Genomic DNA, 230,686 nt, shown 5'->3' with positions numbered 1-230,686 from the left:
CACCCCGCGCAGTACCGACGGCCGCAGCCGGACCCGGTCGAACGCGGCGGTGTTCGCCGCGAGCGTCCGCTCCTCGCCCGCGCCGCCTTCGATGAAATCCCAGACCTCCGGGTCCAGCCGCTCCCTGGCTCGCCACGCGATCCCATCGAGCGTCAATTCCATAACAGCTCCCGTTCCCGGTGGCACGGCGCCGGTCCTGCTCCTGGTCCGCACCTCGTGTCCGATCTTCGATCGCCGGGGGCGGACGGCTCGCCCTCGGTGCCCGAGCACGCCCGAAACGCGCCTGGTGTTTCAGGGACGGCGGCCCGCCGCGTCCGCCGCGTGCTGGCGCTCGACGGCCTCGTACAGGGCGTGGATGTTGTTGCTGCCGAACGTCCTGGCTCCGCGGCGGTCGATCAGCTCGTAGAAGAGAGTCCGCCGCGGGTGCGTCGACTCCGTGAAGATCTGGAACATGACGCCCGTGTGGTCGCGGTCGGCGAGGATGTCGAGCGCCCTCAGCTCGTCGAGCGGCACGCCTATCTCGCCGAGCCGGGCGGGGAGCGCCTCGTAGTAGCTCGGTGGCGTGGACAGGAAACGCAGACCGCGCTCCGCGCCGGCGCGCACCGCGGCCGTGATGTCGCCGGTGAGGAAGGCGACATGCTGCACGCCGGCCCCTCCGTGTGCCTCGACGAAGGCGTCGATCTGGCCGGGATCGCGTGTGGTGTCGGGCTGGATGACGGTGAACGTCAGCATCCCGGACCGGCTCTGGACGACCTTCGAGTCCATCGCCTGCGAACCGACGATGATCCGTTCTTCGAAGATCTGGGTGAGGTCGAAGATCTCCTGGTAACGGCGGACGGCTTCGTCCAGCTCACCGGCGGGTACACACACCGCGAAGTGGTCGACCCGCCGCAGCAGGCCGCCGGGCGAGCCGGGACCGATCTCTTCGATGGCCGGCGCGAACGGACCCCCTGGCTGCTCACGAGAAACGAAGCGGTGCTCGATGTCGCCGAGACCGAGCACGGACGCGAACGTGACCCGCGCGCCCGCGGGCCCGAACTCCTCGGGCGGGGCCACGGGGACGGCCCCGCGTTCCACCGCCGCGGCGAACGCGGCGTGTGCGTCGTCGACCCCGATGCCGATCACCCCGACGCCGTCGCCGTGGTGCCGCACGTATTCGGCCGCGCGGTGGTCCGGGCTGGTGGCCGTGGTCAGCAGCAGCGCGATGTCGTTCTGACGCAAGAACACCGACTCGCAACCGCGCAAGCCCGTGCTCGCGCGACCCCGGCCGGCGAGCGCGAACCCGAAGGAGCCGCACAACCTCGCCGCTGTTCCCTCCGCATCTTCGACGAACAGTTCCACGTGATCGACTGATTCTATTTCCACCCTGACACCTCCGTGCTGATTCTCGAAAAATAACCGACGAGGCAGGCGCGCAATGCGCCACGCCTAGCCAACCCCTTTCTCTGCGATACGAGCTGCGATTTCAGACCATTTATCGGCACAGAAACGCGCCAGCTCGGCAATACTTTCCGTGCTGTGCGGCGGCACGCTGTCGATGATCCTGTTCCAGTCCTCCGACCGGACCATGTGGATGTTCAGCAGCCGCAGCAGATCACGCCCGCTCTCGTTGAGGCGCAGCGCGGGATCGGCTTTCAGCCGCGCCATCACGATGGCCGGCGGCGGCTTCACCTCACGCCAGCCGGCGACGGACCCGGCGGACCGGCCCTCGGCCTCTCCCGCGAGCTTCCCCTGCCGCTTCCGCGGCACCGGGTCCTCACCGCGCAGCAACCGGTGCTTGACGTCCCGCACGGTCTCCGCGGAGATCCCCGCCGCGCGGGCGACCTGGCGCAACGACAGGCTGGGATCACCGACGATCAGCTCGTGGGCCAGCCTGCGGCCCGCACTCACGTCGACGGACCGGACCCGGCCGTCCCGGCCGATGCGGGCCGGGACGGCCGCCACACCGTCGCCGGCACCCCGGCGGATCTCGGCAACCGTCTTGGTGGAGATGCCGGCCACCGACGCGATCATCCGATCGGACCAGCGGCCGTGAGTCGCGACGATGCGCTCGGCGGCCCGTCGGCGATCGGCGGACGACAGCGGCAGGCCGTGCGCGATATTGGATTCCACGGCCAGGATGAAGGCGTCGTCCTCGGTGCCGTCGAAAAACCGCACCGCGATCGTCGTCCGGCCGGCCAGCATTGCGGCGCGGAGCCGGTGCATACCGTCGATGACCCGCATGGTGGGCCGGTGCACCACGATCGGCGGCAGTGACGCACTGGCGGCGACCAGCATCTCCACGTGCTCCGGATTCTCGCCGCCGAGTCGCGGAGAGCCCCCCATGGACAACACACTGATTCTTACTTCTTCTGTCGAATGCAGATCGGTGTGACGCGGCGCGAACTGCAATGCCCCCTCCTTCGGAATTTCGCCCGAACCGCGCTCTCGCGGGCAATGAACCACCCTGCCCCAGCGGCCGGCCGGTCGTCACCGTGTTCAACTGCCATCATCCGCGCAGTTGAACACGAACACGGGAAATAATTGGCACACCGTCAATCAGTACGACGAAATCATCGAAACTTTGCCGCGGCGGAGCTCACAATTTCGCCGTACGCGATACGAGGCCAGGACGCGCCGCCGCGCATTCGGCCCGCGACGAACCGCGGCCTCGGAGTCGCCAGGCGGTCACTTCGTGACGTCTGCCGGGCGGTCTCCCCACGGGTCGGCGATCACCGCACGGTCGTCGAGTTCCTCCGCGAAGGAAAGCCACATCGCCGAAAAGTGGCGGGCCACGCTCGTGATCGTCGCCAGGCAATGGGGCGGAACGGCCTCGGCGGCCCCGAGCCAGTCCTTGGCCTCGGCTGCGGTGTGCTGGAGGAGCCGCAGGAGCCGCCTGCCTTGTTCGTTGTGCCGCAGGGACGGATCACGCACCAGCTTGTCCAGGGCGAACAGGGCCGCTTCGTGCTCCGTGACCGGCGGCTCGGCGGCTCCCTCGTCCACTCCCGCACCGGCTGCCGTGCCGGGTTCGCCGTCCGCAGGCTCGGCCGGCCCGGCCTCCTTCCCGGCCTTCGCCGTCGTCCCGCTCCGCCGCGGCTGGGGCAGTACCGGCTCTTCACCGCGTTCGAGCCGCTGGCGGACGGCCCGGGCGGTACCGGGGGAAACACCGGCGCCCCGCGCGACCTCCCGCAGAGAGGCGTTCGGGTTCATGGCGATGAACTCCGCCGTTCGCCGCCGCCCCTCCCCGCTGTCCAGCGGACGCACCTTGCCGTCCCTGCCGATCCGGGTCGCCGCCTCCGGCGCCGGGCCACTGGACCGCCGGATCGACGCCACGGTCCTGGCGCCCAGGCCCGTGACCTCGGCAATGGCCCGATCCGACAGGCGGGGATGCGTAGCGACGATCCGGATCGCGGCGGCCCGGCGATCGGCCTGGGACAACGGGAAACCATGCGTGACGTTCGCCCGCACGGCCTGCAGGAAGGCATCTTCGGGATCGCCGTCGAAGAATTCGACGTCGATCGTGTCCTGGCCGCGCATGGAGGCCGCCATCAACCGGTGCATCCCGTCGATGACCCGCATGGTGCGCCGGTCGACCAGGATGGGCGGCAACGGCGAATCCGTCTCCGCCAGCCGCGCGACATGCCTCTTGTCCTCACCTCTCAGCCGTGGCGACTCACCGGGACGCAAGGACAGGATCGGTATCGTCACCATTTCCTGATGTGCGGTCGCTGAGCGCAACGAACGTGCATTCAGGTCGATCATGCAGTCTCTCCCCCTGAGATCCAACGCCACCCCCAGGTCCGGATCCGGCTGTTCGAACCAGCCTGGCGAGCAGCCGACACTGATCCGTGACCTCCCGCGATCTTCGCTGATTCGACCGTGATTAAGCAACACACCGCAGAGCGGGCGAAGGCGGCGAACTCCCTTCCGCACACCGGGGCACCCGTTCACGGAGATCAACTATAATCGACGAGCGACTGTTATTTCAGCGCAACCAAATCCGGGTAATCAATGGTCCAGCGCGATAGCCCGTTCAGCGAGTTCCCGATTCGATCTTTGCCTGAAGCCGCGGGTTTCGGAAGCCGCTGCCGTGGCCGGTTTCCGGCGGGAAATCGTGGTGCGAGCGTCCCGGCAGGCGCCGGATCCGGTGGGCCGGGGGATGCGCGGAGCCGGGTGAACGCTTTCGCGAGGTGCTGCGCCCAGTGCCGGGTACCGGTCCGGACGCGCGGAGGCCGGCACGGGCGACGTGGGTAAGTTTCACGGCGAAGGCGCAGAAGCGGCAAGCCGAGGGTGGCGAGGCGGTCTCCGCGCGAACGGCAAGTTCCCGCCGCGGTCGTCTCGGAGGTGTAGCCGCAATCCGGTGACGCCCGCGCCGGCGCAGCCCGGCGGGCATTCTCGGGATCCACTTCGCGGCCCAGCAGGTCCACGGAGCGGAACACCGACGGGTCGGCGGCCTCGGCGTCGAGGTGCCCGTGGATGAGCAGCGCGCCCGTGACCGGTCGGCGCCTTCGAGCCGGACGATCCGGCGGACACCATCGGATCCGGGCCGGCCGATCCACTGTGGACGGCCCACCAGGCCGGCACCCCGTTGTCCATGACGGGCGGCAGGACCGTGGCCCGGCCGGCGGTGTCGACGGTTTGTGGACGCGCCTTGACACCGTGGGACTCGCCGAACCCGGCCCGGAACTGGAGAACGGAGGCAGCATGCGCACCATGTACGACGCTGTCACAGCGGCGAACATCCCCCGCACCGCGGCCATGGTCGCCGGATACGTCGACAAGATCAAGATCGAGCCCTGGACCGACGCGGACTGGGCGCGATTCCCGCACGCGGTGAAGGTCCGCATCGTCAAGAAGGCGTCGACCGACGCCGGCCACGTGCTCGACGTCGAGCCCGGCGACGCCACGCCCGCGCAAGCACCGGGCTGGGTGCGGCTGCGCCGAGCCGCCGGGGCGGATCCGACGGTCTACTGCAACGCCTCGACCTGGCCGTCCGTCCGGGCGGCCTTCCGGGGGGCCGGTGTCGCCGAACCGCACTACTGGATCGCGAAGTTCGACGGCGATCCCACGATCCCCGCCGGTGCGGTCGCCAAGCAGTACCGCGGCGACGTCGCACCCGGCTACGACATCTCGTCGGTCGCCGACCACTGGCCCGGCGTCGACCCCACCCAGCCCGCACCATCGGAAGAAGGTTTCGCCATGCTGGCCCCCGCCGCCGACGACGACTACGTATCCATCCCCTGCAACGGCCGGAACCACCTGTTCGTCGCCGCGCACTTCGGGCGCAAGGTCACCGCGATCGAGATCTGGGCCATCGGTGACAGCCCCGCCGATCCGGCGGAGAAGCGCGTGACCTTCGTCGGTGGCGGTTTCGCGTTCGACCCGGACCGGCCGGGGCCGATCGCGATCCCGGCCGACACCCGCACGGTGAACCTCCGCTACCAGGCGGACCACTCGTTCACCGGCTGGTGCGCCTGACCGCACCGCGAGCGACGCGCACGGCCCGGAAGCGGCCCGGTGCGGACCCGGCCGTCGTCAGGACCGGCCGGTCCCCTCCGGGCCGGTGCGGGTCAGCCGCGCCTCGACTCCCAGCGCGGCTTCGTCCAGGTGCTGATCCCGGTAGAGGGCCGCGGCCCGGTGCCAGGCCGCCCGGGCCTGGCCGGCCCGCCGGAGGCCTCGGTGCGCGTCACCCATCGCGGTGAGGGTGGCCGCCTGCCGATAGGTGTTGTCCAGCCGGTGCCAGCGGTCCAGGGCCCGCTCGTAGTGGCGCAGGGCCCCGGCACTGTCGCCGGTGCCGGCCGCGATCGCGCCGAGGTTGTCCAGGCTGTCCGCCTGACCGTAGACGTCGTTCTGCTCGAGGCAGCGGGCCAGCGCGGATTCGCAGTACGCGCGCGCCCGGACGTGGTGGCCCAGCCGGGTGTGGCAGGCACCCATCATGCTGAGCGCCCTGGTTTCCCACTTTTCGTCACCGACCTCGCGGTAGAGATCCCGCGCACTCGTGACGTGGGTGAGCGCCCGGTGATCGTCACCCTGGTGGGTCCAGGCGAGCGCCAGCACGAAGTGGGCACCGGCCTGCCCCAGCGTGTCGCCGATGCGCTCGGACAGCGCCAACGACCGGTTCAGGTGGGCCAGCGCCTCTTCCCGACGGCCGAGCGGGGCGTAGACCAGGCCGAGCCGCCGGTGCGCGCGGGCCTGGACACCGGCGTTGTCCAGCCGTTCGGCCGCCGCCAGGCCCGCGCGCCAGGCGTCGATGTTCTCGTGCAGGTGGCCGCGCCGGTAGTGGAAGTTGTCCAGCGTCCAGGCCAGCTGCCAGACGGCGGTGTCCCTGCCCGCGTTCTCGGCCGCCACCCGCGCGGCCACCACGCACCGGTGGTTGGTGTCGAACCACGCCATCGCCGCGACGTCGTCCGGCAAGGCGACCGGGACGCAGCCGGCGGCCGGCTCGCCCAGGTCGATGGGCGGGTGCTGCTGGTCGAGCAGGCGGCTGGCCGCGTAGGCGGTGTGGAGGTAGAAGTCCACGACCCGGCGCAGGGCCTCGGCCCGGGCCGGCTCCGGCTCCTCGGTCAGCGCGACGGCGCACGCGTGCCGGCGGACCAGGTCGTGGAGCCGGTACCGGCCGGTGACCGGCTGCTGCACCAGGTGGTCGTCGACGAGGCTTTCCAGCAGCGCGTTCGCCTCGGCGCGCGACACCCCGGCGAGGGCGGCCGCCGCCGGCACGTCGATCTCCGTGGCGGGATGCACCCCGAGCAGCCGGAACATCCGCCGCCGCGGCTCGTCCAGCCGCTCGTAGGACAACGCGAACGCGGCCCCGACGCTGCGGTCCCCCACCGAGAGCTCGGCCAGCGTGGAGCAGGCCTCCCCCAGCCGGTCCGCCAGGTAGCGCACGGTCCACGCGGGTCTCGAGCGCAGCCGCGCGGCGGCGATGCGGATCGCCAGCGGCAGGTGGCCGCACCGCTCGACGACGTCGCGGACCGCGTCGGCCTCGGCGGTCGCCCGCTCGTCACCGACGACACCGGCGAACAGCGCGACCGCGTCGGCCACCGGCAGCACGTCCAGCGACAAGGTGCGCGCGGACTCGAGGTCGACCAGCCGGCGCCTGCTGGTGATCAGCGTCAGGCTCCGCGCGGTGCCGGGCAGCAGCGGGCGCACCTGCGCGGCGTCGGCGGCATTGTCCAGCAGGACGAGCACCGAGCGCGCCGCCAGTTCGGCGCGCCACAACGCGGCACGCGCGTCCAGGTCGGCGGGGATCCGCTCGCCCGACACACCGAGCGCCCGCAGCAAGCTGTCCAACGCGGCCGTCGGGGCGATCGGCGACTGGCCCGGTGTGTGGCCGTGCAGGTCGATGAACAGCTGCGCGTCGGGATAGCGCTCGGTCAGCCGGTGCGCGGCGTGCACCGCCAACGTCGTCTTGCCGACGCCCGCCATGCCGTCCAGCGCCTCGATGACCATGGCCAGCGGGGCCGCGTCGAGCCCGCTCCCGAGCAGCCGGTCCAGCTCGGCACCGCGGCCCGCGAAGTCCGCGATGTCGCCCGGCAGGTCGCTGCGCACCGACCGGGCCGGCTCGGCGCGCACGGTCACCGCGGCGGGCGCCTCGAGCCTGCTGTCGTTCGCCAGCACCCGCCGGTGCACCTCGACGAGCCGCGGCGAGGGGTCCAGGCCGAATTGTTTGACAAGTACTGTGCGTGCACGGGCGAACGTGTCGAGTGCGTCGGCCTGCCTGCCCGCCCGGTACAGCGCGGTCATCAGCTGTCCCCACAGCCGCTCGTGCCCGGGGTGGCGCCGGGTGAGCCCGGTGAGCTCCTCCACCAAGCCCGCGCCCACACCGGTGGCGAGCTCCGCGTCGATGCGGTCCTCGACCGCGCCGAGGCGCAGTTCGTGCAGCCGCGTCGCTTCGGCGCGCAGCTGCGGGACGTCACGGAACTCGGCGTAGGCGTCCCCGCGCCACACCTCGAGAGCGGCGGTGAGCTGCCCGGCCGCCGTCGACGGCTCGGTCGCCAGAACTCGCCTCCCGGCCGCGACCAGCCGCTCGAACCGGGCGGCGTCGACCGCGTCGGGTGGCGGCTGCAGCAGGTATCCGGCGGGGTGGGTCGTGATCAGCCCGGCCGCCGGCACCAGCGAGTGGCGCAGCCGTGACACGTAGCTGCGCACGGTCCGGTGGGCGTCGCGCGGAGCCTCGGCTTCCCACAGGGCGTCGACGAGCGTTCCCACCGAGGTCACGCGGCCGGCGTTCGCCGTGAGCAGGGCGAGCAGCGTGCGGATGCGGAACCCGCCGAGCTCCAGGACCCGGTCGCGCACCCGCAGCTCGAAGGGCCCGAGCACCTGGAACCGCGGCCCGTCCGCGTCGTCGTCCGGTTCGTTCCCCGAATCCGCCCTCACGCCCTACAGGTGAACCGGCCGCGCCGCCAGATACGCCGAAGCACGTTCGGCAAGGTGTCGACGGGTTGTCGACGAATTGTCGACCGTCGCTGCGACGGTGGAAGCCGCAAGCGCGACCGGGGGGACACGGTATGACCATCGTCCGGCTGAAGTGGGCGGACACGGCCGCCACCGACCTGCACCTGATTACCGGCCACTCGTCGCCGGAGCTCGTCAGGCTGCTCCGCGTCGACGACCTGACCGGCGAGACGCTCACGCCGGACCAGCCCTTGCCGGCGGGCGCCACGGTGACGTTCACGCCGTGGCTGAGGGCCGGGGACGACCACGGCAAGCCGCCGGTGTCACACGTTTCCCGATCAATCGCTCATCTTGACAGGAGCGCACGACGATGACTGATCCGCTCTTCATAATCCTGGCCAGCGGCCTCCCAGAAAAAAAAGACGACGGTTTCGCCAGATGCGCATGGTTGCGGGTCGGCGAACTGGTCGCCCAGTTCTGGCGGCATCGGAACAGGCCCACGGCAGTCGTGAAAGCGGACACCGTGCTGCGGTTCATTCACTTCGACAGCCATGCGGCCGCAGTGCAGATCTACGAGCACAATTTCAAGACGCGGAAATCAGTGGTCGACGACCCGAGAGCCCGCCATGTTCAGCGGAACTGGACCACGTTGGACGCGAACTTCGTGACGAAACACGGCACCCTGGATCCCGCGCACGATCCCAAGTCCTTCGTGGAATGGCAGCCGATTGCCGACACCAAAGCGGCTGGATCAGACCACGCGGTGTCGATTGTCAACGTTTACCATTCGGTCCGGAAAGCACCACGCGGTTCCGTGCTCGAACTGAGCGTCTTCTCTCACGCCTTCGTCGATGGTCCGGTCCTGTTCAACACTCCGGCAGGCGCGGGCACCCGGCGCGATCCGGACGACACCGACGGCAGGGCCGCGATCGACTTCCAGCCGGACATGGGCGAGGACGGCGCGGCGAATGCTGCCGCACTGGACGAGTTCAAGAACGGGTTCGCGGCGTCCGGCAGCTTTCGCATCTGGGGCTGCAACATCCAGGACATCGTGCTGACGATCCCGGACACCGGTGGCACCCTCAAGCAGCGTTGCCTCATCATGAGCACCGTCCGCCAGGTCGTCGAGGAAGCCTTCACCAGGCAGTTGAGAAAGGGCGGCACGATCGCGAAGCTGCTACGGGACACGAAGAAACCGCCCCCTGGCAACACGAACATTCCCATCGACATGGCCAACCAGATCAGCCTGGAACGCTCGCTGCAGTCAGATCCCCACGCCGGGCACGGATTCACCCATTTTCCACCACCGCGACTGTTCGAGATTCGCTACGACGAAGATTTCCCCAATCACGCTTACCATCCATTCTTCCGTGGCGAGCGGGACGCCAAGGGAAATTTTTCCGGAGTCATCACCAGGTCACTCTCCGAAATCGTCCAGTTCGTGGCGAAGGAGACGCTCCCGACCTACTTCTTCGCTGCCGCGCAGGCACTGAAGACCGTCACGGTGGTCGGCGGCGCGCCGGGAACCAGTGCCGACATCGACAGCACCGGACAGCAGTTCATCGGCCCGGCGCGACTCTATGAAGCAAAGTTCTTCGGCAAGTTCTTCGGGGCCTCCATCAACGATCCGGATGCCGCCGTGCAGCGACACTACGCGTTTCTCGACAACCAGGGAAACGCCGTAAAAACAATTCTGGATCGGGCAGCCAATGGGCTCCCGTAACGGCGGAAGGCGCGACCATGGCTGACCAACCCACCACCCTCGATGCCCTTGCCGCCGAACTGAGTGTGGCCCTGGCAGCCATGGAAGGCGCGCTCACGCCGGCCAACTTCGCGCTGCTGCTCACCGAACTCGGCGTGGACAAGCCTCCTGACCTGTCCGCGGACGCGGCATTCACCCGGACACTCGCCGCCGCCTCGAACGCGGCCGCCGCCATCGCGGCCGGCGTCGACGAGGTGACGGCAGCGGATGACGCTGTCGCACGGGCGGACGCGGCCCTGCGCCTTCTCGACGGCATTCGCCGCTTCGGCAGTTCGCTGCACGCCTTGGCGACCGACTTTCAACGGGCAACGGCCGGCCTGCCGGGCGCCGACGACCTCGCCCGGTTCGCCACGACACTCGTCGAGCGCCTGATGGGCGACGCGGTGGTCGGTTACCTCGACCTGGCGCATCCGTTCCTCCGCAGGGTGCTGTCCCTGCTGACGGTCGTCGAGGTGAAGCCGGTCGGCTTCCAACCGGACGACGCTCCGCCGGTACTGCGGCGGGTTCTGCACCTGGACCGGATCAGCCGGCTGGCCGGCGACCCGCTGGCGGTGTTTCGGGAGGTCTACGGCTGGGGCGAGGCGACGTTCGACGGCAAGCTGCTGCTGGCCAATGCCCGAGAGGTGTTCGACGTCCTGGTCCCCACTGCCACCGCCCACGAGGCCGACGAGGAAGGTCCGGCCGACCTCGACCTGTTCGGGCTGTTCGTGCAGGTCGCCACCGGTGCGGTGCCGCCAGGACTGGACCTGGGACTGGCCGCCGGCGTGACGGGACCGGTCGATCTCATCCTCGGGCAGCTCGGCGACGATCTGCGGGTCGTGCTGCATGTCGGCGGAACCCTGACCGAAGGGCAGGTGCTGCACCTGCGCCCGCCGACATCGCTCGATCTCGCGGGCGGCGCGGGTGTCGCCGGCGTCGTGTCGCTCGACATCGTCGGCGAAAGTCCCGATCCTGCCAGTCCGTTTGTCATCTTCGAAGCAGGTGAAGGGATCCGCCTGACGGCGAACCGGATCGTCGCCGGACTGACCACGGAGTTCGTCGGCGACGCCGGCGCCGGAACCGTCAACGGCGACGTGGGCTTCCACGCCGATGTCACCGGCGCCGAGCTCGTCGTGGACACCACGGACGCGGACGGCTTCATCACCAGCATTCTGCCCGCGGACGGGCTTCGGGCCGGATTCGACGTCGGCCTGACCTGGTCACGGGAACACGGCTTCACCTTCCGTGGTAGCGGCGCGTTGGAGACCACCATCGCGGTCTCCGCACAGCTCGGTCCGGTGACCGTCACCGGCGTCCACCTCACCCTGCTGCTGCGGGACACCGCGGTGGCCGCCGAGGTGTCGGCGGACATCCAGGTCACGCTCGGTCCGTTCACCGCGGCCGTGAGCCGGCTGGGCCTCGCCGCGCTGTTCGCCAACCGGCCTGGCCAGGACGGCAACCTCGGCCCGGTTGACCAGTCGATCGGGTTTCGAGCACCGACCGGCGTCGCACTGGCCGTGAGCGGCGGCGTCGTGTCCGGCGGAGGATTCCTGTCGTTCGACCCGGACCGCGGGGAGTACTCCGGCTCGCTGGAACTGGAGTTCGCGGACTTCCTCGCGCTGAAGGCGATCGGGCTGATCACGACGCGCCAGCCGGACGGCTCGCCGGGCTTCTCCCTGCTGATGGTCCTCACCGCCGAGTTCGGCAGCGGCATCCAGCTGGGGTACGGCTTCCGGCTGCTGGCGGTCGGCGGCCTCATCGGGCTGAACCGCGGGATGAACCTGGCGGCGCTGGTCGAAGGCGTCCGGACCGGCGCGATCGAGTCCGTCGCGTTCCCGAAGGACGTGGTCGCCAACGCGCCCCGGATTCTCTCCGACCTGGCGCGGTTCTTCCCCCCGGAACAAGGCACATTCCTCATCGGGCCGATGGCCAAGATCGGCTGGGGCACGCCGACTCTCGTGAGCATCTCCCTGGGGGTGATCATCGAGATCCCGGGGAACATCGCCGTGCTCGGCGTCCTCAAGGCCGCACTGCCCACTGAGGACGACCCCCTGCTGGTGGTCCAGGCCCAGTTCGTCGGCGCCCTCGAACTCGACAAATCCCGCCTGTGGTTCTTCGCGAAGCTCTTCGACTCGCGCATCCTCACCATGACCATCGACGGCGGCATGGGCGTCCTCGTCGCCTGGGGCGACAACCCCGACCTCGTCCTCACCGTCGGCGGATTCCACCCCGCCTACCGGCCACCACCCCTCCCCTTCCCGATCCCCGACCGGCTGTCAGTCGACATCCTCAACCGCAACAACCAGCTCATCCGCGTCTCCGGCTACTTCGCCGTCACCAGCAACACCGTCCAATTCGGCGCCAAAGCCGAACTACGCCTCGGCTTCAGCGCGTTCCGCGTCGAAGGCCACCTCGGCTTCGACGCCCTCTTCCAGCTATCCCCCTTCCGATTCGCCATCCACATCAACGCCCACGTGACGCTGAAAGCCTTCGGCGTCGGCGCCTTCGGCATCGACCTCGACTTCCAGCTCGAAGGACCGGCACCCTGGCGAGCGCACGGCCGCGGATCAATCGGCTTCCTGTTCTTCTCCATCTCAGCCAACTTCGACATCACCTGGGGCGAAGACCGCGACACCACCCTCCCACCCGTGGCCGTCCTTCCCTTGCTGGCCAACGAAATCGGCAAGACCGAAGGCTGGGACACCCGGCTGCCGTCCGGAGACAACCGCACGCTGGTCAACCTCCGGCAGCTGCCCGAAACCGGCGAGATCGTCTTGCACCCGCTCGGCACGCTCTTCATCCGACAACGCGCATTGCCCCTTGGCGTCCGGCTCGACCGCGTCGGCGGCCGGAAAGCCGGTGACGGCAAGCGGTTCACCGTCAACCCGGTGGACAACACCGGGCTGAAGCGGGTGTCGTTCACCGGCGACCGGTTCGCGATGGGACAGTTCCAGACCCTGTCCGACGCCGCCGCCCTCTCCCGGCCGTCCTACGAAACGCAGGACGCCGGCCTGGAGCTGACCGCCGACACCGCCCTCGCGACCGCCCGGGTCGTCCGGCGCAGCGCCCGCTACGAACTGCACCTGATCGACAGGGCCGCCACCCCGCGTGCGGCCAGGCTTGCCGTCCCGCAGAAGCGGTTCCACAGCGTCAGCGGACCCGTGTTCGACGAACTCACCCGCGGCAGCAGCACCAGCCGCGCCGCGCTGTCGGCCCGCCAGGCCGCGCAGAAACAGCCGTTCGCCGCGCAGGACACGGTCCGCGTCACCGAACAGCGGTTCGTCGTCGCCTACCTCAAGAGCAACCGGCAGGCGTTCCCGCCGGGCTCGATCGCGCGGCCGGGCCGGGCCACCGTGACGACGTTCCGCAGCCGGGCGACCGCCGAAGACGCGCTGGCCGACTTCGTCACCGCGGACCGGACCCTGGACGGCCTGCTGCACGTCATCCCCGCGGCCGAGACGGTGGGCGCCCCGGGTGTGCCGGGCACCTGGTCCGCCGCGGGCGTCCTGCCGGCTCCGGTGTCCACTGTGGACGCAGTGCCGCTGGCCACCGGCCACGTGCTGCTCGCCGGCGGGACCGGCCAGGACGGCGAGGCCGTCGCCACGACCACCCTGTTCGACCCGACCGCCGACTCCTGGGCCACCGGCCCGGCACTGGGCACCGCCCGCCGCCGGCACACCACCACCCGGCTCGACGACGGCCGGGTGCTGGTCGCCGGCGGCCGGGGCACCCACGCCGTGCTCGCGACGGCCGAGCTGGCCAACCAGGCCGCGAGCGCGTGGACGCCGGTGGCGGCCATGGGGGTCGCCCGGCACGGCCATTCGGCGACGAAGCTGGGCGGCGGCCGGGTGCTGGTCGCCGGCGGCAGCGGCGTGCGGGCCGGCCAGGACGACGGCGCCCTCACCTCATGCGAGGCGTTCGACCCCGGCACCGGCGCCTGGGCGCCGCTGCCGCCGATGACCGACGCGCGCACCGACCACCAGGCCGTCCTGCTGCTGAACGGCAACGTCCTGGTCACCGGCGGCGCCCTCCCGGGCGGGAACGGCCGGAGCGGGCAGCTCGCCTACTGCGAGGTGTTCGACCGGGCGAAGGTGGACTGGGTCGTCACCGGCAGCCTCGCCCAGGCCCGCACCGGTCACCAGGCGACGCTGCTGCCGGACGGCACGGTCCTGGTCACCGGCGGCGACCCGGTCGTCGCGCCCGGCGGCACCCTCGATCCGCACAGCCTCGCCACGGCCGAGCGGTACAACCCGAAGGACGGCACGTGGAGCGCGGCGGCACCGATGCCGGGTGGCGGGCGCACCGGGCACCGGGCACTGCTGCTGAGCTCCGGGTTCGTCCTGGTGACCGGCGGCACCGGCACACCGGAACGGACCGCCGGCTACCGCTCCGCCCTGGTCTACGACCCGGACCACGACACCTGGACGACGGTTTCGGGCTTGCTCCAAGGCCGCTCCGCCCACGCCGTCACCGAGCTGCCCGACAACCGGGTGCTCGTCGCCGCCGGTGTCTCCGGTCCCGGCCCCGCCGACACCGGCGAGGTGCTCATCCCATGACGTCTACGAAGGAAACCACGATGGCCACTCTCACCGCGCCCCTCGGCACCTGGACCGGCGCCCACGACCTGCCCGCCCCCGCCGCCTGGTACGGCCAGCACGACGGCGCGGTCCCGCTCGACCACGGGATCGTCCTGGTGGCGGGCGGCGCGGACGCCGCCGGCGCCGCGATCGGCACCGCCGCGACGCTCGACACCCTCGACATGACCGCCGCCTGGATCCCGACCGGAATCATGCGCTCGCCCCGGCAGCTGCACACGCTCACCCGCCTGCAGGACGGCACCGTGCTCGCCGCCGGCGGTCTCGGCGGCTCGTCCCCCACCGGGCCGGGACTCGGTTCCGCCGAGATCTACCACCCGGACGGCCCGGACAACCGCAACCAGTGGACGCCGACCACCGGCACGATGATCACCCCCCGCTGGGGGCACAGCGCCGTGCTGCTGGACGACGGCTCGGTGCTCGTCGCCGGCGGCAGCGCGGCCCGCCCCGGCGGGAGCGTCACCGCCCTGCGTTCGGCGGAGCGCTACACCCCGAGCGACGGAAAGTGGCACGAAGCACCGGCGATGACCGACGCCCGCACCGGCCACACCGCCGTCGCGCTCGACGAAGGCATGATCCTGGTCGTCGGCGGCGTCGTGCCGGTCGGCGTCCCCGACGACCCCGCGCTCGCGTTCTGCGAGCTGTACGACTCGGGCAAGAAGCTGTGGGCCCCGACCGGCGCGCTGCTGCGCGCCCGCCGGCACCATCAGGCGACCCGGCTGTCGGGCACCACCGTGCTCGTCACCGGCGGGACCGCGCCGGGCTCGCCGGGCACCGCGCCGTACGACCCGTTCAGCCAGCGCGCCACCGAGGTGTTCGAGCTGCACAGCGGGAAGTGGACGGAGAAGAAGCCGATGCCCGCCGGGCGAGCGTTCCACCGCGCCGTCCCGGTCGGCCCGGGCCGCGTGCTGGTCGTCGGCGGAGCCTCGAGCGACCGCGACGAGGCCGGCTACCGCAGCGCGTTCGTCTACGACGCCGGCCACGACGACTGGACGGTCGCCGCCGGGCTCGGGACCGGACGGTGGTCGTTCGCCGCCGCACCACTCGACCAGGGCGGGGCGGCGATCGCCGGCGGCGTGGTCCGGTCCGGGCTGGCCGCCGCGGACCCGGTCGTCACCGAACTGACCCCGACCGCGGAGCTGTTCGCCGGCGGTGCCGCGTGAGCACGAACGCCTACACCTTCCTGCCCTGGCTGCGCACGGGGATCAGCACCCAGGTGAAGACCCCGCCGCAGGCCGGCGTGCGGGCCACCGTCAAGGTGCAGCTGCTCGTCTCCGGCGACCCGATCACCGGGCACCAGACCCTGGCCCAGCCGGTGAACCGCGACGTCCAGCTGTACGGGCCCGGCGACGTCGTCGGCGTCGACCCGCGGGCGATCTCCCGCACCGAACCGCGGCCCGGCGTGCCCAGCTTCGAACCGAACTACCTGGCGCACATCGAGTTCTCCGAGGAGGACTTCCTCTGGCGCTACAGCCCGGCGGCCGCGGACGGCCACACCGCCCGGCTCACCCCGTGGCTGGCGCTCGTCGTCCTCGCCACCGGCAGCGAGTTCACCGAGGTCCCGAAGGCCGGTGGCCCGCTGCCGGCGATCACCGTCGCGGACCCGGCCGGCACACTGCCGCCGGCGGACCAGCTCGGCGCCTGGGCGCACGTGCACGTCAACGGCTCCCTGGCCGACCCGGTCGCCACCGACGGCACGACCGCCGCGCTGGCCGCCCTCGCCGAAGTGGTGCGCACCAACGCCGACAACGCCTGCTCCCGGCTGATCTGCCCGCGCCACCTGGAACCGGGCACCGCGTACGAGGCGTTCCTCGTGCCGACGTTCGAGTCCGGCCGGCTCGCGGGGCTCGGGCTGGACCCGGCGGTGGCGCCGAACGCGCTGTATTCGAGCTGGGGCCCGCACTACGCGAACCGCCCGGCCGAGGGCGTCCTGCCGTACTACCACCGCTGGGCCTTCGCCACGGGCACCGCGGGCGACTTCGAGTTCCTGGTCCGGCTGCTCCGCCCGCAGGCCCCGGATCCGCGGATCGGCAAGCGGGACCTCGACGTCCACGGGCCGTTCGACCTGAACCTGCCGCCCATCACGGACCAGGGCGGCGTGCTGCCGCTGCGGGGTGCGCTGAAGGTGCCCGAACGCGCCGGCGACCCGATCGACCCGGCGGACAACTGGGACCACTTCATCGACACCGGGGCGGCCCCGCCCTACCCGCACCCGTTCGAGCAGGCCATGGCCGGCCTGCTCAACCTGGCCGACGACTACCAGCGCCACGAGCCCGCGGCGGCGCACGCCGCGAGCCTGGCGGCGGCCGCCGGCCCGGACCCGATCATCACGCCGCCGCTGTACGGGCGCTGGCACGCGCTGACCACCCGGCTGCTGAACGACGAGAACGGCACCCCGGTGTCCCCGGAGGTCCTGCGCGGCTGGCTGCACCGGCTCAACCTCGACCCGCGCTTCCGGATCGCGGCGAACCTCGGCACCGAAGTCGTCCGCGCCCACGACGAGGAGCTGATGGCCGCGGCCTGGGCCCAGGTCGGCGACGTCCTGGTCGCGAACGGCCGGATCCGGGCTGCCCAGCTCGCCCGCGAGGTCGGGAACGTGTTGCAGGCCAAGCACATCGACCCGCCGACGGGCAGCGGGGCCGCCGCACTGGCCGCCGCCCCGGCCTCGGCGCCGGGCCGGTCGCTGACGCTCACCGCACCGGCGCACTCGCGGGTCACGACCGCGGCGAGCAACAGCAGCTTCGCTGCCGCAGGTGGCAGCGGCACCTTCGCCGCCGCGGGCGCCGCCGGCCTCGTCGCCGACCCCTCGAGCCAGGTCGCCGTCGGGTTCCGGGTGGCGAGCAGCCGGGTCGCGACCGCGCCCGTCTCGCCCGCGATGCGCCGCATCACCCGGCCCGGCTCGCGGTTGATGCGAACCCTGCCCTTCCCCGGCCAGTCCGCCGCCGCGCTTCTGTCCAGAATGGACGCTGAACTCGACCCCGTCGTCGCGGCGCCGGTCAAGGTCACCCCGGGTGCGCTCGTCACGCCCCGGGACCTGACGGCCACCCTGCACCCGACCCGGCCACCCGATGCGGATCCAGTGGGTTCCCTGCCGCTCAGCCCGGATTTCGTGCTGCGCGCCATCGGCGACCCGGCCGCACCGCACACCGGTACCTCCGACAGCGCCGAGGCGCAGCGGTTCAAGGCCGCGCTGCGCGAGCTCCACCAGGGCTTCGACGCGGGGGTGGCGGTCGGCAAGGTGAAACCCGCACCGCCGCTGGACCTCGTCGAGACCACCACCTCGGTGCTCACCGGGCTGAACGCCGACGAGACCGTGCCCCGCGCCCTGCTCGAAGGGTCGGTCAGCCTGCCCGAGCGGCTGCGGCCGTTCGCCGCCCAGTTCATCGAAGCCATGGCCTACCCCGTGTTCGACGTGCCGACCTACCGGACGCTGCTGGACGTCTCGGTCGACAGCCTCGTCCCGAACCTGAGCCTGCTGCCGCCGAACTCGATCACGCTGCTGGCGAACAACCGCGAGTTCATCGAGTCCTTCCTCGTCGGCCTCAACCACGAGATGGCCCGCGAACTGCTGTGGCGGGAGTACCCGACCGACCAGCGCGGGACGCCGTTCCGGCAGTTCTGGGACCCGGTCACGACGCTGCCCGTGCCGAACGAGACCGCCGGGCTGCGGCGGGAGCGGGGCTACGACATCCCGCCGATCCACGAGTGGCCGCCCGCGACCCGGCTGGGGGACAACGAAAACCGGCAGCCGGACGACCCGCGTCCCGGTGGCCCGCAACGCGACGACCTGGTCCTGGTCGTCCGCGGCGAGCTGCTCAAGAAGTACCCCACGGCCGCGATCTACGCGCAGCGCGCGCAGTTCCCCGGGAACGACCCGACGCAGCCCCGGGAGCTGGCCGACCTGCCGACCGACGGCCTGCCGTCGGCGGAGCAGGTCCGGCTGCCCCGGTACGAGGCGAAGGTCGAGCCGGACATCTACCTGCTCGGCTTCGACCTGGACGCCGACGAAGCCCTCGGCACGCCGGGGGCCGACCCCGGCTGGTTCTTCGTGCTGAAGGAACGCCCCGGCGACCCGCGCTTCGGCGTCGACGACGGACCGCCCACCCACGTCGAGGTGTGGAACGACCTCACCTGGGACGACGTCGATCCGGGCCGGACCGGGTTCCTCGAGCTGGACCCGGCCGTCCAGGTCGCCCTCGGCGACTTCGACCACTCGGACGACGACCGCGAGAAGAAGGACCAGCGCGCCGAAGACGAGAACCTGCCGCTCTGGTTCTCGGGCCTCGGTTCGGCCGACCTCGCCTACATCCTTTTCCAGGTCCCCGTGATGGTGGCCGTGCACGCACAGGAGATGTTGCCGCGATGACCGCCTTGAGTGACGACTTCCCGGTGCTGCTCGGCCCGGTGCGGCTCGAAACCCGGTTCACGCCGGCCGAGCTGCTGGTCCGGGTGTTCCCGGACGAGTGGTCGGTGGACAAGTTCGAAACGAAGCCGACGGTGGCCGAGATCGGCGCGGTCGACGCCTACTGGACCGCCCGGTGGGCCGCCGCGAAGCGGCCGGTTCCCCTGGCGGCCGCGTGGCAGGAGCTAGCCGGGCGCGTGGCCGCGGGGCGCGCCGCCTGGCTGCTGACCACCCGGGTCCCCGCGAACCCCGCCGACGAACCGGCCATCGTGCCCGGCACCACCGTCGTGCTCGTCGTCCGGAGCACGGCCGCGGTGGCCGCGAACGACCGGGCGCCGACCGTCGCGTACTGGACCGCGGTGTGGCGCGCCCACGGCGACCGGCTGCTGCTGCGGCAGGCCGAGGCCGCGCTGCGCACCGCGGTCGGCAACAACGACACGCGGGCGAACGCGATCCGCGCCCGCCGTCCGTCCGGAGTGGACGGTGCGCCGGTGAGCCCGGGCAACGACGTCGCGGTCGCGTTCCTCGTGCTCCCCGCGCCCGCCGCGGACAGCACCGCGGCGGACTCGTGGACGCAGCCGGCGCAGGCCCGGCTGTTGCCGGACCGCTTCCAGGTGCGTGGGTACCTCGGGAGCCGTCAGGTCGTGTCGGTCACCGGCGCGGCGGTGCCGGCGACGCTGCCGGTCAGCCCGGACCCCCATGCCGTCGACCAGATCAGCGTGAACGAGCAGACCGGCGTCCTGCACGTCCCGGACGAGCTGCGCTGGCTGACCGACTTCGACCGCGCCGTCGCGCTCGGGATGGGCGTGCGGATCCCGCTGACCGACGAGATCCGCGGCGGGCTCGACCGGCTCGTCGCGTTCGGGCTGCGCGAGCAGTCCACCCCGGCGAAGACCGCGACCGACCTCGCCGAGCTCATCACCCACCAGCTGCGCAGCCCGGACGGCTTCAGCCTGCTGCCGCAGGGCACCCCGACGAACAACACCGACGTGCTGGCCGCCGGGCAGGACGAGGAAGCGGAGGCGGCCGCGGCGCTGCGCAGCACCACCGGAGCGGCCGCGGCCGCGGCGGCGGACTGGACCGGCCGGAGCGACGGCCGGGTGTTCGCCGACCTGCTCGGCCTCGACGCGGGAGTGCTCACCGGGATGCCGAACGCGGACGGCACCGACCAGCGCGACGCGCGCGCCGCCAACACCGCGCTGTGGCCGGCGACCTGGGGTTACTTCCTGCAGACCGCGCTGAACCCGCTGCTCGGCCCGGCCGCGGTCGCCGCCACCCGCGACTTCTTCCTGAAGTACGTCTCCGGCCGCGGCCCGCTGCCGGCCGTCAAGATCGGGCGGCAGCCTTACGGCATCCTGCCGACGACGGTGTTCTCCAAGCTCGCCTACCCGGCCTCGGCCACCCACCGCCGCGCGCTCACCAAGGTGCTGACCGCGGTGGGCGCGGACTGGACGGCGGCCGTCGGCCGGGTGCCGCGCCTGGACCCCGGCGCGCCCGACCCGCACCAGCGGCTGCTGGACCTCCTGGCGCTGCACCCGACCTCGGCCGAGTACCACCAGCGGTACGCCCAAAGCGTCGAGGACCTCTTCAACCGGGAGAACCTCGGCGGGCTGGGCTCGACCGTGCTGCCGGCGCTCGACGGGCTGGGCCTGCCGGGACCGGTGCGGGCGCTGCTCGCGCGGTTCGGCGCCGACACCGGCCCGGGCCGGGACCCGGACCTGCTGCGCCGGTTGTTCACCGACTTCCAGCAGCCGATCCTGGCCCCGCTCGTCGACGACCGCCCGCTGTCGGAGACCGACCCGATCCGGGACTACACCCCCGACCACAAGAACTACGTGCGCCTGCTGGCCGACCTGGCCGGCACCGACCTCCATGCGATCCGGCTGGAGCTCGGCTTCACGGACGACACGCCGCCGGCGGCGTTGCTGTACCTGCTGCTTCGGCACGCGGTCCTGCTCGGCTGGGACGACGCGGCCCGGGCCCTCGCGAGCGCGGCCGGCGTGCCCGGACTGTCCCCAGCGGACTCGCCGTTCGTGCACGTCCGGATCCCGGCCGCCGGCGAGCAGGCGCTCAGCGAGAGCCGGTTCCGGCTGCTGTACTCCCCCGCACCCGCCGTCACCGGCAACCCGTCTCAGCTGCTCGTCGACTTCATCCCGGGTGTCCTGCACCAGCCGGGGCCGACCGCCGCGCTGGCCGAGCAGGTCACCGCGCTCGGGCTGCTGGCCGGCCTGCCGACGGCCAAGCTGGAGCGGGTGCTCGCCGAACACCTCGACCTGGCCGCCTACCGGCTCGACGCCTGGCGGCTGGGGCTGGCCACCGAACGGCTGGCCGAGCTGCGGTTCGGGCCCGGCGGCACCGGCACCGCGAAACCGGGGCTGCACCTCGGCGCGTACGGCTGGCTGGAAGACGTCCGCCCGAGCACCGACCCGCTCACCCCGGTCACCCTCACCGGCCCGCTCGCCACGGTGTTCGCCGGCGGGAAACCGTTGCTGCACGACGAAAAGAACGAAGGCTTCGTGCACACGCCGTCGCCGGCGCACGCCCGGACCGCGGCCGTGCTGCGCGCCGGCTACGCCGCCAACCGCACCCCCGGAAACCCCGGCACGTTCGCGGTGAACCTCGGCTCCGGACGTGTCCGGGTCGCCCTCGGCATCCTCGCCGGGATGCGGCAGGGCCAGTCGCTGGGCGCGCTGCTCGGCTACCGGTTCGAGCGCGGGCTGCACGACCGCCACGCCGAGGCCGAGGTCGACCGGTTCATCGCCGGGCTGCGGCTGAAGTTCCCGCTGCGCGCGGGGAAGATCACCGAGACCGCGGTCGAGCCGGGCAAGATCACGCAGGTCGAGGCCGGGAACGTCGTCGACGGGCTCGCGCTGGTCCGGCACCTCAACGGTGCCGGGGTGTCGCGGACCTACCCGTTCGGCCTCGCCGGGCTGCCCGAGGCGGACCCCGGTCAGAAGAAGGCGATCAGCGACGAGGCGGCCCTGCTGCTCGACGCCAACGACGCCGTCGCCGACCTCGCCGTCGCCGAGTCCGCCCACCAGGCGCTCGCCGGCAACGTCGAGCGGGCCTCGGCGACGCTCGACGCCTACGCCAAGGACGGCCTGCCGCCCGAGCCGACGGTGATCGAGACGCCGCGCAGCGGCACGACGCTCACCCACCGGTTCGGCCTCCGGCTGCGGACCGGGCTCAACCCGGGCGGCGGCGACTCGCCCCGCGCGAAGGCCGAGCCCGCGGTCGACGACTGGCTGCCCAGCCTGCTGCCACCGCCGAGGTCCGTCGCGGCCCGGGTCACCTGGACCGACGAGGACGGGCACGCGCAGCACCACGACGTCACCCAGGACGAGCTGGGCTTGTCACCGATCGACCTGCTCTGGGCCGTGCGGCCGACCGGCGACCCGGCCATGGCCGAGCTCGACGACCGGATCATCGGGGTCGTCGTCGAGCACGACCACCCGCGCCCGGACACCGAGCTGACCATCCGCTACACCGAGCGGATCGACGGCAAGATCACGTTCTTCGAGCTGTCCCCGCTGATCACCGCACTGCGGACGCTGCTGACGACCGGACGGCCACTGCGGCCCACCGACCTCGTCCCCGCGGCCGGTTCCGCCGCGGTGGACCGGAGTCTCGACGACGCCGTCACGGTCACGAAAAAGCGGCCGGAAGCGGTGCGGGACTCCCTGCACGATCTCGCCGGCGACGTGGGCGGCTACATCGTCGACGTGGCGAAGCTGTACCCGCCGTCGCCCGCGCCGCCGAAGCGCGCCGACGTGCTCGACCGCATCGACACGCTGCTGACGCGGTACGCCGAGCTCGTCACCACCGCGGCCGGCTTCGGCGTCGTCCGCAGCGGCTGGGGCGAGCTGATCGCGTGGCGGCGCGGGGTCTTCTCGGCCGTGCTGGCCGCGGTGGCGACAACCGCCGAGCGGATGGCCGGCGCGCTCGCCGCCGCCAACACCCTGCTCACCGCGTACGACGCGCTGCCGAAGTCCACTCCGGACCCCGAGCGCATCCGGTTGCTGCGGCAGGTGGAACGGCTGGTCGTCACGACGCCGGCCGTCGACCCGAAGACCCCGAACGAGTTCCGCTCGGCGGTCCGCCACAAGCGGGACGACTTCGCCGACCGGCTCCACGACCTCCAGGACATCGCCGGCACCGGCACCTCGACGCTCAGCGACCTGCTGCACGACGTCGGCCGCCTGCTGCCGCTGACCGCCTTCGACCCCACCGGCCTCGACCTGACCGCCACGCAGGACCAGGTGGTGGAGTTCGGCCGCGAACTGCTGACCCGGGCCCGCGCGCTACAGACCGAAGTCATCGGCCGGCTGGCGGCGGCGACCACCGCGCTCACCGGCTTCGACCAGGCCGTAACCTCGTCGGACCGCACCAAGGCCGCCATCGAGGCTCTGCAGGCGATGCTCGGCACCGACGTCTTCGTGGTGCCCGAGTACGCGCTCCCCGGCCAGCTGGCCGGGGACCTGCACGACGCCCTCGATGACAGCGAAGACCTGGTGCGGCACCTGACTCAGGCGCCGGTCAACCGGGACTTCCCGGTGGACGACTGGCTGCACGGCATCGCCCGGGTCCGCGACATGCCCCGGCTCTGGGAACGCGTCGTCCTGCTCAGCGACGCGCTGCGCGGCAGCGGCGGCCTGCTCGGCCACGACGCCGAGAACGACGACGACACGCGGCTGCGACCGGTCCAGCTGCCGCGGCGGTCCGGCGACCACTGGCTCGGCATGGAGTTCGCGGCCGGCGCCGACCTCACCGAAGACCGGTTGCTGTTCACGGCGCACTACGCGACCGAGCCGTCGCGCAACGCCGACAGCGAGTGCGGCCTGCTGTTCGACGAGTGGACCGAGGTGATCCCCGCCGACCGGGAGACCACGAGCATCGCCGTCCACGCGGACAGCCCGGACTCCGAGCCGCCGCAGGCGATGCTGCTGGTGACCCCGCCGGTGAAGACCGGGACCTGGGCCGCCGACGACCTCGTCGCCGCCGTCAACGAAACCTTCGACCTCGCCAAGACGCGGCTCGTCGAACCGGCGCACCTGGACGACACCGGGTACGCGCAGCTCCTGCCGGCCACCGTGCTGTCGGCCACCCGGCAGCCGATCACGATCAGCACCGACCTGGCGATCGCCAACACCCGCTGGAAGGCAGACCATGAGTGAGCCCCGCATCACCGACCTCGCCGGCGCGCTGACCCGCCGCGAAAACCCGGCGGTCGGGGTCTGGAACCGCCTGGAGGGCCGGCCGCGCACGACCGACTTCACCAGGGCGCTGCGGGCCGAAGTGCGTGACCCGCTGTGGCTGCTGGCCCGCCAGTGGCAGCTCGGCGAGTTCCGCGGCAGCGACGCCGGTTCGCCGGTGACCGCCACCTACTCGGTCACGGCCAGCGCGCCGGGCCGGTTCCGCTCCGACGTCGAACCGAAGGGCACGCCGGGCCCGCTGCCACCGGACCGTCCACTCGAGACGGTCGCCGAGCGGCGGCCGCTGCCGTTCGCGTTCGGCACCGAGCCGATCTCGTTCGACCTGCGCCTGGCGCTGGGCCGCCGATGGCTGCGGCTGCTCGCCCGGGCCTCGGGGCTGGGGGACGCCGCCGAGCAGTTCGTCGCGTTGTACCCGATCGCGCTGCCCGGCCCGGACGACGCCGCACAGCTCGCCCACCCCGAGGTCTGGGCGGCGACGCAGGCGGTGGCCGGCCGCCGCCTCGACGGCTACCTGCTCTACCAGCACCTCAAAGGGGGCGGGCACGCCTCCGACGGCATCCGGAGCCTTTCGCGCCAGCAACGAACCAAGCTGGACGCGCTGGGCCCCCGGCTGACCGGCTGGTTCGACGACCTCATCGACCAGCCCGGCGGGATCACGCCGGACCGGCCATCGGGCGACTCTGCGTGGGACCCCCGGCGGCTGGAGCACCGCTTCTCGATCGCCGCCGGCGACCGGGTGCTGTCCGCGCCGGAGTACCCCGGCGGGGAGCTGGACTGGCACGCGTTCTCCACGGTGCCGGGGTCGCTGGGCGCCACTCCGGCGCCGGTCACGCTCAACCGGACGGTGTTCCCCTCGCCGGTGCGCTACTCCGGCATGCCGCTGCCCCGCTGGTGGGCGGTCGAGGACGGCAAGACGAACTTCGCCGCGGTCACCCCGGACAGCACCGACCTGGCCCGGCTGATCTTCCTCGAGTTCGCACTGGTGTTCAGCAACGACTGGTACCAGCTGCCGTGCGACCTGCCGGCCGGCACGCTCGCGACCGTCGGGGGCCTGTGCGTGACCGACGTGTTCGGCGAGCGGCGCTGGATCACCCCGGCCGGCGCCGCCGAGCACTGGTCGATGTACACCCTCGGCGGCGGCCCCGGGATGCTGCTGCCGCCCGGCACGCCGAAGGTGGCGACGGGACCGGCGCTCGAGGACGTGGCCCTGGTCCGCGACGAGAGCGCCAACCTGGTGTGGGGCATCGAGCAGACCGTCCGCACGACGACCGGCGAAGGCCGGGCGGGCGACGAGATGGCGGCCGAATCGCTCGCGTTCCGCCGCCGGCGGCACCAGCCACAGCAACCGGACGCCCCGCGCGCGCCGATCGCGTACGAGGTGATGAGCTCGGTGCCGGAGAACTGGATCCCGTTCATCCCGGTCCACGTGCCGGGCGACAGCCGGGCGGTCCAGCTGCAGCGCGCGGCGATGCCGAGCGAGGTGGACGCGAGCTCGATCCGCCCGAGAACGGCGTTGCTGCGCGAAGGTTTCGACCGCGGCCAGTCGTACTTCGTCAACGAGGAGGAGGTCCCGAGGTCGGGCACCCGCTTGACGGTTTCGTACAACCGGACCCGCACGAAGACCGGCCGGGTGGCCCTCTGGCTGAGCGTCCGCCGCGACGTCGGCCGCGGCGAACGCTCGAGCGGCCTGGCGTTCGACCTGGCGAAGGGGACGTGACCGGGTAGCGCGCCCCCGGGTGGCAGGATGCGGCCATGTCCTCGTTGCCCCTCGACGGCGTCACCGTCGTGTCCTGCGAACAGGCGGTCGCCGCGCCGCTGGCCACCCGGCACCTGGCCGACCTCGGGGCCCGCGTGCTCAAGATCGAGCGGCCGGGCAGCGGCGACTTCGCCCGCGCGTACGACGAGACCGTGCACGGCCTGTCCAGCCACTTCGTCTGGCTCAACCGCTCCAAGGAGAGCGTCACGCTCGACCTCAAGAGCGACGCCGCGGCGCCGGTGCTGGCGGCCCTGCTCGACCGGGCCGACGTGTTCGTGCAGAACTTCGCGCCCGGCGTCGCGGAACGGCTCGGGCTGGGCGCGGCGCGGATCCGCTCGTCCCGGCCGCGGCTGATCACGTGTTCGATCTCCGGCTACGGCTCGAGCGGCCCGTATCGCGACGCGAAGGCCTACGACCTGCTCATCCAGTCCGAAGCCGGGCTGGTGTCGGTGACCGGGTCCGCGGCCGAGCCGGCCAAGAGCGGCATCCCGGCCGCCGACATCGGCGCCGGGATGTACGCCTTCTCCGGCATCCTTTCCGCGCTCTACGACCGGGAGCGCACCGGCCGCGGCACCGAGCTGGAGATCAGCCTGTTCGACTCGCTGGTCGAGTGGATGGGCTTCCCGCTGTACTACGCCGGCTACGGCGGGACGCCGCCACCGCGGACCGGCACCAGTCACGCGGCGATCGCGCCGTACGGCTCCTTCGCCGCGGGCGACGGGACCGAAGTGGTGCTGGCCGTGCAGAACGACCGCGAGTGGGCGGCGTTCTGCGAGCACGCCGTCGAGCGGCCCGGCTGGGTCACCGACGAGCGGTTCGCCACCGGCAGCGCCCGCGTCGCCAACCGCGCTTCGCTGGAACGGGAGATCGAGGCGATCTTCGCGGCGTTGACCGGCGCCGCGCTGGAAGCCCGGCTGAGCGCCGGCCGGATCGCCCACGCGCGCCGCCGGGAACTGCCCGACGTCCTGGCGCACCCGCAGCTCACGGCCCGCGACCGGTTCGCCGAGGTCGGCACCCCCGCCGGCCCGGTCCGCGCCACCCTGCCGCCGATCACCGTGCCCGGCCGGGCACCGCGGATGGATCCGGTCCCGGCGCTGGGCGAGCACACCGACACGGTGCTGGCGGAGTTCGGGTTCGGCCCGGAAGCACTGCGGCGTCAGGGTGCGGTGTAGCGCAGGGCGATCTTGTGCGGTCCCGGGCGGCCGGTCTCGACGAAGCCGAGCCGTTCGTAGAAGGCTTTCGCCCGAGTGTTGACGTCGAGGACTTCGAGCACGACGTCCTGACCGCGTGACGCCGCTTCGGCGACCAGCGCCTTGACGACGTGGCCGCCGACGCCGCGGCCCTGGTAGACCGGGTCGAGCTCGATCCGGCCGAGGACGACTTCGGCGCCGTCGTCGAGGACGGTCAGCGAGCCGGCGTCACGGCCGTCGACGGTGATGATCTGCGTGTGCTTCGCGTCGAAGTTCTCTTCGTGGTAGGCACGCTGGGCCGGTTCGTCCCAGCCCCAGATCGCGTCGACGTACTCCCCGAGCGCGTCGCGGTGCACCGAGAAACAGAACTCGTCGTCGCCGGACCGGAGCCGGCGCAGCTCGACCCGGCAGGTCTTGCGGGTCACGGTCTCACCCGCCCAGGATCCGCCGGGCCCTGGCGAGCACCGGCTTGTCGACCAGCTGTCCGTCCACAGTGGACACCGATGCTCCCGCCGTGACCACCCGGCGCGCCCACTCCCGCTCGGCCTCCGTCGGCGCGAACCCGGCTCGGACCGGAGCCACCTGCCGAGGGTGGACGCAGAGCTTGCCGCCGAAACCCATCCGGCGCGCGTAGCGGACGTCGGCGGCGAGCCGGTCGCCGTCGTGCAGGTCCGTGGTGACGCCGTCCACCGGCGGCGCGAGCCCGGCGGCCGCCGAGGCGATCACCAGCCGCGAGCGCGCGTAGGCGAACGGCTCCGGGTCCTCGGGCGCGACACCGAGTTCCGCCGCGAGGTCGACGCTGCCGAACGCCAGCCGCGTCACCGACGGAACGGCGGCCAGTTCTCCCGCGCGTTCGACGCCTCGCGCGGTCTCGACCAGGGCGATCACCTCGCGGAATCCGGCGAGGACGCCGGGCGTCTCGGCTTTCGGCACGACCACCGGCACGCCTCGCCCGGCGACCAGGGCGGCGTCGGCCTCGAACCAGGGCGTGCCCGGCGCGTTGATCCGGACCATCGCTTCGCCGCGCTCGAGCCAGGCGCCGACCTCGGCGCGCGCGGTGTCCTTGTCCGCCGGGGCGACGGCGTCCTCGAGGTCCAGGAGCACGACATCGGCGCCACTGGCCGCGGCCTTGCCGAAGCGGTCGGGCCGGTCGCCGGGCACGAAGAGGAACGTGGTCGCGGCCAACGGCCACCTCCTCCCGGTCGGCACCAACATATCCGGGACGCCGGGGCGCGAGTAAGGCGCCGGGCGGCCAGGACGACGTGTTCACCCCATGTGGGTGGCGTCCCCTCAGGACGAAAGTGGGTTTCCTCAGCCGACGAGAAGAGGACCGGCCATGCGAGGCGACTGGATCCACGACTGGGTGCGGGTGGAAATGGAGTACCGGGCCGGGCCCGCGCCGGCAGGGCCGCGGGAGCGCCCGGCCCGCCCGGCATCGCGCCCCTGGAAGACCTTGTGGGCGGCCCTGTTCGAAAGCCACCGGCCCGGTCCGGCCCCGACCGGGAAGGTCGCCCTGCCCCGCTGCTGACCGGCGGGGCCGGAACCCGTCAGCCGGCGAACCGGCCGATCGCGACGAACGCCGCCAGCACCAGCAGCACGACGTTCATCGGCAGCGCTTTGGTCTCCTTGCGCCGTGCGTGCACGATGATCGCCCCGATCTGGACGATCACCAGCCCGGTGGCGGCCAGTGGAGTGAGCACGGGCACGATGTCGAGCGCCCACGGCAGGATCAGCCCGAGCGCGCCGAGGATCTCGACCGCGCCGATGCCCTTCACGGCCGCGTCGGGGAAGTCCGCTGCCCAGCCCATGTTGGGGTTCTCGAGCAGCTTCTTCCGCGGGGTCGCCAGCTTCATGCCCCCGGCGCCGAGGTACAGCGCGGCGAGCACACCCGACACGACCCACAGGACGACATTCACGAGAACCTCCGGTTGGGAAGAAAGTGATTGAACACTACACCACTTTCCGGAGGAAGCGTCTCAACTTGGCGGTCGCACCGCGGTCCGTCCGCCCGGGAAGCTGCGCCAGGCAGCAATCGGCCAGGGCAGTGAAGCTCCCGGGCAGCGCCGCGGGGTCCGCTCGGCTCACCGCCTGCGGTAGCCCAGCGCCCCCGCGTCGGCCTGCTCGGCCAGGTATTCCGCGAAGGTGATCTTGCCCTCGCGGTGTTCCGGCGCCAGATGGCCACCGGCCGTGTACGCCCGGAACGTCTCCCCCGGCACGCTCACCGGCACGATCCGCCGCCGCCTGCCGCCCGCCTCGGCGACCGCCTGGGCGAGCTCCGCCGCCGCCAGGACCTCCGGACCGCCGAAGTCCGGCGCCCGGCCCGCCGGGTCCGCCGGCGCCAGGTCCGCGAGCCTCGCGGCGACGTCACGGACGTCCACCGGCTGGAACAGAAGCCGGGGCACGGGCAGCACCGGCAGCCGGGACGCGCCCGCGAACAGCGTCCGGACCAGCGCGTGGAACTGGGTGGCCCGCTGGATCGTGTACGGCAGGCCCGAGGAGGCGATGACCTGCTCGGCCTCGTGCTTGGCCCGGTAGTAGCCGAGCGGGACGCGGTCGACGCCGACGATCGAGACGTACACCAGGTGCGGGCCGCCGGCCCAGCGCGCGGCCTCGACGAGCGTCCGCGCGAGCTCCGCTTCCCGCCCGAGGTAGTCGGTGGCGCAGTGGACGACCGCGTCCACCCCGGCCACCGCGCTGTCGATGCCCCGCCCGGTCCGCAGGTCACCGCGGACGACGTCGGGAGCGGCCCGGCGGCTCAGCACGCGGACCTCCTCCCCCGCCGCCCGCAGCCGCGCCACCACCGCGCCGCCCAGCTGTCCGGTGCCGCCGGTGACCAGGATCCGCACGTCGACCACCGCCGTGCGCACTCAGGTGCGGTTGATGGTGAAGGTGGTCGTCCGGTTGCGGATGTCCTCGGCGTTGTCGCTCAGGGTGAGGCCGGTGAAGGTCGCCGAGCCGACGGCCGGGCCCTGGTCCGGTTCCGGCAGCTCGTTGGCCCAGATCCCGATCCCGGACTTGGCGTCGAAGGCGTCCCCGCTGCGGTGGGCGCCGGTGATCGACACGTTCGTCAGCACGGTGTCCTCGACCGGGTGCTCCGGCGTGGTGCCGTCGTACTTGGTCTGGAACATGATGCCGCTGTAGGTCGGGCTCTGGATGTCCACATCGGACACCCGGATGCCGCGGAACTCCTTGGACGCGGAGAACAGCCAGATCGCCGGGAACGTCTGCCGGCCCCAGAAGTGGCCGCCGTCCCGCACGAGGGAGGCGTTCTGGACCGTCGTCGGCTGCGGCCCGAACCCGAGGAAGGGGTAGCCGAAGTCGAGCGAGCTGATCGTGATCGCCGAGTACGTCAGGGTGTCCGCGATGTAGAGGTTCCGGAAGGTGTTGCCGTACCCGCCGTAGACCGCCAGCCCGGCCGCGCGCCACGGGGTGAGCGCGGTCAGGTTCTCGAACACGTTGTCGTACTGGTTGCCCTGGTTGAGGTCCGTGGCGGCGAACAGCGCGAAGCTGTCGTCACCGGTGGACCGGGCCTCGTTGTTCGTGACGTGGTTGCCCGTGCTGCCGTTGGTGAGGTTGACCCCGTCGGCGAAGGTGTCGCGGATCCGGGAGTTCTTGATCGTCGTGTTGTCCACGTTGGTGCCCCACACCATGACCACCTGGTGCTCGACCCAGATGTTGTCGATCGTCAGGTTGGCGACGTTCGTCAGGTTGAACACCTTGCCGGGGCCGTCGATGCGGGACGTGTAGTTCCCGAACACGGCGAACCCGCTGAACGTCGACCCGTTCGCGCCCGCCTGCACGTCGATGCCGATGTCGGTGTTCTCCTGGCCGGACGGCGCCGAGAACTTCGTGAACCAGGGCCCGGCGCCGGTGACCGTCACGGCCTTGCCGTAGACGTTGAGCTTGCTCGACAGCGAGTAGTTCCCGGCCGGCAGGTAGACGCCGGTGAGGGCGGTGTCCTGCCGGACCTTGTCGAGCGCGTTCTGGACGTCCTGCTGCGTGAACCCGGTGGGCACCGCGAAGTGCGCCGGGTCCGGGTTGGCGGTCGCGGTGACCTGCTCGAAGTTCACGAAGTCGATCGCGTAGTTCGTGCTGTTGGCCGCGTCCTTCTGCAGCTTGATCTTGTGGCCGGCGGGCACGGTCGTGCCCAGCATCGTGCCGGCCTCGTCGTAGATGTGGCGCGGGCCGGCGCCCGGCGAGTTGCCCGGGCCGGTTTCGGCGCCGTAGAGCCACGCGTAGTGCGAGGTCAGGTCGATGGCCTTGAGGAACGTGCCGTCGACGTAGACGTTCAGCGTGGCATCGATCCCGCCGCCGCCCGCGGAGTCCGGGATGGAGAAGCGCGTGACCAGCGTGTTGGTCGACGCGCGGGTGGTGAACTCCACCGACGAGCCGGTCGAGTTCAGCGTCACGGCCTTGCGGCCCGACGCCTCGCCCGCGAGGTCGCCGATGGTGCGGTTCGGCCCGATCACCGCAGCGCCGCCCGAGACGACGCCGTCCTCGGCCTCGTACATGTCGTAGGGCATGTTCGCGCCCCGGCCGGCGAACAACGCCTGCGTGCTGGTGTTGTTGCCCTGCTTCACCGGCAGCTCGTTGGCGTCGGTCGCGACGACCGTCTTGACGGTGTACCGGCCGTTGGCCGCGGTCCAGGTGCCGACGGTCACCGGCGCCGCGGTCGCCCCGGCCGCGATGGTGCCCGGGTACGTCCCGCTGAGCGTCTTGACGACGGTGCCGTTCTGGTCGGCGATCGTCACCGTGACGCCGTGGGCGCCGCCCGCGGACGCGACCGTGCCCTGGTTGCGCAGGGTCGTGGTGAACGTGACCGTGTTGCCCGCCGACGGGTTGTTCGGCGCCCACGCGGTGGCCGCGACGAGGTCGGAGCTCGGCACCGGGCTGACGACGAGCGCCGTCGAACCGGTGTAGGAGTTGTTGGCCTCGTTCTGTTCGATGACGGCGTTGGCCTCGTCGACCTTCGCGGTCAGCTGGTAGCTGCCCGCGTCGCGGGTGCCGGTGTTCGCCGGCACGGTGGCCGACGCGCCCGCCGCCAGCGCGCCGACGGCGGCGGTCCCGACCTTGGTGGTGCCGAGGTAGAGGTTGACGTTCGTCGCGCCCGAAGCCGCCGTCCCGGCGTTGCGGACGGTCGCCGACACGGTGATCGCGTCGGTCTCCACGGGGTTCTGCGGCGACCAGGACACGCCCGAAACCGTCAGATCCGGGTTGGGCGCGGGGACGCCGAAGACCTGGAACTCCGCGGCCTGCCCGCCGCCGGCGCCGGAGTTGGCGGTGACGCGCAGGCGGACGTCGGCGACGCGGCCCCCGAGCGGGATCGTCACGGTGTTGCCGCTCGCGGGGCTGAAGCTGTAGGTCTGCGCGGCGGCGAGGGTCGTGAACGCGGACGCGCTCTGCTCACGGCCTTCGACGGCGATCGTCTGGGTGCGCGGGCCCCACGCCGGGTCGGGGTTGAGCTTCACCACCACCTGGTTCAGGTCGGCGTTCGCCCCGAGCGCGACGGTCAGCAGGTTCGGGTACGTTCCGCCGCCGCCCTCCCAGTAGGTGGTCAGGGAGCCGTCGTCGGCGTTGGCCGCGACGTACGTCCACTCGGTCGAGGACGCCGTGATCGGCTTGCCCAGCGCGAGGTTCGTCCCCACCTGGGTGCCGGTACGGGTGACGGTCGCGCTGTTCGCCGACTGGTTGCCCGCGGCGTCCTTGGCCCGGACGAAGTACGAGACGGTCGCGCCGTCGGGCTGGTTGTCGCTGTAGGTCAGGACGTTGCCGGCGACGCTGCCGCGCAGCTGGTTGTTCGCGTAGACGTCGTAGCCGGCCACGCCGGTGTTGTCGGTCGAGGCCGACCACGTCAGCCGGATCTGGCCGCTCGCGGGCTGGGTGTAGGCGAGGTTGCCGGGCGCGGACGGCGGCTGGGTGTCCCCGCCGGCCGGGCCGTGCACCTCGAACTCGGCCAGCTGCGCGGCGGGCCAGCCGGTGTTGGCGCTGATGTTCAGCCGGACGTACCGGGTGTTCGCGGTCAGGTTCACCGCGACCGTGTTGGCCGTCGCGGGGTCGAAGCGGTAGCCCGCCGACGGGAGCAGATCGCTGAAGCTCGTGCCGTTCGCGCTGCCCTGCACCGCGAAGGTTTCGGTGCGGGCTTCCCAGTTCGCGGGCAGCTTGAGGACGAGCTGGGCGACGTCGGTGGCCGCACCGAGGTCGGCTTGCACCCACTGCGGGAACTGGTTGTTCGTGCTCTCCCAGTAGCTGGCCTGGCTCCCGTCGCCGACGTTCGAAACGGGGTAGCCGGCGAGCTGGCTGCTGGCAGTGTAGGTCGCGGCGGCGGCTTGAGTGGCGGGCTGGACGGCGGCGGGCACGGTGTACGCGGCCGGCGTGCCGCTCGCCGCCACAGCGGGGGCGGCGAGGAGCAGGGACAGGGCGGCGTAGGTCGCCGCGCGCGACAGCAGTCGCTTCGTTCTCATGGGGTTCCTCTGATCCGGGAGGAGGGGAGAGACGGCTCGGGGCGAAAGACCGGGGCACGGGACACGCGGCGGACGCGGTCCGGGGGCGCACGCGGGCAGCACGGAACAGCCGTCATGGGCACCTCTTCGTCGAGGACTGAGCGGATCTTCCCGATCGATGCTGCGATTTCTCGTGCTGCTGTCAGATTCTTGCACTGATTCGTTCAAGAGTTACCGCGACGGCGGTCTCAAGTCAACGCCCGGGCAGCAAAAAGGCCTCCTCGCACAGGAAGCGAGGAGGCCGTTCGGCAGCCGGTCAGGAGTGGACGGCGCCGAGCCGGATCGCGCGGGTACCCCGGGCGTCGACCGGCTCGCCGCAGTGCGCGCAGACGGTGACCGGGTCCAGGACCTCGCCACACGTGTGCCGCCACAGGGTGGGCGGCTCGCCCTGGTGGACGTACTTGTCACCCCAGGCCATCAGGCTCAGCAGGATCGGCTGCAGCGCGCGGCCGGCTTCGGTCGGGTAGTACTCGTGCCGGGGCGGGTGAGCCTCGTACTGGACCTTCTCGAGGACACCCGCGTCGACGAGCTTGCGCAGCCGCGCGGCCAGGATGTCGCGGCTGGCGCCGGTGTTCTCGGCGATCTGGTTGAACCGCCGCTCCCCCAGCATGATCTCGCGCAGCGCCAGGAGGCTCCACCGCTCGCCGACGACTTCCAGGGCCTCGGTGACCGAGCATTCGCGACCACGCCGGACCATGCCACCTCCAAGGGGTTGAAAATCCAACCTAGCACGTCAGCTCACTGTGACCGGGCTGACAAGTGAGTTGTGGAATCCAACTCGTATGGCGTATACCGAAGTCATCCCCAGCTGCGAGGAGGCAGACGCCATGACGGACGCGGTGATCGTCGACGCGGTACGGACCCCCATCGGCAAGGGCAAGCCGAACGGCACCCTTTCCGGGGTGCACCCGGTCGACCTGCACGCCCACGCCCTGCGCTCGCTCGTCGAACGCACCGGGATCGACCCGGGCCGGATCGACGACGTCATCAGCGGCGCGGTCGGCCAGGTCGGCGAGCAGAGCATGAACACCGCGCGCTGGGCGGCACTTGCCGCCGGGCTGCCGGAGTCGGTGCCCGCGGTGACCGTCGACCGCCAGTGCGGCAGCAGCCAGCAGGCCGTCCACTTCGCCGCGCAGGGCGTCATCGCCGGCGCCTACGACGTCGTGATCGCCTCCGGCGTCGAGTCGATGAGCCGGGTGCCGATGGGCAGCCAGGCGGCCGGCCGCGACCCGTTCGGCCCGCAGGTCGCCGCCCGCTACCCGGACGGGCTCGTGCCGCAGGGCATCAGTGCGGAGCTGATCGCCGCCAAGTGGGGCCTCACCCGGGCCCAGCTCGACGAGTTCTCGGCCGAAAGCCATCAGCGCGCCGCGAAGGCCTGGGCCGGCGGCAAGTTCGCCGCCGAAGTGGTCCCGCTCAAGGCACCCGGGCCCGACGGCACGCTGCGCGAGGTCACGACCGACGAGACCGTCCGGCCCGGCACCACGCCGGAGATCCTCGCCGGGCTGAAGCCTGCCTTCCGCGCCGACGTCTGGGAGCAGCGGTTCCCCGAGCTCGGCTGGCACGTCACCGCGGGCAACTCCTCGCCGATCAACGACGGCGCGGCGGCGGTGCTGATCACCAGCAGCGAGACGGCCGCCGCGCTGGGCCTGAAGCCGCGAGCCCGGATCCACAGCTTCGCCGTCGCCGGCGACGACCCGCTGTACATGCTCACCGGCGTCGTCCCGGCCACCCGCAAGGTCCTGGCGCGTGCGGGCCTCGAGGTGTCGGACATCGATGCCTTCGAGGTCAACGAGGCGTTCGCCAGCGTGGTGCTCGCCTGGCAGGCCGAGATCGGCGCCGACCTGGCCAAGGTCAACGTCAACGGCGGCGCGATCGCCCTCGGCCACCCGCTCGGCGGCAGCGGCGCCCGGCTGCTGACGACGCTGCTTTCGGTGCTGGAGCAGACCGGCGGCCGCTACGGCCTGCATACGATGTGCGAGGCGGGCGGCCTCGCCAACGCGACGATCATCGAACGCCTGGCCTGACCCCGTCGTGCGTGGTGAGGGCGGGTTCTAACCCGCCTTACCACTCACGACCACTTGCGCCAGGTAGCCCCGCAACGCAGCCACGGCTGCCCCGGGATCCGTGGCGGCGACCGGGAAGACCTCGTCGAAACCCCGGGCCAGGAGTTCGTCGCGGCTGCTGCCCAGCCGGCCGCCGAGCACCACCGGCATCCCGGCCAGTGCGAGGTCGGCGCGCACACGGCGAAGCACGGACGTGCCGTCGGCACCGAGCGCGGTGGACAGCAGCAGGCAGCCGGGTCGCTCGCGACGGCAAGTGCCGAGTACCACCTCGATCGGCGGCCGCGCGCCCAGCGCGCGCAGGTCGTGGCCCGCGCGTTCGAGGACGACCTGCAGGGCGAGCAGGCTCCACGCGGCCGGGTCCAGGCTGCACAGCACGATCTTCACCCCGGACAGAGCGTCCGGCGGCGCGGAAAATACGTCAGCCGGGGTCGGGCGGTTCCTCGACGCCGTCGCGGTCGGCCCACTCCAGCAGCGGGTCGAGGGAGAACACGGCGTCGTCGATCCCCGCGTGGAGGTCGCCGAGCTCGGCGAAGCGGGCGGGGACGGTCGCGATCGTGCAGTCGCCCGGCTCGACGTCGTCGATCTCCTCCCAGCGGATCGGCGTCGACACCGTGCCCTCGGGGTTCCCGCGGACCGAGTACGCACTGGCGATCGTGTGGTCGCGGGCGTTCTGGTTGTAGTCGACGAAGAGCAGGCGCGGGTCGCGGTCCTTGCGCCACCAGGTCGTGGTGACGTCGTCCGGGGCGCGCCGTTCGACCTCGTGGGCGAAGGCCAGCGCCGCGCGCCGGACGTCGGAGAAGCCCCAGCGGGGTTCGATCCGGACGTAGATGTGCAGGCCGCGGCCACCGGAGGTCTTCGGCCAGCCGACCGCGCCGAGCTCGTCGAGGACCTCGTGGGCGACGTGCGCGACGCGGCGGACGCGGTCGAAGCCGCAGTCGGGCATCGGGTCGAGGTCGATGCGCCATTCGTCGGGCTTTTCGGTGTCGGCGCGCCGCGAGTTCCACGGGTGGAACTCCACTGTGGACATCTGCACGGCCCAGGCGACGTGCGCGAGTTCGGTGACGCACAGTTCGTCGGCGTGCCTGTTGTAGCGCGGGAAGGTCACCCGGACGGTTTCCAGCCACGGCGGGGCGCCGTGGGGCACACGCTTCTGGTGCACCTTCTCCCCCGCCACGCCCGACGGGAAGCGGTGCAGCATGCAGGGCCGCTCGCGCAGGGCGTTGACGATGCCGTCGCCCACCGAGAGGTAGTAGTTGACCAGGTCGAGCTTCGTCTCGCCGCGCGCCGGGAAGTACACCCGGTCCGGGTTGGAGATCCGGACGGTGTGCGGGCCGACTTCCAGCTCCACCGCCGCCGACTTCTGTGCCATGGCTCAGACGCTAGCTCAAAATGACCGCTACGGTGGGTTCGGTGAGCTTGCCGCCGGATGGTCACGTCCACACGGAATGGTCATGGGACACCGTCACGGGGTCGATGATCGGCTCGTGCGAGCGGGCGCTCGAGCTGGGGTTGCCGTCGGTGGCGTTCACCGAGCACGCGGACCTCACGCCGTGGCTGATCCCGGAGCCGGTCCGGCCGCACCTGCCGGAGCACTTCCGGGTCCGGCTGCGCCCGGACGGCGTGCTGGAGCCGCCGGACCTCGACGTCGCCGGCTACCTGGCGTGCGTCGACGAGTGCCGCTCGTGGTTTCCTTCGCTGCGGATCCTTTCGGGCGTGGAGCTGAGCGAGCCGCACTGGCACCGCCCGCGCGCCGACGCGCTGCTCGCCGCCCACGACTTCGACCGGGTACTCGGCTCGGTGCATTCGCTGCCGGACGGCGAGCACCACCACGAGCTGACGGTGGTCTCGGACCGGCCGCCCGGGGAACTGCTGCGGGCCTACCTCGGAGAGGTGCTGGGACTCGTCGAGTCGACGGCGGACTTCGCGGTGCTGGCGCACATCGACTACGCGCTGCGGTCCTGGCCGGCCGAGGGGCCGCCGTTCGTGGCGGCGGACTTCGAGGAGGAGTTCCGCACGGTGCTGCGGGCGTTGCGGGCGAGCGGGCGGGCCCTGGAGGTGAACACGAAGGTGCCGCTGCCGGGTGAGGTGGTGCGGTGGTGGTTCCGGGAGGGCGGCGAGGCGGTGGCGTTCGGCAGCGACGCCCACGAGCCGGGACTGGTCGGCCACGGCTTCGCGGAGGCGGCGGCTTTGGTGGAGTCGTGCGGCTTCCGCCCGGGCCACATCCCGCATGACTTCTGGCGCCGCTGACCGGCACGCGCCGGACCTCAGCTCCTACGCCTGGTCGAAAGTCCGTGAATGGCACATTGAGGGACTTGAAGTCCCTCAATGTGCCATTCACGGACTTTGGCGGCAACGAGGGGCGGCCGAGATCGCCGACGATCGTGGGCAGCGCCGTCCCGACGATGGTCTGGTCCAGCGCGGCCAGCAGCATCCCCAGCAGCACGGCGCCGAACACCGCGTTGACCCGGCCGCGGCTCAGGGCGGGCGGCACCGCGGCGCCGGGTATGACCTCCGCGGTGGCCGTCATCTCTTCAAGCTAGTGGGCGGAGTCCACTGTGGATAGCCACCTGTTCCGGTGGTCCGGGCCGCTCAAAGGGTCCAGCGGTCCCGCGGCGGCGATTCGAGGACGAGTTCGCCGCCGACGGCCGCGGCGATCTCCTCGACCGTCCAGGTCTCCCGGTGCAGGACCGGCCGGATGATCGCGGGCTGGCGGACGGCGTGCAGGTGCCCGTCCGCCAGCCGCAGCACCTGCCCGGTGATGCCGGCCGAGAGGTCGCTGAGCAGGTAGGTCACCAGCGGCGCCACCCGTTCGGGCGGCGGCGCGTCACGCCTGCCGTTCGGGTCGGCGGCCATCAGCCGGGTCCACGCGATCGGGCTGACGGCGTTGACGCGCACGCCGTGACCGGCCAGGTCACCGGCCCACGAGTAGGTCATCGACGCGACCGCGCCCTTCGACGCCGAATAGGCGGCGGCGCGGCGCTGCCCGATCATCGACCCCGACGTCACGTTGACGATGACGCCGCTGCCCTGCTCGCACATGACCTTGGCGGCCGCCGTGCCACAGTGGAACGGACCGAGCACGTTGGTCTCGATCAGGGCGCGCGTCCGCTCGGCGTCGTCGTCCTCCCACGGCGGCGCGTGGTAGCCGACGGCGGCGTTGTTGACGAGGCCGTCCAGCGTGCCGAAGTGCTTGTGGCACAAGGTGATCAGCGACCGGGCGTAGCCGGCGTCGGCCACCGAGCCGACGCTCGCCAGCGCGGTGCCGCCGTCCGCTTCGATGGCCGCCGCGGTGTAGTGGGCCGGTTCCGCGTCGACGTCGTTCACGACGACCGCCGCGCCCGACTCGGCGGCGTGCCGCGCGAACGCCCGCCCGAGCCCGCGCCCGGCCCCCGTGACGACGATCGCCCGGCCGTCCAGGATTCCCATGCGTACCAGTGTGACCAGGGATGGTCCGGACCGCAGGCTCAAGCCTCGCGGACCAGCTTCACCTCGAACGGCCGGAATCCCTGGGCGCGGTAGAACGCGAGTGCACCGTCGTTCTGCGCGTACGCCTGCACGGACAGTTCGTTCGCGCCGCGTGCACGAGCCCACTTGACGAACTCGGCCACCAGCGCCTCGCCCACTCCTTCGCGCCGCCGCCCGGCCGCGACCCGCATGCTCTCCAGCACGGCCCGGACCACGCCGGGCCGCAGCGAGTCGGCGGGCAGCAGCCGACCGATCAGGTGACCCGCCGCGGTGCCGTCCTCCGCTCGCGCCAGCAGGCAGAGGGCGGCGTCGTCCTCGACGAGGTCCCGGTAGTACGCCGGGCCTTCCCGGTCCGGCCAGCCGAGGTCCATCGACGGATCACGGGTTCCGGCGTCTTCGGCGAACAGCGCCGCCGCCGACGCGACGAGTTCGGGGACTTCCTGGGTGACATGCACGGAGACAGCCATGTCCAGCACCGTATCCGGGTGTTTTTTCAAAGTAAATTTCACACTTCAGGGCGAAAGGTGCGCCAGGTTTTCCAGAGCCAGCTGCTCCAGATATCCCGCCGCCGCGGCACTGCCGCCCGCCGCGCGGAACGACGCCGCCACGGTTTCGGCCGCCCGGCGGTACCCCGGTTCCGTCAGGACCTCCTCGACCGCCGCCGCGATACGAGGGGCGTCCGCGCGGCCGAAGCGCAGGCGCACGCCCGCGCCGGCCGCCACGACCTGGGCCGCCACGATCGGCTGGTCGTCGCGGATCGGGGCCACGACCAGCGGCAGGCCGTGCCACAGCGTTTCGCAGACGGTGTTGTGGCCCGCGTGGCACAGCACCGCGTCGACCCGCGCCAGCAGCGGCAGCTGCGGGACGCGCGACCGCACCAGGACGTTCGGCGGGACGTCGCCGAGCACCCCGCCCGGGTCGGCGATCACCGCCCGCGCGGGCAGCCCGGCGAACGCCTCCGCCGTCGCCGCCAGGAACTCCGTGCCCGCGCCGGTGTTGGCCGTGCCGAGGGAGACCAGCACCGTCGGCCGGAGCGGGTCGAGCCACGCCCACGGGAAGTCCGTTGTGGACGGACGCGGGCCGAGGGCGGGCCCGACGAGCCGGATCCGCGGCGGCAGTTCGGCCGCGCCGAGCAGTTCGCGGGTCGTGAAGGCGAGCACGCCGTGCGGGGAGAACCGGGGGTCGGCCTCGCCGCGGCCGCCGGCGATCCGGGTGCGCAGCCCGGCCAGGAGCCCGTCGACCCAGTCCGCGACCTTCGGCATCCCGGAGAGGGGGTCGACCAGCTCGGCCGAGGTCGTCGCCGAGGTGACCCACGGCAGGCCGCCGGCATCGGCGAGCAGCCCGCCGGCCAGTGCCTGCTGGTCGGCGACCACGACGTGCGGCTGGAAGGCGTCCAGCGCCGCGGCCACCCCGGGCGCCATGGCGTCGCCGAGCGGGACGAGGAAGTCCTCCCAGAGGAACCGCAGGGCCGCCGGCCCCTTGAGCCCGGCCGGCCGCGGCGGCAGGTCGGGCGGCACGGCGCACGAAAACACGAGAGCGGCCGGGCCGGCCAGCTGCCACAGCAGTTCGTCGTGCCCCGCCCAGGCGACCTCGTGGCCGCGCGCGGTGAGCTCGGCCGCGACGCCGACGGCCGGGTTGACGTGCCCGACCAGGGGCGGGACGACGAAGAGGAACCGGGCCACTACCGCACCCGGGCCGGCGCGCGCGAGGTGTCGCGGACCCACTCGAAGATCAGCTCGGTGAGCTCGGCGGTCCGCTCGACCAGGACCGAGTGCCCCTGGTCGGGCAGCACGACGCAGCGGCAGCCGGCCACCAGGTGCGTCTCGAAGTGCGGCACCTGCGCCGACAGTCCCGAGTCGCCGCCGAAGACCGCGAACACCGGGCAGCGCACCGCCGAGAGGTCCGCCGCGATCGTCGCGCTGCGCGGGATGTCTTCGGCGATCGTGGTGGTCTGGAGGATCCGGTTCGCGGCCTTGGACAGCCGTGCGGTGTGAGCGCCGTGGTTGTCGGCGATCCAGCCGATGACCTCGTCGATCGCCAGCCGGGTCTTGGCGTCGGCCAGCCCGTCGGCCATGTGCCGGGTCCACTCCGCGGTCGGCGGTTCGCCCTCGAGCACGACGACGCTCGCGACCCGGTCGGGCCGGGCGGCGGCCAGCCCGAACGCGACCGAAGCGCCGAAGGAGTTGCCGATGACGTGCACCGGCCGGGTGACGTCGCAGGCGTCGAGGACCGCGACGAGGTCGTCGACGAACCGCTCCAGGTGGTAGCCGGACGACGGCCGCGTCGTGCGGCCGTGCCCTCGCAGGTCGTACATCAGGACGTCGAGGCCGCGCGCGGCGAAGGCCGGGCCGAGGGTGAAGTAGTAGCTCGCCAGGCTGTCGGTGAGCAGGCCGTGGACGCACACGACGATCGGCGCGTCGCCGTCCAGCGGCACGTCGGGGGTCAGGCGCTGGACGTGGACGTCGAGCTCGCCCGCGCGGATCCGGCTCACGCCGTGGCCCGCAGGGAGACGACGATGTGGCGGACGAGCTCGCCGACGGTCAGCGCGATGATCTCGTCCAGGTCGCGCTCGGCGATGAAGGTCGCGAAGTTGACGCGGTCGCCGTAGTGCTCGCGCAGCTGCCCGGACAGGGCCACCAGGTCGACGCTCTCGAGTTCGAGGTCGTCGTGGAACGTGGTGTCCATGGTGATCTCGGTGTCGTCGAGGCCGTACTCCTCGAGCAGCTCCCGCAGCATTTCGCTGAGCCGGACCAGCACGGACACCTCGTCGGCCGTTTCGTGACCGGCCGTGGTCTCGACGCTCATTCCGCAGTCTCCTTCGTCTCTTCGGTCCAGGCGACGACGTAGCGGCGCGGCGGGGCGCCGGGGAGGTTCTCGATGTCCGCGCAGCACACGCGGTAGTGGTGTCCGGCGGCACGGACGGTCAGCTCGCCCTGGCCGGCCGCGACGACCTCGAAGTCCCGGGGTTCGCCGCGCAGGCCGGTTCCGCGCAGTTTCGCGACGGCCTCCTTCGCGGTCCAGAACCGGGCGAACCAGCGCTCCGGATCCCCGGCCAGGCTCGCGAACAACGCCTGCTCGGCCGCCCCGAACGCCGCGTCCACAGTGGACTCCTTACGCGGGACGACCTCTTCGATGTCGATGCCGCACGGTCCGTGGCGCGCGATCGCCACGCCCGCTTCCCCGCGGTGGGCCACGGAAATCGTCAACGGCGGCAGGTCCCGGCCGTAGGCGCCCGTCACGAAGGGACGGCCGGCGTCGTCGTTGCCGACGCGCAGTTCGGCCGGGAACATCTCGGGTTCGCCGCGGGCCCAGAGGAACTGGCGGACGGCGTCCTTCGCCGCGATCCGGCCGAGCAGCCACTGGCGACGGCCGCGGGGTGGACGGCCTTCGTAGGCGTCGCGCTCCTGGCCGGCGAGGTAGTTGCGCATGATGAGCTCACGGGTGGCCAGGTCCGGCCACTGCTCGTGCACCAGCGCCCAGCCGCCCGGCTGCTCGAGCGACAGCGTCGAGCGCTCGGGGGTGCGGTCGGCCTGCCGGATGTGCGGGGTGCTGTCGAACCGCCGGTCACGCCAGCCGGTGAACTCGGCCCAGACTCCCCCGTCGCGGACCAGCTGCATGTCGGCTTCGAGGAACTCCTTGGTCAGCGCGGTGATCCGGACCAGGCACTCCAGCCGCTCCCCCGGCGGCGGGTGCGGGCCGTGGAACCGGATCTCGCGCATGGCGACCGGGAAGACGGTGGTGCGTTCCGCCAGCCGGGACATGATCCAGTAGCCGAGCACCTGGCCGACGTTGTCGAGCAGCGCGCCGGGCGCGGCCGGCGTCGTCAGCACGGCGCGGACGTGCCGTTCGCCGACGGCGGTCAGCTCGGTGACGCCCTGGAAACGCGGGCCGTGGAACATCCAGCGGTCGTCGTAGAGCTCGGCCGCCGTGGTTTCCGGCACCTGCTCGGCCGACGCCGGGAACCGCCACGGCGCGGGCGCGCCGGCCGGGTACGCCGGGGCGAGTTCCACGATGGCCTGGGAGTAGCCGGCCAGGGCCGCCAGCACCCGGCCGGGGGCGTGCGGCCGGACGCGCACCGGCACGGTGACCGGCGGGACCGCCGTGATCCACTGGGTGAGGCGGACGTCGTGCACCGCGACCGCCCGGTGGCCCGGCGCGGCCTGCTCGGCGAAGCGCATGAGGTGGCCGATCACCGTCGTGGCGGGCACGACCGGCCAGCGGTCGCCCGGGCCGGCCTGCGGCGGCTGCTTGAAGAAGCAGTGGTCGAGCAGGTACGGCATCGCTTCGACCGACACCTCGAGGGTGGTGTCCAGCTCCATCGGTGGCGTCGCTTTCACGTGAAAGCGACGCCCCAGGTCGTCGCTTTCACGGGAAAGCGACGCATCGGGGCGGCCGGCGAGCACGGTGGACGCCAGCTCGGCGGTGTCGGCCAGCAGCGCGGCGAACTCCGCGGCGAGCGGTCCCTTCCCGGCCAGTTCGTCCACAGTGGACTTTCCGGTGGCCGGCAGCGCGATCCGGGCGCGGACCTGCTCGTCCAGGGAGATCAGGCGGCCGCCGAGGTCGAGCTTGACGCCCCTTGGCGCGGCCGGGCGCTCACCAGGCAGGCGGGTCAAATCGACGTCGAGCCCGTCGACCCACAGCCCGGTCGCGACCCGGCGCAGCTGCGCGAGGCCGGGGCGGTGCGCCGAGTGCGCCGCCACGACGAGGTGTTCCTCGCCGTGCAGGGTGTCGCCGACCAGGGAGCCGAGCTGCCCGGCGCCCACCTGGACGAACGCGCGGAACCCGGCGGCGTGCAGCGCCCGCACGAGCGGGCGGAACCGGACCGGTTCCAGCAGGTGCCGCACGAACAGCTCGCGGACCTCGGCTTCGCCCGCCGGGTACTCCGACACCGTGGTCGCCGACCACAGCGGCAGCTTCGGCGGGTACAGGGCGAAACTCCCGGCCGCTTCGCGGATCGGGTCGAGGTACGGCCGCAGCATCGGGGTGTGGAAGCCGGACCGGAAGGGCAGTACCTGCGCCACGATCCCCGCGGCCCGGAACCGGTCCACGAGCGCGCCGACCGCCGCGGCCGGGCCGCAGACCATGGCCTGGTTCGGGGAGTTGTCGTGGGAGAGGACGACGTCCGCGCGGCCGGCCAGCTCCTCGAGCACCCGGGGCGCGGGCGCGCCGATCGCGGCGAAGGTGAGGCCGGGGACGGCGAGCGCGTCCGGGTCGAACCCGGCGAGGAAGGCGTCGACCTCGGCTTCGGCGTGGACGCCGGCCACCGCCATCGCCGTCCATTCGCCCAGGCTGTGCCCGGCGACGGCGTCCGGCGTGACGCCGATCCGCCCGAGGGCGGCGTGCAGCAGCCTGCCCAGCTCGAACACCGCGGCGCCCTGCCGTCCGACGTCGCCGACCTCGACGTCCGCGTGCTTCCACGGCAGGCCGAAGTGGCGGGCGACGTCGCCGCAGTTCAGCGTGAGCTCCGACTCGAGGCCGGGGAAGACGAAGGCGACCTTGCCGCCGCCCGGCCCGAGCAGGGGGCGGTCGGCGAACCAGACGTCGTTGCGCCCGCGCCACGGCTTGCCCCGGCCGACCGCCTTCCTCGCCAGGGCCAGCCGCTTCTCCGTCGGGTCGACGATGCCGAGCCGGACCGGGCCGTCGCCGAGCTCGGGGTGACCGGGCCGGTCGAGCTGGTCCCGCAGCTCGCCGACCGACCGCGCGGCGAGCCGCAGCACGCGTTCGGGCTCGCGCACCACGACCGGCTTCGCGTGGCCCGGTGCCTGCTCCAGCACGACGTGGGCGTTGATCCCGCCGAACCCGAACGCGTTGACCCCGGCGCGGCGAACCGGCGCGTCCCACGGCCGGGCACTGTCCAAAGTAGAGAAGCGGGTCTTCGCGAGAGCGGGGTGCGGGTCGTCGCAGTGCAGGGTGGGGAGCAGGACGCCGTGGTGCACGGCCAGTGCCGCCTTGACGAGCCCGGCGATCCCGGCCGCGGGCATCGTGTGGCCGATCATCGACTTGACCGAGCCCAGCACGGCGGAGCCCGCGCTTCCGAACACCTCCGCCAGCGTGGCCAGCTCGGCCGCGTCGCCGGCCGGGGTCGCCGTGCCGTGCGCCTCCAAGAGGCCGAGGGAGTCCGGGTCGGCCGGGTCGAGGCCGGCCGCCGCCCACGCCTGACGGACCGCCCGGACCTGGCCGCCGGAGTCCGGGTTGGCCAGGCTCGCGGTCCGCCCGTCGGAGGCGACGCCGGTGCCGGTGATCACGGCGTAGACGCGGTCGCCGTCGCGCTGGGCGTCGGCGAGGCGTTTGAGCACGACGATTCCGGTGCCTTCGCCGATCAGCACGCCGTCGGCGTCCCGGTGGAAGGGCCGGATGCGCTCGGACGGCGACAGCGCGCCGAGCTGGTTGAACACGCTCCAGAAGGTGATGTCGTGGCAGTGGTGCACCCCGCCGGCGAGCACGACGTCGCAGCGTCCGGTGGCGAGTTCGCGCACGGCGTGGTCGACGGCGATCAGCGAGGACGCGCACGCGGCGTCCACTGTGTACGCGGGCCCGCGCAGGTCGAGCCGGTTGGCCAGCCGCGACGCGGCCAGGTTGGGCACCAGCCCGATCGCGGACTCCGGTGCCTCGGGGCCGAGCTGGTCGGTGAAGGCCTGGCGGACGGCGTCCAAGCGCGCCGGATCGAGGTCGGGCAGCAGCTCGCCGAGGGTGCGGACGAGCTGGCTCGCGGTGCGGACGCGCTGGTCGAGCCGGACCAGCCCCGGCGTCAGGTAACCGCCGCGGCCGAGGACGACGCCGACCTTCGCACGGTCGGCGGGCAGCCGGTCCGGCCCGCCCGCGTCCGCGACGGCCTGCGCGGCGACCCGCAGCGCGATCAGCTGGTCGGGTTCGGTGGACGGCACGGAGTTCGGCATGATCCCGAACCCGGTGACGTCCACTTCGGCCAGTTCGTCGACGAAGCCGCCGCGCCGGCAGTAGACCCGGTCGGCCCGCCGCTCACCCGGCGCGTAGTGCTCGCCGTCCCACTTCTCCGGCGGGACCTCGGTGATCGCGTCGACGCCGCCGACGAGGTTGCGCCAGTAGGCCGCCAGGTCGGGGGCGCCGGGCAGCAGCACCGACATCCCGACGATCGCCACGGGGCCCGGCATCCGCGTCACCAGCCCGAAGCGGTGTGGACGACGGCGGCGGTTTCCGGGCGGCCCCACGCCAGCTCGCGCAGCAGGCCGAGGGTGCCTTCCTCCGGATCGATCAGCGCGATGCCGCGGCGGGCGTAGTCGCGCATCAGCTCGGGTGTCACCATGCCGTCGTGGTCACCGGTCGGGGCCCACGGTCCCCAGTGGACGGTCACCGCCCGCCCGGCGGGCCACCGGCGTCCCAGCGACTCGAGTGCGTCGTTGGCGGCGGCGTAGTCCGACTGGCCGCGGTTGCCGAGCGTCGCGGCGATGCTGCCGAACAGGACGACGAACGTCGGCTCGTCGGGCAGGTCGGCGGTCGCCTCCAGGAGAGTCCGGGCACCGTCGACCTTCGTGCCGTACACGCGGCCGAACGACTCCGGCGTCTTTTCGGCGACGAGCTTGTCCTCGATCACCCCGGCCGCGTAGACGATGCCGTCGAGGCGGCCGTGCTCGGCGTGGATCTCCTTGACCGCGCGGTGCACGGCTTCGGCGTCGAGCATGTCGACCGACTGGTAGCGCACCGGGCTACCGAGGGCTTCGAGCTTGTCCAGGGTCTGCCGGACCTCGCGTTCGCCGAGGATCCGGCGGACCGTCCGTTCGATCTCGGCGGGGCTCTTCAGGCCCGCGTCGATCAGGGCCGCCCGGAGATCTTTGGCCGTCTTCGCCTGCGGGTACTCGTCTTCCGCCGCGGGCACCGGCGTCCGGCCGAGCAGTTCGATCCGGCAGCGGGCGGTGCCGGCCAGGGTGACGGCGAAGCGGGCGGTGATGCCCTTGGCGCCGCCGACGAGCAGGACGACCGAGTCGCGGTCCAGGCCGAGCGCGGCCGCTTCGGCGGCCCCGTCGCCTGCCGGGCCCGCGCCGCTGCTGCCGAGCAGGCCGAGTCCCTGCTCGGTCATGCGGAGCCCCCTGCGGGAGCCGGCTTCCCGCACGACGACGGGCTCGCGGTCCACAGTGGACAGCTCGGCGGCGAACGCGGCGGCCCGCGTTTCCGGGCTTTCGGCCGGGGACAGTTCGACCACGCGGGTGAGCGTGTCCGGGTACTCGCGGGCGAGGCTGCGGTGGAAGCCGCGCAAGCCCTCGCCGGGCCCGGCGGTCAGCAGCCAGGCGGGCTTCGCCGCCAGGGCGGCCTGGTACTGGGGGAAGGCGGCGGGCAGGACCGGGCCGCCGTCCGGCAGGAAGAGGACCCCGTCGAACCCGGCACGGACGTCGTCGGCGAGTTCGGCGGTCGCGCCCAGCCCGGTGAGCCGGGTCCGGACGGCCTCGGCGAGTGGCCCGCGGCCGAGGAGGAGGAACTTGCGGCCGGTGACGTCGGGGGTCTCGGCCGTCGCCAGCTCGAACTCGGCCATGACCAGGCGTTTCGGCGCGACGATGACCGGTGCGGGCTCGGTGGGAGCCTGCACCGGCGGTGCCGCAGGCTTGTCCGGTTCCGGCTGTCCTCTGCCGACGAGCTTCGCGATCGCCGCGGCGGTCCGCGCCTTGGCCAGCTCTTCGACGTCGCCACCGGTGTCGAGGTTCAGCCGGGTGGCCAGCTCACCGGCGATCTCGGCCCGCTTGATGGAGTCGATGCTCAGGTCGGCTTCCAGATCGAGATCCGGCTCGATCATCTCCACCGGATACCCGGTCCGCTCCCCGATCACCTCGACCACGGTCTCCAGCACCGACACCGTCTCCGGCGCCGCATCGGAGGGCTCGTCACCGATCAGCTCGGCGATCGCGGCAGCCGTCCGGGCCTTCGCGAACTCCTCCACGTCCCCACCGGCCAGCCCCAGCCGGGAGGCCAGTTCGCCCGCGATCTCGGCCCGCTTGATCGAGTCGATGCTCAGGTCGGCTTCCAGATCGAGATCCGGCTCGATCATCTCCACCGGATACCCCGTCCGCTCCCCGATCACCTCCACCACCGTCTCCAGCACCGACGCGGCCTTCGACGGTGAAACCACGACCGGCACCACCGTGGGCTGCTCGATGACCGGCGGCGAAACCGGGAGCGGCGCGGAGAGCGGCAAGGGCGCGTCGGTGCCGAGGAAGCCGAGGAGCACGTCCCGCTGGGCCGCGATCATCTCGCGGCTCGTGCGCAGGAAGTCCGCGACCATCGCCTCCGACGTGGCCGCCTGCGGGGCCGCGGGCGCGAAACCGAGCGAAACCCGTTCGGCCGGCCGCAACGCACCAGCCGGGATCGCGCCGTCCGCGGTGCGGAGCAGGTGACCGTCGACCGTCCACCCGGGACGCTTCGGCCGCGGGGCCGTCGCCGCGTCGACCGCGTCGCGGCCGCGGAACAGCCAGCCGGTCTCGACGGGCGCCCCGGACACCGCCAGCTGCGCGAGCGCGCCGAGGAAGCCCGGCAGGCCGCGGCGGCCCGGCTGCTCGAACCCGGCCGTGCGGTGCGGCCGGTCGCCGAGGATGGCGGCGACCTGCTTGGCCAGCACGGCTCCGGGGCCGGCCTCGACGAACACGCGCGCCCCAGCCGAGTACATCGCTTCGACCTGTTCGACGAACCGGACGGGTGAACCCACTTGCGCGGCCAGTTCGGCGCGGATCTCGTCGGGGTCCGCCGGATAGGGCGCCGCGGTCCGGTTGCCGTACACCGGGACGGCGGGCCGCACGACGCCGATCGCTTCCAGGGCGCGGCCGAGCGCCTCCCCCGCGGGGGCGACCAGGGGGCTGTGGAAGCCGCAGGCGACCGGGATCCGTTTCGCGCCGAGCCCCGCGTCGCGCAGCTGGACGACGGCCGCTTCGACGTCGGCGGTCGGCCCGGAGATCACCGTCTGCCGGGGCGAGTTGTGGTTCGCGAGGACGACCGCGTCGAGCCCGGCGTCGGCGAGCACCTTCCCGGTGTCCGCCGCGGACGCGGCGACCGCGGCCATCGCGCCCGGGTCGGACGGCGGCACCGCGTCGAGGATCGCCCCGGCCCGGACGTGGCTGGCGTGCAGCAGCGCTTCGGGTGTGAGGGCGCCGGCCGCGGCCAGCGCCGTCAGTTCTCCGTAGCTGTGCCCGCCCACCATCGCGGGCCGCACGCCGGCGCGGGTCAGCAGCCGGAAGGCGGCCAGCCCGGTGAGGCCGAGCGCGGGCTGGGCGACGCGGGTGTCCGTGACGCGCTCGGCGAGCGCCTGGCGCTCGCGTTCGCCGAACACCGCGGGCCCGAACACGACCTCGGCCGTGTCCGGGTCCAGGCGCAGGTACCGCTGCAGCTCGGGGAAGGTGACGAACAGCTCGGCGAACATGCCCGGCCGCTGGCTGCCCTGGCCCGGGAACAACACCGCGACCGCACCCGGCTCGTCGTCGCCCGCACGGTAGAGGCCCGGCGCGTCCTCACCGGCGAGCGCCCGCCGCAGCAGGCCGGCCAGTTCGTCCACAGTGGACGCGACGACGGCCAGGCGGATCCGCCCGCCCGCCGCTTCGGCCCGCCGGGACGCGCTGAGGGCGAGGTCGCGCAGCCGCCACGGCTGCCGGTCCGCCGGGACTTCCGAAGCCAGCGCCAGCAGCGCCCGCGCCGCGGAGTCCGTCGTGAAGGTGAACAGCTCGGCGGGCCACTCGTCCGCCGCCTGCGCGGGCGGCACGCCGTCGTGCGCGCGGAGCACGACGTGGAAGTTGGTCCCGCCGAAGCCGAACGCGCTGACCCCGGCGAGCCGGTCGGCCGGCGGCGCGGTCCACGGCTGCGCGGCCGACTGGAACACGAACGGGCTGGTCTCGGGATCCCACGCCGGGTTCGGCGACGAAAGGTGCAGCGTCGGCGGTTTGACGCCGGTGTGCAGCGCCAGCGCGGCCTTGATCAGCCCGGCCAGGCCCGCGGCGCACTTGGTGTGCCCGATCTGGGACTTCACCGACCCGATCGTGCAAGCGCCCGGCTCGGCGCCGGCCTCGGTGAACACCTTCGTCAGCGTGCCGAGCTCGGTCCGGTCGCCGACGACGGTGCCCGTGCCGTGCGCCTCGACGAGCCCGACGCGCGCGGGCGAGACGCCGGCGTTGCGGTAGGCCCGGGTCAACGCGGTGTGCTGGCCTTCCGGGCGTGGCGCGGTGAGCCCGAGCGCGCGGCCGTCCGAAGCCGCCCCGACGCCCTTGATCACGGCGTACACGCGGTCGCCGTCGCGTTCGGCGTCGGCGAGGCGTTTCAGCGCGACGCAGGCGACGCCTTCGCCCAGCGCGATGCCGTCGGCCGCGCTGTCGAACGTCGCCGACCGCCCGGTCGGCGAGAGGGCGTGCGCCGAGGCGAACAGGAGGTAGTCGTTGATGCCGTTGTGCAGGTCCGCGCCGCCGCAGAGGACGAGGTCGCTGGTGCCGGCGGTCAGCTCCTTGCAGGCGACGTCGACGGCGGTCAGCGAAGACGCGCACGCGGCGTCGACGGTGTAGTTGGCCCCGCCCAGGTCGAGCCGGTTGGCGATCCGCCCGGCGATCACGTTGGCGAGCACGCCCGGGAAGGAGTCGTCGGTGATCCGCGGCAGCCGTTCGTCCAGTTCGGACGGCAGTTCGCCCAGATACGACGGCAGCACCGACCGCAGGGTCATCGCGTTCGACAGGTCGCTGCCCGCCTCCGCGCCGAACACCACCGACGTCCGGGCCCGGTCGAACGCGCGCTCGGCGTACCCCGCGTCGGCCAGCGCGCGGTGCGCGGCCTCGAGGGCCAGCAGCTGCACGGGTTCGATGCTGGCGAGCGAGGCCGGCGGGATGCCGTACTTCAGCGGGTCGAACCCGATCTCCGGCAGGAACCCGCCCCAGCGCGACGGCGTCCGCTCCCCCTGACCGTCAGGGTCGTAGTAGAGGGAGGTGTCCCAGCGCTGCGGGGGCACCTCGGTCACCGCGTCGGCGCCGGACAGCACGTTCGCCCAGAACGCGGCCAAGTCCGGGGCCTGCGGGAACATGCAGGCCATGCCGACGATCGCGATGTCCAGCGGCGCGGGTGCCGCCGGTTCCGGCTGTTCCGTCGCGGCGATGCCGAATTCGGCGGCCCGCGCGCGCAGGAACGCGTTCGCACCCGCACCCACCGAGTGGTGCAGGCCGGCGATCGTGGTGACGGCCGAGCGGAGCACGGCGACCTCGCCCGCCATGAACATGCCCTCGGCGAGCTGGCGGTCTTCACCGACGTCACGCAGTTCGGAGCCGACGCGCTCGATGCCCTTGCTCGCCAGGCGCAGCCGTCCGACGTTGAGCGTCTCCAGGTGTTCCCACGCGTCGCGGCTCGGCACGCCGCGCTCGGCGAGGTCCGCCTTGATCGCCGCGTACTCCTCGGTGAACGGGCTGCGGACGCAGCGGGTGGCGTGGCCCGGCGCGGTTTCCAGGAGGTCGGTCCGCTCGGCTGCCAGGAGCCGGCGCTGGAACAGCGGGAGGACGGCGCCCGCGTCGACGGCCTCGCGGGTGAACAGGTAGGCGGTGCCCATCAGCACCCCGACGGCCGCGCCGCGTGTCGCCACCGGGGCGGCGAGGGCGGCCACCATGGCGGCCGAACGCTCGTCGTGGATCCCGCCGGCGAAGAGCACCTGCAGGTCCGCGGCGGCGTCCGGCGTGCCCGCGAGGAAGTCGGCGAGGACGCCGAGCTGGGCTTCCCACAACGGGAAGCTGGTGCGCGGGCCGACGTGCCCGCCGCATTCCGAGCCTTCGAAGACGAACTTGCGCGCGCCTGCCTCGAGGAACTGCTTGAGCAGTCCCGGCGAGGGCACGTGGAGGAACGTCGAGATGCCGGCTTCCTCCAGGGCGGCGGCCTGGGCCGGGCGGCCGCCGGCGATGATCGCGTGCGTCGGCCGTACCTCGCGGATCACCGCCAGCTGCGCGGCTTTGACGTCGTCGGCGGCGAACCCGAGGACACCGACGCCCCAAGGCGCGTCGCCGACGGTTTCACGGGTCCGTTCCAGGACGTCGCGGGTCTGGTCCGCGCCGGACAGGGCCAGCGCGATGAACGGCAGCGCGCCGCCCGAAGCGACCGCGGCCGCGAACGCGGGCTGGTCGCTGACGCGCGTCATCGGGCCCTGCGCGACCGGCAGTGCCGTGCCGAAGGCGCGGCTGCCCGCGCTGCCGGGGCCCAGCACCGGGGTCTCGGCGCCCAAGGCCTCGCCGATGGCGTCGCGCAGGCCCCGCACCGCGGCGGTTACCGTGCCCCAGCGGTCGCGGAACCGGGTGGCCAGGAAGACGTCCTGCCCGGCTTCGATCGTCGTTCCGCCGGCCGGCCCCCGGCGGGACAGGACGCGGACACCGTCCACGACCACGGTTTCGGAGCCGTCGAGACCGGTCAGGGCGACGGTCAGCGCCGACGGCAGTTCGGCCTCCGGGAGCAGCGCGAGCTGCGTGTCCACCACGACGCCGGCCGCACCGCCCGCGACCGCCGCCGCGGCGGTGTGCGGCCCGATCCCGCCCGCCGCCCACACCGGGACGTCCAGGGTCTCGTCGTCGAGCAAGGCTTGAAGTAACACGTACGTGCTGAGCTCACCCGTGCGGCCGCCGCATTCGTGACCGCGGGCGATCAGGCCGTGAGCGCCACCGGCGACCGCCCGCGCGGCCGACGCGCGGGAGGTGACCTCGGCCAGCACCCGGCGTCCCGGGAAGTCACGGGCCGGGCTCGGGCAGTCTTCGGTCAGCAGGACGGTGGTCACGGCGTCCGGGAGTGCCGGGCCGGCCGGGCCCGCGAGCCGGACCCCGAACGCCGGCACGCCCCATTCTCCCAGCACCGCGAGCTCTTCCGCGGCCGCGGCACCGCCGCCGGTCAGGTCGAGCACGCCGAGCCCGCCCCCACGCGCGGCGGCCGCGACCCCGCGCGCCGACGGCGATCGCAGCGGCGACACGGCGACGACCAGGTCGGCCGGCACGGAGTCGTCTTTCGAGAGACGCATGGGAACTCCCGCTACGCACGAAAGGGTGATGGGTAACGGGGAGTACTTAAGCGGGTTCCTTCGATGACGTCAACAACCCGCCACGATTTCATAGCGGCGGTTCAGAAAATTCGGGACCGACCAGGCCGATGGCGCAAGAATTTAACGCCGCCGTCACGTTCCCCGCACCCGGGCACCGGAGGAGCATTGTCCGCGCCCGGCCTCCGGACCGGTTCCGCCGCTGGTCCGGCGGACGTGCCGACCGGACGGCGCAAGCCCTCCCGCCTGGTGGACGCAGTACGGTTGCCCACACCGGCCCACTCCGACCGGCGGGTACGGCGTTTCCGCCGGGCCACCACGAAGTATCCGGACGGTAAACCCGAGCCGTTCGAACTCCGCTTCGGCAAGCGCGAAGACCGCCGGTTCACCGGCCGGAGGGATACGTTTTCCGTCAATTTTACGAAGTGCCCTCAGAACCGTCCGAAGAATTCGACGACCGCCACCGCACACCGCTTCTGGTCCACTGTGGATTAGGCGAACACCGGGGTTCCCGGTGCTCACGCGAGCGTGAAGAGGAAGCCGCGAAGGCGGCCGGGTTCACGGCGCGGACGACCGAGAGCATTCGGGCGACCACCATCGGTACTCCGATTGGCGGCGATGACTGAAATTTTCCATCGTCGCGTTAACGCTTTTCCTGAGAAAAAGCTGAAGAGGATTCGCATACCAGCCAGTAGCAATAGACGTATCGTCTACACTTGGACTGTATGTCCAGCAGCAGCGGAGGTGGTCGTGGAGTACTGGTACACCGACGAGCGCTCGGGGGTGCGGTACCCCGGCGACCCGCGGCGCTGGCGCGGTGACGACGGCGCGCCGCTGACGGTGCCTCCGCTGGCCGGCCTCACGCCCGGCGACGTCGACGCACGCGTCCGCTCGCTCTGGCGGTACCGGGCCGCCCTGCCCGGCGACCTCGATCCGGTGTCGCTGGGCGAAGGCTGCACTCCCCTGGTCCCGCGGGCCTGGGACGGCGGTCACAGCGGCGACGTCCGGTTCAAGCTCGAGTGGTTCAGCCCGACCGGCAGCTTCAAGGACCGCGGTTCCAGCGTCATGATCTCCGCGCTGGCCGGCGCCGGGGTGCGGGAGCTCCTGGAAGACAGCTCCGGCAACGGCGGCTCGTCGGTGGCGGCCTACAGCGCCGCGGCCGGGATCTCGGCGACCGTCCTCGCCCCCCAGGGGACGTCACCCGCGAAGGTGCTGCAAACCCGAGCGTACGGCGCGGCCGTCGAACTGGTGCCCGGCACGCGCGACGACACCGCCGCCGAAGCTGTCCGCCGCTCGGCCCGCACGACCTACGCGAGCCACAACTGGCACCCGTTCTTCCTGCAGGGCACCAAGACCCTCGCCTACGAGCTGTGGGAAGACCTCGGCTTCCGCGCGCCGGACGCCGTCGTCACCGTCGCCGGCGCGGGCAGCATCGTGCTGGGCTGCGACCTCGGGTTCGGCGAGCTGCTGGCCGCCGGGTCGATCGCGAAGCGACCGCGGCTGCTGGTCGCCCAGCCGCGGAACTGCTCGCCCGTCGACGCGGCCTTCCACGACCGGCCGCCACCGCCGTTCGCCCCGACCGTCGCCGAGGGGACCGCGATCCGGCAGCCGGTGCGGCTCCCCGAAGTCGTCGCGGCGATCCGGCGCTCGGGCGGCGACACCGCCGCGATCGAGGAGGACGCCATCGCCGCGGCCGCCCGCCGTCTCGCGTCCCTCGGTCTCTACGCCGAGCCGACGAGCGCGACCGCCGCCGCGGCCATCGACGTCTTCCGCGCCCGCGGCGCGATCCGGCCCGGCGAAACCACCGTCGTCGTGCTCACCGGGTCGGGCCTGAAGGCGGCGGACAAGCTGCGGGAGCTGATCGGATGACCGAGGACGAGCTGCTGCTGCGCGAGGCGGAGAAGATCGCCCACGCCGTCGGCCGGATGTTCCCTGGCCTGTGCGAGGTCGTCCTGCACGACCTGCGCGACCCGGCTCAAGCCGTGCGCGCGATCGAAGGCAGCCTGTCCGGGCGCGCCGTCGGCGACCCCGCGACCGAGCTGGGCCTGGCCCGGATCGCCGACCCGGAGTTCCCGGACGTGCTCCAGAACTACCCGAACCGCTTCCCGGACGGGCGCCCCGCGAAGAGCACGTCGATCGGCATCCGCAACGGGCGCGGCGAGTACGTCGCGGCGCTGTGCCTCAACCTCGACGTCTCCCTGCTCGGTTCGGCCGCCCGCGCCCTGACCCGCCTGTCCCGCACCGACGATCCCGCCCCGCTCACCGAATCCCTGCGCGCCCGCACCGCCGACGAGCTGCGCGCCCTGGTCGAGGACTACGCGGCCGAGCACGGCCACACCCCGCACAGCCTGCCGGCGGCCGCGAAGAAGGACCTGGTGCGGTTGCTGAAGGCGCGTGGCTTCCTCGAGCTGAAGAACGCGGTGCCGTCGCTGACCGACCTGCTCGGGATCTCCCGCGCCAGCGTCTACAACTACCTGCGCTGACTCAGAACCTTGTTCAGCCGTCGGCCGGCGCGAGAGTCACCGCAGGCGGGCGAGCTGCGGTCCTAACCAGAATAAGGTTCTCAGAAGACCGACCAGCCCGTCAGCGTCGTGAACCGGTCGAGCGCGGCGACGCCGGCGACGGAGTTGCCGCGCGCGTCCAGCCCCGGGCTCCAGACGCAGACCGCGCACCGGCCCGGCACGATCGCGACGATGCCGCCACCCACCCCGCTCTTGCCGGGCAGGCCGTGCTGGCCATCATCGTCTTCCTGATCACCGGCGCCGGCCTGGTGCTGACCGGCGCCGACATCGGCGGCACCCCCGCCGGCGCGCACAACCTGACCGGCCACAGTGGACTCTTCCCGGCGGGCATCGGCGTCGCGCTGATGACACTGCAGGCGGTCATCTTCGCGATCGGCTGGCGGTTCGTCGTGAAGCGCCGCGACCGCAACCCGGCCGGGTAGCGCGACGGCCGAAGTCCGTGAATGGCACATCGAGGGACGTAGAGTCCGTGAATGTGCCATTCACGGACTTCCGGCCTGAGCGGGGCGGCCGGGGTAGCGCGCCGGCCGCGGGCGGGCATACTCGACCTCCGGAGAGGGAGGTGGGCGGTGCCGGAGAGCACGGAGACGCGGCGGGTGACGATCCACGACGTCGCCCGCTCGGCCGGGGTGTCCCGGCAGACGGTGTCGCGGGCGCTGAACGACAAGGCCGAGATCGACGGCTCGACCAAGCAGCGCGTCCTCGACGTCGCCCGTGAGCTCGGCTACCGCCCCAGCCGCTTCGCCCGCGGCTTGGTCCGGCCGGACACCACCACGATCGGCCTGGTGGTGCCGGACCTGCTCAACCCGTTCTTCACCGAGGTCGCCTCCGGGGCGCTGGAGGCGGCCCGGGCCCGCGGCTGGCACGTGGTCGTCCACGACACCACCGACGACCCCGAGCAGGAGCTCGCCACGCTGCGGGTGATCGGCGCCCAGGTCGACGCGGTCGTCGGCTACTTCAGCCGGTCCGACGAGGACCTCGACCGCCTCACCGCCGGCATCCCGGTGGTGCTGATCGGCCGGGAGCCGCGCATCCCGCGGTTCAGCGGCATCGGGATCGACGGCGAGGACGGCGTCCGCGAGGCCGTCGCCCACCTGGTCTCGCGCGGGCACCGGCGGATCGGGATGCTCGACGGCCACCCCGCGCCGAGCGTCCGGCAGACCTGGTTCCGGCGGGCCGCCGCCGAGTGCGGGATCGCCGTGCACCCCGGCTGGATCACCGCCGCCGCCCAGACCGTCGGCGGCGGCGGCACGGCGCTGGCCGCGCTGCTCGCCGCGCACCCCGACGTCACTGCCGTGTTCGCGTTCAACGACGTGATGGCCATCGGCGCGCTGCGCGAGGCGCGCCGGTTCGGCCTGCGTGTGCCCGCCGATCTCGCCGTGATCGGGTTCGACGGGCTCGCGCTCGGCACCCTGGTCGAGCCGGAGCTCTCGAGCGTCGCCATCGACACGCGCGCGCTCGGCGCGCTGGCCGTCGAGCAGGCGGCCCGGCTCGTGACCGGTGCCGCCCCGCTCGAGCCCGGCGAGCTGATCATCCGCGCGGGCCTCCACCTGCGCGAATCCGCCTGATCCTTGACACCCGTCCCCGCCCCCAAGCAGACTGCGATGCGGTCCGTGAACGTTCACGGGAACGTTCACGGCCGACGTTCCGAGGGCGGAAAGGACTCCATGTCGTACGTCGAAGACCCGGGCCCCGGGCACGGCTCGGTACCCCCGCGCGCGGCCTTCACCTCCGACGCGCCGTCGTGCTCGCTGAACGGAACCTGGCGGTTCCGGCTCTCGCCGAGCCTGGCGGCCGCCCCCGCCGGGATCGAAGGCGACGGCTTCGACGACTCCGGGTGGGACGAGCTGCCGGTGCCGTCGCTGTGGCAGCTGCACGGCCACGGCCGCCCCGCCTACACGAACGTGCCCTACCCGTTCCCGGTCGACCCGCCGCACGTGCCGTCGGACAACCCGACCGGTGACCACCGGCTGCGGTTCGACCTGCCCGGCGGCTGGCCCGCCGGGTCCACGGTGCTGCGCTTCGACGGAATCGACTCGTGCGGCCGGATCTGGCTCAACGGCACCGAGCTCGGGGTCACGAAGGGCAGCAGGCTGACGTCGGAGTTCGAGGTGGGGTCGCTGCTGCGGCCGACCGGCAACGTCCTCGCGGTGCGCGTGCACCAGTGGTCAGCGGCCAGCTACCTCGAGGACCAGGACATGTGGTGGCTGTCCGGGATCTTCCGCGCCGTCACGCTGCTCGCCCGGCCGGCGGGCGGGATCGCCGACTACGGGGTCCGCGCGGACTACGACCACACCACCGGCTTGGGCACAGTCCGGGTCGAGACCGGCCCGGACGTCGTGCTGGACATCCCCGAGCTGGGCGTCACCGCGCATCCGGCCGGGGAACCGCTGGAGCTGCCGGTCGAGCCGTGGAGCGCGGAGTCGCCGCGGCTGTACGACGGGACGCTGTCCACGGCGGCCGAAAGCGTGCCGGTCCGGATCGGGTTCCGGACCGTCTCGATCGAGGACGGCCTGCTCAAGGTCAACGGCCGCCGCCTGCTGCTGCGCGGGGTCAACCGGCACGAACACGACCCGCGCACCGGGCGCGCGGTGTCGCGGGAGACCGCACTCGCCGACGTCCTGCTCATGAAGCGGCACAACATCAACGCCGTGCGGACGAGCCACTACCCGCCGGACGCGGCCTTCCTCGAACTGTGCGACGAATACGGCCTCTGGGTCATCGACGAGTGCGACCTGGAGACCCACGGCTTCGAGCCGCTGGGCTGGGTGGGCAACCCCAGCGCCGAGCCGATGTGGGCCGAGGCGTACCTCGACCGGATGCGGCGCACGGTGGAACGGGACAAGAACCGGCCCAGCGTGATCCTCTGGTCGCTGGGCAACGAAAGCCACACCGGCGAGAACCTCGCGCGGATGGCGGAGTGGGTGCGCCACCGCGACCCGACCCGGCCGGTGCACTACGAAGGCGACCACGACTGCGCCTACGTCGACGTCCACAGCCGGATGTACGCCACCCACGAAGAGGTCGAGCGGATCGGGCGCCGGGAAGACGACAACGAGCGCCGCCGCGACCTGCCGTTCCTGCAATGCGAGTACGGGCACGCGATGGGCAACGGGCCCGGCGGCCTGCTGGAGTACCGCGAGCTGTTCGAGCGGTACCCGAACTGCCAGGGCGGGTTCATCTGGGAGTGGATCGACCACGGCCTGGCCGCCGACGGCCACTTCGCCTACGGCGGCGACTTCGGCGAACCGATCCACGACGGCAACTTCGTCATCGACGGGCTCGTCTTCCCGGACCGGACGCCGTCACCGGGGCTGATCGAGTACGCGAAGATCATCGAGCCGGTCCGGATCGCCGCGGACGCCGCCGGGATCCGCGTGTCCAACCATTACGACTTCCTGACCACCGAGCACCTCGTGTTCACCTGGGTGCTCGAAGACGAAGGAACCGCTGTCGCGCAAGGCGTTCTCGACATCCCGGCCGTCCACTCGGGACAGAGTGTCACCGTGCCGATGCCGTCGCTGCCCGCGACGGCCGGGGAGTCGTGGCTGACCGTCTCGGCGTCGTCGGCCTCGGCGGCTTCGTGGGCACCGGCCGGGCACGTCGTCGGCTGGGGGCAGCTGCCGGTATCGGCGGCGCCCGCCGCGGCACCGCTCCCCCGGCGCGGGCCGGTGTTCCGGACCGGTGGCCGGCTGGTGCTGGGCACCGGCGAGTTCGACGCGGTGACGGGCACACTCACGACGCTCGGCGGGCACGCCGTGCGGGGACCGCGGCTCGACGTCTGGCGCGCGACGACCGACAACGACCGCGGGACGTTCGCGGGACGGCCGGCGGCCGAGCAGTGGCGGGAGGCGGGGCTGCACCGGATGCAGCACCGGGTGATCTCGGTCGACGCCGACGGCGAGGAACTCGTCGTACGCACCCGCGTCGCCCCGCCGGCGCAGCCGTTCGGCCTGTTCACCGCCTACACGTGGACGGCGTTCGAAGACCGCCTGCGGCTGCGGCTGGAGGTGACCCCGGACGGCGAGTTCCCCGGCACGCTCCCCCGCCTCGGGCTGGCGATGGCGGTCCCGGGCACGCTCGGCTCGGCCGAGTGGTTCGGCGGCGGTCCCGGCGAGGCGTACCCGGACAGCAGCCAGGCGGCCCGGATCGGGCGGTTCTCGAGCAGCGTCGACGGCCTGCAGACGCCGTACGTGTACCCGCAGGAGAACGGCAACCGCACGGCGGTGCGCTGGGCCCGCCTGACCGCCCCGGACGGCACGGGCCTGCGCATCGACGGCGAGCCGCAGTTCGACTTCACGGCCCGCCGCTGGGACGCGGCGGCGCTGGAAGCGGCGCGGCACACCGACGACCTCGTGCCGGGCGACCTGGTGCACCTGTCGGTGGACGTGGCGCAGCACGGGCTCGGGACGGCGTCGTGCGGGCCGGGCGTGCTGCCGCAGTACCGGCTGATGCCGCAGAAGACGGAGTTCACGCTGTGGTTCCGGGCCGTGTCGGGACATCGGGACCGCTGAACAGTCTCAAAAGTCTCACAAGTCGTCTCATTAATCCGCGCCCGGCAGGTGGCGGTAGATCGTCGCCCGGGAGACGCCGAGCGTGGTCGCGATGTCGGACGGCGTGTGCCCGGCGTCGTGCAGGCGCCGGGCCGCCTCGAGCGTTTCCGGGCTCATCGCCGGCGGCCTGCCGCGGCGGCCGCGGACCTTGGCCGCGGGCTCGGCCGTGAACAGCCGGTCGACGCCGGCCAGGATCGCCGCGCGCAGTTCGGCCGGCGGCGTGTCGGCGAACAGGACCACCGGGTCGCTGAGCATCGCGATCGCCTGCGCCGCGCGAACCTGGTCCGCGAAGGCCGGTTCGGGCCCGGCGACCAGGCCGTTGGCCTTGAGCATGCCGTCGCGGAAGCGTTCGAACACCTCGTCCGACGCGGTCAGACTGAGGTCCCGCAGGTTCATCCGGAGCAGGTACCGGTGGGCCAGCCAGACGTCGAGCAGTCCTTCGATCGCCGCCCGGCGGGGGTCGGGGGCGTCCGCCGCCTTCGCCAGCGCCGCGTCGAAATCGGCCAGCATCGGCTCGGCCAGCGCCGTGACGATGTCCGCCTTGCCCGGGAAGTGGTAGAGCACCGCGGTCTTGGTCACGCCGACGCGCTCGGCCAGCTCCCGCACCGACGTGGCGTGGAAACCCCGCGCCGAGAACTCCGCCAGCGCCGCCCGCAGGATCCGCGCCCGGGTGTCGTCCGTCATCCCCCGAGCCTAACCGCTTGCCTGACCGGTGGACAGGAGCGTACGGTCGGAACTGACCGATGGTCAGGACCGAGCTGGGGGGGTAACACCATGACCGAACGAACCGTACTGATCTCCGGTGCCGGAGTCGCCGGGCCGACGCTGGCCTACTGGCTGGCCCGCGCGGGCTTCCGGCCCACCGTGGTGGAACGCGCCGCCGGGCTGCGCTCGAGCGGCAGCCCGGTCGACGTCCGCGGGCCGGCGGCGCGCGTCGCGGACCGGATGGGCATCACCGCGAAGCTGCGCGAGGCGAGCACCGGCGCGCGATCGCTGAAGTTCGTCGACGACGCGGGACGGCGGACGGGCCAGGTGCCGATGAGCGTGCTCGGCGCCGACAGCGACATCGAACTGCCCCGCACCGACCTCGCGGAGATCCTCCACGACGCGGCCCGTGACCACGCCGAGTTCGTCTTCCACGACTCGATCGCCGAACTGCACCATGACGAAGGCGGCGTCGACGTCACGTTCGAGCGGGGCGCCCCGCGGCGCTTCGACCTGGTGATCGGCGCGGACGGCCTGCACTCTGCCGTGCGGCGGCTGGCGTTCGGGCCGGAGGAGGCGTTCACCGAGCACATGGGCGTCTACATCGCGACGCTGCCGCTCGCCGAACCACCGGCCGACCCGACGGCGATCGTGATGTACAACTCGCCGGGCCGCGCCGTCGCGGTGCACCCGTCGCGCGGCCACGGGATCGCGGCGTTCATGTTCCGCGGCGACGCGGTGCCGGGGTTCGACCACCGCGACACCGGGCAGCACAAGCGGATGCTCGCCGAGGCCTACGCGGGCGCGGGCTGGCGCGTGCCGGAGTTGCTGGAGCGCGTGCGGGAGGCGGACGACCTCTACCTCGACGCGGTGAGCCGGGTACGGCTGGACAGCTGGCACACCGGCCGCATCGCCCTGGCCGGCGACGCGGCATCGTGCGTGTCGCTGTTCGGCGACGGTTCGACCCTCGCGATGGCGGGCGCGTTCACGCTGGCGGAAGCGCTGGGCCGCACGCCGCTGGACGCGACGTCGGCGTTCCGGCGGTACGAGAGCACGCACCGGAAGCTGGTGGAACCGAAGCAGCGCAACGTGTCCACGGCCGCGGCTCTGCTGATCCCGGCCACGCGCGGCGGTTTGGCGGCGCGCAACCTCGGCACGCGGCTGCTGCCGCTGGTCGGTGCCGTGCGCCGGCTGGTTCCCGCCTGCGCCGCCTGACCCGCGGGCAAACGGGACTCAAGCCCGCAGCATCGGCGGGTACAGCAGGTCGGCCTTGCCCCGGCGGTACAGCTGGGCGGGACGGCCGCCGTCCCGGGTTGTCGTGTGGCCTGTCGGCTCCAGCAGCCCCTCCGCGCCCGTCACCTTGCGGTGGAAGTTGCGGGGGTCGAGCCGGGTGTTCCAGACGAGCTCGTACACCCGGCGCAGCTCCGCGACCGTGAACTCCGGTGCGCAGAACGCCGTGGCCAGCGGGGTGTACTCCAGTTTCGCGCGGGCTCGCTCGAGGCCGTCGGCGAGGATGCGGTCGTGGTCGAACGCCAGCCGTTCGCTCGTGAGCGAACGGACCGGTGCCCAGCGGGCCTCGGCCGCGTCCGTGCCCGCGCGCGGGACCGGCAGGTCCGGTGCCAGCGCCAGGTACGCGACCGTGACGACCCGCATCCGCGGGTCCCGGTCCGGCGCGCCGTAGCCGGCGAGCTGTTCGATGTGGACGGTGCCCGGCGCCAGCCCGGTCTCCTCCGCCAGCTCCCGGCGGGCCGCATGCGCCAGGTCCTCGTCCTCCCGGACGAACCCGCCGGGCAGCGCCCACTCCCCCCGGTACGGCGGAACTCCGCGGCGCACCACCAGCGCGCACAGTTCGTCCCCGGTCAGGGTGAGCACGACGAGGTCCACGGTGACGGCGAACGGCGGGTGACCCATGCCACCACCCTACCCGCTAATCGTCATGTTGACGATTAGGGCGCCGACCGCATATCGTCACACCGACGATAAGAGGAGGCTCCATGGCCGACATCGACCGCCGGTTCGGGTTCCGGCACCTGCGCGGCGCGCCCACCGTGCACATCCGCCACTACCGCCGCGGCAAGCTCGCGCACGACGGCGTCGGGCTGTCGTTCTGGTACCGGCCGCTGACGGCGGTGGTCTCGGAGGTCCCCGTCGACGACCGCGAGCTGCCGCTGCTGTTCCACGCCCGCACGGCCGACTTCCAGGACGTCACCGTCCAGCTCGCGCTGACGTTCCGGATCGAGGACCCCGCGCTGGCCGCACGGCGCATCGACTTCTCCATCGACCCGGACACCGGACGCTGGAGAAGCGACCCCCTGGCCCAGATCAGCGGGCTCCTGACCGAGAACGTCCAGCAGTACGCGGTCGAGGTGCTGACCCGCACTCCCCTGGCCACGGCGCTCGTCGACGGCGTCCGCGCGGTCCGCGACCGGATCCGCGCCGGGCTCGCCGAGGAGGACACGCGCCTCGCGCAGACCGGCTCGGCGGTGATCGACGTGCGCGTCGTCTCCATCCGGGCCGAACCCGAAGTCGAGAAGGCACTGCAGACGACCGCGCGGGAGAAGGTCCAGCAGGAGGCCGACCGGGCGACCTTCGAGCGGCGCGCGCTCGCTGTCGAGCGCGAACGCGCGATCAGCGAAAACGAGCTGCAGAGCCAGATCGAGCTGGCCCGCCGCGAGGAGCAGCTGCTCGTCCAGCGCGGGGCGAACGCCCGGCGCCAGGCCGAAGAAGCCGCGGCGGCGAACCGGATCGAAACCGAAGCCCAGGCGTCGCGCGAGGAACGGCTGACCCAGGTGCAGGCCGCGGGCAAGCGGGCACTCGGCGAGGCGGAAGCGGCCGGTGAGGCGGCCCGGCTGGCGGCGTACCGCGACCTGCCCGACGGCGTGCTGACGGGTCTCGCACTGAAGGAACTGGCCGGCAACCTCCCGCAGATCGACAGCCTCACGGTGACCCCTGATCTGCTCGCCCCGCTGCTGACGAAGCTCGGTGTCCGCTCGTGAGCCTCGCCCCGCGCGTCGTGCTCGTACACCGGCGCACCGAGCTCGACGAGCTCCTCGCCCGGCACGGTACCCGTGGCCAAGCCGAGTTCTTCCTGCGCACGCGCGGGCGCGACCTCGCCGAAGTCACCGGCGCGGACGCGGCCGTGCGCGCCGCGCTCGCCGCGGCGTCCGCGGCCATCCCGCTGGACTGGCGCCGCGGCGAGGTCGAACGCGCGGACCTCGACCGGTTCCTGTTCACGCCGGAAGACGTCGTCGTCGTGGTCGGGCAGGACGGCCTCGTCGCCAACGTGGCCAAGTACCTCGACGGCCAGCCGGTGATCGGCATCGCGCCCGCCGAGCCCGGCGTCCTCGTCAAGCACCCCGTCGAGGCCGTCGCGGATCTCCTGCGGTCCACATCGGACGCCGAGCACCGGACGATGGCGGGGCTCACCGCCGACGACGGCCAGCGGCTGCTGGCGCTCAACGAGATCTACCTCGGGCACGCCGGGCACCAGACGGCCCGTTACCGGCTGGGCACCGGCGGCGGGTCGGCCGAACGCCAGGCGTCGTCGGGGATCCTGGTCGGCACCGGCACCGGCGCCACCGGCTGGTGCGGGTCGGTGTGGCGGGACCGCCACAGCGGCCTGCGCCTGCCCGCCCCCGGCGAGGCCCGGCTGGTCTGGTTCGTGCGGGAGGCGTGGCCGTCGCCGACGACCGGGACCACGCACACCGAGGGCGAGCTGACGAAGGCGCCGCTGACGGTCGAGGTCGAGTCCGACCGGCTGGTCGCCTTCGGTGACGGCCTCGAAGCCGACACCGTCACCCTCACCCGCGGCCAGACGGCGACCTTCGCTCCCGCGGCGAAGACCGTCCGCCTCGTGCGGTGACGGAAGGGACGACACGCGTGATCAGCGGGACGACACGCGTGATTGGAGGGACGACACGTCGAGGGGGCGTGTCGTCCCTCCCCGCTCAGGTCCCGTACCGCGCCTTGACGATCGACGGCGTGTCCAGGTTGTGGCCGGCGTCGATGCTCTGGGCCAGCCGGAGGTACTGGCCTTCCGCCCACATCAGCGGGCCCGCGCTGCCGGTCGGGCGGCCGAGCCCGAAGCAGCCGGCGTCCGACCGGTCCCAGACCTGCTCGGGCACGAAGTACCCGTCGTTGACCGAGTCCGCCATGGACTTGAGGTACACCGCCGCCGAACGGCCGTTCGCCAGCTCGTACTCACCACGCTCGCCCGACAGCACCGGCCACAGGCGTCCGAACCGCTGCGCGCCACCCGCCGGCCAGCCACCGCAGTTCGCGGTGCTTTCGCCGTAGTTGTCGTGCGGGTAGCGGTGGAAGTAGACGTCACCGTTCGGCAACGTCACCTGCATTGCCGAGTTGCCGTCGGACGCGGCGGCGGCCGGCGCGACCGAGTTCGCGATCGTGGCGTCGCCCGCCGGGCGGATCCCGAGCCGGACCAGGTCGAGGAACCCGAAGTCGGTGACGTCGTGCTCGTAGAAGCAGCCTTCGTCGAAGCAGATCGTCGCGGTGTCGTTCGGGTTCCCGGCGCGGTCGAGGCGTTCGTAGTAGGTGTGGCCGCCCCAGTAGCCGGACGTCGTGACGGTCCAGCCGGCCAGGGAGTTCCGCCAGGAGTCCGCGGTGGACTCCCACGACGACGCGCTCGCCGTGTCGCCGTTCGCCCGGGCGATGGCCCCGGCGGCGATCAGCCCGGCGATCTCGGCGGCCACCGACGACGGCGACTTGCCGTACTGCTCCTCCCACCGCTCGGTGGTGTCCGGGCCGGTCGAAACGAGGTGGTTCGCCGTCGTCTTGACCTTGGCGTAGGTCGAGGCGTCGGTGAGTCCGGTCAACCAGGCCAGCAGGATCGCGTCGGCGTCCTGGTCGAGCTGTTCGCAGCAGCCGAGCTGCTGGGCACTCGCGCCCGCGACGCCGGAAACCGGGCTGTAGCGCGGGAACGACCCGGCCGGGTACGTCGTGCCATCGCCGGCCGTGGGGCTGCCGATCCACTGTGAGTTCCAGAGGAACTGGGCCATCCGCTTGGCCTGCGCGCTGTCGCCGGCGGCCAGGAGGCCGGTCGCCTGCTGGTAGAGGTCACGGCCCCAGACGCGGTGGTAGCCGTCGTTGAGCTGGTCGCCGTTCGTGAAGTCGCCCCACGGCGTCGCCAGTCCCGCGACGCTCGCGCCCGGGTGCTGCTTGTCCTCGGCGGTCTTCAGCGCCATCGCCGCGACGTAGTAGGCGCGACGCCGTTGCGTGTCCCCGGAAACGCTCGCCGGCGCGGGTTTCAAGCCCCCGGCGTAGGAGTTCCAGCCGCTGCGGTAGGACGCCGACACGCTCGCGAAGCCGCTGCTCAGCGACCCGCTCGCCGCCGAGGACGCGGCGGCCGCGGTGCCGCCGTAGCCGAGCGCGACGGTGAACGTCGTGTCCGCACCGACCGGAATCTGTCCACATTGGACGACGTTGCCGGTGCCGGAGACGGTGTCGAACTGGTTGGTCAGGTTCTTGTCGGCGCGCAGGTCGGCCAGGCAGTCGCTGGCCGCGCCGCTGTAGCCGTTGTCGTGCGCGGTGAAGCCGGTCGAGACGCGCACCGCGGAGACGACTGTGGTCGCCGTCCCGCCGAACAGCGTCTCGGTGCCGCTCGCCAGCAGGGCGCCGTTGTCCCACCAGGCGTTGTCGTTCGAGCCGCCGCCCGCCATCGACGGGTTGGCCAGCAGGTACAGCCGGTAGCTGCCGCCGTCGAGGGACTGGAAACGGGTGCTGGTGACCAGGGTCGCGCGGGCCGGGTCGGTGACGTAGTCGGTGGTGATCCGGTACTTGCCGCTCTTCGCGGTGTTGGTGACGGTGTACTGCAGCGCCTTTTCGTCGGGCATCGAGACGACGTGGTTCGTCGCGTCGCGCTCGAGGTCGACGAAACTGCTGCCGTCGGTGACGACGTACTGCATGTCTTGGGTGTTCGGGACGTCGGCGCGCGGATAGAAGACCTCCGACGTGACGCCGCCCGCGACGGTGAACCACACCGGGCTGGCGGAGGTCGTCGAGGTCCCGAGGGCGGACTTGTTGCCGGTCGCCCAGGACGCGCCACCGCCGCAGCAGTCGGTCGCGGTGCCGCTCGCCACGGCCGTTCCCGGCAGCGCCCCGGCCAGCAAGATTCCCGCTCCGGCGCAGGCCAGGACCGCTTTCCACCTGATCATCGGGACCCTCCGACGGCGTTGTCGTCAATATGTTGCGAGCCGCAACATATTGGGCCACCCGCCGGCGCCAAACAATGTCCGATCGGACTGAACCGATCCAGCGGGCTCAGGCGTCGGCGATGCGGTCCAGCCACTCGGCCAGCAGGACGCGCTCAGCCTCGGTGAGCACGGTGGCGCCGTCGAGCCCGGCCCGCAGCGCGACCGCGCGTTCCGGCAGGTCGGAGCCCGCCGGCTCCACCGCGCCGGTGAGGATGCGGTTCAGCACGGTATCGCGAGCCGTCGCGGACAGCTCCGCGTCGCGCTCCTCCTCCGGGGTCGCGATCAGCGAAAGCACGACCCCCATCGCGGTCGCGTGCACCAGCCGGGCCGCGCGTTCGACGCTCACCCGCAGCAGTCCCGCCGCCGCGACACGCTCGACGACGCTTCGCAGCATCGCCTCGCCTTCCCTGGCCGCCGGCGACGTGCGGCCCAGGTGGGCGTCGCCGTACATCAGCACGTAGAACTCCGGGCGGGACAGCCCGAATTCGATGTGCAGGTCCCAGCCGCGACGGAGGTCTTCCACCGGGTCGCCGGTCGGGCCCAGGGCCCGCTTGCTCGTGAGGTACTCGTCGAAGCCGTACGCGGCGACGGCGTCGAGGAGGCCGTCCTTGTCGCCGAAGAGCCGGTACAGCGCGGGCGGCTGGACCCCGGCCGCGGCACTGACCGCGCGGGTCGAAAGACCGTCGCGCCCCTCCGCCGCCAGCAGCGCGGCCGCCGCTTGGAGGATCCGCTCCCGGGTGTCCATCGCCACCTTCGTCACCATGGTTCCAATGATAACAAAACTCCGGTAGCACTCGTTCGGAGCAAAGCCGTGAATGGCACATTCACGGACTTGAAGTCCCTCAATGTGCCATTCACGGACTCAGGTGGTCCGCCGCGACGCGGTGGGCGAGGCGGCGGAGCAGGGGTGCCGCCTCGGCCAGGCACCGGGCCGGGTCCGGCTCCAGGTCCGTCAGCGCATACGCGGCCGAAATGCCGGCCGCGGCCAGGTCCGGCGCGGGCACCAGGCACCGCCCGGAAACGGCGACGCACGGGATGCCCCGGGCCGCCGCCGCGCGGGCCACCCCGGCCGGGGCCTTGCCGGACAACGTCTGCGCGTCGAGGGAACCCTCGCCGGTGACGACCAGCGAAGCCCCTCCCAGCGCGGCGTCGAACCTGAGCAGGTCGAGCAGCAGCTCGATGCCCGGGCGCATCCGGGCGTCGAGCACGGCCATCGCCGCGAAGCCCACTCCCCCGGCCGCTCCGGCGCCCGGTCGCGAAGCGAATTCCGGGCCGGCGATCGACGCCCAGTGGCGCAACGCGGCATCGAGCGTCTCGACATCGCCGGGCGACGCGCCCTTCTGCGGGCCGTAGACGTACGCTGCTCCCCGCGGCCCGTACAGCGGGTTGTCCACGTCGCTCGCCAATTCGATGTCCACTTCGGACAGGTCCAAACCGGACAGATCAAGCGCGGCGATCCGGGCCAAGGCCGCGCCGCCAGGGGGAAGCTCGCGTCCGGCACCGTCCAGCAGGCGGGCTCCGAGTGCGGTCAGCATCCCCGCGCCGCCGTCGGTGCCGGCGCTGCCGCCGACGCCGAGCACGATCCGGCGGCACCCGGCGGCCACCGCGGCGGCCATGACGTCTCCGGTGCCCGCGCTGGTCGCGGCGAGCGGTTCCGGCGCGCCGGGCAGCCGGTACAGCCCGGACGCCTCGGCCAGCTCGACGACCGCGGTGTCGCCGCGGACCGCGTAGGACGCGGTCAGCGGCGCACCGGTCGGTCCCCGGGCGGGGACCGGCACACGGCGGAACCCGGCGGCGAGGACGGCGTCGACCGTGCCGTCGCCGCCGTCCGCCACCGGGAGGCACCGCACGTCGAGGGAGGGGCGGACGTCGGCGAGGCCGGCGGCCACCGCCGACGCCGCCTCGGCCGCGGTCAGCGAGCCCTTGAACTTGTCCGGCGCGACCAGGACCTTCACGCGCTCGCCTTGAAGGCCCGCCAGTCGCCGATCTCGGTGATGTCCCGCAGCGCGACGTGCGAGGTGTAGGGCCGCCGCAGCAGCATCGCGAACGCCGAACTGCCGTCCGCCAGCTCCACCACGCCCAGCTCCAGTTCATGCGGCTCCGATGGCAATACCCTGTCCCGCAGGTCGTCGAGCGAGACGTCGTACACCTCGCCGGTCACCGAGGCGCCGCCGTGGGACACCGGGTACAGCGCCGGGCACTGGTCGCCGACCGCGTAGAACCGGTACTTCGCCGCGGTCCGCGCCGCGCCGACGAACGGCGAGCCGTCGAGGAGGTGGTGCAGCGGCTCGCCGCGCATGGCGCCGCCGTTGAAGAACATCAGGGTCACGGGAACTCCTTAGCGGAAGAGGGCTTCGACGCCGTCGATGGCGAAGTACACCGCGAAGACCAGCGCCAGCAGCGAGAGCAGCCAGCCGGCCTCGCGCCACTTGCCGCGGCCGATCTTGATCAGCACGAACGCGATCAGGCCGGCGCCGACACCGTTGGTGATCGAGTAGGTGAACGGGATCAGTGCGGCAGTCAAGAACACCGGGATCGTGTAGTCCGGGTCGTGCCACGGGATGGTCCGGCACTGCGCGACCATCATCCCGCCGATCACCACCAGCGCGGGTGCCGCGGCCTGGGCCGGGACGACCCCGGCCAGCGGCGTGAACAGCAGCGTCCCGGCGAACAGCAGGCCGGTGACGACGCTCGCCAGCCCGGTCCGCGCGCCTTCGCCGACACCGGCCGCCGATTCCAGGAACACCGTGTTCGGCGACGATCCGGTGACACCGCCCGCGATCGCGCCCGCACCGTCGACGAGCAGGATGCGGCCCATCCGCGGAACCTTGCCGTTCTTCGACAGCCCGGCCTCGTCGGAGACGCTGGTGATCGTGCCCATGGCGTCGAAGAATCCGGACAGCACCAGGGTGAACAGGAACACCGTCGCCGCGAGCGCGCCCGCCGACGCGAAGCCGCCGAACAGGTCGATGTGACCGAAGAGGCCGAAGTCCGGTGCGGCGACGACATGGTCGGGCAACGCCGGGTCCGTGCGGCCCCAGCCACCGACGCCGAAGCCGTCGTGCAACACCACGGCCAGGACTGTCGCGACGCCGATGCTGATCAGCACCGCGCCCGGGACCTTGCGCGCCACCAGCACGATCATCAGCAGCAGCCCGACGCAGAACACGACGATCGGCCAGCCGGACAGGTGCCCGTCGGCGCCGAGGCGGACCGGCACCGGAGTGGCCGCCGCGTCCGGCACCCGCGACACGAACCCGGCGCTGACCAGCCCGACGAGCGCGATGTAGAGCCCGATCCCGACGGTGATCGCCGTCTTGAGCGGCCGCGGGATGGCGTTCATGATCCGTTCACGGACGCCGCTGACGGCCATCAGCACGATGCACACGCCTTCGAGCACGACCAGGCCGAACGCCTGTGGCCAGGTCATCTCGGGCGCCATCTGGAAGGCGACGATGCCGTTGACGCCGAGCCCGGCGGCCAGCGCGAGGGGTGCGTTGCCGACGAGTCCCATGAGGACGGTCATCACGGCGGCGGCCAGCGCGGTCGCCGTGGTCACCTGCGCGGCCGACAGCCGGGCGCCGGTGATGTCGGCGGAGGCGCCGAGGATGAGCGGGTTGAGCAGCACGATATAAGCCATCGCGACGAACGTCGTGACGCCGCCGCGGACTTCGCGGCCGATCGTGGATTGCCTTGCGCGAAGCTCGAACAGCTTGTCGAGGAGCGCACGACGTGTTGCGGGTACTTCGACGAGGTCCGGTTCCTGAATTTCGGTCTGGGTCATGCGTCCTGCCCTTGCCGGTGGGTGTGCTCGGCCAGGCCTAGGCACCACGCCGTGCCTGGGCGAGCGGGACGTTCGATGGGGTTGTGCTCCGGTCAGCTGGCCTTGTGGGTCAGTAGTCGGTGCGGTCGCTCTTGTCGAGCCAAGCCGCGAAGGGCGCGAAACCGTCCTTTGCGGACAGTCGCGTCACGGGAACCGTCCACGTCTCACGCGGACGGTCGAAGAGTTCGTAGAAGGCACGGTCGTCGAAGCCCGCCCTGGCCGCGTCGTCGCGGTCGGCGGCGTAGACAACCTTGTCCACCCGCGCCCACAAAGCGGACGACAGGCACATCGGGCACGGCTCGCAGCTCGAAACGAGCACGCAGCCGTCGAGCTTGAACGTGCCCAGCTCCTGGCAGGCCGCGCGGATCGCGACCACTTCCGCGTGCGCGGTCGGGTCCAGGTTCGCCGTGACACGGTTGACGCCGGTCGAGACGACCTTGCCGTCCCGCACGATCAGCGCGCCGAACGGGCCGCCGCCGTTCTCGACGTTGCGCATGGCGATCCGGACGGCTTCATCGAGCCATTCCCGCTCGACGGAAGGCGACGTGGTCATCTCGAACTCCGGTGATGTGCTCGGGGCGGATCGGGACGCGCGGCAGCTCGAGGCCGGTGGCCGCGCGGATGGCGTTGGCGATCGCCGGCGTGGCCGAGATCGTGGGCGGCTCGCCGACGCCGCGGACGCCGTAGGGCGCGTGCGGGTCGGGCCGTTCGAGGACCTCGACGCGCATCGGCGGCATGTCGAGGATGGTCGGGATGAGGTAGTCGGTGAACGACGGGTTCCGCACCTTGCCGCCCTCGACCAGGATCTCCTCCATCACGGCGAGACCGAGGCCCTGGGCCGAGCCGCCCTGGATCTGGGCGACGACGGCGTCGGGGTTCATCGCCTTGCCGACGTCCTGCGCGCAGTCGAGCTGCACCACCTTGACCAGGCCGAGGTCCAGGTCGACGTCGACCACCGCGCGGTGGGCCGAGAAGCCGTACTGCACGTGGGCGTCGCCCTGGCCGGTCTCCGGGTCGAGCGGATACGTCGGGCGGTGGTGGAACTCCCGGGTCTCCTCGATCGCCGTGTCGCCAAGCAACTCGGCCAGGTCGGCGACGACTTCGCCGTCCGCCGCGACCACCTTGCCGCCAGTCAACGACATACCTTCCGCGGCGAGACCCAGCCGACTGTATACCGTATCCGCAACCGCCCGGCAGGCGTTGCGGACCGCGCCGCCGGTGACATACGTCTGGCGCGACGCCGAGCTGGATCCCGCGTCGCCGACGCTTGTATCGGCCGGGTGCACGCTCACCCGCGTCACACCCAGCTCGGTGCGGGCGATCTGCTGCTGCAGCGTCACCAGACCCTGCCCGACCTCGGCCGCGGCGGTGTGCACCATCGCGACCGCTTCGCCGCCGATCACCTCCAGGCGGACGCGGGCGGTCGAGTAGTCGTCGAGGCCTTCCGCGTAGGAGATGTTCTTGATCGTCACGCCGTAGCCGACACCCCGCACCACCCCTTCGCCGTGCGTCGTGTTGGACGCGCCGCCGGGCAGTTCGCGGATGTCGACGTCACCGCTGCGCGAAGGTGGCAGCGGCAGGTCGCGGACCCGCTGGACGAGTTCCGCCACCGGCGCCGGGAAGTCGACCACCTGGCCGGTGACCACAGTGGACCCTTCACTCAGCGCGTTGCGGATCCGCAGCTCCGCCGGGTCCATGCCCAGCGCCGCGGCGAGTTTGTCCATTTGGGACTCGTAGGCGTACGTCGGCTGCACCGCGCCGAGACCGCGCATCGCGCCGCAGGTCGGATTGTTGGTGTATACACCCCAGCCCTCGATGTGCGCGTTCGGTACATCGTATGGACCGACACTCAGCGTGGTGCCGTTGCCGACCACGACCGGGGTCTTGGACGCGTACGCGCCGCCGTCGAAGTACAGCTTCGCGCGGACGTAGACGAGCTTGCCGTCGCGGGTGGCGCCGTGCTCGTAGTACATCTTCGCCGGGTGGCGGTGCACATGCCCGAAGAACGACTCCAGTCGGTTGTATACCATCTTCACCGGACGGCCGGTACGCAGCGCGAGCATGCAGGAATGGATCTGCATCGACAGGTCCTCGCGGCCGCCGAACGCCCCACCGACCCCGGAGAGCGTCAGCCGCACCTTCTCCAGGGGCAGCCCGAGGGCCTTCGCCGTCTGGCGCTGGTCGACGTGCAGCCACTGGGTGGCCAGGTAGAGGTCGACGCCGCCGTCCTCGGCCGGGACCGCGAGCCCGGACTCCGGCCCGAGGAACGCCTGGTCCTGCATGCCGATCTCGTACACGCCGGACACGACCACGTCCGCGGTGGCGGCCGGGTCGCCCTTGACGATCCGCTGGTGGCGCACCAGGTTCCCGCCGGGATGCAGCTTCGGCAGGGTGTCGTCGTGCGCGGCCCGCTCGGGATCGGTGATCGGTTCGAGGACGTCGTACTCGACGACGATCTCCTTGAGCGCCTGCCGCGCGATCTCCGGGTGGTCGGCGGCGAGGATCGCGACCGGTTCGCCCTGGTAGCGCACGAGTCCTTCGGCCAGCGCCGGGGTGTCCTGGAACTTCAGGCCGTAGACGTTCTCGCCGGGCACGTCCTCGTGGGTCAGCACCGCGTGCACGCCCGGCTGGGCGAGCGCGCGGGAGACGTCGAGGCGGACGATCCGGGCGTGCGGGTGCGGGCTGCGCAGGGTGGCGCCCCACAGCATGTCCTCGTGCCAGAGGTCCGAGGAGTAGGCGAACTCGCCGCGGACCTTGAGCGTGCCGTCCGGGCGCAGCGGGCTCTCGCCGATGCCGCCGGCGATGGTGTCGTGCAGCTCCTGCGGGGAACGGGCCGCGGCGCTCATCGGACGGCCTTCTTCGCGGCCGCGTCGCGGACGGCGTCGAGGATCTTCTCGTACCCGGTGCAGCGGCAGAGGTTCCCGGCGAGCGCCTCGCGGATCTCGACGTCGCTCGGGTCCGGCACGCGTTCGATCAGGTCGTGGGCGGCGACCAGCAGACCGGGCGTGCAGAAACCGCACTGCACGGCGCCGTGCTCGACGAACGCCTCCTGCACCGGGTCGAGGGCCTCGCCGGTCGCGAGCCCTTCGACCGTGACGACCTCGCGGCCCTCGGCCTGCCCCGCCGCGACCAGGCACGCACACGCCGGGACGCCGTCGAGGTAGACCGTGCACGAACCGCATTCGCCCTGCTCACAAGCGTTCTTCGAGCCGGGCAGGCCGAGCCGCTCGCGCAGGACGTAGAGGAGGCTCTCGCCTTCCCAGACGTTGTCCGCCCGGCGGGATTCGCCGTTGACAGTGACGTTCACGCGCACTTCGCGCTCCCTCCGCAATATTCGGTCCAGGCCCAGGTCAGCGTCCGGCGCGCCATGACGCCGAGAGCGTGCCGCCGGTAGGCCGCGCTCCCCCGGACGTCGTCGATCGGCGCCGCGGCCGCGGCGACCAGGTCGCCAAAGCGGCGCTTCACCGAGTCGGTGATCGGCTTCGGCGAGTCCCAGTCCAGCTCGGCGGCCAGGAACTCCTCGGCGTCGAACGCCCGCCGGGGCGTGGGTGCGGCCGACCCGACACCGGTGCCGACCCGTTTCTCACCGGGGTGCAGGGCCAGACCGAAGGCGGCGACGGCGATGACCATCGCGTTGCGGGTGCCGATCTTGCTGAACTGCTGCGGCCCGGTGGCCGGGGCCAGGAGTACTGCGGTGATCAGCTCGTCCGGCTCCAGAACGTTCCGCTTGACGCCGGTGTAGAAGTCCTCGGCCGCGACGATCCGGGTGCCGCGGACCGAGGCGATCTCGACCTCGGCATCGGCGGCCAGCAGGGCCGGGTGCGAGTCGCCCGCGGGTGAGGCCGCACCCAGGTTGCCGCCCACCGAGCCGCGGTTGCGGATCTGTGGGGACCCGACGGTCCGCGCGGCCATCGCCAGGCCGGGCAACTGCGTACCGAGCTCGCTGATGATCCGGCTGTACGGCACGGCCGCACCGATCCGGATCCGGCTGCCGTCGGTGCCGTGCTCGTGCAGTTCGGCGACGCGGCCGAGGTCGAGCAGCGACTCGGGACGGCGGTGGTCGAAGTTGAGCTCGACCATCACGTCCGTGCCGCCGGCGATCGGGACCGCACCGGGGTTCGCGGCCTTCGCGGCGAGCGCGCCGGCCAGCGAGCCGGGTCGGAGGAATTCCACTGTGGACGTCCTTTCGGGGGTGCTTCGGCAAGAAGTACACACGCTCCGGTGTGGCTCCGACCACGGCTGAACCCCTGAAAGACGGGTGAATTTCGGGCTCGCGTTTGTACTTTCCGACAACCGCTCGGCCCAGCGCGCGGAAAGGCCGCCGTACGAGGTCAGGTCTCGTACGGCGGCCTTGGGTTCACGCGGGGGTTACGCCGGCTCGAACTCGCGGACGGCGTCGAGGGCGGCGCCCATGGCGGCGTTGCCCTCGCGTTCGATCATGATCTCCACCAGGACCGGCCGGCTGGTGCGCTCGGCCTCCTTGCGCGCCCACTCCAGGGACGTGCGGATCTCGCCCGGCTCGTGCACGCGGGTGCCCGAGCAGCCGTAGGCCTCCATGATCTTCACGTTGTCCGTGCCGATCGCGTCGTAGTGGATGTCGACCTCGAAGTTCATCTCGTAGCCGGTCTCGGCCTGGCGGATGAGCCCGAGGTACTCGTTGTTCAGCATGATCAGCACGAACCCGACGTCGTACTGGGCGGCGACCGCCAGCTCCTCGACGAGGAACTGGAACGAGTAGTCGCCGACCACGCCGACGACTTCGGCGTCCGGCCGCGCCTTCTTGACGCCGATCGCGGCCGGGATCTCCCAGCCGAGCGGGCCGGCCTGGCCGCACACCTGGTAGTGCCGCGGCTTGTGCGTCTGCTGGAACTGGCCCGACCAGATCTGGTACAGCCCGATCGCGGTGACGAAGTAGGTGTCCGCACCGAAGGTTTCGTTGATCTCCTTGAACACCCGCGGCGCCTTGATCGGCAGGCTGTCGAAGTCGTCGCGCCGGGGCAGTGCCTCCTTCAGCTCGCCGATCCGGGCGACCCACTCCCGCCGTGGCGTTGCCGAGCGGCGGTCCAGGGCCGTCAGCAGCGCGTCGAGGAACTCGCGCGTGTCCGAGACGATCCCGAGGTCCGGGCCGAACACCTTGCCCAGCTGGGTCGGCTCGATGTCGACGTGGATGAACTTCCGCTCGCCCCGGTAGACCGACAGCTCGCCGGTGTGCCGGTCGCCGAACCGGGCGCCGAGCGCGAGCACGAGGTCGGACTCCAGAAAGGCTGCGTTCGCCCAGCGCTGGGACGTCTGGATGCCGGCCATTCCGGCGAACAGCTCGTGGTCCTCGGGGAAGCTGCCCTTGCCCATCAGCGTCACCTGCACCGGGACGCCGAGACGCTCGGCCGCGGCCCGCAGCCGCTCGCTCGCCTCGCCGAGGACGACGCCGCCGCCGGCCAGGATCAGCGGGCGTTCGGCCCGGAGAAGCATCTCAACAGCCCGCTCGACGCGCGCGGGAGCGGGTTTCACCGCCGTGACCGGCAGCGGCGAGTCGATCGAGGAGTCCCACTCGATGTCCTGCTTCTGGATGTCGATCGGCAGGTCGATGAGCACCGGACCCGGACGGCCGGACCGCGCGATCCGGAACGCCTCGCGGAAGATCCACGGCAGCTGCGCCGCCTCCCTGACCTGCACCGCCCACTTCGTCACCGGCTTGGCGATCTCGACGATGTCGACCGCCTGGAACGCCTCCTGGTGCAGCTTCGTCGTCGCGGCCTGGCCGGTGATGCAGATGATCGGGATCGAGTCCGCGTGCGCGGTGTAGAGCCCGGTGATCATGTTCGTCCCGGCCGGACCGGAGGTGCCGATGGCGACGCCGACGTTCCCGTTCGTCCTTGCCCAGCCGTCGGCCATGTGCGTCGCGCCCTCTTCGTGGCGGACGATCAGGTGCTCGATCACCCGGCCTTGTAGGGCGTTATACAGCGGGAGGATGGCGGCGCCGGGGCAGCCGAAGACGGTGTCGACGCCTTCGCTCTCCAGGACGTCGACGACCGCCTGCATCGCGGGGATTCTGGGCATGTCACACCTCCGCCGGGACGCGGCCCGACAACTGTTCGACGACCTTCAGCAGGGCCGAGTGGTCCAGGGAGCCGTACCCCATGGCGCGGCCGGCGGCGACGAGCTGGGCGACCAGCCCGGTGAGCGGGAGCGCGACGTCGGCCTGCCGGGCGGCGGCCAGCGCGATCCCCATGTCCTTGTGGTGCAGGTCGATCCGGAAGCCGGGGGCGAACCGGCGGTCCACCATGGACTGCCGCTTGAGCTCGAGGATCCGGCTGCCCGCGAGGCCGCCGGCGAGCACGTCGAGGCCGGTGACGGCGTCCACACCGGACGCTTCGAGCAGCACGATCGCCTCCGCCACGAGGCCGTAGATCCCGCCGACGACGAGCTGGTTGGCGGCCTTCACCACCTGGCCGGCGCCGTGCGGCCCGACGTGCACGATGGTCTTGCCGACGGCGTCGAGCACCGGCTTGGCGGCCTCGAAGTCCGCTTCGGAGCCGCCGACCATGATGGACAGCGACGCCTGCTCGGCCCCGGCCTGGCCCCCGGACACCGGGGCGTCCAGGACGCGGATCTTCTTCTCCCGCGCGGCGTCCGCGAGCGCGATCGACGTCTCCGGCCGGATGGTGCTCATGTCGATCAGCAGCGCGCCCGGCTCGGCGGCGTCCAGCACCCCGCCGGCGGCGAGCACGACCGCCTCGACCTGCGGGTGGTTCGGCAGCATCGTGAGCACGACCTCCGCCCCGGCCACCGCGTCGGCGACGCCGGTAGCCGCGCGGCCGCCCGCGGCGGCGAGCTTCTCCCCCGCCGCGGTGTTGACGTCGTAGCCGCTGACGTCGTGCCCGGCCGCGACCAGGTGCGCCGCCATCGGGGCGCCCATCACGCCCAGTCCGATGAATCCCAGTTTCATGCTCGTCCCCTTCGGGTGATCGGCAGCCAGGCCAGCGACGTGACGGTGTCGGGTTCCGGGACGTACTCGATCCCGACGAACCCCGTGTAGCCCGCGGCTTCGAGCCGCCGCAGGTGACCGTCGAGGTCGAGGGACCCGGTGCCGGGCTGGTGCCGGCCGGGCGCGTCGGCGATCTGCACGTGCCCGATCCGGGCGACGTGCCGCGTCGCGAGCGCGTCGAGGTCGTCGGCATTGACCGCCAGGTGGTAGAGGTCGGCCAGCAGCCGCACGTTTTCGCGCCCGAGGTCATCGAGCACGGCCACGGCGTCCGCGGCGGTCTTGAGCGGATAGCGGTCCGCGCCGGAGAGCGGTTCGATGACCAGCTGCGCGCCGATCCGCGCGGCCGCGTCGGCCGCCTTGTCCAGGTGTGCCCTGGCCAGGTCGTCCTGCTTGGCCGGGTCCTCGCCGTCGAGCCGGTTGCCGTAGAGCGCGTTGAAGCTGCGGCAGCCGGTGCGTTCGGCGATCCCGAGTGCGACGACGAGGCTGTCGGCGAACTCCGTCTCGCGGCCGATCCACGAGACCAGGCCGCGCTCCCCCGCCGCCATGTCCCCGGCGTAGAAGTTCAGCCCGCGCAGCCGGACCCCGGCCCGCTCGAGCGAGCCGATGAAGCCGTCGACCTCGTCGCGCGCCGGGACCGCGGTGTCGAACGGCCACCAGTACTCGACGTCGGTGAACCCGGCCTCCCGCGCGGCGGCCGCGCGCTCGGGCAGCGGCACCTCCTTGAACAGGATCGACAGGTTGGCGACGTACGGCAGGGAGTGACCCTCTTCAGGCATCGCGACCTCAAATTTCACTATCCGGAATCTTTCTTTCGCATATCGAGAATAGCTGTCCGGTGGCCGGGTGGTCAACGCCCGGGCGGGTGCGACCTCCGGCGTAGCCCGTACGCCGCCGGTCGGACATCGGCGCCCGCCGGATCGTCCGCGGGACGGTCGATCGAGCCGGGGAACACGCCTACGTTGGGCCGCCACGACCGGCGAAAGGACCACAGGATGATCGAGGCACGGGCGGTGTCGAAGCGGTACGGCCGCCGCACCGCCGTCGACGGGGCGACGTTCACCGTCCGGTCCGGGGCGGTGACCGGCTTCCTCGGCCCGAACGGCGCGGGCAAGTCCACCACCATCCGGATGATCATGGGCCTGGACGCGCCGACCTCGGGCTCGGTGACCGTCAACGGCAAGGCCTACGCCCGGCACGCCGCGCCGCTGCGCGAAGTCGGCGCGCTGCTCGAGGCCCGGTCCGTCCACACCGGACGGTCGGCCTACCACCACCTGCTGGCGCTCGCCCTCACCACCGGCATCCCGCGGCGGCGCGTCGACGAGGTGCTCGGCCTGGTCGGCCTGACCGACGTCGCGCACCAGCGGGTCGGCGCCTTCTCCCTCGGCATGGGACAACGGCTCGGCGTCGCCGCGGCGCTGCTGGGCGATCCGGCGACGCTGATCCTCGACGAACCCGTCAACGGCCTGGACCCGCAGGGCATCCTGTGGATCCGCACGCTGCTGCGCCGGCTCGCCGCCGAGGGACGAACGGTGTTCGTTTCCTCGCACCTGATGAGCGAAATGGCGCTGACCGCCGACCACCTCGTGGTCATCGGCAAGGGCCGGATCATCGCCGAGGCGTCGGTGCGCGAGGTCATCGACCGCGCCTCGGCCAAGGTCGTCCGGGTCCGCACGCCGCGGGCCGCCGAGCTGCGCGCGCTGCTCACCGGCCCCGGGATCGACGTCACCACCACCGAACCCGGGCTGCTCGACGTGCACGGCCTCGGCAGCGCCGAGGTCGGCCTGATCGCCTGCCGCCACGGCATCCCGCTCGAAGAGCTGGCGCCGGTCCAGGCGTCGCTCGAAGAGGCGTTCATGGAACTCACCGACGGCGCGCTGGAGTACCGCGTCCCCACCCCCGAAGGACTTCCCGCATGACGACCACGAACCCGCCCGGCGTGACCTTCGGCCGCGTGATGCGCTCGGAATGGGTGAAGTTCCGCTCGCTGCAGTCCACACCGATCACGGTCGGCACGGCGGTCGCCGCCATGATCGCCCTCGGCTGGCTCACCTGCGCACTCAACGCCGACCGGTGGCCGCAGCTGAGCGCGCAGACCCGGGCGCGCCTCGAACCGACCGCGCTGAGCCTGCAGGGGTACGTCCTCGTCCAGCTGGCGTTCGGCGTCCTGGGGGTGCTCGTGGTGTCCGGCGAATACACGACCGGGCAGATCCGCTCGACGTTCTCCGCCGTCCCCGCCCGCACACCGGTGCTGGCGGCGAAGGCGGCCGTGTTCGCCGCGGTCACGCTCGTGGTCGGCGAGGTCGCCGCGTTCGCGGCCTTCCTGGGCGGCCAGGCTTTCCTGTCCTCCCAGGACATCGGGACGAGCCTGGCCGCGCCCGGCGTCTTCCGGGCGGTGGCCGGGACCGGGCTCTACCTGACCGGCATCGGGCTGCTCGGGATCGCGCTCGGCTGGCTGATCCGCCACACCGCCGGGGCGATCGCGGCGCTGGTCGCGCTGGTCATGATCGTCCCGGGCCTGGCCGGGGTGCTCCCGGAAAGCTGGCTTCCCCACGTCGTGCCGTACCTGCCGAGCAACGCCGGGCAGGCGATGGTCACGGTCCGGCCGGCGCCGCTCAGCCTCCCGCCGTGGACCGGCTTCGCGTGGTTCTGCGGTTACGTCGTCGTCGCGCTGGCCGCGGCCGCCGTCGTGCTGAAGCGGCGGGATGCCTGAAAGCCGTGCCCGCGCGGCGACCGGGAGGAGATGATGGCCGGGTGACCGGAGCACTGATCGACCCCGCTTTCCGCCCTGCCTGGCCGGGCCTCGAGCCGCTGCGCGCGTGGGCGCGGCGGCACCCGGTGTCCACGGACCTCGTGCTGGCGTTCGGGGTTCTCGGCCTGGCCCTGGTGGTCGGCGCCCAGGCACCCGGCCCGGACCGGCGGTTCCTGGCCGGGATCGTGGTCGTGCTGCTCACGGCGCTCGCGCTCCGGCGGCGGTTCCCGCTGACCGCGCTGGCCGTCACCGCCGCGCTGAGCCTGGCCCTGGGCTTGCTGGGCACCTCGTTCCCGCCCACCACGGTCGCGGTGCTGGTCGCGGTGTACACCGTCGCCGCGTACCGCGACCGGTACCGCGTCGCGGCGGCCGCGGGGACGGTCGTCGCGCTCGCCGCGGCCGACCTCGGCGGCGACATCGGGCTCGCGGTGTTCGTCGCGCATCTGGTGTTCGCGACCGCGCTCGTCACGGCGGCGTTCGCGCTCGGGGTGACCGTGCGCACGCGCCGGGCGTACCTGGCTTCGCTGCACGACCGCGCGGTGCGGGCCGAGCGGGAACGCGACCAGGAGAGCCAGATCGCGGCGGCACGCGAGCGGGCCCGCATCGCCCGCGAGATGCACGACATCATCGCGCACAACCTGTCGGTCATGATCGCCCTCGCCGACGGCGCCGCGTTCGCCGCCCGCACGGACGCCGGGCAGGCCGAGGCGGCCGCGAAGCACGTCTCGGCCACCGGGCGGCAGGCGCTCGACGAGATGCACCGGCTGCTCAGCGTGCTGCGCGGCACGGGCGAGGACAGCCCGCGGGCCCCGCAGCCCGGCATCGCCGACATCGACGAACTCGTGGACCAGGTCCGGGTCACCGGGCTGCCGGCGACGTGGACGGTTACCGGACGGCGGTTCCCGCTCCCGCCGACGGTCGAGCTGGCGGTCTACCGGGTCGCCCAGGAAGCGCTCACCAACGTCCTCAAGCACGCCGTCGCGCCGACGTCGGCGAAGATCCACCTCACCTACGAAGACCCGCTCGTCACCCTCGAAGTGCTCGACGACGGACGGCCCGCGCCGGTCCCGGTCACCAGCGACGGTCACGGGCTGGGTGGTATGCGCGAACGTGCGAGCATCACCGGCGGCGTGGTCGACGCGGGACCGCGGGCCGGCGGTGGCTGGCTGGTGCGCGGCCGGTTCGGGGTCCGCTCGTGATCACCATCCTGCTGGTGGACGACGAACCGTTGCTGCGGCTGGGTTTCCGGCTGGTGCTGGACTCCCAGCCGGACCTGACGGTCGTCGGCGAGGCCGCCGACGGGACCGCCGCCGTGGCCCGCACGGCCGAGCTCGACCCCGATGTCGTGCTGATGGACGTGCGGATGCCCGGCGTCGACGGGATCGCCGCCACCCGCGAGATCGTCCGCACCCACCCCCGGTCGCGGGTGCTCATCCTGACCACCTTCGACGTCGACGAGTACGCCTTCCCCGGGCTCAAGGCGGGGGCCAGCGGGTTCCTGCTGAAGAACGTGCCGCCCGACGACCTGCTCACCGCGATCCGCGCGGTCGCCCGCGGCGACGCGGTGGTCGCCCCGAGCGTCACCCGGCGGCTGCTGGACACCGTCGCCGGGCACCTGCCCGACGCCACCCCGGCCGGCGAGCCCCCGACCGCGCGCGGCCTCGACCGGCTCACCGAACGCGAGCTCGAAGTCCTCGGGAAGGTGGCCGCCGGGCTGTCGAACGCGGAGATCGCGGGCGAGCTGGTGCTGTCGGAAGCGACCGTGAAGACCCACGTCGGCCGCATCCTCACCAAACTGGGCCTGCGCGACCGGGTCCAGGCCGTGGTCCTGGCGTACGAGACCGGCCTGGTCCGGCCGCGTTAGCGGTTCTGGACGCACTGCCCGCGCGACTCGTCGCGGAAGAACTCCGCGATCCGCAGCGGGAACCCACCGAAGTCGGCGAACCCTTCGGTGGCGCGCTCGATGAACGTCTCGTTCGCCGGTCCGGAGTGGATGATCTCCCGCGCGATCGCGTGGGCGAGCGGGATGTCGGCGCCGACCTCGAGCTTCAGCTCGGGCCCCATGCTCTTCGGGGTCTGGCGGATCCCGGGCACCTCCGGTCAGGGCGATCCGACGGGGACGGGTGTGGTGCTGGTGTGGTCGAGCAGGGAAACGGCGGCGTGGACGTACCGCAGGGCCGGCGCGGGCACGCCGGTCAGGCCGGCCAGCTCGACGACCGCCCCGACGATCGCGTCGATCTCCAGTGGCTTGCCCGCTTCGAGGTCCTGCAGCATCGACGTCTTGTGGTGGCCGACGCGCCAGGCGCCGTCGATGCGCTTCTCGACCGAGATCCCCGGGTCGCTGCCCGCCGCGCGGGCGATGGCGAGGGTCTCGGTCATCATCGTGGCGACGAGCGCCCGGGTGTCGTCGTGCTCGCACATCTGAGCCATGGTCGCCCGGGTCAGCGCCGACAGCGGGTTGAACGCGACGTTGCCCATCAGCTTGACCCAGATGTCGTTGCGGAGGTCGGGTTCGACCGGGGCCTTGAGCCCGCCGGCGATCATCGCCGCGCTGAGCACCTTGCCGCGCGCGGAGATTTCGCCGTCCGGCTCGCCGAGGGAGAACCGGGTGCCCTCGAGGTGCCGGATCACGCCGGGTTCTTCGATCACCGTGGAGCAGTAGACGACGCAGCCGATCGCGCGCCGCAGTTCGAGCACCGCGGTCACCGAGCCGCCGGGGTCGACGGTCTCGACCCGCCGTCCTTCGAGCGGATGTCCCTTCAGGCCGTGGAAGTACCACCACGGGATGCCGTTCTGCGCGGCCACGATCGCCGTTTCGGGGCCGAGCAGCGGGGCGATCAGTGGCCCGCACGAAGCGTAGGAGTTGGCTTTGAGGCCGAGGAACACGAAGTCGGCCTCGCCGACTTCGTGTGGGTCGTCCGTGACGTGCGGATGCGCGGTGAAGTCGCCGCGCGGGCTGAGCACGCGGACGCCGTGCTCCCGCATCGCGGCGAGGTGGGCCCGCCGGGCGATCAGGTGCACCTCGGTCCCGCCGCGGTGCAGCGCGGCTCCGACGTAGGCGCCGATCGCCCCGGCGCCGAGAACAGCCACCTTCATGATGTGCCTCCCACTTCGGTCCAGCACGCGATTGCATACAGTATCCTAGATTCAGGATCCAGCCCAGAGGCTTCAAAGCCGAATCTCAGACGGGTGAGATTCTGGGATTTTGCATACCAAAACCTGTATCCTGAGGGAGATCACCGCTTTTCTCTCCCCTCCGAGGTGTCCTGTGAGCCAGCCCGCTTCCCCGCTCCCCGACCGCGGCCCGACCGGCCGCCGCACGGCCAAGGGCTCGCTCAGCTCGACCGCCGCCAAGCGCGTCGAACGGCCCGCTCCGCTGCGCCAGGTCGTGTACGAGGCCCTCGCCGAACTGATCATCAACCGCACCCTCGAACCCGGGCAGCACCTGGTCGAGGCCGACCTGGCCGAGTACCTCGGCGTCAGCAGGCAGCCCGTCCGCGAAGCCCTGCAGCGTCTGCAGAGCGAAGGCTGGGTCGACCTCCGCCCCGCTCAAGGCGCGTTCGTGCACCTGCCGACCGACGAGGAGGCCGACCAGCTGCTGAGCGTCCGCGGTGTGCTGGAGGCGCACTCCGCGAAGCTCGCCGCCGGCAACGCGACCCCGGACGACGTCCGGCGCCTGTGGGAACTGCAGCAGGCCGGCGTCGACGCGCTGCACGAGGAGGACACCGAAGGCCTGGTCGCGGCCAACGCCGCCCTCCACGCGTTTGTCACCCAGCTGTCCGGGAACTCGGTGCTCGCGGAACTGATCGGCCTGGTCGACCGCCGGGTCCGCTGGTACTACACACCGATCGCCCGGCCCCGCGGGCGGGACGCGTGGAACGAACACGACGAGCTGATCCACGCCATCTCCGACGGGGACGTCGAAACGGCGGAACAGATCATGGCCAAGCACACCGAACGGACCCGCCAGGCCTACCACGAACGTCCGGACGCTCCCCGATCCTGATTTCGGCAGGACCGGGGAGCGGATACCGGATGGTCAGCCGCCTGCCGCGGCCGACGGTCGCGCCACCAGCTCGGTTTCGGCGAGCTGGTGGCGCATCCGGCCCGGCTGGCGCAGGAACAGCGTCAGCACGGCCGAAAGCACCGCGATGCACCCGGCCAGGACGTACGCGCCGGTGTAGCCCCACGCGCTGATGACCCCCGCGGCGAGCCCGCCACCGCCGACGCCGCCGACCAGTTTCGCGCTGTAGACCAGGCCGTAGTTCGACGCGTTGTTGTTCTCGCCGAAGTAGTCCGGCACGAGCGCGGCGAACAGCGGGTAGAACGCCCCGCCGCCGAACCCGGTCAGGAACGCGAACACCATGAACAGGACCAGGTTGTGCGTGTTGCCGGCGTAGAGCACGCCGAACTGCGCGCCGCCGGCGATCAGCAGCACGATCGTCAGCGTCTGACGGCGGCCGAGCTTGTCCGACGCCCAGCCGACGACCGCGCGGCCGGTGCCGTTGACGATCGCCAGCACACCCGCCGAGGAAGCCGCGACGAACGCGCCGAAGTGGCTCTCCTTGGCGAAGGGCACCTGGAAGTTGATGCCGAAGAGCGAGACCCCGCCGATGATCACCAGGCACACCCACATCAGCGGGAGCATGCCGGTCCGGATCGCCTCCATCGGCGTGAACTGGCGGACCGCGGGCGGGTTCTTGGCCAGGCTCCGCACGCCGGTCTTGCCCTTCGCCCAGGTGATCGGGTCGACCTCCTTCGGCCACCAGCTCTTCGGCGGGTCCTTGAACAGGAACCCGCAGACGCCGACGACGATCACCATGTACAGGCCGATGCCGTCCAGCACCCCGGTGACGTTCTCGTGGCCGAGGAACGCGCTGAAGAGGTAGATGAACGGCACCGAGCCGTAGGCGAAGCCGCCGTTGACGAACCCGGTCCGCGCGCCGCGTTTCTCCGGGTACCACTTGCCGACCATGTTGATGCAGGTCGCGTACACGAGCCCGGCGCCGGTGCCGCCAAGGGCCGAGTACCCGACGAATGCCAGCGTGAGGTTCCCGCTGTGCGCGATGGTGAAATAGCCGATGCCGCTGAACACGGCTCCGAGCAGCATCGCCGTCTTCGCCGAGACGACGTTGCGCTCGCGGAGCCGTCCCGCCGGGAACGCCACCCCGGCCTGGAACACCGCCCAGATGCTGGCCAGCCAGAACGCGTCCGACAGCGTCCAGCCGTACTTCTCTTCCAGCGTGCCCTCGACGGCGCCCCAGCCGTACTCGAACACGCTGACCGCCATCATGGCGATCCAGGGCAGCCAGACCATCCAGCTGCGCGAGCGGCCCATGATGTCGTGCGCGGACTCGCCGACCCGGTAAATTCTTCCGTTCTCGTCAACTATCTCCTGGTACGTGGCTGCGGTCATGAGAGTTCTCCTTCGTCACCGTTGACTCAGGTCCGGCAGCTGGCCCGCGGCCCGCGCCCAGCGGTACTTCGCGCCGAGCACCGCCACGGGCTTCTCGGTCGTGTACGGGTACGCGACGACGCCGCGGTCGTACAAATAGTCACTCGCCTCCTCGACTTCGACGTCACCGGAGAGCGACGCCACGACGGGCTTGTGGATGCCCTTCGCGCGGTACTCCTCGACCACCGCGGCGACCAGTTCCGCGAACACCATCGGCGGGGTGACGATGGTGTGCCAGTAGCCCAGGATCAGGGCGTGGACGCGGTCGTCCCCGAGGCCCAGCGCGATCGTGTTGCGGTAGGTCGAGGGCGGTTCGCCGCCGGTGATGTCGACCGGGTTGCCCGCCGCGCCGAACGGCGGGATGAACTTCCGGAACGCCGTGTCGAGGTCCGGCGGGATCTCCATCAGGCTCAGCCCGTTGTCGACGCAGGCGTCCGACAGCAGCACACCCGAGCCGCCGGCACCGGTGATGATGACGACGTTCTCGCCCTTCGGCGTGGGCAGCAGCGGGATACCGCGGGCGTACTCGAGCATGTCGTTCAGCCCGGGCGCCCGGATCACGCCGCTCTGGCGGAGGATGTCGTCGTAGACCTTGTCGTTACCGGCGAGCGCGCCGGTGTGCGAACTCGCCGCTTTGGCGCCCTGGGACGTCCGGCCGGCCTTGAGCACCACGACCGGCTTGCGCTTCGAGACCCGCTTCGCCGTCTCCGCGAAAGACCGGCCGTCCTTGAGGTCTTCGAGGTGCATGGCGACGAGCTGGGTGTTGTCGTCCTGTTCGAAGAAGGTGAGCAGGTCGTCCTCGTCGATGTCGGCCTTGTTGCCGACCCCGACGATCGAGGAGACGCCCATCTTCGCCGAGCGGCTGAAGCCCAGGATCGCCATCCCGATGCCGCCGCTCTGCGACGAGAGCGCCACGCCGCCCTTGACGTCATACGGTGTACAGAATGTCGCCGACAGGTTTTCCGGCGTGTAGTAGTAGCCGTAGATGTTCGGCCCGAGGACGCGGACGCCGTGCTTGCGCGCGATCGCGACGACCTCGTCCTGCAGCTCGATGTTGCCGGTTTCGCCGAAGCCGGACGGGATGAGGATCGCGCCCGCCACGCCCTTCTTGCCGGCCTCTTCGAGCGCGGCGGGGACGAACTCCGCCGGGATGGCGAAGACCGCGACGTCGACGTCGCCCGGGACATCGGTGATGCTCGCGTAGGCCTTGCGGTCGAGGATCTCGGCCGCTTTGGGGTTGATCGGGTGGATCTCGCCCGCGTACCCGCCGTCGACCAGGTTCTTCAGCACCGAGTTGCCGATCTTCCCGGCCTCGGCCGACGCGCCGATGACGGCGACCGACGCCGGTTTCATGATCCGGTTCATGGAGGCGAGGATCTCCTCCCGGGTGAACCTGTACGGCTCCTTCGCGGCGTCCGGGTCGACGAGGATGCGGACGTCGACCGCGGTGGCCCCGCCCGCCGTGGCGAGCACCGGGTTGAGGTCGACTTCGGACAGCTGCGGGAAGTCGGTGACCAGCCGGCCGAGGCCGGTGATCACGGCGGCGAGGGCGTCACGGTCGACAGGATCCGATCCGCGGACACCCCGGAGGATTTCGGCCGCTTGGATACCGTCGACCATCGACAGTGCTTCTTCGCTGGCTGTGGGGGCGAGGCGGAAGGTGACGTCCTTGAGCACCTCCACCAGGATGCCGCCGAGGCCGAACGCGACGATCTTGCCGAACGTCGGGTCGGTGACCGAGCCGATGATCACCTCTTGGCCTTCGGTCAGCATCTGCTGGACCTGGACACCGAGGATCTCCGCGTCGGCGTTGTACGCCTTGGCATTGTCTACGATCTGTGCGAATCCTGCGGATACTGCATCCACGTCCGGCAGCCCGACGAGCACGCCGCCGGCTTCGGTCTTGTGCAGGATGTCCGGGGAGACGATCTTGAGCACGACCGGCAGCCCGATGGTTCCGGCGTGGGCCACGGCCTCCTCCGCCGTGGTGGCCAGCCGTTCTGCTGGAGTCGGGATACCGTATGCCTCGCAGACCGCACGCCCCTCGGGCGCGGTCAGCGAGGACCGGCCTTCGGCTGCCGCCCGGTCCAGGATCTTTTCGACCGCCGCGCGATCCGCCACGTCAGATCACCCCCGCCGCGCGGAACTTCTCGAGCTCCGCTTCGCCATAGCCGAGTTCCGCCAGTACCTCGTCGTTGTGCTCCCCGAGCAGCGGCGGCCGTTCGATCTCGACCGGCGAGTCGGACAGCTTGAGCGGGCAGCCGACGGTCTTGAAGGTGCCGCGTCCGGGGTGCGGGACCTCGACGACCGAGCCGAGCTCGGCGAGGGTCTCGTCCTCGATCAGCTCCTTCGTGGACAGGATCGGGCCGCACGGGATGTTGCGGGCGTTGAGCTTTTCCAGGACTTCCCACTTGGTGTGCTTCTCGGTCCACTCCTCGACGAGCGCGAACATCTTGTCCAGTTTGGACAGCCGGACCTCGGGCGTGGCCCACGCCGGGTCCTCGGCCAGCTCCGCCTTGCCGATCAGCCGGGCGAGCGGGGCCCAGCCGGGCGGCTGGACGATCACGTAGATGTAGTCGTTCGGCCCGCCGGGCGCGCACTTGACCGCCCAGCCGGGCTGGCCGCCGCCGGAGGCGTTGCCCGAGCGCGGGACCTCGTCGCCGAACTGGTCGTTCGGGTACTCGCCGAGCGGGCCGTGCGCCAGCCGCTGCTGGTCTCGCAGCTTGACGCGGCACAGGTTGAGCACGGCGTCCTGCATGGCGACCTGGACGCGCTGGCCGCGGCCGGTGGAGGTCCGCTGGTACAGCGCGGCGAGGATGGCGGCCACCAGGTGGATGCCGGTGCCCGAGTCGCCGATCTGGGCGCCGGTCGCCGTCGGCGGGCCGTCCTCGAAGCCGGTGGTGCTCATCGCGCCGCCCATGGCCTGCGCGATGACTTCGTAGGCCTTGAAGCCGGCGTAGCGGCCGGGACCGAAGCCCTTGATCGAGGCGTAGATCAGCCGCGGGTTCAGCGCGGCCAGCTTCTCCCAGGGGTAGCCGAACCGGTCGACGACGCCCGGGCCGAAGTTCTCCACCAGAACGTCCACACCGGACACGAGCTTCTCGAAGACTTCTTTGCCTTCGGTGCTTTTCATGTTGAGCGTGATGCTGCGCTTGTTGGCGTTGAGCATCGTGAAGTAGAGGCTGTCCACGCCGGGCAGGTCGCGCAGCTGCCCGCGGGTGATGTCGCCGCGGCCGGGGGTTTCGAGCTTGATCACGTCCGCGCCGAGCCAGGCGAGCAGCTGCGTCGACGACGGACCGGACTGCACGTGCGTCATGTCGAGGACGCGGACGCCCTCCAGTGCCTTACCCATGCCTTGGCCTCCGCTCACTTGTACATGGTCTGGTTCATGGTTCCGGGGGCGTACACGTCGGGATCGACCCAGACGTTGATCAGCGACGGCTTGCCGGACTCGCGGGCCCGCAGCAGGGCCGGCCCGATGTCGGCCGGGTCGCGGACCTCTTCGCCGTGCCCGCCGAGCATCCGGGCGAACTCGTCGTAGCGGACGTCGCCGAGGGTGTTGCCGACGCGCTCGCGCGGCAGGCCGTACTTCGCGGCCTGGCCGTAGCGGATCTGGTTCATCGACGAGTTGTTCCCGACGATCCCGACGAACGGCAGGTCGAACCGCACGAGCGTCTCGAAGTCCCAACCGGTGAGGCTGAAGGCGCCGTCACCGAAGAGCGCGACGACCTCTTTCTCCGGGCGCGCGTGCTTGGCGGCCAGGACGAACGGGATGCCGACGCCGAGTGTCCCGAGTGGACCGGGGTCCATCCAGTGGCCCGGCGACTTGGGCTGCACGACCTGGCCGGAGAAGGTGACGATGTCGCCGCCGTCGCCGATGTAGATCGAGTCCTCGGTGAGGAACTCGTTGATCTCGTGGACCAGCCGGTACGGGTGGATCGGGCTCGCGTCGGAGTGCTGCAGCGGCAGCCGCTTCTGCTTCGCCTTGTCCTCCACGGCCTGCAGCTCTTCGAGCCACGTCTTGCGGCCGGCGGCGCCGTTGTCGGCGCGGCCGGAGGCGGCCTGCGCGACGGCGGCGAGGACCTGGCCGGCGTCGCCGACGATGCCGAGGTCGATGTCGCGGTTCTTGCCGACCGTGCGGTAGTCGAGGTCGATCTGGACGACAGTGGCGTCCTTCGACAGCCGCTTGCCGTAGCCCATCCGGAAGTCGAACGGCGTGCCGACGATGACGATGACGTCGGCGTTGTCGAAGGCGTAGCGGCGCGAGAGCTGGAAGTGGTGCGGGTCGCCCGGCGGGAGCGTGCCGCGGCCGGCGCCGTTCATGTAGGCCGGGATGGTGAGCGTGCGGACCAGGTCGACGGCCGGCCCGGTGGCCCGGGTGGTCCAGACCTGGCTGCCGAGCAGGATGGCCGGCTTCTTCGCGTGGACGAGCAGGTCGGCGAGTTTCTCGACGTCGGCCGGGTCGCCGGCGTTCTTCGTCGACGCGCGGTAGCGGCCGGCTTCGGGAATCCTCGCGCTGTCGAGGGGTACGCGCGCGTCGAGGACGTCGCGCGGGATCTCCAGGAACGACGGTCCGGGCGCGCCGGCGTAGGCCTCGCGGAAGGCCATGCTCACGAGGTCGGCCACGCGGGCGGTGTGCGGCACGGTGGCGGCGAACTTGGTGATCGGCGCCATCATGTCCACGTGCGGGAGGTCCTGCAGGGATCCCATCTTGTGCTGCGTCAGCGCGCCCTGGCCGCCGATCAGCAGCATCGGGCTCTCCGCGCGCAGGGCGTTCGCGACCCCGGTGACGGCGTCGGTGGTACCCGGCCCCGCGGTGACCACCGCGCAGCCCGGCTTCCCGGTGATCCGCGCGTAGCCGTCGGCCGCGTGCGCCGCGACCTGCTCGTGCCGGACGTCGATGACCTCGATGCCTTCGTCGGCACAGCCGTCGTAGATGTCGATGATGTGGCCGCCGCACAGGGTGAAGATCGTGTCGACCCCTTCGGCCTTCAACGCCTTGGCCACCAGGTGGCCGCCGGATATTCCGGCGGGCGCGGGCTCGGCGCCGTTCGTCGCCGCGGCACTCTCCCCCGCGGTGGTGCCGGTCGTTGTCAGCGCCATGGGCTCAGCTCCTCTGGTCCGCCGCCGGATCTCTCCTGTCCGGCGCTCCGTGTCCCGGTCCCCTCGCCTTTTCTCCGAGGTCAGCGGCCCCTTCTCGGCAGACTGTAGATTGCATACCGTATGGGGTAGGCATATAGTCACTCTTCTAGCAGCCCCTGTCCAGGCCCATCGGCAAGGTTTTTTCCCGCCTGGTGGACCCGCCGGCCCGCGCCCGGACACGGCGGACCTCCTTGCCCTGCCCCGGAAAGGACGCTCCCGCATGGATCTCTTCGAACACGAAGCCCGTGATCTCTTCGAGAAGCACGGCGTACCCGTCCCCCGCGGCCGGGTCGCCGCCGATCCGGGCGGGGCCCGGGCGGCGGCCGCCGCTTGGGGCGGCCCTGTGGTGGTCAAGGCCCAGGTGAAGACCGGCGGCCGCGGCAAGGCGGGCGGCGTCCGCGTGGTGCCGACGGCCGACGACGCCGAGCAGGCCGCCGACGACATCCTCGGGATGGACATCAAGGGCCACACCGTGCACCGCGTCCTGGTGACCGAAGCCGGTGAAATCGCCGAGGAGTACTACGTTTCCTTCCTGCTGGACCGTGCCGCGCGCACGTTCCTGGCCATGGCGTCGGTCGAAGGCGGGACGGACATCGAGGAAGTCGCGGCATCCCGGCCGGACGCCCTGGTCCGGGTCCCGGTGAATCCCCTGGACGGCGTCGATGCCGCTTCGGTGGCGGCGGCGTTCCCGGCCGGCGTCCGGGCGGAGGCCGCGGAGGTCGTCGAAAAGCTGTGGGCAGTGTTCGTCGCCGAAGACTGCACGCTCGTCGAGGTCAATCCCCTCGCGAGCACGCCGGCCGGGATCGTCGCCCTGGACGGCAAGATCACCTTGGACGACAACGCGGCCTTCCGCCGTTCCGCCTCCTTCGACGAGGCGTCCGGCAGCGAGGCGCTCGAGCGCGAGGCCCGCGCGAAAGGCCTCAACTACGTCAAGCTCGACGGCGACATCGGCGTGATCGGCAACGGCGCCGGGCTCGTCATGTCCACTTTGGACGTCGTGGCGGCGGCCGCGGCCGAGGCGGGCGCGCGGGGGCCGGCGAACTTCCTCGACATCGGTGTGGTCCGGCTCGACGGGAACAACGTCACCGAAGGCAGGCGGATCCTCGCCGAAGCCGCCCATCCCCTGGTCACTGTGGTGGCCACCATGGACGACGCCGCCCGCGAGGCGGCGAAGCTCGCGATCGCGGAGGGCTGAGCCGTGGCCATTTTCCTGGACGAGAACAGCCGGGTCGTCGTCTCCGGCATCACCGGTTCCGAAGGCGCGAAGCACACGCGGCGGATGCTGGCCGCCGGGACGAACGTCGTCGGCGGGGTGAACCCGCGCAAGGCCGGGCGGCACGTGGACATCGGTGCGGCGTCGTTGCCGGTGTTCGGCAGCGTCGCGGACTCCATGGCGGCGACGGGCGCCGACGTCTGCGTGTTGTTCGTGCCGCCGCCGTTCGTTTCCGACGCGGTCATCGAAGCGGTGGACGCCGGGATCGGCCTCGCCGTGGTGATCACCGAAGGTGTCCCGGTGCACGACACCGCCAGGCTGTGGGCGCACGCCGTCGCCGCGGGCGGGCGGACCCGGATCATCGGCCCGAACTGCCCGGGCATCATCTCCCCCGGCAGGTCGAACGCCGGGATCATCCCGGCCGACATCACCGGGCCGGGCCGGATCGGCCTGGTGTCGAAGTCCGGCACGCTGACCTACCAGCTGATGCACGAGCTGCGCGACATCGGGTTCTCGACGTGCGTCGGCATCGGCGGCGACCCGATTATCGGGACGACGCACATCGACGCGGTGGAGGCGTTCGAAAAGGACCCCGAGACCGACCTGATCGTGCTGATCGGCGAGATCGGCGGCGACGCGGAGGAACGGGCCGCGGAGTTCGTACGCGCGAACGTCTCGAAGCCGGTCGTCGGGTACGTGGCGGGGTTCACCGCACCGGAAGGCAAGACGATGGGCCACGCGGGCGCGATCGTCTCGGGGTCGGCGGGGACGGCCGCGGCCAAGAAGGAAGCCCTGGAAGCCGCGGGAATCCGGGTCGGCCGCACCCCGAGCGAAACCGCGGCCCTCGCACGCGAGGTCCTCGGCTGATGCCGTCCGTGCGCGGCGAGGAGCCGTGATGGAGCTGCGCCAGCTGGCGGTGGTGGTGGCGGTCGCCGAGGAGGGCGGCTTCACCGCGGCCGCCCAGCGGCTCCGGACGGTGCAGTCGACAGTATCCACGGTGGTCCGGGCGCTGGAGCGCGACCTGGGCACACCGCTGTTCCAACGCACGACGCACCGGGTGGTCCTGACGCCCGCCGGCGAGGCCTTCGTCCCCGCCGCGCGGGCGGCCCTCGAAGCGGCGGAGCGAGCCCGCGCGGCGGTCTCCCCGTTGACCGGCCGCGTCCGGCTCGGCGTGTGCCCTGGCCTGTTGGCCGACCTCCACTGTGTACTCGCCAGGCTCCGGCAGGCGCACCCGGGCTTGGCCGTCGAGGTCAGGCAACTGCCGGATCCCGAGGTTCGGCGGGCGGTCGCGGAGTCCACTGTGGACCTGGCGTTGACGCTCGCGCCCGGCTGCGCCGACGAGCCGATCGCCGAAAGCGTTGCGGACGAGTACACAGCGGCAGGTGACTTCGCTCCCGCGACCGGTCCGGTCACCGCCCTGCTTCCGCGCCAAGACCTGGTCCTCGCCACCGCGCCTGACGGGTCCCGCTCGACCCCCGCCGACCTCACCGGACTGTCCCTTGTGGACTTCCCGGCCGGCTGGGCGATCCGCGCGGCCGTCGACCGGGCCTTTCCCGGCCGCCCGGTCAGCCTCGAAGTCGATGATCTCGCCGTCGCGGCCGGGCTCGTGCGGGCCGGGCTCGCCGCCTGCGTGCTGCCCGCCTCGGCCGCCGCCCGGTTTGCCGAGCTCACCGTGCGACGGTTCGGCCGGGCGCCCTCGTGGCAGCTCGCCGCCGTGCACCGGGGCCGGCTCTCGGCCACCGTGGCCGCGGTGCTCGCTCAGCTCGGCTGAAGACCCAGCCGGTCCGGCCGCGTCGTGTGCCCGCCGTCGTGGACGCGCAGCACCCGGCGCCTGCTGGTCATCCGCCCCATGTCACGCCGCCGGCAGTAGCGATTTGGGCCGGCCCGGCTGGGTAAGCCGCCCGGACAGGACCGCGCCGGCGAGGCTCAGCGCCCCGGCCGCGGTGAACGCGCCCACGAACCCGTGCGAAGTGACCACGAGCGCGGCCAGCCCGATCCCGACCACCGCGCCGACGGCCTTGGCGGAATACAGGATCCCGAAGTTCTGGGCCGCCGACTCGTCGCCGAAGTACTCGCGGACCAGGCCGACCAGCAGCGTGTAGCAGCAGCCGTTCCCCAGCCCGGCCAGTGCGACCCCCAGCAGCAGGCCGACGGCGTGCCGATGCTCGCCGGAGTAGCACAGCACGAACTGCGCGACGCCGCCCGCGAACAGCGCGAAGCGCAGGATCCGGTGCCGGCCCAGCCGGTCGGCGAGCCGTCCGATCAGGACCCGGCCGCTGCCGGTGGCCGCGGCGAGCGAGGCGAGCGCGGCCGCGGCGAGCCCGGGCCCGCTGCGGGCGGTGACGAACGTCGCCAGGTAGGCCAGGTCGAACAGCAGCACGGCGGCCGCGAGGACGACCACGAGGTAGAGCGAAAGCGTGGTGCCGCACCGGAACAGTTCCGCCGGCCGGTAGTGCCGGACCGCCGGACGCCGGTTGTGCGCCCGGTCCAGTGCCCAGGCGCGGGGCTCGGGCGTGGCCGGCCACCAGTGCCGCGGCGGGTACCGCAGCGCCGCGCCACAGCCGGCGATCACCGTGAGCACGACGGCGGCGGTGACGTCCAGGAGCACCGGCCGCGCGGCCGGCAGCGCGGCGGCGAGCACGACGAAAGGCACGCTGCCGTAAGCGAAGGCGCCGCTGACGACGCCGGCGCGGGAGCCCGTGCGGTCCGGGAACCAGGCGAGCACCGCACCGACGCAGGTGGCGTAGACCAGGCCAGTGCCGAGGCCGCCGAGCAGCGAGTAGCCGAGGAAGACGGCGAGCAGGCTGCTCGCGTGGCCGAGCGTCACGAGGCCGGCGGCGCACAGCACCGCGCCGGTCGCCATCGCCGCCGGCGCGGGGAGCCGGCCGCGTTCGCGGAGCCAGGCGGCCGGGAAGGCCGCACCGGCCTGGCAGATCGCCCACACCACGAGCGACAGCACGATCCCGCCGAACGTCCAGCCGTGCGCCCGGCTCAGCGCGGGCACGATGGCGCCGAAGCCGTACTGCTGCACCCCGGCGGCGAGCATGGCGGCCGTGGCGAGCCAGGCGATCCGGCTCCTCGGCCGGCCGAGCAGGTCGCGATCGGACTCTCCGACGCGGTAGCGCCGTCCGTAGACGTCCCGGAGCTCGCGGACCTCGGCCATGGCGACCGCCTCCTCGACCAACTGAAGATTGTATGCAGTATTCAGTAGTCCGAGTGTGCGCGTGTTCGCCGGGGAAGTCCACCGGAATGTCGGATGAGCCGCCCGGACGGACCTGCCGCAGGTCGATCGACGGAGGAAAGGGAGGCGGCCCGGTGGCCATCGAGGGAGGAGGCGGCCACCGGACCGGTGCTCCGGCGCGGTACCGGCCGCGAGGAGCACTGACAGTCTGGCGACCCGAGCCCCCGCCGACAAGCTTTGACCGTGCGATTCGCGCTCGCCCGAACCAAAACCGTCAGCCGGACCCCACGCAGACCCCGCGCGGGGCCCGTTCCCGAAACCCAGTTTCGCGACACCCGGAACAGAGGGGAACAAACGCACCGGACGCCGGACGGGTGCACGGGAGCAGAACCGGTCCGGGCGTCGCCGGGCGGCGAGCACTCACCGCAACGGCCCGGCTACCCCGGACGCAACAACAAAGGCGACCCCGGAGAGGTCGCCGGGCACAGCACGCGAGTACAGCGGCCGCGCCATCCACTTCGACTCGCGCCTCGCTGACGAAGCCGCGCCCAGCGGCACAGCTTCGTCAGCGCGCTCGGGCACGACAGCGCGGCTTCGTCAGCACGCGTCCGCGAACACGGCTCAAGACTTCTTGCGAGTCGCCCGCCTGCGCGCCGGCTTGGCCTCGACGGGCTCGGCCTGCGCGGCCTGGTCGGCTTCGAAGCCGGCGATGATCTCGCTGGACAGCCGGCCTCGCTCGGCGACGTCGTAGCCGTTGGCCTGGGCCCATTCCCGGATCTGCCGGTTGCGCTCGCGGTCGGTGCCCGAGCCGGCCGGCCCGGCCAGCGTCTGGCCGGTCGCGAGGCGGACCTTGCGGCCGCCGATGCGCCGCGCGGCCGAGACGTAGCGGCCGAGTTCGTCCCGCAGCGCGGAGGCGTTGTCCTCGGACAGGTCGATTTCGTAGGTCACGCCGTCGAGACTGAAGGGGACGGTCTGCGAAGCCTCGCTCCCGTCGAGATCGTCCACCATCTGGACTTGCACCCGTTGCGCCATGGTTCTTCGTTCCTCATCTTCTCCAGAACACGGTCGGACAGACCCTAACCTGTCGAATCACGTCCGGCACGCGCGACACCCGTGAAGCGTCCACAATGGCCGCCCGGGCGAGTGGGTCGCCCGGGTCCAGGGTGACCGCAACCGAGCCGAAATGCTCGCTGTCTTGTAGAATATTTGTATTTGTGATATGCTCGAAATCAAATCGGTACCGTGGTGACATGACGACCGGCGATTTTTCCGCTAATGCTCCCCATGTCAGCCGCACCGCCTTCACCGCGGCCGCCGCACGGGCGGCACATTTGCTCGTCGACGCCGAGCCGTTCATCTTCTCCGACACCCTCGCCGCGACCCTTCTCGGCGGGCAGGCCGAGGAACTCTTGGCCTACCACCGGCTCCACGGTACACATCCGGTCCTCGCCGGCGCCCGCGCCGAGGCGGCGTGCCGCAGCCGCTTCACCGAGGAACGGCTCACCCGCGTCAATTCTGGTATAGACCAGTATCTGATTTTGGGCGCCGGCCTCGATTCCTTCGCCTATCGGACCCCGCCGGGCCGATTCCGGGTGTTCGAGGTCGACCGCTCGGCGACCCAGACCGTGAAACGGGAACTGCTCGACGGCGCCGGCATCGCCGTTCCGCCTTCGGTCACCTTCGTCCCGATCGACTTCGAAACCGATCCACTCCGGGAATGTGTCGTCCAGAGTGGACTCGACCCGTTTCGCCCCGTGTTCGCGAGCTGGCTCGGTGTCACCATGTACCTGACGCGCGAGGCGGTCGCCGGCACACTGGCCCAGCTCGGCGGTTTCGCGCCGGGATCGGAAATCGTGGCCGATCACCTGCTGCCCGCACAGCTGCGCGACGCGGCCGGAAACGGCTACGCCGAGGCGGTCGGGCCGGTGGCCGCCGAACAGGGCGAGCCGTGGCGCACCTTCCTCTCCCCCGCGGACATGGCCGGGCTCCTGCGCGAAGCCGGGTTCGACGTCGTCGGCCAAGCCGGGCAGCGGGAGAGCGTCGCCCCGCGGCTGTGGCACCGCACCGACGCGCTGCGGCCCGCCACGCTTTCCGCGCTGACCCACGCGCGCATTCCTTGCCACTCCGGCGGCGGGAGCTGAACAACGTCCCGCTCAGTCGGGCAGCATCGGCATTTCGAGGTCGTCCGGGCGGCCGAGCAGGACCGCCCGGGTGACCGCGGCCTTCCCGAACCGGTCCCGTACCGCGTCCAGCGCGGTGTCGAGCTCGCTCGCCCGCTGCCGTTCGAACGGCAGGGCCGGCTGGAACGGGTTTTCGTCGGCCAGGTTGGACAGCGCGGCGCCCAGCAGGGTGATCCCGCGGTCGGCGATCAGCGGCAGCGCGGCGACGAGCAGTTCCCGGGCCGCGGCGAGCAGCACGCCGGTGCCGGCCGTCGGGTCGTTCAGCGTGTGCGAGCGGGTGACGCGGGAGAAGTCGGCGAAGCGCAGGCGGATCGTCACCGTCCGGCAGACGCGGCGGGCCGCGCGCAACCGGCGGGCTATCCGGTCGATCAGCGCCACCAGCACGACGTCGAGCTCGGCCGGCGTCCGCCTGCCGCGCCCGAGGGCCCGCTGGGCACCGATCGAGCGCCGCCGCCTGCCGATCTCGACGCGGCGCGGGTCCTCGTTGTGCGCCAGGTGGTGCAGGTGCGTCCCGGCGACCCGGCCGAGCATCCCGACCAGGTCCACCCGCTCCGACGCGGCGAGCTCGCCCACCGTCACGATGCCCCGGGCGCGCAGCTTCTCCGCGGTGACCTTGCCGACGCCCCACAGCGCCGAAACCGGCAGCGGGTGCAGGAACTCCAGTTCGGCGTCGTGCGGCACGACGAGCAGGCCGTCCGGCTTGGCCACGCGGCTGGCGACCTTGGCGAGGAACTTCGTCCTCGCCACCCCGACGGTGATCGGCAGCCCGGCCCGCTCGGCGACGTCGGCGCGCAGCCGTTCGGCGATGCGGCTCGGCCGCCCGCCGATCCTGGCCAGCCCGCCGACGTCGAGGAACGCTTCGTCGATCGAGAGGCCTTCCACCCACGGCGTGGTGTCGTGGAAGACGTCGAACACCGCCCGGCTGGCGGCCACGTACGCCGACATCCGCGGGCGCACGACGACGGCGTGCGGGCAGAGTTTCCTGGCCTGCGCGCCGCCCATCGCGGTGCGCACGCCGTAGGCCTTGGCCTCGTAACTCGCCGCGAGCACCACCCCGCCGCCGACGATCACCGGCCGCCCCTTCAGCGCCGGGTCGTCGCGCTGCTCGACCGACGCGTAGAACGAATCGAGGTCGGCGTGCAGGATGGGCCCCTCGTCCTCCATAGAACATATGTTCGCATACCCGAGGGCCGAAGTCCGCTCGTCCGCCCGCCGCGGGTGACCCGCCGCCGACCGAAATTGCGCGTTTTCCCGGTTGTCGACGCTCCGTGGCCGCGCTCACACTCGAAGCAGCGAACGACCCGACCACTGGGGGCGACATGACCGAGAAGTGCCGATGCGGCGATCACCACGCATGGGCCGCACCGAATCCACAGGACCGGCCCACCGCCGCGCGGCAGCCACTGCTGGCCTCGACGCTGGCGCGCGAAGACCACGTGGAAGACGCGGGCGGCCTCGACCCGACCGACCGCGTCACCTGCCGCACGCACCGCCGCTGGCTGCACGACTGCGTGGCGTCCCCGGTGCACACGAACCCCGCCATCGGGTACCGCTGGTGCCGCCGCTGCGACCACCAGGCGCTGGTCGCTGTGGACGAGCTGGCCGGCGAGGTGTCCATCCACTGCGGACTCTGCGGCCGCGTCCCGCGCAGCCGCGCGAACCGGGAGCTCGTCGAGTTGTGCCGGCGCAGCCTCGCCCTGGCCCGCTCGGGCCGGTTCCCGGAGGCCGCCGTCGCTTGACTGCCATGATGCGGCGGTGCCCGCTCCCGGAACCACCGCGCTGCTGATCCTGCTGCCCGCCGCCGAACCCGCACTGGCCGCCGCCCGGCGCGTCGACCCCGCTCTGGTCCGCCCCGGCCTGCCCGCGCACGTGACGGCGCTGTACCCGTTCCTGCCGGACGGCGAGCTGACCGAGAAGGTCGCCACCGCGGTCCGCGAGCTGGCGGCGGCCGTCCCGCCGGTCGACGTGCGGCTCGGCGAGTTCCTGACCCGGCCCGGGTTCGCGGCCATCCCGGCTCCTTCGCTGCAGCCCGTCACCGACGCGGTGTGCGCGCGCTGGCCGGAGGTCTCGCCGTACGGCGGCCGGTTCGGGGCGCGGCCGCCGGCGCACGTGACCGTCGCCTTGGGCGGTGACGAAGAGACCCTCGAGCGAGTGGCTCGCGAAGTCCGGCCGCTGCTACCGCTGACCGACCGGGCGGAGGCCCTTCGGCTGGTGGCACTCACCGAAGACGGCTGGGTCTCGCGGCTCGAGGCGCCGTTCGGCGGCTGAGCCGGCCGGCCGGCCGCGCAGTCACCGCGGCGAGCCCGGTGGTCCGCCCGCCGTGCCCAGGTTCCGGTACGCGTCGGCGATCGCCCGCAGCCGGGCCACGTCCGCGGCGAACGGTTCGCCCCCGGCGGTGGGCGGCTCGGCCGCACCCCGCTCGTCCGGGAGGTCCCGCACCAGCCTCGCCGCGGCCGACGGGGGCAGGTCCGGGGTCACCCCGGCGAGGATCAGGCCGTCGTTCGTCTCGCTCATCGCCGTCAGGAGGCGCTCGCGGCGGGATCGGCCGCCCGGGTCGATGCGGGCGATCTCCGGGAACCGCCGCGTCAGGTGCGCTCGCAGCGGACGCAGCAAGCGCAGCGTCCGGGCGTCGCGACGAGCCGCCAGCAGGCCCGGGACCGCCGGGATCGTCAACCCCACCACGATCAGGAGCACCGAGACCGCCGGGAAGCCGACGTCGAGGGTGCACGGCAGCGTCGAGAACGGCCCGCGGCACAACGCCTTCGCCGGGTGGTCGTCCTGCAGCGCGCGGATCGTCGCGACGACCTTCCCGCCGAGGTAGGCCACCGCGAACGCCGACGCCAGCAGCAACAGCGCCAGCCCCGCGCGCAGCGCGCCGCCGCTCGCGCGGATCGTCACCGCCGCCACCACTCCGATGTCGAGGACCGCGAACCCGAGGTAGACGGAGTAGGTGAAGACGTAGACGACCAGCGTCGGGTGGGTGCGGTACAGCTCGTCGAACACGCCGATGCCGCGCGGCAGGCCTGGTGTACTGAAGAACGTCACCACCAGCAGGGTCAGCGCCGCCCCCAGCGCCACCAGCCGGGTGCGCCGGCCGCGGTCGCGGGTGCCGCTGATCTCCGCGACGGTCGACCCGATGCCGTAGGCCGCGACCATCGTCGCCAGGTTCGACAGCAGCCGTCCGAGGCTGGGGTGGATCTCGCTCTCGACGAGCTGGGCCCGGTTGGCCAGGAAGCAGAACGCGGCGCCCAGTGCGATGAGCGAGACGGCCAGGCCCGCGCCCGCGCCGGTGCGCCGCGCGCGGACGGCCCGCCAGATCCCGGCGAACAGCGCGCACAGCCCGACGCCGAGGAACAGAATGTCGATCACGGGACGCGACTATCGCAGCAGCGCCGCCAGCCGCCTCGCCTGGTCCGCCGCCCGGCCGGACGCGCCCGGCCGGACGGCGGGCGGCTCGCTCGTCGCCGCGCTCATCAGCAGGACCGCGATCAGCTCGGCCTCGTACTCGTCGGCGCCGGACGTGACGCGGGTGAGCAGGTGCGACAACGCCCGCGGCGCCAGGTCCGGGGCGAGCTCGGCGGCTTCCCGCTCCGACATCAGGCAGGTGCCGGTGTGCGCGCACAGCAGGTGGGCGAGCTCGTGGGCGATGATGTGGTCCTGGTGCAGCGCCGACGTTTGCCCGGCGTAGGCGATCAGGTCGTAGCCGGGGCGGGCCTGCCAGGCACCGGAGGGCTGACCGGGCCGGTGGGCGACCGGCACGAGGTCGATCTCGCGCCCGCGCCAGGCTTCGAGGCGGTCGACCCAGGCGTTCATCGACCACGGCCGCGGCAGCGGGACGGCGGCCAGCACCGCCCGCACGCGTTCCCGGGCCCGTTCGCGGAGCTCCGCCAGGCCGCGCTCGTCGATGGGTCCTCCCCGCTCACCGGGCGCCAGCCGGGTGCACCGGGGCGCGATCACGGACGGCATCATCGTAGCCGAGGCGCCCGGGTCACTCCGGCTTCCGGCGCCGGCCCTCCCGGTGCCGGGTGTCGTCGTAACTGCTGAGCTGGTCCAGCAGCGCCGTCACCGTTTCGCGGTCGCGGGGCGAGAGCCGCATGGCCCGCTGCGCGAGGTTGCGCGCCTCGCTGTCACGCCAGGCCACGACGTCTTCGACCTGCCGGTCGACCTGCCCGGCGACCTGCTCGTCGAAGAAGTACGTCACCGGCACGCCGAAGAACTGGGCGAGGGCCTGGATGTGCGAGCGCTTGGGGTCCTTGCGCGCGCCGACGACGAGCTGCTGCACGTGGGTCGCCGACATCGTCACGCCGGTCTGCTCGGCGACGCCGTGCGCGATCTCCCGGTAGGAGTAGGGCTTGCGGTCCGGTGGGTGCACGGTCGCGATCAAGTGCGCCAGCCGTTCGGCGAAACTGCGCTCTTCGCTCACCACACCCCTACTTTCGTCTATGAAAAGTGACACCCGACAGCGTAGCTGTTCCGAAAACTTGACACCGCGCGTGCCGGAAAGACTACGATACTCGCGTTCGGTGTTTCGGAAACATGACACGGAACCCGGGGTGGCGCAGCGGCCGCGGGGTGACTCACGTGGCCGCTGGGGGTGGCCACGCGCCCATCCCCTTTGTCCCGCCGCGCCACCCTGTCCGAGCACGCTTCCCCAGGGTTCGTCTCGCGCACGCCGGGAACCGCGACGCGAACATCCGCCGCCCGCGAAACCGTGCCGCGGGAAACGCCGGTGGAGCGGCCGCCTTTGTGCCCCGGCTCAACCAGCCGGCAGCCGGCGTAGGACCGCGGGAGTCTCGCCGACGTACTCGCGCACTGTGCGCGTCAGGTGTGCCTGGTCGGCGAACCCCAGGTCCGCCCGGTGGGCCTCGGTTTCCAGCGTGTCGACGGCTACCGCGGCCCGGGCTGGCCGGACGGCCGCACGAAAGTCCGTGAATGGCACATTGAGAGACTTGAAGTCTCTCAATGTGCCATTCACGGCAGTGGGCTCAGTACGTGACCGTGACCGGTGCCCAGCCCGGGTGGGCGGGGGACTTCACCGTCAGCGTCTGCGTTGCGGCGTCCCACTTCCAGCTCTCCGACGGCGCCCAGCCTTCGCCGACTCGCACCCGCGAAGGCGCCGACGTCACGCCGAGGAACTTCACCGTCCACTCCCGCGAAGCGACCTGGCCCCGGAACCCGCCGCACGAAGGCGCCACCGTCACCGTGTGCGCCCCGTGGCGCTCGGAGTACGTGACCCGGGTGGTCGAGCTGCGGGCCGAGGAGGTCCCGTCGTCTTCGTACAGCGTGAAGGAACCGGACGCGCCCGGCGCGACCGTCACCGTGAGCCGGTTCAGCGGGTTCTGGACGTCGTTCGCCACGTCCGCCGTGCGGGTCACCGCGACGCCGCCCGCGCGCAGGAACACCGGCATGGTGCCGAGATCGGTCGTGACCTGCTGGGTCGTCCCGCCCGCGTAGGTCTTGCCGGTGAAGTAGTCCGTCCACTGTCCCGGCGGGAACCAGACCGTCGTCGCCGCGGACGTCCCCGCGGTCGTCACCGGCGCCACGAGCATGTCCGGCCCGTAGAAGTACTCACTGCCGGCCGCGTCGTAGGCGGCCGGCTCGTCCGGGTACTCCAGGTACGTCGGCCGCACCACCGGGACGCCGGTCGTCGCGGCCTCCTGCGCCAGTGTGTAGGTGTAGGGCACCAGGTTCTCGCGCAGGTTCAGGAACTTCGTCGCCGACGCCTTCGCCGCGCCGCCGTACTGCCAGGGCAGCCGGTCGCTGTGGTTGCTGTGCAGCCGGTCGATCGGCTGGAACGTGCCGAGCTGCACCCACCGCGCGTACAGGTCGTCGGGCAGCTTGAACGTCTGGCGCTGCTGCCCGCCGGAGGTGTAGGTCTCGCTGCCGCGCAGGCCCGTCGTGTCGTTGTGGCCGCCGATGTCGTGGCTGATCGCCGACATCCCCGTGGCGGCCGACTCCGCCGGCGTGATGCCGACCTCCATCCGCAGCGTGCCCCAGGTCGAGGACGTGTCGCCGGTGAAGTGGAGCGTGCTGCGCTTGTCCGCCCACGGCCCGGTCGCCAGCCCCGTGGGACCGCCGTAGCCGCCGGCCTGCAGCGACCCGTACGCCCGCGAGATGACGAACCCGCGGCCGGTCGCCGGCGCGGCGAGGTCCGCGTACTGCTGGTTGATCCAGGCGTCCGGAGTGACGCCGGGCAGGCTCGAGCGTGAGGCGTCGCAGCACCAGTCGAGCCACCAGAAGTCGTTGCCCTGCTTCATCATCCCGGCGTGCAGGTCCAGGTAGGCCTTGAGCTGGTCCGGGTCGCCCCAGTCGAAGACGTAGCAGTCGGTCCCGCAGTTCGACTTGACCAGCTTGCCCTTCGCCGTCGCCTGGGCGCGGGCGAACTGCGGGTCCGAACCCATGATGCTGGGGTGGATGTTGAGGTTGTTGTGCAGTCCCTGTGCCTTCGACCAGGCGAAGAACCCGGCCGGGTCGGGGAACTTCGCGGTGTCGAACTGCCAGCCGTTCCACGTGTCCGGCGCCTTGAAGTCGGTGTCGGTCACCAGGACGTCCAGCGGGACGCCTTCACTGCGGAACCGGGGCAGGATGGTGTCGCGGTAGTCGGCCGCGGTGCGGTCGATGTACTCGGAGTACCAGACGCCGTAGGCCCAGCGCGGCAGCAGCTGCGGCGGCCCGGTCAGCGTCGCCAGGTCGCGCAGCCCGGCCTTGTAGTCGTGGCCGAAGGCGAAGACATAGCCGTCCTGGTAAGGGTTTCCGCCGTGCGACGGCCGCTGCGTCACCGCGCGGGTCCGCGTGTCGTACAGCGCGGACGGGCTGTCGTCGAGCAGGTACCAGCCGTCCTGGTGCAGGAGCCCTTCGGTGGTCGACGGCGCGCCGTTGTCACCGTTGACGCCGTCGAGACCGCGCCGGTAGCCGCCGAGCGTGAGGTGCGGCGGCGGTGCCGTGCCGCCGGCCGGGGTGACCGCGACGGTGTCGATGTTGACGTGGCAGCTGGTGTCGTCGGGACAGCCGAGCACGACGTCGTTCGTGCCGGCCTTCAGGTCGACCGGGACCGACGCGCTCCGCCAGGCGTCCCAGCCGTCGGTGACCGGGAGGGTCAGCGTCCGGGTCACGCCGTTCGCGGAGACCGGCGCGGTCCTGGTCTCGTGACGGCCGTCGCCGCCCGTGCCGTTGGCGTAGCGGACGTGCAGCAGGTACGTGCCGTCGGCCGGGACGTCCGCCGCGCGGTGGGTCAGCGTCGAGCCGCGGTTGAGCTCGGCGACGAACCCGCGCCCGGCATACCCGGAGTGGTCGGTCGCGACGACGGCGGAACCCGACCGCAGCCCGGCTTCCGCCTCGCAGCTCACGCCGGCCGGGCAGCCGGTGAAGGCGCGGGCCGACGCCGGCGGGAAGGACGCGCCGGAGGTCAGGACGGCCAGGCCGTCGAGGTTGACGTCGCCGGAGTCGCCCGCGGTCCGTTCGAGGCGGACGCTGTGGTGACCGGCGCCCAAGGTGACCGGGACCGAGGCGAGGGCCCAGGCGTTCCAGTCGGCCGTCACCGGCAGGGTGAGCTTCTGCGCCGCTCCCCCGTCGACGGAAACGCTCAGCGTGCGCGTGACGTGCTGGCCGTCGCCACCCTGGCCGTTGGCGTAGCGCGCGGTCAGCGAGTACGTTCCGGCGGCCGGCGCGAGGACGTCCGCCGTCACGGAGTTCCCGGTGCTTTCGAACCCGGCGAGGAAGCCTTCGCCGGTGTAGCCCGAGTGGTCGGTGGCGACGCCGAGCCCGTCGGCCATGAGGTCCTCGGCCTCGCAACGTGCGCCCGCCGAGCAGGTCAGGTGCCGCCAGGGCGCCGCGAGCACCGGGGTCGCGCCGGCGGTCGTCCGGAGCTCGAGGTTGCCGCCGTCGAACGGGCCCGAGTCCAGCCGGTAGGTCAGCGTCGCCGCGCTGGTCCGGATCGTGAGGACGCCGCCGGAAACCGTGCTGGTGTACGACGTCGGCGTGAAGGCGCCGCGGCCGACGGCGTTGAAGGTGGCGGCGTCGGTGAACCGGCCGTCGCCGGCGTACTCGGTGCGGATCAGGGTCGGGGACAGCACCTGGAAGCGGGCGTTCCCGGCGGTGACGGTCTGGCGCGCGGGCCCGGCCACCGCGGGCGTCGCGACGGTCACGGCCGCGACGGCTGTCCCGGCGACGGCGAGGGCACACGCCCGCCGGATGGTTCTCGCTGTTCTGCTCCGCACGGCGGAACTCCGTTCCGGTGAAGGGACTCGGCAGTTTTACAACGTTGGAAAAGCCGTTCCGATCTGAGCACAGCGGACGCGCAGATGTCCAGACCACTGAGCGGAACTGTCCGGACAGATCAGCGCGTCGCGGACGACGATGACAAATGTCATGGGCGGCCCCTGCGGGACGGCACTGCCGGGCGATCTCCCAGGTCAGCCACCATTTTCTCCATGACGACCACACCTCGCACCGCCGCCGCCGGCTTCCGGCCCGTCCTGTTGCTCACCGGCGCGTACGCCGCGCTCTCCGTCCTCACGCTCGTCGTGATCGTCCTGTTCCGGAACCACCCCGCGATGGTGACCGACGCGGTCTGGGTGCGCGCCACCATCGTCTTCGCCAGTTCGCTGCTGACGTTCGCCTTCGCCCGCAGCGCCGCCCGCGGGTCGAAGAAGGGCCTCCTGAGGCTGCGGATCGTCTCGGCGGTGATGCTCGTGGCGATCGTCGTCATCGTCGTGCTGCCCGGTTTGTTCCCGCCCTGGCTGCGGATCGAGCAGGCCGCCTGCGGGCTGTTGCTGCTCGGCGTGGCCGTGCTCGTCAACGGCAGGCGACTGCGGGCGCGGTCGCGGTAGCGTGCCGGTGATGGACGGGACGAGCGACGTGCAGCGCTGGGTACGCGGCTGGCGGCTGAGGCTGCTCGACGCCGGGATGCTCGTCTACCCGGCGGTGACGGCCGCCTCCATACCCCAGCACTCCTCGGGCGCCGACGTGGTGCTGGGCTGCGCGGTCGTCGCCGCCTTCGCCGTCTGCTACCTCCTGGCGGCGGCCGCCGCGGCCCGCCGGGCCGTACGACCGTTCTGGCTGCTGCTGGGCGGCTGCGCCGTGCTGTTCGTCCTCGCGCTCCCCTTCGCCCACGCCGACGCGTTCTTCCTCACCGCCGTCGTCGTTTCGCTGGCCGCGCCGCGTCTTCCGCGCTCCGCAGCCGTCACGCTCGTCGCCCTCTCGGCGCTCGCCGCGGTCGTGGTGCCGTGGGCGGTGCCGCCGTGGCGGACCGGGCCGGGCTGGACGCAGGCGGTCGCGCTCGTGTTCACCGTGCTCGTCGTGACCGTCTTCGCCGAGGCGATCCGGGCGAACGCCGCGCTCGTGGAGGCCCGCGCCGAGGTCGCGCGGCTGGCGTCCGAGGCCGAGCGCAACCGGATCGCCCGCGACCTGCACGACCTGCTCGGCCACTCGCTCACCGCGATCACGGTCAAGAGCACTCTCGCGCGGCGGCTCGTGACGGCCGACAGCACTCGCGCGGGCGAGGAGATGTCCGCCGTCGAGACGCTCGCGCGTCAGGCGCTGGCGGACGTGCGCGCGGCGGTGTCGGGCTACCGGGACGTCACCCTCGCCGGCGAGCTGGCCCGTGGCCGCGAACTGCTGCGCGCGTGCGGGGTGGCCGCCGACCTGCCGACGGCCACCGACGTCGTCGGCCCCGCGCGGCAGGAGCTGTTCGGCTGGGTGGTCCGGGAGGGGTTGACGAACGTGGCCAGGCACGCGCGCGCGACCCGGTGCACGGTGACGCTCTCGGCGTCCACTGTGGAGGTCGTGGACGACGGCGCCGGCGGGTCACCGGGCGAGGGTTCCGGGCTCGCGGGGCTACGCGAGCGCGTCGCCGCCGCCGGGGGAAACCTCGAGGCCGGGCCGGTGCGGCCACGCGGCTGGCGGTTGCGGGTGACGGCATGACCATCCGGCTGCTGCTCGCCGACGACCAGGCCCTGGTCCGGGAGGCGCTGTGCGCGCTGCTCGCCCTCGAGGACGACTTCGCGGTGGTCGCCTCGGTCGGCCGCGGCGACGAGGTCGTCGACGCCGCCCGCGAACACCGGCCCGACGTCGCGCTGCTGGACATCGAGATGCCGGGCCTCGACGGGCTCGCGGCCGCCGCGGTGCTCGCCGCGCAGGTGCCGGACTGCCGGGTCATCATGCTCACGACGTTCGGCCGCGCCGGCTACCTCCGCCGCGCCATGGAGGCCGGTGCCGCCGGGTTCGTGGTGAAGGACGCGCCCGCGGACGTGCTCGCCGACGCGATCCGCCGGGTGCGGGCCGGCGAGCGGGTGGTCGACCCGGCCTTGGCGGTCGCCACCCTGGCGGCGGGCGAGTCACCGTTGACCGCCCGGGAACGAGACGTGCTCATCACGGCCCGGACCGGGGCGACGGTCGCCGAAATCGCGTCCCGGCTCTACCTGTCCGAAGGAACGGTCCGCAACTACGTCTCCGCGGCGATCACCAAAACCGGCGGGCGTAACCGCGTCGAGGCCGTCCGGATCGCCGACGAACGCGGCTGGCTCTGACCCCGCCCAAGTCCGTGAATGGCACATTGAGGGACGTAGAGTCCCTCAATGTGCCATTCACGGCTTTAAGCAGGAGTGGTCAGGAGGTGAGGCGGGATTCGGCCGCGTCCCAGCCGGTGGTGCCGGACGGCTCGTAGTGGCGCACCTCCTGGGTCTCGCGCACCAGAGCGCGCATTGCCGCCAGGTCCGGCAGGTCCTCTCCCAGCGCGCGGGCCTGGATCAGCACGTTCCCCAGCGCCGCCGCCTCGACGGGACCCGCCAGGACCGGCACCCCGCACGCGTCCGCCGTCGACTGGCACAGCAGTTCGTTGCGGGCGCCGCCGCCGACGATGTGGACCACGTCGACCCGCCGGCCCGTGACGGCCGCCGCCTCGCGGATCGTGCGGCGGTGGGCCAGGGCCAGGCTGTCCACGACGCACCGGACGACCGCCGCCCGGCCGGAGGGCGGACGCTGGCCTGTCGCCCGGCAGGCCCCGGCGATCCGCGCGGGCATGTCCCCGGGCGGCAGGAACTCCGGCGCGTCGATGTCCACCACCGCGGCCAACGCGGGCGAGGAAGCGGCGGCGGCCAGCAGCGCGGGCAGGTCTTCCGGGCATGACCACGCGCGCAGTGTCTCCGACAGCACCCACAGCCCCATCACGTTCCGCAGGAACCGGATGGTGCCGTCGACGCCGCCTTCGTTGGTGAAGTTCGCGGCCAGCGCGGCGTCGCCCAGTTCCGGCGCGGGCAGTTCCAGCCCGGCCAGAGACCAGGTGCCCGAGGAGATGTAGGCGAAGTTCGTCCCCGGCGAGGCCGGCACCGCGACCACCGCGGACGCCGTGTCGTGCGAGCCGACCGCCACCACCGGCAGCCCGGACAGCTCTCGCGCCTGACCCAGCACCGTGCCGGGGTCGCGCAGCGGCGGCAGCAGCCGGGGCGGGATACCGACGCGCGAAGCGAGCGAAGTGGCCCAGGTCTGTTCGCGGACGTCGTACAGCTGCGTGGTCGACGCGTTCGTGCGCTCGGCCCCGATCGACCCCGTGAGCCAGTAGTTCAGCAGGTCCGGGATGAGCAGCATCGTCGCCGCCGCGTCGAGCCGGTCGCCTTCGGACACCAGCTGGTACAGCGTGTTGAACGGCAGCTGCTGCAACCCCGTGACGTCGTACAGCTCGCGCGCGGACACCGTGGCCGCCACCTTCGCGGGCACGCCGTCGGTGCGCGAGTCGCGGTAGTGGACGGGGTTGCCGAGCAGCGCGCCACGCTCGTCCAAGAGCCCGTAGTCGACAGCCCACGAGTCGATGCCGACGCCGTCCAGCGGACCGGCTTCCCCGATCCCGGCGAGGGTTTCGCGGTACAGCCCCAGGACGTCCCAGTACAGCGACGGTCCCGCGCGGACGCCGCCGTTCGGGAACCGCCGGACCTCCTCGACACTCAGCGTGGCCGGGCCCACCGTCCCGGCCATCACCCGGCCGCTGGACGCGCCGAGGTCGACGGCCGCCACCCGCTTCACGGGTTCACCACGGTCAGCTCCAGGCCGAGCAGGTCCGCCACGGCCGTCAGCTCGGCGACGCGGTGCCCGGTGCCCAGCGCCCAGTGGTGCGCGATGCCGCTGGCCGACCAGGCGTCGGTCCACTCCCCCGGGTCGCAGCCGAAGTCGACCCGGGACGTCGTGTTGCCGATCCGCAGCAGCGGTCCGGGCACGACCGTGCCTTCGGACGCGATGAGCGTGAACGTCCCGTCGCGGCGCTGCCCGAGCCCGCACAGCGTCACCGGGCCGTGCTTGACGTCGAACTCGACCGACACGCCCCAGCCGCGCTTGCCGTGGTAGACGCCGAGGCCGCGCAGCAGCGGCTTGCGGGCGCTGATCCCGAGGTGCGCCGGGCCGTCGTGGCCCATTTCGACCACGGTGTCGCGGAAGTTCAGGGCCTGCAGCTCGGTGAACGAGCCGCCCGCGCCGAGCCGGTCCATGACCAGCATGGCCAGGGACGTCCGCAGCTCGTACTCGCCGACTGCCGGGATGCCGCGCGCGGTGAGCAGGGACGCGCCGAGGATGAACCCGGCGCCGACGCGTTCGTGGGTTTCGCCGTCGAGACCGCGGTGGTAGTACGCCAGCGAGTCGAGAGCGAAATCCGAAACGAGCCGATCCAGAGCCACCGAAACCCGGGCACCCCAGGCGAAGTCTTCGTCCACAACGGACTCGTCCACAGTGAACACTTCGCGGGCCAGGGCGACCCGCGCGGCGGTCTCGTCGTCGGAAACCTTTTCGACGCGGACCCGCAGGTCGTCGATCTCCAGGATCTCGACGTGCCCGCCGAGCTGGGCCGAGACCAGCGTCGGGTCGGTCGAGACGTCCATCATGCCCGGGTAGAGGTGGCCGAGCAGGCCGTGGCGGCCGTGCCGCAGCGCCGCGCGGACACCCGCGGCCTTGATCCAGCGAGAAATCCGCGTCCACGCGCGCTCGTCCTCCAGGTACCCGGACACCGAGCGGAACTCGACGCCGAGGCGGCGGAAACTGTTGGCCATCTCCGGCAGCGGGCACGCGCCGCAGTAGGCCAGCCAGGCGCCGGTGTCGAAGGCCTCGTGGTCCATCGCCTCGGTCGGCTGCAGGTTGAGCAGCAGCACCGGCGCACCCGAGCGCTGCGCGACCGGGGCCAGCATGCTGGACGTCAGGTAAGTCGTCAGGAAGCCGATGATCAGGTCGCACCCGGCCACCCGCAGCTTCTCGGCCGCGGCCGCGCCTTCGGCCGCGTCCGAGACGAACCCGGCGTCGACGACCTCGCAGTCCATTTCGGACAGTCGTGATGCGACGCGCCGGGCCGAGGCCTCCAGCTGGGGCAGCAGCGAGGGGAACTGCGGCCAGTACGCGCCGAGCCCGCCGGAAACGAGGCCGACGCGGGTGCGGCGCGGGGTGATGCGGTCGAGCGTCATGGGTTCTCCTAACGCAGGAACGCGGCGGCCACCCCGGCGTCCACCGGCACGTGCAGGCCGGTGGTGTGGGTGAGCTCGCCGCCGGTCAGCGCGAACACCGCGGCGGCCACGTGCTCGGGCAGCACTTCGCGCTTGAGGATGGTGCGCTGGGCGTAGAACTCGCCGAGCTTCGCCTCCTCCACGCCGTAGACCGCTGCGCGCTGGGCGCCCCAGCCGCCGGCGAAGATGCCGGAGCCCTGGACGACGCCGTCGGGGTTGACGCCGTTGACCCGGATCCCGTGCCCGCCCAGTTCGGCCGCCAGCAACCTCACCTGGTGCGCTTGGTCGGCCTTCGCCGCGCCGTAGGCGACGTTGTTCGGGCCCGCGAAGACCGAGTTCTTCGACGAGATGTAGACGATGTCGCCACCGATGCCCTGGTCGATCATCGCCTTGGCGGCCGCGCGCGCGACCAGGAACGAACCCTTCGCCATGACGTCGTGCTGCAGGTCCCAGTCGCGTTCGGTGGTCTCCAGCAGCGGCTTCGAGATGGACAGCCCGGCGTTGTTGACCACCAGGTCGATGCCGCCGAAGGCGAGCACGGTGGCGTCGATCGCGGCCTGCACCGCCGCCGCGTCGGTGACGTCGGCGGTGACGGCCGTGCCGCCGATCTCCGCCGCGACCTCCGAAGCCGCGTCCCCGTTGAGGTCGGCGATCGTCACGCACGCCCCCTCGGCCGCGAGCCGCTGGGCGATGGCCTTGCCGATCCCTGAGCCTGCCCCGGTGACCAGGGCGATCCGCCCCGCTAGGGGCTTGGGCTTCGGCATCCGCTTCAGCTTGGCCTCTTCCAGCGCCCAGTACTCGATCCGGAACTTCTCGCTCTCCGGGATCGGCGCATACGTCGAGACGGCCTCGGCGCCGCGCATCACGTTGATCGCGTTGACGTAGAACTCGCCCGCCACCCGCGCGGTCTGCTTGTCCTTGCCGAAGGAGAACATCCCGACCCCGGGCACCAGCACGATCGCCGGGTCGGCGCCCCGCATGGCCGGAGAGTCGGGCGTTGCGTAGCGCTCGTAGTAGGCGCGGTACGCGTCGCGGTACTCCCCGTGCAGTTCCTTCAGCCGCGCGACGACATCTTCCAGGGGCGCGGAGGCCGGGAGGTCCACGACCAGGGGGCGGACCTTGGTGCGCAGGAAGTGATCCGGGCAAGACGTGCCGAGCGCCGCCAAGGGCGCGAGCTTCTCCCGGGAGAGGAATTCGAGCACGACCTCGCTGTCGGTGTAATGCCCCACCACCCGCTGGTCGGTCGAAGCCAGCCCGCGGACCACCGGCGCCAAGGCCGCCGCACGGGCGTGCCGTTCCTCCGTCGGGAGGACTTCGAAGCCGGGGACCGCCGGGCCAAAAGGCTCAGCCTTGCCGCGATCGGCAAGGAACTTCTCCGCCGTGCGGATGATCTCCAGGGAATTCCGCTCGCACTCCTCCGAGGTGGCACCCCAGGCGGTGATGCCGTGCCCGCCGAGGATCACGCCGATCGCCTGCGGGTTCGCCGCCTTCACCGCGGCGATGTCCAGGCCGAGCTGGAACCCGGGCCGCCGCCAGTCCACCCACGCGACCCGGTCGCCGAAGCACTCCTTGGTCAGTGCCGGGCCGTCGGCCGCCGTCGCCAGCGCGATGCCCGAGTCGGGGTGCAGGTGGTCGACGTGCGGGGCCTCCACGAGACCGTGCATCGCCGTGTCGATCGACGGCGCCGCGCCGCCGCGCCCGTGCAGGCAGTAGTCGAACGCCGCGACCATTTCGTCTTCGCGCTCGACACCCGGATAGACGTCGACCAGGGCGCGCAACCGGTCCAGCCGCAGCACCGCCAGCCCGGACTCCTTGAGCGTCCCGAGGTCGCCGCCGGAGCCCTTGACCCACAGCACCTCCGTCGGCGCGCCCGTCACCGGGTCGGTGACGTCGCCCTTGGCGGAGGTGTTGCCGCCGGCGTAGTTGGTGTTGCGCGGGTCGGCCCCGAGCGCGTTGCTGCGCGCGATGAGCTGCTCCGGCACGGTCATCCTCATGCTCCCCATCCGGCCTGCGTGCCGCCGGCGCGCTCGGCCACGATCTTTTCCTGATACCCACTGCGGTGATACGTCGCGATCGGGTCCGGGTCGAGCCCGGCTTCCGTGCGCAGCTCGGCCAGCAGCGGCCGGACGTCGGTGTTGTAGGCATCCATCAGCACGGCGTTCGCGGCGAGCACGTCACCCGACTGCTGGACCGCGCGCAACGCGTCGCGATCGACGAGCAGTGCCTTCGCGGTCGCTTCCTGGACGTTCATCACCGACCGGATGATCGCCGGGATCTTCGCCTCGATGTTGTGGCACTGATCGAGCATGAACGCGATCCCGTACGACGGATCCAACGCGTCACCGCGGACGATCTCGTACATGATCCGGAACAGCTGGAACGGATCCGCCGCCCCGACCATCAGATCGTCGTCGGCGTAGAAGCGGGAGTTGAAGTCGAACGCGCCCAGCTTCCCCGCCCGCAGCAGGAACGCCACGATGAACTCGATGTTCGTCCCCGGGGCGTGGTGACCGGTGTCGATGCACACCGTCGCCCGCTCCCCCAGCTCGATGCAGTGGGCGTAGGACGTCCCCCAGTCCGGGACGTCGGTGGCGTAGAAGGCCGGCTCGAAGAGCTTGTACTCCAGCAGCATCCGCTGGTCCGGCCCCAGCCGGTCATACGCTTCGCGAAGGGCCGCCGCCAGCCGGTCCTGCCGGTCCCGGATGTCGTCCTGGCCCGGGTAGTTGATCCCGTCGGAGAACCACAGCTTCAGGTCACGCGAGCCGGTCGCGTCCATGATGTCGATGGCTTCGAGGAGGTGGTCGGTCGCCTTGCGGCGGATCCCGGCGTCCGGGTTCGTCACCGAACCGAGCTTGTAGTCCTCGTCCTGGAACACGTTGGTGTTGATCGCCCCGATCTCGACACCCAGGTCCCGCGCGTACGCGGTCAGGGCGCCGTAGTCGTCGACCTTGTCCCAGGGGATGTGCAGCGCCACGCTCGGCGCGACCCCGGTGAGCTTGTGCACCACCGCGGCGTCGGCGATCTTCTCCTCGGGCGTGCGCGGCACGCCCGGTTGCGGGAACACCTTGAACCGGGTGCCCGAGTTCGCGTACGCCCACGACGGCGTCTCGATGCGCTGCGCCCGCAAGGCCTTTGACACATCCACGGCGATCACTGTCCTTCCGCGACGGTGGAGGGTTCGAGGTGGAAGACCTCTTCGAGGAGCTGGAAACCCTCATCGGGCGGGCCGCCGTCGAGGCCGGTGAAGAACTCCGCCATCTCCGCCTGCCAGCGGGCGTTGACTTCGGTCTTCGCCATCGCGGCCCGCGCGGCGGCGAGGTCGTCCGCCTCGGTGTAACCGATCAGGAGCCCGTCTTCGCGCAGGAAGAGCGAGTAGTTGCGCCAGCCGGTGTCGTGCAGGGCGTGGCGCATCTCCGGCCAGACGGCGCGGTGGCGCTCGGCGTACTCGGCCTTCCGGTCGGGTCTGACCTGCAGGCAGAAGCAGTATCGGGGCACGGTCCGTCCTTGGTGGAACCCGGCCGGGCCGCCCGTCGCGACCCGGCCGGGAATCTCAGAAGTTGAACTTGTCGATGTTGTTCGTGTCGAACGTCGTCGGCGGGCCGAGCACGATCTCGCCGCTCGCGCCGATCGTGTAGTCACCGAGCTTGCCCGCCTTGAACTTCTCGCCTTCCTTGCCGGTGATCTGGCCGGACTTCAGCGCGACACCGGCGTAAGCGGCGAGGTAGCCGATGTCGGCCGGGTTCCACAGCGCGAACTGCTTCACGGTGCCGTCCTTGACGAAGGCGCGCATCTGGTTCGGCGTGCCGAGACCGGTCACCGCGACCTTGCCCTTGTAGCTCGACGAGCTGACGTACCGCGCGGCGGCCGCGATGCCGACCGTGGTCGGCGCGACGATCACCTTGAGGTTCGGGAACGACTGCAGGAGGCCCTGGGCCTCCTGGAACGACTTCTGGTCGTCGTCGTTGCCGTAGGCGACCTTGTCCAGCTTGAGGCTCGCGTACTCCGGCTTGGCCAGTTCCTTCTTGAAGACGTCGATCCAGGCGTTCTGGTTGGTGGCGTTCGGCGTCGCCGACAGCACCGCGACCTCGCCCGAGCCTCCCGAGAGGTCCTTCGCCTGCTTGGCCAGCGCCTCGCCGATGCCCTGGGTGGTGGCCTGGTTGATGAAAACGTCGCGGCAGTCCTTCGCGGCGTCGGAGTCGAACGCGACGACCTTGATGCCGGCGCTGCGGGCCTGGTTGAGCGACGGGCACACGGCGTTCGGGTCGTTCGCGGCGATGCCGATGACGTCCTGCTGCTGCTGGATCAGCGTGTTGATGTAGCTGACCTGCGACGACGCGCTCGCGTCGTTCGGCCCGACGAGCTTGTACTCGCCCTTCAGCTCGCCGAGGGCCGCCTTGCCGCCGCTGACCTCGATGTCGCTGTAGGGGTTGTTGAGCTGCTTGGGCAGGAACGCCATCTTGACGCCCTCCTTCGCCGCGGCGTTCGGGTTCGCCGCGCCGGTGGACTGCTGGGCGCCGGAGCCGGCGCTGTCGTTCTTGGTCGTACCGCTGCACGCGGCCAGGACCAGCACCAGCCCGGCCGACACTGCGCCGATGAGGAACCGTCGGGACATCTTCGTCACCTTTCCGGAGTTACCAATCTGACCGAAAGTAGGCGGACACGGTCCGCAGCCAATCCGCACGACGCAACGGTTTCCGCCGTAACTGCCGTCGGATTGGTAACTAATGGCGCAGTACGGCTTGCCGACGGCGACGCACTGCCGTGCGGGCCGAAGTCACGATGTTGGGGAGCAGGACCGACACGATGAGAAGCACGCCGGTCACGATGTTGAGCGCCTCGTTCGACACGTCCTGCAGGCGCAGCGCGTTCTGCAGCGAGGCCAGCAGGACCACCCCGGCGAGCACGCCGGGGAGCGTGCCCTTGCCGCCGAAGATGGACACGCCGCCGAGCAGCACGGCGGCCACGACAGCCAGTTCGATGCCGAACCCGTTGTCCGCGCGGGCGCTGGAGTACCGCAGCGTCCACAGCACCCCCGCGAGACCCGCGACCGCGCCGCTCACGACGTACAGCCAGAACTTGAGCCGTCCGGTGCGGATGCCGGCGAACCGGGCCGCCTGCTCTCCCGCACCCGCGGCGAACACGCCACGGCCGATCGGTGTCGCGTGGAGCACGATGCCGAAGATCAGGGCCACGACGATCAACGGGATGAGGACGTTCGGGATCGGGCCGTCGCCCATCGTGCCGGTGACCCAGCTCGTGTAGGCCCGCGGGAAGTCGGCGACCGCGCCATCGCCCAGCACGACGAACGCGAGCCCGCGGTAGAGGGCCAGGGTGCCGATCGTGACGGCGAGCGACGGCAGCTTCAGCACGGTGACGAAGAAGCCGTTCAGCGCGCCGAGGACCCCGCCGAGCACGATGCAGAGCGGGATGATCATCTCGATCGTCAGGCCCGCGTCCCACAGCGAGCCCATCACCGCCGACGTCAGGCCGAGCGTGCTCGCCACCGACAGGTCGATCTCGCCGGTGACGATGACGAACGTCATCGGCAGCGCGACCAGCGCGATCGGCAGCAGGTCGAGCAGCAGGAAGGTGAAGTTGCGGCTGGTGCCGAAGTTCTCGACGGCCCCGGAGGCGACGATGAGCACGACGACCGTCACGAGCACGACGGCGGCGTCCCAGCTGAGCAGCCTGCCGAGCCGGTTTCCCTGGTCAGACATGGGAATCCCTCTTCTTGAGTGCCTTGGCGACCCGGACGGCGACCAGCCGGTCGGCGCCGATCGCCAGCAGGATCAGCGCGCCGACGATCGCCTGCTGCCAGAACTGGTTGATGTCGAGCACGGCCAGGGCGCTGCCGATGACCGTCAGCAGCAGCGCGCCGAGGCCGGCGCCCCAGACCGAGCCGCTGCCGCCGAACACCGCCACCCCGCCGACGACGGCCGCGGCGACGACGTTGAGCTCGTAGCCGGTGCCGGCCGCCGCGTCCACGGTGCCGAACCGGGCGGCGAACAGCACCCCGGCCAGCCCGGCGAGCGCGCCGCTGACCAGGAACGCGGCACTGGTGTTGCGGCCGACCCGGATGCCGGCCAGCTGCGCGGCCTGCGGGCTCGACCCCATCGCGTACAGCTCGCGCCCGGCCGGGTAGCTCCGCAGCACGATCCCGGCGAGCACCAGCACCAGCAGCGCGATGAGCACCAGCCACGGGACGCCGAGCAGCGACGCGGTGCCGAACTCGAGGAACGACGCGGGCAGCTTGTCGGCGTTGATCTGCTGGCCGCCGGCCCAGAAGTAGCTCACACCGCGGTAGGCGTACAGCGTGCCGAGGGTGACGACCAGCGCGGGCACCTGTCCGAAGCGCACCAGGGCGCCGTTGACCAGCCCGCAGACCGCGCCGACACCAAGCCCGACGAGGATCGCGACGATCACCGGCAGGCCCGGGCTGTCCTTCATCAGCGTGCCGACGGCGAACGCCGACAGGCCGAGCACCGAGCCGACCGAGAGGTCGATGTTGCGGGTGATCATCACGATCGCCTGCCCGACGGCGAGCACCGCCAGGATGGCCGTGCCGAGCAGGATGTCGCGGATGCTCTGCCCGGACAGGAACCGGGAGTTCTGCGTCGCGGTGAACGCGACGAGGACGATCAGGGCGAGCAGGATGCCGGATTCGCGGGCCTTGAACACGTTCGCGGTCCACGAGCGTCCGGAGTGGACAGTCGTCTGGCTTGCCACCGGCGCCTCCTTCGTCGCGGTCATGCGGCGGCTCCCTGGCCCATCGCGGCGAACATGACGGTGTCCTCGGTCGCCTCGGCGCGCGGGAGCTCGGCGACGATCCGGCCCTCCCGCATCACGAGGACGCGGTCGGCCATGCCGAGTACTTCAGGCAGTTCCGACGAAACCATCACGATCGCGACGCCTTCGGCGGCCAGCGACGACATCAGCCGGTGCACCTCGGCCTTCGTGCCGACGTCGATCCCGCGCGTCGGCTCGTCCACGATCAGCACCTTCGGCGCCATCGCCAGCCACTTGGCCAGCACGACCTTCTGCTGGTTGCCGCCCGAAAGCGTGCCGACGGGGTCGCCGAGGCGGCGGTACTTGGTGCGCAGGCGCTCGGTCCAGTGCCGGGCCTCCTGCCGCTCGCTCGCGCCGGTCAGAAAGCCGAGTTTCGAGAGCGCGCGGGACCGCGGCAGGGTCACGTTGCGTTCGATCGAGAGGTCCATGATCAGGCCCTGCTGGCGCCGGTCCTCGGGCACGAGGGCCACGCCGGCGGCCATCGCGGCCCGTGACGAGTGCGGCTTGAGCTTCTTCCCGCTCACCTTCACGACTCCCGCGTCGCGTTCGTCGACGCCGAACACGGCCTGGACGACTTCGGAACGGCCCGAGCCGACCAGCCCGGCGAACGCGACGATCTCGCCCGCGCGCACCGAGAAGGAGATGTCACGGAAGACGCCTTCCCGGGCGAGGCCCTCGACCTCCAGCACGGTCGCGCCGGGTGCGACGTCCTGCTTGGGGAACAACGCGTCCAGGTCGCGGCCGACCATGCGCTTCACCATCTCGTCGACGGTGACGTCTTCTAGGGCGTCGGTCGAGACGTGCCTGCCGTCGCGCATGATGGTCACGCGCTGGCAGAGCGCGGTGATCTCCTCGAACCGGTGCGAGATGAACATGATCGCCGCGCCTTCCTGGCGCAGGGCCCTGGCGACGGCGAAGAGCCGTTCGACCTCGATCTGGGTCAGCGCAGCGGTGGGCTCGTCCATCACCAGTACGCGGGCGTCGGCGCTGAGCGCCTTCGCGATCTCGACGATCTGCTGGTCGGCGATGGACAGCCCGCGCGCCGGGCGGGCCGGGTCGATCCGGACGCCGAGACGGCCGAAGAGGCGGTCGGCCTCGGCGCGGATCGCCGCCCGGTCGATCCGGCCGAGGGTCTTGCGCGGGTGGCGGCCCATCACGATGTTCTCCGCGACGCTCAGGTCGGGGAACAGCGTGGGTTCCTGGTAGATCACCGCGATGCCGGCGGCCTTCGCGTCGGCCGGGGAGCCGAACTCGACCGGCTCGCCGTCGAGGAGCAGCGTGCCGTCGTCGGGCTTGTGCACCCCAGCGAGCATCTTGACGATCGTGGACTTGCCGGCACCGTTCTCGCCGACCAGCGCGTGGGCCTCCCCGGCGTGCAGGCCGAAGCTCACCCCAGCGACCGCCGCGACCGCGCCGAACGACTTCGACACGCCGCGCACCTCCAGCAGAGGGGCTGGGCCCGGGTCCTGCCGCGTCATCGCGACCTCCGGATTGAAAGGTTTCACAAATCTGGTGCGGTGAAGCTACTATGCGACGGAAGAAGAAGTCAATGCATCGGCGAAGCCGTGGCCAAACGGCATCTCCACCAGGTCGTTCGCGGTGGTGTTACGTTTCAACAGTGCTCATCGAAGAGGGGTATCGATGGTGGTCAGGGAGCCCGGTGCCGAGCCGCGGGCCGCCGGCATGAAGGAAGTCGCGGCAGCCGCCGGCGTCTCCCTCGGCACGGTGTCCAACGTCCTCAACCAGCCCGACCGGGTCAGCCCGGCGACGCGCGCGAAGGTCGAGGCCGCGATGGCCGAACTCCGCTTCGTGCGCAACGAATCCGCGCGGCAGCTGCGGGCCGGGCGCAGCCGGGTGCTGGCCTACGTGATGCTCGACGGCAGCAACCCGTTCTTCACCGACGTCGCCGCCGGCATGGAAGACGCCACCGACGCCGGCGACCTGTCCCTGTTCCTCTGCAACAGCGCGCACCAGCCGTCGCGGGAGGCGGCCTACCTCGGACGTCTCGAGCAGCAGCGGGTCCAGGGCATCCTCATCACACCGGTCGACCCGGACGCCCCGCTGCTGCGGGAGATCGCCCGCCGCGGCACCCCGGTGGTCGTCGTCGACCGCACGCCCGGGGGCACCACGCACTGCTCGGTCGCGGTCGACGACGTCTACGGCGGGGAGATCGCCGCGAGGCACCTGGTGGAACAGGGCCACGAGCGGATCGCCTTCATCGGCAACCACACCAAGGTGGGCCAGGTCCGCGACCGGCGGCTCGGCGCGCTGCGGGCGCTCGAGGCGGCCGGGCTCGGCCCGGACCACCTCGTCGACCTGACGACGTCGGCGCTGACCGTGGCCGACGGCCGCGGCGCCGGCGAGCGGCTGGCCGGCCTGCCCGCCGCGGTCCGCCCGACGGCCGCCTTCTGCGCCAACGACCTGGTCGCGCTCGGCCTGCTGCAGAGCTGCGCGAACCTGCGCATGCGCGTCCCGGAGGACCTGGCGATCGTGGGCTACGACGACATCGAGTTCGCCGCGGCCGCCGCGGTCCCGCTGACGTCGGTCCGCCAGCCGCGCCGCCGCCTGGGCCGCACGGCCGCGGAGCTGCTGCTGGCCGAGACCACCGAGACCGAGCACGAACACCGCCAGGTCGTGTTCACCCCCGAGCTGGTGGTCCGCGCCTCGACCCTGCGCTAGTGTCGCGCGTCGCAAGTTGTTCGACGCTCGGACCGCTGGAGTCAGGGCGCTCGCTCAGCCCCAGCGAGGCTCGCCAGCCCCGGCCACAGGTCTTGAATGACTCATTCAGGACCTCCGAAGACCTGAATGAGTCATTCAGGACGCTCACCCACGCAGCCGCGCTGTCAACGAACCTACGACGCCAACACTAGAAGCCGTGTAACCCGCAGCGCCCCACAGGTGATTCACAGGGGGAGACGCATGATCTGGGCGGGACAACACGGAGGTCGTCATGACCGGCGAGTGGCGGCTTTCGCGGCGGCGGTTCCTCGCCGCGGGCGGGGCCGCGCTGCTGGGCGCCGCCGTCACGGGCTCGGCCGGGCTCGCCGCGGCCGGCCCGGAAACCGTGCGGCTGTCCGATTTCTGGCTGTTCGGCCGGTACGCCGAAGGCAGCACGGACGCCGACTTCGACGAGACCGACCTCGACCCGGTCCGGCTGCCCCACTGCGTGACGCCGCTGTCGTGGACCGGCTGGCAGCCGTCGTCGTGGCAGGAGCAGTGGCTCTACCGCAAGCACTTCACGGTGACCCCGGCGATGACGGAGGAGCGGGTCCGAGCCCGCTTCGACGGCGTCATGACGAACGCGGCCGTCTACCTCAACGGCCGCGTCGTCGTCACGCACGAAGGCGGCTACCTCCCCTTCGAGGTCGAACTGCCGGAGGTCGTGGTCGGCGACAACGTCCTCGCCGTGGTCGTCGACGGGCGGTGGGCGCTGGATGTCCCGCCCAACCTGCCGCGCACCGCGGGCCCGTCGGTGATCGACTTCTACCAGCCGGCCGGGATCTACCGCCCGGCGACGATCGGGACCGTGCCCCGCACCCGGCTGGCCGACGTCTTCGCCCGCCCCGGCGACGTCCTCTCCCCCGCCCGGTCACTGCACCTGACGTGCGAGCTGGACACGACCGTCGCGCTCGGCGAGCCGCTGCAGGTGACGGCGTCGGTGCGCCAGGCCGGCCGGGAGCTGGCGCGGGGCGCCACCGACGTCGCGCCGATGCCGGTCGGGACGAGAACCGTCGAATTCGACGTCGGCGGGCTCGGCGCGGTCCGCCTGTGGGACGTCGAGGATCCGGCGCTCTGCGACGTCGTGGTCACCGTCCGGTCCGGGCCGCGGGCGCTCGACCAGCGGGTGGTGCGGACCGGGTTCCGTGAGGCGCGGTTCACCCCGGGCGGCTTCTTCCTCAACGGCAGGCGGCTCAAGCTGTTCGGCCTCAACCGCCACCAGTGGTACCCGTTCGCGGGCGGCGCGCTGCCCGACCGCGTCCAGCGGCGCGACGCCGAGATCCTGCGCCGCGAGCTGAACTGCACGATGGTCCGCTGCTCGCACTACCCGCAGTCGAGCGCGTTCCTCGACGCCTGCGACGAGCTGGGCCTGCTGGTGTGGGAGGAGATCCCGGGCTGGGGCCGGGTCGGGGACGACGCCTGGCAGCGCCAGAACCTGAGGGACGTCGCCGGGATGGTCGTCCGCGACCGCAACCACCCGAGCATCGTCGTGTGGGGCACGCGGGTCAACGAGGCCGCCGGGTCGACCGAGCTGTACTTGCGCACCGGGAGGCTGGCGCGGCAGCTGGACCCGTCACGGCCGACGAGCGGGGCGCTGGCCACCACGACCGGCGCGCGGCTCGCCCTGCCGCCGGGCACCGACGAGCAGGTCCTGGCCTACAACGACTACACCGCCCGCCGCGGCGCACCCTTTCAGCTGCGCCCGCCGCGGGCCGGGGTGCCGTACCTGGTGACGGAGTCCATCGGCACGCTCGCCGGGGCCCGCACCTACCGCCGCACCGAGGCCCCGGCCACCCAGCACCTGCAGGCCGAACTGCACGCGAAGGCCCACGACCTGGCCGCCGCCGACGACCGCTACTGCGGGCTGCTGGCCTGGTGCGCGTTCGACTACCCGTCGGGCTGGCAGCGGTCGGTCGGCGGGTCGAAGTTCCCCGGAGTGTCGGACATCTTCCGGATCCCCAAGCCCGCGGCGGCCTTCTACGCCTCGCAGGGCGACCCACGGGTCCGGGCGGTCGCCGAACCCGGCTTCGCCTGGGACTTCACCGCCCAGCCCGCCGGGCCGGGCCGGGGCGCGACGATCTGGTCGAACTGCGACCGCCTGCTGCTGTTCCTCGACGACCGGCCCGTGGGTGAGGCCTCCAGCCGCCGCGCGGACTTCCCGCACCTGCGGTACCCGCCGTTCGCCGCCGACCTGACGGTCCCGCGCGGACGGCAGCCGCAGCTGCGCATCGACGGCTACGTGGGCGAGCGGCTGGTCCTCAGCCGCCGGTTCAGCGGCGACCGGAGCCACGACGTGCTCAGCTGCGTCCCCGACGACCGGGAACTGCGCGCCGACGGCACCGACGCGACCCGCGTGGTCATCGCGGCGACGGACCGCTTCGGGACGCTGCGGGCGGGCACGACCGGCCGGGTGACGCTGACGCTGACCGGCCCCGGCGAGCTGGTCGGCGACGAGACACTGGACTTCGGCGCGACCGGCGGCGCGGCCGCGGTGTGGCTGCGGCCGTTCCCGGGCCCGGCCGGAGCTTTGACCCTGACCGCCCGGCACGACATGCTCGGCTCCGCCACGGCGACGGTGACCACGACTGCCGCGGGCCCGGAAACCACGCCCCGGCTGTGACATCAGTTCCCGGTCGGCACCGCCGGACCATCCCGCGCCGGCCACCACGAGTGCCACGGTCTGACCTCACTCCCCCGTCAGCACCGCCGCCAGCACCGCCGCCTGGCTGATCGACGGCGACCCGCTCGCCGTCAGCAACGTCACCGGCCCCTCACCCGCCAGCTCCCGCAACCGCGTCAGCGCCGCCGCCCGGTCCGGCTCCCGCAGCTCCGCGCGGTACCGCTCGGCGAACTCCGCGAAGCGGTCCGGGTCGTGGCCGTACCAGGTGCGCAGCTCGTCGGACGGGGCCAGTCCGCGGTACCAGCCGTCCAGGACGATCGCCGTGCGGGCGGTGCCGCGGGGCCAGAGCCGTTCCACGAGCACGCGGACACCGTCGGCGGGCCCCGGCGGGTCGGACAGGCGCGCCACCCGGACGACCGTGGGCTGCATGCGCGCATTCTGCGTCGAGGCCGCCTGCGCCGCCACCGGAGAACGCGGCCGGGGCTACCGCACAGGACGGCAGCGCAGCTGCTCCGGGCAGGAAACGGCAAAGGGCCACACCGGCGATCGCGGAGGGATCGCCGGGGTGGCCCTACCCCCAGCTCGTGCCGCTGGTGAAAGCGACAGCCGAACCACCGGTCACACCGGCGGCCGAGCCGGCCGTGGACATCGTCGGGGTGATGTCCCGCGGCCCGGCCAGGATCGCCGACCGGGACTGCACAACGCTTGCAGTACGCTTGCACGCCACGACCGGGTGAACGCGAACGGGAGGTACCGGGGGTGGAGTTCCGCGTCCTCGGCGCCGTCGAGGCGACGGCGGACGGCGCCCCGGTCGACCTCGGCTCCCGCAAGCAGCGCCTGGTCCTCGCCGTCCTGCTCCTCGAAACCGGCCGCCCGGTCTCGCTCGACCGGCTCGTGGACCTGCTGTGGCCGGCCGCTCCCCCGGCCAGCGCGCGCAACACCGTGCAGGCGCTGATCTCGCGCATCCGCGCCGTCTTCCGCACCGCGGGCGGCCCCGAACTGGTCAGCGAAGGGCACGGCTACGTCCTGCGCGCCGACCCGGACACGGTCGACGCCCACCGCTTCACCGCCCTCGTCCGCCGCGCCCGCGCGGCCGGGGACGAGACCGCCGTCGCGCTGTTCGACGAGGCCCTCGCGCTGTGGCGCGGCGACGCCCTGGCCGGCGCCGCCGACGCCGACGTCGCCGAGCGGCTCCTGGCCGGGTTGCACGAAGCCCGCTGGAGCGCGCTCGAAGACCGTATCGACGCCCAGCTGCGGCTCGGCCGGGGCCGTGACGTCCTCGCCGAGCTGACCACGCTGGTCGCCGCGCACCCGCTGCGGCAGCGGTTCGTCGGCCAGCTGATGCTCGCCCTGCACCGCGAAGGCCGCACGGACGCCGCCCTCGCCGCCTTCCGCGGCCTCCGTTCCCGGCTCGCCGGCGAGCTCGGGCTCGACCCGGCGCCGGAGCTGATCCGCCTGGAGGCCGCGATCCTGGCCGCCGACCCGGCGCTGGAGCCGGCGCCCGAGCCGGCCCCCGAACCGGTGCGGCCGGCCCAGCTGCCGCACGACGTCCGCGGCTTCACCGGCCGCGCCGCCGAGCTGGCCCGGCTCGACGAACCGGCCGGCGCCGGTCCCGGGCCGGACATCCGCGTGGTCACCGGCACCGCGGTCGTCGGGAAGACCGCGCTCGCCGTGCGGTGGGCGCACCGCGTCCGCGACCGGTTCCCCGACGGCCAGCTCTACCTCGACCTGCGCGGGTTCGACGCCGACCACGAGCCGCTCACCCCGGCCGCCGCGGCCGCGCAGCTGCTGCGGGCGCTGGGCACCGACCCGCGGGCCATCCCACCGGACCCGGACGGGCGGACGGCGCTGTGGCGCTCGCTGCTGGCCGACCGGCAGGTGCTGGTCCTGCTCGACAACGCCCGCGACAGCGCGCAGGTGACGCCGCTGCTGCCGCCGTCGGGCACCGTGCTCGTCACCAGCCGCCAGCGGCTCGGCGACCTGATCGCCCGTACCGGCGCGCGTCCGGTGCCGCTGTCCGTGCTGCCGGCGGACGACTCCCGGGAGCTGCTGGAGACCGTGCTCGGGCCGCCGGCGGTCGCCGCCGAGCCGGCCGCGGCCGCGGAGCTGGCCCGCCTGTGCGGCCACCTCCCGCTGGCCCTGCGGCTGGCCGCGGCGAACCTCGGCGCCGGCGAGGCGTCCGGGATCGCGGAGCTGGCCCGGGAGCTGGCCGACGGCGACCCCCTGGCCGGGCTGAGCGTCGACGGCGCCGAGGAAAGCGCGGTCACGACGGCGTTCTCGGTGTCGTACCGAGCGCTGGCGGCCGAACACCGGCTGCTGTTCCGGCGGCTGGCGCTGGTGCCGGGCCAGACGTTCACCGCGCCGGTGGCCGCGTCACTCGCGGACGTCACCGAAGGACGCGCGAGCCGGCAGCTCAAGGCCCTCGCCGCGGCCAACCTCGTCGAACGGCACCTGCCCGGCCACTACCGCTTCCACGACCTGCTGGGCAGCTACGCGACCGGCCGCGCCGACGCCGACGACTCCCCCGGCGACCGGGACGCGGCGCGGCGGCGGCTCTTCGAGCACTACCTCGCGACGGCCGACGCGGCGGGCCGCCGGCTCATCCCGCACTTCCTCCGGTTGCCCCGGCCCGAACCGGAGCAGCCCTTCGAGGGCACCGACGACGCGCTGGCCTGGCTGGACACGGAGTGGCCCAACCTCGCCGCCGCCGTCGAGCACGCCGCGGCGCACGGCCCGCGCGAGTACGCCTGGCACCTGACCGACGCGCTCCGGGCGTTCTTCCACCACCGCGGCCACCACACGGAGTGGATCGACACGGCCACGACGGCGCTGGCCGCGGCCCAGGCCGCGGGCGACCGTCAGGCGCAGGCGGCGATGCGGCTGTCCATCGCGCTCGCCGGCGTCAACAGCGGCCGGTACGACGACGCGCGCACGCACCTGACGACCGTCCTCGCCGACGGGCTGGCGGCGGACTGGCCAGCCGGGCGCGCCGCGGCGCTCAACAACATCAGCGCGGTGCACCAGCGGCTCGGCGACGCGCACGAGGCGATCGCGTGCGGCCTGGAGGCGCTGCGGCTGTGCGAAGAGCTGGCCATGCCCAGCGTCACGATGGCGCTGGCCAACCTCGGGTTCGCCTGCGGCCAGGTCGGCGACTTCGACGCGGCCCTCGGCCACTTCGGCCGCGCGCTGGAGATCGCCGAACGCGACGGCGCGCGGTTCAGCGTCGCCGTCCTGCTGGTCGACCTCGGGCACGTCCACCGCGACCTGGAGAGCCCGCTCGCCGCCGGGTTCTACGACCGGGCGCTCACGGCCAACCGCGAACTCGGCTACCAGTACGGCGAAGCGGCGGCGCTGTCGGGCCGCGCGGTTCTGGAGGCCCGCGCCGGTGACGCCACGCGCGCCCTCGCCGACGCCGCCGACGCGGTGGAGCTGACCCGGCGCATCGGCGACCGGGGCACCGAGGCGTCGGCACTGGCCGCGCTGGGCGAAACGTGCCTCCGGCTGGGCCGGGCGGCGGACGCCGTCCCCCACCTGACCGCGGCGCTGGACATCGCCCGGGAGACGAGCTTCACCTGGTGCGAAGCGGCGGCGCTGACCGGCCTCGCCGAAGCCGCGCTCGCCCTCGGCGACCGCGACCAGGCCCGGACGCACGGCGAGGCGGCGGCCAAGCTCGCCGCCGCCTCGGGCTACCGCCCCCTCGAAACGCGAGCCGCCCAGGCCCTCGGTACCGCAGGTCCGTGAATGGCACATCGAGGGACTTGAAGTCCCTCGATGTGCCATTCACGGACTTCCTCAGCAGGTGCCGGTGGGCGGGGCGGAGCACTTGGCGCGGGCCAGGATGGTGCTGAAGTTGTCCTGGTAGGCGGCGCTGATCGCCGCGTTCTCCACCTTGATCAGGATCTCGTCGTTGTCGCGCAGGGCCGCGCCGGAGACGTTGTGCGAGCCGGTGAAGACGAGCGACCGGCCGGCTTTCTCGCTGTAGTTGCCCGTGTAGAGCATGTATTTCGAATGCACGGTGATCTCGCGGTCGTTCACGGTCGTGCTGAACCGCTTGAGCGTCACGTTCGGCTTGCCCTTGAGGGCGGCCAGCGCCGCCGTGCCCAGGTCGTCGTAGACGATCCGGACCTTGCAGCCCAGCTTTCCGATCCGGATCAGCTCGTCGACGACCGGGGTGCGCGAGTCGGCGATGTTGGCCTGCACGACGTTGAGCGAGCAGCCTGCTTCGTACTTGGTGATGTATTTCAGCAGCTGCGCCCACGTGTCGGTGGCGAACTCCTCCGACGTGCCGCCGTTCGAGTCGGCGCGCGGCGAGAGATAGCTGGTGACCATGCTGGTCAGCGTCTTGTGGTAGCCGGCGTTCGTGAAGTAGTTGTTGTCCTTCTTCTGCGCCAGCATCTTCTGCATGTGCCCGGCGTAGAAGCCGTACAGATCCGGGTCGCCGTACATCAGCAGAGCGTTGTTGAACATGTTGCCCTGCACAGTGGTCAGGTTGTACGACCCGACCACTACGACGTCCTTCTTGCCCTCGGTCTCGGAGAACATCCACAGCTTGTCGTGGTTGATCGAGTGCGGGCTGCCGTCGTGGGCGATGCAGCCGGTGTTGTCGCCGCCGGTGCCGCAGAACACCAGCTGGGTCAGCCCGGCCGACTTGAGGATCGGCATCGCGGTGTTCGCCGGGTCGTCGTCCGCGCCGCCGTCGAGGGCGATCCGCACCCTGACGCCGCGGGCCTGCGCGGCTTTGATCGCCTCGGCGAGCGCGGGCCGGGTCCAGCTGTAGAGGGAGATGTGGATCTCCGCTCCGGCCGGGGTGCCGTCGGTCAGCTGGACCAGCCGCGTTTCGATGGAGTGGTCGCGGTCGCCGTTCTCCGGCGGGTTGTTGAAGATCGCTTCCATGCCGTTCCCGGCGGCGGCCGCGGGCGCGGCGTGCACGATCCCGCCGCCGGACAGCGCGAGCAGCGCGCCGGCGGCCACGATGAGCGCCTTGATCTTGGGGACCATGTCTGCCCTCCTGTCGGAAGCTGCCAAGCTCGCAATGCGGTGTACAAGTTCCGTACAAAGTGGATGTCCATCACGACACCGTCCACAGTGGATATCTCAGCGCAGCGCGATTGATCGGTCACGCTGAGACACGTCGTGCGGGAAATTTCCCATTCCCGCACGGGCCGTGCGACACCGGAAAACCTGTTGCGGAACAACGCTTCCTACGAATACCGTTGGCCGCTCCCGGCGGGATTCCGAGGAACGCCGGACGCGGCGGCCACCAGGGCCGTCCGGCCCGGAAATCCGATTCCGATATGCCATGGCGCCCGCCGTCCGTCGGGTCTAGAAAAGGAGACCGTCCACCGTTCCCGATCCGAAAGGGATCTCTCGTGTCCGTTTTCATCGCCGTTCTGCTCGCGCTCGGCGCCGGAATACTCGTCGGCGCCCGGGTCCACACCGCGAAGGAGGCCCGCTCCAGCTATTCCGCCTACCGGTCCCGCACCGCCAAGGGCTTCGGGGAGTGGATCAAGAGCACGGTCTCGGCCGTCCTCGCGGTCGCCGGCACCATCGTGCTCCTCGTCATCCTGCTCAACGTCCTGCAGCAGGCCTGATCCCGAACCCGACTCATGGCGGGTTGTTGCGGCCCAGCCCGCAGAGGACGCTTTTCGTGGCTCCCACGGGCGGAGCCGGGAAAGGACTGCCTCCATGAGATCGAGGGTGCTTTCTGCTGCGCTCAGCGCTGCCATCGGGCTGCTGGGCACAGTCGCCGTCGCCACGCCGGCCTCGGCCGCCGCGGTCTGCGGTGACCAGATCGTCGGCAACGGCGGGTTCGAAAGCGGCACCGCGCCGTGGACACAGAGCAGCGGGGTCATCACCGCCGCCACCAGCGCGGAACCCGCGCACGGCGGCACGATGGACGCCTTGCTGGGCGGCCACGGCAGCACGCACACCGACACCCTGTCCCAGTCGCTGACGCTCCCCGCCGGCTGCGCCTCGGCGACGCTGTCCTGGTGGTCGCACATCGACACCGCGGAGACGACGACCCGCACCGCCTACGACAAGCTGGTGGTGCAGGCGGGCTCCGACACCCTCGCGAGCTACTCGAACCTCGACAAGAACACCGGGTACGTCCAGCGCACCGTGGACGTGTCGCGCTACCTCGGCCAGACCGTGACACTGAAGGTCACCGGCACCGAGGACTCGAGCCTGGTGACCAACTTCGTCCTCGACGACTTTTCGCTGACCACGACCGGGACGAGCAACCCGCAGTCGCCGGTGGTCACCTCGCCGGGCGCCCAGTCCGGCGCCGTCGGCCAGGCCGTGGCGCTGCAGATCCAGGCGAGCGACCCGCAGGGCGACGCCCTGACCTACAGCGCGACCGGGCTCCCCGCCGGGCTCGCGATCGGCGCCGCCACGGGCAAGATCACCGGTACGCCGACCACGGCCGGCACATCGTCGGTGACCGTGACGGCGAAGGACCCGGCCGGCAACAGCGGCAGCGCAACCTTCGCCTGGACGATCTCGCCGGCGCCCGCCGACTCCACACGCACGCCCATCAACCCCACTTACACGGTGAGCCTGACCTCGAACACCGCGGGCGACACCTGGACCGGGCACCAGAGCGCCAGCTTCACCAACGGGTCGGCGACCGCGCTGCCCGAGGTGTACCTGCGGCTTTGGGACAACTACCACGGCTCCTGCCCGACGACGCCGATCACCGTCACGAACGTCACCGGCGGCACGCCGTCCGCGCTGAGCGTGAACTGCACCGCGCTGAAGATCACGCTGCCCGCCCCGCTCGCGCAGGGCCAGTCGGCGACCATCGGGTTCGACCTCAAGATCGTCGTGCCCAGCGGCGCCGACCGCTTCGGCCACGACGGCGCGTTCAACATGATCGGCAACGCGCTCCCGGTGCTCGCGGTCCGCGACGGGGCCGGCTGGCACCTCGACCCGTACACGAACAACGGCGAGTCGTTCTACACGGTGATCAGCGACTTCGACGTCACGCTCGTGCACCCGACGTCGCTGCTGACGCCGGCCACCGGCACGTCGACCGAGACGGCCAGCGGCAGCACGACCACCACGCACGCGGTGGCGGCCAAGGTGCGGGACTTCGCGTGGGCCTCGGGGCCGTTCGCGAAGATCACCACCACGTCCGGCAAGGGCGTGCGCGTGAACGTCTACTCGGTCAGCGGCATCTCGACGAGCAGCGCCAACTCGATGCTCTCGCTGGCCGCGGACGCCATCGACGTCCACTCGGGCCGCTTCGGCGACTACCCGTACGGCGAGGTGGACGTGGTGCTGGACAACAACTTCTGGTTCGGCGGCATGGAGTACCCGGGCTTCGTGATGGACCTGGTGTCGAACGTGGCGCTGCCACACGAGCTGGCGCACCAGTGGTTCTACGGGATCGTCGGTGACGACGAGTACAACTCGCCCTGGCTCGACGAGAGCTTCACCGACTACGCCACCGACCTCTACCGCGGGATCACCGGCAGTGGCTGCGGCATCACCTGGCAGTCGAGCGCGGAGAAATTGACCAACTCGATGGCCTACTGGGACGCGCATTCGTCCCGCTACTCCACGGTGGTCTACAACTACGGTAAGTGCACGCTGCACGACCTGCGGCGGCTGATCGGCGACACGGCGATGGCGAACCTGCTGAAGTCGTACGCCCAGTCGCACTGGTACGGCGTGTCGACGACGGCCGAGTTCAAGGCCGCGGCGCAGGCGGCGGCCGGCTCGACCGACCTGACGTCGTTCTGGGCTTCGCACCGCGTGGAAGGCTGAGAAATCCGGTTGGAGTTCCCCGTCCGTGTCCGCCACTGTGGGGACATGGACGGGGAACGCCTTTTCTGCGACGTCGCGCTGGCGGAGCGGATCGAACGCGCCGAAGCCCGGTGGGTCGCCGATTGCAGCGACGCCGCGCGGGCGCGCCGCGGTGACACTGTGGGCTTCGCGCGCCCGCTCGCCGGCGGAATCGCGAGCTTCGCCGAGGCGGATTCGCCGTTCGACAAGGTCGCGGGCCTCGGCTTCGAAGGCGTTCCGGACGCCGATGCGCTCGATGAGGTCGAGCGGGCCTTCGCCGAGCTGGGCGCGCCTGTTCAGATCGAGCTGTGCCAGCTGGCGGACCCCGAGGTAGGGGCCTTCCTCACCGATCGCGGCTACCGCCTGGAGTCGTACGAGAACGTGCTCGGCCGACGGCTCGGCGACGCCGTGGACGAGGTGAGCGGGGACGTCCGGCCGTGCCGGGACGACGAGCTGGAAACCTGGCTGGCCGCCGTTGCCGACGCCTCCTTGGTCGTCGACACCGAAGGGCTGCCGTCCCACGAGGACTTCTCCCGCGAGACGCTCGTGACCGTGTTGCGGGACATGGCCGGAGTGCGGCGGTTCCTCGCGGAGCGGGACGGCGAGTTCGCCGGCGGCGCGAGTTTCCGCGTCACCGACGGCATCGCGCAGTTCGCCGGCGCCGCGACCGTGCCGGCCCACCGCCGCCGGGGCGTGCAGACGGCGTTGCTGCGCGCGCGGCTCGCGGCGGCGCGGGCGGCCGGGTGCGACCTCGCCATCGTCACGACGCTGCTGGGGACGAAGTCCCAGCAGAACGCCCAGCGGCAGGGGTTCGACCTGCTCTACGCCCGGGCGATCCTGGTGAAGGGCACCTCCGCGACGAGGTCTTCCGGCGCCGAGAGCCGCCAGGCCTCGTAGACGAGCTCGGCGAGCTCGTCTACGTCGATCCGGTCGAGGTACACGACCACCCAGCCGAACCCGCCCGCGGTGAACTGCACCTCGAACACGTCCGGCCGTTCCGAGACCAGCGCCAGCTGTTCGGAGATCGTCTGCTTGAGGCCGACGGTCCGGGTCCGCGGCCAGTGGTAGCCGAACCGCTTGCCGCGCACGCTGAACGACGAGTAGTCGCGGGCCTCCGACCGCTGGACCTCTGCCAGCGCGCCGAGCACGCGTTCGAACTCGTTCACCCGCACAGTCACTTTCGCTCCCCTGCTCTTCGGCGACCACCGTAGCGCGCCGGTACGGTGCGGGACATGAGCGAGCCCGCGACCCGGCTCACCGGGCACGCCGTCACCGGGACGCGCCGGCTGTCCGGGGACCTCACCGAAGCCGTTTTGGACGACGGCCGGGTGGTCGTGGTCAAACGCGGGCACGGCACCGGCGCGACCGCGGCCGAGGCGGCCGGCCTGCGCTGGCTGGCGTCGGCGGCGGCGGTCCCGGTGCCGTCGGTGCACGGTCAGGACGAGGACTGGCTGGTCATCGACCGTGTCCCGGAGGGCCGGCCGACCGCGGCGGCGGCCGAACGGCTCGGGCACGGCCTCGCGCGGCTGCACGCGGCCGGTGCCCCGGCGTTCGGGGCTGCTCCCCCGGGTGGCCCGGCCGAGGCCTGGATCGGCCGGGCCCCGATGGCGAACGCCACGGGCGAAGACTGGGCGACGTGGTACGCCGAGCACCGCGTGCTGCCGTACGTCCGGGAGGCGGCCGACGCAGGAACGTTCGGGCCGGCCGAAGTGACGCTGTTCGAGCGGGCCTGCGGCCGGCTCCCGGCGCTGGCGGAACCGCCGTCGCGGCTGCACGGCGACCTGTGGAACGGCAACGTCCTGTGGGACGGCCGGGACGCCTGGCTCATCGACCCGGCCGCCCACGGCGGGCACCGCGAAACCGACCTGGCGATGCTGCACCTGTTCGGCTGCCCGCACCTCGACCGCGTCGTGGCGGCCTACCAGGAGGTCAGTCCCCTGGCCGACGGCTGGGCGGAGCGGATCGGCGCGCACCAGCTGTTCCCGCTACTGGTGCACAGTGTCCTGTTCGGACAGTCCTACGCCGGGCAGGCGGTGGCGGCGGCGCGTTCGCTGCGCTAGCAGTGCTGCAGCATGGTCTCCAGCGCCTTCTTCTCCGGGACGGTGATCGTCAGGCCGTAGTTGGTTTTCACGACGACCCAGTCGGTGGCATAGGTGCACCAGTACGAGACGAGCGGCGGTTTCCACTGGTCGGGGGCCTTGTCGCTCTTCTGCTCGTTGACGTTGTCGGTGACGGCCTTCAGCTGCGGGCGGACGAGGTCGTTCGCGAACTGCTCGCGCCGCTGCCGGGTCCAGCTCTTCGCGCCGCTGATCCAGGCCTGCCCGAGCGGCACCATGTGGTCGATGTCCACATCGGTCGCTTTGTGCCAGGTCTGGCCGTCGTAGGGGCTGACCCAGGTGCCGGACTTGGGGGCGCACTGCGCGTCGGTCTTGACGTCCTTGCCGTCTCGCTTGAGGACCTGCTCGCGGGTGTCGCAGTTGGCGTCGACCTTGTCCCAGTGCGGGAACTCGTCACGGGAGTAGCCGTCCATGGTGCCGCGCACGGCGATCTTGAGCGCCGCCAGCTGGGTCCGCGCCTCGGCGGCCGAGATGGGCGGGGCGGCGGCCGTCCCGGTGGACTGGGTACCGGAGGCCAGCTCGTCCGGCACCTTGCAGCCGGAGAGGGAGGCGCCCGCGAGGACGGCCAGCAGGACGAGCGCTCGGGTGCGCGGCATCGTGAACCCCTTTCACATCTACCGGGAGGTGCCCAGCGGACCCGCCAGGGAAACGGTGCAGATGGCGTAGTTGACGCGAACCGTTCGGGGCAGCTCAGGAGCCGTGGAAGACCTGCGCGACGAACACGGCGGCGATCACCCCGATCGTGACGAGCAGCCCCAGGACGAACAGCAGCCCCCACGGCACCTGCCGGATCGGCCGCGGCCGCGGGAAAACGGCGGAACCGGGCCCGCGCGCCGGCGGGTTCCCCGGGCCGGGCCCGTCATCGGCCCCGGCCGGCGCCGGTTCCGGCGGCACGGAGATCACGGCGGGGAGTTCCGGCAGCCGGGAGAGGGTGGGCAGCCGGGCCGGAAAGCCGTCGGCGAGGAGGGCCGCCCGCGGCGGGGCGAGGTGCGCGAGGGAAAGGGCGTAGCAGGCGTCGAGGACGTCGTCGGCCGACCAGACGGTCCGCCAGCGGTTGTGCTGGGCGATGATGCGCCGGAGACCGCGCGGATCCGCGTGAACCACGGCCACGCCGTGCACGGGCTGCGGCTCCGGCCAGTGCGGCGCCGGTCGGTCGTTTCGGGGAGGTTCCCGCGCAGGCACTCCTGCGACCTGGCTTCCCGGCGACGCCGGTTCCGGCTCGTACTCCGGCACGGCGCCGGGCCCGCTCCCCCGCGAGCCGGCCGCCGACGGGACGACCGCGACCAGGCCCGTCACGTACCGGCCCCCGTCGTGCCCGGCGAGCGCGCCCTTCGCCGCCGCCACGGCCGCTCCGGTCCGGTCGCCGGGGCCGGGCCACCGTGCCGGGCCCGGTTCGTGCGCCGCGAGCACCACGACCCCGCTGCGGGTGAACACCAGCGCGTCCACCGAACGGGGTCCCAGCCGGCCCGGCAACGTGATGCCCGCCAGCGCCAGCCCCGTCAGGTGGTCCGGCCCCGGCCCCCACGATCGCAGCAACCCCACCAAGTACTCCGCCGCCGCGGGGAGCGGCCGGTCTTCTCCCGTGCGCTGGAGGGCCACGAGCACGCCGGTCACACCTCCCACGACGAAGCGGCGAGCGCTCCCTCGACGGTAGGAGGAGACCCGCCGCCACCCCAGCGGCCGAACGAGTGGTCGATCACCACCGTGCGTAGCCAGGGCATCCTGGAGCCGCACCCGCCCACCGACGAGGGAGACCGCCGATGGCTTCACCCCCAGCCGCCTACCGGGGCCCTGCCCTCGACGTCGACCGGCTCTTCTACCGGCGGCTCGCCGGGGAAGAGGGCCGGGAACTCGTCGAGGCGTTCGAGGTCCCCATCCGCTCGGGACGCGCGTGGCGGGTGCCGCGCGGGCACCTGTGCCGCCTGCGGACCATCGACGGACCGCAGGTCGGCGACCTCAACCTGTGGCACGCCGACGACCCGCGCGAACGGTTCTGGGCGGCGCGCACCCGGCAACTGCAGCGCGCCCACGTCAGCACCTTCGACCGCCTGTGGTCGACCCTGCCGTTCCTGCGCCCGCTGGCCACGATCACCGCCGACACCCTCACCGGTCACGGCGCCGACGGCGACGGCGGCCGCGTCCACGACCTGCTCGGCACCCGCTGCGACCCGTACGTCAACCGGGTGCTCACCGGTGAGGACTTCGACTTCCACTGCCACTCGAACCTGGTCCGCGCCGTCGCGCCGTTCGGCCTGACCGAGTTCGACGTGCACGACGTCCTCAACGTCTTCCAGTGCACCGGCCTCAACGACGACGACCGCTACTTCATGAAGGCCAGCCCGGCCCGCCCAGGCGACCACTTCGAGTTCTTCGCCGAGGTCGACCTGCTGTGCGCGCTGTCCGCTTGCCCGGGCGGCGACCTTTCGGTGCCGCTGTGGGGCCCGGACGCCCGCGACCCGATCGGCACGTGCCACCCGCTCGGCGTCGAGGTCTTCGCGCCCCGGGCGGAACTCCTCGCGGATTGGCGCCCGCCGGAGCGCGCGGCCTACCGCGGCCTGCACGGCGTCCGGTTGCCTGAGTGGACCGGGGAATCCCCTCGATAGTCCACAATGGACTTCCGCGTTCCGGCGCCACGGCCGCGGGATCCTCGACACCGCGTCCGCCCGTCCACAAGGGACGATGTGAGAATCGCCTTACGGGAACGCGGAACCACCGCCGGTGTGCGAGGGTGGAGGCATGGCCGCACTGAGATCCTTCCTGCTGTCCTGGACCTCCGTCACTCCCCTGCTCGGCATCCTCGTCCTGGCGCTCGCCTGGGGCCGCGACCTCGGGCCGGTCTTCGTGGCCCTCGTCGCCGTCGCACTGGGCGCCACCGTGCTCGCCGCGGTGCACCACGCCGAGGTCGTCGCGCACCGCGCCGGGGAACCGTTCGGGTCGCTCGTCCTCGCGGTCGCGGTCACCGTCATCGAGGTCGCGCTGATCGTCACGATGATGGTCTCCGGCGGCCCGGAAACCGGCTCGCTGGCGCGGGACACCGTGTTCGCGGCGGTGATGATCACGACGAACGGGATCGTCGGCATCTCGCTGCTCGTCGGCGCCCGGCGTTACGGCGCGACGCTGTTCAACCCGGAGGGCAGCGGCGCCGCGCTGGCCACGGTCGCGACCCTGGCCACGCTGAGCCTCGTGCTGCCGGCGTTCACCTCCAGCACGCCCGGACCGGCGTTCTCCCCGACGCAGCTGACTTTCGCCGCGCTCGCGTCCCTGGCGCTGTACGGGACGTTCGTGCTGACCCAGACGGTCCGGCACCGCGACTTCTTCCTCCCGGTGGCCGCCGACGGCGCGGTCAAGGAGGACGACCACGCCGTCCCGCCGTCGAACCGGGCGGCACTGGGCAGCCTGGGGCTCTTGCTGGTCGCACTCGTCGCGGTCGTCGGGCTGGCCAAGGTGGAGTCGCCGGCGATCGAAGCCGGCGTGCGCGCCGCGGGGTTCCCGCAGTCGTTCGTCGGCGTGGTGATCGCGCTCCTGGTACTGCTGCCGGAGACCCTGGCCGCGGTGCGCGCGGCCCAGCGCGACCGGATGCAGATCAGCCTCAACCTGGCCTACGGCTCGGCGATCGCGAGCATCGGCTTGACGATCCCCGCCATCGCGCTCGCGTCGGTGTGGCTGCCGGGACGGCTGCTGCTCGGCCTCGGCTCGACGCAGATCGTCCTGCTGGCACTGACGGTGGTGGTGAGCGTCCTGACGGTCGTCCCCGGCCGGGCGACCCGCCTCCAGGGCGGCGTGCACCTGGTCCTGCTGGCCGGCTTCCTCGTCCTGGCCGTCAACCCCTGACAAAGTTCGTGATGCCACCTTGAGGAACTTGTAGTTCCTCAAGGTGGCCATCACGAACTTGCGGGGAACGCTGTGGTGACCTCGATGCCGACCACGCACGTGTCGTCGTCGGTGTCGGCCGTGCTGTAGGTCAGCAGCCTGTCCAGCTGGTTTTCGAGACCGCCGTCGTGGCCGTCGACCAGGGTCACCAGGCGGGACACCGATTCCTGGACCGGCCGGTCGCGGCGCTCGATCAGGCCGTCGGTGTAGATCAGCAGGATGTCGCCCTCGGCGAGCTGCAGCTCCTCCTCCTGGTAGACGACGTCCTGGACCGCGCCGAGCAGGGAACCGCGGATCAGCGGCAGGGTCGTCGCCTCGCCGTTGCGGTGCCGGACGATCGGCGGCAGGTGCCCCGCCCGCGCCCAGCGCAGCTTCCGGTGAGCCGGGTCGTAGACGGCCGCGACGGCGGTCGCCGTGACGTGGTCGGTGAGGTGGTAGGCCACCAGGTTCAGCCAGGTCAGCAGCTGCGCCGGCCCGGCGCCGGTCGCCGCGAGGCCGCGCAGGGCGTTGCGGAGGCTCACCATCCCGGTCGCCGCGTCGATGCCGTGCCCGGCGACGTCGCCGACGCACAGCAGCACCTCGCCGGTCGGCAGCGCGACCGCGTCGTACCAGTCGCCGCCGACCAGGTGCTCCTTCTCCGCGGGGCGGTAGCGGACCGCCGCCCGCAGGCCCGGCATGTCGATCGGGCCCTTGGCCGGCGGCATGATCGCGTGCTGCAGCTGCAGCGCGAGCCGGTTGCGCTCCATCGCGTGCTGCTCGGTTTCGGCCAGCCTGTCCCGCGTCGCGGCCAGCGCCACCTCGGTCCAGTGCTGCGACGAAACGTCCTGGTAGGCACCGCGGACCGCGACCAGCTCGCCCCGTCCGTCGGCGACCGGCTCGGCGACCACGCGGATGTGCCGGGCGACGCCGTCGGAGCGCTGCAGCCGGAACGCCGTCGACGACGGCCTCTTGTGGTGCAGCACCGCGCGCAGGAACCGGCCGATCGCCTGCGCGTCGTCGGGGTGCGCGTGCGCGGCCAGTTCGTGCAGCGACAGCGGCGTGGCGTTCAGCGGCAGGCCGTACAGCGCGAACAGCTCGGTGTTCCAGGTGATCGCGCCGGTGACGACGTTCTCTTCGAAGCCGCCGATGCGGCCGAGCCGCTGGGCGTGCTGCAGCAGCACGGCGAGCTTCGCCGCGTCGTCCTGGATGCGCAGGATCATCAGCACGTTGCCGGCGAAGCGCGTGACGCTGATGTCGGTGAGCACGGTCAGCGGCACCTGGTCGACGAGGGTGGTGACCGCCATGTTGTCCGCGCGGAACGGCTCGCCGGTGGCGTAGACGCGGTGGATCTTGTCCAGCAGGCCGCTTTCCTCGGCCGCGAGCGGGTACGTCTCCAGCAGCCGGGTGCCGACGATCCGGCTCCGCGGCCGCCCGCCCGGGTCGGCGAACCGGACGTTGGCGTGGTGGATGCGGAAATCGCTGAGCCTGCCGCCGTCGAGGCACGGCGAGAGCAGCACGGCCGGGTCGTGCAGGCCGTCGACGAAGTCCACCAGCTCCCCGAGGAAGTCGCCCGAGCCGTCGGCGGCGACCGGGGCGACCACGCCGTCCCAGGTGTCGAGCGTGTGCGCGCACAGCTCGGCCAGCGCTTCCAGCTGCCGCCGGAGCCGCCCGGGTTCGGCGGGCAGCGGCTGCGGCCAGCACATCTCGACGACGCCGATGATCCGGCCGCCGGTCCCGGTGGGCACGGCGACGCGCCCGCCTTCGGCCAGCGTGTGCTGCCCGATCGACGGCAGGCCCGCGCCGGCGAGGGTCGGCTGCCAGACCGTGTCCCGCTCGATCAGCGCGCTGCGGGCCGGCGTCGCGACGCCGGGCGGGACGTAGCGCCAGCGGGCCGCTTCCTCGGCCGAAAACCCGGCCGAGCCGGCCAGGGTGAGCGATCCGTCGGGACCGGCGAGCCACACCGCGACGGCGGTGGCGCCGAGCGGCCGTAGCGCGTGCTCCAAAATGGACTCCGCGACGCGCTGGGTGTCCCCCGCCGCGAGTACGCCGCTTTCCGCCGTGCGCAAGCGGACCGCGACGGAGTCTTCACCCTCGGCGCGGGCCAGGAACTCCTGGGCCACCTCGCTGATGCGGTCTTCGGCGGCCTCGCCGACGATCTCGGCCGCGAACTCCAGCGACGTCAATCCCGAGCGTCCGGCGAGGCTTTCCAGCTGCTTCGCCGCGTCCGACGGCGTGCAGCGCAGCCGCTCCATCAGCACGCCCTTGGCCAGCTCGATCAGCGCGCGGCCGTCGGCGACGGCGTGCGCGTGGTCGACCTCGCCGCGCAGGCGGGCGACGGTGCCGGCGAGCCGGGCGAGGTTGGCCGACACCTCGGCCGGCGGGGCGAGCACCGGAACGCCCTGGTCCTCGGCAGGCAACTGCCCGTCGCCGATCACGCCGTCACGTGCCGCTTGATGCGGGCGATCAGGTCGTCCGCGTCGACGGGTTTGGTCACGTAGTCGGTCGCGCCGGACGCGAGGCTCTTCTCGCGGTCGCCCGGCATCGCCTTCGCCGTCACCGCCACGATCGGGATCCGCGCGTGTTCGGGCATCGCGCGGATCTTCGCGGTGGCGGTGTAGCCGTCCATCTCCGGCATCATCACGTCCATCAGGATCAGGTCGATGCCGGGGTGCGCGGCGACGGTTTCGACGCCCTTGCGGCCGTCCTCGGCGTGCAGCACTTCCATCCCGTGCAGTTCCAGGATCCCGGTGAGGGCGTAGACGTTGCGCGGGTCGTCGTCGACGATCAGCACCGTGCGCCCGGCCAGGGTGGTGTCGACGTCGGCGGCCCGCACCGGCGCGGCGGGCTCGTCCGGTCTGACCAGGGGGAGCACCGCGCCGGGTTTCTCGGCCGAGAGGTGCAGCGCGATCCGCTCGCGCAGCTCGTCCAGCCCGGACAGCACTTCCAGTGACTGGACGTCCGCGCGGGACTGCACCAGCTGCGCCAGCTCGACGTCGAGGCGGCGGCTGTTGTGCGCGAGCACCGGCACCAGCCGCAGCGCGCTGTCGCCCTGCATCGCGTCGAGGAAGCTGAACGCGGTCCGGTCCGGCAGGTCCAGGTCCAGCACCACGCAGTGGTAGGCGTCGGTGGCGAGGGCGGCCGCCGCCTCCTGGGTGCCGACCGCCGTGACCACTTCGACGTCGGCGGGCGAGAGGCCGATGTCCCGGCTGTCGGCCAGGTCCGAGGCGGCGCTTTCGGCGACGAGGGTCAGCAGCCCGTGCTGGCGCTCCTCCACGACCAGCAGCCGCCGGTACGCGCGCGGCCCGGACGCCGTGACACCGGACTCCCTCGTCGTGACGGCGGTCGAGGCCTGCTCGCCCGTGGGGAGCGTCGCGAAGTCCGGCCGCGCGACCGGCAGCGAGAAGGTGAACGTGCTGCCTTCCCCCAGGGTGCTCTCGGCGGTGATGAACCCGCCGAGCAGCTGGGCGATCTCGCGGCTGATCGACAGGCCGAGCCCGGTGCCGCCGTACTTGCGGCTGGTGGTGCCGTCGGCCTGCTGGAACGCGCCGAAGATCGACTCCAGCTGGTGCTCGGCGATCCCGATCCCGGTGTCGGTGACCCGGAACGCGACGGCGGGCCCGTGCGCGCGCAGCGGCCGGGGCAGCGTGTCGGGGTCCACCGGCTCGATGTGCAGCTCGATCCCGCCGACCTCGGTGAACTTGACCGCGTTGGACAGCAGGTTGCGCAGCACCTGCCGCAGCCGCGAGTCGTCGGTGAGCAGCTCGGCGGGCGAGCCGGGGGCGATGGTGATCCGGAAGTCGAGGTTGCGCTGCGACGTCATCGGCCGGAACGTCGCTTCGACGTAGTCCAGCAGGCCGCGCAGCGACACCTGCTCCGGGGTGACGTCCATCTTCCCGGCCTCGACCTTGGACAGGTCGAGGATGTCGTTGATCAGCTGCAGCAGGTCCGAGCCCGCGGAGTGGATGATGCCCGCGTACTCGACCTGTTTCGCGGTGAGGTTGCGGGTCGGGTTCTGCGCGAGCAGCTGGGCCAGGATGAGCAGGCTGTTGAGCGGGGTGCGCAGCTCGTGGCTCATGTTGGCCAGGAACTCCGACTTGTACTTCGACGCCAGCGTCAGCTGCTGGGCGCGGGCCTCGAGCTCCTGGCGGGCCTGCTCGATCTCCAGGTTCTTCGTCTCGATGTCGCGGTTCTGCGTGACCAGCAGCGCCGCCTTCTCCTCCAGCTCGGCGTTGGAGGACTGCAGTTCTTCTTGCCGCGCTTGGAGTTCTTCGGAACGGGCCTGCAGCTCCGCCGTCAGCCGCTGCGACTCCCCCAGCAGTTCGTCGGTGCGTGCGTTGGCGACGATGCTGTTGACGTTGACGCCGATCTGCTCCATCAGCAGTTCGAGGAACGCCCGGTGCACCGCGGTGAACCCGTGCACCGACGCGAGTTCGAGCACGCCGAGCACCTGGTCCTCGACCACGATCGGCAGCACGATCAGGCTGGCGGGCACGGTGGCGCCGAGGCCGGAGGAGATGGTCGCGTAGCCGGGCGGCACGTCGTCGACGGCGATCGGACGGCGGCTGCGCGCGGCCTGCCCGACCAGCGACTGGCCGATCCGGAACCGCACCACCGGGCCCTCGCCCTCGGGGTGGCCGTACGCGCCGACCAGCCGCAGCTCCGGCACCTCGGCGGTGTCGTCGGCCAGGTAGAAGGCGCCGAACTGGGCGTTGACCAGCGGGACGAGCTCGTCCATCACCGCGGCCGCGACGACGGCGAGGTCGCGCCGGCCCTGCATCAGCCCGGTGATGGTGGCCAGGTTGGACTTGAGCCAGTCCTGTTCCTGGTTCGCCCGCGTGGTCTCGCGCAGCGACTCGACCATCGAGTTGATGTTGTCCTTCAGCTCGGCGACCTCGCCGGAGGCGTCGACGGTGATGGAGCGGGTCAGGTCGCCTTCGGCGACCGCACTGGTCACCTCGGCGATCGCGCGGACCTGCCGGGTGAGGTTCCCGGCCAGCTCGTTGACGTTCTCGGTGAGCCGCTTCCAGGTGCCGGACACGCCTTCGACCTCGGCCTGGCCGCCGAGGCGGCCTTCGCTGCCGACCTCGCGCGCCACGCGCGTGACCTCCGCGGCGAACGCGGAAAGCTGGTCGACCATCGTGTTGATCGTGGTCTTCAGCTCGAGGATCTCGCCGCGGGCGTCGACGTCGATCTTGCGGGTCAGGTCGCCCTGCGCGACGGCGGTGGTCACCTGGGCGATGTTGCGGACCTGCCCGGTGAGGTTGTTCGCCATCGAGTTGACGTTGTCGGTCAGGTCCTTCCACGTGCCGGCGACGTTCGGCACGCGCGCCTGCCCGCCGAGCATGCCCTCGGTGCCGACTTCGCGCGCCACTCTCGTGACTTCGTCGGCGAACGCGGACAGCGTGTCGACCATCGTGTTGATGACGTCGGCCAGGGCCGCGACCTCGCCCTTGGCCTCGACGGTGATCTTGCGGGACAGGTCACCGCGCGCGACCGCGGTCGCGACCTGCGCGATCGAGCGCACCTGGCCGGTCAGGTTGGACGCCATGACGTTGACGTTGTCGGTGAGGTTCTTCCAGGTCCCCGACACGCCGCGGACGGTGGCCTGGCCGCCGAGGTTGCCCTCGGTGCCGACCTCGCGCGCCACCCGGGTGACCTCGTCCGCGAACGCGGACAGCTGATCCACCATCGTGTTGATGGTGTCCTTCAGCTCGAGGATCTCGCCGCGGGCGTCGACCCGGATCTTCTGCGACAGGTCGCCGCGGGCGACGGCGGTGGTGACCTGGGCGATCGAGCGGACCTGTGCGGTGAGGTTGTCGGCCATGACGTTGACCGACTCGGTGAGGTCCTTCCAGGTCCCGGAGACGCCCTTGACGTCGGCCTGGCCGCCCAGCCGGCCCTCGGTGCCCACTTCGCGCGCCACCCGGGTGACCTCGTCCGCGAACGCGGACAGCTGATCCACCATCGTGTTCAGCGTGTCCTTGAGCTCCAAGACCTCGCCGCGGGCCGTGACGTTGATCTTCTGCGAGAGATCGCCGCTCGCCACCGCGGTGGCGACCTGCGCGATGTTGCGGACCTGGTCGGTCAGGTTGCCCGCCATGAAGTTCACCGAGTCGGTGAGGTCGCGCCAGGTCCCGGAGACGCCCTTGACGTCGGCCTGGCCGCCCAGCCGGCCCTCGGTGCCCACTTCCCGGGCGACGCGGGTGACCTCGTCGGCGAAGGACGACAGCTGGTCCACCATCGTGTTGATCGTGTTCTTGAGTTCGAGGATCTCGCCGCGGGCGTCGACGGTGATCTTCTGCGACAGGTCACCCTTCGCCACCGCCGTCGTCACCTGCGCGATGTTGCGGACCTGGTCCGTCAGGTTCCCGGCCATGAAGTTCACCGAATCGGTGAGATCACGCCAAACCCCGCCGACGCCGGGCACCTGGGCCTGCCCGCCGAGGCGGCCTTCGCTGCCCACCTCGCGCGCCACCCGGGTGACCTCGTCCGCGAACGACGACAGCTGGTCCACCATCGTGTTGACGGTGTCCTTGAGCTCCAGGATCTCGCCGCGGGCGTCGACGTCGATCTTCTGCGACAGGTCGCCCTTCGCCACCGCGGTGGCGACCTGCGCGATGTCACGGACCTGCGTCGTGAGATTTCCCGCCATGGCGTTCACCGAGTCGGTCAGGTCTTTCCACGTGCCGGACACGCCGGGGACCTTGGCCTGCCCGCCGAGCTGGCCCTCGCTGCCGACCTCCCGCGCGACGCGGGTGACCTCGGAGGTGAACAGCGACAGCTGGTCGGCCATACCGTTGAAGACCGTGGCGATCTCGCCGAGCAGGCCGTCGGCCCCGCCCGGCAGGCGGATGCCGAAGTCTCCGTCGCGGACGGCGGTCAGCCCGGCCAGCAGCCGGCGCAGCTCCTGCTCCCCGGCCTCGCCCACACCCGAGGCGTCCGCCCCCGCACCCGGGCGCACACCGTCGACCATTGCCCCGCTCATCCGTCACCCGTTTCTTCGCCTGTCGGCACCTTGCGCCGTCCGCCGTGCACACCGGATGGCTCAGCATAGTGCAGTTGCACTATGCTGAGCGGCAACGGTTGAGCAACCAGCCGCGCCCGTGACCACGCGCGCTCTTCAGGCGGTGCTCGAAGCCTTTCCTTCTCCCCCAGGCCATCCGGCCGCATTGACCCGTTCGGCTGAACGTCGCCGGCGGGTCCGTCGGCCTGCCCACGGCCGCGGCTCCCGACGCCACGTGTCCAGCTTCGGTGTCCGAAGTGGACGCTCTATTGTGGAATGACGAAGATGGCGTGGATCACAGCCAATCCCTGCGTTTGAACAACGCGTACAACCCCACCGAAAGCACGAGAATGGCGACCGTCGAGGTCCAGAACCCGCTCGGCGCGCCGTTGCCCGGGTACGGCACGTTCTGGCCGTAGAACCCGGTCACCGCCGTGGGCACCGCGATCACCGCCGCCCAGCCGGTCACCTTCTTCATGATCAGGTTCAGCCGGTTGCCCTGCAGGTTCAGCTGGGTCTCCCGGACCGTGGCGATCAGCTCCCGCAGCGCCTCGGTCTGTTCGGCGGCCTGCCGGGCGTGGTCGTGGACGTCTTCGAAGTACGGGCGGGTGAGCTCGTCGGCCAGCCGAAGGTCGGGGCGCATCAGCGAGCTGATCACCTCGCGCATCGGCAGCACCACCCGGCGCAACGCGGTCAGGCTCTTGCGCAGCCGGAACGAGCGGCGTTGCAGTTCCGAGGAGTCGGGCCGGTCTTCGAAGACGAGGTCCTCCAGGGCCTCGACCTCGTCGTCGAGCGCCTGCACGGCCTCGAAGTGGCCGTCGACGACGCAGTCGAGCAGACCGTGCACCAGGAAGGGCACACCGGTCTTCGCCAGCTCGGTCGCCTGGTCCCACCGGCGCACGACCGCGTCGATGTCGAAGCGGTCGTCCTTGCGCACGGTGACCAGCGCCCGCGGCGTGACGAAGGCGGCGAGCTCGTAGGTGGCGGCACGGCCGGTCGCCTCGTCGAACCGCACGGCGTAGGTGGTCAGGAAGGCGTGCCCGTCGTAGCGGTCGAGCTTGGGCCGCTGGTGCTCTTGGACGGCGTCCTCCACCGCGAGCCGGTGCAGGCCCAGCTCGTCGGCCAGCTCGGCCAGGTCCGCTTCGGACGGCGCGCACAGGTCGACCCACACCGCGGTGTCCGGCTCGGCCAGGAAGTCGGAGACGTCCGCGAGCGGGAAGTCTTCCTTCTGCAGCACGCCGTCGCGGTATACCCGGGTTCTGGTCATCCACCCGGTTACCCGCCGCGTCGGGAGTTCACACGGGCTCGCTCATCCGTCCTGTTTGGACACCGGGCGTTCGGGGGCGAGCCACCGGGAAAACCACTCGCGCGTCCGACGCAGTCCGTCAAGCTGGTGGTCGCGTTCGCGGAGCGAGTGGCCCTCCCGCGGGTACACGACGTACTCGTGCTCGACGCCGCGGTCACGCAGGGCGTGGTGCAGCAGGTCCGCCTGGGAGAGCGGGACGTTGGTGTCGTCCTCGCCGTGCAGGATGAGGGTCGGGGTGCGGATGCGGTGGGCGTGGGTGATCGGGCTGGTGCTGCCGTCCGGTCCGCCCAGCGCGGCGTCGAACCGCGTGAGCTCACCGGTCGCCGCGAGGACACGCCAGTCGATGACGCCCGCGGAGACGAGTGCCGCGGCGAAGCGGTCCGTCTGCGAGACGGCCCAGGCCGCCATGAAGCCGCCGTGGCTGCCGCCGCCGATGCCGAGCCGCCGCGGGTCGGCGACGCCGTCGTCGACGAGGCGGTCGATCCCGGTGAGGATGTCGGTGAACTCCGCGCCGCCGACGGCCCCGGCGACGCTCACCGCGAACGCGTGCCCGTGGCCCCAGCCGCCGCGCGGGTTCGGCAGGAACACCGCGAAGCCGGCCGTCGCGAGCCACTGGCCCGAGGGGTACCAGTTCAGGTGGAACCGGTCGGCGTATCGGTCGTCCGGACCACCGTGGACGAGGGTGACCAGCGGGAACGGGCCGTCTTCCCGGGTCTTGCCGGGTGGGAGGATCAGGAGCCCGTCGAGTTCCAGGCCGTCCTCGGCGCGGTAGGAGAGGCGTTCCTGGGTACCCCAGACGATCCCGCGGAGCGGCGGCTCGGCCAGGTGGGTGAGCGGGCCCGCCGCGGATCCGGCGCAGACGACGTCGGGCTCGTACGCGGTGCTCGCGACGGCGGCGATCACCTCGCCATCGGCGACGGAGAGGGACTGCAGCGTGCCCGGCGCGCGGGTCAGCTCGGTGAAGGTTCCGGTCGCGGGTTCGAGCCGGCGGACCGTGGTGTCCAGGCCTTCGGAGAACAACGCCAGCGGCGGACCGTCGCCCGCCGGCACCAGTTCGGCCGGGCAGACGGTCAGGCCGGCGGTGAGATTGCGGTGCGCACCGCTCGTTTCGCCGGCCTCGAACACGGCCCGGCCACCGACCAGCCCGGGCGGGGTGAGGCCCAGGTAGCCCAGGTGCCAGCCGGTTTCGCCGCGCCACCAGGTGAGAGAGGACGCTTCGAGCGCCGGGGCGCCGAGGTCGCGCACCGCACCGGAGCCGGGATCGACGAGGTGCAGGCCGGGTTCGAACAACCCGGGATCACGATCGGCGACGGACCAGGTGAGCACGGCGAGCACGCCCCCGTCAGGCCGGGCGGCGACCTCGACGACGTGCCGCTCGCCGAAGTCCGCGAGCGAACGGACAGCGCGGGTCCGCGGGTCGAGCAGCCACAGCCGATCGGGCCGGGCGACGGTATCCCAAGCCCGGCCCGGTTCGCCGGCCCGGGAACCCTCTGCGGTGACAACGCGGACGCGGGGATCGGCAGGCCGGAAGTCCGGGTCCGGCGCGACGAACACCCCCAGGCTCCAGTCCGCCGGCGGGACGCGCGCCTCAACCTCGGCCGGCCGGGCGTTCCCCACCCCAGCCCAACCCGGCAACCACAGATGCGCGTGAACTCCCGGGGACCAGTCCGTCAGCTGCTCCGGACCACCACCCGCAAGACCCACCCGGTACAGCTGAGCCGTACCCCGCTCGACACGATCGGACAGAAAGAAAACCGAGCCGGAGTCGGGCGCCCACCGAGGCTCGTGGTCTTCCGCGTCCGAGGGGGCGAGTTCCCGGGGTGGTGCGCTGCCGTCGGCGGGAGCCAGCCACAGGCCGCTCACCGGATGCTTTCCCGTCCGGCCGACCGGGCTGCTCGCGAACGCGACCCACCGGCCGTCCGGGGAAAGCCGCGGCGTCCGCGGCACGTTCCGATCGACCACGGCTTCCGCCGTCAGTTCCGCCACCCCGGCCCCCTGTTCGCCACGTCCAGGCGGAACCCTATCGGCGATCGGCGCCCGCCATGTCCGGCAGCAGGGCCAGCAGCTGCTCGTGGTCGCCGGCCTCGCGGAGGACCGGGGCTTCCAGGCCGCCCGCGTCCGGGACGTCCGCGCGGACCGCCGCGAGGAACCTGACCACCGCGCGGGGCTCGGGGAACAATCCGCCGAGATGGACCAAGGCCGTTGCCGCTTCGCCGGTCGCGTTCTCGATCGCCGCCGCCCAGCCGTGGACCTCGTCCCAGACGAGTGCCAAGTCGTGTCCGGGGAACCGGGCCAGCCGCCAGTCGAGGGCGATGTAGGCGGCCGCTGGTGTTCCGACGTCCAACGTGCAGGATTCCAGCCCCACTCCGACGGCCCGGGCCACCGCGCCCACGTAACCGCGCAGCCGCCGCTCGAACGAGAACTCCGTGTCGCGCCCGAAGTCGATCAGAATGCTCAACGCCGCCTCGCTTTCCCCGTCTCGCCGCGGGATCCCCGCGGTCCGGAAGCGGATACCCCGCCCGCACGCTGCTCAATCCCGGCGAACCGGGCACCCGATGTCGTCCATCCGGCGACATCTCGTTGGTCATCATTTAGATGACATGTTAGAACCGAAGCACCCGAAGAGAAAGGCGATACACCCTTCCTGGCCGACGCCGAGACGCTCCTGGCGGAGGAAACCCCGCTGCGCGCGGTCGCCTGACCCGCCGCCGCGGGGTCGTCGGCGACCTCGCGGCGAGGCGACGAGTCCGGCGAGCTTCCCAGCGGCCGGGACGACGCGGACACGATCACAGGGACAGCACAGTGCGTCTGCCCACTCCGTGAGGCAGGATCAGGGGCGTGACCATTGATCAGGCCGGGGTGCCCGAAGCCCGTCCGGGCCCGGCGTTCCCCGAGCACGAAGCCCGCGTCGACGCCCTGAGACGGCAGCTCACCGCGATCAGCGGCGAAGCGACCGTCCGGCTGGCCAAACGCACGTCGAACCTCTTCCGCTCCCGCGCCGCCGCCCAGCACCCGGGCCTGGACGTCTCCGGGTTCACCCACGTCCTGCGCGTCGACCCGGACGGCCGCACCGCCGACGTCGAAGGGATGGTCACCTACGAACAGCTCGTCGACGCCACCCTGCCGCACGGCCTGATGCCGCTGGTCGTGCCGCAGCTCAAGACCATCACCCTCGGCGGCGCGGTGACCGGGCTCGGCATCGAGTCCTCGTCGTTCCGCAACGGCATGCCGCACGAGTCGGTGCTGGAGCTCGAGGTGCTCACCGGCGACGGCCGGATCGTCGTCGCCACGCCGGACAACGAGCACCGCGCCCTGTTCCACGGCTTCCCCAACTCCTACGGCACCCTCGGCTACGCGCTGCGGCTGCGGATCCTCCTGGAACCGGTCAAGCCGTTCGTGAAACTCCGGCACGTCCGCCACCACGACCGGGCGAAGTACTTCGAAGCCCTGCGCGAGATCTGCGCGACGAGCGAACACGAGGGCGAGCACGTCGATTTCGTCGACGGCACGGTGTTCGGCCCGGACGAGCTGTACCTGACGCTGGCCACGTTCACCGGCACCGCGCCCGCGACGAGCGACTACACCTGGCTGGACATCTACTACCGCTCGATCCAGCGTCGCGAAACCGACCACCTCACCGTCCGCGACTACCTCTGGCGCTGGGACACCGACTGGTTCTGGTGCTCCCGCGCCTTCGGCGTCCAGCACCGGCTGCCCCGGCTGCTGCTCGGCCGCCGGTTCCTGCGGTCCTCGGTGTACTGGAAGGCCGTCGCGCTCGACCGCCGGTTCAAGATCGCCCAGCGGCTGCTGAAACTCCGGCGCCTGCCGCCGGAAGAGACGATCGTGCAGGACATCGAGGTCCCGGTCGGGCGCGCCGCGGAGTTCCTCGACTTCTTCGAGCGGGAGATCCCGATCAGCCCGGTCTGGATCTGCCCGCTGCGGCAGCGGCCCGGCGACGTCCGCTGGCCGCTCTACGAACTCGACCCCGAAGAGCTGTACGTCAACTTCGGGTTCTGGTCCGCCGTGCCGCTGGATCCCGGCGAGCGCGACGGTGTGCACAACCGGATGATCGAAGCCGAGGTGACCCGGCTCGGCGGCCACAAATCCCTGTACTCGGACAGCTTCTACACCGAGGACGAGTTCTGGCGGCTCTACAACGGCGACGCCTACCGGGAACTCAAGCGGGCCTACGACCCGGCCGGGCGCCTGCTCGGCCTCTACGAGAAATGCGTCCGCCGCGGGTGAAAGGAACGAACGTGACCCAGGAAGAAATCACCGTCGGCGCCGTGTTCGAGCGGCTGCTCGGCCCGCGCGCCGAGGTGTCGATCACCGCCTACGACGGCAGCCGCAGCGGCCCGGCCGACGCGCCGGTGGCCTTCGAGGTGCGCTCGCCGCTGGCGCTGGACTACCTGATGTCCTCCCCCGGCGACCTCGGCCTCGCCCGCGCCTACGTGGCGGGTGCGCTCGAAGTCACCGGCGACCTCTACACGGCGCTGCGTGCGCTGGCCGCGCAGGTCGACCAGCTCACCGCGGCCGACCGGCTGTGGCTGCTGCGCAACCTCGGCCCGCGCCACCTGCGGCTGGTCAAGCCGCCGGCCGAGGAGCACCCGAGCCGGTTCCGGCGCGGGCTGACCGCGCTGCGGCACTCGAAGCAACGCGACAGCGAGGCCATCGCCAGCCACTACGACGTGTCCAACCGGTTCTACGAGCTGGTCCTCGGCCCGTCGATGGCCTACACGTGCGCGGTGTTCCCGCACGAGGGCGCTTCGCTGGAGGAGGCGCAGGCCAACAAGTTCGACCTGGTCTGCCGCAAGCTCGGCCTCAAGCCGGGGATGCGGCTGCTCGACGTCGGCTGCGGCTGGGGCGGCATGGTCGCGCACGCCGTCCGGCACTACGGCGTCGAGGCCATCGGCGTCACACTCTCGCGTGAACAGGCGCAATGGGCGCAGAAGAACATCGTCGCGCTGGGGATCGCGGACCGCGCCGAGATCCGCCACCTCGACTACCGGGACGTCACGGAGACCGGGTTCGACGCGATCTCGTCGATCGGGCTGACCGAGCACATCGGGGCCCGCAACGTGCCCGGCTACTTCCGCTTCCTCGCCGGCAAGCTCAAGCCGCACGGGCGCCTGCTCAACCACTGCATCACCAACCCGGACACCAGCGTCGCCCACCGCTCGCGCGGCTTCATCGACCGCTACGTCTTCCCGGACGGCGAGCTGGAAGCTCCTGGCGAGCTGATGACGGCCATGCACGACGCCGGGCTGGAGGTGCGGCACTCGGAGAACCTGCGCGAGCACTACGCGACGACGCTGGCCGGATGGTGCGCCAACCTCGACGAACACTGGGACGAAGCCGTCGCCGAGGCCGGTGCCGGACGCAGCCGGGTGTGGGCCCTCTACCTGGCGGCCTGCCGGCTCGCCTTCGAGCGGCGCGAGATCGAACTGCACCACATCCTGGGCGTCCGGACCGACAGCGAGGGCGGCATGAGCATGCCGCTGCGCCCCGATTGGGGAGTTTGATGACCGGGGGTAGCCTCTTCGGCCCGGTGATGGGATAATGGTCTTGAGACCGGGTGTCCGAACGGGGCGTCCAGGCTCACTACAAAGAGTAGGTATGGGTATGGCTCAGGGCAGTGTCAAGTGGTTCAACGGCGAAAAGGGCTTCGGCTTCATCGCGCAGGACGGCGGGGGTCCGGACGTGTTCGTCCACTACTCCGAGATCCAGGGCAGCGGCTTCAAGTCGCTCGACGAGGGTCAGCGTGTGGAGTTCGAAATCGGCCAGGGCCAGAAGGGCCCCCAGGCCCAGCGCGTCAGCGTCATCTGAGCCACGAGGCACCCGAAGGCCCTCGCCCCCACCGGGGCGGGGGCCTTCCTCATGTCTCGGCCACACTGCGCGTTCACAACGATCCGGTAACCTGGAAAGCGACGAGAGCACCTCAGTACGCCGGCGCCCGGTCGGCCCCACTCTCGCACCGTGGCCTCGAGGCCGATCGCCGGCAGGAGCGGCGACCCGCCCGGCCACCCTCCAGACCGCTGACCGCCGGGGTGTTCCCGCCCCCGGCTTTCCGCGCCAGGCTCGGTCCGGCGCGGCGTAGACCTCGAATCGAGTACTGCATGACCGCCTCCGTGAAGGCTGCCCCTCCGGCCCCGAAACCCGTGCTCTCGGGCAAGCAGACGATCCCCGAACTGATCACCATCCGCATCTTCCTGCTCGTCCCGTTCCTCGCGCTCGGTGCCGCCGTCCCGGTGTTCTGGGGCTGGGGCGTCAGCTGGCTCGACCTCACGATCGGCGGCGCGTTCTTCGTGGTGTCGACGCTCGGAGTGACCGTCGGCTACCACCGGTACTTCACCCACGGCTCGTTCCGCGCGAAGCGGGCGCTGCGGATCGCGCTCGCCGTCGCCGGCGGCCTCGCGGCGCAGGGCCCGGTGATCGGCTGGGTCGCCGACCACCGCCGTCACCACGCCTTCTCCGACCGTGACGGCGACCCGCACTCGCCGTGGCTGTTCGGCACTTCGCCGGTGGCGCTGGCCCGCGGCTTCTGGCACTCGCACATGGGCTGGCTCTTCGGCCGCGACAAGACCAACGTCGACCGGTTCGCCCCCGACCTGGCCGCCGACCGCGACCTGCGCGTCGTCGACCGGCTCTTCCCGCTGTGGGTGGTGCTGAGCCTGCTGCTCCCGCCGCTGCTCGGCGGGCTGATCACGCTGTCGTGGTGGGGCGCGCTGACCGCGTTCCTCTGGGCAGGCCTGGCCCGGATCTCCTTCCAGCACCACGTGACGTGGTCGGTGAACTCGGTCTGTCACATGATCGGCGAGCGACCGTTCGCCAGCCGGGACCGCTCGGCGAACTTCTGGCCGCTGGCCATCCTGTCGATGGGCGAGTCCTGGCACAACACCCACCACGCGGACCCGACGTCGGCCCGCCACGGCGCGCAGCGCGGGCAGATCGACATCTCGGCGCGGGTCATCTGGGCGTTCGAGAAGCTGGGCTGGGCGTGGAACGTGCGCTGGCCGACGGCGAAGCGGCTGGCCGCGCTCGCCCGCTGAAGTTCGTGAAGGCCACCTTGAGGAACTCTGTGTTCCGGAAGGTGGCCTTCACGAACTTGGCGCAGGTCAGGGGTTGAGCCGGTAGTAGGCCGGTTTCGGGTGCAGGTTTTCGTCGAAGAGGCAGGCCGCACCCTCGCCGGGGAACACGTCCGGCACCCACGAATGCCGGTCCGTGAAGCCCCACGTCGTGAACTCGACGCAGCGGGACACCGCGTGGCAGCCGTCCCACAGCTGACCGAAGTAGCTCGCCTGGGTGGCGAGCTTCGCCGGGTCGGGCGGGGTCGGGATCCGGACGTCCGCCTCCGTGACCGCGGTTTCGACGCCGATCCGCGCGAAGCGGGCCAGGTTGGCCCGGTATTCCCCCGGGAAGCCGTACTGGATCGACAGGTGCCCCTGGATGCCGACGCCGTCGATCGGCACGCCTTGGCGCCGCAGCGTCTTCACCAGGTCGTACACCGCGTCACTCTTCGGGTTGACCCCTTCGATGTTGTAGTCGTTGAGGTACAGCTTCGCCCCCGGGTCGGCCGCGTGCGCCCAGCGGAAGACGTCGGCGACGAAGCCGTCCCCGAGCTTCTGCCGGAAGACCGTGTCACGGCGGGTGCCGTCCTCGTTGAAGATCTCGTTGACGACGTCCCAGGCGCGGATCTTCCCCTTGTACCGCTTGACTTCCGTCGTGATGTGGTCGCGCAGGACGCCCCGCAGCTCGTCGGCGGGCAGCGCGGCCACCCAGTCCGGCAGCTGGGAGTGCCAGACCAGTGTGTGGCCGCGGACCGTCTTGTGGGTCCGCTGGGCGTACCGGACGATCGCGTCCGCGCCCGACCAGTCGTACTGGCCCCGGACGGCTTCGACGGTGCCCCACTTCATCTCGTTCTCGGGTGTCACGTTGTCGAATTCCCGCGTGAGCACGGCCCGGTAATCGCTTTCCGAAGCCAGATAGGTCGCGGCCACCGCGCTGCCGACGTAACGGTTGGTGATGTTTTTCAGCGGAACCGACGCCGCCGCGGCAGGTGCCTGCCACACGGCAATACCCATAGCGACCACAACCGCCATCAGGGCACGTTTATTCGGAATTCTTCTGAGCATCTTCACCCTCCACAGGACAATGGGGAACCGAAAGTATCGAGCATTTCAAATCAGGTTTCGATGTCCTAGAATCTCCTTCATGACAACGAGGTCTGACAATCTCGAACCGACCGCGTCCCGGGTCACCATCGCCCGGATCGCCGCCGAGACCGGCGTTTCCGTGCCGACCGTGTCGAAAGTGTTGAACGGCCGTCCCGACGTCGCCGAAACCACCCGCGCCCGCGTCGAAGCGGTCATCGGTAAATACGGGTACCGCCGCCGGGCCGACGAACGGTCGCGCCGTTCTCGCCTGTTGGAACTTATGTTCCACGAGCTCGAAAGCACCTGGGCGCTGGAAATCATCCGCGGGGTCGAGTGCGTCGCCCGGGAAAACGGAATGGCGGTCGTCCTCGCGGAATCGTCGGGGCGGCACACCCCGGGCCAGAGCTGGCTGGAAAGCGTGCTCGCCCGGCGTCCGGTCGGCATCGTTTCGGTGTGCTCGGACTTCACCGGCGGGCAGCTGGCGAAACTGCGGGCCCGTGACATCCCGCTGGTCGTCGTCGACCCGGCGGGCGCTCCCGGGCCGGAGACGCCCTCGATCGGGGCCACGAACTGGCAGGGCGGGCTGACCGCCACCCGGCACCTCGTGGAGCTGGGCCACCGCCGGATCGCGATGATCGGCGGGCCGGAGGGCGTGCTGTGCAGCCGGGCCCGGATCGACGGTTACCGCACGGCGCTGGAGACGGCCGGGCTGGCGTTCGACCCGGCGCTGGTGCGCCGCGGCGACTTCCACGTCCGGTCCGGCTACCGGGAGCTGGCATCACTGCTCACCCTCCCCGACCGGCCGACGGCGGTGTTCGCCGGCAGCGACCTGCAGGCACTCGGCGTGTACGAGGCCGCGCGCGACGCGGGGCTGCGCATCCCGGACGACCTTTCGGTGGTGGGTTTCGACGACCTGCCGATCGCCCGCTGGCTGACCCCGGAACTGACGACGGTCCGCCAGCCCCTGCAGGAGATGGCGGCGGCCGGCGCGCGGCTGGCGATCTCGCTGGCCCGCGGGGTCGACACGGAGAGCCACCGCGTGGAGCTGGCGACCAGCCTGGTGATCCGCCACAGCACGGCGGCGCCGGCCCACCAGGGCTACCGGGCGCTGACGGGCTGAGCGAGGCAACCCGGCGGCCGGCATGTGGCCGGCCGCCGTGCGAACACCCCCGGCCGCCGGCGACATGCCGTTCACCAGGGCCATCGCATGCTCTCCGGCGGCCCGAGGTAGCTCGCCCGCAGCCCTCCCGTGTCGACCACCAGCTTCTGCACGATCACCGCCGGGTCGACCATCCAGAACTTCAGCACGTGCTGCCCCGGTGCCGCGATCACGTGCCGCGTCGAGGTCAGGTTCACGTTGTCCGAAGTGGTCCGCTCCCACTGGCGGTTCATCGAGGTGTCGTCGGCGCCGGTGGCCGTCGTGATGTTCACGACCTGCGGGTTCGCGTCGTCGAACGACACCGCGTACCGCAGGCCGTCCCCCGGAAGCACGTTGCTGCGCGGAGACAAGAACGCCCACACCGTCACCGGTCCGGTCGTGAACAGCGTCATCCGGTACTCCAGCCGCGGCCCGGCCCCCGGTGCGCGGCTCGCCGCCGTCACCGGGAACGGTGTCATCCCCGCCCCCGTCCGGCCGATGTCCGGGATCCGCCGCCACGAGACGTCCGCCGCGCCGATCGTGGCGCTGCAGTGCTCGGCCTCCATCGACACGTACCCGCCGGCCTCGACGAACCCGCGAGCCGGCAACACCGGATTGCGCACGACGGCGTCCACCCCGACCGAACTGCCTGCGCCCGACACCGTGATCGGCACGGTCGTGGTGCCCTTCGGCGCCCGGGCCCAGTCGATCCGGACGGTCATCCGCAGCTCCTCGGTCACCCGGCCGCCGCGCGGCTCGACCAGAACCCACGGCGCCCCGGCGACGGAGACATGGCAGCGGAACGGTTCCCGGCCGCGGTTGAAGACGTCGATGTACTGCGGTGGTGCGCTCTGGTACGGGCTGAACTCCGGCAGCGCCGGCCGTCCCGCAGCGCCGGGCCACGCGTCCGGGGAGCCGTCGACGGCGACCCCGAGCGAAGCCGCGGCCGGCAGCTCGATCCGTTTCACCGCCGGGAAGATGACGTCCGGCAGCGCCACGTTGTTCAGCTCCGGCTGCTGCCAGGGCGCGTTCGGGCCATAGCGGGCGATGTCGCCGTAGTCGATGTGCGGCTGAGTCTGGAACCCCTTCCACTTTCCGCCGGCGATGCCGGTGTTGTACTTCTCCGCCAGCGCGAGGTCGTCGGCGAAGCGGGCCTCCGTGACAGCCGCGAGGCCATTGGCCGAGGCCCGGCCCTGCCCCGCGTACAGCAGGTTCGTGAACTCGGCTCGCCGCAGCGCGTACAGGTTCGCCGTCGCCTGGGTCGCGTACTGGACCAGCTCGTAGAAAGCGTCTTGGAAGGCCTTCGGCAGCCGCGCGCCGATCTTCGACGCCCGCGCCGCGAGGTCGTGCCACTCCTGGGTGACCCGGTCCAGCTCGCGGTAGTTGACCAGGCTGAACGGCGTCATCTGGTCGTCGTAGGTGATCGTCCCGGCGGTGTCCACCGTGATCCGCCGGTTCAGCAGCTCCGGCTTGCGGCGGGACTGCAGCCGCCCGTAGTCGTGCAGCACCCCGGCGATGTCCGCGGCCAGTACCGCGCCGAAGTTCTCCGAGGCGAACGAACGCTCCCAGGTGGACAATCGCTCGACCGGCAGGGCCGCCGGATCCCAGGCGTAGTCGAGGAAGAACTGCAGCGGCAGCTCGTTGCCCTTCATGTCGCCGACGTTGGCCACCCACAGGCGGTCGTTGCCGTAGGCGAACGCCTGGTGCAGCTGCTCCCACGTGTTCGCGAGCAGCGCGGTGTCGACCCACTTGTAGTTGCGGCCGCCGCCGACGTAGTCGAAGTGGTAGTACAGCCCGTAGCCGCCGGGGTGCGGCGGCAGCGACAGGTCGGGCATCTTGCGGATGTTGCCCCAGTTGTCGTCGGTGAACACGACGATGACGTCGTCCGGCGGGCGCAGGCCCTTCGCCCAGTAGCGCTGGACTTCCTTGTACAGCGTCCACACCTGCGGCACCGTGGTGAGGTCCCGGCCGGTCTCGCGGGCGAGGATCTCCCGTTCGGTGGCGATGATCTCCCGCATCAGCTCGATGCCGTCGCCGTCGGGCAGGCCGACGTCGCCGTTGCCGCGCATGCCGAGCGTGACGACGCCTTCGAAGTCCTCTCGGACCATCCGGCGGATCCCGTCGGTCCAGTAGGCCTTGATCGCCTCGCCGTTGCGGCGGAAGCTCCACTCGCCCGTGCCGCCGTACGGGTCGTGTCCCGGCGTCGTGATGTTCCCGGCCGCGTCGCGGACTGCGGGCACCGCGTGCCGGTTCCACTCCTCGATCCCGCGCATCATGGGCGCCTCGTGCGAGGTGCCCATGACGATGCCGTACTCCTTGGCCGTCGCGTGGTTGAGCGGGTCGTCCTCGGCGAACGCCCGCCCCCACACCGCCGGCCAGAGGTAGTTGGCCCGCAGGCGGAGCATGGTCTCGAAGACCTTGGCGAAGAACAGGTGGTTGAAACCGTTGGGGAAGCCCGGGGCCTTGCCGGGCCCGAAGTACGCCGGGGCCCAGGTGCCGAGCGCCGGGTTCTCGTCGTTGATGAAGAACCCGCGGTACTTCACGTGCGGGGTGCCGAGGCTGAACCGCCCGCCCGGCAGGTGCAGCTCCGGTTGCCGCCGCGGCGGGACATCGGCCCACCAGTACCAGGGCGAAACGCCGATGCGCCGCGAGATCTCGTAGACGCCGTAGATCACGCCGCGCTGGTCACTGCCGGTGAGAACCAGCCGTCCGTCGACGACCTGGCTCAGCGACGTCTCCCACTTCCCGGCGATCCCGGTCACGTCGAGCTTGCCCGCCGTGACCAGGCCGTCGACCAGAGGGCTGTGGCCCAGGGTGCCGACCAGCACCACCGGCCCCTGCGCGGGGACGACGTCGAACGACACCGCGGGCCGCACGCCGGTCACGCGCTCGACGTCGGCGGCCAGGTCGCCCACGACCCGCCGCACGCCGGGGAAGTCGGCCGAGCCGACCACGATCGTCGCGGCCTTTCCCCGCGACACCAACGGGAATCCGGTCCCGGCTTCGGCGAGGTCCGGGAGGGCCACGGACCCCGCTCCGGCCAGGGCGAGCAGCTGAAGGAAGGTACGACGGTGTACCTCGGACGGCACGGCAGACCTCCTGAGTCAGCCCTTCACGGATCCGGTCAGCCCGCCGACGATGCGCCGTTCGGCGAGCACGAAGAACGCGAGCGCGGGGATCGCCGACAACGCGGTGAACGCCAGCACCCGGGCGGTGTCCTGGGAGTAGGCGGACTGGAACATCGCGACGCCGAGCGGGAGCGTGAAGTGCCCGGAGTCGTTGAACACCAGCAGGGGCAGCAGGTAGGTGTTCCAGCTGGTGACGAAGGCGAGCACGGCGACCGTGGTGAGGGCCGGCGTCGAGAGCGGCAGCAGGATGCGCCAGAAGAAGCCGAGCCGGGTGGCCCCATCGAGCACGGCCGCGTCCTCGATCTCGCCGGGGATCGCGTGCATGAACGGACGCAGGATCACGATCGTCACCGGCAGCGAGAACGCCGCCTCCGGGATCGCCACGCCCCAGAAGCTCTCGAGCAGGCCCAGCTGGCGCAGCCACAGGTACAGCGGCAGCGTCGCCACGCCGATCGGGAACAGCAGGCCGAGCGTGAACAGCGTGTAGACCGCCTCGCGGCCCTTGAACTGGTAGCGCGAAAGCGCGTACCCGGCCATCGAGCCGAGCCCGACGGCGAGCGCGGTGGCGATCACCGCGATCAGCGCGCTGTTGCCGAGGAAGGTCCAGAACGCGCTCGAACCGAGCACCTTGGCGTAGTTGTCGAACACCCACGGCCCCGGCAGCCCGGCCGGGTCGGTGTTGATCTGCCCGTTGGTGCGGAACCCGCCGAGCACCACGAACAGCAGCGGCACGACGGTCACGCCGACCACCACGATCGCCGCGAGGTAGCCCATCGACAGGCCGAACTTGCCGGACCGCATCAGCCCACCATCCTCGTCAGGGCCCCCTGGGTGTCGCGGCGCAGCGCGAACCGCTGGTACAGCAGGGCGAACACGAAGCAGATGACGAACAGGATCACCGCCACCGCGGAGCCGAACCCGAACTCGTAGCGCTTGAAGCCGTGGTCGATCAGGTAGGTCGCCATCGTCGTCGACGCGTTCGCCGGGCCGCCCGTCGTCATGATCCACACCAGGTCGAACAGCTGCAGCGAGCCGATGACGGACAGGAAGATCCAGATCCGGATGGTCGGGCCGAGCAGGGGCAGCACCACGTGCCGCGTGGTCTGCCACGCCGACGCGCCGTCGAGCGCGGCGGCTTCGCGCAGTTCGGCGGGCACCCCTTGGAGCCCGGCGAGCAGCAGGATGATCCCGAAGCCGATGTACTTCCAGGTGATCACCGCGAAGAGCGTGTAGAGCACGATGCTCGGATCGGCCACCCACAGGTGGATGAGGCCGCCGAGACCCACGCCCTTGAGCACCTGGTCGGCGAAGCCGCCGGGCTGAAGCATGAGGAACCAGATCACCGCGGTGATCGCCTCGGAGAGCACGTAAGGCGCGAAGACGAGGGCGCGCAGCACCGCGCGCCCTCGCAGCTTCCGGTTCAGCAGCAGCGCCAGCCCGATCGACAGCGGCAGCTGCACCACGATCGACAGCCCGGCGATGATCAGGTTGTGCACGATGGCGCTCTGGAACACCTTGCCGCTGAAGGCGTCGACGTAGTTGTCGAAGCCGATGAAGTCGTCCAGCGGGCCGAAGCCGTTCCACTTGAACAGGCTGTAGAAGGCCGCGATTCCGATCGGCACCAGGACGAACCCGCCGAACAGCAGCAGCGCCGGCCCGAGCAGCAGTGTCAGCTCGAGCCGGGTGCGCAGCCGGGACCGCTTCGCCCGGGGCGTGACCGCCGGTGCGGACGGCTGCGCCGCCGTCCGCACCGGGGTCGTCGCCGTGGTCACTTGTTGCCCGCCGCGGCCTGGTTGACGGCCGTCACGATGCCTTCCGGGGTGCCCTGGCCGGCGAACATGTTGGCCACCGCGTCGTTCAGCGCCGCGCCGACCGCCGTCGGGAACGCCCGGTCGAAGTACATCTGCAGGTACGGCGCCTTCGTGCCGTAGTCGTAGACCTCGCGGAGCGTGTCGGTCTTCAGCGACTTCGCGGCGACGGTGTTGACGGGCAGGCCGGCCCCCTGCGCGGCGAGCTGCGTCTGCACCGGCTCGCTGCCCAGGTACTGCAGGAAGTCCGCGCACGCCTTCGACGCGCGGGTGGTGCAGGCGAAGCCGTCACCGCCGCCGAGCACGGCCGCCGGGTCGCCCGCGCCGCCGGGCACGGACGGGAACGCGAACCAGCCGACCTTCGAGTCGAGCTGCTTGTCCTCGGTCAGCGACGACATCGTGCCGGGCTCCCAGTCGCCCTGCAGCTCCATGGCGGCCTTGCCGTTGGCGACCAGACCGGCCGAACTGCCCGCGCCCTGCTGGGCGGGCGTCCCGGCGAACCCGGTCTGGAACGGCTGGGTGGCGAGGAAGTTCTTGAGGTCCTGCCCGGCCTTCGTCCAGCACGGGTCCTCGAGCTTGACCGCCTTCACCGACTGCTTGAGCACGTCGACAGAGCATTCGCGGACGGCGAAGTAGTTGAAGTAGAAGGCATCCGGCCAGCGGTCCTTGCCGCCGACGGAGATCGGCGCGATGCCCTTGGCCTTCAGCTGTGAGACGGCGGTGTTCAGCTCGTCCATGGTCTTCGGCGGGGTGGTGATCCCGGCCTGGGTGAACAGGTCCTTGCGGTACCAGAACCCGACGAAGTGCTGCTCGAACGGCACGCCGTACTGCTTGCCGTCGACCTGCCAGTTCTCCCCGAACTTGCCGGTGGTCTGGGTGATCCACGGCTTCGTGGCGTCGGTGATGTCGGCGACCTTGCCCGAGGTGATCTGCGAGGCCAGGTCGCCCGCGCCCCAGGACTGGTAGATGTCCGGCGGCTCGGCCGACTGCAGGGCGAGCGGGACCTTGGTGCCGAAGTCCTCGTTCTGCAGCGGCTGGGCCTTGATCGTGACGTCGGGGTGCGCCTGGTGGTAGTCCGCGATGACCTTTTCCCAGATCGACTTGATCGGGTCGGTGGTGCCGTTGTGCCACCAGGTCAGGGTGACCGGGCCGCTCGGCTGCGCGGGTGTTTCGTTCCCTCCGCTGCACGCTGCGAGCGCGAGCGGGACGACGGCTGCCAAGGCGGCGAGAACGGTGATCCGGCGTTTCACAAACATCGTGGGTCCACTCCTGACGACTTCGGCCGAGTTGGACGGGGCGGCTTGAGCGCCCGGGTTGGCGAAGAGTCTGCTCCCGGGACAAATGCTGTGTCAATCGTTGTCGATAACGTTTTCCATGGTTAGTCTGAGCCGATGCAGCCCAGTTCCAGGGTGACCATCCGTGACGTCGCCGCCCGGGCCGGCGTCTCGGTGGCCACGGTTTCGAAGGTGATCAACGATCGCTACGGCGTCTCCGCCGCGACGCTCGCGCGAGTCCGCGCGGTGATCGAAGAACTCGGCTACGAGGCCAGTCTCGTGGCGCAAAGCCTGAGAAACCACCGGACGAACGTCATCGGGATCCTGGTCGCCGACCTCGAGCCGTTCTCGACCGAGCTGCTCAAGGGGGCCGCGGACGCCATCCGCGGCAGCGGGTTCGAACTCGTCGTCTACTCCGCCGGCGGGCGTACCGGCGACCCGGTGGGCTGGGAGAAGCGCTACCTGTCCCGGCTGAGCGGGACCCTCGTCGACGGCGCCGTGCTGGTCACGCCGGCCGTGTCGCTGGAAGCCGTGCCCGGCACGCCGGTCGTCGCCGTCGACCCGCACACCGGGCCCTCGGACCAGCCGACCATCGATTCCGACAACCTGCGCGGTGCCCAGCTGGCGACCGAGCACCTGCTCGAGCTCGGCCACCGGCGGATCGCGTTCCTCTCCGGCCGCCCCGACCTGCAGTCCGCCGAACTGCGGAAAAACGGGTACCTGCGGGCTTTGACGGCCGCGGGCATCGCCCCGGACGAAGACCTGATCCGGATCGGCGCCTACGACCCGGAGGTCTCCGCGGCCTCGGCCCACGCCCTGCTGACCGGCCCGGACCGGCCGACCGCGGTGTTCGCCGCCAACGACATCTCGGCGATCGCGACCGTCGGCGCGGCGGCCGAGCTCGGCCTTTCGGTGCCCGACGACCTTTCCGTGGTGGGCTTCGACAACGTGCCCGAGTCCGCGCTCTGCAGCCCGCCGCTGACCACGGTGAACCAGCCGATCCGCGAGATGGGCCACCGCGCGATCGCCATGCTCATCGCGCTGATCAACGGCGCCGAGGTCGAGCACACGCACGTCACCCTCGACACCGGTCTGGTCGTGCGGCGCTCGACGCGCGCCGTCACCTGACCTCCTCTTCCGGCATCTCCTTCGAAGAAGGGCGGAAAGCCTTGACCACGCAGCCCACCACGGCCGGAGAGCCGTGGCGCGACCCCGCGGCCGACCCGGGCGAACGCGTCCGGGCCCTGATGGCCCGGATGACCCTGCGCGAGAAGCTCGCCCAGCTCTACGGGGTCTGGGTCGGCATCGACTCCGGCGGCGAAATGGCGCCGCACCAGCACGACTTCGTCGACGCCGCGGTCGATTTCGACGACCTGGTCCGGCACGGCATCGGGCAGCTGACCCGCGTCTTCGGCACCCGGCCGGTCGACCCGGTGATCGGGGCGCGCAGCCTGGCGCGCACCCAGCGGCAGATCGTTTCCAGCGGCCGGTTCGGGATTCCCGCGGTGGTGCACGAGGAATGCCTGACCGGGCTGGCCGCGTGGCAGGCCACGATCTACCCGGCCCCCCTGTCGTGGGGCGCGACCTTCGACCCGGACCTGGTGCGCCGGATGGGCGAACGGATCGGCCGGACCATGCGCGCGCTGGGCGTGCACCAGGGGCTCGCGCCGGTCCTCGACGTCGCGCGCGACCTGCGCTGGGGCCGGATCGAGGAGACCATCGGCGAGGACCCGTACCTCGTCGGCACGATCGGCAGCGCGTACGTCGCCGGCCTGGAGTCGGCGGGCGTGGTCGCCACGCTCAAGCACTTCGTCGGGTACTCGGCCTCCCGCGCCGGGCGCAACCTCGCGCCCGTTTCGGCCGGGCCACGCGAAATCGCCGACGTCCTGCTCCCGCCGTTCGAACTGGCGCTGCGCGCCGGGGCCCGGTCGGTGATGAACACCTACACCGACATCGACGGCGTCCCGGGCGCCGCCGACCCGTCGCTGCTGACGGGTTTGCTGCGCGACACCTACGGCTTCGACGGCACGGTGGTCTCCGACTACTTCTCGGTGGCGTTCCTGCACCGGCTGCACCGCGTCGCGGCCGACCGCGGCGACGCCGCCGCGCAGGCGCTGACCGCGGGCATCGACGTCGAGCTGCCCACCATGGACTGCTACGGCGAGCCGCTGCTCGCCGCGGTGGAAGGGGGCGCGGTCGACGCCGCCGCCGTCGACCGTGCCCTCGAACGCGTGTTGCGGCAGAAGTGCGAGCTGGGCCTGCTCGACGCGGACTGGGCGCCGGAGGTCCCGGAGGAGATCGACCTCGACGACGCCGAGTCGCGGGCGCTCGCCCGCGAGGTCGCCGAACGCTCGATCGTGTTGCTGCACAACGACGGGACGCTCCCGCTGTCCCCCGGCGCCCGGCTCGCCGTGGTGGGGCCGCGCGCGGACGCCGCCGGCGCGATGCTCGGCTGCTACTCCTTCCCGCTGCACGTCGGTGTCCACCACCCCGACGTCCCGTTCGGTGTCTCCGTGCCGACCGTGGTGGAGGCGCTGCGGACGTCGTTCGACGTGACCTACGCGCTGGGCTGCCCGGTCACCGGCGGGGACGACGACGGCATCGCCGAAGCGGTCGCCGCGTGCGCGGACGCCTCGGTGTGCGTGGCGGTGCTGGGCGACCGGGCCGGCCTGTTCGGCGGCGGGACGTCCGGCGAAGGCTGCGACGCGCCCGACCTGCGGCTGCCGGGCCGCCAGGAGGAACTGCTGGACGCCCTGCTGGACACGGGCAAGCCGGTGGTCCTGGTCCTGCTGTCCGGGCGGCCGTACGAACTTTCCCGGCAGCTGCCCCGGCTCGCCGCGGTGGTCAGCGGCTTCTACCCCGGCGAAGAGGGCGCGCCCGCGCTCGCGGATGTCCTCAGTGGACGGCTCGACCCGGCGGGCAGGCTGCCGGTGAGCTTCCCGGCGGCCGGGGCGAGCCAGCCGTCGACGTACCTGGCGGCGCCGCTGGGGCACCGCAGCGAAGTGAGCACGGTGGATCCCACTCCCCTGTTCCCCTTCGGGCACGGGCTGTCCTACGCGCCGGCGACGTGGCTGGACGTCAGCGCGACCGGTTCGCTCTGGCCGACGGACGGCGTCTGCCGGGTCCGGGTGACCCTGCGCAACGACCACCAGCGCACGACCTCCGAGGTCGTCCAGGTCTACCTGCACGACCCGGTGGCCGAGGTGGCGCGCCCCGAGCGCCAGCTGATCGCGGCGCGCCGCGTTTCCCTGGCGCCCGGCGAAACTTCGGTGCTCGAGATCGGCCTGCACGCGGACCTGACGTCCTACACCGGCCGCGCCGGGCAGCGGCTGGTCGAGCCCGGCGACGTCGAACTGCGGGTGGGGACGTCGAGCGAACAGATCGTCACGACCCTGCACTGCACGCTGACCGGGCCGCGCCGCACCGTCGGCTTCGACCGGGTCCTGACCCCGGAGTTCTCGTCGTGAAACGTCCTCTGGTGATCTTCTTCCTGGCCGTGCTGACCACCCTGTTCGTCGGGGCTTCCGCGCGTCCCGCACCGTCGCACTGGGTGGCGACGTGGACGTCGATGCCGCAGCTGACCGAGCCCGGCAACATGCCGCCGGCGCCGTTCACGGGCACCGACCGGGTGCTCGACAACGCGTCCCTGCGCGAGACGGCCCAGGTGACGGCCGGCGGGCCCCGGATCCGCCTGCGGTTCTCCAACGCCTTCGGCGGGGCACCGCTGCCGCTGACCGCGGTGTCGGTGGCTCGTCCGGTTTCCGGCGCCGCCGGGGTTTCCGCCGTGGTCCCGGGCAGCATCGTCCCGGTGACGTTCCACGGAAAGCCGTCGACGGTGGTCCCGCAGGGCGCGCAGGTCGTGTCGGACCCGCTGCCGTTCCCGGTGCGGCCGCTGGAGAACATCTCGGTGACGGCGTACCTGGCGAACGGCCAGGCGTCGACGTCGATCACCTCGCACCCGGGTTCGCGCACGACGTCCTACCTGCTGGCGGGCAACCAGGTGTCTGCTCTCGATTTGCCGGGCGCGACCCCGGTCGACCACTGGTACTTCCTCAGCGGCGTCGAGGTGCTGTCCCCGGCGTCGGCGGTGGCCGTGATCGGCGACTCGATCTCCGACGGCCGCGGCTCGACGACGAACGGCAACAACCGCTGGCCGAACGTGCTGGCTTCGCGCCTCCACGGTGTGTCGGTGGTGAACCAGGCTGCGGGTGGAAACCGCGTTTTGCAGGACGGCCTCGGCCCGAACGTGCTGGCCCGATTGGACCGCGATCTGCTGTCCACGAGCGGGGTTTCGTGGGCGATCGTGTTCGAGGGCGTGAACGACATCGGCACGGCCACCCCGGCGGCCGCGGCGGACGTCGCGGCACAGCTGATCGACGCGTACGACCAGATCCTGGTGCGAGCGCACGCGCAGGACATCCGGGTCTACGGAGCGACGATCACTGCCTTCGGCGGCAACACGGGGTATGACGCGCCGGAGCGGGAAGCGGCGCGCCAGCAGGTGAACGCGTGGATCCGCCAACCGGGCCACTTCGACGCACTGCTGGACTTCGACAAGGTGACCCGCGACCCGGGCGCACCGTCCCGGCTGCTGCCGGCGTACGACGTGGGCGACCACCTGCACCTGAACCCGGACGGCTACCGGGCGATCGGGAACAGCGTCCCGGAGCGGCTGTTCAGCGGGGACTGACCGGCGGCACCGGGATGACGATTCCACGAATTTTCGCTTTCGGACGAAATCGCTTCTGGTGGCAAATTCCTGTCCCGGAAAATTCCTTTTCCGCCGACGCGGCAAAAACAGGGCAGTGCGTGACCGTCGCTGACCGCTGATCCCGGTCTGACGGACGGTGACCGCAACCCGGCCGAGGTGAAGCGCGGCTGAATATCCGTTGGGGCACAGGCAAGTCTCGAACCCGAGCCCCTGTGATCCGCGTCATGTCCGTACCCCTATAGTGGCGCCGTCTGCTCGTCCCCACCCGAAGTCGTCGATCCCGGAAAGGGAACCCATGTCCGACGTCATCAACAGCATCTTCGGCCGCCCCAAGAACGAAACGCCCGGCTCCGGCGAGTACGGCTACGAACCGGTCGCCACCGAACCGGTCGCCGTCGCCGAGGAGCCGGCCGAACCGGCCGGCGACACCGGCACCGCCGTCGAGGACGAAGAGACGGATTCGTCGCCCGAGGCTGCCGCGGCCACCGAAACCGCCGACGACGACTCCATCGACGGTGACGAGGACGAAGACGGCACCGAGGACAGCACCGAGACCGTCGAAGCGGAGACGGCCGAGGACGACACCGACGCGGACGAAGACGCCGACGAGGAGTCCGTCGAGGAGTCTGCCGTGGACACCGACGCGGCCGTCGCCGAAGAGGACACCGACGGGGACGACGACGCCGACCAGGCACTGGCAGTGGTCGCGACCGAGGAAACCGAAGAGGCCCCGGCCGAGGTAACCGAAGAGACCTCGGCCCGCCCGGCCGCCGCCACGCGCGGAGCGACCACCGTGGCCGACGCGGTCGTCACGAAGGTCGTCACCGGCGTCGCCCGCAAGACCGAAGGCGTGCACGACCTTGCCGGGGACCTCACGGTCGTGGTCGACGGCGAGGTCGTCACGATCAGCGTGCCGCTGGTGATCGAGTTCGGGCACGCGGTCAAGCCGCTGGCCGAGCGCATCCGGGTCGACGTGATCGACGCCGTCGAGCGGCTTCTGGGCCTCGAGGTCGACAACCTGGACGTCCACATCGCGGACATCCACCTCGGCGACTGACCGCGCCGGCCGGGGCGTGGTCCCGCGGGCGCACCGGGACCACGCCCCGGCCGGACGTTCGTCCGCGACTTTCCTGGCAGGGCGCGGGAGGCGAACCAGGCCGCCTCCTCCGCCGTCGCCACCATCGGGGCCATCACCGCCGGCAACTCCGGGCGGTCGAACGCGATCCGCAGGCCACGGTCGACGCCCTGGCCGAGCTGATCGCCCAGGACCTCGACGCCTGACCGGTTCAGCCTGTCGTGAAGGCCACCTTCAGGAACTTCAAGTTCCTGAAGGTGGCCTTCACGGCGTTCGGCTCAGGCCGGGCCGAGCAGGGCGATCGAGGCACGCACCGCGAGCTCGGTGACGTCGCCGGCCCGGCCGCCGTCCTCGACGGTGGTGGCGATCAGCTCCCGCAGGCCGCCCAGCAGCATGATCGACAGCTGACGGGACGGTGGGCAGATGCCCGCCGCGCGCATCTCCGCCGTGTCCGTCAGCCGCTGTGTCATCGCGATGAATCCCTCCATCGCGTCGCGCTGCAGGTCGCGGGCCGAAGCGCCGAGCGCCGGTACGTCCCGGATCCAGCTCAACGTGATCGCCGGCTCGGACTCCGCGCACGCGATCCACGCTTCGATGGCCTGCCGCACTTGGACCGCCCAGGGGGCGCGCGGGTCGACGGCGTCGGAAATCTGCCGGATCATCGAACGGTTCGCCTCGGCCAGGAGCGCGATCAAGCACTCTTCACGGCTGGAGAAGTGTTCGTAGAACGTCCGGCGGGAGGTGCGGGCGCGGCGGACGATGTCGGCGACCGTCGTGTCGCGGAAGCCGTCCTCGGTGATCGACGCGGCCAGCCCGTCCAGCAGCCGCTGCCGGAACCGGCGGGTGTCGACGTCCACGGAAGTCACGCTATACCCCTCCCTTGAAACCGGATGGTACACCGGCGTACCGTACCGACGGTACGCTCGCGTACCACCTTCCGGGAGGGTCGATGACGACCATGACAAGCCCCACGACGCTGCCGCCGGGGCCCACCGCGCCCCGCGCCGTCCAGGGCGCCTACGCGCTGACGCAGCCCCTGCGCGGCATGCGGCGGCTCAAAGAGCGCTACGGGGACGCCTTCACAGTGAACGTGCCGATCTTCGGCAACGCCGTCGTGATCAGCGATCCCGCCGAGATCAAACAGCTGTTCACCTCGGGGCCCGACCTCGTCGACAACCTCGAGGTCAACCTCGGGCGCGTGCTCGGGTCGCGGTCGATGTTCGCCCTCTCCGGCGAGGAACACCGGAGGCAGCGCAAGCTCCTGGTACCGCCCTTCCACGGACGGCGGCTCGCGGCGTACGAGAAGATCGTCGAAGAGGAGACCGTCCGCGAGCTGGCGAGCTGGCCGGACAGGAAAGCGTTCGCGACGCTGCCGTCGATGATGCGGATCACCCTCAACGCCATCCTGCGCGCGGTGTTCGGCGCCGAAGGGGCCGAGTTCGCCGAGCTGCGCGAACTGCTGCCGCCGTTCGTCACCCTCGGCTCCCGGCTGGCCGTGCTGCCGATTCCCAAGAAGGGCCGCTTCAACCCGTGGCGCCGCTTCGAACGGATGCGCCGCGAGTACGACGCCATCGTCGGCCGGCTGATCGCCAAAGCCCGGCCGGACGGGGACGACGTCCTCTCGATGATGCTGCAGACCCGCTACGACGACGGGTCGAAACTGAGCCGCGAAGAGATCAGCGACCAGCTCCTCACCCTGCTCACCGCCGGCCACGAGACCACCGCGACGACGCTGGCCTGGGCCGTCGAACGCCTGCGCCGCCACCCCGCGCTGCTGGCGGAACTGGAAGACAACGGGAAACTCCTCGACGCCACCATCCTCGAGGTCCAGCGCACCCGCCCGGTCATCGACCTCACCGCCCGGCAGGTCAAGCAGGACGGCTACCGGCTCGGCCGCTGGACGCTGCCGAAGGGGTACGCGGTGCTCGTGAGCATCGCGCTGATCCACGACGACGACGTCGTCTTCCCCCACGCGGCCACCTTCGACCCCCACCGCTTCGAAGGCGCGCGCCCGGACCTCTACCAGTGGATCCCGTTCGGCGGCGGCACCCGCCGTTGCCTCGGCGCCGCCTTCGCGACCATGGAGATGACCGTCGTGCTGCGGACCCTCCTGCGGGACTTCACGCTGGTACCGACCGAAGCGCCCGGCGAGCGCTGGCACTCCCGGGGCGTCGCCTATGCCCCGGCCAAGGGCGGCCGCGCGATCGTGCGCCGCCGGATGACCGGAGGTGCTTCTTGACCGAGCGGATCGCGGACGTCGGCCGCGGGATTTCCCTGGCCTACGAACGGATCGGGGATACCGGCGCCGAACCCCTGGTCCTCGTCGCCGGGCTCGGCCAGCAGCTGCACAGCTGGCCGGACGCCTTCTGCGCCCAGCTCGCCCAGCGCGGCTACGAGGTCGTCCGGTTCGACAACCGGGACGCCGGGGGCTCGACGCACCCGCGCTTCCGGCCGCCGAGCCTCCTCGGCATGCTCGCGGGGCGGTTTCCCCCGCAGCAGTACGACCTGGCGGACATGGCCGCCGACACCATGGGCCTGTTCGACGCGCTGGACCTCGAGACCGCCCACCTCGCGGGTGTCTCCATGGGCGGCATGATCTCCCAGACCACCGCGGCGCGGTACCCGGACCGGATCCGCACCCTGACGTCGATCATGTCGACGACCGGGTCGCGCCTGCTCGGCCGCCCCGCGCTCTCGACGTTGCGGATGATGGGCGCGAAACCGCCGAAGTCCCGCGAAGAGGCCGTCGAGAGCGCCGTCCGGATGTTCCGCCACATCGGCTCGCGCGGCTTCCCGTTCGACGAGGCCTGGGTGCGCGAGACGGCCGCGAAGGGCTGGGACCGCGACCCGACCGCCGGTGGCGTCGGCCGCCAGCTCGCCGCGATCATGAAGTCCGGCAACCGGACGCCGCTCCTGCGGAAGATCACCGCGCCGACGCTGGTGATCCACGGCGACCGCGACCGGATGGTCCACCCCACCGGCGGCGCCGCCACCGCCCGCGCGATTCCCGGCGCCCGCCACGAAACCGTCCGCGGCATGGGCCACGACCTGCCCGAAGGCGCGTGGCCGGCCGTGCTCGACCTCATCGACCAGCACGCGAGGAGCAGCGATGTCCCGGCCCCGTAACCGGCACAGCATCACCGTGCACCCCGGCGGCATCACGACGAACATCGCGCGCAACGCCCGGATGCGCCGCGACCCCGAAGGGCTGGGCCGCACGAAGGAACAAATGGCCGCGCAGTTCGAGGCCATGACGATGACGTCGCCGGACAAGGCGGCGGCGATCATCCACGCGGGGGTCGACCGCGGCAAGGCCCGCATCCTGGTCGGCCCGGACGCCTACCTGTTCGACGCGCTCGCCCGCGTCACCCCCACTCACTACAACGCCGTGCTGACCCGCGTCATGCGGCGACGGCGGACGGAGGCCGTGTGACATGACCGAACACGTCGACGTGCTCATCGTCGGCGCCGGGTTGTCCGGCGTCGGCGCGGCCCACCACCTGCGGACGGCGTTCCCGCGCAAGACGTTCACGATCCTCGAGGCCCGCGACGCGATCGGCGGCACGTGGGACCTGTTCCGCTACCCGGGAATCCGGTCAGATTCGGACATGCAGACGCTCGGCTACCGGTTCCGGCCGTGGACCGACGCGAAGGCCATCGCGGACGGCCCGTCGATCCTGCGGTACGTCCGCGACACCGCGGCCGACGCCGGGATCGACCGCCATATTCGCTTCGGGCACAAGGTGGTTCGTGCCGCATGGTCCACGGAGGACGCACTGTGGACGGTCGAGGCGGTGCACGACGGGCAGCCCGTCGAGATCACCGCGAAGTTCCTCTACCTGTGCAGCGGCTACTACGACTATGAAGCCGGCCACACGCCGGAGTTCCCGGGCCTCGAGCGGTTCGGCGGCACCGTCGTGCACCCGCAGCACTGGCCCGAGGACCTCGACTACACCGGCAAGAAGGTCGTCGTGATCGGCAGCGGCGCGACCGCCGTGACGCTCGTCCCGGCGATGACCGATCGCGCCGCGCACGTGACCATGCTGCAGCGCTCCCCCAGCTACATCCTCTCGATGCCGTCGGAGGACGCGCTGGCCAACCGGCTCCGCGGCCTGCTCGGGCCGCGGCTGGCCTACCCGGTCGCGCGCTGGAAGAACGTCGCGGTCAGCACGCTGATCTACCAGCTCAGCCGGCGCCGCCCGGGTGTGGTCAAGGCGCTGATCCGCAAGGCGACGGCGAAGCAGCTGCCGCCCGGCTACGCCGTCGACACCCACTTCAAGCCGCGCTACCAGCCGTGGGACCAGCGCCTCTGCCTGGTCCCCGACGGCGATCTGTTCCGCTCGATCCGCCGCGGCGACGCCTCGGTCGTCACCGGCCGGATCGCGGAGTTCACCCCGGGCGGGCTGCGGCTGCAGTCCGGCGCCGAGCTCGAAGCGGACGTCGTCGTCACCGCCACCGGGCTGCGGCTGCTGGCCTTCGGCGGCATCGGGCTCTTCGTGGACGGCGCCCCGGTGAAACTGCCGGAAACCATGGCGTACAAGGGAATGATGCTCAGCGGCGTGCCGAACTTCGTCTTCACGATCGGTTACACGAACGCGTCGTGGACGCTCAAGGCCGACCTCGTCGCCGAGTACGTCGTCCGGCTGCTGCGTCACCTCGACCGGAACTCCTACGACCAGTGCGTGCCGGTCAACGACGACCCGGCGGTCGCCGAGCGGCCGCTGCTCGACTTCGACGCCGGCTACGTCCAGCGCTCGATCGGCGAGTTCCCGAAAGCCGGTTCGCGGGCGCCCTGGCAGCTGGGCATGAGCTACGCGCACGATGTCGTCAAGCTCCGGCACGGCCGCCTCGACGACGGCGCCCTGCGTTTCTCGCGGCGATCGGCGGGAGCGGGCAGACTGACCGCATGACGCTTGGTACCTCGCCCGCCATGGGCCACTGACATGCACTCCGCGGGACTCGTGCTGCACCCGCGCCGCGACTCGGCGGCCGCCGTCGAAGCCGTGCTCGGCTGGGCGGGCAACCGGGGCATCGAGATCCTCGGCATCGCCGACGAGATCGTCCGCCTGAACTGCGCGGCGGTCGGGGTGACGCCCGAAGAGCTCGGGCGCCGCTCCGACCTGGTGGTCAGCCTGGGCGGCGACGGGACGATGCTGCGGGCCATGCGGCTGGCCGACGGGCAGCGCGCGCCGGTGCTCGGGGTGAACCTCGGCAAGCTCGGCTTCCTGGCCGAGGTCGACGTCCCCGACCTGCCCGGCGCGCTCTCGGCCATCGACGAGCACCAGTTCACGGTGGAACCGCGGCTGGCCGTGGACGCCGTGCTGGAGGGGCGCCGGATCACGGCGTTCAACGACATCGCGGTGGTGCGCGTGCCCGGCGAAGGGAGCGCGGTGGTCGCGGTCCGCGTCGGCGGCCAGCCGTTCGTGAGCTACTCTGCCGACGCGGTGGTCGTGGCGACGCCGACCGGCTCGACGGCGTACAGCTTCTCCGCGGGCGGCCCGATCACCAGCCCGGCGGTCGAGGCGCTGCTGGTGACGCCGGCGGCGCCGCACTCGGCGTACAGCCGGGGCGTGGTGCTCTCGGTGCACGACGAAGTGACGCTGGAGCTGCTGCCGACGAGCGGCCGGCTGGCGGTGGAGGTCGACGGCCAGGTCCAGGGTTACGTGTCCCCGGGCGACCGCTTGGACCTGCGCGCCCGCCCGAGCGCGGCGCGGGTGGTCCGGCTCGGGATGACGACGTTCTATCAGCGGGCGCGGCGCAAGCTCCGGCTCACCGACTCGGCGGAAATCCCGCAGGACGGCGACCACTGACGGCCGTGTCCTGCGTCACATCGGGAACGTGTAGGCAATGGTCACGGAATGGTCACGGGTAGCGTCCGCTGCTTCGCCTGAACCAGCCGAGCCGTCCCGGAGTGTTTCACCGCATGCTCTGTCCCGCACCCGTCCTTCCGTCGCTGCGCGCCCGTCTGCTCGTGCCCAGCGCAGTGGCCGCCTTCGCCGGCGCCGTCGTCCTCCTCGCCGTGCTGCACCTCGACCGGCGGCTCGCCCCCCTCGACCCGGTCACCACGATGCTGAGCGACTACGCGCTGAGCCCCGGCCGGTGGATGTGGGACGGCGCGCTCCTGCTCACCAGCTCCGGCTCGGCGCTGCTGCTGGTCGCGCTCTACCGCCGTGGCCTGCTGGCCAATCCGGCGCTGGTGGCGGCGAAGGCACTGTGGTGCGTCAGCCTGCTGGCGGTCGCGATCTTCGCCAAGGATCCGCAGGGCGGCGCGATCACGGCCACCGGCAAGATCCACCTCTACGCCTCGGCCGTGACGTGCCTGAGCCTGCCGGTCGTCGGCTGGGCACTGGGCAGGCGGCACCGCGACGACCCGCGCTGGCGGCGGTTCGCCACCTGGTCGCGCCGCCTCGCGCTGGCCGCGATCCCGTTCTACCTGCCGTTCATCGTCCCGTTCGCGGTGAACGTCGTGCTCGGCGGCCACCTGCCGACCGTGGCGACCGGGCTGGTGGAACGTCTGATGATGGTCCTGGAGATCGCACTGCTGGCCGTGCTGGGCCACTGGGCCCACCGCGCGATGCGCCCGGCCCGGATCTCCTACGCCGCCACGTAACTCGCGTGATCCGGGCCGTATCCCGCGTGATCGGAGCCGTAACTCGTGAGTTCCGGCCCCCATCACGTCAGTTCCGGGTCCAATCACGCGAGTTCCGGCTCTGGTCACGCGAGTTACGGGGTCGGCTGGTCCTGGGTGCGGTGCAGGAGCCAGTCGCGGGCGGTGCGGATCAGGGCGTACCGCACCGCGCCCGCGCGGCCGTGCAACGTGAACAGGATCCGCTTGGCCGTCCGGTCGTGCTCCTCCCACCAGCCCGTATCGGCCACCTTCTTCGTCTCGTCTTCGTAGGCGAGGTGGTCGAGCGCGTGGTCGGGCACGGCGACCGCCAGCCGGTTCTCCGCGGGATCGGGTGGGAGGCCGCGCGGCACGGCCCACGACCGCAGCACGCCGTCCTCTTCCAGCCGGAGGTCGAAGTGGTGCCGCGGGCGCCAGTGCTCGTGCAGCACGAAAGCCGGTCGCCGCTCGCTCATGTCAGTGCGCCCGCTCGTGGCTTTCCTCGAGCGAAAGGCCGCGCTGGCGCGCTTCGACGATCGACCAGAACCGCGGGCACCTCACGGGCTCGCCTGCCGGACATTGCCGCCCGTGCTCCAAGGCGGTGCGGGCCACCTCGATGCGGTGCTGCTGCTCGGCCAGTTCGGCCAGCTTGCGCTCGATCAGCTCCTGCCGCGACGGCCCCGTGATGAACCGCTCGATCTCGGCCAGCGAGAAGCCGATCTCGCGCAGGAAAACGATCATCCCGACATCCCGGACCGCCGACGTGGCGTAGCGCCGACGCCCCGCCGCGCGGGCCGACGGCCGCACCAGGCCGAGTTCGTCGTAGTACCGCAGCGTGGTCGCCGGCACGCCGGTGCGCTCGGCGAGTTCGCCGATCGACAACGTCGCTCGCGTGGGCTCGGACATTGACTTCGAGCCTACTCGAAGTGGTTCGCTCGCCCCATGGAGATCGAAGAGAAGGTGCTGGGCCGCTTCCTGCCGTGGTGGGCCCGGCACGGGGGCCTGGCCCAGTTCCACCGGCCGGCCGGAGCCGCGGGGTACCTCGCCGGCTGGATCATGGGCCGTCGCTCGTCGAACGTCGCGCGCAACCGCTGGGCCGCGGAACTGCTCGACGTGCGGCCGGCCGGCCGCGTCCTCGAACTCGGCTGCGGTCCGGGCGTGGCCGTCGCCGCCCTCGCCGCGCGGGCGAGCCGGGGCCTGGTGGTCGGCGTCGACCATTCGCCGGTGGTGCTCAGCCAGGCGCGCCGCCGCAACCGGGCCGCCGTCCGGGCCGGGCGGGTCCGCCTCGTCTGCTCGCCGGTCGAAAACCTGTCCCTCGACGAGGAAGCGTTCGACGCGGCGCTCGCCGTCAACACCGTCGGCATGTGGCCCGAACCCGCCGCCCGGCTGCGCGAACTCGGCCGGCTGCTGCGGCCCGGCGGTCGCATCGCCTTGGTGTCCCAGCCCCGTTGCCCCAGCGCCACCGCTGCGGCCGCTGCCGAGGAGCTGACCGGCCTGCTCGCCGAAGCCGGGTTCGAAGACTTCCGCACCGGAACCCTCGACCTCGACCCGCCCGTCGTGTGCGTCCTCGCGCACGTGGCTAAGTTGGGTTCCTGACGGAGTTCAGGGGGAGGCCGGGTGAGCGTCGCCGGGAGTGTGCTGCCGGTCGCGGCCACCGTGGCGCTCCTCGTGTTCGCCGTGCGGCTGGCGAACGAGCCCCGGCGGCTCGGCAACGCCGTCTGGCTCGGCGTCGCGATGCTGCTCACCGCGTTGTGGCTGCTGCGTACGGCACTGCACCTGGACTGGCTGACACCGGTGCTGTTCGGTCTGCTCGGGGCCGTGGTCGTGGTCGTCGCGCTGGGGCTGCCGATCGCGTTGCTCTTCAACGGCGTGCGGATGTGGCGGCGGGAAGGGCACAGCGCCGGGAACCTGCTGTCGCTCGGCCTGGGCGTGGGGCTGATCGTGCTGGAGGCGCTGTTCTTCGTCCCGCTCGGCCGGTGGGGCTCGGCGCTGGTGGCCACCGCGGCGGTGCTCGCCTGCTACTTCGGGTTCCTGTTCGTGTCGCTGCTCGGCTATTCCGTGGTGTACAGCCGGATCGGCCGCCGCGGCGGGTTCGACGCGATCATCGTGCTCGGCTGCGGCCTCGACGGCGACCGCGTGCCGCCGCTGCTCGCCGGGCGGCTCGACCGCGCGATCCGGCTTCACCGCCGCGAGACCTCGCCGCCGCTGCTGGTCGTTTCCGGCGGACGAGGTCCCGGCGAGACGGTCACCGAAGCCGAAGCGATGCACGTCTACCTGCGGGAGCACGGCGTGCCGGAGGACCTGATCCGGCGTGAAGACCGGGCCCGGACGACCGAAGAGAACCTCCGGTTTTCGGCCGCGCTCCTCCCGGCCGAGAACCGGCAGGTGGTGGTGGTGACCAGCAACTACCACGTGTTCCGGACGGCGGTGGAGTGCCGCCGCCTCGGCCTGCCGTTCCACGCCACGGGTTCCCCGACGGCACGGTACTTCCTGCCGAGTGCGCTGCTGCGCGAGTTCGCGGCGCTCATCCTGCACTACCGCCGGACGACGATCGCGGCGTGCGTGCTGATCGTCGGTGCGGGTTTGCTCGTCACCATCCTGACCTGAGCGGCTGAGAGCCCGGACGTATAGGTCGTTATACACATGCCTCAGCCGGCCGGGTCTTTGCCGTCGTGGGCGGTCCAGCCGCCCTGGCTTTCGGCCGCGGCGACATCGGCGTCGGCGGTCGCGGTGTGGGTCATCGCGGCGACCGTGCGCTCGAGGCCCTGCTGGACCTCGTCCCCGTCGGCCTCGCGGACGCTGTGCAGCGTCACGGTGATCTCCGAAGAACCCGGGCCGTCGTCGCGGATGCGCAGTTCGCCGTGGTAGTCGTCGGGGCCTTCCGCGCCCCACGACAGCGAGCGGGTCGCCGGGTCGGTGCGCAGCCATGCCTCCCCCGCGACGCGCTCGCCGTGCACCTCGGCCTCGACGTGGACGCTGTCCCCGCCCTTCGGTTCGGCGACCTTCATCTCCGGGAAGTAGCGGGGCAGGTTTTCGGGGTGGCTCAGGAACGCGAACAGCTCGTCGGCCGGGACGTCGGCGGTCACGGTGTGGCGGTACTCGGTCATCGTCGGCTCCTCCTCGGTGGTCCGTGAAGGGGCCGGTTACCCGGGCCGGTCCGGCACAACCGGGCGTCAGTGCATCGAACGGCCGCGCATTAAACCGCCGCGCGCGGGGAACCCGGAAACCATGGCGCGCACCAAACCCGCAGCGCGGGTCCCCAAGCCGGGCCCCGCTCCCGTGCAGGGCCTGGGGATGCTCATCGGCCTGCTGTTCCTCGTGCTGGGCGCGTGCGAGCTGATTCCAGGGGTCACTGTCGGCGACGGGCCGGCCCGGGCCCTGTTCGGCGTGTTCGCGGTGTCCACGGCGTGGACGGTCGGGCACCTGCTCACCGGCGCCGCCGCGGTGTTCTGCACCCGCTCGTCCGGCCTGTCGAGCCGGTTCCTCCTCGTGGCCGGCGCCTGCTACGCCGTGCTGGGGATCGCCGGGCTGCTGCCGATGCCGGCGGCGTTCGACGACGTCCTGCCGATGAACACCGCCGGGGTGTGCCTCGCTCTCGGCCTCGGCACGGCGATGCTCATCCTCGGCGCGGGCTGGCTCCGGCGCCGGCCGGGACGGCAACGCTGACGACGTCGTCGGGCCGCGGGAACCGCACCAGCACCGCCGTGACCAGTACCGCCAGCCCGAACAGGACGTAGCCGTTGCCGGTGAGCTGCTGACCGAAGTTCCACCGGTTCTCGACCTCGCCGCCGCGCGGCCACCACCACTGCGGCCCGGCTGCGAACAGCACCGTGCCGATACCGGCCAGGACGGCGAACCCGCGCCGTCGCGTGCGCCGGGCCAGCTCCGCCCAGCCGAGCAGGACGACCACGGCCCAGACCCAGTGGTGCGTCCAGGAAATCGGGGACACCAGCAGCCCGCCGACGGCGTTGAGGCCGAGCGCGACGGTCGTCTCCCCCGCGGCCAGCGCGCGCCGCACGCCCAGCGCGGTCAGCAGGAGCACCACGGCCACCAGCGGCAGCCACCACGCGGTCCGCGCGTGGGCCGGCACCCCGGTTCTGGCCAGCAGCCCCAGCAGCGACTGGTCGCCGGCGTACGTCGGCTCGCCGACCCGGCCGGTGTCCCACAGCGCGCTGGTCCAGTACCGCACCGAATCCGCTCCGGCGAGCAGGAACCCCAGCGTCGTCGCCGCCACGAACGTGACGGCGGCGGTCAGCGCGGCCCGGCCGTCCCGGCGGAGCAGGAAGTACAGCAGGAACACCGCCGGGGTCAGCTTCACCGCGGCGGCGAGGCCGATCAGCAGGCCGCGCGGCCACCGCGGGGTGTCCACCAGGACGTCCAGCACGACGAGCGCCAGCAGCAGCAGGTCGAGCTGGCCCGCGTACACCGTGCGCAGCACCGGCTCCAGCACTTCGGCCGCCAGCAGCAGCACGGCCACCCGCCGCCAGTCGCACCGCTTGCCGAGCGCGCGCAGCACGGTCGCCAGGACCAGGGCCAGCACCCCGAGAGTGAGCAGGGTGAGCGTCAGGCAGGCGGCCCAGTACGGCAGCACGGCCAGCGGGGCCAGCACGATCGCCGCGAACGGCGGGTACGTGAAGAGCAGGAACTGGCCGTCACCGGTGGGCGGCAACGTCCCGTACAGCGCCCGGCCGTGCAGCAGCGCCGCCGACCCGAGGCGGTAGACGTCGAGGTCGACGCGGAAGGCCGGGAACCGCACGCGGCCGTCGTTGTACGACACGAGCAGCGCCGCCAGCACGAGCGCCTGGGCGCCCAGCAGCACGTACTTGTTCCCCAGCCAGGCCCGCACCCGTCGTCCCCCTCCGGTCACCACTGGCATTCTGTCGGCTCCCGGCTCCGGCACCATCCGGGTATCCCCCGGTATCGACCCCGGGAAAACCGGTTGCCCCCCGTGTCACCCTGGGCGCATGGGGACTCCGGGCGGCTTCGCCTACGACGCCGGCGAGCACGGCATCGTGACGATCACCCACCACGGCCGTCCGGCCGGGACGCTGCGCGGGACCGCCGCGGCGCGGTTCCTGGCCGCCGTGGCGCGGGGTGACGACCAGCAGCTACTGATGGCCCGCGTCACCGGCAACTACAAGCACGGCAACGAACGCCGGGCGCGCGAACACCCGCGCAACCGCGGACGCTGACTTTCTCCACCGTTCGGCGCAAGCGGCAGGGCCGGATGGGTTAGCATCTCGCTCCGTGCCGACCTCGCCAAAGATTCACGCCAATCCCAACATCGGCTTCGCGTGGCTGAGGATGATCGGCGCGATCACGGTCATCGTCGACCACAGCATGCCGCTGCTGCACCCGCAGCGGCTGACGATCTTCCCCGCGTCCTGGCACATGTCGCCGGGGTACATCGCGCTGATGGGCTTCTTCGCGATGAGCGGCTACCAGATCCAGGACAGCTGGACGCGCGACCCGTCGTGGTGGCGGTTCGCCGCGCGGCGGTTGCTGCGGATCATGCCGCCCCTGGTCGTGGTGCTGCTGGTGACGGTGTTCGTCATCGGCCCCCTGGTCACGACGTGGCCGGCGCACGACTACTGGACGCACATCCAGACGTGGCGCTACCTGGTCGGCACGACCGTGCTGTTCTACATGCAGCACGACCTGCCCGGGGTGTTCAGCGGCAACCCGTACCCGTTCTCGGTGAACGGCGCGATCTGGACGTTGCCGATGGAGATGCTCGGCTACGGGCTGGTGCTCGTGGTCGGCGTGATCGTGCTGATCGGCGTGCCGCGCCTCGTCCTGTTCCTGGTCCTCGGCGGCATGGTCTACACCGACAGCGTGCTGCGGGCGACGTTCGAGTACCACGGGGCCGGCGGCTCGCTGCTGGTCGTGCCGATCGGGTCGACGGTGTCGTTCCTGGTCCCGTTCGTGCTCGGGATGGTGCTGCACGCCTACCGCGACCGGATCCCGCTCAAGCCGTGGGTCGCGCTGGTCCTCTTCGGCGCTTACCTGGGGTTGAGCCAGACGCCGACGAGCCGGTACGCGCTGGCGCTGAGCGCGGCCTACGGCGCGATCACGCTCGCGACGCACTGGCCGCGGAAGCTGGAGGCCGCGGGGCCGTACGTCTACGGCAGCTACGGCACCTACATCTGGGGTTTCCCGATCCAGCAGCTGTTCATCCTCGCCGGGGTGCGGCAGGTGTGGCTGCTGATCCTGCTGGCCGTGCCGGCGGCCTATCTCGTCGGGCAGCTTTCCTGGAACTACGTCGAAAAGCCGACGCAGCGGCTGCGCCGGCACCTGCGGCCCCCGGCGCCGGTGCGGCAGCCCGTGCCCGCGCCACCGCAGCTGCCGGCCACCGCGGCCGCACCGCTGCGGAGATCTTGAGGTCCGCGGCCGGAGTTCGGCATGCTGGCGCCGTGACCTACGACGTACGGACGATCCGCAAGCACTTCCCGGCCCTGGCCGAGGGCGCCGCCCACTTCGACGGACCCGGCGGCTCGCAGGTCCCCGACGTCGTCGGCGAGGCGGTGGCCGGCACGCTGTGCGCCGCGATCGCCAACCGCGGCGTGGTCACCGACGCCGAGCGCCGGGCGAGCGCGGTCGTCGCCGAAGCCCGGCAGGCGGTCGCCGACCTGCTCGCCGCCGATCCGGCCGGCGTGGTCTTCGGACGCAGCATGACCCAGCTGACGTACGACTTCTCCCGCACGCTGGCCCGGAACTGGGGCCCGGGCGACGAAGTCGTGGTCACCCGCCTCGACCACGACGCGAACATCCGGCCGTGGGTCCAGACCGGCGCGACCGTGCGCTGGGCCGGCTTCGATCCCGCGACCGGCGAACTCGCGCCGATCGGCCCGCTGCTGTCGGAGCGGACCCGGCTGGTCGCGGTGACGGCGGCGTCCAACCTGCTGGGCACCCGCCCGGACATCCCGGCGATCGCGGCGGAGGTACACGAAGCGGGCGCGCTCCTGTACGTGGACGGCGTGCACCTGACTCCGCACGCGGCGGTCGACGTCGCGGCGCTCGGGGCGGACTTCTACGTGTGCTCGCCGTACAAGTTCCTCGGACCGCATCTCGGGGTGCTCGCGGCGGCGCCCGCGTTGCTCGAGACGCTGCACCCGGACAAGCTGCTGCCGTCGACCGACGCGGTCCCGGAACGTTTCGAACTCGGCACGTTGCCTTACGAGCTGCTGGCGGGGACGACGGCGGCGATCGACTTCCTCGCCGGGCTGGTGCCCGGTGCGGGCTCACGGCGTTCGCGGCTGGTGGCGTCGATGGCGGGGTTGGAGGCGCACGAGAACGCGCTGCTGGCTCGCCTCGACGCCGGTCTGGGTTCGCTGCCGGGAGTCACGCGGTACGGCGCGCCCGAGCGTCACCGGACCCCGACGGTCCTGTTCTCGGTGGACGGAGTCCCTTCGCGGGCGGTGTACGAACATCTCGGCACGGCCGGGGTCAACGCTCCGGCGGGCAGTTTCTACGCGATCGAGTGTTCGCGTCACCTCGGCTTGGGCGACACCGGTGCGGTCCGGGCCGGAATCGCGCCCTACACAACGGAAGCCGACGTCGACCGCCTGCTGGCCGGGCTGGAGTCACTCCCCCGCGACTGACAGTTCGTGAAGGCCACCTTGAGGAACTTGAAGTTCCTCAAGGTGGCCATCACGAACTTGGGCGAGGCCGGGTGCGGCACCGCATGTCGTGAACGACTCTTTCCTGACGTCGGACGAGGTGAACGAGTCGTTCACGGCACCGGGCGGGGTGGCGAGCCGGGACTTCTCCCGGCTCGCCACCCCTGACTCACGGCACCGGGGCGTAGCCCGACGGGCGGGCCGTGAACGTGCCCCGGCCCTGCGTGCGGCTCCGCAGCCGGTTCGCGTAGCCGAACAGCTCCGCCAGCGGCACTGTCGCCGTCACCACCGCGGTGCCCGCCCGGACGGCCGAGCCTGCCACGCGGCCCCGCCGGGCGGCGAGGTCGCCGAGCACGCCGCCGACGGCATCGGCCGGCACGGTCACCACGACTTCCGCCACCGGTTCGAGCAGCCGCAGCACGCTCGAGCGCAGCGCTTCCCGCAGGCCGAGCCGTCCCGCCGTCCGGAACGCCAGGTCCGACGAGTCCTTCGGGTGGGTGGCCCCGTCGGTCAGGGTGACGCGCAGCCCGGTCACCGGGTGCCCGCCCAGCGGTCCCTCGGCCAGGGCGTCCCGGCAGCCCGCCTCGACCGCGCGGACGTACTCGCGCGGCACCCGGCCGCCGACGACCGCCGAGGCGAACTCGAACCCGTCGTCCGCCGGCGAGACGTCCAGGACCACGTGGGCGAACTGGCCCGCCCCGCCGTCCTGCTTGACGTGGCGGTAGACCAGCCCGGTCACGCCGCTGACCACCGTCTCGCGGTGCGCCACCGAAGGACGGCCCACCGCGACGTCCAGCCCGCGGGCCCGCCGCAGCTTCTCCACCGCCACCTCCAGGTGCAGCTCACCCAGCCCGGACAGCACCGTCTGCCCGGTCTCCGGGTCGACCCGGACGACCAGCGACGGGTCCTCCTCGGCCAGCCGCGCCAAGGCCGACGTCAGCCGCTCGCCGTCGCCCGCGCGCCGGGGTTCGACGGCGACCGAGACCACCGGGTCCGCCGTCACCGGCGGCTCCAGCAGCACCGGCTCGCCGGGTGCGCAGAGGGTCGCGCCGACGCGTGCCGCCTTCGGCCCGGCCACCGCGACGATGTCGCCGGCCACCGCACTGTCCACTTCGGAATGCCGGTCGGCCTGCACGCGCAGGACCCTGGCGATCCGCTCGGTGCGCCTGGTGCCCGCGTCCCGCACCTGGTCCCCCTTTCGCAGCGTTCCCGAGTACACCCGCAGGGACGTCAGCCGTCCCGTGGCCGTCGAGACGACCTTGAACACCAGCGCGGCCAGCGGTGCGGCCGGGTCCGCCGGCCGGTCCGGCCGCACCGGCGCGACATCCGCCGGCGACGGCAGGTACGCGACGACGGCGTCGAGCAGGGGCTCGATCCCGCGGTCGCGGTAGGCCGCCCCGCACAGCACGACGAGCCCGTCGCCGCTGAGGGTCAGCTCTCGCAACGCCTTCTCCAGGGTCTCCGCCGACACCGTGCCGGTGGCACAGAACTCGTCGAGGGCCACCGGGTGCAGCTCGGCGACGGCCTCCTCCAGCGCCCGGCGACGGCGACGGGCCTCGGCGACGAGGTCGTCGGGAACGTCCGTCAGGCGCAGCAGGTCGACGACGCCGGTGAAGCCGTCCTCGCGCCCGATCGGCAGCTGCACGACCAGCGGTGCCGGGTGCAGCCTCGCCCGGATCGAGGCGACGGCGGCGTCGAGGTCGGCGCCCGCGCGGTCGAGCTTGTTGACGAAGGCGATCCGCGGGACGCCGTACCGGTCGGCCTGCCGCCACACGGTTTCGCTCTGCGGCTCGACACCGGCCACGGCGTCGAACACGGCGATGGCGCCGTCGAGGACCCGCAGCGCCCGCTCGACCTCGTCGGTGAAGTCGACGTGGCCGGGCGTGTCGATGAGGGTGAGCCGGTGGCCGTCCCAGGCGCAGCTGACGGCCGCGGCGAAGATGGTGATGCCGCGGTCGCGTTCCTGCGGGTCGAAGTCGGTGACGGTGGTGCCGTCGTGGACCTCGCCGGTCTTGTGGGTGGCTCCGGTGCGGTGGAGGATCCGTTCGGTGACGGTGGTCTTGCCCGCGTCGACGTGGGCGAGGATGCCCAGGTTGCGGACGGTGGACAGGGTGTGAGTGCGCACGGCACGGTCCTTCGGGAGGATCGGCGGGTCAGGACGGCGCGATTCCCCGCGACGCCGTGCGTCCACAGTGGAGGGAGCAGGGGTGCGTCACGGGTTCCGGTGCGGGCCGCGCGGCCGGCACCGGGCGTCCGGGGACACCAGGATCACCTCGGACCGCGACCGGGGAGCGACAGCGATGCGGTGACGCACGGCCGGCTCCCTTCGTTCGACGCGGTGTGGTGGTTCCGGGGCAGCGTAGCGGCGGTACGCCACCCGGCCAACAAGTTTTCCGGAGAGCGGCCCGCGTGTGCGAGCATGCCGTGGTGGCCGAGACGGACATGGGCAACCTGGCGGGTGCGACCGAAACGGCGCTGATCGTGCCGGTGCCGGCCGCGGACGCCGTGGTGGGGGCCTACCGGCAAGCACTGGACCACGCGGCGGTCTGGGGTGTCCCGGCACACGTCACGATCATTTATCCATTCCTCCCACCGGACAAGATCACCGAGGCGGTGATCGGCGAGCTACGAGACCTGCTGGCCCCGGCCGGCTCCTTCCCCTGCGTGTTTTCGCGGGTCTCCTGGTTCGCGCAGGACGTCGTGTGGCTGGCTCCCGACCCGGCCGAGCCCTTCCGGGCGTTGACCCGGCTGGTGTGGTCCCGGTTCCCCGAATGCCCGCCGTACGGCGGTGCGCATCCCGAGGTGATCCCGCACCTGACCGTCGGGAGCACCCGCCGCGGTGAGCTTTCCGCGCTGCGCCGGGCCGCCGCCGACGTGCGGGGGCAGCTGCCGGTCCGGGCCGACGTCGACCGGGTGCGCTTGATCGCCGGGACGATGGGCGTGCGGTCGTGGCGCACGGTGGCCGAGTTCGCGCTGGCGGGTGCGTAGGCGCCGAGTCCCGGTCAGCCCTCGGCGTGCCCGGCCGCGAGCCGCACCGCCGACTCGAGGTCGTTCACCCGCGGGAAGCCACGGTCGCCGAGGTGGTCCCAGCCGGGGCCGGCGGTGCCCACCGCGCGCCCGAGGCCGCGCACCCGGTCGGCCAGCAGGTCATCGGCCGTCGAGGGCGTCATGGACCACAGCAGCACCAGCACCGGGTCGAGCCGGACCGCCAGGTCCGCCAGCGTTTCCGCGGGCACCTGCCGGCCCGCGTACGCCACCGGGACGCCGGCCTCGGCCAGGGCCGCCCGCAGCGCCTCCATCGGCAGGGAGTGCCGTTCGGCGGGGCAGCAGGCCAGCAGCACCGGACGGGCGGGCACGGCCGCCGGGAACCGGCGGCCGAACCGTTCGAACGCCAGCGAGATCTCCGCCGTCAGCGCCCACTCCGGCGCGAAACACGGGTCGCCGCGCTGCCAGCGGTCGCCCAGGCCGCGCAGCACCGGCGCGAGGACGTCGGTCCAGGCGGCGGCCGGGCCCAGCGTGTCCAGTACGTCGTCGAGCAGCCCGGCGAGCGAGGCGTACCGGAGGTCCTCCGCGGCGTCGGCGAGCTCGCGGATCCGGTCGGCCGCCGGCACGCCGGGCTCGGCGGACGGCCGGCCGCCGAAGGCCGCGGCCGCGGCTGATCGCACGGGCATCCCCCGCGCGATCAGCCGCTGCATGTGCTGCAGGCGGCGGACGTCGGCGTCGGCGTACCGGCGGTGCCGTCCGGCGGCGGGCGGGCCGATCCCGTACCGCGCGCTCCAGCTGCGCAGGGTCACCGGCGACACGCCGAGCAGCTCGGCGACCTTGCCGGGCGCCCAGGCTCCGGCGACGGGCGGCGCGTCGTTGTCGGGTTCCACCGTGCCCCTTCGCCTCGCGGACCGCGAACTGCCGAAGTTTAGCGATGCCCGCGTCGGCCGACCGGCGAAGACACACAGGCCGCGGTGGGAGCCGGCGCCGGTGGTCCGGCCCTCGTCAACCGGATCCGGCCGGACTGCATCCGCCCTGCTCGCAGCAGCCGCGCGCGCCGGTCTTGATCACCCCCTCGGCCCCTGGTTTCGCGCCTTCGCGTTCGCTAGCTTGACGGTGATCGCAGTTTTCTGCGCCATCGCCGGGCGGCGCCGCGGGGAGCAGCCGGCCCGGCCGTTCCAGGGGGATACACCGTGTCCAGAACACCCCTGCGCGGGGTGAGACGGCTGTTCGCCGTCCTCGCCGCCGTGCTGACCACCGCCGCCCTCACCGTGCCGGCCGCCCACGCCGACGGACCGCGGCTGATCATCACCGCGTCGGCAGGCGGCGCGGCCCAGCTGGTCGGCAAGCCGTTCCCGATCACGCTGACGCTCACCAACACGACCGACCAGCCGCTGACGAAGGTCACGGTGTGGGACGAGCACCTCTCGGGCTCGTGGCTGTCGATCCAGGACTGGGCGGGCCTCGGCGGCAGCCCGCAGGCCGGCGTGACGCTCGACCCGGGGGCCACCCGGACGTTCACGATCACCGCCATCGTCTGGAGCTGGAACTCCGGTGTCCCGCAGGAGCGGTTCCGCAGTGACTGGGCCCAGGGCGGCGACCTGGTCGTGCCGCTGCTCGACCCGACGACGACCCACGGACCGGCCTCCGGTGTCGTCTACGGCGACCGGAACGAGAACGGCGCCTTCGACGCGGGCGAGGGCCTGCCCGGTGCCGTCGCGTACCTGTACGGCACAGGTCCCGGCAACCCGATCGAGGCGACCACCGACGCCGGCGGCCGGTTCACCTTCACCGGCCTGCCGGCTCAGCGCTACGGGGTCTCCACCCGTCCTCTGCCGGACGGCTGGGTGAACGACGGCCCCCAGCAGTACGTCGACGTCGACGGCAGCGCCCCCGGGCCCGCGGTGCAGGTGCGCGCGCTCCGGCCGTTCTCCGAGAAGGTGCACGCGACCGGCTCGTTCGACCGCGGCACCTACCAGGTGGGCGACACCGTCCAGGTCACCTTCACCCTGACCAACGTCAGCGGCGGCGACCTGCACGGGATCACCGGGGGTTGTGACCGCTTCGGGTCCTCCGACCACCTGCTCGGGTGGGACGGCTGGACCGACATCACCGCGCCCGGCGGGTTCGACCTGGCCGCGGGCCAGACGCGGACGTTCACCGAAACCGGCACCGTCCCCGAGGCCGCCACCACCTACGGCTCGTTCTACCTGGCCTGCGACTTCGGGCCCAACCCCGGCCCGGGCGACGGGCAGCCGAGGGTCGACCTCTTCGCCCACGTGCCGGCCCCGCCGGGTGCCACCGCGGGCGTGATCTACCACGACGACAACGGCAACTACACGGTCGACCCGGGCGAGCCGATCACCGGGACGGCGGTCGAGCTGGTCGACCGGGTCGACGGCTCGGTCACCGCGACCACCGTGTCGGACGCGCAGGGCCACGTGGCGTTCGTGAGCGTCCCGGCCGGCCCGTACAGCGTGCGCGTCGACGGCTGGCGCCCGGCCGACGACGCCGCGGACGTCGCCGTCGGCACCTGCTGGAACTGCGGGCAGGAGTGGGACCTCCGGTACCAGCGCTGATCACCGGGCCGCACCGGACCGGACGCACCGGCTGGTCCGGTCCGGTGCGGCGGGTGCCGGTCGCTCCGGACACCGCGATCACCCGGGCAGTGACGGAAAACTCGCGAGATTCCCCTGGACGCCAGACTGCGCCACGGCCGGGAAAGGCCCTAGGGTTCGCATCATGAAGGTCGGCTTGCTCACCCGCGAATATCCGCCGGAGGTCTACGGCGGCGCCGGGGTCCACGTGGAGTTCCTCGCCCGGGAGTTGCGGCCGCTGGTCGACCTCGACGTGCACTGCTGGGGCGCCGACCGCGCGGACGCCACCGGGCACACCGATCCGCACGGCTACGGCCAGCCCGCGTTCACGACCATGGACATCGCCGTGTCGATGGCGAACGCCCTCGAAGGCCACGACCTCGCGCACAGCCACACCTGGTACGCGAACCTGGCCGGGCACCTGGCGAAGCTGACGCACGGCATCCCGCACGTCGTCACCGCGCACTCCCTGGAACCGCTGCGGCCGTGGAAGGCCGAGCAGCTCGGCGGCGGCTACCGCGTCTCGTCGTGGATCGAGCGCGAGGCCTACGAAGCCGCGGACGCGATCGTCGCCGTCAGCGGCGGCATGCGCCGGGACGTCCTCGCCGCCTATCCGGCGGTCCCGCCCGAGCGCGTGCACGTGATCCACAACGGCATCGACACCACGCTCTACCGCCCCGACCCCGGCACCGACGCGCCGGCGAAGCACGGCATCGACCCGGACCGGCCGTACGTGCTGTTCGTCGGCCGGATCACCCGGCAGAAGGGCGTCCCGCACCTGGTGCGCGCCGCCGCAAAGCTCGACCCGGGCACCCAGCTCGTCCTGTGCGCCGGCGGCGCGGACACCCCCGAACTCGACGCCGAGTTCCGCGGCCTGGTCGCCGAGCTGGAGAAGACGCGCACCGGCGTCCGCTGGATCCCCGAGATGCTGCCCCGCGACGAGGTCGTGCAGCTGCTCTCCCACGCCGCGGTGTTCGCCTGCCCGTCGGTCTACGAACCGCTCGGCATCGTGAACCTCGAGGCGATGGCGTGCGGCACCCCGGTGGTGGCCAGCGATGTCGGCGGCATCCCGGAAGTCGTCGACGACGGCCGGACCGGGCTGCTGGTGCACTACGACGAACAGGACCCGCAGGGGTTCGAGGCGGGCCTGGCCGCCGCGCTGAACGAAGTGGTCGGCTCCCCGGACCGGGCCGCCGCGATGGGTGGCGCCGGGCGCGAGCGCGCGGTCGGCGAGTTCGGCTGGAAGGCGATCGCCGAGCGGACGGTCGCCCTCTACGAAGCGTGCGGGAGGTCGTCGTGAACACTGGAGCCGACGTGCTGGGCATCGTGCTCGCGGGCGGCGAGGGGAAACGGCTGATGCCGCTCACCGCCGACCGCGCCAAACCCGCCGTGCCGTTCGGCGGCACGCACCGGTTGATCGACTTCGTGCTGTCGAACCTGGTCCACGGCGGGTTCCGGCGGCTGTGCGTGCTGACGCAGTACAAGTCGCATTCGCTCGACCGGCACATCTCGACGACGTGGCGGCTGTCCGCGCTGACCGGCGAGTACGTCACGCCCGTGCCGGCGCAGCAGCGGCTCGGCCCGCGCTGGTACCAGGGCAGCGCGGACGCCATCCACCAGAGCCTCAACCTGGTCTACGACGAGAATCCCGAGTACATCGCGGTGTTCGGCGCGGACAACATCTACCGGATGGACCCCCGGCAGATGCTGGACGCCCACATCTCGTCGGGCGCCGGGGTCACCGTGGCCGGGATCCGCGTCCCGCGGGCGGAGGCGAGCTCCTTCGGCGTCATCCGGACCACCGACGGCCTGATGATCGACGCGTTCATGGAGAAGCCCGCCGACCCGCCGGGCCTGCCGGACTCCCCCGAGGAGTCGTACGTGTCGATGGGCAACTACATCTTCACGACGAAGGTGATGCTGGAGGCGCTGCACGCGGACGCCGAGAACGCCGCGTCGCACCACGACATGGGCCGCGACATCATCCCGGCGCTGGTGAAGTCGGGCGAGGCCGCGGTCTACGACTTCACCACCAACGTGGTGCCCGGCGAAACCGAACGCGACCACGGCTACTGGCGCGACGTCGGGACCATCGACAGCTACTACGACGCGCACACCGACCTGATCTCGACGCACCCGATCTTCAACCTCTACAACCGGAAGTGGCAGATCCTGGCCCACCCCGGCCAGCGCGCGGCGGCGAAGTTCGTCGAGGGCGGCTCGGCCAACCAGTCGATCGTCAGCAACGGCTGCATCATCTCCGGCGCCCAGGTCGTCGACTCGGTGCTCTCCCCCGACGTCCTCGTCGAGCAGGGCGCGGTGGTCCAGGGCTCGGTGCTGCTCGACGGCGCCCGCGTCGGCCGCGGCGCGGTCGTGCGGCGGGCGATCCTGGACAAGAACGTCGTGGTGCCGCCGGGCGCGCACATCGGCGTCGACCTGGCCCGCGACCGCGGGCACTACCACGTCAGCGAAGGCGGCATCGTCGTGCTGGGCAAGGGGGAACGCGCGATCTGAGCCCGGCTCAGGAGCGGGCGGCCGCCGAGATGCGCTCGACCACCTGGCGGGGGTCGATCCCCCAGCGTTCGGCGAGTTCCGAGATCGACGCTCCCGCCGCGTACTCGGCGGCGATCATGCTGTTCACGACGCCTGCCACGGTTCACTCCTCGAGCGCGGGTGCACGGGCACCCGGGATGCTACATGTTCGTTGCGGACGTCGAGCAAAGTGCCATACGTCAGCGGAGGCGGTCACCGCGCGGGCGCCACGCCGCGACGCCGCAGCCGACCGCCGCGGCCAGGAACACCGTGGCCGCCGCCACCGCCCACGCCGCGCCCGTCGTCGCCGCGAGGTAGGCCTGCGCCACCGACACCGCCGCATACGTCACGGCCAGGCCGAACCACGCCCGCCCCCCTCGCATCGGCCGTCCCCCTCGCCACCCCAGTCCGGTCTTTGCCCGCTCACCGCCCGGTTTTGCCCGGCTCGCGCGCCGGATTCGGCGTATTCGCCCGCGTCGCGCTGAACACCGCGTCGAAGATCGGCGTCGGCTCACCTTCGTCGCGCTCCGGCCCCTCGTCCGCCGGGGTGCGCTTTTCCTCTCCCACGCGCCCAGTTTCAGCGACGCACGCCGATTTCGCTCGGGCAACACCGAAAATCGCCCACCCGGGGGATCACCCGCTCGTGCACCTTTTCCGGCCATTTTCGGAAGATCAAAAAAGATTCCGCACCGGCCATTTTCACGGGCCGCCGGGAATAACCCCGGCCGGCCGGGGATTGCACCCGGCATGAAAGCAGTGATCTTCCGCCGCCACGGCGGCCCCGAGGTGCTGTCGCTGACGGAGCGGGCCGTCGCGGACCCCGGCCCCGGCGAGGTCCGGGTGCGGATCGTGGTGTCCGCCGTCAACCCCACCGATTGGAAGGCGCGCGGCGGCATGCGCGCCGAGCCCGGGGCCGAAATCCCCGAGACGGTGCCCAACCAGGACGGCGCGGGCGTGGTCGACGCGGTCGGCCCGGACGTCACCGGGTTCGCGCCCGGGGACCGCGTATGGCTGTTGCTCGCAGGCGCGCACGGGCCGTCGTCCGGCACCGCGCAGGAGTACACGGTGCTGCCGGCCGCGAAGCTCGTCCGGCTGCCCGACGGCGTCGGGTTCGACGAAGGCGCCGGGTTCGGCATCCCCGCGCTGACCGCGCACCGGGCGCTCACCGTGGCCGAGGACGGACCGGCCCGGCTGGCTCCCGGCGCGCTCGACGGCCGGACGGTGCTGGTCAGCGGGGGCGCGGGGGCGGTCGGCAACGCCGCGATCCAGCTCGGCCGCTGGGCCGGGGCGACGGTGATCGCCACGGTCAGCTCCGAGGAGAAGGCGGCCCTCGCCCGTGCGGCCGGCGCCCACCACGTCGTGCGCTACCCCGACCCGGAGCTCGCCGCCCGGATCCGCGAAGCCGCGCCCGACGGCGTCGACCTGGTCGTCGAGGTCGCCATGGGGGTCAACGCGAAACTGCACACCGAGGTGCTGCGCCCCCGCGGCACGGTCGCCACCTACGGCGACGACCGCGGCACCGGAACCGTCAGCCTGGACTTCGGGCCGAACCTGATGCTGAACGCGCGCTACCAGTTCCTCGTGCTCTACACGGTGGGAGCGGACAAGCTGCGTGCCGGCGCCGAAGACGTCACCGCGGCACTCGCCGACGGCGCGCTGCGGCTCGGCGAAGACCACGGAGTGCCGGTCCACCGGTTCGCCCTGGCGGACACGGCGAAAGCGCACACCGCCTCGGAAGAGGGCATCACCGGAAAGGTCCTGATCGACGTCACCCCGGCCGGCTGAGGCAGGTCCGTGAATGGCACATTGAGGGTCCATCCATGCCCCCGCCACCACCCTCAACGGAGGCGCTGACGCGCCCCTGCGTCAATTCAAGTCCCTCAATGTGCCATTCACGGCTGTCAGCGCGTGCGGAGACGCTCCCCGGGCAGGCCGATTTCCTCCTGCAGGGCGCGGCCCGCGAGCAGGCGACGGCCGGCCTCCGGGTGCCGGTCCAGCGCGGCGCCGAGGCCGAGGAGGGCCCGCGCTTCTTGGGCGCGGTAGCCGATCCGGCGCGCTGTCGTGAGAGCCAGGCGGTAAGCGGACACCGCCGACGCGGGGTCGCCGAGGGCGAGGGCGGCCGCGCCGAGGCTGTTGGCCGCCATGGTCAGCAGCAGCGGGTGGTTGAGCCGCCCGAGGATCGCGCACGCGCGTTCGGCGTGCGCGTGCGCCTCCGCCGGACAGCCGTCCGCCAGCAGCACCTCCGCGGCGTCGATGCGGCTCCACGCCTCTCCGAACGCATAGCCCGCCTCGACCGCCGCGCACACCGCCTTCTCCGCCACCTCGCGGGCTTCCCCGAGCCGGCCGAGCCGGGCGAGCACCAGGCCCAGCTGCGCCGTCGCGAGGACCGCGCCGTCGTCGTCGCCGAGTTCCTCGCGGATCGCCCGGGCGCGTGCCGCGGAGGTCAGCGCGTCTTCGTACTGCCCGAGGACCTCCTGGGCGTTGCTGAGGTTGCCCCAGGCCAGGCACGCGACGACGTGGCTGCCCGTCTCACCGGCCAAAACCAGGGCCTGCCGGTAGAGCCGGATCGCGTCCGGGTAGCGGCCGAGCATGCCGTACAGCGCGCCCATCCGGGCGAGCGACGCCGCTTCGGCCGCGCGGTCGCCGCGGTCGCGAACCAGGCGCAAGCGTTCCGCGTTGGCCTCGACCGCCTCGGCGAGCCGTCCGCTCTCCCAGTGCGCGATCGTGAGGTTCGCCAGGCTCTGCTGCCGGGCGTGCGGGTCGCCCAGCCGGTCCGCGGCCCGGGCTCCCGCGCGGGCCAGCGCCGTGAGCTCGTCGCGGTGCCCCCGCTCGCGCAGCGCGGCCACCGCGCGGTCGGCGATGCGCCAGACGTGCTCGTCGTGCCCGCCGAGCGCGGTGACGGCGACCAGGTTGGCGCGCTCGGCGGCGAAGGAGAATTCGCCGTCGCGGTAGTGGTCCAGGAGCCGGTCCAGCGCCGCCGCGGCCTCGTCCGGGTCGGCCACCTCCCGCGCGTGTTCGGCGATCAGGTCGTGGAAGCCGTAGCGGTCCGGCGCGGGTTGCCGGAGCAGGTGCGCGTCGAGCAGGTCCTCCAGCAGCCGCTCGGCCTCGGTGACGCCGGTGCCGTAAAGCGCCGCTGCCGCGGTCACGGCGAAGTCGCCGCCCGGATGGCAGCCCAGCACCCGGAACATCCGCCGCTGGGGAGCCGTCAGGTCGCGGTAGGACAGCGCGAAGGCCGCCGCGACGTCCCGGCCGCCCGCGCGCAGCTCCGCCAGCCGCCGCCGCTCGGAGCCCAGCCGCGCCACCAGGTCGTCGACCGTCCACAGTGGACGTGACTGCAGCCGGGCGGCGGCGATCCGCAGTGCGAGCGGCAAGTATCCGCACAACCTCGCGACGCCCGCGCCGGGCCGTCCTCCGGCCGCGGCCGTGAACAGGGCCTCGGCTTCCGGCGGCGGCAGCACGTCCAGGCCGAGCTCGAGCGCGCCGTCGACCGCGGCGAGCCGGCGACGGCCGGTCACCAGCACCCCGGCACCGCGGTCGCCGGGCAGCAAGGGCACCACCTGGTCCGCCGAGCGGGCGTTGTCCAGGACGACGAGCAGGCGGCGCCCGGCGACCCGCGACCGCCACAGCGCGGCCCGTTCGTCGAGCCCGTCCGGCTGGCGGCTCGCCGGCACGCCGGTCTGCAGCAGCAGCGCGGAAAGCGCCGTTTCGGCCGGCAGCGGGTCGCGGCCCGGCGTGTGGCCGTGCAGGTCTGCGAACAGCTGCCCGTCCGGGAAGTCCCCGGCCGCCCGGTGCGCGACGTGGACCGCGAACGCCGTCTTCCCGACTCCGGCCATCCCGTCGGCCACCACCGGCCGCCCGGCGCGCAGGGCCTCGAGCGCGCGGGTGACCTCGGCCGCGCGCCCGGTGAAGTCCGGGACGTCGTAGGGCAGGAAGCAGTGGCCGGGCGGGGGTTCGTCGTGGAGGAGCTGTTCGTAGAGCGCGCGCAGCGGGGCGCCGGGCTCGATGCCGAGCTCGTCGGCGAGCCGCCGTTTCGCGCGCTGGTAGGCGTTGAGCGCGTCGGCCTGCCGCCCGGCCCGGTGCAGCGCGCGCATGAGCGACCCGACCAGTCCTTCGCGCAGCGGGTGCTCGGCGACCAGCGCGGTCAGCTCCGCGACGGCGTCGCCGTCCCCGCCGTCGGCCTCGGCGGCCAGGCACTGCTCCAGCACGGCCAGCCGCCGCTCCTCCAGGCCCTCGGCGTCCGGGCGCAGCGCGGCGCTGTCCACCCCGGCGAGCGCGGGCCCCCGCCAGCATTCGAGGGCCTTCCGGTATTCGCCGCGCGCGGCGTGCTCCTCGAACGCGTGGAGGTCGAACGCGCCCGGCCGCAGCGTGAACCCGGGTCCGTCGGCGGTGAGGACGTCCGTCCCGGCGCCGGCCGCGACGAGCGCGCGCCGCAGGGCGGTGGTGAGGTTGCGGACCTGCCGCACGGCGGTGGCCGGGGGTTCGCCGTCCCACACGACGTCGACCAGCCGGGACACCGGCACGACCCGGCCGGCGCCGAGCAGCAGCGCCGCCAGGATGCGTTCCTGGCGCGGCCCGGACGGCCCGATCGGCCGCCCGTCGCCGAGCACTCGCACCGGACCCAGGACGCGGAACTCCATGACTCACCCCGCGGGCGAGGTTAACCGGCTTCCCCGCCGCGGCGGTGCGGAAGTGATGCAGCTGTGATGCGCCGCCCCGGCAGCCTGCGGATCGGTCCACGAGGAAGGGAAACCAGATGCGCAAGTGGGGTTACGCGGCCTTGGGCACCGCGCTGGTGGCGGCGGTGCTCGGCACTCCGGTCGCCTCGGCGGCCGGTGATCAGGCGGCCGGCGGGCAGCAGGAGTGCCGGCGGGCGTTCGACCACGCCGTGTGGGAGGACATGGACAGCTACAACAAGCGCGACGCCGCCCGCTACCGCGCGATCATCCACCGCGACATGGTCACGGTGGGCCGCCGGGGCAACGTCATCATCGGCTACGACGCGAACGTGAACCCGGTGCTGGAGCAGTTCAAGGTGCCCTACGAGTTCTCGATGCCGTGGACGGTGACGCACACCGTCGTCGAGGACTGCCGGATGGGCTACGCCATCCTCGACGCGCACTACCTCGAGCCGTCGCACGGCATCGACCGTCACTTCACGATCAGCCTCACGCTGGTCCGCGACCACGGCCGGTGGCAGGTCGTCAAGGACACGGTCACCGACGTCGTCGCTTGACTCGTGGAGGCGCCGGGACTGGGGGTCCCGGCGCCTCCGCGTCACCGGCTCACCCCACCCGCAGGCCGCGGCGCAGGGCATCGATCTCGTCGGCGAACATCCGGCGGGAGATCGCCGCCGTCTCGACCATCCCGGACCCGTGGAAGGTGCCCGGGTAGTGGCGCAGCTCGGCCTGGACGCCCGCGTGCGCCAGCCGCCGCGCGTACTCGATCCCCTCGTCCCGCAGGGGATCGAACTGGCAGGTCGTCACGAACGCGGGCGGCAGCCCGGACAGGTCGGTGGCGCGCGCCGGGGCCGCGTAGGGCGAGACGTCGTCGCCGCCGGGTTCCGTGCCGAGGTAGCTCGTCCAGCTGACCACGGCGTTCGGCCGGTTCCAGATCGGGGTGTCGGTGTAGTCCCGCATGGACGGAGTGTCCAGCCGGTCGTCCAGCTCGGGGATGCCGAGGTACTGGAAGCACAGGGCCGGTCCGCCGCGGTCGCGGGCCAGCAGGGTCACCCCCGCCGACAGGCCGCCGCCCGCGCTGTCGCCCGCGATGCCGATCCGGGCGGGGTCGATGCCGAGCTCGTCCGCCTTCGCCGCGACCCAGCTCAGCGCCGCGTAGCAGTCTTCGACCGGGGCCGGGAATGGGTGCTCGGGAGCCAGCCGGTAGTCCACCGCCACGATCACGATGCCCAGCTCGTCGACCAGGTGCAGCAGCTGCGCGTGGGACATCTCGAGGTCGCCCAGGACGAACCCGCCGCCGTGGATGTAGAGCAGGCCGGGCACCGCACCGGTGCGGTCCGCCGGCGCGTAGACGCGGACCGGCACGTCCGGGGCGTCGGAGGGTCCCGGCACGGCGGTGTCCCGGACGTCGACGGGGTTCGCCGGTTCGTAGGACGGCAGGACGTCGGCCAGCTGTGCCATCGAAGTGCGCGCGGCCAGCACGGACTCGTGGTCGGAGAGGGGCACGCCCGGCAGCATGTCCAGCCAGGGCACCAGCTCGGGATCGATCGCGTAGGTCATGGTCCGATCATCGGCCTGCCGGTGTGACCCCGGCCACCGCCACGCGGCGGGCGTTGCCGGGCCGGACCTCGCCATCCGGCGGCGGCCGCGCCTATCGTGGCGGCATGAAAGGCCTGCTGCTGAGGCTCTCCGGACTCGACGCCGACGCCGAGAACGCCGTGCGGGTGATCGGGTTCTTCGACCGCCTGATCACCGGTCGCGCCGGCCTGGACGTCCTGGTCCGCAGCACGGCCGAGCTCGCCGGCTGCCCGGTCGGCGTGCACGCGCCCGGGCAGGGGCTGTCGCTGCGCGCGGAGCCGGGCGCGGACGTCGTGACCCCCGGCCCGGCGCCCGCGGGAGCGGCCACGCGCGTGCTCGAGGGCGGCGTGCTCGTGTGGGTGGCCCGGGCGGGCGCGCCCGTCCCGCTCGACGACATGCTGCTGGAGCGGTTCGCCATCGCCACCGCGATCCTGCTGGAGCACTCCGGCGTGCCACGGCCCGAACTCGGGGACCCCGCGCTGGTCGAGCTGGTGCTGTCGGAAGACGTCGGCACGGCCGAACGGGCCCGGGCCCTGCACCTGCTCGGCATCGCCCCGGCGACCCGGCTGCGCGTGCTGGCCGGTACCGGCGTCGACGCGCTCGCCGGGTGGTCGGCACCGCTGGGCCGGGTGCGGGCGGTGCTGACGACGGGCGAGGTGCCCGGCCCGCTCCCGGACGGCGCCCGCGCCGGGATCGGCCCGGAGCTGCCCGCCATCGAGGTGGCCCGGTCGTGGGCGGCGGCCCGGACCGCGTTGCGGTTCACCTCGGCCACCGAGCCGGTGGTGTGGTGGGACCGGCTCGGCGGCCTCGCCGCGCTCGACGGGAAGCTCGGCCCCGCGGACCTCGCCGAACTCGCCGACGTCCGGGCCCTCGACCGCCTCGCGGCCGAGTCCCACGGCGAGGACACCCTCGCGGCGCTCGGCGCGCTCTGCGCGACCGGCTCGGCCCGCAAGGCCGCGGCGGTGCTGCACCGCCACCACAGCACGATGCCGGCCCGGCTGGCCCGGGCCGAAGCCGTCCTCGGTTTCGACGTCGACTCCCCCGCCGGCCGGTTCCGGCTGCACCTCGCCCTCATGCTGCGGCGGCTGCGGGACAACACCGACCCAGCCCCTCTCGCAGGTCCGTGAATGGCACATTGAGGGACTTGAAGTCCCTCAATGTGCCATTCACGGACCTTTACCGGCCACGCGCAGGTCAGCTGACCGTCCTGAGTGGACTCCGGTCCGCCGCACCAGGTCCGCCGCCGCCGCGGGCCACTCGGGGTGGTCGAAGGCGAACCCCGCTTCCCGCAGCCGTCCCGGCACCACGCGACGGCTCTTCAACAGCAGTTCCGTGTCGCTGCGGAGCACGAACGCCCCGATTTCCGCCATCCACTTCGCCGCCGGCAACCCGAACGGGACGCCCGCGGCTGCGCGCAAGGCACGCTGGAAGTCGCGGTACGGCAACGGTTCCGGGGCCGCCAGGTTCACCGGGCCGCTCAGTTCGTCCTGCGCGACGAGGAAGCCGATCGCGCGGACCAGGTCGTCCTCGTGGATCCACGACACGTACTGCGCTCCGCCCGCCACCGGGCCGCCCAGGCCCAGCCGCGCCAGCCGCAGCAGCGCCTCGAAGGCACCGCCGGGTTCCGGGCTCATCACCATCGCCGTCCGCAACGCGACCTTCCGCCTGTGCGGCGTGTCCGCCAGCCGCTGCTCGCGCTCCCACGCTTTGGCGATTTCGACGCTGTAGGCCCAGTAGCCGGGCACGTCCGGCTCATCGCCGCCGAGAACGCCGGTGGTCTCGTCGTTCGGCGCGTCGTGGCGGTGCGCGTAGATCGTCGCCGTGCTCATCTGCAGCCACACCCGTGGCGGCCGCCCGGCGCGGACGATCGCACCACCGACGACCCGCGCCGAGTCGACGCGCGAGGCCGTCATCTCCCGCAGGTTCGCTCGCGTGTACCGGCAGTTCACCGACCGGCCGGCCAGGTTGAGCACGACGTCGCTGCCGTCGATCTCCGCCGTCCACGGCCCCGCGGCGCGTCCGTCCCAGCGGACGTGGCGCACCCCCGGCTCCGGCCGGGCCTCCCGCCGGGTCAGCACGACGACTTCGTGGCCTTGCCCGGTCAGCGCGCAGCTCAGCACGCGCCCGAGGTGGCCGGTGCCACCCGGTATCACGACCTTCATGGAACCCCCTTCACGATCCGCCCGCCTCACGGTACCCGAAGAGTTGAACACGTTCAAACAGGCGTGCTATTGCTCATCACTCGAAGAATTGTCACGAAAAGTTACACCCCGGAGAGTGCGCCGAGGAGTCCCCGGCCGCCACCTCCCAGAGCCGCCGAAGATCAGCATCAGGGCCCGGACAAGATCACGGGACGGTCTCCGCCATTCGGCCGATCTGGTGACGAAAACCGCAGGTCACGTTCGAGCATGAGGAAACTTTTCTCGGTGAAACGGCAGCGGTTCGGCCCGATCCCGCGCGTGGCACGTCCGGCCGCCGAGGACAAGGGACCTCGGACCTTCGCAGTCGGGCCGGTCGCCCGAGGTGAAGATCGCTCTGGAATTCGCACACTCTTCGTGACGGTCCACACGGACGACTCCCCCGGCTTCGTCTTCGGGGTCTACCTGTCCGCCTACGTCTGCCCCGGCGCCGGAACGTGCGCGCCGGGCGGCACCCCCGGCGGCCCGGGCGCGGGTGGCCTATGTGGACGGTGACCCGTCGAACCCGGTCGCCGGGGCGAGACAGGTGTCCGTGCTCAGCTGGTCGGGGAACCGCTGACGCTCAGGCCAGGCCCGCCAGCCGCTGGTAGGCCTGGCTCAGCGGGCCGGCCACGAAGATCGCCACGAGGGCCCCGGCGATCATGAAAGGCCCGAACGGCAACGCCGTCTTGCGGCCGCCCTTGCCCGTCGCCAGCACCGCGACGCCGGCCACCGCGCCGAGCAGGAACCCGCCGAACGCGCCGATCAGCAACGCCGCCCAGGACAGGTAGCCGAGGATCCCGCCCAGGACGCCCGCGAGCCGGACGTCGCCGAAGCCCATGCCCGCCGGGTACGCCAGCGCGAGGACGAGGTAGAACCCGAACAACGCGGCACCGCCGATGCCCGCGCGGGCCAGCGACCACCAGTCGTCGCGCCACCAGGCCGACGCCGTCAGCAGGACCGCGAGCACCGGGTAGGACGGCAGCACGATCGCGTTCGGCAGGCGGCGGCAGTCGAGGTCGATCAGGGCGAGGGCGATCCCGATCGCGCCGAAGTACAGGAACGCGGGCAGGTCCGGCGGGCCGAACCGCAGCGCCAGCAGCGCGAACAGCACGCCGGCGCCCAGCTCGACCAGGGGGTAGCGGACGCTGATCCGGGTGCCGCAGCCCGCGCACCGGCCGCGCAGGACCAGCCAGCCGAAGACGGGGACGTTGTGCCGGGCGCGGATCCCCTGCCCGCAGTCCGGGCACCGCGACGGCGGACTGACGACCGACTCACCCCGCGGCACCCGGTGGATCACGACGTTGAGGAACGACCCGACGAGCAGGCCGAGCACCGCCGCCACCACGACCGGCACCGCCATCGGGCCCCTCCTCCGACCGCGGACACGAACCCCGCAGATCTTGCCCGACGACGGTCCCGCCCGCGACCGGGTCACTCACACGACTCACGTGCTGCCCGTCGGTGCCCGCGGAATCACCGCCCGGCCGCGGCTGTACGGGCCTAGAGTGCTGGGGATGACCGCTGGAACGCCGCCGCCGATCGTCACCGGGGTGGACGGGTCGGCCGAGTCGCTCGACGCCGTCCGGTGGGCCGCGCGGACCGCCCGCCTGCGGGACGCGCCGCTGGAGATCGTCCACGCCCTCGACGTCTCCGCGCTGCTCGCGGGCGGGGTCGTGCCGCCGCCGGACGAGATGGTGGACGCCCTGCGCGCCCGGGGGCGCCGGGCGCTGAGGACCGCGCAGGAGCTCGCCGCCGCGCAAGGCGTTCCCGGCGCAGTCACCCGGCTCGATCCCGACCGCGCGGCCCAGGCGCTGGTCGAAGCGTCGAGAACCGCCGCGTTGCTCGTCGTCGGGTCGGCCGGGCACGGCAGGCTGACCAGCCTGCTCGCGGGCTCGGTCGCGGCCGCCGTCGGCACCCACGCGCACTGCGACACCGTCGTCGTCCGCGGGGACAGCTGGGACGAACCGGCCGCGGCCGGCCGCCCGGTCGTCACCGGCATCGACGGCAGCGAGGCCGGTGCCCGGGTCCTGGCGGCAGCCCTCGCCGAAGCCCGCCTGCGCCGGGCGCCGCTGGTCGTCCTGCACGCCTGGGCGGACACCCCGCCGCCGCACCCGGACCCGCGGTGCGTCGCCGAGGCCGGGCAGCGGCTGCTCGGCGAGCGGGTCCTGGCCCACGACACCGGCGACGTCGAGGTCGAGCGGGTCGTGGTGCACGCCCACCCGCGCCGCGAGCTCGTCGAACGCAGCGGCACCGCCCAGCTCGTCGTCCTCGGCGACCGCGGCCGCGGCGGTTTCCCCGGCCTGCTGCTCGGCTCGACCGGCCAGGCTCTCCTGCACCACGCCGCCTGCCCGGTCCTCCTGGTACGCACCACCTCCTCCTGACGGAAGCGGAACGGAAGCGGGGCCGGGCAGGATGGCGGGCGAAACGAGGGAGGAACCCATGAAGACCTTGGTGCGGGCCGGGCTGGCCGCAGTACTGGCGGCAGCGACGGTCCTGCCGTCACCGGCGGAGGCGTCCACGGGCATCCAGCGGACGGCCTTCTGCAGCTCCGGCGGCTTGAGCGGCCGGCTCACCCTGGAGTACGAGGCCTCGGGCGGGAATTACCACCCGGTCGGCGCGTACACGGCGTCGGGGCCGTACATCGGCGACTCGGGCACGCTGGTGCTGCAGATCGCCTACCGTCAGGGGGCGACGATCCACACCATCTACACCCGGTCGGTCCCGACCGGCGGCAGCACCAGCTTCGCGATGTCGGGCCTCGACGTACCGTTCGGCTCGTTCGGCACCGCGTCGGCGAAGTTCGACAACGGCACGGCGTCCTGCACCGCGACGGTGCCGATCAGCTAGCCGCCGGGTCGAGGGCCGCGCGCAGGATGGCCCGCGCCGAACCGGCCAGCACCGCGGCCGCCTGGTCGCGGTGCAGGCCGCCGATATCGGTGAGCCACACCAGGGACTCGATGCCGGTCGCCGACCGGATCGCGACCGCGAGACCGTGGACGTCGAGCTCCGGACGCGTGTCCGCGAGCGGGGCCAGTGCCTCCTCGATCCAGCGGATCGCCCGGCCGCGCCGCAGCACCGGCCGCGGCGCGCCGGGCTCCAGGGACAGCCGCAGCTGGGCGCGCAGCTGCGGTTCCCAGCGCAGCGTGAACGCGATGAACGCCCCCATCACCAGGTCCAGGCGGGCGGCGGGATCGGCGGGCGCGTCCGCGGGCAGCAGGCCCGCGTCGTCCTGGATCTCCGGGTACGCGGCGAGCAGCAGCGCGCGCTGGTTGGGGAAGTACCGGTAGGCGGTGGTGCGGGAAATCCCGGCCGCCTCGGCGGCGTCCTCGACCGTCGGCGACCCGCCGCGCGCGAGCAGTTCGTGGGCGGCCGCCACCAGCGCGGCCCGCGTCCGCCCCTTCTGGCTGCGCCGGCCCGTGGACTCATACGGGACTTCCATGCCATCATGGTACCGGAGTCCCATAAAGGAGGCGGCCATGACCGGTGACCCGGCCGACACGAACCCCGAGCTGTACCGGGTGGTCTTCGAAAACGAACGGGTGCGGGTCCTGGAGTACAGGGACACCCCCGGCGACCACACCGCGCCGCACCGGCACCCCGACACGGTGATGGTCACGCTGAGCGCGTTCAGCCGCCGCATTTCCGCCGGAGGCCGCGAGGTCGGCGTGGAGCTGCCCGCCGGCGCGGTGCGCTGGGTCGCGGCCCAGGAGCATTCGGGCGAGAACGTCGGCGGCACGCCGTCGCACGCGATGTTCGTCGAGCTGAAGGAGCCCCGGCCCGGCGGGGCCGTCGCGGGCACCGCCCTGGGTCCCGGCGCACCGTGACCCAGGGCGGTTCTCACCCCGGTCAGCAGCTCGAGTGCTGGATGGTCTTGAAAATGTTGACAGCGCTGAAGAGCGCCGCGTCGTAGGTGAAGTGCTTGCTCCAGAAGTAGTGCGGCGGCGGGTTGCCGTCGTCCATCCGCGGGCTGTCGAACGTGCCCGCCGAGAACAGCTTCGTCCCGGCGGTGGTCTTGAAGTCGAAGCCGGAGTGCCAGACGTCGCCGGAGTGCGTCTGGTAGGTCAGCGTCGTCGCGCTCCAGTCACCCGTGCCGTCCGACCGGATGACGATGGTCCCGTTGTCCTGCTGGCAGTCGCCGACGTGCAACTGGCCCCAGGTCGCGCTCTTCACGTCGAGCGCGGTGGCCTGGGCCGCCGGGGCACCCGCCAGCAGCGCCGTCCCCGCCGCCGCGGCGGCGAGAACCGGTGCGAGACCCCGAATCATGCGTTTCATGGACGTCCTCCCGAAGAACCGATGGCCGCGGACCCTCCGGTCCGCGCTTGCCGACCTTCGCAGCGGCCGTCGATAATCTGTCGACAGTTCGTCGACGGAGATCCACCCGGCTGTGGGACGTATCCCGTGCGGCCTGGGCCGCTCTTGTACGCCGAAGCGCACGGGATACCCGCGCGCGGAGGGGCGGGCATGGGCGGGGTGGACCTCGGGGTGCTGGGACCGTTCGAAGTGCGGCTCGACGGCGAGCCGCGGGACGTCGGAGGGCCGCGCCTGCGGACCCTGCTGGCGGTGCTGGCGGCGGAGGGGGGTCACGTCGTCAGCGTTCCCGCGCTCGGGCGGGCGCTCTGGGGTGAGCGGCCGCCCGCGCACGCCGACCGGACCGTGCGGACGTACCTCTCGCGCCTGCGCGGCACGGTGGATCCCGGGCTGATCCTGACCCGGTCGCCGGGATACGTCCTGCACGCGGCGCCGCAGGCCCTCGACGCCGCGCGGTTCGAGCGGCTCGCCGCCGAGGGCCGCCGGGCGCTCGCCGCCGGGGAGCCCGCGGCGGCGCGTGCGCACCTGGCCACCGCACTGGGCCTGTGGCGCGGGAGCGCCTACGAGGAGTTCGGCGACGTCGAAATCCTGCGGGCCGAAGGAATGCGGCTCGACCGGCTGCGCCACAGCGCCGTCCAGGACCGGATCGACGCCGACCTCGCGACCGGCGAAGACGCCGGGCTGATCGCGGAACTGGAGGCGCTGACGGCGGCGTTCCCCGGGCACGAGCGGCTGTGGGCGCAGCTGATGACGGCGCTCTACCGGGCCGGCCGTCAGGGCGACGCGCTCGAAGCGTTCCGCCGCGCCCGGCACGGCCTGATCACCGCGTCCGGGGTCGAACCGTCACCGCTGCTCGCGCAGGTGCACCGGCAGGTCCTCGCCCACGACGCGGGGCTGCTCACGACCCACGCCAGGACCGTGGTGACCATCCCGGACGACGCACTGGCCGCCGGGGAGCACGCGCTGCTGGAGGACGGCGACCTCCGGACGAGCCGGGAGCACTTCGAAACCGCGTACCTCCGTGCCGAGCGGGCCGGGGACGCCGACGCGCTCGCCCGCGCGGTCCTCGGCCTGGGCGGGGTGTGGGTGCACGAGCACCGGACGGCCGCCGGTTCGGCGTCGCTGCTGACGCGCCTGCGGTACGCGCAGGAGGCGGTGGATCCCGCCTCGTCGCTCGGTCACCGGCTCCGGTCCCGGCTCGCGGCCGAACTGGACTACGCGGCGGGTACGCACGGCCGGATCCTGGCGATGGCCGAGCACACGCGGGCGGTGGGCGACCCGGTCGCGCACGCCGAAGCGCTGAGCCTGGCGCACCACTGCCTGCTCGGCCCGGACCACACGCAGCTGCGGCGCGCCCTCGCGACGGAGCTGGTCGGGGTGAGCGGCCGCTCGGGACGGCGGACCGACCTCGTCATGGGCGTGCTGTGGGACACCGTCGACCTCTTCCTGGCCGGGGATCCGCACGCCGAACGGCGGCTCGGCGAGCTCCAGGACCTCCTGGCCGCGCGGAAGCACCTGGCGGCCGGGTTCGTGGCCGACGCCCTCGGGGTCATGCTGGCCATCCGCGCCGGCCGGTTCGCCGAGGCCGAAGCCGCGGCGCAGGCCTGCGCCCTGCTCGGGCAGACGGCGGGCGATTTCGACGCGCTCGGCTGGTACGGCGCGCAGCTGGTGGCGATCCGGTGGTTCCAGGGCAGGCTGGCGGAACTCGTGCCCGTGCTGGACGGGCTGATGCACTCCCCCACGCTGAGCCCGATCGACAACTCGTACTACTCGGCGCTGGCCGTGGCGGCGGCGTCGGCCGGGGACCGCCGCACCGCCGCGGGCGCCCTGGCGCGGCTGTGCGGCGACGACCCGGGTGCGCTGCCCCGGTCGAGCACCTGGCTGATTTCCCTGTGCGGCGCCGCGGAAACCGCGTACCTGCTGGACGACCGGGCCACGGCGGCGCGGATCCACGAGCTGCTGGTCCCGTTCGGGCAGCTGCCCGCGATGGCGAGCCTGGGCATCGCCTGCTTCGGCTCGGTCCACTACCAGCTGGGCACGACGGCGCTGACCGCCGGCGACCCGGACCGGGCGGTGGCGCACCTGCGGGCCGCCGTCCGGCACAACCTCGCCCTCGGCCACTGGCCGGCGGTGGTGTTCTCCCGCCGCCGCCACGCCGAGGCGCTGCACCGCCGCGGCGGTCCGGGTGACGGCGCGGCCGCGGACCGCGAGCAGGCCGCGGCCGACGAGGAAGCCCGCAGCTTCACCGAGCCGTCGGTCAGCGGGCGATGACCTGCTCCGGCTCGGCCCGGCGGCCGACCAGCCGGAACAGCGGGGCAACCGCGGCGAGGTCCAGCGCGCGCCGCACGACGCGGGACGGCTTGAGGACCAGGTCGATGCCGGCGTCGGCGCAGCGGGCCCGCAACCGGCCCAGCGACGCCACGCCCGTCACGCCGCAGAAGCCGACGCCCAGCAGGTCGACGACCAGCCGTTCCGGCGCGGCCGCCACCGCCCGGTCGAGTTCGTCGTCCAGGCGCGGTCGTGTGGCCATGTCGATCTCGCCCGCGATCGTGACCCGCAGTGTTCCCGGCCGGGGCTCCGCGGTCGTCGCGGTGAGCAGTAAAGCGGACAGGTCGAGGGCGCTCATCGAAAGGCTCCTTCCAGACGGTGTCGGCTGCGAGTGATCAATTCCTACCCCGCCCCGGCCGGAACGAAACGGCGTGCCCTTCCCATCCCGGGCCTCCGGCTGAAAAGCTCGGGTGCCGACGAGGAGGAGCGACGATGCCCGGACTTCTGCTGCGCGACGGCCGTCCCTGGAGCGCCGGCGGCCCGGCCGACCTCCTCATCCGCGACGGCGTCATCGCGAAACTCGGTCCCGGTCTCGACCCCGGCGACGCCGAGGTGATCGACCTCGGCGGCCGGCTCGTCCTGCCGGGCCTGGTCGAAGCGCACTGCCACCTGGACAAGACGCTCTTCGGCGGGCCGTGGCGGCCGCACTCGGCCGGGCCCGCGCTGGCCGACCGGATCGCCGACGAGCGCCGCCACCGCGCCGAGCTGGGACTGCCCGACCCGGCCGCCGTGACGGCGTTGCTCGAAGCGATGGCCGCCGCGGGCACCACGCACGTTCGTACGCACACGGACGTCCACTCCGGCACCGGACTCACCGGCGTCGAGGTGGTGCGCGACGTCGCCGCCCGGCTGGCCGGGCGGATCACCGTCGAGCAGGTCGCCTTCCCGCAGAGCGGCATCCTCGCCGACCCCGGCACGGCCGCCCTGCTCGAGGAGGCGATCGGGCTCGGGGTGAGCGCGGTCGGCGGCATCGACCCGGCCGGGATGGACCGGGACCCGGTCCGCCACCTCGACGTCGTCTTCGGCCTCGCGGAGCGCCACGGTGTCCGGATCGACCTGCACCTGCACGACCCGGGCTCGCTCGGCGTGTTCGAGCTGGAGCTGATCATCGAGCGAACCCGCGCGGCCGGCCTGGCCGGGCGGGTGACGGTCAGCCACGCCTACGCACTGGCCCAGGCGGACGCCGCGACACAGGACCGGCTGGCGGCAGGGCTGGCGGACGCGGGCATCACGATCACCACGGCGGCGATCTTCGACTTCCCCGTCCCGCCGGTGAAAAAGCTGCGCGAAGCCGGGGTGAACGTCGCCTGCGGGCACGACGACATCCGCGACCTGTGGAGCCCGTACGGCAGCGGCGACCTCCTGGAGCGGGCCATGCACCTGGCCTACCGCAGCACGTTCCGCCGCGACGAGGACATCGAGGCCGCGCTGGAAGCGGTCACCTTCGGTGGTGCGCGGGCACTCGGCCTCGACGGCTACGGCCTCACCGAGGGCGCGCCCGCCGACCTCGTGGTGGTCGACGCGGAAACCCCGGCCCACGCGGTCGTGACGCGGCCTCCGCGCGACCTGGTCCTCAAGGCCGGTCACGTCGTGGCCCGCGGCGCCACTCTCCGCCCTGGTTCGTGATGGCCACCTTGAGGAACTTCAAGTTCCTCAAGGTGGCCATCACGGCTTTGGCCGGGTCGCGTGAGGCGACCGCCGGAGTATAGGGCGTTATACGAGTCAGTAGACGTACGGCCAGCCCGCGCTGTCGTAGCCGATGAGGTTGATGCCGAGCTTGCCCGTCAGTGCACGGGGTTCCACCCGTCGCTGCCGGCGAGGTACCGCTGGGCCGTGTAGTTCCCGGCTTGCGCGGCGGGCAGCTGCGGCCGGTCGGCCCCGGTCCCCGCCCCTGGACCGGTGTTGCGGTACTCGGTGAACCGCGCATCCTTCCACGAGAAGCCGGACATGTCCGTCCACGGCGCCTGCTTGATCGCCGCGGGCAGCGAAGTCTCGCGGATCAGGACCTGCGCGATCGCGTCGACGTCCCCGCCGGGGTGCCACGGCCGGCCCAGGTAGAAGCTCGCGTTGGCCGCCGAGCTGAGGACGCGACTGCCGACGATCAGGAACCCGTACGGGTTGCTCCGCCGGGTGCTCGCCGCGGTCAGGAAACCGTTGTTGGTGCTCGAACCGCGGTCGAGCGCGGTGATCGCCGCCCGGTCGAACACCGCGGTGGCACGGCCGAAGATGAAGTCGACGTCGCCGCTGATCGAACAGGTGCGGTAGTACTGGCGGCCGACCGTGCCGACGGCCGCGGTGTCGGCGTAGAGCGTGTCCTGGTGGCCGAGGAAGGTGACGTTGTCGAAGACCATCCGGTCGCCGGTGGTCTTGACCGCGACCGCCTGGGTGTCCTTGATCTCCGGGTGGGCGTTGCGGTCGAAGGAGTTGCGGAAGGTCAACGCAGTCGCGGTGAAGCCGTTGGCGGCGATCGTCGCGGTCGCGCTGCCGGACGTGCCGTACGTCGAACCGTCGGGCTTCTTGGTCCCGCTGGCGTTGTCGTAGTCGATGACGACGTCGGCGGCCTTGCCGGTGGTGCCGCGCAGGGTGATCCCGGTCTTGCCCGACGGCACCGTGATCACTTCGCGGTAGGTCCCGGGTTTGACGGAAATCGTGCCGCCCGCCGAAACCGCGTTGATCCCGGCCTGGACGGCGGTGTAGTTGCCCGAGCCGTCCTTCGCCACGACGACGTTCGCCGCCGCGCCCGAAGCCGGCGGGGCGGCCAGCGCCGCGCCGGTGAGCACCGACGCGACGAGCAGGGTCTTGAACATGACGCCTCCACGAGGGAACGCGCCGGGGGCACCGGACGGCGGCCGGCACCCCGGCGCGGGTCGGGGTTACTTGTAGGTGATGTTGGCCGCGGTGTAGAGGCAGTTCGTCGAGTCCGGGCCGCTGCCGGTCTTCGTCGGCTCGCCGCTGGTGACGCCCTTGTACTTCGTACAGGGCTCGAGCTTGCGGCTCGAGTCGCCGACGATGGTGATCCTCGTCAGCTTCGCGGTGTCGCCGTAGTTGGTGTTGATGCCGACCAGCGCCTTGCCCGGCACGGTGGCGGTGACGTTGTCGACGACGACGTTGCGCTTGTACTGCGTCTTGCAGTTGCCGCAGGAGCGGTACAGCTTGCCGAAGTCGTTGACCTGGAAGTTCCGGATGTACATGGTGCCGGGCCCGTTGTGCTGGAACACCTTGTCCGACGCCTTGCGCGCACCGCCGCCGTCGATGGTCATCGTCTGCGAGGCGGAGGTGCCCTTGAAGGTCGCGGCGTCCTCGCCGACGTCCTCCCACCAGACGTTGAGCAGCGTGCAGGTGCCGAGGCAGTGCACGCCGTCGGCGGCCGGGGTGCCGAGGACGACGTTCTTCAGGGTGGTGCCGTTGGACAGTTCGAAAATCGGGCTCTGGTTCTCGTCCTGGCCGCCGGTGCCGAGGTCGCCGGTGCCGTAGAACCGTTTGAGGCCGCCGTCGTAGGTGCCGCTGGTGACCTTGATCGTCTTCGGCACCGGCACGCTGGTGCTCGGGTTCGGCCAGGAAGCGGCCGACGCGGTCGCGCCGGTGCCGACCGCCGCCGAAACCACGAGCGCGGCGACGGCGGTCATCCGGACGATCCGGGATATCGATGGGGAAATCATTCGTCACTCCCTGGTCTGGTGCTTCAATCGGCGCTGAGGGAAACGTCCGACCGGGTTGTGAAAGCGCTTTCTCGTCACTGAGTTTCGGGTTGCGGGCAGTGGCCTGTCAATGTCGTTCGCCGCAGCGGCACGCATGTCGCCCGGATGGTCGCCGACGGCGAGGGTTTTCAGAAAACGCCGAAAGTATCGAAGGCTCAGCGGCCGGGGCCGGCGCCCGTCAGCACCAGCGCCGGGACCGCCCACGCCGGGTCGAGACGCTCGACGAAGCTCGGCGTCCAGCCCACGTCCGGCCCCAGGTCGGGGTCGTTGACCGCGTTGTACTCGGCCAGCAGGTCCACCGGCCGCGGCCGCGACGAGCCCTGCGCGGCCAGCGTCCCGGTGGCGTGCAGCACCGTTCCCTTCCAGTAGTGCACCAGCTGGCCCAGCGGCAGCCCGGCCGGGAGCCGGAAGAAGTTGTTCTCCGCGTAGATCTTGGACTGCACGCCCACGCCGAGGGAATACGTGTAATCGGCCGGATCCGGCACCAGGTAGAGGTTGTCGTAGACGTGCACCTGGCCGTACCGCGCCCGCGGCGCGCGCTGGCCGATGTCCGAGAACAGGTTGTGGTGCAAGGTGACGCGCAGCTTGCCGACGTCGTAGGTGGGCTTGTCGGTGTTGCCGATCAGCATGGTCTTGTCGTGCTCGCGCAGCCGGTTGTAGGACACCGTGACGAGGTCCGAGCCGTTGACGATGTCGAGCAGCCCGTCGTGGACCTCGTACTTGCGGCCGTAGTACGACGGCTGCTGCGTGTTCCCGCCGTCGCTGAACTCGTTATGGTCCACCCAGACGTGCGTCGCACCGACGAGGTCGAGGTTGTCGTACTCGGAGTTCCAGTTGCCGTCGGCGGTGTCGAGCGGGTCCCACTGCGGGAAGCAGTCGTGGGCGTCGGAGAAGCGCAGGTTCCGCAGGATCACGTTGTCGCCGGTGACGCGCAGGGTCAGCCCGTGCAGCGTGGCGGGGCCGAGCCCGGCGATCGTCGTGTTCGGGCCGACGTCGAGCACGACTTGCTTGGCCTGGTTGGCCTGCGACCGCGCGCGGGCTTCCTCCAGCGGCCCCGAGGGTGGCACTCTCCCCCAGGTCGCGGGATCGTACGCCGCCAGGTACGCCGGGAGACTGTACGCCGGGTCGGCGAAAGCTTCACAGCTCACCGGCCGGTCCGCGGCGTCGACGTTGCCCTCGATGGTCCCGCGGACGTAGACGATCTTCGGCGCGCCGGGGTTCGCCGCCAGGGCCGCGGCCAGCTCGGACCGCTTGGTCACCGTGTGCACGTCGCCGGGGGCGGCGGCCGCCCCGCCGGTCGTCCCCGTGGTCGCCGCGGCCCAGCCGTCGTGCGCGCCGAGCACGACCCGGCCGGGGTCGCGGCCGTGGGCCTGGGCCGGTGCCGCGGTGAGCGTCAGTCCGAGCAGGGCTAGGCACCCCGCGAAAGCCTTCCAGCGCATGTCGGCTCCTCTAGTCGGTTTCCTGTCTCTTGAGCACGCGCGCCGCGTACCGGCCGAGCCGGGCGGCGTCCGGGGCGCCGTCGATGACGACGACGTGGTGGGTCAGCGTCAGCTCCTCGTCCGGTTCGAGCAGCCACGGCCGGTGGTAGGTCGCGGCGAAGCTGACGACCGGGAACGGCTCGGCCCGGACGTACCAGGCCGTCGGGAAGGCCGCGTTCGCCGGGCTGTCGGCGAACAGCAGCGTCGAGGTGCGCAGGCTTTCGTCGTGCCGGCCGGTGAAGGCGAGCCACGGCGCGCGGTGCCCCATCGCGTCGGCCGCGGACTTCCCGTCCGGTGTCCGGACCGTGCCGCCGACGAACGAGCGCGGCCCGCGCCAGAACAGCCCGCCGTAACCCGCGGTATCGCGGCCTTCGGTGACCGGGCTCCCCCAGCGCAGCTCGCGGCCGCTGGTGTTGCGCAGGCGGCTGGACCAGGTGAGCGTCCAGCGCCCGTCGCCGGCCGAGACGTCGCCGAAGCGCAGCGTGCGGTGCTCGGTGAGCCAGCGCTTCCCGGCCGCGGTGCGCCAGGCCAGCTCGTGCCGCAGTTCGCAGTGGCCCGCCGCGCAGACGAGGCTTTCCCAGCGGACGTGGCCGATCGTGCCGTTGTTGTCGAGCGGGGTGTAGCCGCGGCCGCGCACGTAGGTGCGGCCGCCCCAGAAGTTTTCGGGTGCGGCGGAGTTCTCGCCCGAGAGGTGGGCCATCGTGAACTGCAGGCCGTTGTGCCAGGTGTGGTCGTACGGCCGGACCGCGGTCACGGTCTCCCCCGCGGTGGTGCGCAGCGGGTGCAGGTACGGCTTCGGCGAATCGCCGGCCGGCGTCGGCGGTGCGACGACGTACTCGGCCAGGACGACGTCGCCGAGCCGGACCCGCACCCGGCCGTCGTCGTCCTCGGCCAGCTCCAGCGTCCCGTCCCCGACCGCCGCCCGGCTCACGCCGGTTCCCCGATCTCCGCCAGCAGTTCTTCGACGGACACGGACCGGCCGGTTTCCAGGGACCGGTTGGCGGCCAGCCCGGTGAGCAGGGCCTGCAGGCCGGCTTCGTGGTCGGCCGCGCAACCGAGCGGGTCCGGCTCGGCGTCGCCGAGCAGCTCGGAGAGCATCCGCTCGTCCCCGCCGCCGTGTCCCTCTCCGAGGGCCTGGTCGAGCACGACCTCGGGCGGCGCCCAGAGCCGTTGCAGGGTCAGCCGGGCGCGCCCGCGCTTCGGCACCGGCTCGGCGCCGGATGCGTACTCGTTCTCCCGGACGTCCAGCTCCAGCCGCCCCTCGCTGCCGGAGAACGCGACGTGGTAGCCCTCCCGCGGCGAGTACGCGTGCAGGTGGTAGTTCAGCACCGCTCCGCCGTTGTGGCGCACGAGCACCGACAAGTCGTCTTCGATGGTGACACCGGGCGCGAACACATCCTGGTTCCGGACATAACCGTCTTCCCGCTCGGCGTCACGGTAGAGCGCGCGCAGCTTGGGTGAGGCTTCGAGGTCCAGCGCGAACCGGTCGCCGGCGGTGCGGTGCCGGCGACCGTTCTCATCCCCGTAGAAGAACAGCCGCCCGAGCGCGAACACCGTCTCCGGTCCGCTGCCGAGCCACCAGTTCACCAGGTCGAAGTGGTGCCCGGACTTGTGCACGAGCAGCCCGCCGGAGCCGGCCTTGTCCCGGTGCCAGCGGCGGAAGTAGTCGGCACCGTGGGCGGTGTCGAGCAGCCAGCTGAACTCGACCGAGCCGATCTCCCCGATCGCGCCCGCGGCCAGCAGCTCCCGCACCTTGCGGTGCACCGGGTTGTACCGGTAGTTGAAGGCGACGCGCACCGATCGCCCGGTCTCGCGGCGGGCGGCGAGGATGCGCCGCGCGCCGTCGACGTCGGTCGTCATCGGCTTTTCCGTGACGATGTCGCAGCCGGCCTCCAGCGCGGCGACGACGTAGTCCGCGTGCGTGTGGTCCGGCGTGCACACCACAACGACGTCGATGCGCTCCTTCGCCAGCATCGCGGCGAAGTCCGCCGGCCGGTAGCCGGGGATTTCCGTGCCCAGCCAGTCGTTGTGGACCCGCATCCGGGTCTCGTTGTGGTCGCAGAAGGCCGCGAGCTCGGCCCGCGGCGACGCGGCCAGTGCCCGGGCGAACAGCTGGGCCCGGGAGCCCAGGCCGACGATCGCGTGGCGACGCACCGCCATCACCTCTCTCGTTCCGGTAAAGCGGCGCCGGTCCAGGGCAGGGAGAGTTCGGAGAAGAGCGCGAGCCGTTCGGCCGCGGTGTCGACGTCGCGGTCGACGCCCGGCACCACGAAGTGCCGTTCGGGCCCGGTGCCCACGGCCTGGACCCATGCGGCGGGCAGGGGCAGCGGCTCCGGCGCGTCCCGCACGGCCTCCACCAGGGCGGTGAACGCCCGGGTCGCGGCCAGCGGGGCCAGCAACGGCACGCCGGCGCGGACGTGCTCGACCAGGTTGGCCAGCAGGTCCCGCGGCGGCCCGACTGGGAGCTGCCGGTCGTGGATGGTGACCAGGTCCGTCTTGTAGTGCCAGCGGATCCGGCCCGCCGTGCCGTGGACCAGCACGTACGGCTCGTGGTCGGCCTCGGCGGCAAGTGTCGCGGCGACGACGACGTCCGGGGCCCCGGCGAAGCTCAGCCGGGCGCACGCCGTGTCGTCCGACTCTATGTCCCGGGCCCGGTACAGCTCGACGGCGGTCCGCTCCGGCAGGACCTCGGCGGTGCCGTTGACCAGCAGGGCGGTCGCCACGGCGTGGGCGAACGGGTTGGTCAGCGTCCCATCGACGACCGGTTGCCCACCGACGCGACGGCGGCCCGCCCACCCGGTGCGCGCGAAGTACCGGTCCCGGCGGATCCACGCGCCGGCGGCGGCGATGCCGGTGACCGTGCCGATCTCGCCGTTTTCGATCGCGGCCCGCACCGCGGGGACGGCGGCCGAGCCGAAGCTCTGGAACCCGGTCTGGCAGGCGCGGCCGCGGGCGAGCCGGGTGAGTTCGTCGAAGGCCGCGAGGTCGAGCACGGGCGGTTTCTCGACGAGCAGGTGACAGCCGGCGGTGAGCGCGAGTTTCGCCAGGGGCAGGTGGGTGTGCGGCGGGGTCGCCACCACGGCGATGTCCGGGGCCGTGCGGGCGAGCAGTTCGGCCGCGTCCCGGGTGATCACCGCTCCTTCGGGCAGCAAGGCGCGCGCCTCTTCGGAGGGTTCGCGGATGTCGCACGCACCGGCGAGGACGAGCTCGCCCCGGTCGTGCAGGGCGCGGGCGCGGCGCAGGTGCTGGCTCGCGTATCCGGCCATGCCGAAGACGACCACCTCCGGCGTCATCGGCGGCCGCCCGTCGCCACCGCGGCGAGGCAGAGGGGCCCGGCGGCCACGAGGGCCAGGATCGGCAGCATCCAGACGAGCAGGGCGGCGACACCGGCGGCGACCGCGAGGAGCAGCGCGTGGCCCCGCGCCGCGGCGGTTTCCCGCGCCGCGGTCACGATCGCGCGGCGCCAGGGCTCCGAGCCGGTGGCCACCACCTCGCAGGTCCGCACCGCCACCACCACACCCGCCACCGCCAGCAGCCACAACGCGGGCCGCAGCACATCCGCCCCCGGCATCGAAGCCACCACTTCGAGGTCCACCGCGAACAGCACCACCGCCGCGAGGCAACCGAGCCCGAAGGGCACCCCGCCCCGGGCCGCCTCGCGGAAGTCCGCCCAGAACGTCGTCCACAGTGGACGTCCGATGTCGTGCCGGGTCCGGTCGAGGACCCGGCAGCCCGCCACGAACGCCGGGGCGGCCGTCACCACCGGCACCGACGCGAGCGCGACGAGCAGCCCCGCCAGCAGGCAGTCCGAGAAGTCGCTCAGCCCGGTTCGCCACCCTGGTGATCGACTCTGGGTCCGCATCGCCTCACCCCTTCAGGCCGCTGGTGCTGACGCCTTCGACCAGCAGGCGCTGGAAGGCGAGGAAGAACAGCACGATCGGAACGAGCGCGAGCGCGGACATCGCGAACATCGCGCCGAAGTTCGACTCGCTGCTGGTGTCCACGAACAGCCGCAGGCCGAGCGGCACGGTGAACTTCTCCGTGTCGTTCAGGTACACCATCTGCGTGAAGAAGTCGTTCCAGGTCCAGATGAACGTGAAGATCGACGTCGTGACCAGCGCCGGTTTCGACAGCGGCAGCACGACGTGCCAGAACGTGCGGTAGACCGAGCAGCCGTCGATGATCGCCGCTTCGTCGAGCTCGCGCGGGATCCCGCGCATGAACTGGACGATGAGGAACACGAAGAACGCCTCGGTGGCCAGGAGCTTCGGCAGGATCAGCGGGACGAACGTGTTGACCAGCCCGGCCTGCTGGAAGATCACGTACTGCGGGATCAGCGTGACGTGGTAGGGCAGCATCAGCGTCGTGATCATGAACGCGAACAGCGCGCCCCCGAACCGGAACTTCAGCCGGGCGAAGGCGAACGCGGCCAGCGAGCAGGACAGCACGTTCGCCGCCACCGAAAGCCCGGCCACGAGGAAGGAGTTGAGGAAGAACCGGCCGAACCCGACGTCCGCCGCTCCCTCCCAGCCTTTCGTGTAGCCGTCGAAGACGAACCTGGTGGGCAGCAGCGCCAGCCGCGAGAGGATCTCGTCCGGTGGCTTGACCGACGCGAACGCCAGCCACACCAACGGATAGAGCACCACGGCGACGATGACGAGGCACAGCACGTGCCAGCCGAACGACCGCGCCGTGCGCGGCAGCACGGTCATTTCTTGTCCTCCGTATCATCGTAGAACACCCAGAGCTTCGCGGTCCGGAACACGATCGCCGTCACGATCGCGACGACCACCAGCAGCACCCACGCCATCGCGGACGCGTAGCCCATCTTGAAGTCCTGGAAGCCGACCTCGAACAGGTAGAGCGTGTAGAACAGGTCCGCGTCGGCCGGGCCGCCGCGGCCGCCGCCGATGACGAACGCCGGGGTGAACGCCTGGAAGGCGTGGATCGCCTCCATCACCAGGTTGAAGAAGATCACCGGCGACAGCATCGGCAGCGTGATGTGCCGGAACCGGCGGAACGCGCCCGCGCCGTCGATCGCGGCCGCCTCGTGCAGCTCCGCCGGAATCTGTTTGAGTCCGGCCAGGAAGATCACCATCGGCGCGCCGAACTGCCACACCCCGAGCAGCACGATCGAGGCGAGGCTGAACTGCGGGTCGTCGACCCAGCTCGGGGTGTGCCAGCCGAAGAACGCGAGGACCTCGTTCACCGGGCCGCCGCCCATGAACAGTGCCCGCCACACCAGCGCCGCCGCGACACTCGCGCCGAGCAGCGAAGGCGCGTAGAACGCCGCCCGGTAGAAGCCGTTGGCACCGCGGCGGGTGTTGAGCAGCATCGCCACCAGCAGCGACACCGTGAGCTTCAGCGGCACCGAGACCAGGACGTAGATCAGCGTGACCTTCACCGACTGCAGGTAGCGGTCGTCCTCGGTGAACATGTGCGCGAAGTTGCCGAAGCCGACCCACTTCGGCGACGTGAACATGTCGTAGTCGGTGAACGAAAGGTACAGCGAGACGACCATCGGCCCGATGGTCAGCGCCACCGCGCCGAGCAGCCACGGGGTCAGGAACGCGAAGGCCTCCGGCTGGCTCTTGCGGCGGCGACCGGCCGGCCGGTCGCCCCGGCGCCGGACGCGCGCGGCCTCCGGCGGCGCGACCGGCGGGTCCGGGGTGCGCAGGGTCGTCATCGGCTACGAAAGTCCCTTCTGGGCTTCGGACATGAACCGGTTCACCGCGTCGTCGATGCTCATCCGCCCGAACGCGACCTCTTCGTAGGTGCGCTGGAAGAGCTTCTGGATCGCGCCGGCACCCTTCGGCGGCACCGGCGGCGCGGCCCCGAGTTTCGGCTCGAGAGCGGCTTCGTAGTCGTAGAGGGTCTTGTCGTTGCCAGTCGCGCCGGCCGCCAGCTGCGCACGGACCTTGAGGTTCGGCGCGAGCCCGCGGTCGGCGCCGACGATCTTGCCGACCTCCGGGTCGTTGATCAGGAAGTCGACGAGTTTCGCCGCCGCCTCCTGCTGCTGGCTGCGTGCCGAGACCGAAAGGAACATCGCCGGACGCCGGTACTGCCCGGTTTCGCCGTTGGCGCCCGACGGGTACGGCGCCACGTTCAGCGGCTTGCCGCTCGCCTTCTGGTACGCCGGCAGCAGGTTGTCGTAGGCGAACTCCGAGCTGGTCAGCTTCTTGCCGAGCGGAGCCTGCTCGGGCGAGGTGTTGTAGGAGGCCGTGACGTCCGCCGGCGAGACACCCTTGGCGTCGCGGAACTTGCTCGTGAGCTGCCAGTAGCGGCGCAGGTCGTCGGCGGTGAACCCGAGCTTGCCCTCCGCGGTGTAGAACTGCTTGCCCTGCTGGCGCAGCCAGATCTCACACGTCGTGTCGAAGATGCCGAAGTCCGTCGCCCCGCGCGTGGAGAAGCCGCCGGCGGCGCTGACCTTCTGGGTCGCCTCCGCGAACTGGTCCCAGGTCATGCCCTTCGCCGGGTCCGCCCCGGCAGCCTTGTAGGCAGCGGGGTCGTAGATCATCGCCGGGGTGTTCTGCGCCCACGGCACGGCGTACCGCTTGCCCTGGTACACGCCGGTGGCCGCGAGTTCGGGGTTGACGTCGGCCAGCGAGATCGTCTTGCCCGCGCCGGAGTTCAGGTCGGCCAGGACGTTGCGGCCGCCGTACTCGGCCAGGTAGCGGCTGTCGACGTTGAGCACGTCCGGCGGCTTCCCGCCTGCCGTCTGCGTCGCCAGCTTCTCCCAGTAGGCCTGGTACGCCGAGAACGACGTCTGCACCTTGATCTTCGGGTTCTTCTGCTGGAAGAGCTCGACGGCCTTCTTCGTCAGGCTCGCCCGCCCTTCACTGCCCCACCAGACGAAATTGATGGTCACGTCGCCGCCGCCACCGGAGTCCGAGCCGCAGGCGGCCACCCCGGTCAGCAGCAGCGGGACCACCACGGCCAGCGCGGCGACACCCCGCCCCTGGGTCCTACGCTCACTTGTGCGCCCCATCGAACTCTCCGTCCTCAGCCGGTCAGCACTTTTCTGAAAACGCTGTCAGCGGGCTCACGGTAGGCAGTTCGCCTCACCGGTGTCAACGGGCAATGGGCGCAATAGCCCTTGTGCAGCAACGTTTCCGGCGTTCAGCGGGCACGTTGAGAAAGCGCTTACAGCGACCGGGCGGAGATCCGGGCTGCCGGCGCGGGGAGCACCGGGAGTGTCATCCGGTGCGTTCGGCGGTCTCCGCCTTCGGTTTGCTCGCCCAGGGGACGCCCAGCTCCGAGAACAGCGCCAGCCGGTCGGCGGCGACGGCGACCTCTTCGCCGATCCCGCGCACCACCGGGTGCCGGCTCGCCCCTTCACCGACCGTGCGGATCCAGCCCGCCGGGATGCGAGACGGCGACGGCGCGTCCCGCACCGCCTCGACCACCGACGCGAACGCCCGGGTGTTCGCCAGCGGCGCGAGCAGCGGCACCCCGGCCGGGTCGAGGTGGTGGGCGATCAGGTTGCGCAGCAGGTCGGCCGGTTCGCCGAGGTGGACCCGCTCGTCGTCGATCTCGAGACGGTGGCTCTTGTACCAGAACTTCGCCCGCCCCTCGGCACCGTGCACCACGACGTAGGGCTCGTGGTCCTGCTCGGCGCACAGCGACGCGGCGACGACGATCTCGGGCCCGTCGCCGAACCGGATGCGCAGGCACGCCGTGTCGTCGGCTTCGATGTCGCGCGTGCCGTAGAGCTCCAGGGCGATCTCGGCCGGGTCGCGCCCGGCGACCCCGCCGACGAGCAGGGCGGTGGCCACGGCGTGGGAGAACGGGTTGGTCAGGGCGCCGTCGACGACGGCCTCGCCGTCGAGCCACCGGCGGCCCGCCCAGGGGTTGCGGCGGTAGTAGGCGTCGGTGCGGATCCAGGCGCCGGCGGCGCCGACCCCGGCGATCTCGCCGAGTTTCCCCGCGGCGATCGCCGCGCGCAGGACGGGCAACGCCGGGGAGCCGAAGCTCTGGAACCCGGCCTGGCAGGCCGATCCGGTCTCCGCGGCGAGCCGGGACAGCGTGGTGAAGCCGTCGAGGTCGAGCACCGGCGGGGTCTCCAGCAGCAGGTCGCTGCCCGCCCGCAGCACCGCGCCGCCGACCTGGACGTGGGCGTGCGGCGGCGTCGCGACCACGGTGATGTCGGGGCGGCACCGGCGAAGCAGGTCGTCGACGCCGACGTGCGCCGTGGCACCTTCCGGCAGCAGCGCGATCGCGGCGGCCGAAGGTGGCCGGATGTCGGCCATGCCGGCGAAGGAGATCAGCCCCTCGTCGTGCAGGATGCGGGCCCGGTGCAGGTAGCTGAAGGCGTACCCGGACGTGCCGACGACGGCCAGCCTCGGCGGCTCCGCGACGGTGCGGCTCCTGCTCCCCGACATGGATCTCCGATCGGCGGCCGCCGGGGGCCGCGCGCAACTGACGAATGGGTCAGGAGTTCGGGAGAAACTTCCGGCCGTCACCGTAGGGCGTGCGCGACAAACGTGTCAATATGCGGGACTGCCGGGTCGAAATTGTCGACGGCGGGTTAGCCCGAATGGCTGCCGGAGATTCGAGAGAGCGCTTACTGGAATCGCCACCGCAAACGGTTTTCAGGATTTTCATCCGAACGGCCCCTGGTGTGGCCCAGCGGGGAGCGGATTCCCGCTCCCCCAACGCAGTCGGAGTTGTTGACAACGCTCCCGGGCGTTCTCATGATGTTGCAGGACCCTGCCGAGGAGTAGCCGTGAGCGTGACCATTCACGACGTCGCCCGCCGGGCCAACGTGTCGATCTCGACCGTGTCGCGGGCGTTCACGTCCCCGGATCTGGTCCGGCAGCAGACCCGCACCCGGGTCCTGGCCGCGGCGAACGAGCTGGGCTACCACGCCGCCGGTGCGGCCCAGCCGGTGCCGTCGGTGCGCACCGGGCACATCGGCATCGTGGTTTCGGACCTGGGCAACCCGTTCTTCACCGGAGTGCTCAACGGCGTCCAGGCCCGCGCGCGCCAGGACGACATCGCGGTGCTGTTCGCCAACAGCGACGAAGACCCGGCGACCGAGCAGAACCTCGTCCGCCGGATGGCCCGGCAGGTCGACGGTGTCGTGCTGTGCAGCCCGAGCATGTCCGACGACCAGCTGCGCGCGCTCGCCGGGCAGACCACCCTGGTGCTGCTCAACCGCGAGGTGCCCGGGATCCCGTCGATCGTGATGGACGCCGCGGACGGGATGCGGCAGGCGATCCAGCACCTGGCCGCGCTCGGGCACCGCCGCTGCGCCTACCTCGGCGGGCCCCGGATGTCGTGGTCGAACCGGGCGCGCCGGCTGGGCCTGGCGGAAGCCGCCGAACGGCACGGCACGGACGTCGTCGAGTTCGGCCCGTTCCCGCCGGTGTTCGAGGGCGGCCTGCAGGGCGCCGACCTCGCACTGGCGGCGGACGTGACGGCGATCGTCGCCTACAACGACCTCGTCGCCTTCGGCGCGCTGGCACGGCTGAACGCCCGCGGCGTGCCGGTGCCGGACGAAATCAGCCTGGTGGGCTTCGACGACCTCGTCTTCGCCGCGATCTCCGCGCCCCCGCTGACGACGATCGCGATGCCGACCGAGGCGGCGGGCCGGGCGGCGGTCACCATCCTGCTCGGCCTGCTCGACGGCGAGGCCGACGCGCACACGACGCAGGTGCTGGACACCTACCTGATCGTCCGCGCGACGACGGCCCCGCCGGCCGGCTAGCCGCCGAAGACGTGCCGGTCCAGGAACGGGTTACGGAACTTACCGTCCGGGTCGAGTTCCCCGGCCAGTGCGCGGAAGCCGGCCATCCGCGGGTACAGCTCGTCGAGGCCGCCGCCGTGGAAGAGCTTGCCCCAGTGCGGCCGCGCCTCGAACGGGGCCAGGCGCTCCTCCAGCACCGGCAGCACCGCCTCGACGTCGGTTTGCCGCGGCTGCCAGGTGAAGTGCAGCGCCACCCGGTCGCCGCCGTGGCACGGGCTCAGCCACGCTTCGTCGCCCGCGATCGCGCGGATTTCGGACACCAGCAGCAGCGGCGCGACGAGGTCGCCGATCTCCCGGACCGCCCGCACCGCGGCCACCGCGTGCCGGTAGGGCACGAAGTACTCCGACTGCAGCTCGTCCCCGACGCTCGGGGTGAACGCCAGCGCGAAGTGCGGGAGCCGCTCGTGCCACGGGCCCGGGACGCCTTGCTGCGGCGTGCAGTTGTCCGCCGGGATGCCGGCCGCGTGCGCGGGGTGCCGGGGCCCGTCGGAAGGGACCGCCCCGAAGAGCCCGGGCCGGTCCGTGAAGGCGTCGACGCGGCTCTTGACCCACACCTGGTCGACGACGTCGTGGACCCAGTTCGTGAACATGCTGACGCTGTAGCCGGCGTCTTCGATTTCGTCGAAGTGCCGGTACGCGGCGTCCCACGGCAGGTCGTCGAACACGTCCTGGCGCACGTCGAACGCGGGCACCAGGTCCAGTGTCAGCCGGGTGACGACGCCGAACGCGCCGAGGCCGACGGCGAGCCCGGGGAACTCGCCGTCCTCGCGCGTGAACGTCCGTAGCCCGCCGTCGGCGGTCACCAGCTCGATCGCCGAGACGGCCGAGGCGAGCCCGGGCTGCCGCCGCCCGGAGCCGTGCGTGCCGGTGGCGATGCTGCCGGCCACGGTGATGTGCGGCAGCGAGGCGAGGTTGGGCAGGGCGAACCCGGCGGCGTGCAGCTGCCCGGCGAAGTCGCCGTACCGGGCGGACCCGCCGACGGTCACCGTCCCGTCGTGGATCTCGACCGGGATGTCGAGCCTGCTCAGGTCGAGCAGGACCCCGCCGGGCGAATCCGCGATGTCGTTGAAGCAGTGCCTGCTGCCCAGCGCCTTGACGCCGGTCGCGGCGGCGACGGCCGCCCGCACCTCGTCGACCGTGCGCGGGGTCCGTACCGCGTCCGCGCCGTAGGCGTGGTTCCCCGCCCAGTTCGACTCGCCCACCCGCCGTGTCCTTCCATCGTTCCGGATCTTCCCCGCCGACCCTACGCGGCCGCGACACCTGCCTCGGTAAGCCGGTACAGTCGCGGGCGGATACCCCGTGGGCGTATCGGGAGGCGATGACCGTGGCCGAGATCGGCGAGGCGCTGGCGCTGGCCGGGTCTATGACCTGGGAGATCCTGTGGGCCCTGATCCTCGGGTTCCTGCTGTCGGCGATCGTTCAGGCCGTCGTCCGCAAGGCCACGATCGTGCGCCTGATGGGCGACGACCGGCCGCGGACCCTCGCGGTGGCGTCGTTGCTGGGCGCCGCGTCGTCGTCCTGCTCCTACGCGGCGGTCGCGCTGGCGCGGTCGCTGTTCCGCCGGGGCGCGCACTTCACCGCCGCCATGGCCTTCGAAATCGGCTCCACCAACCTCGTCGTCGAGCTCGGGATCATCCTCGCCCTGCTGATGGGCTGGCAGTTCACCGCGGCGGAGTTCGTCGGCGGCCCGATCATGATCGTGCTGCTGGCCGTGCTGTTCCGGCTGTTCGTCCGCCGTCGGCTGCTGGAGACGGCTCGCGAGCAGGCGGAAAAGGGGCTCGCCGGGTCGATGGAGGGCCACGCGGCGATGGACATGTCCGTGCGGGGACCCGGCACGTTCGGGCAGCGGCTGTTCTCCGCCGGCGGGTTCACCGCGGTGGCGCACGTGTTCGTCATGGAGTGGGCGGCGATCCTGCGCGACCTGGTGATCGGGCTGCTGATCGCCGGCGCGGTCGGCGCCTGGGTCCCCGAATCGTGGTGGCGGGCGCTGTTCTTCACCGACCACCCGGTCGCTTCGGCGTTCTGGGGGCCGATCATCGGGCCGGTCGTGGCGATCCTCGCGTTCGTGTGCTCGATCGGCAACGTCCCGCTGGCCGCGGTGCTGTGGAACGGCGGCATCAGCTTCGGCGGCGTCGTTTCGTTCCTCTTCGCCGACCTGCTCATCCTGCCGATCCTGAACATCTACCGGAAGTACTACGGCACCCGGATGACCCTGGTGCTGCTCGGCACGTTCTACGCCTCGATGGTCGGCGCCGGCTACGTCATCGAGCTGCTTTTCGGCGTCACCGGCCTGATCCCGGCCACGCGCTCGGCAACGGTGATGCGCGAAGGCATCTCCTGGAACTACACGACGTGGCTGAACATCGTGTTCCTGGCCCTCGCGGCGGTCCTCGTGGTGCGGTTCGCGCGCACCGGCGGGGCCGGCATGCTGAAGATGATGGGCGGCGCGCCCGACGCCGGGCACCACGCGTGAAAGCACCGAAGGCCACCACGAGATCCGTGGTGGCCTTCGGGTCGTGAGCGATCAGTCCGTGCCGAACTCCATCGCGGCGTTGTCGAGCAGCTCGACGTCGTCGGTCCTGCCGCGCGAGGCGATCACCTCGGCGCCGCCCTCGGGCATCGCGCCGATCAGGCCGGTCGACGCGGCCTGGGCGGCGCCGATCAGCTTCGGGTTCGAGCCGCCGACCATGCCGAGGCTCGCGTACTGCTCCAGCTTCGCCCGCGAGTCGGCGATGTCGAGGTTGCGCATGGTCAGCTGGCCGATCCGGTCGACCGGGCCGAACGCCGAGTCCTCGGTCCGCTCCATCGACAGCTTGTCCGGGTGGTAGCTGAACGCCGGGCCGGTCGTGTCGAGGATGGAGTAGTCCTCGCCGCGCCGCAGCCGCAGCGTCACCTCGCCGGTGATCGCGGTGCCGACCCAGCGCTGCAGCGACTCGCGCAGCATCATCGCCTGCGGGTCCAGCCAGCGGCCCTCGTACATCAGCCGGCCGAGCTGCCGCCCGTGGTTGTGGTAGCTGGCGAGGGTGTCCTCGTTGTGGATCGCGTTGACGAGCCGCTCGTAGGCGGCGTGCAGCAGCGCCATGCCGGGCGCTTCGTAGATGCCGCGGCTCTTGGCCTCGATGATCCGGTTCTCGATCTGGTCGGACATGCCCAGGCCGTGCCGGCCGCCGACGGCGTTGGCCTCGAGGACCAGGTCGACGGCGGTGGCGAACTCCTTGCCGTTGATCGTCACCGGCCGGCCCTGCTCGAAGCCGATCGTGACGTCCTCGGGGGCGATCTCCACCTCGGGGTCCCAGAACGCCACGCCCATGATCGGCTTGACGATCTCGATGCCGGTGTCCAGGTGTTCCAGGGACTTGGCCTCGTGCGTCGCGCCCCAGATGTTGGCGTCGGTCGAGTAGGCCTTCTCCGTGCTGTCGCGGTAGGGCAGGTCGTGCGCGAGCAGCCACTCGGACATCTCCTTGCGGCCGCCGAGCTCGGTGACGAAGTCCGCGTCGAGCCACGGCTTGTAGACGCGCAGGGAGGGGTTGGCCAGCAGGCCGTAGCGGTAGAACCGCTCGATGTCGTTGCCCTTGTAGGTGGAGCCGTCGCCCCAGATCTGGACGTCGTCCTCGAGCATGGCGCGCACCAGCAGCGTGCCGGTGACGGCGCGGCCGAGCGGGGTGGTGTTGAAGTAGCTGCGGCCGCCGGTGCGGATGTGGAACGCGCCGCACGTCAGCGCAGCGAGCCCCTCTTCGACGAGGGCTTCCTTGCAGTCGACCAGCCGGGCGATCTCGGCGCCGTACTGGCCGGCCCGCCCAGGCACCGAGTCGATGTCGGGCTCGTCGTACTGGCCGATGTCGGCGGTGTAGGTGCAGGGGACCGCGCCTTTGTCGCGCATCCACGCGACCGCTACGGAAGTGTCGAGGCCACCGGAGAAGGCGATACCGACACGCTCGCCGACGGGCAGGGAAGTGAGCACCTTGGACATGCGAATGATTATGCACGGCGATGCATCGTCGTGCAATCCGGGGTGCCGTGGCTCACGGAAACCTCGTTGACGTGCGTGGTTCGGTGATCACATGGGCCGGATGCACGCCGACGAGCACGCCATCGACACCGACCTCGTCGGGCGGCTCGTGCGCGGGCAGTTCCCGGCGTGGGCCGGCCTGCCGGTCACTCCCCTGGCTTCGGGCGGCACGGTCAACGCCGTCTACCGCCTGGGCGACGACCTCACGGTCCGGCTCCCGCTGACCGCGGGCGGCGCCGGTGACATCGCGAAGGAAGCGCGGGTCCTCACCGCACTCGGCGGGCTGCCGGTGGCGGTCCCGGCCGTCGTCGCCGTGGGCGAACCGGCCGAGGGGTATCCGTGGCCGTGGGCGGTGCACGGCTGGCTCGACGGCTCCCCGGCACTCGAAGGCCTGGACGCACCGGCCCGCGACCTGGCGGAGTTCGTCCTCGCGCTGCGGGCGAACACGGCGGACGGTCCCCCGGCGTACCGCGGAAAGCCGCTGGCTCCCGTCGACCGAGCCACCCGACGGGCGATCGAGGAGCTGAGCCGCACCGACGAGCCGTTCGACGCGGAGGCGGCCCTCGCCGTCTGGACCGAGGCGCTCGACGCTCCGAAGTGGACAGACCGGCCGTGCTGGGTGCATTCGGACCTCATGCCCGGCAACTTGCTGCTGCGCGACGGCCGCCTGACCGGAGTCCTGGATTGGGCCACCGCGGGCCTCGGCGACCCGGCGTGCGACCTGATCCCGGCGTGGAACCTGCTGACCGCGGAAACCCGGCACACCTTCCGCGACGCCGTCGGCACCGACGACGCGACCTGGGCACGCGGCCGCGGCTGGGCGTTGTCGATGGCGGTGATCCAGCTCCCCTACTACCGGCACACGAACCCGGTCATCTCGGGCAACGCCCGCTACGCCCTCGCCGCCCTCGGCTGCCGGCCAAAGCCGTGAATGGCACATTGAGGGACTTAGAGTCCCTCAATGTGCCATTCACGGACCTCGGCGGAGCAGCTCAGCTGGGCAGGAGGGCCGGGGCCGCGAGGCGGGTGGCGTTCGCCGCCGCGTCGTCCGGTGCTTCCTGCGCCGAGCGCTCCGCCTCGACGCGCGCGAGGTAGTTCGCCACCTCGCGGCCGGTCCGGTGGGCATCCCAGCCCAGCAGCGGTGCCATCAGCCCGGCGACGACGGGCGCCGCCGTGACGCCGCGGTCGCGCTCCTCGATCGAGATGCGCGTCCGCCGGGTGAGGACGTCCTCCAGGTGCAGCGCCCCCTCGTGGGAAACCGCGTAGACGGCCTCCACGCGGAGGTACTCGGAGGTCTCCGTGATCGGTTCCCCGAGCGAAGGCTGCTCCTCGATCAGCTCGAGGAGGTTCCAGATCCGCGTGCCGTACCGCTGCAGCAGGTGCTCGACGCGCGTCAGCGGCAGCCCCGACTTCGCGGCCACGGCGAACCGGTCCTCCCACAGCTCGGCGTAGCCCTCGGCCCCGGCGATCGGGAGCCGGTCGGTCCACGACGGCGGCGCCGGGCGGCCGATCTCCGCGACAGCGGCGTCGACCGCGTCCGCGGCCATCACCCGGTACGTCGTGTACTTGCCGCCGGCCACGATGACCAGGCCCGGCACCGGGTGCGCCACCGCGTGTTCCCGCGACAGCTTCGTCGTCGCGGCCGCCTTCGCCGCGAGCAGCGGACGCAGACCCGCGTAGACGCCCTCGATGTCGTCGTGCGTCACCGGCGTCCGGAGCACGGCGTTGAGGTGTTCGAGCACGTAGTCGACGTCCGCGCGGCTCGCCGCCGGGTGCTCGCGGTCGAGGTCCCACTCGGTGTCGGTGGTGCCGACGATCCAGTGCCGTCCCCACGGGATCACGAAGAGCACGCTCTTCTCGGTCCGCAGGATCAGCCCGGTGTCGAGGTCGATCTTCTCCCGCGGCACCACCAGGTGGATGCCCTTGGACGCGCGGACGGTGAACGGCGCGGGGATGCCGGCCGCCTCCGCCATGTCGTCGCTCCACACGCCGGTCGCGGCCACGACGGTGCGAGCCCGGATCTCGAACTCGACCCCGCTCTCGCGGTCCACGACCTTCGCCCCGACGACGCGCTCACCCTCGCGAAGCAGCGAAGTGACGCGAGTCCGCGTGAGCACCGAAGCGCCCTGCTCGGCGGCCGTCCGCGCGATCGTCATCGTGTGCCGGGCGTCGTCGACCTGGGCGTCGTAGTACTGGATCGCCCCGATCAGCGCGTCGTCCGCCAGCGCCGGAGCCGCCTTGAAGGCGCCGCGCTTGGACAGGTGCCGGTGCCTCGGCAGCGCGCGGGCGCCGCCGAGGGTGTCGTACAGGGTGACGCCGGCGCCGATGTAGCCGCGCTCCCACACCCGGTGCGTCAGCGGGACCAGGAACTTGACCGGCCGCACCAGGTGCGGGGCCAGCGTCTGCAGCAGCAGCCCGCGCTCCTTGAGCGCTTCGCGGACCAGCTTGAAGTCCAGCTGTTCCAGGTAGCGCAGGCCACCGTGGATCAGCTTGGACGACCGGCTGGACGTGCCGGCGGCGAAGTCGCGGGCCTCGACCAGCGCGGTCGACAACCCCCGGGAGGCGGCGTCGAGCGCAACGCCGGCCCCGGTCACTCCGCCGCCGACGACGAGCACGTCGACCTCTTCGTTGACCAGCTTCCGCAGGGTTTCCGCCCGGTACTGCGGGGAAAGCGGGGTCACGGTGTTCCTCCTCGGGGTCATTGCACGTCGACCCAGTCGAGCGTGCGGCCGACGGCCTTCTGCCAGCCCGCGTAGCCCTCGGCGCGCTGCTCGTCGCTCCACGACGGCGTCCAGCGCTTGTCCTCGTTCCAGTTCTGCTCGAGCTCGTCGGTCGACTTCCAGAAGCCGACGGCAAGCCCGGCCGCGTACGCGGCGCCGAGCGCGGTGGTCTCGGCGACGACCGGCTTCGACACCGGCACGCCGAGGATGTCCGCCTGCAGCTGCATGCACAGCTCGTTGGCGGTGACGCCACCGTCCACCCGCAGCACGTCGAGCGTGACGCCGGAGTCGTTCTGCATCGCCTCGACGACGTCGCGGGTCTGGTAGCAGATCGCTTCGAGCGTCGCCCGCGCGATGTGGGCGTTCGTCGTGGCGCGGGTGAGGCCGACGATCGCGCCCCGGGCGTCGGAGCGCCAGTACGGCGCGAACAGGCCGGAGAACGCCGGGACGAAGTAGACGCCGCCGTTGTCCTCGACCTGGCGGGCCAGGCTCTCGCTCTGGGCCGCGCCGCTGATGATGCCGAGCTGGTCGCGCAGCCACTGCACGGCCGAGCCGGTGACGGCGATCGAGCCTTCCAGCGCGTAGACCGGCTTCTCGTCGCCGAACTGGTAGCACAGCGTCGTCAGCAGGCCGTGCTGGGAGCGGACCAGCTCCTGGCCGGTGTTGAGCAGCAGGAAGTTGCCGGTGCCGTAGGTGTTCTTGGCCTCGCCGGGCCGGAAGCAGACCTGCCCGACGGTGGCGGCCTGCTGGTCGCCGAGGACGCCGGTGATGGTGACCTCGCCGCCGAGCGGGCCGTCCGCGCGGGTGGTGCCGAAGCCGGGGTTGGACGACGGCCGGATCGTCGGCAGCATCTGCCGGGGGACGGTGAAGAACGACAGCAGCTCGTCGTCCCAGTCGAGGGTCTCGAGGTCCATCAGCATGGTGCGCGAGGCGTTGGTCGGGTCGGTGACGTGGACGCCGCCGTCCGGGCCGCCGGTGAGGTTCCAGATGAGCCACGAGTCGGTGGTGCCGAAGAGGGCGTCACCCTTCTCGGCGTCCTCGCGCACGCCTTCGACGTTCTCAAGGATCCACTGCAGCTTGCCGCCGGAGAAGTAGGTGGCGGGCGGCAGGCCGGCCTTGCGGCGGATTACCTCGCCCTTGCCCTCGCGCTCCAGCGCCGAGGCGATCCGGTCGGTGCGGGTGTCCTGCCAGACGATCGCGTGGCCGTACGGGCGGCCGGTGCGGCGGTTCCACACGACGGTGGTCTCGCGCTGGTTGGTGATGCCGAGCGCGGCCAGGTCGTTCACGGTCAGGTTGGCCTTGTTGAGTGCGGTCGCGATGACCGAGCGGGTGCGTTCCCAGATCTCGGTGGCGTCGTGCTCGACCCAGCCCGGCTTGGGCAGGATCTGCTCGTGCTCGAGCTGGTGGCGGGCGATCTCGTTGCCGCCGTGGTCGAAGATCATGAAGCGGGTGCTGGTCGTGCCCTGGTCCACGGCACCGACGAAGTCCGGCATGGTCGTGCTCCTGTAGTCGATCGGCGGAAGTCAGCTGGCGGGCTCGAGGTCCTTGGCGGGCAGGGCGTCCAGCGGGGCGTCGGCGGGCAGGTGCCGCTCGATCAGGTACTTGTAGATCGCGCCGCCGATGACCGCGCCGATCACCGGCGCGACGATCGGGATCCACCAGTACGGGAAGCCGTATTGGTCGGTGAACGCCGTGTCGTAGCCGGTCAGCCAGGACGCCAGGCGCGGGCCGAAGTCGCGGGCGGGGTTGATCGCGTAGCCGGCGTTGGTGCCCCAGGCCATGCCGATCGCGACGACGAGGAAGCCGACGACGACCGGGGCGAGGTTCGCGGCCGGGGCGGTGTTGCGCAGGTCGGTGATCGCGAAGATCACCAGGACGAGGATCGCGGTGCCGATGATCTGGTCGCGGAAGGCGCCCCAGTCACCCACCGGGAGGGTGCCGTTACCGGGCAGGGTGGAGAACACGCCCTGCGTCTTGATCGTCAGGCCGGGGTCCTTGGCGTTGAGGACCTCGGTGTAGTTCCAGCGCACCAGCAGGGCGGCGAGGAACGCGCCGGCGGTCTGCGCCAGGGCGTAGGGGGCGACCTTGCGCCACTCGAAGCCCTTGAACACCGCGAGGGCGATCGTGACCGCCGGGTTCAGGTGTGCGCCGCTGATCCGCGAAGCGACGTAAACACCGAGCGTGACGCCGAGGCCCCAGGCCCAGGCGATGCTGTCGTGGTCCCCGATCCCCGCGGCGACGACCTGCGCCACCACCCCGCACCCGAAGAGGATGAGGATCATCGTTCCCACGAACTCGGCGGCCATCTCGCCGGCGAGTCCACGGGCCTTGAGGCTTCGCACCATTGCTTTCCTCCACAAAGGACCTTGTCCCCCTACTGGTGGATGAAAGTTAAGTTCGCGTGTCAGACCGGTCAACGGACACCGGTCGGCATTGTCGAACGGCTGAACTGGATGTTCGACATTGTCGAATCGTGGCCGGTCGGGCTAGGGTCTCGCCGTGCCCGGTCCGATCCAGTCCATCGAGCGCGCCGCCGCGATCCTGCGATTGCTGGCGCGCGGCTCGGGGCGCCTGGGCGTCGGCGAGATCGCCGAGTCCCTGGAACTGGCGAAGGGCACCGCCCACGGGATCCTGCGCACGCTGCAGGGCGTCGGGTTCGTCGAGCAGGACCGCGACACGGGCAAGTACCAGCTCGGCGCGGCGCTGCTGCACCTGGGCACGAGCTACCTCGACGTCAACGAGCTGCGGTCCCGGGCGATCAACTGGGCCGACGCGCTGGCCTCGCGCAGCGGGGAGGCGGTCCGGATCGGCGCGCCCCTGGAGGGCCGGGTGCTGGTCGTGCACCACGTGTTCCGGCCGGACGACAGCCTGCAGACCCTCGACGTCGGTACGCTGCTGCCGCTGCACGCGACCGCGCTCGGCAAGGTGCTGCTGGCCTACGACACGACGCTGAAGGCGGACCCGGAGCCGTACACGCGCCGCACGCTGGTCACCCAGACGGCGATCAAGAGGGCGTGTGCGAAGGTACGGGAGGCGGGCTGGGCGGCGGAGAACGGCGAGATGATCTCCGGCGAGGCCGGGATCGCGGCCCCGATCCGCGGCCACGGCGGGATCGTGGTCGGCGCGATCGGGGTGTCCGGCGCGGTGGAGCGCATCTGCGAACCGGACGGCAGCCCCAGCCCGCGGCTGCTGGGCCACGTCCGCGACGCGGCGCGCGCGGTGTCGCGCGACCTGGGTGCGTCCCGATGGTGAAGGGAGGGGCATGGTCCAGCGGTACGTGATGTCCGTCGACCAGGGCACCACCTCCACCCGGTGCATCCTGTTCGACGCCAGGGGCCGGCTCGTCTCCGTCGTGCAGCGGGAGCACCAGCAGCACTTCCCGCGCCCCGGCTGGGTCGAACACGACGCCGTCGAGATCTGGCGGAACCTGTCCCGGATCGTGCCGCAGGCCCTCGCCGACGCCGGCGCGACCGCCGACCAGGTCGTCGGCCTCGGGATCGCCAACCAGCGCGAGACGACCGTGCTGTGGGACCGGCGCACCGGCAACCCGGTCGGGCGGGCGATCGTCTGGCAGGACACCCGCACCGACGCCATGCTCGAGCAGCTCGCCCGGGAGCCGGGCGCCGACCGCGTCCGGCAGCTGTGCGGCCTGCCGCTGGCGACGTACTTCTCCGCGCCCCGCATCCGCTGGCTGCTCGAACGCACGCCGGGGCTGCGCGAGCGCGCCGAACGCGGCGACGTCCTCTTCGGCACCATCGAGAGCTGGCTGATCTGGAACCTCACCGGCGGCGCCGAGGGTGGCGTGCACATCACCGACGTCACCAACGCCTCCCGCACCATGCTGATGAACCTGCGCACGCTCAGCTGGGACGACGAGCTCCTGGAGTTCTTCGACGTCCCGCGCGCGATGCTGCCGGAGATCCGCTCCTCGACCGAGGTCTACGGGACGACGTCCCGGGTGGTGCCGGGCATCCGGATCGCGGCCGCGCTCGGCGACCAGCAGGCGGCCCTGTTCGGCCAGACCTGCTTCGCACCCGGCGAGGCGAAGTGCACCTACGGCACCGGCAGCTTCCTGCTGCTCAACACCGGCCCGACGCCCGTGCTGTCCACCCACGGCATGCTGACCACGGTCGGCTTCAAGATCGGCGACGAGCCCGCGGTGTACGCCCTCGAAGGGTCGATCGCCGTCACCGGGTCGCTGGTGCAGTGGTTCCGGGACGGCCTCGAGCTGATCGGCAGCGCCCCGGAGATCGAGACCCTGGCGCGCACGGTCGAGGACAACGGCGGCTGCTACATCGTGCCCGCCTTCTCCGGGCTGTTCGCACCGCACTGGCACAGCGAGGCGCGCGGCGTGATCGCCGGGCTGACGTCGTACATCACGAAGGGCCACCTGGCGCGGGCGGTGCTGGAGGCGACCGCCTGGCAGACCCGCGAAGTCGTCGACGCGATGAACGCCGACTCCGGGCTGGCGCTCACGACGTTGAAGGTCGACGGCGGGATGACGGCCGACAACCTGCTGATGCAGTGCATCGCCGACGTCCTCGACGTGCCGGTGGTCCGCCCGATGGTGGCGGAGACGGTGTCGCTGGGCGCGGCATACGCGGCGGGGCTGTCGGTCGGCTACTGGCCGGACCTGGAGGGGCTGCGGCGCAACTGGCACCGGGCCGGCCAGTGGCTG

General features: G+C 72.1%; 187 protein-coding genes and 2 pseudogenes (1 of these 189 cut by a window edge). 83 read left to right on the top strand and 106 right to left on the bottom strand.

The genetic code is table 11. The features are described 5' to 3' along the window. The 4 genes from A3CE_RS59170 to A3CE_RS53110 form a co-directional block, all read right to left on the bottom strand. Positions 1 to 162 carry the beginning of an aminotransferase class I/II-fold pyridoxal phosphate-dependent enzyme gene (locus tag A3CE_RS59170; RefSeq protein ID WP_020647579.1) on the bottom strand. It extends 2,256 nt beyond the left edge of the window, so only the first 162 of its 2,418 coding nucleotides appear in the window; the start codon lies at positions 160 to 162; its stop codon lies beyond the left edge, outside the window. A 129-nt stretch (positions 163 to 291) separates the two neighbouring features. Further along, the gene (gene hppD, locus A3CE_RS0149530; protein WP_026469632.1) at positions 292 to 1,365 is read right to left on the bottom strand and encodes a 4-hydroxyphenylpyruvate dioxygenase; all 1,074 of its coding nucleotides are present in this window, start codon (positions 1,363 to 1,365) and stop codon (positions 292 to 294) included. Positions 1,366 to 1,428: 63 nt separating this feature from the next. Next, positions 1,429 to 2,391, bottom strand: a complete 963-nt coding sequence (locus tag A3CE_RS0149525; protein ID WP_245589765.1) for a ParB/RepB/Spo0J family partition protein — start codon at positions 2,389 to 2,391, stop codon at positions 1,429 to 1,431. Between the two features lie 276 nt (positions 2,392 to 2,667). Continuing rightward, entirely contained in the window at positions 2,668 to 3,690 is a 1,023-nt protein-coding gene (locus A3CE_RS53110) for a ParB/RepB/Spo0J family partition protein (RefSeq protein WP_020647576.1), read from the bottom strand. 993 nt (positions 3,691 to 4,683) lie between these two features. Here A3CE_RS53110 and A3CE_RS59165 point away from each other — a divergent pair. Further along, positions 4,684 to 5,457: a hypothetical protein gene (locus tag A3CE_RS59165; RefSeq protein WP_245589763.1), complete on the top strand. Its 774-nt coding sequence runs from the start codon at positions 4,684 to 4,686 to the stop codon at positions 5,455 to 5,457. 57 nt (positions 5,458 to 5,514) lie between these two features. On the opposite strand, the gene A3CE_RS0149510 is transcribed toward A3CE_RS59165, so the two are convergent. Continuing rightward, the gene (locus tag A3CE_RS0149510) at positions 5,515 to 8,355 is read right to left on the bottom strand and encodes an AfsR/SARP family transcriptional regulator (protein ID WP_020647574.1); all 2,841 of its coding nucleotides are present in this window, start codon (positions 8,353 to 8,355) and stop codon (positions 5,515 to 5,517) included. A gap of 131 nt (positions 8,356 to 8,486) precedes the next feature. Here A3CE_RS0149510 and A3CE_RS0149505 point away from each other — a divergent pair, with 131 nt between their 5' ends. Genes A3CE_RS0149505 through A3CE_RS55835 form a run of 8 tightly spaced genes read left to right on the top strand, consistent with a single transcriptional unit; the run spans position 8,487 to position 27,252 of the window. Beyond that, positions 8,487 to 8,747: a hypothetical protein gene (locus A3CE_RS0149505; RefSeq protein WP_020647573.1), complete on the top strand. Its 261-nt coding sequence runs from the start codon at positions 8,487 to 8,489 to the stop codon at positions 8,745 to 8,747. Beyond that, positions 8,744 to 10,096 carry a hypothetical protein gene (locus A3CE_RS0149500; RefSeq protein WP_125591738.1) on the top strand — a complete coding sequence of 451 codons (1,353 nt, stop codon included), beginning with the start codon at positions 8,744 to 8,746 and terminating at the stop codon, positions 10,094 to 10,096. The genes A3CE_RS0149505 and A3CE_RS0149500 overlap by 4 nt, the downstream gene beginning before the upstream one ends. A gap of 17 nt (positions 10,097 to 10,113) precedes the next feature. After that, the gene (locus tag A3CE_RS59510) at positions 10,114 to 14,670 is read left to right on the top strand and encodes a kelch repeat-containing protein (protein ID WP_026469629.1); all 4,557 of its coding nucleotides are present in this window, start codon (positions 10,114 to 10,116) and stop codon (positions 14,668 to 14,670) included. Then, a complete protein-coding gene (locus A3CE_RS0149490; protein WP_245589762.1) occupies positions 14,667 to 15,872 on the top strand; it encodes a Kelch repeat-containing protein in 1,206 nt (401 codons plus the stop codon). Before A3CE_RS59510 ends, A3CE_RS0149490 begins: the two co-directional genes overlap by 4 nt. After that, complete coding sequence (locus A3CE_RS0149485) at positions 15,869 to 19,075, top strand: hypothetical protein (protein ID WP_020647569.1); 3,207 nt, start codon at positions 15,869 to 15,871, stop codon at positions 19,073 to 19,075. The genes A3CE_RS0149490 and A3CE_RS0149485 overlap by 4 nt, the downstream gene beginning before the upstream one ends. Beyond that, positions 19,072 to 24,285, top strand: coding sequence for a hypothetical protein (locus tag A3CE_RS0149480; RefSeq protein WP_020647568.1), 5,214 nt, complete (start codon positions 19,072 to 19,074; stop codon positions 24,283 to 24,285). Before A3CE_RS0149485 ends, A3CE_RS0149480 begins: the two co-directional genes overlap by 4 nt. Continuing rightward, entirely contained in the window at positions 24,278 to 26,041 is a 1,764-nt protein-coding gene (locus A3CE_RS0149475; RefSeq protein WP_020647567.1) for a hypothetical protein, read from the top strand. The genes A3CE_RS0149480 and A3CE_RS0149475 overlap by 8 nt, the downstream gene beginning before the upstream one ends. Positions 26,042 to 26,076: 35 nt before the next feature. Next, positions 26,077 to 27,252, top strand: a complete 1,176-nt coding sequence (locus tag A3CE_RS55835; RefSeq protein WP_020647566.1) for a CaiB/BaiF CoA transferase family protein — start codon at positions 26,077 to 26,079, stop codon at positions 27,250 to 27,252. On the opposite strand, the gene A3CE_RS0149465 is transcribed toward A3CE_RS55835, so the two are convergent. After that, positions 27,237 to 27,695: a GNAT family N-acetyltransferase gene (locus A3CE_RS0149465; protein WP_020647565.1), complete on the bottom strand. Its 459-nt coding sequence runs from the start codon at positions 27,693 to 27,695 to the stop codon at positions 27,237 to 27,239. The two genes, A3CE_RS55835 and A3CE_RS0149465, sit on opposite strands and share 16 nt — an antisense overlap. Before the next feature lie 4 nt (positions 27,696 to 27,699). Beyond that, positions 27,700 to 28,455 (bottom strand): HpcH/HpaI aldolase/citrate lyase family protein, encoded by a 756-nt coding sequence (locus A3CE_RS0149460; protein WP_020647564.1) that lies wholly within the window; start codon positions 28,453 to 28,455, stop codon positions 27,700 to 27,702. Positions 28,456 to 28,606: 151 nt separating this feature from the next. Here A3CE_RS0149460 and A3CE_RS53095 point away from each other — a divergent pair, with 151 nt between their 5' ends. Beyond that, on the top strand, positions 28,607 to 28,798 hold the full coding sequence (locus A3CE_RS53095; protein ID WP_020647563.1) for a hypothetical protein: 192 nt from the start codon (positions 28,607 to 28,609) through the stop codon (positions 28,796 to 28,798). 19 nt (positions 28,799 to 28,817) lie between these two features. On the opposite strand, the gene A3CE_RS0149450 is transcribed toward A3CE_RS53095, so the two are convergent. The 4 genes from A3CE_RS0149450 to A3CE_RS0149435 all read right to left on the bottom strand — a co-directional run bounded on the left by A3CE_RS0149450 (position 28,818) and on the right by A3CE_RS0149435 (position 34,467). Then, positions 28,818 to 29,186 (bottom strand): DoxX family protein, encoded by a 369-nt coding sequence (locus tag A3CE_RS0149450; RefSeq protein WP_020647562.1) that lies wholly within the window; start codon positions 29,184 to 29,186, stop codon positions 28,818 to 28,820. 165 nt (positions 29,187 to 29,351) lie between these two features. After that, entirely contained in the window at positions 29,352 to 30,125 is a 774-nt protein-coding gene (locus tag A3CE_RS0149445) for an SDR family oxidoreductase (RefSeq protein WP_026469628.1), read from the bottom strand. Between the two features lie 12 nt (positions 30,126 to 30,137). Then, positions 30,138 to 33,731, bottom strand: coding sequence for a CARDB domain-containing protein (locus A3CE_RS0149440; protein WP_020647560.1), 3,594 nt, complete (start codon positions 33,729 to 33,731; stop codon positions 30,138 to 30,140). Positions 33,732 to 34,026: 295 nt separating this feature from the next. Next, positions 34,027 to 34,467, bottom strand: coding sequence for a winged helix-turn-helix transcriptional regulator (locus A3CE_RS0149435; protein ID WP_020647559.1), 441 nt, complete (start codon positions 34,465 to 34,467; stop codon positions 34,027 to 34,029). Between the two features lie 130 nt (positions 34,468 to 34,597). Between A3CE_RS0149435 and A3CE_RS0149430 the strand changes: the two genes are divergently transcribed. Continuing rightward, positions 34,598 to 35,794, top strand: coding sequence for a thiolase family protein (locus tag A3CE_RS0149430; protein WP_020647558.1), 1,197 nt, complete (start codon positions 34,598 to 34,600; stop codon positions 35,792 to 35,794). Between the two features lie 27 nt (positions 35,795 to 35,821). On the opposite strand, the gene A3CE_RS53090 is transcribed toward A3CE_RS0149430, so the two are convergent. Beyond that, positions 35,822 to 36,217 (bottom strand): hypothetical protein, encoded by a 396-nt coding sequence (locus A3CE_RS53090; protein WP_020647557.1) that lies wholly within the window; start codon positions 36,215 to 36,217, stop codon positions 35,822 to 35,824. 34 nt (positions 36,218 to 36,251) lie between these two features. Then, positions 36,252 to 37,202, bottom strand: a complete 951-nt coding sequence (gene ligD, locus A3CE_RS0149420; RefSeq protein WP_020647556.1) for a non-homologous end-joining DNA ligase — start codon at positions 37,200 to 37,202, stop codon at positions 36,252 to 36,254. Positions 37,203 to 37,222: 20 nt separating this feature from the next. Here ligD and A3CE_RS0149415 point away from each other — a divergent pair, with 20 nt between their 5' ends. After that, positions 37,223 to 38,080 carry a PHP domain-containing protein gene (locus tag A3CE_RS0149415; protein ID WP_245589761.1) on the top strand — a complete coding sequence of 286 codons (858 nt, stop codon included), beginning with the start codon at positions 37,223 to 37,225 and terminating at the stop codon, positions 38,078 to 38,080. Positions 38,081 to 38,422: 342 nt separating this feature from the next. On the opposite strand, the gene A3CE_RS0149405 is transcribed toward A3CE_RS0149415, so the two are convergent. From A3CE_RS0149405 to A3CE_RS0149375, 7 genes are read right to left on the bottom strand one after another with little or no spacing between them, the layout of a single operon-like run. Next, a complete protein-coding gene (locus A3CE_RS0149405; protein ID WP_020647553.1) occupies positions 38,423 to 39,259 on the bottom strand; it encodes an SDR family NAD(P)-dependent oxidoreductase in 837 nt (278 codons plus the stop codon). Positions 39,260 to 39,297: 38 nt separating this feature from the next. Next, a complete protein-coding gene (locus A3CE_RS0149400; protein WP_020647552.1) occupies positions 39,298 to 39,765 on the bottom strand; it encodes a GNAT family N-acetyltransferase in 468 nt (155 codons plus the stop codon). 45 nt (positions 39,766 to 39,810) lie between these two features. Further along, entirely contained in the window at positions 39,811 to 40,980 is a 1,170-nt protein-coding gene (locus tag A3CE_RS0149395; protein WP_026469625.1) for a glycosyltransferase, read from the bottom strand. Further along, positions 40,980 to 41,789: an alpha/beta fold hydrolase gene (locus A3CE_RS0149390; RefSeq protein ID WP_020647550.1), complete on the bottom strand. Its 810-nt coding sequence runs from the start codon at positions 41,787 to 41,789 to the stop codon at positions 40,980 to 40,982. The genes A3CE_RS0149395 and A3CE_RS0149390 overlap by 1 nt, the downstream gene beginning before the upstream one ends. Then, on the bottom strand, positions 41,786 to 42,103 hold the full coding sequence (locus tag A3CE_RS0149385; RefSeq protein ID WP_020647549.1) for an acyl carrier protein: 318 nt from the start codon (positions 42,101 to 42,103) through the stop codon (positions 41,786 to 41,788). Before A3CE_RS0149385 ends, A3CE_RS0149390 begins: the two co-directional genes overlap by 4 nt. Further along, positions 42,100 to 46,428 carry a type I polyketide synthase gene (locus A3CE_RS0149380; RefSeq protein WP_084642199.1) on the bottom strand — a complete coding sequence of 1,443 codons (4,329 nt, stop codon included), beginning with the start codon at positions 46,426 to 46,428 and terminating at the stop codon, positions 42,100 to 42,102. The genes A3CE_RS0149385 and A3CE_RS0149380 overlap by 4 nt, the downstream gene beginning before the upstream one ends. Positions 46,429 to 46,433: 5 nt before the next feature. Further along, positions 46,434 to 53,267 (bottom strand): type I polyketide synthase, encoded by a 6,834-nt coding sequence (locus A3CE_RS0149375; protein WP_020647547.1) that lies wholly within the window; start codon positions 53,265 to 53,267, stop codon positions 46,434 to 46,436. A 768-nt stretch (positions 53,268 to 54,035) separates the two neighbouring features. On the opposite strand from A3CE_RS0149375, the gene A3CE_RS0149370 reads away from it, so the two are divergent. After that, positions 54,036 to 55,154 (top strand): threonine synthase, encoded by a 1,119-nt coding sequence (locus A3CE_RS0149370; RefSeq protein ID WP_026469623.1) that lies wholly within the window; start codon positions 54,036 to 54,038, stop codon positions 55,152 to 55,154. Further along, positions 55,151 to 55,768: a helix-turn-helix transcriptional regulator gene (locus A3CE_RS0149365; RefSeq protein ID WP_020647545.1), complete on the top strand. Its 618-nt coding sequence runs from the start codon at positions 55,151 to 55,153 to the stop codon at positions 55,766 to 55,768. Before A3CE_RS0149370 ends, A3CE_RS0149365 begins: the two co-directional genes overlap by 4 nt. Before the next feature lie 80 nt (positions 55,769 to 55,848). On the opposite strand, the pseudogene A3CE_RS55830 reads toward A3CE_RS0149365, so the two are convergent. Next, positions 55,849 to 56,013: pseudogene (locus A3CE_RS55830) on the bottom strand (glutaminase); the annotation flags it as partial. On the opposite strand from A3CE_RS55830, the pseudogene A3CE_RS0149355 reads away from it, so the two are divergent. The 3 genes and pseudogenes from A3CE_RS0149355 to A3CE_RS0149345 form a co-directional block, all read left to right on the top strand. Beyond that, positions 56,014 to 56,178: pseudogene (locus tag A3CE_RS0149355) on the top strand (amino acid permease); the annotation flags it as partial. It abuts the pseudogene before it with no gap. A 198-nt stretch (positions 56,179 to 56,376) separates the two neighbouring features. Continuing rightward, positions 56,377 to 57,375, top strand: coding sequence for a LacI family DNA-binding transcriptional regulator (locus A3CE_RS0149350; RefSeq protein WP_020647542.1), 999 nt, complete (start codon positions 56,377 to 56,379; stop codon positions 57,373 to 57,375). Between the two features lie 99 nt (positions 57,376 to 57,474). Next, on the top strand, positions 57,475 to 60,321 hold the full coding sequence (locus A3CE_RS0149345) for a glycoside hydrolase family 2 TIM barrel-domain containing protein (protein WP_020647541.1): 2,847 nt from the start codon (positions 57,475 to 57,477) through the stop codon (positions 60,319 to 60,321). Between the two features lie 30 nt (positions 60,322 to 60,351). Here the strand turns inward: A3CE_RS0149345 and A3CE_RS0149340 are convergent, their stop codons facing one another. Next, positions 60,352 to 61,044: a TetR family transcriptional regulator gene (locus tag A3CE_RS0149340; RefSeq protein WP_020647540.1), complete on the bottom strand. Its 693-nt coding sequence runs from the start codon at positions 61,042 to 61,044 to the stop codon at positions 60,352 to 60,354. Positions 61,045 to 61,134: 90 nt separating this feature from the next. Here A3CE_RS0149340 and A3CE_RS0149335 point away from each other — a divergent pair, with 90 nt between their 5' ends. Further along, positions 61,135 to 62,280 carry an FAD-dependent monooxygenase gene (locus A3CE_RS0149335; protein ID WP_020647539.1) on the top strand — a complete coding sequence of 382 codons (1,146 nt, stop codon included), beginning with the start codon at positions 61,135 to 61,137 and terminating at the stop codon, positions 62,278 to 62,280. An 18-nt stretch (positions 62,281 to 62,298) separates the two neighbouring features. Here A3CE_RS0149335 and A3CE_RS0149330 read toward each other — a convergent pair whose 3' ends face one another. Then, the gene (locus tag A3CE_RS0149330) at positions 62,299 to 62,976 is read right to left on the bottom strand and encodes an NUDIX hydrolase (RefSeq protein WP_020647538.1); all 678 of its coding nucleotides are present in this window, start codon (positions 62,974 to 62,976) and stop codon (positions 62,299 to 62,301) included. An 83-nt stretch (positions 62,977 to 63,059) separates the two neighbouring features. On the opposite strand from A3CE_RS0149330, the gene A3CE_RS0149325 reads away from it, so the two are divergent. Then, on the top strand, positions 63,060 to 64,061 hold the full coding sequence (locus A3CE_RS0149325) for an SPFH domain-containing protein (RefSeq protein ID WP_020647537.1): 1,002 nt from the start codon (positions 63,060 to 63,062) through the stop codon (positions 64,059 to 64,061). Further along, on the top strand, positions 64,058 to 64,927 hold the full coding sequence (locus A3CE_RS0149320; RefSeq protein ID WP_020647536.1) for a hypothetical protein: 870 nt from the start codon (positions 64,058 to 64,060) through the stop codon (positions 64,925 to 64,927). Before A3CE_RS0149325 ends, A3CE_RS0149320 begins: the two co-directional genes overlap by 4 nt. An 85-nt stretch (positions 64,928 to 65,012) precedes the next feature. Here the strand turns inward: A3CE_RS0149320 and A3CE_RS0149315 are convergent, their stop codons facing one another. The 12 genes from A3CE_RS0149315 to A3CE_RS0149260 form a co-directional block, all read right to left on the bottom strand. Further along, entirely contained in the window at positions 65,013 to 67,235 is a 2,223-nt protein-coding gene (locus A3CE_RS0149315; RefSeq protein WP_020647535.1) for a glycoside hydrolase family 15 protein, read from the bottom strand. Between the two features lie 106 nt (positions 67,236 to 67,341). Beyond that, positions 67,342 to 68,037, bottom strand: a complete 696-nt coding sequence (locus tag A3CE_RS0149310; protein ID WP_020647534.1) for a TetR/AcrR family transcriptional regulator — start codon at positions 68,035 to 68,037, stop codon at positions 67,342 to 67,344. A 91-nt stretch (positions 68,038 to 68,128) separates the two neighbouring features. Then, on the bottom strand, positions 68,129 to 69,229 hold the full coding sequence (locus tag A3CE_RS0149305) for a glycerate kinase (protein ID WP_020647533.1): 1,101 nt from the start codon (positions 69,227 to 69,229) through the stop codon (positions 68,129 to 68,131). After that, complete coding sequence (locus A3CE_RS0149300) at positions 69,226 to 69,603, bottom strand: allophanate hydrolase-related protein (protein WP_020647532.1); 378 nt, start codon at positions 69,601 to 69,603, stop codon at positions 69,226 to 69,228. Before A3CE_RS0149300 ends, A3CE_RS0149305 begins: the two co-directional genes overlap by 4 nt. Positions 69,604 to 69,612: 9 nt before the next feature. Continuing rightward, positions 69,613 to 71,058: an NCS2 family permease gene (locus A3CE_RS0149295; protein WP_020647531.1), complete on the bottom strand. Its 1,446-nt coding sequence runs from the start codon at positions 71,056 to 71,058 to the stop codon at positions 69,613 to 69,615. 109 nt (positions 71,059 to 71,167) lie between these two features. Next, positions 71,168 to 71,650 (bottom strand): nucleoside deaminase, encoded by a 483-nt coding sequence (locus A3CE_RS0149290; RefSeq protein WP_020647530.1) that lies wholly within the window; start codon positions 71,648 to 71,650, stop codon positions 71,168 to 71,170. Then, positions 71,610 to 73,943, bottom strand: a complete 2,334-nt coding sequence (gene pucD, locus A3CE_RS0149285; protein WP_020647529.1) for a xanthine dehydrogenase subunit D — start codon at positions 73,941 to 73,943, stop codon at positions 71,610 to 71,612. The genes A3CE_RS0149290 and pucD overlap by 41 nt, the downstream gene beginning before the upstream one ends. Next, positions 73,940 to 74,410 (bottom strand): (2Fe-2S)-binding protein, encoded by a 471-nt coding sequence (locus tag A3CE_RS0149280; protein ID WP_020647528.1) that lies wholly within the window; start codon positions 74,408 to 74,410, stop codon positions 73,940 to 73,942. Before A3CE_RS0149280 ends, pucD begins: the two co-directional genes overlap by 4 nt. Beyond that, positions 74,401 to 75,270, bottom strand: coding sequence for an FAD binding domain-containing protein (locus A3CE_RS0149275; RefSeq protein ID WP_020647527.1), 870 nt, complete (start codon positions 75,268 to 75,270; stop codon positions 74,401 to 74,403). Before A3CE_RS0149275 ends, A3CE_RS0149280 begins: the two co-directional genes overlap by 10 nt. A gap of 195 nt (positions 75,271 to 75,465) precedes the next feature. After that, a complete protein-coding gene (gene gcl, locus A3CE_RS0149270) occupies positions 75,466 to 77,154 on the bottom strand; it encodes a glyoxylate carboligase (RefSeq protein WP_084642013.1) in 1,689 nt (562 codons plus the stop codon). A gap of 1 nt (position 77,155) precedes the next feature. Continuing rightward, entirely contained in the window at positions 77,156 to 78,043 is an 888-nt protein-coding gene (locus A3CE_RS0149265) for a 2-hydroxy-3-oxopropionate reductase (protein WP_020647525.1), read from the bottom strand. Next, entirely contained in the window at positions 78,040 to 78,858 is an 819-nt protein-coding gene (locus A3CE_RS0149260) for a hydroxypyruvate isomerase family protein (protein WP_020647524.1), read from the bottom strand. Before A3CE_RS0149260 ends, A3CE_RS0149265 begins: the two co-directional genes overlap by 4 nt. A 216-nt stretch (positions 78,859 to 79,074) precedes the next feature. Here A3CE_RS0149260 and A3CE_RS0149255 point away from each other — a divergent pair, with 216 nt between their 5' ends. The 4 genes from A3CE_RS0149255 to A3CE_RS0149240 are packed head-to-tail and all read left to right on the top strand — an operon-like array spanning position 79,075 to position 82,695. Further along, positions 79,075 to 79,998, top strand: coding sequence for an ABC transporter ATP-binding protein (locus tag A3CE_RS0149255; RefSeq protein WP_020647523.1), 924 nt, complete (start codon positions 79,075 to 79,077; stop codon positions 79,996 to 79,998). Further along, complete coding sequence (locus A3CE_RS0149250) at positions 79,995 to 80,792, top strand: ABC transporter permease subunit (RefSeq protein WP_020647522.1); 798 nt, start codon at positions 79,995 to 79,997, stop codon at positions 80,790 to 80,792. The genes A3CE_RS0149255 and A3CE_RS0149250 overlap by 4 nt, the downstream gene beginning before the upstream one ends. A gap of 41 nt (positions 80,793 to 80,833) precedes the next feature. Then, positions 80,834 to 82,030: a sensor histidine kinase gene (locus A3CE_RS0149245; RefSeq protein WP_020647521.1), complete on the top strand. Its 1,197-nt coding sequence runs from the start codon at positions 80,834 to 80,836 to the stop codon at positions 82,028 to 82,030. Then, entirely contained in the window at positions 82,027 to 82,695 is a 669-nt protein-coding gene (locus A3CE_RS0149240; RefSeq protein WP_020647520.1) for a response regulator, read from the top strand. Before A3CE_RS0149245 ends, A3CE_RS0149240 begins: the two co-directional genes overlap by 4 nt. On the opposite strand, the gene A3CE_RS0149235 is transcribed toward A3CE_RS0149240, so the two are convergent. Continuing rightward, positions 82,692 to 82,895, bottom strand: a complete 204-nt coding sequence (locus A3CE_RS0149235) for a hypothetical protein (RefSeq protein WP_125591736.1) — start codon at positions 82,893 to 82,895, stop codon at positions 82,692 to 82,694. The genes A3CE_RS0149240 and A3CE_RS0149235 overlap by 4 nt on opposite strands. Before the next feature lie 36 nt (positions 82,896 to 82,931). Beyond that, positions 82,932 to 83,927, bottom strand: a complete 996-nt coding sequence (locus A3CE_RS0149230; protein ID WP_020647518.1) for a 2-dehydropantoate 2-reductase — start codon at positions 83,925 to 83,927, stop codon at positions 82,932 to 82,934. A gap of 172 nt (positions 83,928 to 84,099) precedes the next feature. Between A3CE_RS0149230 and A3CE_RS0149225 the strand changes: the two genes are divergently transcribed. Next, the gene (locus A3CE_RS0149225) at positions 84,100 to 84,837 is read left to right on the top strand and encodes a GntR family transcriptional regulator (protein WP_020647517.1); all 738 of its coding nucleotides are present in this window, start codon (positions 84,100 to 84,102) and stop codon (positions 84,835 to 84,837) included. A 33-nt stretch (positions 84,838 to 84,870) separates the two neighbouring features. Here the strand turns inward: A3CE_RS0149225 and A3CE_RS0149220 are convergent, their stop codons facing one another. Genes A3CE_RS0149220 through A3CE_RS0149205 form a run of 4 tightly spaced genes read right to left on the bottom strand, consistent with a single transcriptional unit; the run spans position 84,871 to position 91,389 of the window. Beyond that, entirely contained in the window at positions 84,871 to 86,247 is a 1,377-nt protein-coding gene (locus tag A3CE_RS0149220; protein WP_020647516.1) for an OFA family MFS transporter, read from the bottom strand. A 15-nt stretch (positions 86,248 to 86,262) separates the two neighbouring features. Continuing rightward, complete coding sequence (locus A3CE_RS0149215) at positions 86,263 to 88,407, bottom strand: acetate--CoA ligase family protein (protein ID WP_020647515.1); 2,145 nt, start codon at positions 88,405 to 88,407, stop codon at positions 86,263 to 86,265. A 1-nt stretch (position 88,408) separates the two neighbouring features. Next, positions 88,409 to 89,638, bottom strand: coding sequence for a formyl-CoA transferase (frc, locus tag A3CE_RS0149210; protein WP_020647514.1), 1,230 nt, complete (start codon positions 89,636 to 89,638; stop codon positions 88,409 to 88,411). Positions 89,639 to 89,652: 14 nt separating this feature from the next. Continuing rightward, positions 89,653 to 91,389: a thiamine pyrophosphate-binding protein gene (locus tag A3CE_RS0149205; protein ID WP_020647513.1), complete on the bottom strand. Its 1,737-nt coding sequence runs from the start codon at positions 91,387 to 91,389 to the stop codon at positions 89,653 to 89,655. 259 nt (positions 91,390 to 91,648) lie between these two features. On the opposite strand from A3CE_RS0149205, the gene A3CE_RS0149200 reads away from it, so the two are divergent. The 3 genes from A3CE_RS0149200 to A3CE_RS0149190 are packed head-to-tail and all read left to right on the top strand — an operon-like array spanning position 91,649 to position 94,412. After that, on the top strand, positions 91,649 to 92,623 hold the full coding sequence (locus A3CE_RS0149200) for an ATP-grasp domain-containing protein (RefSeq protein WP_020647512.1): 975 nt from the start codon (positions 91,649 to 91,651) through the stop codon (positions 92,621 to 92,623). Positions 92,624 to 92,626: 3 nt separating this feature from the next. Then, on the top strand, positions 92,627 to 93,508 hold the full coding sequence (sucD, locus tag A3CE_RS0149195; protein WP_020647511.1) for a succinate--CoA ligase subunit alpha: 882 nt from the start codon (positions 92,627 to 92,629) through the stop codon (positions 93,506 to 93,508). A 28-nt stretch (positions 93,509 to 93,536) separates the two neighbouring features. Then, a complete protein-coding gene (locus A3CE_RS0149190) occupies positions 93,537 to 94,412 on the top strand; it encodes a LysR family transcriptional regulator (protein ID WP_020647510.1) in 876 nt (291 codons plus the stop codon). Positions 94,413 to 94,493: 81 nt separating this feature from the next. Here A3CE_RS0149190 and A3CE_RS0149185 read toward each other — a convergent pair whose 3' ends face one another. Then, positions 94,494 to 95,825, bottom strand: a complete 1,332-nt coding sequence (locus tag A3CE_RS0149185; protein ID WP_020647509.1) for an MFS transporter — start codon at positions 95,823 to 95,825, stop codon at positions 94,494 to 94,496. Between the two features lie 618 nt (positions 95,826 to 96,443). Further along, a complete protein-coding gene (locus A3CE_RS0149180; protein ID WP_026469617.1) occupies positions 96,444 to 96,854 on the bottom strand; it encodes a histone-like nucleoid-structuring protein Lsr2 in 411 nt (136 codons plus the stop codon). Positions 96,855 to 96,985: 131 nt separating this feature from the next. On the opposite strand from A3CE_RS0149180, the gene A3CE_RS0149175 reads away from it, so the two are divergent. Further along, positions 96,986 to 97,963 (top strand): class I SAM-dependent methyltransferase, encoded by a 978-nt coding sequence (locus A3CE_RS0149175; RefSeq protein WP_245589760.1) that lies wholly within the window; start codon positions 96,986 to 96,988, stop codon positions 97,961 to 97,963. Between the two features lie 12 nt (positions 97,964 to 97,975). On the opposite strand, the gene dinB is transcribed toward A3CE_RS0149175, so the two are convergent. Continuing rightward, positions 97,976 to 99,166 carry a DNA polymerase IV gene (gene dinB, locus A3CE_RS0149170; RefSeq protein WP_020647506.1) on the bottom strand — a complete coding sequence of 397 codons (1,191 nt, stop codon included), beginning with the start codon at positions 99,164 to 99,166 and terminating at the stop codon, positions 97,976 to 97,978. A 155-nt stretch (positions 99,167 to 99,321) separates the two neighbouring features. On the opposite strand from dinB, the gene A3CE_RS0149165 reads away from it, so the two are divergent. Both A3CE_RS0149165 and A3CE_RS0149160 read left to right on the top strand, forming a co-directional pair. Then, positions 99,322 to 99,741, top strand: a complete 420-nt coding sequence (locus A3CE_RS0149165; RefSeq protein WP_026469615.1) for a hypothetical protein — start codon at positions 99,322 to 99,324, stop codon at positions 99,739 to 99,741. A 16-nt stretch (positions 99,742 to 99,757) separates the two neighbouring features. Continuing rightward, on the top strand, positions 99,758 to 100,270 hold the full coding sequence (locus A3CE_RS0149160) for a 2'-5' RNA ligase family protein (RefSeq protein ID WP_020647504.1): 513 nt from the start codon (positions 99,758 to 99,760) through the stop codon (positions 100,268 to 100,270). A gap of 21 nt (positions 100,271 to 100,291) precedes the next feature. Here A3CE_RS0149160 and A3CE_RS0149155 read toward each other — a convergent pair whose 3' ends face one another. The 5 genes from A3CE_RS0149155 to A3CE_RS0149135 form a co-directional block, all read right to left on the bottom strand. Further along, the gene (locus tag A3CE_RS0149155; protein WP_020647503.1) at positions 100,292 to 101,371 is read right to left on the bottom strand and encodes a hypothetical protein; all 1,080 of its coding nucleotides are present in this window, start codon (positions 101,369 to 101,371) and stop codon (positions 100,292 to 100,294) included. A 9-nt stretch (positions 101,372 to 101,380) separates the two neighbouring features. Beyond that, positions 101,381 to 101,968: a hypothetical protein gene (locus tag A3CE_RS0149150; protein WP_245589759.1), complete on the bottom strand. Its 588-nt coding sequence runs from the start codon at positions 101,966 to 101,968 to the stop codon at positions 101,381 to 101,383. A gap of 22 nt (positions 101,969 to 101,990) precedes the next feature. After that, positions 101,991 to 102,425, bottom strand: a complete 435-nt coding sequence (locus A3CE_RS0149145; RefSeq protein ID WP_026469613.1) for a hypothetical protein — start codon at positions 102,423 to 102,425, stop codon at positions 101,991 to 101,993. A 333-nt stretch (positions 102,426 to 102,758) separates the two neighbouring features. After that, complete coding sequence (locus A3CE_RS59155; RefSeq protein WP_020647500.1) at positions 102,759 to 102,941, bottom strand: helix-turn-helix transcriptional regulator; 183 nt, start codon at positions 102,939 to 102,941, stop codon at positions 102,759 to 102,761. A 46-nt stretch (positions 102,942 to 102,987) separates the two neighbouring features. Continuing rightward, on the bottom strand, positions 102,988 to 106,218 hold the full coding sequence (locus tag A3CE_RS0149135) for a TIM-barrel domain-containing protein (protein ID WP_026469612.1): 3,231 nt from the start codon (positions 106,216 to 106,218) through the stop codon (positions 102,988 to 102,990). A gap of 213 nt (positions 106,219 to 106,431) precedes the next feature. Between A3CE_RS0149135 and A3CE_RS0149130 the strand changes: the two genes are divergently transcribed. From A3CE_RS0149130 to A3CE_RS0149120, 3 genes are read left to right on the top strand one after another with little or no spacing between them, the layout of a single operon-like run. Next, positions 106,432 to 106,830: a hypothetical protein gene (locus tag A3CE_RS0149130; RefSeq protein ID WP_020647498.1), complete on the top strand. Its 399-nt coding sequence runs from the start codon at positions 106,432 to 106,434 to the stop codon at positions 106,828 to 106,830. Between the two features lie 10 nt (positions 106,831 to 106,840). Next, the gene (locus tag A3CE_RS0149125) at positions 106,841 to 107,923 is read left to right on the top strand and encodes a sensor histidine kinase (protein ID WP_020647497.1); all 1,083 of its coding nucleotides are present in this window, start codon (positions 106,841 to 106,843) and stop codon (positions 107,921 to 107,923) included. Beyond that, positions 107,920 to 108,528 (top strand): response regulator transcription factor, encoded by a 609-nt coding sequence (locus tag A3CE_RS0149120; RefSeq protein WP_020647496.1) that lies wholly within the window; start codon positions 107,920 to 107,922, stop codon positions 108,526 to 108,528. Before A3CE_RS0149125 ends, A3CE_RS0149120 begins: the two co-directional genes overlap by 4 nt. A gap of 79 nt (positions 108,529 to 108,607) precedes the next feature. Here the strand turns inward: A3CE_RS0149120 and A3CE_RS0149115 are convergent, their stop codons facing one another. From A3CE_RS0149115 to A3CE_RS0149075, 9 genes are all read right to left on the bottom strand, one after another. After that, complete coding sequence (locus A3CE_RS0149115) at positions 108,608 to 110,008, bottom strand: rhamnulokinase (protein WP_026469610.1); 1,401 nt, start codon at positions 110,006 to 110,008, stop codon at positions 108,608 to 108,610. 5 nt (positions 110,009 to 110,013) lie between these two features. Beyond that, positions 110,014 to 111,435 (bottom strand): L-fucose/L-arabinose isomerase family protein, encoded by a 1,422-nt coding sequence (locus tag A3CE_RS0149110; RefSeq protein WP_020647494.1) that lies wholly within the window; start codon positions 111,433 to 111,435, stop codon positions 110,014 to 110,016. Between the two features lie 8 nt (positions 111,436 to 111,443). Then, positions 111,444 to 113,462 carry a bifunctional rhamnulose-1-phosphate aldolase/short-chain dehydrogenase gene (locus A3CE_RS0149105; protein WP_020647493.1) on the bottom strand — a complete coding sequence of 673 codons (2,019 nt, stop codon included), beginning with the start codon at positions 113,460 to 113,462 and terminating at the stop codon, positions 111,444 to 111,446. Between the two features lie 2 nt (positions 113,463 to 113,464). Next, complete coding sequence (gene rhaI, locus A3CE_RS0149100; protein WP_020647492.1) at positions 113,465 to 114,628, bottom strand: L-rhamnose isomerase; 1,164 nt, start codon at positions 114,626 to 114,628, stop codon at positions 113,465 to 113,467. Then, the gene (locus A3CE_RS0149095) at positions 114,625 to 114,969 is read right to left on the bottom strand and encodes an L-rhamnose mutarotase (protein WP_020647491.1); all 345 of its coding nucleotides are present in this window, start codon (positions 114,967 to 114,969) and stop codon (positions 114,625 to 114,627) included. Before A3CE_RS0149095 ends, rhaI begins: the two co-directional genes overlap by 4 nt. A 55-nt stretch (positions 114,970 to 115,024) precedes the next feature. After that, positions 115,025 to 116,086 (bottom strand): rhamnose ABC transporter substrate-binding protein, encoded by a 1,062-nt coding sequence (rhaS, locus tag A3CE_RS0149090; protein ID WP_026469609.1) that lies wholly within the window; start codon positions 116,084 to 116,086, stop codon positions 115,025 to 115,027. Between the two features lie 109 nt (positions 116,087 to 116,195). Further along, entirely contained in the window at positions 116,196 to 117,191 is a 996-nt protein-coding gene (locus A3CE_RS0149085) for an ABC transporter permease (protein ID WP_020647489.1), read from the bottom strand. Further along, entirely contained in the window at positions 117,184 to 118,224 is a 1,041-nt protein-coding gene (locus A3CE_RS0149080; RefSeq protein WP_020647488.1) for an ABC transporter permease, read from the bottom strand. The genes A3CE_RS0149085 and A3CE_RS0149080 overlap by 8 nt, the downstream gene beginning before the upstream one ends. Next, positions 118,221 to 119,738 (bottom strand): sugar ABC transporter ATP-binding protein, encoded by a 1,518-nt coding sequence (locus A3CE_RS0149075; RefSeq protein WP_020647487.1) that lies wholly within the window; start codon positions 119,736 to 119,738, stop codon positions 118,221 to 118,223. The genes A3CE_RS0149080 and A3CE_RS0149075 overlap by 4 nt, the downstream gene beginning before the upstream one ends. A gap of 163 nt (positions 119,739 to 119,901) precedes the next feature. Here A3CE_RS0149075 and A3CE_RS0149070 point away from each other — a divergent pair, with 163 nt between their 5' ends. Together A3CE_RS0149070 and A3CE_RS0149065 are read left to right on the top strand one after the other, a co-directional pair. After that, positions 119,902 to 120,939: a LacI family DNA-binding transcriptional regulator gene (locus A3CE_RS0149070; RefSeq protein WP_020647486.1), complete on the top strand. Its 1,038-nt coding sequence runs from the start codon at positions 119,902 to 119,904 to the stop codon at positions 120,937 to 120,939. A gap of 271 nt (positions 120,940 to 121,210) precedes the next feature. After that, complete coding sequence (locus tag A3CE_RS0149065) at positions 121,211 to 123,598, top strand: glycoside hydrolase family 2 protein (RefSeq protein WP_020647485.1); 2,388 nt, start codon at positions 121,211 to 121,213, stop codon at positions 123,596 to 123,598. A gap of 66 nt (positions 123,599 to 123,664) precedes the next feature. Here A3CE_RS0149065 and A3CE_RS0149060 read toward each other — a convergent pair whose 3' ends face one another. Further along, positions 123,665 to 124,027: a DUF488 domain-containing protein gene (locus A3CE_RS0149060; protein ID WP_026469608.1), complete on the bottom strand. Its 363-nt coding sequence runs from the start codon at positions 124,025 to 124,027 to the stop codon at positions 123,665 to 123,667. A 330-nt stretch (positions 124,028 to 124,357) separates the two neighbouring features. Between A3CE_RS0149060 and A3CE_RS0149050 the strand changes: the two genes are divergently transcribed. Further along, positions 124,358 to 127,339, top strand: a complete 2,982-nt coding sequence (locus tag A3CE_RS0149050) for an AfsR/SARP family transcriptional regulator (protein WP_020647482.1) — start codon at positions 124,358 to 124,360, stop codon at positions 127,337 to 127,339. 51 nt (positions 127,340 to 127,390) lie between these two features. Here the strand turns inward: A3CE_RS0149050 and A3CE_RS0149045 are convergent, their stop codons facing one another. Continuing rightward, entirely contained in the window at positions 127,391 to 128,596 is a 1,206-nt protein-coding gene (locus A3CE_RS0149045; protein WP_020647481.1) for a phospholipase D-like domain-containing protein, read from the bottom strand. 371 nt (positions 128,597 to 128,967) lie between these two features. On the opposite strand from A3CE_RS0149045, the gene A3CE_RS0149040 reads away from it, so the two are divergent. The 3 genes from A3CE_RS0149040 to A3CE_RS0149030 all read left to right on the top strand — a co-directional run bounded on the left by A3CE_RS0149040 (position 128,968) and on the right by A3CE_RS0149030 (position 132,283). Next, positions 128,968 to 129,189: a hypothetical protein gene (locus A3CE_RS0149040; RefSeq protein ID WP_020647480.1), complete on the top strand. Its 222-nt coding sequence runs from the start codon at positions 128,968 to 128,970 to the stop codon at positions 129,187 to 129,189. A gap of 106 nt (positions 129,190 to 129,295) precedes the next feature. Further along, complete coding sequence (locus tag A3CE_RS0149035) at positions 129,296 to 131,368, top strand: putative Ig domain-containing protein (protein ID WP_020647479.1); 2,073 nt, start codon at positions 129,296 to 129,298, stop codon at positions 131,366 to 131,368. A gap of 45 nt (positions 131,369 to 131,413) precedes the next feature. Beyond that, positions 131,414 to 132,283: a GNAT family N-acetyltransferase gene (locus A3CE_RS0149030; protein ID WP_020647478.1), complete on the top strand. Its 870-nt coding sequence runs from the start codon at positions 131,414 to 131,416 to the stop codon at positions 132,281 to 132,283. On the opposite strand, the gene A3CE_RS0149025 is transcribed toward A3CE_RS0149030, so the two are convergent. Further along, positions 132,208 to 132,564, bottom strand: coding sequence for an MmcQ/YjbR family DNA-binding protein (locus tag A3CE_RS0149025; RefSeq protein ID WP_026469607.1), 357 nt, complete (start codon positions 132,562 to 132,564; stop codon positions 132,208 to 132,210). The two genes, A3CE_RS0149030 and A3CE_RS0149025, sit on opposite strands and share 76 nt — an antisense overlap. 54 nt (positions 132,565 to 132,618) lie before the next feature. Here A3CE_RS0149025 and A3CE_RS0149020 point away from each other — a divergent pair, with 54 nt between their 5' ends. Then, entirely contained in the window at positions 132,619 to 133,446 is an 828-nt protein-coding gene (locus tag A3CE_RS0149020) for a fructosamine kinase family protein (RefSeq protein ID WP_020647476.1), read from the top strand. Here the strand turns inward: A3CE_RS0149020 and A3CE_RS0149015 are convergent. Continuing rightward, entirely contained in the window at positions 133,443 to 134,099 is a 657-nt protein-coding gene (locus A3CE_RS0149015) for an HNH endonuclease family protein (RefSeq protein WP_020647475.1), read from the bottom strand. The genes A3CE_RS0149020 and A3CE_RS0149015 overlap by 4 nt on opposite strands. Positions 134,100 to 134,193: 94 nt before the next feature. Continuing rightward, on the bottom strand, positions 134,194 to 135,108 hold the full coding sequence (locus tag A3CE_RS0149010) for a hypothetical protein (protein WP_245589757.1): 915 nt from the start codon (positions 135,106 to 135,108) through the stop codon (positions 134,194 to 134,196). Positions 135,109 to 135,263: 155 nt separating this feature from the next. Between A3CE_RS0149010 and A3CE_RS0149005 the strand changes: the two genes are divergently transcribed. Beyond that, positions 135,264 to 136,106 carry an urea carboxylase-associated family protein gene (locus tag A3CE_RS0149005; protein WP_020647474.1) on the top strand — a complete coding sequence of 281 codons (843 nt, stop codon included), beginning with the start codon at positions 135,264 to 135,266 and terminating at the stop codon, positions 136,104 to 136,106. Between the two features lie 133 nt (positions 136,107 to 136,239). Then, positions 136,240 to 137,334 (top strand): calcium:cation antiporter, encoded by a 1,095-nt coding sequence (locus A3CE_RS0149000; RefSeq protein ID WP_020647473.1) that lies wholly within the window; start codon positions 136,240 to 136,242, stop codon positions 137,332 to 137,334. Between the two features lie 50 nt (positions 137,335 to 137,384). Here the strand turns inward: A3CE_RS0149000 and A3CE_RS0148995 are convergent, their stop codons facing one another. From A3CE_RS0148995 to A3CE_RS0148975, 5 genes are all read right to left on the bottom strand, one after another. Beyond that, positions 137,385 to 139,787 carry a SpoIIE family protein phosphatase gene (locus tag A3CE_RS0148995; protein WP_020647472.1) on the bottom strand — a complete coding sequence of 801 codons (2,403 nt, stop codon included), beginning with the start codon at positions 139,785 to 139,787 and terminating at the stop codon, positions 137,385 to 137,387. Then, a complete protein-coding gene (locus tag A3CE_RS0148990; protein WP_020647471.1) occupies positions 139,784 to 144,325 on the bottom strand; it encodes a HAMP domain-containing protein in 4,542 nt (1,513 codons plus the stop codon). The genes A3CE_RS0148995 and A3CE_RS0148990 overlap by 4 nt, the downstream gene beginning before the upstream one ends. 325 nt (positions 144,326 to 144,650) lie before the next feature. Continuing rightward, positions 144,651 to 145,622, bottom strand: a complete 972-nt coding sequence (locus tag A3CE_RS0148985) for a magnesium transporter CorA family protein (protein WP_026469604.1) — start codon at positions 145,620 to 145,622, stop codon at positions 144,651 to 144,653. 42 nt (positions 145,623 to 145,664) lie between these two features. Beyond that, positions 145,665 to 147,647: a S9 family peptidase gene (locus tag A3CE_RS0148980; RefSeq protein ID WP_020647469.1), complete on the bottom strand. Its 1,983-nt coding sequence runs from the start codon at positions 147,645 to 147,647 to the stop codon at positions 145,665 to 145,667. Between the two features lie 34 nt (positions 147,648 to 147,681). Next, entirely contained in the window at positions 147,682 to 148,119 is a 438-nt protein-coding gene (locus A3CE_RS0148975; protein ID WP_020647468.1) for a DUF6292 family protein, read from the bottom strand. Between the two features lie 380 nt (positions 148,120 to 148,499). Between A3CE_RS0148975 and A3CE_RS0148970 the strand changes: the two genes are divergently transcribed. The 4 genes from A3CE_RS0148970 to A3CE_RS0148955 all read left to right on the top strand — a co-directional run bounded on the left by A3CE_RS0148970 (position 148,500) and on the right by A3CE_RS0148955 (position 152,710). Beyond that, complete coding sequence (locus A3CE_RS0148970) at positions 148,500 to 149,906, top strand: FAD-binding oxidoreductase (protein WP_043791523.1); 1,407 nt, start codon at positions 148,500 to 148,502, stop codon at positions 149,904 to 149,906. Continuing rightward, complete coding sequence (locus tag A3CE_RS0148965; protein ID WP_376741628.1) at positions 149,888 to 151,183, top strand: class I SAM-dependent methyltransferase; 1,296 nt, start codon at positions 149,888 to 149,890, stop codon at positions 151,181 to 151,183. Before A3CE_RS0148970 ends, A3CE_RS0148965 begins: the two co-directional genes overlap by 19 nt. Positions 151,184 to 151,283: 100 nt before the next feature. Continuing rightward, the gene (locus A3CE_RS0148960) at positions 151,284 to 151,487 is read left to right on the top strand and encodes a cold-shock protein (protein ID WP_004558414.1); all 204 of its coding nucleotides are present in this window, start codon (positions 151,284 to 151,286) and stop codon (positions 151,485 to 151,487) included. Between the two features lie 290 nt (positions 151,488 to 151,777). Further along, positions 151,778 to 152,710, top strand: coding sequence for an acyl-CoA desaturase (locus A3CE_RS0148955; RefSeq protein ID WP_020647465.1), 933 nt, complete (start codon positions 151,778 to 151,780; stop codon positions 152,708 to 152,710). Between the two features lie 66 nt (positions 152,711 to 152,776). On the opposite strand, the gene A3CE_RS0148950 is transcribed toward A3CE_RS0148955, so the two are convergent. Then, positions 152,777 to 153,760, bottom strand: a complete 984-nt coding sequence (locus A3CE_RS0148950) for an endo-1,4-beta-xylanase (protein ID WP_245589756.1) — start codon at positions 153,758 to 153,760, stop codon at positions 152,777 to 152,779. 112 nt (positions 153,761 to 153,872) lie between these two features. Here A3CE_RS0148950 and A3CE_RS0148945 point away from each other — a divergent pair, with 112 nt between their 5' ends. Next, positions 153,873 to 154,934, top strand: a complete 1,062-nt coding sequence (locus tag A3CE_RS0148945) for a LacI family DNA-binding transcriptional regulator (protein WP_020647463.1) — start codon at positions 153,873 to 153,875, stop codon at positions 154,932 to 154,934. Positions 154,935 to 155,005: 71 nt separating this feature from the next. Here A3CE_RS0148945 and A3CE_RS0148940 read toward each other — a convergent pair whose 3' ends face one another. Genes A3CE_RS0148940 through A3CE_RS0148925 form a run of 4 tightly spaced genes read right to left on the bottom strand, consistent with a single transcriptional unit; the run spans position 155,006 to position 161,144 of the window. Next, complete coding sequence (locus A3CE_RS0148940; RefSeq protein ID WP_020647462.1) at positions 155,006 to 158,041, bottom strand: glycosyl hydrolase 115 family protein; 3,036 nt, start codon at positions 158,039 to 158,041, stop codon at positions 155,006 to 155,008. A 15-nt stretch (positions 158,042 to 158,056) separates the two neighbouring features. Beyond that, the gene (locus tag A3CE_RS0148935; RefSeq protein ID WP_020647461.1) at positions 158,057 to 158,881 is read right to left on the bottom strand and encodes a carbohydrate ABC transporter permease; all 825 of its coding nucleotides are present in this window, start codon (positions 158,879 to 158,881) and stop codon (positions 158,057 to 158,059) included. Further along, positions 158,881 to 159,852, bottom strand: coding sequence for a carbohydrate ABC transporter permease (locus A3CE_RS0148930; RefSeq protein WP_020647460.1), 972 nt, complete (start codon positions 159,850 to 159,852; stop codon positions 158,881 to 158,883). Before A3CE_RS0148930 ends, A3CE_RS0148935 begins: the two co-directional genes overlap by 1 nt. Continuing rightward, entirely contained in the window at positions 159,849 to 161,144 is a 1,296-nt protein-coding gene (locus A3CE_RS0148925) for an extracellular solute-binding protein (protein ID WP_026469603.1), read from the bottom strand. Before A3CE_RS0148925 ends, A3CE_RS0148930 begins: the two co-directional genes overlap by 4 nt. Positions 161,145 to 161,279: 135 nt before the next feature. Here A3CE_RS0148925 and A3CE_RS0148920 point away from each other — a divergent pair, with 135 nt between their 5' ends. The 4 genes from A3CE_RS0148920 to A3CE_RS0148905 all read left to right on the top strand — a co-directional run bounded on the left by A3CE_RS0148920 (position 161,280) and on the right by A3CE_RS0148905 (position 166,930). Beyond that, on the top strand, positions 161,280 to 162,290 hold the full coding sequence (locus A3CE_RS0148920) for a LacI family DNA-binding transcriptional regulator (protein ID WP_185839829.1): 1,011 nt from the start codon (positions 161,280 to 161,282) through the stop codon (positions 162,288 to 162,290). 41 nt (positions 162,291 to 162,331) lie between these two features. Continuing rightward, positions 162,332 to 164,629 (top strand): beta-xylosidase/alpha-l-arabinosidase, encoded by a 2,298-nt coding sequence (locus A3CE_RS0148915; protein ID WP_020647457.1) that lies wholly within the window; start codon positions 162,332 to 162,334, stop codon positions 164,627 to 164,629. Then, positions 164,626 to 165,852 carry an SGNH/GDSL hydrolase family protein gene (locus A3CE_RS0148910; RefSeq protein ID WP_245589755.1) on the top strand — a complete coding sequence of 409 codons (1,227 nt, stop codon included), beginning with the start codon at positions 164,626 to 164,628 and terminating at the stop codon, positions 165,850 to 165,852. The genes A3CE_RS0148915 and A3CE_RS0148910 overlap by 4 nt, the downstream gene beginning before the upstream one ends. Before the next feature lie 316 nt (positions 165,853 to 166,168). Then, on the top strand, positions 166,169 to 166,930 hold the full coding sequence (locus tag A3CE_RS0148905; RefSeq protein WP_020647455.1) for an Asp23/Gls24 family envelope stress response protein: 762 nt from the start codon (positions 166,169 to 166,171) through the stop codon (positions 166,928 to 166,930). A gap of 296 nt (positions 166,931 to 167,226) precedes the next feature. Here A3CE_RS0148905 and A3CE_RS0148900 read toward each other — a convergent pair whose 3' ends face one another. After that, positions 167,227 to 167,814, bottom strand: a complete 588-nt coding sequence (locus tag A3CE_RS0148900; RefSeq protein ID WP_020647454.1) for a TetR/AcrR family transcriptional regulator — start codon at positions 167,812 to 167,814, stop codon at positions 167,227 to 167,229. An 83-nt stretch (positions 167,815 to 167,897) separates the two neighbouring features. On the opposite strand from A3CE_RS0148900, the gene A3CE_RS0148895 reads away from it, so the two are divergent. From A3CE_RS0148895 to A3CE_RS0148870, 6 genes are all read left to right on the top strand, one after another. Continuing rightward, positions 167,898 to 169,187, top strand: a complete 1,290-nt coding sequence (locus A3CE_RS0148895) for a cytochrome P450 (protein ID WP_020647453.1) — start codon at positions 167,898 to 167,900, stop codon at positions 169,185 to 169,187. Next, on the top strand, positions 169,184 to 170,074 hold the full coding sequence (locus A3CE_RS0148890) for an alpha/beta fold hydrolase (RefSeq protein WP_020647452.1): 891 nt from the start codon (positions 169,184 to 169,186) through the stop codon (positions 170,072 to 170,074). The genes A3CE_RS0148895 and A3CE_RS0148890 overlap by 4 nt, the downstream gene beginning before the upstream one ends. Next, a complete protein-coding gene (locus A3CE_RS0148885; protein WP_020647451.1) occupies positions 170,058 to 170,381 on the top strand; it encodes an SDR family oxidoreductase in 324 nt (107 codons plus the stop codon). The genes A3CE_RS0148890 and A3CE_RS0148885 overlap by 17 nt, the downstream gene beginning before the upstream one ends. 1 nt (position 170,382) lies before the next feature. Beyond that, positions 170,383 to 171,858: a flavin-containing monooxygenase gene (locus A3CE_RS0148880; protein WP_020647450.1), complete on the top strand. Its 1,476-nt coding sequence runs from the start codon at positions 170,383 to 170,385 to the stop codon at positions 171,856 to 171,858. A 33-nt stretch (positions 171,859 to 171,891) separates the two neighbouring features. Then, complete coding sequence (locus A3CE_RS0148875; RefSeq protein ID WP_020647449.1) at positions 171,892 to 172,758, top strand: NAD(+)/NADH kinase; 867 nt, start codon at positions 171,892 to 171,894, stop codon at positions 172,756 to 172,758. A 161-nt stretch (positions 172,759 to 172,919) separates the two neighbouring features. After that, positions 172,920 to 173,558, top strand: a complete 639-nt coding sequence (locus A3CE_RS0148870) for a DUF998 domain-containing protein (protein ID WP_245589754.1) — start codon at positions 172,920 to 172,922, stop codon at positions 173,556 to 173,558. Positions 173,559 to 173,671: 113 nt separating this feature from the next. Here the strand turns inward: A3CE_RS0148870 and A3CE_RS0148865 are convergent, their stop codons facing one another. Then, positions 173,672 to 174,028 (bottom strand): DNA polymerase ligase N-terminal domain-containing protein, encoded by a 357-nt coding sequence (locus A3CE_RS0148865; protein ID WP_020647447.1) that lies wholly within the window; start codon positions 174,026 to 174,028, stop codon positions 173,672 to 173,674. Position 174,029: 1 nt separating this feature from the next. Next, complete coding sequence (locus A3CE_RS0148860; RefSeq protein ID WP_020647446.1) at positions 174,030 to 174,458, bottom strand: MerR family transcriptional regulator; 429 nt, start codon at positions 174,456 to 174,458, stop codon at positions 174,030 to 174,032. A 36-nt stretch (positions 174,459 to 174,494) separates the two neighbouring features. On the opposite strand from A3CE_RS0148860, the gene A3CE_RS0148855 reads away from it, so the two are divergent. Then, positions 174,495 to 175,148, top strand: a complete 654-nt coding sequence (locus A3CE_RS0148855) for a class I SAM-dependent methyltransferase (protein WP_020647445.1) — start codon at positions 174,495 to 174,497, stop codon at positions 175,146 to 175,148. Between the two features lie 21 nt (positions 175,149 to 175,169). Further along, a complete protein-coding gene (locus tag A3CE_RS0148850) occupies positions 175,170 to 176,159 on the top strand; it encodes a YdcF family protein (protein WP_020647444.1) in 990 nt (329 codons plus the stop codon). Between the two features lie 41 nt (positions 176,160 to 176,200). Here A3CE_RS0148850 and A3CE_RS0148845 read toward each other — a convergent pair whose 3' ends face one another. Then, positions 176,201 to 176,659: an SRPBCC family protein gene (locus tag A3CE_RS0148845; protein ID WP_020647443.1), complete on the bottom strand. Its 459-nt coding sequence runs from the start codon at positions 176,657 to 176,659 to the stop codon at positions 176,201 to 176,203. Positions 176,660 to 176,780: 121 nt separating this feature from the next. Between A3CE_RS0148845 and A3CE_RS0148840 the strand changes: the two genes are divergently transcribed. Beyond that, positions 176,781 to 177,218, top strand: a complete 438-nt coding sequence (locus A3CE_RS0148840; protein ID WP_020647442.1) for a DUF4383 domain-containing protein — start codon at positions 176,781 to 176,783, stop codon at positions 177,216 to 177,218. Here A3CE_RS0148840 and A3CE_RS0148835 read toward each other — a convergent pair. Continuing rightward, positions 177,169 to 178,419 carry a glycosyltransferase 87 family protein gene (locus A3CE_RS0148835; protein WP_245589753.1) on the bottom strand — a complete coding sequence of 417 codons (1,251 nt, stop codon included), beginning with the start codon at positions 178,417 to 178,419 and terminating at the stop codon, positions 177,169 to 177,171. The genes A3CE_RS0148840 and A3CE_RS0148835 overlap by 50 nt on opposite strands. A gap of 97 nt (positions 178,420 to 178,516) precedes the next feature. Between A3CE_RS0148835 and A3CE_RS0148830 the strand changes: the two genes are divergently transcribed. The 3 genes from A3CE_RS0148830 to A3CE_RS0148820 are packed head-to-tail and all read left to right on the top strand — an operon-like array spanning position 178,517 to position 181,153. Beyond that, positions 178,517 to 178,744 (top strand): hypothetical protein, encoded by a 228-nt coding sequence (locus A3CE_RS0148830; RefSeq protein ID WP_020647440.1) that lies wholly within the window; start codon positions 178,517 to 178,519, stop codon positions 178,742 to 178,744. Positions 178,745 to 178,799: 55 nt separating this feature from the next. Further along, positions 178,800 to 179,933 (top strand): acyltransferase family protein, encoded by a 1,134-nt coding sequence (locus A3CE_RS0148825; protein ID WP_020647439.1) that lies wholly within the window; start codon positions 178,800 to 178,802, stop codon positions 179,931 to 179,933. 32 nt (positions 179,934 to 179,965) lie between these two features. Beyond that, entirely contained in the window at positions 179,966 to 181,153 is a 1,188-nt protein-coding gene (locus A3CE_RS0148820; RefSeq protein ID WP_020647438.1) for a cysteine desulfurase-like protein, read from the top strand. Between the two features lie 187 nt (positions 181,154 to 181,340). On the opposite strand, the gene fusA is transcribed toward A3CE_RS0148820, so the two are convergent. Beyond that, positions 181,341 to 183,296: an elongation factor G gene (gene fusA / locus A3CE_RS0148815; RefSeq protein WP_020647437.1), complete on the bottom strand. Its 1,956-nt coding sequence runs from the start codon at positions 183,294 to 183,296 to the stop codon at positions 181,341 to 181,343. Positions 183,297 to 183,598: 302 nt separating this feature from the next. On the opposite strand from fusA, the gene A3CE_RS0148810 reads away from it, so the two are divergent. Beyond that, on the top strand, positions 183,599 to 184,159 hold the full coding sequence (locus tag A3CE_RS0148810; protein ID WP_245589752.1) for a 2'-5' RNA ligase family protein: 561 nt from the start codon (positions 183,599 to 183,601) through the stop codon (positions 184,157 to 184,159). Positions 184,160 to 184,173: 14 nt separating this feature from the next. Here the strand turns inward: A3CE_RS0148810 and A3CE_RS0148805 are convergent, their stop codons facing one another. Continuing rightward, positions 184,174 to 185,046 carry a MerR family transcriptional regulator gene (locus A3CE_RS0148805; protein WP_020647435.1) on the bottom strand — a complete coding sequence of 291 codons (873 nt, stop codon included), beginning with the start codon at positions 185,044 to 185,046 and terminating at the stop codon, positions 184,174 to 184,176. Positions 185,047 to 185,349: 303 nt separating this feature from the next. Here A3CE_RS0148805 and A3CE_RS0148800 point away from each other — a divergent pair, with 303 nt between their 5' ends. The 3 genes from A3CE_RS0148800 (at position 185,350) to glgC (ending at position 189,267) form a co-directional block, all read left to right on the top strand. Next, positions 185,350 to 186,735: an SdrD B-like domain-containing protein gene (locus A3CE_RS0148800; protein WP_245589751.1), complete on the top strand. Its 1,386-nt coding sequence runs from the start codon at positions 185,350 to 185,352 to the stop codon at positions 186,733 to 186,735. A gap of 163 nt (positions 186,736 to 186,898) precedes the next feature. Further along, positions 186,899 to 188,053 carry a glycogen synthase gene (gene glgA, locus A3CE_RS0148795; RefSeq protein ID WP_020647433.1) on the top strand — a complete coding sequence of 385 codons (1,155 nt, stop codon included), beginning with the start codon at positions 186,899 to 186,901 and terminating at the stop codon, positions 188,051 to 188,053. Continuing rightward, on the top strand, positions 188,050 to 189,267 hold the full coding sequence (gene glgC / locus A3CE_RS0148790) for a glucose-1-phosphate adenylyltransferase (protein ID WP_043793304.1): 1,218 nt from the start codon (positions 188,050 to 188,052) through the stop codon (positions 189,265 to 189,267). Before glgA ends, glgC begins: the two co-directional genes overlap by 4 nt. 7 nt (positions 189,268 to 189,274) lie before the next feature. Here glgC and A3CE_RS59505 read toward each other — a convergent pair whose 3' ends face one another. From A3CE_RS59505 to A3CE_RS57630, 3 genes are all read right to left on the bottom strand, one after another. Next, positions 189,275 to 189,406 carry a hypothetical protein gene (locus tag A3CE_RS59505; protein WP_020647431.1) on the bottom strand — a complete coding sequence of 44 codons (132 nt, stop codon included), beginning with the start codon at positions 189,404 to 189,406 and terminating at the stop codon, positions 189,275 to 189,277. A gap of 79 nt (positions 189,407 to 189,485) precedes the next feature. Next, positions 189,486 to 189,668 carry a hypothetical protein gene (locus tag A3CE_RS0148780; RefSeq protein WP_020647430.1) on the bottom strand — a complete coding sequence of 61 codons (183 nt, stop codon included), beginning with the start codon at positions 189,666 to 189,668 and terminating at the stop codon, positions 189,486 to 189,488. Positions 189,669 to 189,708: 40 nt separating this feature from the next. Beyond that, on the bottom strand, positions 189,709 to 189,852 hold the full coding sequence (locus tag A3CE_RS57630; protein WP_020647429.1) for a hypothetical protein: 144 nt from the start codon (positions 189,850 to 189,852) through the stop codon (positions 189,709 to 189,711). 180 nt (positions 189,853 to 190,032) lie between these two features. Here A3CE_RS57630 and A3CE_RS0148770 point away from each other — a divergent pair, with 180 nt between their 5' ends. After that, complete coding sequence (locus A3CE_RS0148770) at positions 190,033 to 191,070, top strand: NADPH:quinone reductase (RefSeq protein ID WP_026469599.1); 1,038 nt, start codon at positions 190,033 to 190,035, stop codon at positions 191,068 to 191,070. Between the two features lie 116 nt (positions 191,071 to 191,186). Here A3CE_RS0148770 and A3CE_RS0148765 read toward each other — a convergent pair whose 3' ends face one another. Next, positions 191,187 to 193,922 (bottom strand): AfsR/SARP family transcriptional regulator, encoded by a 2,736-nt coding sequence (locus A3CE_RS0148765; protein ID WP_020647427.1) that lies wholly within the window; start codon positions 193,920 to 193,922, stop codon positions 191,187 to 191,189. 116 nt (positions 193,923 to 194,038) lie between these two features. Between A3CE_RS0148765 and A3CE_RS0148760 the strand changes: the two genes are divergently transcribed. Beyond that, positions 194,039 to 194,518 carry a hypothetical protein gene (locus A3CE_RS0148760; RefSeq protein ID WP_020647426.1) on the top strand — a complete coding sequence of 160 codons (480 nt, stop codon included), beginning with the start codon at positions 194,039 to 194,041 and terminating at the stop codon, positions 194,516 to 194,518. Positions 194,519 to 194,567: 49 nt separating this feature from the next. On the opposite strand, the gene A3CE_RS0148755 is transcribed toward A3CE_RS0148760, so the two are convergent. Continuing rightward, positions 194,568 to 195,521 carry an alpha/beta hydrolase gene (locus A3CE_RS0148755; RefSeq protein ID WP_020647425.1) on the bottom strand — a complete coding sequence of 318 codons (954 nt, stop codon included), beginning with the start codon at positions 195,519 to 195,521 and terminating at the stop codon, positions 194,568 to 194,570. Between the two features lie 104 nt (positions 195,522 to 195,625). Between A3CE_RS0148755 and A3CE_RS0148750 the strand changes: the two genes are divergently transcribed. Beyond that, positions 195,626 to 196,666, top strand: coding sequence for a PucR family transcriptional regulator (locus tag A3CE_RS0148750; protein WP_020647424.1), 1,041 nt, complete (start codon positions 195,626 to 195,628; stop codon positions 196,664 to 196,666). 39 nt (positions 196,667 to 196,705) lie between these two features. On the opposite strand, the gene A3CE_RS0148745 is transcribed toward A3CE_RS0148750, so the two are convergent. After that, positions 196,706 to 197,701 carry an epimerase gene (locus tag A3CE_RS0148745; RefSeq protein WP_020647423.1) on the bottom strand — a complete coding sequence of 332 codons (996 nt, stop codon included), beginning with the start codon at positions 197,699 to 197,701 and terminating at the stop codon, positions 196,706 to 196,708. Positions 197,702 to 198,094: 393 nt separating this feature from the next. Between A3CE_RS0148745 and A3CE_RS55825 the strand changes: the two genes are divergently transcribed. Next, positions 198,095 to 198,232, top strand: coding sequence for a hypothetical protein (locus tag A3CE_RS55825; protein WP_245589750.1), 138 nt, complete (start codon positions 198,095 to 198,097; stop codon positions 198,230 to 198,232). Positions 198,233 to 198,299: 67 nt separating this feature from the next. On the opposite strand, the gene A3CE_RS0148740 is transcribed toward A3CE_RS55825, so the two are convergent. Then, the gene (locus A3CE_RS0148740; RefSeq protein WP_020647422.1) at positions 198,300 to 199,079 is read right to left on the bottom strand and encodes a prepilin peptidase; all 780 of its coding nucleotides are present in this window, start codon (positions 199,077 to 199,079) and stop codon (positions 198,300 to 198,302) included. A gap of 154 nt (positions 199,080 to 199,233) precedes the next feature. On the opposite strand from A3CE_RS0148740, the gene A3CE_RS0148735 reads away from it, so the two are divergent. Further along, positions 199,234 to 200,100 carry a universal stress protein gene (locus A3CE_RS0148735; RefSeq protein ID WP_026469598.1) on the top strand — a complete coding sequence of 289 codons (867 nt, stop codon included), beginning with the start codon at positions 199,234 to 199,236 and terminating at the stop codon, positions 200,098 to 200,100. A 58-nt stretch (positions 200,101 to 200,158) separates the two neighbouring features. Beyond that, positions 200,159 to 200,566 (top strand): hypothetical protein, encoded by a 408-nt coding sequence (locus A3CE_RS0148730; RefSeq protein WP_020647420.1) that lies wholly within the window; start codon positions 200,159 to 200,161, stop codon positions 200,564 to 200,566. On the opposite strand, the gene A3CE_RS0148725 is transcribed toward A3CE_RS0148730, so the two are convergent. Beyond that, positions 200,559 to 201,158: a TetR/AcrR family transcriptional regulator gene (locus A3CE_RS0148725; RefSeq protein WP_020647419.1), complete on the bottom strand. Its 600-nt coding sequence runs from the start codon at positions 201,156 to 201,158 to the stop codon at positions 200,559 to 200,561. The genes A3CE_RS0148730 and A3CE_RS0148725 overlap by 8 nt on opposite strands. A gap of 37 nt (positions 201,159 to 201,195) precedes the next feature. Here A3CE_RS0148725 and A3CE_RS0148720 point away from each other — a divergent pair, with 37 nt between their 5' ends. Beyond that, a complete protein-coding gene (locus A3CE_RS0148720) occupies positions 201,196 to 201,543 on the top strand; it encodes a cupin domain-containing protein (RefSeq protein ID WP_020647418.1) in 348 nt (115 codons plus the stop codon). 22 nt (positions 201,544 to 201,565) lie between these two features. Here the strand turns inward: A3CE_RS0148720 and A3CE_RS0148715 are convergent, their stop codons facing one another. Next, positions 201,566 to 201,991: a DUF6294 family protein gene (locus A3CE_RS0148715; protein WP_026469597.1), complete on the bottom strand. Its 426-nt coding sequence runs from the start codon at positions 201,989 to 201,991 to the stop codon at positions 201,566 to 201,568. Positions 201,992 to 202,180: 189 nt separating this feature from the next. Here A3CE_RS0148715 and A3CE_RS0148710 point away from each other — a divergent pair, with 189 nt between their 5' ends. Then, positions 202,181 to 204,298 (top strand): AfsR/SARP family transcriptional regulator, encoded by a 2,118-nt coding sequence (locus A3CE_RS0148710; protein ID WP_020647416.1) that lies wholly within the window; start codon positions 202,181 to 202,183, stop codon positions 204,296 to 204,298. Here A3CE_RS0148710 and A3CE_RS0148705 read toward each other — a convergent pair. Further along, positions 204,285 to 204,653 carry an STAS domain-containing protein gene (locus tag A3CE_RS0148705; RefSeq protein WP_020647415.1) on the bottom strand — a complete coding sequence of 123 codons (369 nt, stop codon included), beginning with the start codon at positions 204,651 to 204,653 and terminating at the stop codon, positions 204,285 to 204,287. The genes A3CE_RS0148710 and A3CE_RS0148705 overlap by 14 nt on opposite strands. 134 nt (positions 204,654 to 204,787) lie before the next feature. Between A3CE_RS0148705 and A3CE_RS0148700 the strand changes: the two genes are divergently transcribed. Then, positions 204,788 to 205,981, top strand: coding sequence for an amidohydrolase (locus A3CE_RS0148700; RefSeq protein WP_020647414.1), 1,194 nt, complete (start codon positions 204,788 to 204,790; stop codon positions 205,979 to 205,981). 158 nt (positions 205,982 to 206,139) lie between these two features. On the opposite strand, the gene A3CE_RS0148690 is transcribed toward A3CE_RS0148700, so the two are convergent. Further along, on the bottom strand, positions 206,140 to 207,162 hold the full coding sequence (locus A3CE_RS0148690; protein ID WP_020647413.1) for a pectinesterase family protein: 1,023 nt from the start codon (positions 207,160 to 207,162) through the stop codon (positions 206,140 to 206,142). Positions 207,163 to 207,228: 66 nt separating this feature from the next. Next, positions 207,229 to 207,885 carry a pectate lyase gene (locus tag A3CE_RS0148685; RefSeq protein WP_245589749.1) on the bottom strand — a complete coding sequence of 219 codons (657 nt, stop codon included), beginning with the start codon at positions 207,883 to 207,885 and terminating at the stop codon, positions 207,229 to 207,231. Between A3CE_RS0148685 and A3CE_RS59150 the strand changes: the two genes are divergently transcribed. Continuing rightward, positions 207,863 to 208,051 (top strand): hypothetical protein, encoded by a 189-nt coding sequence (locus A3CE_RS59150; protein WP_245589748.1) that lies wholly within the window; start codon positions 207,863 to 207,865, stop codon positions 208,049 to 208,051. The genes A3CE_RS0148685 and A3CE_RS59150 overlap by 23 nt on opposite strands. A 157-nt stretch (positions 208,052 to 208,208) precedes the next feature. Here A3CE_RS59150 and A3CE_RS0148680 read toward each other — a convergent pair whose 3' ends face one another. From A3CE_RS0148680 to A3CE_RS0148640, 9 genes are all read right to left on the bottom strand, one after another. Then, on the bottom strand, positions 208,209 to 209,492 hold the full coding sequence (locus tag A3CE_RS0148680) for a pectate lyase family protein (RefSeq protein ID WP_020647411.1): 1,284 nt from the start codon (positions 209,490 to 209,492) through the stop codon (positions 208,209 to 208,211). 10 nt (positions 209,493 to 209,502) lie between these two features. Next, a complete protein-coding gene (locus A3CE_RS0148675) occupies positions 209,503 to 210,462 on the bottom strand; it encodes a DUF6807 domain-containing protein (protein ID WP_020647410.1) in 960 nt (319 codons plus the stop codon). Then, positions 210,459 to 211,691: a Gfo/Idh/MocA family protein gene (locus A3CE_RS0148670; RefSeq protein ID WP_020647409.1), complete on the bottom strand. Its 1,233-nt coding sequence runs from the start codon at positions 211,689 to 211,691 to the stop codon at positions 210,459 to 210,461. Before A3CE_RS0148670 ends, A3CE_RS0148675 begins: the two co-directional genes overlap by 4 nt. Beyond that, positions 211,691 to 212,824, bottom strand: coding sequence for a Gfo/Idh/MocA family protein (locus tag A3CE_RS0148665; RefSeq protein ID WP_020647408.1), 1,134 nt, complete (start codon positions 212,822 to 212,824; stop codon positions 211,691 to 211,693). Before A3CE_RS0148665 ends, A3CE_RS0148670 begins: the two co-directional genes overlap by 1 nt. Continuing rightward, positions 212,821 to 213,393, bottom strand: a complete 573-nt coding sequence (locus tag A3CE_RS0148660; RefSeq protein ID WP_020647407.1) for a YesL family protein — start codon at positions 213,391 to 213,393, stop codon at positions 212,821 to 212,823. Before A3CE_RS0148660 ends, A3CE_RS0148665 begins: the two co-directional genes overlap by 4 nt. A gap of 4 nt (positions 213,394 to 213,397) precedes the next feature. Beyond that, positions 213,398 to 214,243 (bottom strand): carbohydrate ABC transporter permease, encoded by an 846-nt coding sequence (locus A3CE_RS0148655; protein WP_020647406.1) that lies wholly within the window; start codon positions 214,241 to 214,243, stop codon positions 213,398 to 213,400. Next, the gene (locus tag A3CE_RS0148650; protein WP_020647405.1) at positions 214,240 to 215,217 is read right to left on the bottom strand and encodes a carbohydrate ABC transporter permease; all 978 of its coding nucleotides are present in this window, start codon (positions 215,215 to 215,217) and stop codon (positions 214,240 to 214,242) included. Before A3CE_RS0148650 ends, A3CE_RS0148655 begins: the two co-directional genes overlap by 4 nt. A 3-nt stretch (positions 215,218 to 215,220) precedes the next feature. Next, the gene (locus A3CE_RS0148645) at positions 215,221 to 216,519 is read right to left on the bottom strand and encodes an ABC transporter substrate-binding protein (RefSeq protein WP_245589747.1); all 1,299 of its coding nucleotides are present in this window, start codon (positions 216,517 to 216,519) and stop codon (positions 215,221 to 215,223) included. Positions 216,520 to 216,727: 208 nt separating this feature from the next. Next, positions 216,728 to 217,912 carry a Gfo/Idh/MocA family protein gene (locus A3CE_RS0148640; protein WP_020647403.1) on the bottom strand — a complete coding sequence of 395 codons (1,185 nt, stop codon included), beginning with the start codon at positions 217,910 to 217,912 and terminating at the stop codon, positions 216,728 to 216,730. Between the two features lie 344 nt (positions 217,913 to 218,256). Between A3CE_RS0148640 and A3CE_RS0148630 the strand changes: the two genes are divergently transcribed. After that, on the top strand, positions 218,257 to 219,240 hold the full coding sequence (locus A3CE_RS0148630; protein WP_026469594.1) for a LacI family DNA-binding transcriptional regulator: 984 nt from the start codon (positions 218,257 to 218,259) through the stop codon (positions 219,238 to 219,240). Here the strand turns inward: A3CE_RS0148630 and A3CE_RS0148625 are convergent. After that, positions 219,237 to 220,481 (bottom strand): FAD-binding protein, encoded by a 1,245-nt coding sequence (locus A3CE_RS0148625; protein WP_020647400.1) that lies wholly within the window; start codon positions 220,479 to 220,481, stop codon positions 219,237 to 219,239. The genes A3CE_RS0148630 and A3CE_RS0148625 overlap by 4 nt on opposite strands. Before the next feature lie 116 nt (positions 220,482 to 220,597). Here A3CE_RS0148625 and A3CE_RS0148620 point away from each other — a divergent pair, with 116 nt between their 5' ends. Then, positions 220,598 to 221,752, top strand: a complete 1,155-nt coding sequence (locus A3CE_RS0148620; RefSeq protein WP_020647399.1) for a permease — start codon at positions 220,598 to 220,600, stop codon at positions 221,750 to 221,752. Between the two features lie 51 nt (positions 221,753 to 221,803). Here the strand turns inward: A3CE_RS0148620 and argG are convergent, their stop codons facing one another. Beyond that, complete coding sequence (gene argG / locus A3CE_RS0148615) at positions 221,804 to 223,249, bottom strand: argininosuccinate synthase (RefSeq protein ID WP_020647398.1); 1,446 nt, start codon at positions 223,247 to 223,249, stop codon at positions 221,804 to 221,806. A 91-nt stretch (positions 223,250 to 223,340) separates the two neighbouring features. Between argG and A3CE_RS0148610 the strand changes: the two genes are divergently transcribed. Beyond that, complete coding sequence (locus tag A3CE_RS0148610) at positions 223,341 to 224,219, top strand: aminoglycoside phosphotransferase family protein (RefSeq protein WP_020647397.1); 879 nt, start codon at positions 223,341 to 223,343, stop codon at positions 224,217 to 224,219. Positions 224,220 to 224,280: 61 nt separating this feature from the next. Here A3CE_RS0148610 and glpD read toward each other — a convergent pair whose 3' ends face one another. Genes glpD through A3CE_RS0148595 form a run of 3 tightly spaced genes read right to left on the bottom strand, consistent with a single transcriptional unit; the run spans position 224,281 to position 228,353 of the window. After that, positions 224,281 to 225,990 carry a glycerol-3-phosphate dehydrogenase gene (gene glpD / locus A3CE_RS0148605; protein ID WP_211231884.1) on the bottom strand — a complete coding sequence of 570 codons (1,710 nt, stop codon included), beginning with the start codon at positions 225,988 to 225,990 and terminating at the stop codon, positions 224,281 to 224,283. Beyond that, the gene (glpK, locus tag A3CE_RS0148600; protein WP_020647395.1) at positions 225,987 to 227,501 is read right to left on the bottom strand and encodes a glycerol kinase GlpK; all 1,515 of its coding nucleotides are present in this window, start codon (positions 227,499 to 227,501) and stop codon (positions 225,987 to 225,989) included. Before glpK (A3CE_RS0148600) ends, glpD begins: the two co-directional genes overlap by 4 nt. A gap of 30 nt (positions 227,502 to 227,531) precedes the next feature. Further along, complete coding sequence (locus tag A3CE_RS0148595; RefSeq protein ID WP_020647394.1) at positions 227,532 to 228,353, bottom strand: MIP/aquaporin family protein; 822 nt, start codon at positions 228,351 to 228,353, stop codon at positions 227,532 to 227,534. Between the two features lie 154 nt (positions 228,354 to 228,507). Between A3CE_RS0148595 and A3CE_RS0148590 the strand changes: the two genes are divergently transcribed. Together A3CE_RS0148590 and glpK (A3CE_RS0148585) are read left to right on the top strand one after the other, a co-directional pair. Further along, on the top strand, positions 228,508 to 229,260 hold the full coding sequence (locus A3CE_RS0148590) for an IclR family transcriptional regulator (RefSeq protein WP_020647393.1): 753 nt from the start codon (positions 228,508 to 228,510) through the stop codon (positions 229,258 to 229,260). 10 nt (positions 229,261 to 229,270) lie between these two features. Next, a partial coding sequence (glpK, locus tag A3CE_RS0148585) for a glycerol kinase GlpK (protein WP_020647392.1) occupies positions 229,271 to 230,686 on the top strand: 1,416 nt, incomplete at its 3' end.

The sequence above is a fragment of the Amycolatopsis balhimycina FH 1894 genome (assembly GCF_000384295.1).
GTDB classification, from domain to species: domain Bacteria; phylum Actinomycetota; class Actinomycetes; order Mycobacteriales; family Pseudonocardiaceae; genus Amycolatopsis; species Amycolatopsis balhimycina.
This window is presented reverse-complemented; position numbering and strand designations above follow the sequence as displayed.

Excerpts from the sequence above, each read along its gene's own strand:
- A3CE_RS53110 (WP_020647576.1), bottom strand. The coding sequence starts at position 3,690 with ATGGTGACGATACCGATCCTGTCCTTGCGTCCCGGTGAGTCGCCACGG.
- A3CE_RS59165 (WP_245589763.1), top strand. The coding sequence starts at position 4,684 with ATGCGCACCATGTACGACGCTGTCACAGCGGCGAACATCCCCCGCACC.
- A3CE_RS0149505 (WP_020647573.1), top strand. The coding sequence starts at position 8,487 with ATGACCATCGTCCGGCTGAAGTGGGCGGACACGGCCGCCACCGACCTG.
- A3CE_RS0149500 (WP_125591738.1), top strand. The coding sequence starts at position 8,744 with ATGACTGATCCGCTCTTCATAATCCTGGCCAGCGGCCTCCCAGAAAAA.
- A3CE_RS59510 (WP_026469629.1), top strand. The coding sequence starts at position 10,114 with ATGGCTGACCAACCCACCACCCTCGATGCCCTTGCCGCCGAACTGAGT.
- A3CE_RS0149490 (WP_245589762.1), top strand. The coding sequence starts at position 14,667 with ATGACGTCTACGAAGGAAACCACGATGGCCACTCTCACCGCGCCCCTC.
- A3CE_RS0149480 (WP_020647568.1), top strand. The coding sequence starts at position 19,072 with ATGACCGCCTTGAGTGACGACTTCCCGGTGCTGCTCGGCCCGGTGCGG.
- A3CE_RS0149475 (WP_020647567.1), top strand. The coding sequence starts at position 24,278 with ATGAGTGAGCCCCGCATCACCGACCTCGCCGGCGCGCTGACCCGCCGC.
- A3CE_RS55835 (WP_020647566.1), top strand. The coding sequence starts at position 26,077 with ATGTCCTCGTTGCCCCTCGACGGCGTCACCGTCGTGTCCTGCGAACAG.
- A3CE_RS53095 (WP_020647563.1), top strand. The coding sequence starts at position 28,607 with ATGCGAGGCGACTGGATCCACGACTGGGTGCGGGTGGAAATGGAGTAC.
- A3CE_RS0149440 (WP_020647560.1), bottom strand. The coding sequence starts at position 33,731 with ATGAGAACGAAGCGACTGCTGTCGCGCGCGGCGACCTACGCCGCCCTG.
- A3CE_RS0149435 (WP_020647559.1), bottom strand. The coding sequence starts at position 34,467 with ATGGTCCGGCGTGGTCGCGAATGCTCGGTCACCGAGGCCCTGGAAGTC.
- A3CE_RS0149430 (WP_020647558.1), top strand. The coding sequence starts at position 34,598 with ATGACGGACGCGGTGATCGTCGACGCGGTACGGACCCCCATCGGCAAG.
- ligD (WP_020647556.1), bottom strand. The coding sequence starts at position 37,202 with ATGGCACAGAAGTCGGCGGCGGTGGAGCTGGAAGTCGGCCCGCACACC.
- A3CE_RS0149415 (WP_245589761.1), top strand. The coding sequence starts at position 37,223 with ATGACCGCTACGGTGGGTTCGGTGAGCTTGCCGCCGGATGGTCACGTC.
- A3CE_RS0149405 (WP_020647553.1), bottom strand. The coding sequence starts at position 39,259 with ATGGGAATCCTGGACGGCCGGGCGATCGTCGTCACGGGGGCCGGGCGC.
- A3CE_RS0149400 (WP_020647552.1), bottom strand. The coding sequence starts at position 39,765 with ATGGCTGTCTCCGTGCATGTCACCCAGGAAGTCCCCGAACTCGTCGCG.
- A3CE_RS0149385 (WP_020647549.1), bottom strand. The coding sequence starts at position 42,103 with ATGAGCGTCGAGACCACGGCCGGTCACGAAACGGCCGACGAGGTGTCC.
- A3CE_RS0149380 (WP_084642199.1), bottom strand. The coding sequence starts at position 46,428 with ATGCCGGGCCCCGTGGCGATCGTCGGGATGTCGGTGCTGCTGCCCGGC.
- A3CE_RS0149375 (WP_020647547.1), bottom strand. The coding sequence starts at position 53,267 with ATGCGTCTCTCGAAAGACGACTCCGTGCCGGCCGACCTGGTCGTCGCC.
- A3CE_RS0149365 (WP_020647545.1), top strand. The coding sequence starts at position 55,151 with ATGACCGAGGACGAGCTGCTGCTGCGCGAGGCGGAGAAGATCGCCCAC.
- A3CE_RS0149345 (WP_020647541.1), top strand. The coding sequence starts at position 57,475 with ATGTCGTACGTCGAAGACCCGGGCCCCGGGCACGGCTCGGTACCCCCG.
- A3CE_RS0149340 (WP_020647540.1), bottom strand. The coding sequence starts at position 61,044 with ATGACGGACGACACCCGGGCGCGGATCCTGCGGGCGGCGCTGGCGGAG.
- A3CE_RS0149335 (WP_020647539.1), top strand. The coding sequence starts at position 61,135 with ATGACCGAACGAACCGTACTGATCTCCGGTGCCGGAGTCGCCGGGCCG.
- A3CE_RS0149330 (WP_020647538.1), bottom strand. The coding sequence starts at position 62,976 with ATGGGTCACCCGCCGTTCGCCGTCACCGTGGACCTCGTCGTGCTCACC.
- A3CE_RS0149325 (WP_020647537.1), top strand. The coding sequence starts at position 63,060 with ATGGCCGACATCGACCGCCGGTTCGGGTTCCGGCACCTGCGCGGCGCG.
- A3CE_RS0149315 (WP_020647535.1), bottom strand. The coding sequence starts at position 67,235 with ATGATCAGGTGGAAAGCGGTCCTGGCCTGCGCCGGAGCGGGAATCTTG.
- A3CE_RS0149310 (WP_020647534.1), bottom strand. The coding sequence starts at position 68,037 with ATGGTGACGAAGGTGGCGATGGACACCCGGGAGCGGATCCTCCAAGCG.
- A3CE_RS0149295 (WP_020647531.1), bottom strand. The coding sequence starts at position 71,058 with ATGACCCAGACCGAAATTCAGGAACCGGACCTCGTCGAAGTACCCGCA.
- A3CE_RS0149290 (WP_020647530.1), bottom strand. The coding sequence starts at position 71,650 with ATGACCACGTCGCCTTCCGTCGAGCGGGAATGGCTCGATGAAGCCGTC.
- pucD (WP_020647529.1), bottom strand. The coding sequence starts at position 73,943 with ATGAGCGCCGCGGCCCGTTCCCCGCAGGAGCTGCACGACACCATCGCC.
- gcl (WP_084642013.1), bottom strand. The coding sequence starts at position 77,154 with ATGCCCAGAATCCCCGCGATGCAGGCGGTCGTCGACGTCCTGGAGAGC.
- A3CE_RS0149265 (WP_020647525.1), bottom strand. The coding sequence starts at position 78,043 with ATGAAACTGGGATTCATCGGACTGGGCGTGATGGGCGCCCCGATGGCG.
- A3CE_RS0149260 (WP_020647524.1), bottom strand. The coding sequence starts at position 78,858 with ATGCCTGAAGAGGGTCACTCCCTGCCGTACGTCGCCAACCTGTCGATC.
- A3CE_RS0149255 (WP_020647523.1), top strand. The coding sequence starts at position 79,075 with ATGATCGAGGCACGGGCGGTGTCGAAGCGGTACGGCCGCCGCACCGCC.
- A3CE_RS0149250 (WP_020647522.1), top strand. The coding sequence starts at position 79,995 with ATGACGACCACGAACCCGCCCGGCGTGACCTTCGGCCGCGTGATGCGC.
- A3CE_RS0149235 (WP_125591736.1), bottom strand. The coding sequence starts at position 82,895 with ATGGGGCCCGAGCTGAAGCTCGAGGTCGGCGCCGACATCCCGCTCGCC.
- A3CE_RS0149230 (WP_020647518.1), bottom strand. The coding sequence starts at position 83,927 with ATGAAGGTGGCTGTTCTCGGCGCCGGGGCGATCGGCGCCTACGTCGGA.
- A3CE_RS0149220 (WP_020647516.1), bottom strand. The coding sequence starts at position 86,247 with ATGACCGCAGCCACGTACCAGGAGATAGTTGACGAGAACGGAAGAATT.
- frc (WP_020647514.1), bottom strand. The coding sequence starts at position 89,638 with ATGGGTAAGGCACTGGAGGGCGTCCGCGTCCTCGACATGACGCACGTG.
- A3CE_RS0149205 (WP_020647513.1), bottom strand. The coding sequence starts at position 91,389 with ATGGCGCTGACAACGACCGGCACCACCGCGGGGGAGAGTGCCGCGGCG.
- A3CE_RS0149200 (WP_020647512.1), top strand. The coding sequence starts at position 91,649 with ATGGATCTCTTCGAACACGAAGCCCGTGATCTCTTCGAGAAGCACGGC.
- A3CE_RS0149190 (WP_020647510.1), top strand. The coding sequence starts at position 93,537 with ATGGAGCTGCGCCAGCTGGCGGTGGTGGTGGCGGTCGCCGAGGAGGGC.
- A3CE_RS0149180 (WP_026469617.1), bottom strand. The coding sequence starts at position 96,854 with ATGGCGCAACGGGTGCAAGTCCAGATGGTGGACGATCTCGACGGGAGC.
- dinB (WP_020647506.1), bottom strand. The coding sequence starts at position 99,166 with ATGGAGGACGAGGGGCCCATCCTGCACGCCGACCTCGATTCGTTCTAC.
- A3CE_RS0149165 (WP_026469615.1), top strand. The coding sequence starts at position 99,322 with ATGACCGAGAAGTGCCGATGCGGCGATCACCACGCATGGGCCGCACCG.
- A3CE_RS0149150 (WP_245589759.1), bottom strand. The coding sequence starts at position 101,968 with ATGCCGTCCGTGATCGCGCCCCGGTGCACCCGGCTGGCGCCCGGTGAG.
- A3CE_RS0149130 (WP_020647498.1), top strand. The coding sequence starts at position 106,432 with ATGACGACCACACCTCGCACCGCCGCCGCCGGCTTCCGGCCCGTCCTG.
- A3CE_RS0149125 (WP_020647497.1), top strand. The coding sequence starts at position 106,841 with ATGGACGGGACGAGCGACGTGCAGCGCTGGGTACGCGGCTGGCGGCTG.
- A3CE_RS0149120 (WP_020647496.1), top strand. The coding sequence starts at position 107,920 with ATGACCATCCGGCTGCTGCTCGCCGACGACCAGGCCCTGGTCCGGGAG.
- A3CE_RS0149110 (WP_020647494.1), bottom strand. The coding sequence starts at position 111,435 with ATGACGCTCGACCGCATCACCCCGCGCCGCACCCGCGTCGGCCTCGTT.
- A3CE_RS0149105 (WP_020647493.1), bottom strand. The coding sequence starts at position 113,462 with ATGACCGTGCCGGAGCAGCTCATCGCGCGCAGCAACGCGCTCGGGGCC.
- rhaS (WP_026469609.1), bottom strand. The coding sequence starts at position 116,086 with ATGTCCCGACGGTTCCTCATCGGCGCAGTGTCGGCCGGGCTGGTGCTG.
- A3CE_RS0149085 (WP_020647489.1), bottom strand. The coding sequence starts at position 117,191 with ATGTCTGACCAGGGAAACCGGCTCGGCAGGCTGCTCAGCTGGGACGCC.
- A3CE_RS0149080 (WP_020647488.1), bottom strand. The coding sequence starts at position 118,224 with ATGACCGCGACGAAGGAGGCGCCGGTGGCAAGCCAGACGACTGTCCAC.
- A3CE_RS0149075 (WP_020647487.1), bottom strand. The coding sequence starts at position 119,738 with ATGACGCGGCAGGACCCGGGCCCAGCCCCTCTGCTGGAGGTGCGCGGC.
- A3CE_RS0149070 (WP_020647486.1), top strand. The coding sequence starts at position 119,902 with ATGGTGGTCAGGGAGCCCGGTGCCGAGCCGCGGGCCGCCGGCATGAAG.
- A3CE_RS0149065 (WP_020647485.1), top strand. The coding sequence starts at position 121,211 with ATGACCGGCGAGTGGCGGCTTTCGCGGCGGCGGTTCCTCGCCGCGGGC.
- A3CE_RS0149060 (WP_026469608.1), bottom strand. The coding sequence starts at position 124,027 with ATGCAGCCCACGGTCGTCCGGGTGGCGCGCCTGTCCGACCCGCCGGGG.
- A3CE_RS0149045 (WP_020647481.1), bottom strand. The coding sequence starts at position 128,596 with ATGGTCCCCAAGATCAAGGCGCTCATCGTGGCCGCCGGCGCGCTGCTC.
- A3CE_RS0149030 (WP_020647478.1), top strand. The coding sequence starts at position 131,414 with ATGGACGGGGAACGCCTTTTCTGCGACGTCGCGCTGGCGGAGCGGATC.
- A3CE_RS0149020 (WP_020647476.1), top strand. The coding sequence starts at position 132,619 with ATGAGCGAGCCCGCGACCCGGCTCACCGGGCACGCCGTCACCGGGACG.
- A3CE_RS0149015 (WP_020647475.1), bottom strand. The coding sequence starts at position 134,099 with ATGCCGCGCACCCGAGCGCTCGTCCTGCTGGCCGTCCTCGCGGGCGCC.
- A3CE_RS0149005 (WP_020647474.1), top strand. The coding sequence starts at position 135,264 with ATGGCTTCACCCCCAGCCGCCTACCGGGGCCCTGCCCTCGACGTCGAC.
- A3CE_RS0149000 (WP_020647473.1), top strand. The coding sequence starts at position 136,240 with ATGGCCGCACTGAGATCCTTCCTGCTGTCCTGGACCTCCGTCACTCCC.
- A3CE_RS0148990 (WP_020647471.1), bottom strand. The coding sequence starts at position 144,325 with ATGGTCGACGGTGTGCGCCCGGGTGCGGGGGCGGACGCCTCGGGTGTG.
- A3CE_RS0148985 (WP_026469604.1), bottom strand. The coding sequence starts at position 145,622 with ATGACCAGAACCCGGGTATACCGCGACGGCGTGCTGCAGAAGGAAGAC.
- A3CE_RS0148965 (WP_376741628.1), top strand. The coding sequence starts at position 149,888 with ATGCGTCCGCCGCGGGTGAAAGGAACGAACGTGACCCAGGAAGAAATC.
- A3CE_RS0148960 (WP_004558414.1), top strand. The coding sequence starts at position 151,284 with ATGGCTCAGGGCAGTGTCAAGTGGTTCAACGGCGAAAAGGGCTTCGGC.
- A3CE_RS0148955 (WP_020647465.1), top strand. The coding sequence starts at position 151,778 with ATGACCGCCTCCGTGAAGGCTGCCCCTCCGGCCCCGAAACCCGTGCTC.
- A3CE_RS0148950 (WP_245589756.1), bottom strand. The coding sequence starts at position 153,760 with ATGGCGGTTGTGGTCGCTATGGGTATTGCCGTGTGGCAGGCACCTGCC.
- A3CE_RS0148945 (WP_020647463.1), top strand. The coding sequence starts at position 153,873 with ATGACAACGAGGTCTGACAATCTCGAACCGACCGCGTCCCGGGTCACC.
- A3CE_RS0148935 (WP_020647461.1), bottom strand. The coding sequence starts at position 158,881 with ATGCGGTCCGGCAAGTTCGGCCTGTCGATGGGCTACCTCGCGGCGATC.
- A3CE_RS0148925 (WP_026469603.1), bottom strand. The coding sequence starts at position 161,144 with ATGTTTGTGAAACGCCGGATCACCGTTCTCGCCGCCTTGGCAGCCGTC.
- A3CE_RS0148920 (WP_185839829.1), top strand. The coding sequence starts at position 161,280 with ATGCAGCCCAGTTCCAGGGTGACCATCCGTGACGTCGCCGCCCGGGCC.
- A3CE_RS0148905 (WP_020647455.1), top strand. The coding sequence starts at position 166,169 with ATGTCCGACGTCATCAACAGCATCTTCGGCCGCCCCAAGAACGAAACG.
- A3CE_RS0148895 (WP_020647453.1), top strand. The coding sequence starts at position 167,898 with ATGACGACCATGACAAGCCCCACGACGCTGCCGCCGGGGCCCACCGCG.
- A3CE_RS0148885 (WP_020647451.1), top strand. The coding sequence starts at position 170,058 with ATGTCCCGGCCCCGTAACCGGCACAGCATCACCGTGCACCCCGGCGGC.
- A3CE_RS0148880 (WP_020647450.1), top strand. The coding sequence starts at position 170,383 with ATGACCGAACACGTCGACGTGCTCATCGTCGGCGCCGGGTTGTCCGGC.
- A3CE_RS0148875 (WP_020647449.1), top strand. The coding sequence starts at position 171,892 with ATGCACTCCGCGGGACTCGTGCTGCACCCGCGCCGCGACTCGGCGGCC.
- A3CE_RS0148865 (WP_020647447.1), bottom strand. The coding sequence starts at position 174,028 with ATGAGCGAGCGGCGACCGGCTTTCGTGCTGCACGAGCACTGGCGCCCG.
- A3CE_RS0148860 (WP_020647446.1), bottom strand. The coding sequence starts at position 174,458 with ATGTCCGAGCCCACGCGAGCGACGTTGTCGATCGGCGAACTCGCCGAG.
- A3CE_RS0148855 (WP_020647445.1), top strand. The coding sequence starts at position 174,495 with ATGGAGATCGAAGAGAAGGTGCTGGGCCGCTTCCTGCCGTGGTGGGCC.
- A3CE_RS0148845 (WP_020647443.1), bottom strand. The coding sequence starts at position 176,659 with ATGACCGAGTACCGCCACACCGTGACCGCCGACGTCCCGGCCGACGAG.
- A3CE_RS0148840 (WP_020647442.1), top strand. The coding sequence starts at position 176,781 with ATGGCGCGCACCAAACCCGCAGCGCGGGTCCCCAAGCCGGGCCCCGCT.
- A3CE_RS0148830 (WP_020647440.1), top strand. The coding sequence starts at position 178,517 with ATGGGGACTCCGGGCGGCTTCGCCTACGACGCCGGCGAGCACGGCATC.
- glgA (WP_020647433.1), top strand. The coding sequence starts at position 186,899 with ATGAAGGTCGGCTTGCTCACCCGCGAATATCCGCCGGAGGTCTACGGC.
- A3CE_RS0148780 (WP_020647430.1), bottom strand. The coding sequence starts at position 189,668 with ATGCGAGGGGGGCGGGCGTGGTTCGGCCTGGCCGTGACGTATGCGGCG.
- A3CE_RS0148770 (WP_026469599.1), top strand. The coding sequence starts at position 190,033 with ATGAAAGCAGTGATCTTCCGCCGCCACGGCGGCCCCGAGGTGCTGTCG.
- A3CE_RS0148765 (WP_020647427.1), bottom strand. The coding sequence starts at position 193,922 with ATGGAGTTCCGCGTCCTGGGTCCGGTGCGAGTGCTCGGCGACGGGCGG.
- A3CE_RS0148760 (WP_020647426.1), top strand. The coding sequence starts at position 194,039 with ATGCGCAAGTGGGGTTACGCGGCCTTGGGCACCGCGCTGGTGGCGGCG.
- A3CE_RS0148755 (WP_020647425.1), bottom strand. The coding sequence starts at position 195,521 with ATGACCTACGCGATCGATCCCGAGCTGGTGCCCTGGCTGGACATGCTG.
- A3CE_RS0148750 (WP_020647424.1), top strand. The coding sequence starts at position 195,626 with ATGAAAGGCCTGCTGCTGAGGCTCTCCGGACTCGACGCCGACGCCGAG.
- A3CE_RS0148745 (WP_020647423.1), bottom strand. The coding sequence starts at position 197,701 with ATGAAGGTCGTGATACCGGGTGGCACCGGCCACCTCGGGCGCGTGCTG.
- A3CE_RS0148740 (WP_020647422.1), bottom strand. The coding sequence starts at position 199,079 with ATGGCGGTGCCGGTCGTGGTGGCGGCGGTGCTCGGCCTGCTCGTCGGG.
- A3CE_RS0148735 (WP_026469598.1), top strand. The coding sequence starts at position 199,234 with ATGACCGCTGGAACGCCGCCGCCGATCGTCACCGGGGTGGACGGGTCG.
- A3CE_RS0148730 (WP_020647420.1), top strand. The coding sequence starts at position 200,159 with ATGAAGACCTTGGTGCGGGCCGGGCTGGCCGCAGTACTGGCGGCAGCG.
- A3CE_RS0148725 (WP_020647419.1), bottom strand. The coding sequence starts at position 201,158 with ATGGAAGTCCCGTATGAGTCCACGGGCCGGCGCAGCCAGAAGGGGCGG.
- A3CE_RS0148720 (WP_020647418.1), top strand. The coding sequence starts at position 201,196 with ATGACCGGTGACCCGGCCGACACGAACCCCGAGCTGTACCGGGTGGTC.
- A3CE_RS0148715 (WP_026469597.1), bottom strand. The coding sequence starts at position 201,991 with ATGAAACGCATGATTCGGGGTCTCGCACCGGTTCTCGCCGCCGCGGCG.
- A3CE_RS0148710 (WP_020647416.1), top strand. The coding sequence starts at position 202,181 with ATGGGCGGGGTGGACCTCGGGGTGCTGGGACCGTTCGAAGTGCGGCTC.
- A3CE_RS0148705 (WP_020647415.1), bottom strand. The coding sequence starts at position 204,653 with ATGAGCGCCCTCGACCTGTCCGCTTTACTGCTCACCGCGACGACCGCG.
- A3CE_RS0148700 (WP_020647414.1), top strand. The coding sequence starts at position 204,788 with ATGCCCGGACTTCTGCTGCGCGACGGCCGTCCCTGGAGCGCCGGCGGC.
- A3CE_RS0148690 (WP_020647413.1), bottom strand. The coding sequence starts at position 207,162 with ATGTTCAAGACCCTGCTCGTCGCGTCGGTGCTCACCGGCGCGGCGCTG.
- A3CE_RS0148680 (WP_020647411.1), bottom strand. The coding sequence starts at position 209,492 with ATGCGCTGGAAGGCTTTCGCGGGGTGCCTAGCCCTGCTCGGACTGACG.
- A3CE_RS0148670 (WP_020647409.1), bottom strand. The coding sequence starts at position 211,691 with ATGGCGGTGCGTCGCCACGCGATCGTCGGCCTGGGCTCCCGGGCCCAG.
- A3CE_RS0148665 (WP_020647408.1), bottom strand. The coding sequence starts at position 212,824 with ATGACGCCGGAGGTGGTCGTCTTCGGCATGGCCGGATACGCGAGCCAG.
- A3CE_RS0148660 (WP_020647407.1), bottom strand. The coding sequence starts at position 213,393 with ATGCGGACCCAGAGTCGATCACCAGGGTGGCGAACCGGGCTGAGCGAC.
- A3CE_RS0148655 (WP_020647406.1), bottom strand. The coding sequence starts at position 214,243 with ATGACCGTGCTGCCGCGCACGGCGCGGTCGTTCGGCTGGCACGTGCTG.
- A3CE_RS0148650 (WP_020647405.1), bottom strand. The coding sequence starts at position 215,217 with ATGACGACCCTGCGCACCCCGGACCCGCCGGTCGCGCCGCCGGAGGCC.
- A3CE_RS0148645 (WP_245589747.1), bottom strand. The coding sequence starts at position 216,519 with ATGGGGCGCACAAGTGAGCGTAGGACCCAGGGGCGGGGTGTCGCCGCG.
- A3CE_RS0148640 (WP_020647403.1), bottom strand. The coding sequence starts at position 217,912 with ATGTCGGGGAGCAGGAGCCGCACCGTCGCGGAGCCGCCGAGGCTGGCC.
- A3CE_RS0148620 (WP_020647399.1), top strand. The coding sequence starts at position 220,598 with ATGACCGTGGCCGAGATCGGCGAGGCGCTGGCGCTGGCCGGGTCTATG.
- argG (WP_020647398.1), bottom strand. The coding sequence starts at position 223,249 with ATGTCCAAGGTGCTCACTTCCCTGCCCGTCGGCGAGCGTGTCGGTATC.
- A3CE_RS0148610 (WP_020647397.1), top strand. The coding sequence starts at position 223,341 with ATGGGCCGGATGCACGCCGACGAGCACGCCATCGACACCGACCTCGTC.
- glpD (WP_211231884.1), bottom strand. The coding sequence starts at position 225,990 with ATGACCCCGAGGAGGAACACCGTGACCCCGCTTTCCCCGCAGTACCGG.
- glpK (WP_020647395.1), bottom strand. The coding sequence starts at position 227,501 with ATGCCGGACTTCGTCGGTGCCGTGGACCAGGGCACGACCAGCACCCGC.
- A3CE_RS0148595 (WP_020647394.1), bottom strand. The coding sequence starts at position 228,353 with ATGGTGCGAAGCCTCAAGGCCCGTGGACTCGCCGGCGAGATGGCCGCC.